The organism is Verrucosispora sp. NA02020, from assembly GCF_013364215.1.
Lineage (GTDB): Bacteria > Actinomycetota > Actinomycetes > Mycobacteriales > Micromonosporaceae > Micromonospora.
Map to the genome: position 1 here is coordinate 3,613,755 of NZ_CP054923.1, position 230,686 is coordinate 3,844,440.

Consider the following 230,686-nt stretch of genomic DNA (forward strand, 5'->3'; position numbering starts at 1 on the left):
CGAGGACACCGTCTGGGCCGGCGGCCCCCACGACCCGAGCAACACCCGGGGGTCGGGGGCGCTGGCGGAGATCCGGCGGTTGGTCTTCGCCAACCAGTGGACGCAGGCGCAGAACCTGATCAACCAGAACATGCTCGGCAACCCGGTCGGGCAGTTGGCGTACCAGCTCGTCGGCAACCTGCGGCTGACGTTCCCCACCTCGGGCGGGGCGTCGCAGTACGAGCGGCAGCTCGACCTGACCACCGCGACCAGCTCGGTCAGCTACCTGATGAACGGCGTCCGCTACCAGCGCGAGGTGTTCGCCAGCGCGCCGGACCAGGTCATCGCGATGCGCCTGACCGCCGACCGGAGCGGGTCGATCTCCTTCACCGCCACCTTCGACAGCCCGCAGCGGACCACGCTGTCCAGCCCTGACGGCACCACGATCGCCCTCGACGGGGTCTCCGGCAACCAGGAGGGCGTCACCGGCGCGGTGCGGTTCCACGCCCTGGCGAACGCGACCGTCAGCGGCGGCACGGTGACGAGTTCCGGCGGCACGCTGCGGGTCACCAACGCCACCAGCGTGACCCTGTTGATCTCGATCGGATCCAGCTACGTCACCTACCGCAACGTCGGCGGGGACTACCAGGGCATCGCGCGGCGCCACCTGACCGCCGCCCGGGCCAGCAGTTACGACCAACTCCGCAGCCGGCACGTGGCCGACTACCAGGCGCTGTTCGGCCGGGTCAGTCTCGACCTCGGCCGGACCGCCGCCGCCGACCAGCCGACCGACGTGCGGATCGCGCAGCACAACAGCGTCAACGACCCGCAGTTCTCCGCGCTGCTGTTCCAGTTCGGCCGGTACCTGCTGATCTCGTCCTCCCGGCCGGGCACCCAGCCGGCCAACCTCCAGGGCATCTGGAACGACTCGCTGACCCCGGCGTGGGACTCGAAGTACACGATCAACGCCAACCTGCCGATGAACTACTGGCCGGCCAACACCACGAACCTGGCGGAGTGCCACGCACCGGTCTTCGACATGGTCCGCGACCTGGCGGTCAGCGGTGCCCGCACCGCGCAGGTGCAGTACGGCGCGGGCGGTTGGGTCACCCACCACAACACCGACGCCTGGCGGGCCACCTCGGTGGTGGACGGCGCGTTCTGGGGCATGTGGCAGACCGGCGGTGCGTGGCTGGCCACCCTGATCTGGGACCACTACCTGTTCAACGGCGACGTCGAGTTCCTGCGCGCGAACTACCCGGCGATGAAGGGTGCCGCGCAGTTCTTCCTCGACACGTTGGTGACCGAGCCGTCCCTCGGCTACCTGGTCACCAACCCGTCGAACTCGCCGGAGATCGGCCACCACACGGACGCCAGCGTGTGCGCCGGCCCGACCATGGACAACCAGATCCTGCGGGACCTCTTCGACGGCTGCGCCCGGGCCAGCGAGATCCTCGGGGTGGACGCCACGTTCCGGGCCCAGGTCCGCGCGACCCGGGACCGGTTGGCACCGACGCGGGTCGGTTCCCGGGGCAACATCATGGAGTGGCTCTACGACTGGGTGGAGACCGAGCGGAACCACCGGCACATCTCGCACCTGTACGGGCTCGCGCCGAGCAACCAGATCACCCGGCGCGGCACCCCGCAGCTGTTCGAGGCGGCCCGGCGCACCCTGGAGATCCGGGGTGACGACGGCACCGGCTGGTCACTCGCCTGGAAGATCAACTTCTGGGCCCGGATGGAGGAGGGCAACCGCGCCCACGACCTGATCCGCTTCCTCGCCACCCCGGCCCGGCTCGCGCCGAACATGTTCGACCTGCACCCGCCGTTCCAGATCGACGGCAACTTCGGCGCCACCGCCGGGGTCGCCGAGATGCTGCTCCAGAGCCATGCCGGTGAACTGCACGTCCTGCCGGCCCTGCCGACCGCGTGGCCGAACGGGCGGGTATCCGGCCTGCGTGGCCGGGGCGGACACACCGTCGGCATCGCGTGGACCAACGGCCAGGCCAGCGAGGTCCTCGTCCGGCCGGACCGGGCCGGCACGGTACGCCTGCGCGGACGGCTCTTCGCCACCACGTACACGGTGGTCGACGTCGCCGACGGCACGCCCGCGCGGACCACGCGGATCGAGTCGGACCTGGTCGAGGTGACCGTCCAGGCAGGTCGCACCTACCGGGCCACCGGGCAGGGCGTCGCCCTCCCGACGCTGGAACAGAGCTTCACCAACGTCAGCACCACCAACGACACCAACACCGGCGTCGGCAACTTCGACGGCAACGGTGCCTCGCTCTCCGCGCAGGCCCTGGCCGCTGCGGGCGTCACCCCCGGCGCCACCCTGAGCCGCAACGGGGTGACCTTCCGCTGGCCCAGCGTCGCGGCGGGCGGAGCGGACAACGCCATCGCCTCCGGGCAGTCGATCAGCGTCACCGGCACCGGTCGTACGCTCGGCTTCCTCGCCACCGGCACGTACGGCGCGGTGTCCGGCACCGGCACGGTGGTGTACGCCGACGGCACCCGTCAGACCTTCACGCTGAGCACCCCGGACTGGTACGGCGGGCCGCACAGCGGGGCCACCGCGGCCGTGGTCAGCGCCTACCAGAACCGGCCCGGCAACCAGCGGCAGAACACGGCGGCCTGCGTCTACTTCGTGGGCGTGACGGTGCAGAACAAGGCGGTCGTCCGGGTCGAGCTGCCCAACATCAGTGCCCGCCCGGCGGCCAACGTGCCGACCATGCACATCTTCGCGATCGCCATCGCGGCCTGACGCGCCGGTCCGGGGCGGCGCGACGGGGAACGAGGGCGGGGTCGCCGTGGACCGGCGGCCCCGCCCTCAGCGGATCACTCGAAGAGGGACAGGGTCAGTGTCGAGGTGTACGCGCCGGCGGCCACGTCGGCCGGGGTGCGCAGGAACAGGTCGGCGTCGACCGAGTATGCCCCACCGGCGACCGCACCCGAGTCGAACGTGGAGACCAGCAACTCCTGGTCGACCAGACCCACGTTGTTGCAGTATCGCCCACAAGTCCCCAGGTGCCCCCTGTCCGCAGAATGCGCGGACCAGGGGGCCTTGTCATTTCTGCTCCGGGGGCCGAGCCCCCGGATACCCCGCGGTGCGGTGGGTGCGGTGCGTCGGTCCGCGCGGGGGCCGCGAGTTGATTTGCGTGGGTGCTGCGCGTTGGTTTGCGCGGGTGTGTCGGGCGTTGTGGACGGTGATCGGCTTCGTTGCCGCCTTGTCGCAGCGGGTCTGCCAGGAGCGCTGGAAGTTGCGCGGCTCGATGGGCGTGCCGTAGCGGGTGGTGAACACCAGGTCGTTGTCGTGCCACGCCTTAACGGCGGCTGCCCGTGCCTCGTCGCGCTGCTCGTTCCTCAGCTTGAGTGCGGCCAGGCAGATGTCGGGCAGGGGCAGGGTGGCGTCGGATGCCTGGGTCTTGGTGTCGCGGTGCAGGAGCTTTCCGCGTACGCGTTGCAGTTGGCGGCTCACTGTTCCCGTCTGGATGGTGCCGGCCGTCGTCCCAGGCCCGCTGACCTCATTCACGGAGGCCATGCAGCAGCGACACACGGCACTGAATGCCGTCGCGGTGGCATCGGTCTCGATCCCGGAAGCTGAGACTTGAATCCCACCGGCAACCTTCTGGGCAGGGCCTTCTGCTCGGTGACCTCTTCGGCGATCCCGAAGGCGTCAGCATTAGTGGCTTTTGCGGCTCGCGAGTGGCGCGGAGGCCGTCGGATATCCCTCATCGTGTGGCGCGCGCAAAGCACGCTCGCCGGGGTCCGCCAAGCCAGACAGCACGTGATACGTAACAGTGAGTGCGGATCACGTGTACCCTGTCTTCCCGTGAGGCGCACAGAGGGGACGTGATCGATGTCTGGGGCGACGATCAACGGACAGACCTTCACGTTGCAGGACCTGTTCGATCGTGCGACCTACGACATCGACTACTACCAGCGTGAGTACGCCTGGACCCACGAGGACATTCGCACGCTGGTCAACGACCTGGGCACGCAGTTCGAAGAGGCCAAAGCGGACCCCCGGACAAGGCGCGGCATACATCGCGCCGACCCCTACTTCCTGGGCCCGTTCGTCTACTACGAACAGCGCCGCGGGCTCCGGTTTCTTGTCGACGGTCAGCAGCGCTTCACCACACTGCACCTGATCTTCATGCACCTCTACCGGCAGGCACTCGCACTCGGGAACCGCAACGCGGTCGACAAGCTGGTCCGTGTCATCCGCGAACCGCACGTCGGCGGCTGGCGCTTCCGCATCAACATCGCCGAGCGCCGCGACGCACTGCAGGCGCTCTATGACGGACGCGGTTACGAGCCGCCGCTGGCTTCGTCGCTCTCACTACGCAATCTGTGCACCCGCAGCGAGGAGTTGCGTGAGCTGCTCGAAGCGCGGATTGAGGCCGAGGACGTTCCCAGCTTCGTCGACTGGATCCTGAACCGGGTCCTCCTGGTCGGCATCGAGGCGCCGAGCCGGGACAGCGGCTTCAAGATCTTCGAGTCGATGAACGACCGCGGCGCCCGGCTAACCCCGGTCGACCTCCTCAAGAGCTATCTGCTCTCTCGGGTCGGCCACGACGAGGAGGAACTGAACCTCCAGTGGCGCAAAATGCTCGCCGAGCTGACCCCCGCTCGCGACGACCCGGGTGCACCGAGCCGCTTCCTGAAGGCCGCACTGGTGGCCCATCACGGCCGCCTGGACGAAGGCTTCACCGACGTCGAGGACATCAACTCGTCCCTGCACTTGTGGGTTAAACGCAACGCCGAGGACCATCTGGCCCTGCGAGGTCCACACCAGTTCTTCGGATTCGTCGAACGCCTCATCCGCCTGGCCGGCACCTACCGCACCTTCCAGTCCGCCACCCACCAGCTCGACCGCGACCACGGTCTCGAAGCGCTCTACTTCAACAACATCAACGGACTGTCGAACCAGATGGCGTTCGTCCTGGCCGCGATACGCCCCGGCGACACGCTGACCGTCGCCATGGAAAAGGCGCGCCTCGTCGCCAACTTCATCGACCGTTGGTATGTCGTCCGGGTACTCACGGACGAGTCGGCCCTCGACCGGGACCTCGACGAACTCATGCCCAGGCTCATCCCGCAGCTTCGCAAGTGCGAGCGGCCGGCCGACGTGGCGTCGTTCCTCGTCCACGAACTGCCCGACGACCAGAGTTTTCACCCCGTCACGTCGTTCGGGCTGCGGGGCAACAACTCCGCACAGGTCAAGTACCTGCTCGCGCGCCTTACCGCCTTCGCCCAGACCGGCTGGGGGGAGCACGACCTCACCGACGACTACCTGGAGTCGGACCGGCGGTGGCAGATCGAACACATCTTCCCGAATCGACCCGAACGGCATTCCGAGGTACCCGACCCGATCGAATTTCGCCTCCTGCGCAATCGCATCGGCGTCCTGGGCCTGCTCAAAGCCAGCGTCAACGCGAGCCTCCAGGACACCCCAATCGAACGCAAGATCGAGGTGTACCGCAGTGAAAACCTTCTCCTTCGCTGCCTGCACCCGATGTTTCAGCAGAACAACAAGCCAATGCGGACCTTCATCCAGCTGCACGACCTGCAGGGTCACCTGCGCCCGTTGGGCTCGGGCGGGCTGCGCGCCGCCGTCACCGTCCGCGAAGAGCTCTACCGACGCCTCTGCGCGGCCGTCTGGAGACTTGATCGGCTTGGCTTCTCCGTCGAGGCACCGGTAGCCGATGCCGCTCCCGACACGGTCACCCCGGCGGCGGTCGTCCCAGCGCCTAGGAAGCCCGCCGGACGGCTGACGGACGTGCAACGCATGCTGCGAGACGGCGTTCTGTCCGCCGGCACGGTGATCACCGCTGTCGTTGGGAACGCCGAGGTCACGGCGACCATCGAGGCCGACGGAGCGATCCGCCTCTCGACCGGTGACGTCTTCCGCAAGGCCGATGACGCAGGTCGAGCGGTCAAGGGACGGCGCTGCGAAGGCATGAAGTTTTGGCAGGTGAGTAGGCTCGACGGTGCGCGAGTGTCTCTTCGCGAGCTTCGGGACGCTGCATTGGCGGGTAGCCGCCCGATTTGACGTCAGGCGAGATCAATTCCGCGCACGGCGAGGTGCAGCACCGGGTCGACGGCTCCGCCTTCGTTGCGGTCTCCGTCGAGGTCCACCTCGAAGTGCAGATGCGGTCCGCTGCTGTGGCCGAAAGACCCCAGGCAGCCGATGACCTGCCCGGCAACCACCTGCTGACCGACGTTCACGAGCGGGCGGATGAGGAGAATCTCGGCGTCCGCGTCGAAGGGGTCGGTGAACTGTCCGGTCCGGTTGCGGATCAACACCTTGAACCGGTCAGCCCGGCCGCCAGGTCGACCGCCAGCAGCCCCGTGCCAGCTCCGGTCGGGGGAGCAGATTGGGAGCAGCGGCGTGCCCTGAACGGCTCCCAATCGCGCCGAACAGCACTCAACTGCACCCACCCCTACCAGCAAGTTTCCGTTCCCGCAGGTCAGAGTCGGTGCGGCGTCCTGCTTCACACCGAAGAGGTCACTGGTTCGATCCCAGTATCGCCCACAAGTCCCCAGGTGCCCCCTGTCCGCAGAATGCGCGGACCAGGGGGCCTTGTTATTTCTGCTCCGGGGGCCGAGCCCCCGGATACCCCACGGTGCGGTGGTTGCGGTGCGTCGGTCCGCGCGGGTGTTGTCGCGGATGTGGTCGTCGACCCGTTCGGGCGGGATGCGGCGGTACCTGCCGTCCTTGGTGGAGTGCAGTTCGCCGGTGAGCGATCTTCATTTTGACGTTGGAGATGCCGAAGCCGCGCAGGGCGGTTATCTCAGCAGGTGAGTACCAGCGGGGGTGAGAGGTCGGGTCATGCCGCCACCCCGACCACGTCTTGTGGGCGAGTTCCTCCCGGCCGATGCGGTTGCGCTCCCGAGGTGGGGTGGCCCGGACCGTGCCGGCCGAGCAGACCATTACCGGGAGCCGCCAGCGTCAACGTGTGTGAAGGCCGTCTTGACGTGGCTGCCCGACCCCGCAAGGGCGGGTCGACGGCGACGAGTTGGCAGGGCCCTGCTGGCTGTGTCAGCGCCTCACCAGTCGCGCCACTCGTCGGTAAGTTCCGCCCGGTCGATGCCTCGCCGGTGGGTGAGGCCATCGACATCGACGCCTACCTCGCTCAGTGCATCGTCGATGTACTCGCACAGGCTTTCGCGCTCGCCGGTCTCGATCCTGCTTCCGTGTCCCTCGTCGATTGCATTGAGCGCCATGACGACCCGCTTGACCGGTGCGAAGATCTCGGCGTCGGAGGGCGCTGAGAGCGCACGCACGTCCGCTTCGTAGGCGTCAAGAGCAGCATCGATAGCAGCGATGAAGGGTTCTGGCCATAGGTGCAGAGCCCAGGCATCGTGCTCAGCAAGGGTGCCTACGGCGATGCGACCCTTCTGGTCCTCCACTTCGCGGCCCCAGTCTTCCGTGGGTCGTCTAGTCATGGCGCGCAGCGTAACGATGGCGCCTGCCGGGTGGGGAGGGCTATCCACGGTGCGGATCACCGCGATTCCCAAGATGACAGTCGTCCTGCATGATGACCGCGTGCACCCTTGGCAGCCGATCGACGGCCTCACCGTGCAAGGGCGGCACCTCCTAGCGAAATGGCGATCCGCCAGGCCGAGGAATGCAGTCTCCAACGAGCGGTTGACGCCTTCGTCGAGCGCTACGAGCTTCTACGGCGGCTGAGGCCCGATGACTTCGGGGCTTCCGTGAGGAGTGCCGACGTCGATGAGTGACTAGCTGGGTGACGACCGGCACACATGGGTGGACGAGGATGGGCTTCCGGACCAGCAGCGACCTACCCCGCCGACGTGTTGTAGCGATCAAGTGTCGCTTTAGACGTCGAGGCGTCGCGGAAGACAAGTTCCCACGGGCCGGTGTTCACGTCCATGTCCTTGCCGAAGCCGATCCACTTTCCGGCCATCCGTCGACCGGTCGGCTCGGCGATGAGCTGGATTGCCCCGTGGTACCGGGCGCCCCGGTAGTAGCCGGTCGGGTCGGTCTGCTCTACCCAGGTGCCGGTGACGACGGCACCGTCCAGAGTCAGGTCCAGCGAGAGAGACGAGGACGCCGAGCCAGGCAGGCTGCGTGCCGTCAATCGATCGCCGTGCTGGAGCAGCACCACGAAGTGTTGTCCAGCGAAGGAGTCCCCCCGCCCGCTGGAGTAGAACTGGTAGCGGCTGAGCCACACGCCTTCGTACGAACGGCCGGTTGTCGTGGGCTTGGACGTCGGTGTCGGCGTAGCCAGGCTGGACACGGGAGAAGTCAGGTCGTGGCCGCCGTGGTCGTCGTCAGCGACATGCCCGTTGGGTACCGCTGCGAAGCCCAAAAGTGAGATGGGTAGCCCGGTGACGACTTCCAGCGCGCGGGCGTAGACGGGGCGTGGCGCGGCGATCGTGCCGGACTCCCATCGCTGGACGAGTCGCTTGTTGGCGTCATTGGGCTCGCCGACGCGGTGGCCCGCGGCCTGGAGCGCGCGAGCGAAGTCGTCCTGGCTCATCCGCATGCCGGTGCGGACAGCGCGCAACGCGGTGTTGGGGGCGGTCATGACCGTCACCCTAGCGTCATGTCGCCCAAATGTCGCCGGCTATGTGGTTGATTTGTCGGGTCTTGTGCCGTCGCAACAGGTGACATCCCGACGTCACTGTGGATCTGCGACGGACGGCGTGCCGCCGCTTCCTACAGGCGGAGGTAAAGGATGCCGGGTAAAGGCGACGAGCCGGCGGTCAGCCGGGGTGAGCAGATCCAGGCGGCCGAGCGCGAGGCGGCGAAGCGTCGGCTGTTGGTCGAGGCGGAGGCGGATCGAATCCCGGTGGAGGAGACCACGCGGGCGGTGCCGGATCGGCGGTGGCGTCGTGGGCGTCGTTGAGCTGCTGCCGGTGGGGCGGGTGGCGTACTGGCGGGGGCGGCGGAAGCTGTCGCAGCAGGTGTTCGCCGATCGGTTGGGCAAGTCGAAGAGTTGGGTGGACAAGGTCGAGCGGGGAGTCCGCTCGCTGGACAAGGTGTCCACGCTCCAGGAAGTCGCCACGGTCCTACGCATCGACACGGCGGTGCTGCTCGGCCGGGACGTCCAGCCGACGGATGTGTCCGACCGGACCGCAGACGTCGAACGGGTCCGCGCGGCCCTGTCGCGGTACGCGATTCCCCTCGGCCGACCGGCGGGCAGTCGTCCGCTGCCGTCCGGCGCGCAGGTGGACCGGCAGGTCGCCTACGTCTGGACGACTTTCCAGCATGCCCGCTACGCCAGGGTGGCCGACCGGCTGCCGGAGTTGCTGGCCGACGTCGAGCACGCTCACGCGGCGGATCCGGTGGCGGGTCGGGGGTCGCTGGTGGAGGCGTACCGGATCACCGCGTCGCTGTTGGTGAAGATGGGTGAGCCGGATCTGGCGTGGCTGGCGGTCGATCGGGCGATGACCGCTGCCACCGGGGACCGCATCCTGGTGGCTGCGGCAGCGGTGCAGCTCGGTCAGGTGCTGCGGGGGTGTGGGCAGGTGCGGGCGGCCAGGTCGGCGATGTTGGCCGCCGCCTACCGGATCGCGCCGCATGTCGTCGAGGAAGGCGCACCTGAGGAACTGTCGCTGGGCGGGACCCTGTTGGTGCAGGCGGCGTTGGCTGCCGCCCGATCAGGCGACGAGACGGCGGTGGCTGATCTGCTCGACGAGGCGGCAGCACTGGCCGTCCAGGTCGGTGACGGGCATGATCACCACCGCGCCGGGTTCGGGCCCACGGCGGTGCAGGCGGCCAGGGTGAGCGCAGCGGTGGAGTTGGGCGACGGCGGCGACGCGGTGGCGTGGCATGAGAAGGCGACCGACCGGGACGGTTGGCGGTGGTTGCCCGTCGAGTACCGCGCCGGGCACCTGATCGACGCCGCTCGCGCGTACCTGCACACCGATGATCCGATCAACGCCGGCCGGGCACTGGTGGAGGCCGATCGGATGGCGCCGGCCGAGGGCCGGCACCGTCCGGCGGGCCGGGACGTACTCGCGCAGATCGTCCGCGACCCCACCGCGCCGACCACGCTTGTGCACCTCGCCGCCACCATCGGGGTGGGCTGAGAATGACCGCGCCGTTCCTGTCCCTGGCCCAGATCCGCAACCGACTGATCCTGACCGCCCGCTGGGTACTGCGCGACCACCGACCCGGCCCCGACGGCTGCTGCCCGATCTGCCGCACGGCGGACTGCCCGGTGGCTGCCGCCGCCCGGGACGTCCTCCGATCGGCGAAGGAAACACGGCTGTGGAGCCTCGCAGGACAGCCGGAAGAGGGTGACTCCGGCTGACGGCGGTCGTCGACCTGCATCGGTTGACCTCAACCTGACGTCAGGTTGCATGCTCTCGATGTTCGCGTCGGCGAACGGACGGGAGCGGGTGGAATGCGAGTGGTCCAGGTAGTTCGTTTCGGGGGACCCGAGGTGCTGGTGCCGGCTCAGGTGCCAGATCCGGTGGCCGGACCGGACCAGGTCGTGGTCAGCGTGGCGGTGGCGGGGATGACGTTCGTCGAGACGCAGATCCGGCGTGGCACCGACAGGTGGCATGAACGGCCGGAGGTGCCGTACGTGCCGGGAACTCTGGTCGCCGGGCTGGTGAGCGCGGTCGGTGCGCAGGTGGATCCGGCGTGGCGGGGACGGCGCGTTCTGGCCCGCACGCGCGAGACCGGCGGTTTCGCCGAGCAGGTGGTGGCGCTGGTCGGGGATCTGTTTCCGGTGCCGGACGGCCTGGGGCTTCCGGAGGCCACCGCACTGTACAGCGATGGCAGCACGGCGCAGGGGTTGGTCGAGCACGCCACGATCGGCGCCGGTGAGTGGGTTCTCGTCGAAGCGGCGGCAGGTGGGGTGGGCAGCCTGTTGGTGCAGCTCGCCCGTGCGGCGGGCGCGAGGGTGGTCGGAGCTGCGCGCGGGTCCCGGAAGCTCGATGTGGTCAGGGGCCTGGGCGCCGACGCGGTGGTCGACTACTCCGAACCGGGCTGGGCCGGGCGGGTCCTCGAAGCGACCGGCGGCAGGGGAGCGGATGTGGTGTTCGACGGTGTCGGCGGCCCGATCGGGCGGGCCGCGTTCGAGGTGACGGCCCGTGGCGGTCGGTTCTCGGTGCACGGTGCGTCCAGCGGCGAGGCCACGGTCATCGAGCCCGCCGAGGCGCGTCGCAGGGGTGTGGAGGTGATCGGCATCGAGCAGTTGTTCGGGTTCGGGCCGGAAGTGGCGCGGTGGGCGGAGCAGATGTTCGCCCGGGCGGCGGCGGGAGTGGTGCGGCCGGTCATCGGGCAGACCTTTCCGTTGGAACGTGCCGCCGATGCCCACGCGGCGATCGAGAACCGCACCGCAGTGGGGAAGACCCTGCTACTGATCTGAGCGCCTCGGAAACCGACCGGGCTGCGTCGGGGCATCACTGCCCCGACGCAGCCCCTGCTCCGGTGCGGTCAGAGCCAGTTCTTGTGCCACCTCTGGTAATTGCCGTTGTTGCACGGTTCGGCGTAGGCCCATCCGCTGTAATTGTTGTCGGCACACCGGCCGGTCAATTCGTTCGCCACTCGCGACGGCTGCGTGAGGAAGTACCAGAATTGGAGCGGCTGGCTGTTCTCGCACGCTGCGGTGTAGAGGTCGCCGTTGTAGTTGGTGGAGAGGCATCGACCCGTGGCGACGTTCACCATGATGTATCGGTGGACGATGGGGGCGGCGGGCAGGTCGTACCACTTCTGGTTGTTTCCGCCGTTGCAGGCCAGGGTGTAGACGGTGCCCGACGAGTTGCTGTCCAGGCAGAGCCCGGTCTGCACGTTGCGCAGGTGGTACACGGGCGCCGCTGCGGCGGACGCCGCCTGTGGCGCGGCGATCACCGTCATGAGGCTGGCGAGGAGGGTGATCACCATGGTGAACAGCGCCCCGGCGGACTTGCTACGGATCATTCTGCGGTCTCCCGGATGAGGTGATGACATTCGCCGTGGTTGCTCACGCTGAATAGTGAGCTTTGTGGACGGCGGCGGCAGTCATTACATCGACACGGTTGTTGTCGGCGCAAGTTTCGATCCGGTGACCCTCTACACAAGATCTGTAGTGAACTTTGGGCGAGTGGTGTCGTAGCGGCGGATAAGTGTTGTCGGTCACGTGAACCATCGACCGCCCGGATCGTCGTCATCGGTATGCGGGAAATTCGATCCACCGCGCGTGGGAAATCCATAGCGCGCTTCGTCCGAGCACTATCGACGCTGCTGCTGATACCGGTGGCGGTGCTGGCCCCCTCCCCGGCCCAGGCGACAGCACCGGCGGCGGCGGTCCAGACAGCCGCCGTCGACCCGGCCGCCGCGAACCTGACCGCTGCCAACCGGATCGAGCCCGTCGCCGGGATGCCCGACTGGTCCCGCGCGGGCTATCTGGGTGGCGCGCCGTTGCCGTCCGACGGCGACCTGGCCGGTGGCGCCTGCACGATCAGCACGGCTCGGCTCGCCAGCGAGTTCGGCGTCCGCGCGAACGACAGCATCGACGACAGCAGCGGCCTTCAGGCCGCGATCGACCAGATCAAGGACTCCTGCTCGCCCTCGGGCAACCACCGCCGGCTCTCCCTGATCACCCTGCCCGCCGGGCGGATCGACATCACCCGGCAGATCTACGTCGACGCCAGCTTCCTGATCCTGCGGGGTCAGGGCGCGGGCGACGGCGGCACCCGCGTCGTCTTCCGGCCGGGCGCCGACACCCGGTACGACACGCTGACCGCCGACGGCAGCCGGTGGCACCAGGACTCGATGATCTGGGGCACCGCCCCCGACGAGGGCAGGGGCGGCTGGATCTGGCCCGGTCGTGCGCTGTTCAAGGTGCAGACCCGCGAGGTCGCCGAGCGGTACCTGGACGAGTGGACCACGGCACCGCGCAACCGCAAGGACCTGTTCGAGGGGTCGATCAACCAGCACTGGGCCTCGGGCGTGAAACTGGCTGCGGCCTCCGGCGACCCGGGCTTCTCGGCCCGTACCGGACGCTCTGTGATCCACATCGACGCGGCGGCGAAGATGGACCGGTTCGTCGTCGGTGGCTACGTCTGGGTCGGCGCCGCGAACAGCCGGAACTTCTACGAGCAGCAGGGCCTGTCGCCGGACGACCCGGGCGTCCGCGAGAACCTGCACATGCGCCAGCAGATGTTCCGGGCGGTCCAGGTGGACCGCACCCGCAAGACCGTGACCCTCGACCGGCCGCTGGAGTACGACGTGCCGGTCGACTCGACGTCGGACGGCTCGGCGCCGATCGGCAGCACCGCCTACACCAGCAAGATCACGCCGTTGCGCGTGGTCGAAGGGGTCGGCTTCGAGAACTTCGCCTTCAGCCAGGAACTGCTGGACATGCCGAAGCACGGCGGTGGTCGCTACACCACGCCGCCGGGCGACGCGGTGCACAACTACGGCAACCTCGCGCCCGAGTACGCCATGCACGGCCTCGCCTTCAAGTGGGCCGCGAACAGTTGGGTGCGCGGACTGACCGGCACGATGACCGGCTCGCACCCGGTCGTCACGGAGGTCGCCCGCAACCTGCAGATCGAGCACAACACCTTCGACGGCGCGTGGAACAAGGGCAAGGGCGGCAACGGCTACCTGCGCGGCAGCCGGGTGTGGGACTCGCTCTGGGCCTACAACACCAGCCGGAACCTGCGGCACTTCACGTTCCAGTGGTCGGCCAGCGGCAACGTGGCGTTCCGCAACGACCTCGACTCCGACCTCAACCTGCACGGCGGCTGGGAACGGTACAACCTGTTCGAGGGCAACACCGTACGCGTGCCGTACGAGCACCGGTCCGGCAACTGCACCGCGAACTGCGGCGGTGAGGGCGGCGAGCTGGAGGACGGCACCTGGTTCCCGATCTGGTGGGCGGCGGCGGCCAAGGCGATCAAGTGGTCCGGTGCCTCCGGCCCGCAGAACGTCTTCCACCAGAACACCCTGATCAAGCAGTCCACGCCCGGCGGCCCGTTCCTGCCGTACGCGCCCTACTCGGTGGGTAGCGGCAACAGCAGCGCGATCTACCAGTTCGGCTCCGACGCGAACAACCCGCGCGCGTTCGCCCCGTTGAGCCAGGGCGGCGCACCGATCAAGGACTGGGCCGGGCGGGAGACCGCGACCTTCGACGGCCAGGGCGTCGTCGTCCGCAACGAGCGGTGGCCCTCCCTGTTCCTCCGCGACGTCGGCCAGCTCGATCCCCGGGACGAGAACCGCCAGGAGGTCATCACCTGGAACATGCAGGGAGCGGGGTCCGCGGCGGATGGCAGCTACCAGAACAAGTACCAAGAGGTGAGGAGCTTCCTCACGCAGAGCCAGGCATTTGTCGTAGCTCTGCAGGAAGCCGGAGTGCCCTCGCCGGGCATGACCCGTCTAGCCCAGCACCAGCAGAATGTCTACGATCGAGGCAATGTCCCGAATGGCCCGGGATTCCCGACCGTCGATGAGTATCGCTGGGGCAGCGAAGGGCGCCCCGGTAGCGCGAGGTTGTACTGGTTGCACACCGACACCTCACCGGCGGGCTTCGGGCGGGTCAACCTGGCGGTGGCCACCCGAGAGCCGGCGGACGAGGTCATCGTGGTCGCCGCCGGACTCAACGGCTCCCGTCCCGCTCTCGGCGTGCGGCGCGGCGAGACGGTGTTCTTCACCGTGCACGGCTGGTCGCCCGGCGGCCCCGACACGCCAGCTCTGCTGCAGAACATTCGTACGCACATGCAGAACAACCCGGGCCCGAACGGTCCTTACGAATGGATCGTGCTCGGCGACTTCAACCGGGAACCGAACAATCTCCGTAACGCGCTGCCTGCGCAACAGTTCGGAGTGATGGATCCGCCTCAGCACACGCATCCCACCCAGAATCCGACGCACAGTTATGACTACGGGGTGACGGATTTCGGGGGCGGGGCGCCGACCCTGCTCAACGCCAGGACACTGACGACGACCGTCTCCTCGGATCACTTTCCCGTCCGGTACAGCCTGACGCTGCGCGCGGCTGCGGAGAACCCACCGCTTGCCACTCCGACGCTGCCGGGCCTGGCGTTGCTGCGCAACGCCGCCACCACGAACGTGGCCGACGTCGAGCCGGGCGGTGGCCCGCTGGTTCCGGACACCGCCTATGACGCGGGACGGGACCAGCGGTGGCGGCTGGACTGGGACTACGAGTTCGACGGTCACCTGCGGCTACAGAACGTGGCGGACGGCCGGTACATCGGGCTGGAGAGCAGCGCGCCGAACTCCCGCGCCACGCTCAGCTCGGCACGGAGGCTCGACCAGTTGTGGCGGCCGATCATCGCCGACAACGGCGCGTGGACGCTGCGGAACCACGTGAACGGACAACTGCTCACCGCCATCACGCCCGGTGACTTCCTGCTGGGTGTCCGGGACGCGGACGGTTCGGCGGAGCAGCTCTGGTTCTTCGCCTCCCAGACCGAGGTCGGGGAGCGGCGGGAGATCCGGCACGTGGCGACGTCGCCGCAAGGGGAGACCGAGATCGATGTCGCCGATCCGGACGGCGTCGAGAATCGACCGGTGCGGCTGCTGCCGAACGACACGGCGACCGAAGGCTGGGAGCCGATCTTCGTCGGCCAGCGGGGTGCCGACCGCTGCTTCCATCTGCTCTTCGGTGACGAGTACCTGACGTCGTCGCCCGGCGGGACGGAGCCGCTGCCGGGTGGGCAGGTGGTACTGGAGCCGTACGCGCCGAACAGCGACGGCCAGGTGTGGTGCATGCACCAGGACACCGACTCGATGAGCATCTACAACATGACCGGGTTCCACGGTGCACCGGTTCCGTTGTACCTGACCGACCACGGGGTCCACGCCCAACTCACGGTGGAGTTCGCCGGCTCCGACGGCGTCGAGAACTGGCGCTGGGCGGACTGACTCACGTCGAGGCGGCCCCAGGCCGGGCAGGTCGCCTGGGGCCGCCTCAGCCGGCGCACCGATACCGACGAATGAGATTCCCGCGCCGTTGGTGCGGGAGGAAGGAACTCGCCATGGAGCGACTTCAGGGTAAGACCGCGCTGGTCACGGGCGGAGCGATGGGAATGGGAGCGGCAACCGTACGCCGGTTCGTGACGGAGGGCGCCCACGTGGTCATCGCCGACGTCAACCGCACCGTGGCGGAGGCGCTCGCCGCGGAACTCGGGCCGCAGGCCGTCGCCGAGAGACTCGACGTCCGGTCGGCAGAGGAGTGGGCAGCCCTCGTCGGGCGGACGGAGGAGCGCTTCGGCTCCGTCGACATCCTGGTCAACAACGCCGGCATCGCCGACCCCGCTCCACTGGAGCAGTGGGACGCCGCGCGGTTGCAGCGCACGTTGGACGTCAACCTGATCGGTGTCTTCAACGGCATCCAGGCCGTCGTCCCGGCGATGAAGCGGGCCGGCGGCGGATCGATCGTCAACATCGGCTCCGTCGGCGCTCTCCAGGGCGTGCCGAGGATGTCCGGCTACGTGGTGTCGAAGTGGGGCGTACGGGGCCTGACCAAGACCGCCGCGCTGGAGTTGGGCGTCCACGGGATCCGTGTGAACGCGGTGCACCCCGGCCAGATCCAGACGCCGATGACCGAAGGCGTCACGTTCGACACGAGCAACGTCGCGCTTGGCCGGGTCGGGCAGCCGGACGACATCGCCCGGATCGTCCTCTTCTTCGCCAGCGACGACTCGACGTTCGTCACCGGCAGCGAGGTGGCGGGCGACGGTGGGCAGATCGCCGGCCCGGCCGACTACCAGGGTCTGCCGCAATGACGGGCACGCCACACCCGAGGGTGGGAGAGGGGTGCGGCCTCAGGTGAACCGGCGGACCTGATCGCGGCGGTGGCCCCAGACGGTGAGTCCGGCGAGGACCGTGATCCAGACCGCGAGCATCACCAGTGACAGTGGCCCGACGGACTCCCCGGTGAGCGCGACCAGCACCAGGTCGGTCGCGCCCCGGGTGGGTACGAAGGGTGCGATCTGCTCGATGATCTTCGGCGTGTCCGCGTCGTCGAAGAACATCCCGCCGGCCACCGCCAGCGGCAGGAAGCCGACGCTGTTGGCGATGGCGGCCACCCGCATCGACATCAGGTAGCCCATCGCCAGCCCCAGCAGGGTGAAGGTCACCACCGCGACCATCAGCGCCCCCGCCGCCAGCAGTACCCGTGACGGCGGCGCCGAGGCGGCGGTGAACACGCCGGCCACCAGCAGGATCGGGATGACCGCCGCGGCGACGACCGCCAGCCCGACCAGCAGATAGCCGGACATCTGCGGCCCGATTCCACCGGGCAGGGTGCGCAGATAGTTTCCCCAGGCCGACTCCCGCTGCGCCGCGATCGCCACGCTGAAGTGACCGACACAGGCCATGAGCACCCCGAACACCACCAGGGTCGCGGTGGCCGAGGTGATCGCCACCGGGTCCTGGCCGATGAAGGGTACGACGAAGAACACCATGACTCCGACCGGAACCAGTGCCACGGTCAGGAACATGGTGGGCGTCCGGATGGTGTCGGCGAGGTTCCGCCGCGTGTAGGTCATGGTCAAGGAGGACATCGAACGGCCTTTCCGGTCAGGTGGTCCGCCGATCGCCGGTGATCGCCAGGAAGGCGTCCTCCAGCGAGGCGGATTCGATCTCGATGTCGGTGAAGGACGCGCCGGCGGTCACCAGTTCCCGGACCAGCGCGGCGGCATCGTTGGTGAGCAGATGGGCGCGGTCGTCGTCCGGCTCGATCGAGGCGACTCCGCTGAGTGCGGGCAGCACCGGGTCGGTCAGTGTGACCCGCTTGAGCCGTACCCGGCCACGGATCTCGGCGATACCGCCATCGGCGATGACCCGGCCCTGGTCCATCACCACCACCCGGTCGGCCAGTGCCTCCACCTCCTCGATGTAGTGGCTGGTCAGCAGCACGGCTCCACCGTCGGCGTGGAAGGACCGGATGCCGTCCCACAACGCCCGCCGGGCGTCCACGTCGAGACCGGTGGTGGGTTCGTCCAGGAACACCAGCCGGGGCCGCCCGGCGAAGGCCAGCGCGACCGCGACCCGCCGCTGCTGTCCGCCGGAAAGACCGCCGGCCTGCCGGTCGGCCAACGAGGTGAGGTCGAAGCGGTCGAGTAGTTCGGCCCGGTCCACCGGATCGGGGAAGTGCGCCGAGACGAAGTCCACCAGTTCGGCGACCCGCCAGGTCTCCGGGAGCCCGGTCTCCTGCGGCGTCACGCCGATCATGCGTCGGGTCGACTCGCTGCGCGGGTCACCGCCGCACAGCTCGACACTGCCGGAACTGGGCCGGAGCAGGCCGGTCATGACGTTGATCAGGGTGGACTTTCCGGCACCGTTGGGGCCCAGCAGTCCGAGTACCTGCCCGGCCGGGATGTCCAGGGACACACCGTCGAGCGCGGCCTTGTCGTGGTAGCGGCGGGTGAGGTCGCGTACGCGGGCGAGGACGGTCATGCGGCGGCCTCCGGGACCTGTCGGTGCGGGTCGGACATGATCGACGGAAGGTCGGGGAAGGCGAACGGGCTCGGGTCACCGTGCGGTACGACCGGCCACGCCTGCCCGGTCCCGCCGCGTGTCAGCACCAGCTCGGCGACCTCGGCGACCCGTTCGGGCGACAGGACGGCCACTCCCAGGTCGCTGATGAAGGGGACCGCCTCCCCCAGGATCGGGGTGTCGACGAAGGTGGGGCACAGCGCGTTGACGGTGACGCCCCGGGCGGCCACGATCGGCGCGACGGAGCGGACCAGCCCGATCACCGCGTGTTTGGTGGCGGCGTAGAGCGGGTTCATCGGGCTCTCGCTCAGGCCGGCCAGGCTGGAGGTGGCCAGGATCGCGCCGGATCCCTGCGCGGTGAACACCCCCAGAGCGGCGTGCAGCCCGTAGACCACCCCGTCGAGGTTGACCGAGACCAGGTCGCGGTAGTGCTCGGGCCGGAAATCGTCGGTGAAGCTGCCCTGTTCACCGATTCCGGCGTTCAGCACGGCGACGTCGAGGCGGCCGAAGTGCGTGGTCGCGGCCTGGACGGCGGCGATGTTGTCGGCCAGCCGGGCGACGTCGGTACGCACGAAGGCGCCGGCAACCTCCCGGGCGACCGCTTCCCCGGCCGGATCGACGTCGGCGATGACGACGCGGGCGCCGCCGGCCGCGAAGCGACGGGCGATGGCCGCACCGATTCCGCTGGCGCCACCGGTGACGAGTGCGACTGTGCCGTCGAGGGGGTTCATGTCTTCTCCGTGCGGGACGGGACCGGCCGGGTGGCGTGGTCGATGGCGGTGGTGATCTCCCGCACGTAACGGTCGATGTCGAGGGCGGGATCGCGGGAGAGCGCGGTGGGCACGGCGTCGATCACGCCGCGCACGATCCGGGCCATGACGGTGACGTCGAAGTCCCGGAAGTCGCCGCATTCCTGCCCGGCCGTCAACAGGTGCTCCAGCGGCAACAGCAGTTGCCGGTCGAATTCGGCGGGGTCGGCGTCGGACACATCGGCCAGGCCGCCGCTGGTGAGGATCTCGACGAGGGCGATCATCCGGGCCGGGTGGACGCGCATGTATCCCAGGTTCGAACTGATGTAGGCCCGTAGTTGGCCTGCCGGTGTGGTCTCGGCATCGATCACCGGTGCCATGGACGCTGCGGCGTCGGCGTAGACGGTGGTGACGACCTGCGTGATCAGTTCGGACTTCCCCGCGAAGTGGTACGAGATCAGCCCACGGCTGATACCCGCCCGGGCACCGATCTTGCCCATCGACGCGCGGTGATAGCCGACCTCGGCGATGGTCTCCACGGCGGCGTTCACGATCTGCGCCCGCCGCGCCTCCTCGATGAAGGAGCGTGGCTGGCCGCCGTGATCAGGATTTGGCACCATGGCCAAAATTTAGCACGCACTGCCAACGGCCCGTCAGTGCAGCCAGTTCCGCCGGGATCTGTGGGTCGCTCCGAGGACCGCGCGCCCGCCGCGCGGGCGAGTTGTGCGTAGGTCGGGTGCCGGGATGCCGCTCAGGGTGCGGTGTGACGGAGGCCGTCGACGACGAGCGTCAGGACCTGGTCCGCATTGGTGCGGAAGCTCGGGTGGTCGTAGGCCGCGCAGATGCCGTTGATGGCGATCATGACGGCGTCGGCGCTCACGTCGTCGCGGATGGATCCGGCCTCGGCGGCGTCGGTCAGGAGGTCGGCGATGACCTGGTGCAGGGCCTGGGCGCCCTCGGCCAGGGTCTCCGAGCGGGTCGTCATGAGCGTCGCGAGGGTGCGGGCGAGACCCTCGTGGGCGTCCAGGTGGGCTACGAAGCCGCGCAGGAAGGACTCCAGCGCCTCGTCGGCGGGGAGGGCGGCGTGCAGCTCGCGGGCGCGGTCGCACAGCGCGGCGAGTTCTTCGCGGTAGACCGCCTCGGCCAGGGCCTCCCGGGTGGGGAAGTGGCGGTAGAGCGTGCCGGTGCCCACGCCGGCCAGCTTGGCGAAGTCGTCGAAGCGCAGGTTGAAGCAGTTCTTGGCGAAGAGTTCGCGGGCCTTGGCGATCAGGGCTTCGCGGTTGCGGCGGGCGTCGGCGCGGAGCGGCTTGGCGTCGGTCACGTGAGGTCCCAGGTTGACAAGTGGAGACTGTCTCCATATTTTTGGAAGTGGAGGCAATCTCCAATTATAGGGTACGAGGTGGCGCGTGAAGATCTTGATGTTCGGCCGGGGCGTTGTCGGTGCAGCCTATGGGTGGGCCCTGGAACGGGCCGGGCACCATGTCGAGTTCTACGTCCGGCCGGGGCGTGCGGCGACGTACGGGGACACGATCGACGTTGATCTGCTGGACGCGCGACGGCGGCCGTGGGGGAAGCGGGTCGTGGAGAAGTGGCCGGTGCGCCTCCGCGAGTCGCTGGAGCCGGACCATGACTTCGACCTGATCGTGCTGAGTGTGCAGCACTACGGCTTCGCCGAGGCGGCGGCGTTCCTGGGGCCACGCGTGGGCGGGGCCACCGTGCTCGTCTTCAACAACCTGTGGGTCGAGCCGCTCACCGCGATCGAGCATCTCCCCACCGAGCAGGTGGCCTGGGGCTTTCCCGGGGCCGGCGGAGGGTTCGGCGACGACGGGGTGCTGCGGGCGTCCCTGCTGCCGATGGTCTTCCTCGGTACGCTCGACCGGCCGCCGACCGAGCGGGAGCGGGCCGTCCGCGAGGTGTTTCGCGGGGCCGGGTTCCGGACCCAGGAGAACTCCGACTTCCGGGGCTGGCTGGCGGTCCACTTCGTCCAGAACGCGGGTCTGCACACGCAGAGCCTGCGGCGGGGTTCCCTGTCCACGCTGACGCGGGGCGACATGCGCGAGGCGATCCTCGCCGTCCGCGAGCTGCTGCCGCTGGTCGAGGCGCGGGGCGTCGACCTGCGGCGGCATCGGTCCTCGCTGCTGCCGTTCACCGGACCCGTCTGGCTGGCCGCGCCGGCACTCGCCTGGATGATGGGCCGATTCCCGCCGGCGCGCAGGGTGACGACGGCGCACGCCAACCCCGAGGAGTTGCGCGCGGTCTGCCGCGACACGCTGGCGGAGGCGCGCCGGCTCGGCATACGGGTGCCCCGGCTAGAGGCGGCCGAGCCCTACTTCGCCGACGCGACGACGGCGGGAACGGCGGCGGCTGCGTAGTCGGTGCATGTAAGGAGGGGTCCCCTGCTAACGCCTGGTGTATAGCAGGGGACCCCTCCTTACATGCGACGCCGCGCGTCACCGAGTCTGGAGCCGCCTACGCCGGCTGCGTTCCTTGCGTCGGCTGCGCCGGCTGCGGATCCGGTTGGAACGCCACGTCGGTGACGTCGGCGACCAGCTCGGTGAAGTCGGTGCCGTAGGCGGCGGGCTCGATGATGCGCAGCACCAGCGCGAACGGCCGGTCGGCGCCGTAGGTGCGGGCCAGTTCCGGGTGGTGCGTGCTCAGGTAGCGGGCGGCGGCGAGGTTGCTGCCGGCGGTCAGGCCGCCGATGAAGAACACCGGGCGACCACCCACCGGACCCCAGAACCGGGCGAGCAGGACGTAACTGGTCTCCGGGCGGTAGACGTACTCGGTGCCGCCGACCGTGAACGACCTCCGACGCTTCTCCTCGTCGAAGATCTCGTACGTCACGCCACGGAGGATCGCGCGTACGTGCGTGACGCTGCGCGGGCTGGCACCGCCGGGGCCGCCGACGCAGAACTCGGTCAGCCGGCCGATCTCCCCGGTCGGCTGGTCCTCACCGACGCGGTCCGCGTGCGCGCCGCATTCCCGGGCGATGGTGGCCAGCTCCACCAGTGCGGCGACGTCGCGGCGGTGGACGCTGAACTCGCGCGGCGACGACGCGTGCCGGGAGACCACCAGGAGGCAGCTCGCTCCGGCGGTCAGGCCGAAGAACGCCCGTGCCCGGTTCAGCTTGCGCCGACGTAACAGAAACCCCGAGAGCCAGACCGCCGTACCGGCGATGACGCTCGCCAGCAGATTGATCACAAGGTCACCCACGCCTCGATCATGTCCGATGCCGTCACGCCGGGCGTCAGCGGCGGGGTAGCACGCCGAGGAGGGTCGCGGTCAGGGCCAGCCTCAGGGAGTCCCGTAGCTCCATGTGGAAGCGGGCCAGGTCGGGTTCGGCCTGGTAGGCCGCCTCCAGGCTGGGCGGCGGTGTGCTGTACGCCGACAGCGCTCCGGCCATGACCATGGTCTGCAGGCTGAACAGCGTGGCGGTCTCGCCCAACTCCGGCAGGCGCTTCTCGATCAGGGCGGTCATGGTGGCCAGGTGCGCCTTCGAGGCGCGCTTGTGGCGCAGGGCGACCTCGACGGAGACGTTGTGTTCCAGGACGGCGACCTGTGCGCCGAAGAGGTCGCAGAGCACCACTCGGGCGGCCAGTGAGCGGCTGAGGACCTCGGCCACCGCCGTCGCCCGCTCGGCCATGGGCAGGTCGTCGTCGACCGAGTCGGCCAACTCGCCGGCCAGGTCGGCAAGCCACTCCTGGAGGTGGCGGTCCAGCAGTTCGAGCAGCACCGCCTCGCGGGACTCGAAGTAGCGCAGCACGTTCGGCTTCGCCAGACCCACCCGGCGACTCAGCTCGTTCAGGGTGACCGAGGCCACGGGCATCTCGTCGAGCATCGCCGACGCCGCGTCGAGGATCGCCCGTCGGCGGATCTCGCGCTGCTCCTCGGTCCGCGCCCGCTGGAAGGTCACGATCGCCAGCCTAGCTTAGGTACCTCCGGTACGTTGACAACGTACCGTGAGTACTTTAGCGTCGTCGTTACAAAGTACCTCCGGTACCTAAAGCGATGGGGAGCCTCGCATGAGCGAGAAGTGGACGACGGCGAACATCCCGGACCAGCGCGGGCGGGTCGCCGTGGTGACCGGCGCCAACACCGGACTGGGGTACGAGACCGCGAAGGCGCTCGCCGCACGCGGCGCGTCCGTGGTGCTCGCCGTACGCGACGTGACGAAGGGCCAGCAGGCCGCAGCACGGATCGCCGGGGACGTGACCGTGCAGGCACTGGACCTGACCTCGCTCGACTCCGTCCGGAGCACAGCGGGGGAGCTACGGTCCCGACTCGACCGGATCGACCTGCTGATCAACAACGCCGGGGTGATGTACACCCCGAAGCAGACCACCCGCGACGGCTTCGAGCTGCAGTTCGGCACCAACCACCTCGGGCACTTCGCGCTCACCGGGCTGCTGCTGGACCTGATGCGGCCGGTGCCCGGCTCACGGGTGGTGACGGTCAGCAGTGTCGGCCACCGCATCCGGGCCGACATCCACTTCGACGACCTGCACTGGGAGCGGTCGTACGGCCGGGTCGCCGCCTACGGACAGTCCAAGCTCGCCAACCTCATGTTCACCTACGAGTTGCAGCGCCGCCTCGCCCCGCACGGCACCACCGTCGCGGTCGCCGCGCACCCCGGCATGTCCAGCACCGAACTCGCCCGCAACAGCCCGCCGGCACTCCGGCTGCCACTCACCTGGCTCGCGCCGCTGATCACCCAGTCACCGGCGATGGGCGCGCTGCCGACCCTGCGCGCCGCCACCGACCCCGCCGTGCTCGGCGGCCAGTACTACGGCCCCGGCGGACGCAACGAGGTCATGGGCCACCCCCGACTGGTCACCTCCAGCCCGAAGTCCTACGAGGTGGCCGTCCAGAAGCGGCTCTGGGCTGTCTCCGAAGACCTCACCGGCGTCACGTTCCCGGCCGTCCAATCCGAGCAGAGCCCGATCTCGACCGGGCCGGTCGTGACGGCATAGTCCGCGTCACATGGCGGGCTTGCGCTACCACTTCTCCCGCCACCACAGGGTCAGGAAGCCCAGCGTGCCGACGAGGACTATGCATCCGACGCCGCCGCAGAGCAGGGCGGCGACACCACCGAAGAAGCCGTAGTCCCCATAGTCCACGGCACGAACCTACGCTGTCGCCGACGCCGCGCACTGCCCCGCAGCTCGGTGGTTCGGCCGGTCAGGAGTCGCGGGTGGCGTCCAGCGTCGGGGTGTGGACCTGGTCGCAGGCGGCGAGCAGCGTACCGAGACGGCGACGCGCGTCGGTCACCAGCGGATCGCCCTCGCGGCGCAGCACGCGTACCGCCGTCGCGGTGGCCTCGGCCGCCCAGACGGTGAGCTGCGCCGCGGCGAAGGCGTCGGCGATCGCCAGCAATCCGGCGCCGTCCTCGGCGGCGCAGGCCCGCGCGTGCCGGGCCAACAGCGGCGACAGGGTCCCGTCGGTACGCTCGGCCAGCTCGGAGAGGCGTTGGGCCACCGAACGCCGTGCGCCGTCGGCGCAGGTCGGGCCGATCAGGGTGGCCGCCTGGCCCAGTCGGGTCAGGTCGTGCAGGGCCAGCACCTCGTACCCGGTCATCCCGTCGGAACGCAGCCGGTCGGCCAACGCGACCAGGTGCCTGACGGCGGCGGGTAGGTCGCCCGTGGCGGCGATCGTCCCGCCACGGGCCAACTCCAGCCAGGGATAGAACACCGCGATGCACGGGGAGTACGAACGGTCTGCCGCCGTCATCGCCGCGAGAGCCGTGGCGGCGTCCCCGCGCCAGGCCGCCACCTGCGCCCGCTCGCCGTGCGCGAGACTGCCGTAGAGCCGGCTGGTGGCCAGCATCGCGCCGGCCGTGTCGCTGAAGGTGACGGCCTGGTCGGTCCGCCCCCGGAGCCGTGCGGCGTAGGACTGGAGGACGGTCAGGAAGCCGCTGCCGAGACGCAGGCCGCCGGAGCTGACCAGGTCGGCGAACTCGTCGGCGGCGATCGCGTCGATGCCGGCCAGGTCGCAGGTGAGCGCCAGCCGGGCGGCCCGGCTCGACTCCACCATCGCCTGGAGGTAGGGCACGTCTGCTCGCCAACCGGCGACGTCCGCCTCCACCTGGGCGACCGCGTCGGCGTTGCGGCGGAACAGACCGCGTGTCGCGTCGACGTAGGCGACCACGCACCGGGCCAGGCCACGGGCACCCGGACCGGACGCCGGGCGGGCCAGCACCGACTGGCTCAACCGCAGTGCGGCGGCGATCTCCATCCGGTGCATCCGCATGAGCGCCTCGAAGGCCCAGACCCGCGCCTGGTGGCCGGGATCCGTCAGCGTGACGGCCGCCTCGGCCAGGCTGTCGACGGTGGACTCCGCACCGAGGCTCCAGTACGTCACCATGCCCCGCACCGTCAGCCAACGGCTCCGACGCCGCTCGTCGACCAGATCGTCCCGGACCCGGTCGAGCACATGGAGTGCCTCGTGGGGGCGCTCGCAGAGCATCAGGACGGTGGCGAGCAACTCGGCGGCGTCGTAACCACCACCGGCGTGCAGCGCCGCCTGCGCCAGTTGGACCGTCAGCGGTACGTCGTAGCGGGCGAACGCCTGCGCGGCACCGCCGAGCAGGAGGCGGGGATCCTGTGCGGAGCCCGCGCCGAGCCGCCACAGGGCGGCCCGCAGCAGGTCACCCGGGCGGCGGGCACCGGTGGCCTGCACCAACTCGGCCAGCTCGGTCTGCAACTGCCGCGTCCGGGCCGGCGGGCAGCGGCGGCGCAGCAGATCCCCGTACAGCGGATGCGTCAGCTGGACGTCGACCCGCCGGTCCCGCCGGACGATCGCGATCAGGCCGTGTTCCTCGGCCTGCCTGATGTCGTCGGCATGTGTCGCCGTGGTGAGCAGCCGCAGGCCGAGTTGCTCGCTCAGGGCGACCAACTCCACCACCTTGCGGACGCCGGGAGTGAGGTGGTCGATCCGGGTGCCGATCACGTCCGTCACGTCGAGCGGTCGCGTCGAGTCGCCGTTCCACTGCCACAGCCCGCCGGAACACGCCCACTCGCCACTGCCCGTCGTGCTGCGGAGCAACTCGTGGAGGAGCAGCGGGTTGCCGACCGACAGGCGGAGCATCCGGTCGATCGACCCCGTGTCAGCCGGCCCGCCGAGGACGTCCGCGAGCAACTCGGTGGTCTCGTCCCGGCCGAACGGGGTCAACTCGACGCGCTCGACCAGATCGTCGACGCAGAGGGGCCGCAGCGGCAACGGCACCTGCTCCCCGTCGTGCACCGTCCCGAGCAGGACGACGTCCTCCTGCCGGGCGAGCACGTGCACCAGTGCCGCCGACGGCGGGTCGAGCAGATGGGCGTCGTCGATGGTGAGCACGATCGCCCGGCCCATGGCCTGCTCGTGCACCGAGTCCACCACCCACCGCAGCACCCCGGCGGGGGTGAGCCCGGCCGGCTGCGCGACGGGCAGCACCTGGGCCAGACCGCCGAAGGGCAGGGCCGTACTCGGATGGCCGGCGGCGATGGGCAGGACGACGTACCGGCTCGCGGGAAGCTTCCCCACGGCCTCGCGCACCAGCCGACTCTTGCCGACACCGGCGTCGCCGCTGAAGAGGACGCCACGCCGGCCGATCCCTTCCACCACCGCTCGCAGGTGCGTGAGCTCACCGGTTCGGCCGACGAAACTTCCCCGATCCACCGAGGCATCGTATCGACGCGGACCCCGACCCGATGTCGCACACCGTGTGCGTCGAGATCGGATGACGTCGGCTACCCGCGAGTCGCGGCAGCCACTCTCGTTTGCATCCACCGTGCTCCGCGTGACGGTGAGCGGGCGTACGGATCAGCCGAACTGGTTAGGCTGACCGCCTTTCGGAGGCATCGAGATGTGGCGGGTTCTGCTCGGGCTGGTGTTCGGCGTCCTGCTGATCGTGATCGGGACGGCCCTCGCCAGCGATTACCGCGGCGTTACGACGAAGCACGTGGACCTCTCGACGCGGTTTATCCGTCCGCTCAATCCTTTCCGGTCGTCTGACGACCGAATCGTCCGTCGCCGCGCTCGCTTCGTCCTGCTCGACAGGTTCATCGGTGCACTGATCGTGCTGGCCGGTGTGGGTGGGCTGGCGGCTGCCGTACACCTGCTGCTCGGTGAGTACCGCTAGCTCGGCGAAACGTCGCCCACGAGCCGGCCTCAGCTCTCGGGTCGGCCCGCGCTGATGATTTGGTGCGTACCTGTAGACCGGGCTCTACACTGGATGCAGCTAGAAGGGGAGTACCCCTCCGCTCGGTACCCGCCTAAGGCGCCAGCACAGGCAGCGCGCCCGGGGCCGAGAGCCCGGCAACGGGCTGGGGGAGACCTTCGGCCGACCTACCCTGGTCGAGCCGAGGTCGCTGAGACCCCATCGCTCGACCCGAGCGATGGGAGTGTCTTCGATGGGGATCACCATCGGGATCGTGGCCTGGGTCCTTGTGCCCGTACTAGCTCTTGTTGCCCGCGTCGTCATCGTGTTGATAGCTCTTCGCGGCACGAAGCCGAGCGAGCGCCCGGCAATCCTGCGGGCCCTGGCAGTTCTCCTGCCCTTGACTGGGCATACCGTTCCGAGGGACAACCACCGTGTCGAAGGGGGCGTCCGCACCCCTCGAAGCGGGGGGTGTCCCGGTCCCGACCAGGTCTCGTAGGGTGCGCTCACACGTACCTGGAGGAGTTGGGCTCGATGGGATCGAAGCGCAGGCGGGCCCGGGTGGGGCTGACGGCGGCGGCGGTGGCTGTCGTCGTACTCGGTGTCGGCATCGGCGCCGCCGGCGCGAGCGGCCGACAGCCCTGGTGGGGCCTCGGGCAGCAGGCCACGCCCACGCCCACGCCGAGCGTGACCCCGAGCGACGCCCCGACCTCCGATGCGTCGTCGGCCCTGGGCGCGCCGGTGAGCGCCGGGCCGACCACGGCGGCGCCGTCGGCGAGTACGTCCCCGAGCGTGCCCGCGACCACGCCGTCGCCCTCGCGTACCCCGTCGGCCTCCGGCAGCCCGGCCGCGTCCGCCCCGGCGACGACGACGCCGGCAAGTACCGGCAGCACTGCCGCGACGTGGGCGCCGCCGCCCGCCGATGCCGGGTTCGACTACCAGATCGGCGGGGTGTACGCGCCGCCGTCCGGCGTCACCGTGGTCAGCCGCGACCTGGAGGCGTCGCCGGCCGCCGGGCTGTACAACATCTGTTACGTCAACGCCTTCCAGGCGCAGCCGGGCGCGGAGTCGTGGTGGAAGACCAACCACCCGGACCTGCTGCTGCGGGACGCGCAGGGCAACCTCGTGGTCGACGAGGACTGGAACGAGCTGATGCTGGACTTCTCGACCGCCGCCAAGCGGACCGCGTTGACCACGATCGTGGGCGGGTGGATCGACCGGTGCGCCAGCAAGGGGTTCAAGGCGATCGAGCCGGACAACCTGGATTCGTTCACCCGGTCCAAGGGGCTGCTGACCGAGTCGCAGGCGGTCGCGTACGCGGCGTCGCTGAGCGCGTACGCGCACGGTAAGGGGTTGGCCGTGGCGCAGAAGAACCTCGCGGAGCTGAGCACCTCGAACGCCCGCAAGGCCGGGTTCGACTTCGCCGTCGCCGAGGAGTGCGGCACGTGGAACGAGTGTGACGCGTACACCCGCACCTACGGCGCCAACGTGATCGTGATCGAGTACACCGAGAGCGGCTTCACCAAGGCGTGCGGGTCGCACGGCAGTCGGCTCTCGATCGTGCTGCGCGACCTCGCCGTGTCGGCACCCGGTTCCCGCACGTACGTCCGCAAGGCGTGCTGAGCGGGCTCCTCAGCTTCCGGCCACCACCTGGATGACGCTCTCGCCACCGACCGCGTGCCCCTGGTCGGCCATGGAGCTGATCAGGTTGTAGTAGCCGGGGCCGGCGTCCGGGGCGATCGCGATGGTGCTGACCGGCCGCCGGTCGGGCGCGTCGGCGGGGCGTACCGGCTCGGCCGGGTAGGTGACCAGCCTGGGGACGGTGAGCGTGCCCATCGCGTGCGCGGTGAGCTGCTCGACCGACTCGAACGGGCCGATCAGGTGGGCGGTCAGCTCGACGCCGGGCCCGGGAGTCGGCGTGACCGGCGGGTCGTCGGGCGACTCGACGATCCAGTTCAGGGTGAAGGTCTGCCCCGGCTGGTACAGCTTCTCGACGTCGGCGGCCTCACAGCAGGAGTAGGTGACCGTCGACGCCACGACCTCCTCCACCGGGCTGACGACGCACGCGGCCAGCAGCGGAAGCAGGAGGGCCAGCGGCCACGCGCGGTAAGCCTTCATGCGCCGGATCGTATGCCCCGGTCGCAACCCCTGACCTCGACGTTCGTACCCGAAGCGGTGGCGAGCCCGGCTCTGCCGCCGCCGGGGTCGGCGGCGGCCTGCCGTCGTCGTCTGTGGTGCTGGTCGGGTCAGCCGTTGTCGATCAGGCCGGCGATCTCGTTGTAGATCAGGTGCGCCTTCGCGCCCTGGTTGGAGGGGCAGCCGCCGAGGTGGTGCAGGGCGATCACCCGGTGGCTGCTGTTCAGCACCGGCGAGCCGGAGTTGCCGCCGGAGGTGTCGCAGCTGTAGCTGATGTTCCAGGTGTTGTAGTTCGCGTTCCGGACGGTGCAGCGTGCGCCGTTCTGGGCGTCCTCGAAGATGGACAGGCGCTTCGGGCTGCCGTCCCCGTGGCCGGGGATGTACATCTGGGTGCCGGTGGTGGTGGCGGTCGTCGCCAGGTAGAGCGTGCCGAAGCCCTGGATGGCCGCGAAGTTGTTCACCGAGAACAGGGCGTAGTCGAGCTGGTTGGAACCGCCGCTGCTGACCCGGTAGAGCGTGGCGCCGCTGACCTTGGTGCCGGCGCCGGGGTTGGCACCGCCGCAGGTGCCGCACTGGTAGTTGAACTGCATCTCGCTGCCGCTGACCGCCGACTGCGTCGAGAAGCAGTGCTTGTTGGTCAGCATCCGGTTGGTGTTGCCGACCCGCCAGGTGGTGCACATGCCGCCGCCGCTGATCAGCAGGCGGGCCACGGCGTTGCCCCGGGCGAACTCGGTCGGGTGGCTGTTCTGGTAGCAGACCACGTCGCGGCGGGCGTCGGTGCTGCACACGGACTGGGTGGAGAAGTTGTGCGCGGCGATCTCGGTGCGGTCGTAGCCGCGCCAGAACCGGTCGATGGTGGCGGCGCTGCTCCGGGTGGCGCGGGTGCTGTGCAGCGTCACCACCGCGGTGTCGCCCTCGACGGACATGGCCCAGAAGCCCGGCCGCCCGTCGGTGGTGTAGTCCGCGCCGGTCGCCCGGTTCAGGTGCCGGTCGTACCGGTAGCTCTCCCGGCCGTCGGGGCTGGAGACGGTGACGTACTCGCCGGGGCCGAGTCGCAGCGAGGCGAAGTGCACCTTGACGTAGGTGGCGCCGGGGTGGTGGATGACCTGGGTCCGGCCGTCACGGGCGTACGACAGCGCGCTGTCGACGGTGCGCAGCTCGCCGACGGTCGTCACGCCCTCGGCCACGAACTGGTCGGACTCGGGGGCGCGCTCGGACTGCGGCGCGAGAGGTGGCGCCGAGTACGCCTCGGCGGGTGCCGACAGCAGGCTCAGCCCGAGCGTGCAGGCGCTGAGCATGACCGCCAGCGTGCGCAGACGGCGCGGGGCGTGTGTCATCGTCGCTCCTCCCAGGAGACCGGAACCTTAACGATTGCTCAGTCTTCATACACGAGCTGCGGCAACACATGCAAGGTCGTCAATATCTTCTCGATGTCGACGGGCGCGTCGTCAGACCGTCCCGGACAGGTAGTCCTTCCGTCGCTGCGGCGGGAACTTCTCGATCGCGTACCGCAGCATGACCCTCGGCATCGCCCGGTAGTGGCGGGCCAGGAACTCCTCCTCCGCCGCCGCGTCCCGGTTGCCCACCTCGCGCAGCATCCATCCGACCGCCTTGTGCACCAGGTCGTGCGGGTCGCGCAGGAGTCGCTCGGCGAGCCGGAACGTCCACGCGAAGTCGTCGGCCTTGATGAACGCGAGAGTGGCCATCACGGCGATCCGCCGGTCCCAGACCAGGGGTGATCCGGCCAGCCGGTCCAGGACGTCGCGGTCCTTGTCGAGCAGCCAGGGCCCGAGGACGTACGGCGCGCAGGAGTCCACCAGGTCCCAGTTGTTCAGGTGGCCGGTGTGCGTCAGGACCAGCTCGACGATCCGACCGCGTTCCGGCTCGTCGGCCCCGCCGAACTTGCGCACCAGGATGAAGATCGCGGTCAGCCGCTCCTCGTGCACGTCGCTGCTGAGCAGCGTGGCGGTGTCGGCCAGGGCGAGTCCGCGCCAGTGCCGACCGGCGACCCGGCGCTGCTGCGGCACGGTGACCCCGATGGCGCGGTCGCCCTCGCCGTACCCACCCGGGAACATCTGGAGGTACCGGCTCACGCCGGCGGCGCGGGCCGGGTCGGCGAGTTGGGCGAGGTCGTGCCGGACGTCGGCGGCGGTGGTGGCCATGACTCGGCAACCTACCGCGAGCGGTGTCCGGTGTGGTCGTGGCGCGTGGTCGTGGCGCGGCGACGTTTCGAATCCGTCACGCAGTTCTGTCGGGCGTTGCGGGAAAGTGCTGGGTAGGTGAATTCCAAGAATGCGTCGCCCTGTGACGTCCACCATGTTGACAGTTTCCGGTGGCGCTCGATTCGCGTCGCTTCACGAGTCGATTCACGTCCTCCGTTTCGGCAGTGACCTCGCTATTCACGTCGGTGTGCCGGAATGGGATCACACGTGGTTCTGGATCATTGTTGGCCGACGCTGTCCGAACGGTATTGTCGCTGACACTTTCCGGTAACCCCGCACCTCGGCGGATTCGCTAACTTCAGCGTCGCCCGGCAGGGGGCCGGGAAAGTAATCGGGGAGAGGGCGCATGCGCAGAAAACTGATCCGGCAATTACTCGCCGGTATCGCGGTGGGGGCGGCGCTGGTGCCGGTCGTGGTGTCGCCGGCCTCGGCGGCACCCGTGTCGCAGGTGCAGTCGTCGCAGGTGCGGTGGGAGCCCTGTGAGCAGGATGGCACTGCCCTGTGTGGCACGCTCGACGTGCCGGTGAACTGGGCCGATCCGTCCGGACCGACGATCGAGTTGGCGCTGGCCAAACGGCCGGCGACCGACCCTGAGGCGCGGCGCGGATCGCTGCTGGTGAACCCGGGTGGTCCGGGTGGGTCGGGCGTGGACTCCGCGTTGTGGGCGACCTACGGCGACGAATTGCGTCGTCATTTCGACATCATCGGTTTCGACCCGCGTGGAGTGGCCCGCAGTGCGCCTGTCATGTGCGCGGTCGACAAGATCTCGGCGTTGCCGGCGGGCGCCATCCGGACGTCCACCGACTTTACCCGAATGGTCACCGCGAGTCGGGCGCTGGCCGACGACTGCCGCTCCCGGAGCGGGCCGGTATTCGATCACGTGAACACGCTCCAGGTGATCCGGGACATCGACGCGATCCGGGTCGCCGTGGGTGACCCGCAGTTGAATTTCCTCGGAATGTCGTACGGCACGCTGATGGCCCAGCAGTACGCCGAACTGTTCCCCACCCGGGTACGCGCCATCGTCGCCGACAGCACCATGGACCACAGCCTGGACGCCCGGGGTTTCGCGGTCACCCAGGCGGTCACCGGGCAGGACTCGTTCAACGAGTTCGTGGCCGGCTGCTCCCGGTTGCCCCAGTGCGCGCTGCACGGGCGGGACATCCGTGCATTCTGGCGGCGGCTGCTCGACCGTGCCGGACGGGGTGAACTGCCGGACCCGGACGACCACAGCTACAAGATCACCAAGCGGGATCTGGTCAACTTCGTGCTGGGCAACGTGAACTACCAGCCGTACTGGCTCGACATCGCCGCCGAACTGGAGCGGGTCGACGCCGGCCGTCCCTGGGGCGTACCGGCGGCCCGCCAGTCGACCGAGGAGCAGCCGCCGACCGTGGTGCCCTTCGCGTACCAGGCGGTGCTCTGCGAGGACTGGAACCTCGGAGCGCAGAACATCGGGCAGTGGCGGTCGATCGTCGACGCGGCCCAGCTCGCCTCGCCGGACCTGCCGGACCTTCCCCGGGCGGCCATCGGTGCCATCTGCCTCGGCTGGCCCAGCACGGCGGACAACCCACAGCGGCCGGTCGCCCCGACCAACCAGGCCAAGCTCCTCTTCGTCAACTCGTTGCACGACCCGGCGACCGGCTACAACTGGGCGCTCGGTGCCACCGCACAGTTCGGTGACCACGCCGAGTTGCTCACCTACGAGGGCTGGGGGCACATCGTCTACGGCCGGGTGGCCTGCGCCGACGAGGCGATCGAGGCGTACCTGATCGACCTCGTGGTGCCGGCGGACGGTACGCGGTGCGCGGCAGCACCGCCGCCGGGCACCGAGTCCGACCAGGCCCGGGGCCGGTCTGCGGGTCCGTCAGCCGAGGTACCGCCCCTGGCGCCGCTGCGCGGCACACCGGCGCTGCCGACCTGGCTCTTCTGACGCAAGGAAGGGTCCCCTGCTAACGCCTCGTGCATAGCAGGGGACCCCTCCTAACATCCGTCAGCGGTGCAGGTGCCGCCGCCAGTCGAGGGGGACCCGGTCGGTGGGGCCGGGCACGCCCTGGTCGAGAGGGCGGTGAGCGGGGGCGGCAAGTTCCGGACCCTGCTCGTACATCGTCTCCGCGGTGTAGTCCCAGAACCATGCCTCGCCCGGCTCGTAACTGCGGACGACATTGTGGCCGGTTGCGGCGGCGTGGGCGCTGGCGTGCTGGCTCGGCGACGAGTCGCAGCAGCCGACCTGCCCGCACCGGGCGCAGCGCCGCAGGTGGACCCACCAACCCGGTGGGTCCGCGGCCTCGCAGTCGGCGCATCCCGGGCCGCTGGGTGGGACCGAGGGGTCGATGCCGTCCATGGGTTTCCTCCGTGAGAAGTGTCGGGTGCGGCGGGTCAGGCCCGGCTCGTGGCCAGATGCGGGACGTCGCGCAGGCTGAGCGCGACGGGCGGCGGCAGGGGGCCGTCGCCGGCGAAGGCCGTCAGCAGGTACGCGACGAGCCGCCGGGAGGCGGCCAGCGCCGCGTCGGCGGTGTTGGCGACGATGCCGCCGTTGGCCATGAGCAGCAGGACGAGGTCGTCCTCGCTGAAGTCGGGGCGCAGCCGCCCGGCGGCCTTGGCCCGTCGGGCCAGTTCGGCGAACCCCCGCAGGCCGCGTTCGCGTTCCCGGTCGAGGTCGACGGCACGGGGCAGCGACGCGACGACGGCCGCGCTGAATCCCCGGTCGACGGCCTGCATGGCGCACACCTTCTCGACCAGGGTGCAGAAGCCGCGCCACGGGTCGGGGTCGGCCAGGGCCTCGTCGACCACCGACACGCAGGCCGCGAACTGGTCGGCGAAGACCTCGGCGACCAGCGACTCCTTGGTGGGGAACCGACGGTAGAGCGTGGCGACGCCGACCCCGGCACGGCGGGCGATCGCGGCCATCGGCACGTCGAGCCCGCGTTCGGCGAACAGTGCGCGGGCGACCTCGACGATCCGGTCGCGGTTCTGTCGTGCGTCGGCGCGCAGCCCGACCGTGGTCGGCATCCGAGAGGCGCTCCCACTCATCCTTCTCACTTTAGCCTAAGCGGATGGTGCTCTCCGCTTGAGCTGTTAGTTTGGCGGGCACCGAGATCGCTGGAGGTATGGTGCGCTACCGAATTGCCCTGCCCGTCAGAACCGTGGCGCGGGTGAACGCCTGTGCGCTGACCCTGCGCTCCTCGCGCCGATGGGGTCGCCTGGTCGGCAGGTATCTGACCGTCATGACGTACACCGGACGTCGTTCGGGACGCACCTTCAGCACCCCGGTGGGATACCGGCGTACCGGCGACACGGTGACGATCCCGGTGGGCCTCGCCGACGCCAAGAAGTGGTGGCGCAACTTCCTCGGTGAGGGCGGCCCGATCACGCTGAACCTGGACGGCGTGGACCGCACCGGCCACGCGGTCGCCCGACGCGACGGGAAGGGCCGGGTCACCGTCACCGTCCGCCTCGACGGCTGACCCCGACCGATCGCGACCGCCGGACCTCGCCCCGCGCCGCCCGGCGGCCGGAGATGTTAGGAAGGGTCCCCTGCTATACGCGAGGCGTTAGCAGGGGGCCCTTCCTTACACCCGGTCCAGGAAGGCGGCCAGGCCGTCCAGGACCCGGGTGACGTCGCTGTCGTCGTTGTACGGGGCCAGGCCGAGCCGGAGCGCGTGCTCGTCGTCCAGGCCGAGGCGACGGAACGGCTCGTACGCGTAGAAGGAGCCCGCCGGGGCCAGGACGTCGTGGTCGAGCAGGAAGCGGTAGGCGTCGCGGGTCTTGCGGCCGGGCAGCGTGACCAGCAGCGTCGGGGTGCGGTCGGCGGCCCGGGAGTGGACCACCACGTCCGATCCCAGGTCCGCCAGTCCCTCCTCGATCCGCTGCCGCAGGCGGGTCTCGTGCGCGTCGACGGCGTGCAGCGAGGCGCGCAGCCGCTCCCGCCGGGACGTGTTCGCCGGGTCGTCACCGGGGACGATGTCGGCGAGGAACTCGACGGCGGCGGTGGCACCGTCCAGCATCTCGTACGGCAGGGTGCCGAGTTCGAAGCGCTCGGGCACCACGTCGGTGGCCGGGATCAGCTTGTCCGGTCGCAGCGTCTCCAGCAGGGCCGGGTCGGCGGCGAGCACACCGCAGTGCGGTCCGAGGAACTTGTACGGGGAGCAGACGTAGAAGTCGGCACCGAGTGCCGGTACGTCGACGAACTGGTGGGCGGCGTGGTGCACGCCGTCGACGAAGACCAGTGCGCCGACCGCGTGCGCGGCGTCGGCGATCGCCCGGACGTCGGGTCGGGTGCCGAGCAGGTTCGACGCGCCCGTGACGGCGACCAGGCGGGTCCGCTCGGTGATGGCGGCGGCCACCGAGGCGGGGTCGAGTTCGGCGGTGGTCGGGTCGAGGTCGATCCAGCGCACCTCGGCACCGGCCCGTTCGGCGGCCAGCACCCACGGTCGGACGTTGGCGTCGTGGTCGAGGCGGGTCACCACCACCTCGTCACCGGGACCCCAGTCCCGGGCGAGCGTCCGGGAGAAGTCGAAGGTCAGCTGGGTGGCGCTGCGTCCGTACACGATCCCGGCGGCGGGTACGCCCAGCAGGTCGGCGTAGGCGAGCCGGAACGCGCCGACGGCGGCGTCCGCGTTGGTCTCCGACAGTGCGCCGGTGCCCCGGTTGGAGATCGGGGCCGTCATCGTGGCGGCGACGGCGTCGGCGACCGACCGGGGCGTCTGGGTGCCGCCCGGGCCGTCGAAGTGCGCGATGCCCGAGGCCAGCGAGGGGAAGTGGGCACGGAGCGCGGCGACGTCGAATCCGGTCGGTCCGGCGGATGCGGGGGAGGTCATCTCGGTCTCCTGGCGGTCGAGCGGGTGGTCCGGCGCCGGTGCGGGGCGTGGCGCCTGCAACATAGTGCAGGCCGGTGGAGTTCGGCAGGATGGGCACGTGGACATCGAGCCGGTCGACTGCGCGCCCGAGCAGGCTTTCCGGCGTCCGCTGGACCTGGACCACGATCTGGTCACCGCAGCCGGTCTGCCCCGGCCGACCGGGCCGCCGGCCAGCGTGCTCTATTCGCCCGGTGTCGCGGTGCGGTTCGGTGCGCCGGTCACGCTGCGTCGGCCCGCCGGTCGGTGAGCGTACGCGGGGGCGGCGGGGTCGGCGACGGTCCCTCCGGCGCGGCTAGGCTGACCGACGACAGTGGTCCTAATCAGACTGAGGGTGCGAACGTGGTGGACGGTGCGACGGTGACCGGCGGCGAACAGGACAGGCCCACTCTGGACACCGGAGTGCCGCAGACCGCGCGGATCTGGAACTACCTGCTCGGCGGCAAGGACAACTTCGCCGCCGATCGCGAGGTCGGCGACCAGATCATCGCCAACCTGCCGCAGCTCGCGCAGAACGCCCGGCTGTCCCGGGCGTACCTGGCCCGGGCGGTGCGCTACCTGGCCGGCACGGCGGGTGTCCGGCAGTTCCTGGACGTGGGCACCGGCCTGCCGACCGCCGACAACACGCACGAGGTGGCGCAGTCAGTCGCCCCGGAGGCGCGCATCGTGTATGTCGACAACGACCCGCTCGTGCTGGCGCACGCCCGTGCCCTGCTGGTCGGCACCCCCGAGGGCGCCACCGACTACGTCGACGCGGACCTGCGCGACCCGGACCGGATCCTGCACGAGGCGGCCCGGACGCTGGACCTGGACCAGCCGGTCGCCGTGATGCTGATGGGCATCCTCGGTCACGTCGAGTCCGACGAGGAGGCGAAGTCGATCATCCGCGGGCTCGTCGACCGTCTGCCCTCCGGCAGCTACCTCGCGATGTACGACGGCAGCGACACCAGCGAGGCGGTCACCGAGGCCGTCCGGATCTGGAACGTCTCCGCCAACCCCCGATACCACCTGCGCAGCCCGGAGCGGATCGCCGGACTGTTCGAGGGCCTGGAACTCGTCGAGCCGGGCGTGGTGTCGGTGACCCGCTGGCGTCCCGACGGCGACCCGGCCGAGTTGCCCGAGGAGATCGACCAGTACTGCGCCGTCGGCCGTAAGCGCTGACCGGGGGCGGCGGCAGTAATCAGTCGTCGGGCATCTAGCTGGCGGGCCATCTCGTTGGTACTGTCGCCCGATGCCGACGGATTTCGAAGCTGAGGGCGTCGACCGTACCCGCCTGGGTCGGCTGCTCGCGCGGGAGCGGTCCACGTTCGTGGACCGCCACCCCCGCTCGGCCGCCGCGTACGCCGACGCCGGGCACCTGTTCGGCAAGGTCCCGATGACCTGGATGAACAAGAACGCGGCCGGCTTCCCGGTCTATCTGGACCGGGCGCGCGGGGCCCGGGTCACCGACGTCGACGGCAACGAGTACGTCGACTTCTGCCTCGGCGACACCGGGGCGATGGCCGGGCACTCCCCGGCGCCGGTGGTCGAGGCGGTCACCCGACGTCTGGCCGATCTCGGCGGGGCGGCCACCATGCTGCCCACCGAGGAGGCGGCGTCGGTCGGTGCCGAACTGACCCGTCGCTTCGGGCTGCCCGCCTGGAGTTTCACGCTCACCGCCACCGACGCCAACCGGTGGGCCATCCGGCTGTTGCGCGCCGTCACCGGCCGTCCGCGCATCCTGGTGAACAGCTACTGCTACCACGGATCGGTGGACGAGTCGCTGATCGTGGTGGGGCCGGACGGGCGGCCCCGCAGCCGGGCGGGCAACGTCGGTGCCCCCTGCGACGTGACCACCACCAGCCGCGTCGCCGAGTTCAACGACCTGGACGGGCTGGCCCGCGAACTCGCCCACGGCGACGTGGCCGCCGTGCTGATGGAGCCGGCGCTGACCAACATCGGCATCGTGCTGCCGGAGTCCGGCTACCTCGACGGGGTGCGGGCGCTTACCCGGCAGCACGGGACCTACCTGGTCAACGACGAGACGCACACGTTCTCCGCCGGGCCGGGAGGCGCGACGGCCGCCTGGGACCTGACGCCGGACGTGGTCACCATCGGCAAGGCCATCGGCGGTGGGATCCCGGTCGGCGCGTACGGCCTCTCGGCCGAGCTGGCCGCCGACCTGACCGCCCGGACGGACCTCGACCTGGTCGACATGGGCGGCGTCGGCGGCACGCTGGCCGGCAACCCGGTGTCGGTCGCGGCCACCCTGGCCACCCTGCGCGAGGTGCTCACCGACGAGGCGTTCGCCGGCATGGCCGAGACGGCGGCCCGCTTCGCCGAGGGGGTGGGCGCGCTGTTCGCCGAGTACGCGTTGCCGTGGTCGGTGAGCCGGCTCGGCGCGCGGGTGGAGTACCGCCTCGTCGACCCGGCCCCGCGTACCGGCACCGAGTCGGCCCGGTGCGCCGACGCCGACCTGGAGGACTACCTGCACGTCTACCTGCTCAACCGGGGGATCCTGATGACCCCGTTCCACAACATGGCGCTGATGTGTCCGCAGACCACGGTGGAGGACGTACGCCGGCACCACGAGATCTTCGGCGACGCGTTGGGCGAGCTGGTGGGGTGACCGATCGGGTGGGAACAGTCGAAACCTATTGACTCTCGATAGGTAGCGAGTGATAGTCGATGCATGCTGGTGACACGTTGGGCGGTGGCCGCCCTCAGAGTCTTCCTCGTGGTGCTGTTCGGGATCCTGGTCGTGTTCCAGACCCTCTCGCTGCCGGGGCAGTTCGCCCACATGGCGCAGGAGTCACCGGAACAGGCGTACCTGCGGTGGCCGTTGACCGCCGTCACGGTGTTCTGGGTGCTCTGCGTCCAGGTGGTGGTCGTCTGCACCTGGAAGTTGCTCACCCTGGTCAAGAACGACCGCATCTTCAGCCCGGCCGCGCTGGTCTGGGTGGACGTGATCGTGTGGGCCGTCGCCGCCGCCTGGGTGGTGCTGGTGGCCGTCTTCCTCTACGTAGGATTCAGGGCCGACGACCCCGGAGTCCCGTTCCTGCTGCTCCTGCTCTCGACCGGCGTCGCCGTGCTGGGGCTGCTGATGGTGGTGCTGCGCGCGCTGCTGCGCCAGGCCACCACGCTGCGGACCGACATGGAAGCGGTGATCTGATGCCCATCGTGGTACGCATCGACGTCCAGCTCGCCAAGCGCAAGATGAGCGTCGGTGAGTTCGCCGAGCGGGTGGGGCTCACGCCGGCGAACGTGGCGGTGCTCAAGAACGGCCGGGCCAAGGCCGTCCGGTTCAGCACCCTGGAGGCGATGTGCCGGGTGCTCGACTGCCAACCCGGTGACCTGCTGGAATGGGTCGAGGAGTGAACCCTGCGGGGCCCGGCCGTCGCGCCGGGCCCCGCGAGGTGCGGCCTCAGTAGCCGTAACGGCTCTTCAGGTGCCGCCACCAGTCCCGGAACATCCAGGCGTCGAACTCGGTGATCGAGCTGGCGCTGCCGGCCCGCATCAGGAACCCGCCGACTCCACTGGGCGTCCAGTCGTAGAAGTCGTCGAGGCCGAAGGTGTGGCCTATCTCGTGCAGCAGGATGTGCATGTTCTCGGCGTTCAGGTTGTTCATGTAGTACTCGCGGCCCATGCGTTGGCCCCAGTCGCCGCCGGCACCGCCGCCGAACCCGTCGGTCAGCCACAGCGACTGGTCGTAGTGGCGGGCCACCCCGCCGGGGCAGTTCGGGTACTGCCCACCCTGGTTGAAGAAGCGACCGCACGCGGGCGCGCACTGCGGGGCGTTCTCGCGGATGTCGTTGACGTAGACGTCGACGCTGGTGTCGGTCCACTGGAGCTGACTGCGGTTGCGGACGGCCCAGCCGACCACCTTGATCGGCACCTGCTGGTACGGCCAGGCGTTGTGCCCGACCATCACGTCCATCCACTTCTTGTACTGCCGGGCGAGGGTGGCGTGGATCTGGTCGCGCTGGGCGGCCGTGACGGTGGCGCCGGAGTCCCAGCGGACACAGAAGTTCAGTGCTCCACGGTTGGCCATGACCTGGTCCCAGCCGTAGTTGCGGAACCCGTACGGGTTGCCGTTGTTGTAGGTCTGCTCCACGTGCTGCCACACCTGGTTGAGCGGGTTCACCAGGTGCGCGGGCGGATTCCAGCCGCTGGTCGGCGGGGGCGTGGTCGGGCTCGGTGCGGGGGTCGTCGGGGCGGGCGTGGTCGGTGCCGGGGTGCCGGGCGTGCCGGTGCAGGTGACGCCGTTGAGGGCGAACGTGGTCGGTGCCGGGTTGCTGCCGCTCCACGACCCGTTGAAGCCGAACGATGTGGCGGCGCCGGTGCCGAGGGCACTGTTGTGGCCGACGCTGGTCGCGTCGACCCGGCTTCCGCTCTGCGTCACGGTGGCGTTCCACGCCTGGGTGACGCTCTGCCCGGCGCCGTACGTCCAGGTCACCGTCCAGCCGTTGAGCGGGTCGCCGAGGTTGGTGGCGGTGACCTCGGCACCGAACCCGCCGGACCACTGGTTGGTGACCCGGTAGTCGACCCGGCAGCCCGGCGCGGCGGCCTGCGCACCGGTCACTGCCAGGGTGGCTCCACCGGTGAAGGCCAGGGTGGCGACGACCGCCACACCGAGCCGTGGTCCTGTTCGGGGTGATCTCATAGGTGCTCCTCCCGGTGTCGGAGACGCCGTCGGTGGACACACCGGCAGCGATAGATTGGCGTCGATGTAAACTAAATGGTGGCAGGTGGGAGGTCTGGTTGGGCTGACCGGTGTTCGCAAACCCTGCCGTATTCGGCCCCGGGCTATTGCCGAAATGGTTTTCGTGGACGAAGCTGGCCCGCTTGGTCCTCTGCGGGGTGCCGGAGCGGGCCTGATTGCCGAAATCCCGTGATCTCTGCGATCGGTTTTAGCCGGAGATCTCCTGGGAGGGATTGCCGAAATGGTTTTCGAGGTTCATTGTCGGAGATCAGACCACCGGGGTCCTCGCGCGTACGCGGGCCATCGGTCCCGGCGGCACGGGCGACGCGACGGGGACCTCTGGGCAGGGGAGAGCAGGCGATGATCGAGAAGAGCGGCGGGTCACGGATGGGCGCGGCGAACAGTGGGGCCGGCGCCGGGCGGTCCAGCGGTCGATCGATCATGCGTGACGTCGCGGCGCGGGCGGGGGTGTCGGCGCAGACGGTCTCCCGGGTCATCAACGGCCACCCGTACGTCGCCGACGACACCCGCCAGCGGGTGCTGGCGGCGATGCGGGAGCTGGACTACCAGCGCAACCCGGCGGCCCGCGCCCTGGTCACCCGGCGTTCCGGCACGCTCGGGATCATCGGCTACGAGAGCCCGCTGTACGGGCCGACCTCGATGCTCTACGCCATCGAGGGCGCGGCCCGATCCGCCGGCTACTTCGTCAGCGTCGCCAGTGTGCGACACCTGGACCGGCGGTCGGTGCTCGACGCCGCGGACTGGTTGCGTCGGCAGTCGGTCGAGGGACTCATCGCCATCGCGCCCAAACCCGCCATGGCCGGGGCGCTGGCCGAGGCGGCTGGCGGGCTGGCGGCGGTGACCGTCGGCGGTGGATGCAGCGACGAGATCGCCAGCGCGCAGATCGACAACGTGGCGGGTGCCCGACTCGCCACCCGACACCTGCTCGACCTCGGCCACGCCACCGTGCACCACGTGTCCGGCCCGGAGGACTGGCCCGAGGCGGACGAACGGATCCGTGGCTGGCGGGAGGCCCTGCGGGCCGCCGGTGCGCCGGTGCCGGCCGTCGTCCCCGGCGACTGGAGTGCCAGCACCGGCTACCAGCAGGGGGAGCGGCTGGCCGCCGACCCCGACGTCACCGCCGTCTTCTGCGCCAGCGACCAACTCGCCCTCGGCGTGCTGCGGGCGTTGCACGAGGCGGGCCGCCGGGTGCCGGAGGACGTCAGCGTGGTCGGCTTCGACGGCACGCCGGACGGGGCGCACTTCCTGCCGCCGCTGACGTCGGTGCGGCAGGACTTCGCCGAACTGGGCCGGCGCAGCCTGGGACTGCTGCTGGCGCAGCTCGACCCGGCCGGGCAGACGCCGGCGCGCCGACGCGACCTGCTGGTGCCGGAACTGGTCAGCCGGCGCAGCGCGGCGGCCCCGTGCGGCGTCGGCCGACCGCTGCGCGCGCTGCGACCGGCCAGCCTGATCGGTTAGGTCCTCCCGACGTCCCCGGCAGCTGTCGGAGGCCGGGGCCGTCTCGCGGCCCGGTCCGCTTCTCCGACGGGGGTGCGGACACCGGGCCGGCTCCCTCGCCGGGACCGTCGGCACCGGGCCGGTGTGGGGATCAGCGGTGCACCGCCGGTCCGGTCGACTCGCGGACGACGAGGCGGCCGGGTTGGCGGATGACGCCACTGCCGGGATTGCCGTCCAGGGCGGCGTAGAGGTGCTTGACCGCGGTCGCGCCGAGCCGTTCCAGGTTGAGGTCCACCGTGGTCAGCGGTGGTCGGCAGTCGGCGGCGAAGAACTCCCAGTTGTCGTAGCCGACGATCGCCACGTCGTCCGGGATGCGTCGCCCGAGGTCACGCAGTGTGTCGGCGGCTCCGGCGGCGAGCTGGTCGTTGCCGCAGAAGATCGCGTCCACGTCCGGGCGGGCCGCCAGCAGCAGTCGGGTGGCGTGCCGGCCCCACCGCTGCGACCACTCGCCGAACAGCGGGTCCCCGGCGGGATCGAGGCCCGCCTCGGTGAGCACCGTCCGCAGCCCGGCCGCCCGGTCCCGGGCCGACCGGTAACCGTCCGGGCCGGTGATGTGCCCGATCCGCCGTCGTCCGTGCAGCACCAGGTGCTCGGCGGCGAGCCGGGCGCCGCCCTCGTCGTCGGCGATCACCGACAGGTCCCGGGGGTCGGTCGACTCGGCGTAGGCGTAGACCACCGGAACCGGGATGTCCTGCGTCAGCGAGGGACCCACCTCGTTGCTGTCGCCGACCACGATGAACCCGTCGACCTGCCGCGCCAGCAGCGTACGGATGTAGTGCTGGCGCCGGATCGCGTCACCCCGGGCGTCGCAGAGCAGCACCGACATCTGCTCGTTGCCGAGGGCGTTCTCGGCACCGAGCAGGATGGACATGGCGAACCGGCCGCCGAGTTCGTCGGTGAGCAGCCCCACGGTGCGGGTGCGGCCGTTGATCAGCCCGGAGGCCAGCGCGTTGGGCTGGAAGGAGAGCTCGTCGGCCGCGCGCAGCACGCGTTCCCGGGTCGCCTGGGCCACCTCGGCGCGTCCGTTGAGCGCCTTGGACGCGGTCGCGACCGAGACTCCGGCCCGGCTGGCCACGTCACTCAGCGTCACTGACTGTGATCGTCGTCGACCCACCGAAAGCCTTTCGCAAGAGTTTCAGGATGGCCGGCAGGTGGTCGCCGCCCCCGTATGACGGGCAAGCGTAGAGCGCAGGGTGCATGTAAGGGAAGGTGAAGCCCACACCGAAACGGGTTCAGGTTTTACCCATCAGACATCTTGCCGAAACCGTTTTCGTGGGACACGCTAGCGGCGGAAAGTGATACCGACCACCTCGGCGGCGGTGCGGCTCGCCGTGCCGGTCCCGTCGGACCCGGCGGGAGGCGACACCGATGAGGACGGACGAGGCATCGCCCACGAAGACGGTGCGGACCGCGTCGTCGTCACCGGTCCACCCCACCCGCGCGACGCAGCGATGCGGCGGTGCCGCATCGGACCGTCCACACGACACCTCGGCTCGGCGGGACTCCGTCGGCGACCTGTTGTCCACACCCTGACCCTGCCCGGCCGGTCACCCGCCGGCCGTACCTGATCATCCGGCTTCGCCGATCACGTCCACGGCCGACGGCCGGTGCGGCGGCTCCGGTCCCACCCGATCGAGCGGAACCGCCCGCTACCCGGCTCACGGGAACCGCCTCGCGGCTCCCCGGCGAGCATCGATGCAGACTAGGAGAGGAATCATGAGGAAAACCCTGGGCAGGCGTACTGCCCTGCGTTCGCTGGCCGGAGCCATGGCGGCGACGATGGTCCTCGCCGTGGCGGCTTGCGGCAGCGACGAACCGAGCGGCCCGAGCGCCGCCGAGGCCGGCCCGACCGGCGTCGACGACGGCAGCGAGCTGACCCTGTGGACCCGCGCGCCGCTGGAGAAGCAGGCGAAGCTGCTGGTGGACGCGTACAACGCCACACACCAGAACCAGGTCAAGCTCACCGTCGTACCGAACGACGACTACGTCGCCAAGGTCGGCGCGGCGGCCGGCTCCGGTGGCCTGCCGGACCTGTTCGCCGCCGACATCGTCTACGTGCCGAACTGGGTCAGCCAGGGCCTGTTCCAGGACATCAGCTCCAACATCGACGGCCTGGACTTCAAGGACCAGATCAACAAGGGACACCTGTCGGCGGGCACCGTCGACGACAAGGCCCACGTGCTGCCCTTCGTGCTGGACCTGTCGATGATGTTCTGGAACAAGCAGTTGTTCCGGGACGCCGGGCTCGACCCGGAGAAGGCGCCCGCGTCGCTCGCCGAGTACGCCGCCGCCGCCAAGGCGGTGCAGGCCTCGGGCAAGGAGGGCGTCTACGGTACGGCCGCCGGCCTGAACTGCGGCGGCTGCCTCGTCTTCACCTGGTTCCCGTCCATCTGGGCCGACGGCGGGCAGGTGCTCAGTGACGACGGCACCGAGTCCAAGCTGGCCGACGAGACCGCGCAGAAGGTCTTCAGCACCTGGCAGGACCTGTGGCGCTCCGGTGCTGTGCTGCCCGCCTCGGCGGGGGAGACCGGTCCGACCTGGACCGCCGCCTTCACCGAGGGCAAGGTCGGCCTGATGTTCTACCCGGCGACGCTGCTCTCCTCGACGCCGTTCGACGCCGGTGTCGCCGGCATCCCCGGCCCGAACGGCGGCGCCTCCACCTTCGTCGGTGGCGACGGTGTCGGCATCTCGAAGGACTCCAAGAAGGCCGCACAGGCGTGGAACTTCCTGAGCTGGATGATGTCCGAGGAGGCCCAGGTCGAGGTGCTGGCCAAGAACAAGGACGTGGTCTCCCGCGCCGACCTGGCCAACAACAAGTACGCCGCCGAGGACCCGCGCCTGGTGACCATCAACGAGGTGGCCGGTCAGGGCGACACCCCGGTCGCGCTCAACTTCCAGCAGGCGTTCAACGCGCCGAACAGCCCGTGGCTGACTCTCGTCCGCAACCAGGTGCTCAACGGTAACGGCGACCTGCCGAAGGACAACGGCGAGATCACCGCCGTCCTGAAGCAGTAGGTACCCGGTGGGGGCGGGTGCCGCCCGAGGAGTCCCTACCGGTCGGCACCCGCCCCCGCCGCGCCCACGTTCGGTCCGTCAGCGAAGGAAACGAGAGGTCCCATGAGCGTCACCGCACCGTCTCGCCCGCCCAGTGCGGCGACACGGCGCCGCGCCCGTCCCCGAGGTCGTCAGGCACTGCTCGGCTGGCTCTACGCGATGCCGACCGCGGTCTTCGTGGCGCTGCTGTTCGCCGTGCCGCTGCTGCTGGTCATCAAGATGTCGCTGTCGCGGTGGCCGCTGCTCACCGGTGACCAGGGGTTCAACGCGCCCGACAACTTCGTGAAGGCGGTCGAGCACCGCTTCTTCACCGACTCGGTGGTGTTCACCCTCAAGTACACGGCGCTCGCGACCGTGCTGCTGCTGACGCTCGCTCTCGGGTTGGCCCTGCTGGTGCAGGAGTCCAGCCGGTGGAACAACCTGCTGCGGGCCTCGTTCCTGATCCCCAGCGCGCTCGGCCTGGCCTCGGCGTCGCTGCTGTTCTACGTGATCTACTCGCCGTACGCGAGCCCGCTGGCCCCGCTGATGGACCGCCTGGGCATCACGTTCCTCGGCTCCCCGAACGCGGCGCTGTTCTCGACGACCTTCCTGATCGTGTGGCGGTACGCCGGGTTCTACATGGTGCTCATGCTGGTCGGCCTGCAAGGGATCCCCGCCGACGTGTACGAGGCGGCGCGTACCGACGGGGCGAGCCGCTGGCAGACCTTCCGCAAGGTCACGCTGCCGCTGCTGCGCCCCACCCTGGCACTGACGACCGTGCTCTGCGTGACCGGCTCCCTGCTCGCCTTCGAGCAGTTCTACATCCTGACCAAGGGCGGCCCGGACAACAGCACGATCACCGTCGTGCAGCTCATCTACATGGTGGCCTTCCAGGGGCAGAACGACCTGGGGGTGGCGGCGGCCATCTCCGTCATCGTGCTGGTCGCCCTGATCATGATCAACGCGTTGCAGATGCGCGCCTTCCGGTCCGAGGGGAACTGATCCGATGACCGTCGTTTCCCGCACCACAGAGACCGTCGCCGACGGGACACCGCCGTCCGCACCGGAGCCGTCGCGGCCGAGGAAGCCGAGCGGCACCACCATCGCCGGGATCGCGCTGCGGACGCCGTACTGGGTGTTCACCGGTTCGGTCGCCCTCATCTTCCTGGCACCGCTGGTCTGGACGGCGGTCGCCTCGGTCTCCCCGCAACCGGGCACCAACCAGGTGGACGGCTGGGGCATCGGCAACTACCAGACGTTGGCCGCCTACCAGGCCGGCGTCTGGCGCTACCTCGGCAACTCGGCGTTCGTCTCGCTGCTCACGGTCGCGCTGACGCTGCTGATCTCGTTCCTCGGCGGGTACGCCTTCGCGCGGTTCCGCTTCCCCGGCAAGAACATCCTGTTCCTGCTCACCCTGGCCATCCTGATGGTCCCGTACGCGACGCTGCTGATCCCGCTCTATGTGCTGCTCAACCAGGTGGGGTTGCAGAACTCCCTGGTCGGCGTCGCGCTCGTGCTGACCATGTTCCAGTTGCCGTTCTCCACCTTCCTGATGCGCATCTCGTTCGAGGCGGTGCCCCGTGAACTCGACGAGGCCGCGATGGTCGACGGGTGCTCGTCGTTCAGCGCGCTGTGGCGGGTGCTGCTGCCCGCCGTGAAACCGGGTCTGATCACCGTCGGTCTCTTCGGTTTCCTCGCCGCGTGGAACGACTTCATGGCCCCGCTGATCCTGATCAACGACACCGAGAAGATGACGCTGCCGCTGGCCGTGTCGAACCTGCGCGGCCAGGTGCAGGGTGTCGTCGACTACGGGGCGACCGAAGCGGGCGTCGTCGTCCTCGCCCTGCCGTGCATCGTCCTCTTCCTCCTGCTGCAACGACACTACGTGCGCGGCTTCATGTCCGGCGCGCTGAAAGGATGACCATGAGCGGCAACGCACATCCGGCCGCACCCGTCCTGCCGGTCCGGGGTCGCCTGCGCCCCCTCGACCTGCGGGAGGTCCGGATCGCGGGCGGATTCTGGGCCGAGCGCCAGTCGGTGAACGGGGTGACCCTCGACCACATCGCGCACTGGCTCGAACGGGAGGGCTGGGTCCGCAACTTCGACCTGGCCGTGGCGGGAGACCTTGCCGGCGAGCGGCGGGGGCGCGAGTTCTCCGACTCGGAGATCTACAAGTTCCTCGAAGCGTTGGCGTGGGAGATCGGCCGGACCGCCGACCCGGATCTCGAATCGCGGTTCCGTGCCCTGGTGCGGCGGGTCGGCGCGGCGCAGGAGCCCGACGGATACCTGAACACCAAGTTCGGCCGACCCGGGCAGGAACCGCGCTGGTCGGACCTCGAATGGGGGCACGAACTCTATTGCGTCGGGCACCTCGTCCAGGCCGCCGTGGCCCGGGCCCGGACCCGGCCGGACGCCGACGACGGCCTGCTCCAGATCGCCTGCCGGGCCGCCGACCACGTGTGCGAGACGTTCGGTGTGGACGGCATCGACAGCGTCTGCGGCCACCCGGTGATCGAGACCGCGTTCGTGGAACTGGCCCGCACCACCGGTCAGGACCGCTACCTGACCCAGGCCGCGCTCTTCGTCGACCGGCGCGGCCACGGCCGGCTCGCCGACATCGAGTTCGGTCGGGAGTACTTCCAGGACGAGACCCCGATCCGGGAGGCCACCGTGCTGCGCGGGCACGCGGTGCGTGCAAACTACCTGGCCGCCGGTGCCGTCGACGTCGCGGTCGAGCTGAAGGACGCCAGCCTGTTGGACGCGGTACGCGGTCAGTGGCACCACGCGGTCACCCGCCGCACGTACGTCACCGGTGGGCAGGGTTCCCGGCACCAGGACGAGGCGTTCGGCGAGGACTGGATGCTGCCGCCCGACCGGGCGTACTCGGAGACCTGCGCGGGTGTCGGCTCGGTGATGCTGGCCTGGCGGCTGCTGCTCGCCGACGGCGAGTCCCGCTACGCCGACCTCATCGAACGGACGCTGTTCAACGTGGTGTCGACCTCGCCGTCGACCGACGGACGCAGCTTCTTCTACACCAACACGCTGCACCGCCGGGAACTCGGCACGGTGCCCGACGCCGACCGGCCCAGCCTGCGCGCGGCGGCGTCGCTCCGGGCGCCGTGGTTCGAGGTCTCGTGCTGCCCGACCAACGTGGCCCGCACCGTGGCCAGCCTCGGCGCGTACGCCGCCACCTGCGACGACGAGGGTCTGCACCTGCACCAGTACCTGCCCGGCACCATCGCGCACCGCCTTCCCGACGGGCGGGAGCGGTGCCTCGTCATCACCACCGACTACCCGCACGACGGCGAGATCCGGGTACGCGTCGACAGCGACGACGACCGCCCGTGGTCACTGTCGCTGCGGGTGCCGGACTGGGCCGTCGACGGCGCCACGGTCACGGTGGCCGGAGCCACCCGACCGGTCGCCCCCGGCATGGTCACCGAGCAGCGCACCTGGCAACGCGGCGACGAGGTCGTCCTCGCCCTGCCGATGGCGCCCCGGTTCACCCATCCGGACAGCCGCATCGACGCGGTGCGGGGCTGTGTGGCGGTGGAGCGCGGTCCGCTGGTGTTCGCGATCGAGTCGGTGGACGTGCCGGGGGTGACGAGCGTCGACGAGCTGCGGATAGACACCAGCCAACCGCCCCGGCTGATCGACGGTCGGGTGGTGGTGCGGTGCCGCCGGGTGCGCCCGCACGACCACGAATGGCCCTACCGGGCCGACGTCGCCGAGTCCTCGCCCGCGCCCGTCGAGGTGTTCGACGAGGTGACGCTGGTGCCGTACCACGCCTGGGCCAACCGTGGGCCCTCAACCATGCGGGTCTGGATCCCCGTCGACGGTGACCTGCCGGAGCAGGGCCGGGGGCGGAGCTGATGTTAACGCTCACATCGGATTGTCCGAACCGCGCCGACAGCACCACGAGCCGCTCGAATCACCACCGAGGTGCGACGTGGGGGACCGCCTCACCCGCCCGCCCGCACCGATATCAAGGAGGAAGAAGATGATCCGCAGACGCGTGCGGAGGGTGCCCCTCTGGGGCGCCCTTGCCGCGCTCGTGGTGTCGGGGACGGTAGCCGTATCGTCCCCGGCCCACGCGGCCGGCCCGATCCTGCCCGGTAACGAGGGCGACGTCGGGGTCCACACCAACGGTCAGAACCACGTCATGGACATCGGCGACCCGACCTACAGCAACGTCGGCGACGTCGTGAACCAGCTCCGGCCGGGCGTACCGTTCACCGCCGGCAACATGCACCAGTCCGTCTTCGACGCCGACCTCGCCGCCGGCGGCACCGACTACTACCTCGACCGCATCCTCGGAGTGAGCGGCACGCTCGGGTCAGCGGTGCTGATGACCCGAGGGCGCACCCTCTACATGCGCGGCGCCAGCAACAACAACTTCACCGTGATGGGCTTCGCCGGCAACACGTTCGTCGGCGGCCCCAACAACCTCGGCAACCTCTACACCGTCACGGTGCCCGGCCAGACCGTGTCCGAGGTCAACGCCAACCGGTTCAACGCACCGAGCCACGCCCGGAGCCGCTACACCATCGGCTCCACCGGGGTCCGCGCCGACCTGACGAAGTTCATCACCTACGACAACGTGGCGGTCACCGCCATCGAGTTCACCAACCCGGGCGGCTCGGCGGCGACCTTCACCGTCCGGGCCGCGTCGCCGCTGGCCACCCAGGCTGCGGGCGACAGCGCGCTCACCGGCACCCGCACCATCACCAGCGGCTCGAACAACGGGCTCGTCGACACCCCGTGGGACTCCGTCCGGGTGGACCTCACCGGCTCCGGCTTCACGCGTACCGGCAGCAACCTGGACCGCGAGATCACCGTCCCGGCCGGTGGCTCGCTGTCGCTGTCCGTGGTGGGCGCGGTCTCCTCGGCCACGCTGCCCGAGACGGTGGAGAGCTACCAGGAGTACGCCGGCCTGTCGCCGAGTGTGGCCGTGCGGACCGGCATCACCGCCTTCCACCGCCAGTGGGCCCAGGACGTGCCGTACATCAACGTCCCGGACGCGGCGATGGAGAAGGCCATCGTGTACCGCTGGTGGGGCGAGCGCTACAACTCGCTCGACGCCAACGCCTCCGGCCACGTCTACCAGTACCCCACGACGATCGAGGGGGTGAACCTCTATCAGAACTCGGTCGCGCTGACCCAACCGATGCACCTCCAGGACACCAAGTGGCTGCGGACGCCCTATCTGGGGTACGGCCAGATCCTGAACATCGGTGAGCTGTCCGGCTCGTCGGCCTTCCTGGACAGCCCGGGGCACACGAGCTGGAACAACCACTACTCGCAGTACCTCGGCACGGCCGGGCTCGAGGCGTACCAGGTGCACGGCGGCGGCAAGCAGGTCGCCCGCAAGTTCGCCCAGTACTTCGAGGGTGACGGCGTCGGTCAGCTGGAGCACTACGACGGCAACGACGACAAGCTGATCGCGTACGACACCAACTACATGCCGGGCAACGACGCCGACGCGATCACGTTCGGCTTCCCGAAGGTGAACACCGGGGCACCGGGTGCGCGGACGATCGAGCGCCCGGAGTCGGCGTACGTGTGGGGCGCGTTCGACGCGGCCCGGCAGCTCTACCAGCTCTCCGACGCCGACCAGGCCAAGGTCGACGCGATGGGGGCCAGCGCCGACGAGATCCGGGACGCGATCCTGACCCGGCTCTGGAGCCCGGACATGCGGATGTTCCTGTCCGGCACGTCGCACGGCGCGAGCAGCGCGGCGACCGCGAACGGGCGGGCCAACCCGCTGCCCGCCTCGGCCCGGAACCTGATCCCGGCCAAGGAGACGAACCTCTACGACATCTACGCCGAGAACCTGATCCCGACCGACCAGTGGGAGAAGTACGTCGACGGGTTCCGGTTCCTGACCTACGGCGACAACTTCCCGATCTTCCCGTTCTACACCGCCAACCAGTACGACCGGTCGGCGTACGGGATCGGCGGTTCGAACAACTTCTCGAACATCAACTTCACCGTGCAGTACCGCGGTGTGCGGTCGGCGCTGCGCCACTACGACCCGGAGCAGAAGTACATCACCCCGGAGTACGCCAAGCGGCTGCTGGACTGGATGGCGTGGAGCATCTACCCGAACGCCGACATGCGGGTCGCGAACCAGGCGGAGTACTACTCCAACTGGAACCCGACGACGCGCTCCTACAACCGCAACAACCAGAACCACATCATGCTCGGCAACATGAACTACATCTTCATCGAGGACATGGGCGGCATCCAGCCGCGTTCCGATGACAAGATCGAGTTGTGGCCGATCCAGTTCGGCTACGAGCACTTCATGGTCAACAACCTGCGGTACCACGGTCAGGACGTCACCATCGTCTGGGACCCGGACGGCAGCAAGTACGGCCTGGGCGCCGGCTACAGCCTCTTCCTCAACGGCGAGAAGAAGGTCACCACCGACAAGCTCGGCAAGGTCACCTACGACCCGAACACCAACCAGGTGCAGGCCGAGGAGGGCGTGACCGTCACCTTCACCGCCACCACCGGGGCCGACTTCCCGAGCGCGGTGGACACCCCGATCTCCGACGACCGCGTCGTCGGCTACCTCAAGACGGCCGGTATCGACCTCACCGAGCAGGCGCCGAACCTGGCGCAGGGCGCCCAGCTCAGCTCCTCGTACACCCAGCAGGGTGTGCGGCCCACGCCGTGGCGGCAGTTCCACACGCCCGGCTGGAGCACCACCTCGATGAACTACACGCCCGGCGCCATCTCCGAGACCGAGCGTCCGGTCTCGCTGGCGGCCGTCACCGACGGGATCACCGCCAACGAACCCTACTGGGGCAACTACGGCACCACCGAGCGCAACGGCTACATCGAGCTGGACCTGGGCGCGGCCAAGAGCCTCGACAACGTCAAGGTCTTCTTCGTCAGCGACCGGCAGGCCGGTGGCTACCGCGAGCCGGCACGCTGGTGGGTACAGGTGCCCGACGGCAACGGCGGTTGGAAGGAGGTGCCGGACCAGTTCAAGAACCCGGTCGTGCCCTCGGCCAAGTTCAACGAGGCGCTGTTCGACACCGTCACCACCGACAAGCTCCGGGTCACCTTCACCAACAACCCGACCCACTTCACCGCGATCAGCGAGATCCAGGTGTTCGAGTCGGGGCGGGACGTGCCGGACGTGACCAACCAGGCGCCACAGGTCACCGCCAACCGGGACGGCTCGGCGGACGGAAACCTCTCCACCCGGCTCGTCGCCACGGCCGCCGACGACGGCATCCCGTACGACAGCGAGCTGACCTTCGGCTGGGAGACCGTCTCCACGCCGCAGGGCGCGGGCGTCATCTTCGCCGACGCGCGGGCGCTGACCACCCGGGTCACCGGCACCGTCGCCGGTGACTACGTGTTCCGGTTCTGGGCCGACGACGGCGAGAAGCGGTCGACGGCGAACGTGTCGGTCACGCTGGCCGAGCGCGAGGTCACCGCGGAGTTCGGTGCCTCGGCCACGATCAGCACCAGTGGCACGGCATCGTGGGAGAACCACTCGCGGGTCAACGAGCCCACCACGCCGACCAACTCCAACCCGGGTGCCGGCAGCGGCTGGGGCAACTGGGGCCAACCGCAGAACGGCACCAGCACCGCACGGGAGGCGTGGATCCAGTACCGCTGGAGCGCGCCGGTGCGACTCTCCTCGACCGACATCTACTGGTACGACGACAACGGCGGCACCCGCCGTCCGAACGCCGGCACGTACGCCATCGAGACCTCGGAGAACGGCACCACCTGGACGCCGGTGACGTTGGCCGAGGGCAGCACGTACGCCGGTGGGCTGGCGACCAACCGGTTCAACAGCTTCGAGTTCACGCCGATCACCACCAGCTACCTTCGCATCCGCATCTGGGGCGTGCAGGGCAGCGGTGCCGGCACCGGCGTGCTGCGCTGGCGGGCCAACGGCGAGACGGTCGACTCGGTGCGGTCCCCGGTGCTCATCCGCACCGGTGTCGGTGACGTGCCGACACTGCCGAGCACGCTGGACGCCGTCTACGCCAGCGGCGAGCGCGGCCAGGTCGCGTTCAACTGGCAGGAGATCACGCCCGAGCAGGTCGCCGAGCCGAACGTCGACCCGTTCGTGGTCTACGGCACGAACGACGCGTACGGGCTGATCGCCGAGGCGCGGATCTACGTACGGCCGGAGATGTCCACCGGCGGTATCTCGATCCAGGGCGCCGAGACCTTCGCACAGTCCGTCGAGGTGGGCGAGCTGCCGTTCCTGCCGGACAAGGTGGAGGTCTCCTACAACGACGGGTCGCGGGACAACCAGGCCATCGGTGTCGACTGGGACTTCGACGAGCGCATCGTCAACACCCCCGGCCGTTACACGATCATCGGTGACCTGATCCTGCCCCCGTACGTCAGCCAGGCCGGGGCGACCCGGACCACGCTGACCCTCACCGTCGGCGACCCGCCCCAGACCCCGGTCTGGGACGTGGAGGTGCAGGCCAGCACGCGCTGCACCGGCAGGAACGTCTACGTCTCCGTCAACGCCCACAACGCCGGGGAAGTGCCGCTGCGCATCGAGCTGATCACGGCATACGGCTCGCGGACGGTCGCCGACGTGGCGTCCGGGAAGTCCGCCTTCCAGGCGTTCAACACCCGCGCCACCTCGGTGCAGGCCGGGACCGCGACGGTGAAGGCCACCGGCACCGTCGACGGCGAGCCGGTGACCGTCGAGTTCGAGGCGCCGTTCGGCGCGCTCACCTGCGGCTGACCCCCTCGTGGTGGCGGCGCCCGGCCTGGGGCGCCGCCACCACCCCCGCGCACGAGTGAGGAGATCGACACCGTGAACACCACCGTGGGACGCGGCGCCGCCCCACCCTCCACCCGGCCGTCGCGCCGATGGCGCATAGCGATCGCCGTGGCCGCGTCCGTCGGGCTCGTCGCCGGCGGTCTGACCGGCGTCGCCGGTCCGGCACACGCCGCCGAGCCCCCGTCGTACACCTTCACCACCACGGTCAACCCGATCCTCGGCGACGGCAGCTACTACTCCGCCGACCCGGCCCCGATGGTCGTCCGCGCCGGTGCCCCCGGCAACGACACCGACGCCGACCAGCTCTACGTCTACACCGGCCACGACCAGGCCGGGCCGTCCACCAACGACTTCATCATGAACGAGTGGGGCGCCTTCCGGACCGCCGACGTCGAGGCGGGGGAGTGGACCCACTACCCGTCGCTGATGCGCCCGGAGGCCGTCTTCGCCTGGGCCACCCCCGGCCGTGCGTACGCCGGCCAGGTCGTCCAGGGCGTCGACGGACGCTACTACTGGTACGTCCCGATCCACGAACGCACCAGCACCGCGTCGGACCGGTTCGCGATCGGGGTGGCCGTGTCGGAGAGCCCGACCGGCCCGTGGACCGACCACGCGGGCGGCCCGATCATCTCCCAGCGGGTGCCCACGCCGAACACCATCCACAACATCGACCCGACGATCCTGGTCGACGGCGAGGCCCCGAACCAGCGCGTCTACATCTGGTGGGGCTCCTTCAGCCAACTGCGGATGCTCGAACTCCAGCAGGACATGAAGACCCCGATCGGCACCCCGCGCACCGTCACCGGCCTGACCGGCTTCTTCGAGGGCGCCTGGATCTTCACGCGTAACGGCACCTACTACATGGCGTACGCCGGCAACAACGCCGGCCCGACCTCGCAGTGCACCCCGGCGAACTACCACGCCTGTCTCGCCTACGGCACCGCCGCGTCGCCGGAGGGACCGTGGACCTACCGGGGAACCTTCCTGCGGCCGGTCTCCTCGACCACCAGCCATCCGGGTGTCCTGGAGTTCAACGGCACCTGGTACCTGGCGTACCACACCGCCGACGCCGTGGGCGGCGGTCACTTCCGGCGCTCGGTGGCGATCGACCCGGTCGAGTGGGACGACTCGCTGACGCCGCCCCGGATGAAGCTCGTGACGCCGACCCCGGCCACGGGACGTGACCTCACGCCCCGGCCGAACATCGCCCAGGAGGCCCGGGTCACCGTCTCCAACGAGCCGGTACCGGTGCAGTACTGGGTGAAGGCACTCAACGACGAGATCGTCCGGTCGAACCCGCTGCCGCCGGACATGTGGGGCACCTGGACCGGCAACAATCCGCCGCAGCAGTGGGTGCAGTACACCTGGGACCAGCCGATGCGGATCTCCGGTTCGCAGATCGACTTCTGGAACGACCAGCCGCAGGGCACCGGCGTCGGAGTCGCCGCGCCCGCCCGCTGGCGTATGCAGTACTGGAACCTGGAGGCCGGGCAGTGGGCCGACGTGCCCAACCCGAGCGGTTTCCCGACCGGAACGCAGGGTTTCCAGAACACCACCTTCGACCCGGTGACCACCACCCAGGTCCGCGCGGTGTTCGAGGCGTCGACCAACGGCAGCACGTACTCCGGGGTGGCGGTCGAGGAGTGGAAGGTCCTCGCCGCGCAGCCGGAGTCGGTCAGCGCACCGGCGATGACCGTGGAGGTCGGCGAGACCGACCTGCCGGACACGCTGCCGGTGTCGTTCGGCGCGCAGACGCTGCGGGTGCCGGTCTACTGGGACGAGGTGGCGTCCGCGGACGTCGCCGAGCCCCGGACGTTCACCATCGGTGGGACCGTGCTCGGCTACGCCGCCGATCGCGTCTCCGCGCAGGTCACCGTCATCTCACCGGACGACACCGAGGGAGACGTGACGTCGCCGACGGTGACGCTCACGCCCAGCGGCAGCGCCGGCAGCGACGGCTGGTTCCGCTCCACGGTGCGCGTGCGGGCCGCCGGTGTCGACGACCGGGGTGGCCGGATGACCATCTCCACGCGGGTCGGCTCGGACACGCCGGTCGAGACCACCGACGTCCGGTCGGTCGACGTCACCGTCTCTGGGGACGGCCGGCACACGGTCACCGCGACCGCCACCGACCGCGCCGGCAACGTCTCCGACCCGGCCTCCCTGGAGGTACGCGTCGACGCCACCGCACCGGTCAGCACCGCCACCGTGAACAGCACCACGCGGGCGGTCACGCTCGCCGCGACCGACGCCACCTCCGGCGTCGCCCGGATCGAGTACGCCATCGGCACGGGCGCCTGGACCACGTACGACGGTGCGGTCCCGGCACCCGACGCGAACCGGCACACGCTGGCGTACCGGGCGGTCGACGTGGCCGGGAACCTGGAGACCGCCCGGACGGTCGCCATCCCGGCCGACCTGTCCGGGCCGCTCACCGGCAACATCGGGCCGATCGGCACGCCGACCGCCTCGTTCACGGCGAGCTGGAACAGTCTCACCGCGCTCAACGACGGTGCCGACCCGACCAACCCGGGTCAGGCGCAGATCTGGGGCACCTGGTCGGGCACCCGCCCGGCCACCCAGTGGATCCAGTACGAGTGGAACCGCCCGGTGCGGATCACCGGCACCGAGCTGAAGTTCTGGCGGGATTCCAACCGGGGCACCGGCGACGGTGTCGCCCAGCCCGACGGGTGGGTGCTGCAGTACTGGGACGCGACCACCTCGACCTGGCGTGACGTGACCGGCGCGTCGCCGTACGGCACCAGCACCACCGCGTTCAACACCGTCTCCTTCGACCCGGTGACCACGTCGAGGGTGCGGGCCACCATCCAGGCCAACGGCAACGGCACCACCTACTCGGCGGTCGCCGTCACCGAGTGGCGGGTGTTCGCCGACGACCCGGGCGTCCGGCCCGAGGTGCCGGTGACGGTCACCGTGCAGGCGCGGTGTGTGGCCGGGAAGGCGTACGTGGCGGTGCAGGCGCGTAACGACCACGACGCTGCGGTGGACGTGGTGCTGGAGAGCGCGTACGGGCAGCGGTCGGTGTCGGCCTTGGCGCCGGGTGCGAGCGCGTTCCAGCAGTTCACCACCCGTGCCGCGTCGGTGCCGTCCGGCAGCGCGACGGTCCGGGCCACCGGCACGGTCGACGGCACGGACGTGACGACCGTGGTCACCCAGGACCATCCCGGCGCGAACTGCGCCGCCGACCCCCGTCAAGCCCAGTAACCACGAGAGACAACGGAGAGTCGCATGAACACAGGGAATCGGAAGCGGTTGCTGGCGGCGGGTGCCGCCGGGGCGTTGCTGGTCGGGTCGGTGGCGATGGCCGCGCCGGTGTCGGCCGATCCGGGTGACAGCGGTGACGTGACGGTCACGGTGGAGATCGAGGAGTTGGTGGAGCCGGGTGTGTTGGCGATGTCGATCGCGGGTCGTGGCCACACGCTGGCCTGGCACTCGCAGCAGCCGGGCTGGATGCAGAACATGTCCGGCACCCAGTTGCGTAACGCCATGCTCAACCACGTCACGCGCGTCGCGACCTACTACCGGGGCAAGATCCATTCCTGGGACGTGGTGAACGAGGCGTTCGCCGACGGTGACAGTGGCGCCCGGCGCGACTCGAACCTGCAGCGCACCGGTAACGACTGGATCGAGGCGGCGTTCCGGGCCGCCCGGGCGGCGGACCCGGGCGCGAAGCTCTGCTACAACGACTACAACACCGACAACTGGAACTGGGCCAAGACCCAGGCCGTCTACCGGATGGTCCAGGACTTCAAGAACCGGGGCGTACCGATCGACTGCGTCGGGTTCCAGTCGCACTTCAACGCCCAGTCGGCGTACAACAGCAACTACCGCACCACGCTGTCCAGCTTCGCCGCGCTCGGCGTGGACGTGCAGATCACCGAGCTGGACATCGAGGGCTCCGGCACCTCGCAGGCCAACACCTACCGCAGTGTGGTCAACGACTGCCTCGCGGTCGCCCGCTGCACCGGCATCACGGTGTGGGGCATCCGGGACACCGACTCGTGGCGCTCCTACGGCACCCCGCTGCTCTTCGACGGCAGCGGCAACAAGAAGGCCGCGTACAACTCGACGCTGGAGGCCCTGAACGCGGGCACCACCCCGCCGCCCACCACCACGCCGCCGACCACCACGCCGCCCACGACCCCGCCGCCGACCACCCCGCCGCCCGGCGGATCCGGCTGCACCGCGACCGTGTCGCTGAACTCCTGGACCGGCGGGTTCGTCGCCACAGTGCGGGTCACCGCCGGCTCCAGCAGCCTCAACGGCTGGTCGGTGACGGTGGCGCTGCCCGGCGGCAGCACGGTGACCAACACCTGGAACGCCCAGGGCAGCGGCACCAGCGGCAACGTGACCTTCCGCAACGTCAGCTACAACGGAACCGTCAACGCGGGTACCACCACCGAGTTCGGCTTCCAGGGCAACGGGACCGGCCCGACCGCCACCCCCACCTGCACCGCCAGCTGAGATGAAAGGAAGGGCCCCCTGCTAACGCCTCGTGCATAGCAGGGGGCCCTTGCTAACACTGCACTCCGCACACCGCACCCGGCGCGCCGGGCGCGGTGTGCGGGGGTCAGCAGCGGCTGATGCTCGCGTTGGAGAGCGTGACGTTGCTGATGGTCAGGTTGGTGGCACAGGGGTTCTCCACGATCCGGTTGTTGGCCAGCGTGAAGTTCCGCAGGGTGATGTCCCGGTTGCCGGGGAACTCGGCACGGGCCGCCAGGCGGACCTCCCCGCCACCGCTGATGGTGCCGCCGCCCGCCGCGATGTCCACGCCGGTGCAGTTCTCGATCAGGACGGCGTTGTTGCCGGTGTTGGCGATGTCCACCCGGTTGATCGCCGTGCCGCCGGACTCCGAGACGCAGAAGACGCCCCGGCCGCCGCCGCGCGCGCGGACCGTACCGACCCGGATGTTGATCGGGTACGACGAGCCGATCCGACCCGCGCGGTTGGCGACCCGGAAGGCGGCGTAACCGGTACCCGTGCCGGCGTTCTCCGCGTCCACGGTGGTCACCGTGGCGTTGATGGTCTCGTTGAGCAGCAGGCCCGACTCGCCGACGTTGCGGGCGGTCACCGTGCCGATGGTCAGCCCGTCCACCCCGTACGTCTCGACCGCGTGTGCCCGGGCGCCGGAGACGTACACGTTGTCGATGCGGATGTTGCGTGACCACTGGCTGGTGTCGCCCCGGTTGTCGATGCGGACGCCCAGACCGCCGGAGAGCCGCATGTCGATCTGCCCGAGGATCACGTTGGTGACGTTGCGCATGAAGATGCCGTACAACGGGGCGCCGGTGACGCTGAGGTTCTGCACCTCGACCTGGGTGGTGCCGCGGGAGTAGATCGGGGCCTGGTCGCCGGTGCCGGACCCGGTGACGTTGATGGTGCCGCACACGTCGATCGTGGTGTAGCTGGGCAGCGAGATGCGGGACCCGGCGCTGATCGTTCCGGAGCCCCGGACCACGACCCGCTGCTTGCTGGTCCGGCCGGCGCTGAGGCTGTTCACCGCCGCCTGGACGGCGGCGCGCATGTCGGTGCCGGTGTAGACCGTGCTGCCGCCGTTACGGGCGGTCCAGGTGCCGCCGTTCAGGACGGCCTCCGCCTGGAACGCGCCGCTGCCGCAGCCGCTGGAGCCGCCCAGGACGGCCAACTGCCACTGCTGGTTGGTGCCGCCGACGTCCTGGTACTGCGAGATCATGCCGCCGTCCGCGGTGGACCACTCCCACACGTCGAGCGCCTTGTTGGAGTGTCGGTTGACGAAGCGGACGTAACCGCTGTCGGAGTCGGCCAACCGGAAGTGCTGCCGGTTGTTGCCGCTGACCGGCGCGTTCTGCACGAGTTGGACGCCGTCGTTGGCGTTGGGCAGTTCGAGGACCTTGCCGCTGTGCACGGAGCGGATCTGGTAGTAGCCGTTGCCCACGTCGACGAAGCGCCACTGCTGCACCGCCGCGTCGTTGCGGGTGAACTGGTTGACCGGGGCGTTGTCGGCGGTGGACCAGTTCCACACGTCCATCGCCTTGCCGCTGTGCCGGTTGACGAACACGTACGTGGCGTTGGGGTCGACGGTGGCGGCCCGTGCGGCCGGCGCGGTGACCGTCTCGGCGGTGCCGAGGAGCACCAGCGCGGCGACGACCACCAGGCCGAGGCGTGGTCGTCCCTTCGTTGTCCTGAGCAGCATGCGGTTCCTCCGGTGTGGGGATCGGTGGTGGTTGGCTAGGGCGTGGCGACGCCCGCGCGGCCGTGAACCGCGCGGGCGCCGCCGGGTGGCGAGGGGTACGCCGGTCCGGGTCAGGCGATCGCGCAGGGCGTGGTGTTGAGGGTGAAGGCCGACGGTGCGGCGGTGTTGCCGCCGTGGGTGGCCTGGAAGCCGATGGTCACCGAGGCGTTGGGCGCGATGGTGCCGTTGTAGGCGGCGTTACGGGCGGTCACCGCGCCTGAGGTCGGGGCGTAGGTGGCGTTCCAGCCGCCGGTGATGCTCTGACCACCGGGCAGCGTGAAGGCCAGGCTCCAGCCGTTGACCGTGGTCGGGCCGGTGTTGGTGATCGTCACCGAGGCGGTCAGCCCGGTGTTCCAGGCGTTGACCGTGTACCCCACCCGGCAACCCGCGCCCGGCGGCACGGTCGGGCTGGGCGGCACGGTCGGGGTCGGCGGCGGGGTGGTGGGGGTGATCGTCGGCGTCGGGGTGGTGGTCGGCGGCGTGCTGTCCAGACCGAAGAACCGCAGCGCGCCGGCGGCGTCGACCGGCAGGTTGTGCGACACCCCCTGCATGCTGATCGCCTCGACCGGCGCGGTGCCGCCGCTGCCCCCGTACCGAGTCCGGGTGTAGCCGGCCTGCGGACTGTCGGTCGTCGTCGGGGTCTGGCTCACCCCGTGCACGTTCGTCCACTGCTTGACCTGCTCGCCGAAGTTCGGATACCGCAGGATGTCGTCGTTGGTGCCGTGCCAGATCTGCATGCGCGGTCGTGCTCCGGTGTAGCCCGGGTACGCGGCGCGGACCAGGTCACCCCACTGCTGCGGGGTACGCGTCACCTGCCCGTTGGCGCACTCGCTGTTCCACTCCGAGCCGTTGGTGGTGGCGAAGCAGCCGAACGGTACGCCCGCGAACGCCGCCCCGGCGGCGAACACGTCCGGGTAGACCCCGAGCAGCACATTGGTCATCATCGCGCCGGACGAGACGCCGGTGACGAAGATCCGTGCCGGGTCGACCGGGTAGCGCTGCCGGACGTGGTCCACCATCGACATGATGCCCACCGGATCGCTGCCGCCACCCCGGCGCAGTGCCTGCGGCGAGGAGACGTCGAAGCACTGGCTGCTGCGGGTCACCGACGGGTAGACGACGATGTAGCCGTACCGGTCGGCCAGTGCCGCGAACTGGGTGCCGGAGTGCAGGGCCGGTCCGCTTCCGGTGCAGTAGTGCACCGCGACCAGCAGCCCCGGCCGGGGCGCGACCCGGTCGGGCACGTAGAGGTACATGCGCAGGTTGCTCGGGTTGGTGCCGAAGTTGGTGACCTCGGTCAGTGTCGCTGCCGAAGCGGGTGTCGGGACCGACAGCGCGGCCAGCGCCGTCAACGCGATGGCCGCCAGGGCGGCGCACCACAGTCTGATCGCCGTTCTCATCGGGACGTGTCCTCCGGACGGGGGTGCGGACAGGGCGGTGTTCCGATCGAGGGCTGCCCGGTGCCCGTGGTCGTCCGGCTCAGGAACATCGATGATTATCAGTCGGCAGGGCGGCGGCTGGCAAGACGCACGACCCGTCCCGGCTGGCGCGGGACTGTCAGCGCCGCCTGACCGGGGTGCCCGTGCTCACTGCTCGTCGTCGACCACGTCGGTCTCGCCGTCGTGGGAGAAGAGCGACGGCAGGTGCACGTCGGGTTGCGGTGCCTGCGCCGGGTCGTGGTGCGGATCGCCGTCGGGGGAGAAGAGCACCTGGTCGGTCTTCGCGGTCTTCTCGCGTTCTTCCTCCGGCTCGGTCACGACCCTCTCCTCCGCTCGTGGGCGTTGCTCCCCGACGCTACGGGCGGCCGACGGCACGCCAGGTGCGGCGATGCCGCCGACCACCCGAACGGGGTCAGGGCCGCAACAGCACCGGACCGGCGTCGATCCGGGTCCGGAACAGTGCGTACGGCTTGCGTCGCAGGTCCCGTCCCCGGTTGAACGGCGGCTGCCGGTGCACCTGGTTGGCGATCACGTACAGGTGCCGGTCGGTGGCCACGCTGAGCGTGTCCGGCCAGAGCAGCCGTGCGTCGTGCACCACGGTCTCGTACTCGCCGTCGGGTCGTCGGCGCAGCACGGCGTTGTGTTCGTAGTTGGTCAGGTAGAGGCGTCCGGCGTCGTCGGACTCCAGCCCGTCGGCGCCGCCGCCCTTGTCGCCCTCGTCCATCACGGTCGCCGCCACCGCCGCGTCGGTCAGGGTCCGGTCGGCCAGCGCGTCGGTGGCGACGCTGTACCAGCGGCGGGTGGCGAGGGCGCAGTAGTAGAGCCGGGCCCCGTCGGCGGAGATGGCGATGCCGTCCGCGCCGACGCCCACCGGTTGGGGCGGGCCGTCCGGCGGCCGGACCAGGAACGGGCGGCCCTCGACCACCGGGCGGAAGTCCGCCAGCGGCGCGGCCTTGGTCGACGGATGGTCGTTGAGCCGCCGCCAGGACTCGCCGCTGGCCAGGTCGACCACGATCAGCGCGTTCGGCGCCCCGTCGGCCGAGTCGGTGAGGTACGCCAGGCCCGCCTCGCCGCGCCGCAGGTCGAAGCGGACGTCGTTGAGGTACGAGGTGGGCAGTGCCACGTCGGGCGGGAACGTGATCACCTGGGCGACGGTGTCGGTACGCAGGTCGATCCGGACCAGTTTCGGCCCGCCCGGCTCGGTCAGTTGGAACATCGGGCTGCCGGTGTCGAGCACCCAGAGCCGGTCGGCGGGGTCGACGACGACGCTCTGCACGGACACGAAGGCCGAGGCGTCGTCGTTGCCGGACGGGGTGTTCCACGCCCGGTCGGGATAGGGCACCTCGCGTCCGCGTCGCAGCTCGACCACGGTCGCGGGCACCTCGTCGCCCCAGCGGGGAAAGTTGACGAAGATTCGTCCCCGGTGCGAGACGGTGACCCCGGTCGGCATCGGGCCGCGGAAGCGGTGCACCACGTCCAGCTTGCCGACCGGCTCGTCGGTGGGTATTCCGTTGCGCATCTGCGACCTCCCGGAAGATACCGGCATCGGTTGATCTCTCTGTATCAATCATTGCAAATCGGTCAGGCGGTTCGACACCTCGCGTCAGCCATCCGACCCGCCGTCGGCCGGAAATCCATTCGTCACGCAACCGTCATGCGTCCGCGCGGTACCCGCCACCTGCCGGCGGCAGGGTGGGGCCGACCCCCTCTGACGTGGAAAGGAGCGCGCTATGGCCGTTGCACTGGACGACCACCTGGTCACCCTGACCTGCGACAACTGCGGTGACATCGTCACCGGGTCGGGTGCGCCCTCGGGCGGCGAGGTGGTGTGGACGCTGCTCTCCGAGCACGGGTGGAGCGGCTCCCCGCTCGCCGACGGCCCGCACCGATGCGCCCACTGCACCCGACTCGGCCCGGCCCCCGACGGCGTACCGGGAGGCGTCACCGGCATCGAGCACCTCGACGGCGTGACCGTGGTGACCATCGCCGGTGACGTCGACCTCGACACCGGCGACGCCCTGGAGTTGGCGTTGCGGCACGCGACCGACATGGGCGGCCACGTGGTGGTCGACCTCGGCCGCACCGACCTGATCGACTCGACCGCGTTGGGCCTGCTCGTCCGGGCCCACCACCGCGTCGCCGAGCGTGGCGCGACGCTCTGTGTCGCGGCGAGATCGCCGCTGATCCGTCAGGTACTGCGGGTCACCCGCCTGGACGAGGTGTTCCCGCTCGTCGAGACCCGCGCCGACGCGCTGGCCCGCCTCGACGCCACCGACCCGGCCCGCTGACCGCCGGCCGGCTCCGCAGGCCACCTGAGGCCCGCCGGCCGCCGGCCGACGCCACCACCGATCCGGCCCGCTGACCGCCGGAATTCGCTGGCCCCCTGGTGGCCGGAACGGACGCCGCCCTCGACTCCGTCTCGGGAGCGAGGGCGGGGCGGTCAGAACGGGGCCGGGGTGATCGTGTCGCCCGATCCCGGGCCCTGGGGGAGGGGCCCGGGATCGGACCGGCCGCGGGACCCGGCCGGGGATAGGCGACTCGAACCGATCCGGCCCGCCCGTACCAACCGGTGCCTGGCGGTACGGGCGAGCCGGAGCTCAGTGGCGGCTGCGCCTGGTATTGGCCAGCCGCAGGGCGTTGCAGACGTCCAGCACACCCTCGACGTCCCAGGCCAGCTCGCTGGCGGCGCGGCGGGTCTCCGCGCTGCCGACCAACCCGGTGAGGATCACCACGCTGTTCTGCACCATCACGGTGATCTGCTGCCGCCGGGTGGTCCAGTCGGCGCTCAGCCGCTGGGCGACCAGGGCGGCCAGTCGGACGTCCTCGTCGTGATGCTGCGGTTCGTCCCAGAGCGCGCGGAAGGAGTGGTCGTCCGGCATCGGCCAGGGCCACGGCATCACCACAGCGGTCTCCTTCGTCGTCGACGCCGGCGACGCGAGGCGCCGTCCCGATCGACCACCACACTGCGCAACGACCTTGGAGTGGACCGCACGGTTGGATGACATTTGCATGACAGATCCTGCCGGTGCCCGCTGCCGACCGGTGCCCGCGCCCGACGGTCGGGCCTCTCCCGGAGCGGCGGCTGTGCGGCGGAAGGCCAGGTCAGAGCGGTGAGGTGACCGGCGGCGGCGTGTCGTCGGCCCGGTCCGCGGCGGGCAACCACAACACGAAGACGCTGCCCGTTCCGGGCCGGGAGAAGACCGCGGCCTGCCCGCCGTGCGACTCCACGATCTGCCGCACGATCGCCAGCCCGAGTCCGGTACGCCGATCACCCGGCTCGCCCCGCCCGGTCTCGCCGCGCCAGAACCGGTCGAAGACCCGGCGCTGGTCGTCCTCGGCGATACCCGGTCCCTCGTCCGCCACCGCCAGCCACAACCAGCCGCCCGCACGCCCGGTCGCCACCTGGACGGCTCCGCCCAGCGGGGAGAGGCGTACCGCGTTGGAGAGCAGGTTGCCCGCCGCCCGACGCAGGGCGTCCGGGTCGCCGATGAGCCCCAGGTCGTTGCCGAGCGCGTACCGCAGCCGCAGCCCGCGCCCGGCGGCCAGCGGGGCGAAGTCCTCGCCCGCCTCGCGCGCCACCGCGCTCAGGTCGACGTCGGTGTCGGCCATCGCGTCGGCGTCCCGGCGCGCGGTGGCCAGCAGGTCCTCCACCAGCCGCGACATCCGGGTGGTGGCCCGGTCGATCGTCGCCACCGCCGCCGTCCGTTCCGGCTCGGTGGCCTCCGGCGAGTTCAGCGAGGCGTCCAGGTTCGCCCGGATGATCGCCAACGGACTGCGCAACTCGTGTGAGGCGTCGTCGATGAGCTGACGTTGGGCGTGGAAGGCGTGGTCCAGCCGATCCAGCATCGAGTCGATGGTGTCGCCGAGATCCCGCAGCTCGTCGCGGGGACCGGCCAGCCGGATCCGGCGGGACAGGTCGGTGGCCTGGATGTCCCGGGCGGTACGCGCGATCGCGCCCACCGGACGCAACGCCCGCCCCGACAGCACCCACCCGATGCCGAGACTCGCCACGAAGAGTCCACCGAGCGCGATCAGCGAGTAGTCCCGGACGGTCTGCAACAGTCGCAGATTGACCTCGTCCTCTATCTGCTGCACCTCGGCCACCTCGATGGTGGTGCCGGTGGCCACCGTCCGGCCGTCGGCCTTCTGCTTGTAGAGCTGCGCCTCGTACCGTTTGGAGATCGGCTTCGGGTCGACCGCCCGGTCCACCGCCACGTACGCCACCGCCAGCCCCGCCCCGGCCAGCGCGAACAACAGCGTCGAGTAGAGCACCGTCAACCGGAACCGGATCGACCGGAACAGCCTCACGTCGCCACCTCGCTCACGTCGCCACCTCTCGCAACCGGTAGCCGCGCCCGATCACCGTCTCGATCGGTGGCTCGGTGTCGGTGCCGGTGAGTTTGCGCCGCAGCGTACCCACGGTGACCCGGACCGTCTCGGTGAACGGGTCGGCGTTGGCGTCCCAGACGTGCTCCAGCAGCTCCTCGGCGGGCACCACCCGGCCAGGATGCGTCATCAGGTACTCCAGCACCCCGAACTCCTTGCGGGTGAGCTGGAGTTCCCGTACGCCCCGACGGGCCTCCTGCCGCGCCACGTCCAGGCTCAACGCCCCCACGGTCAGCACCACCCCGGTGCCGCCGGTGTCCCGCCGCAACAGGGCCCGCACCCGCGCCAACAGCTCGACGAGGGCGAACGGCTTCACCAGGTAGTCGTCCGCGCCCTCGTCGAGCCCGCGTACCCGGTCGCCGAGCGCGCCACGGGCGGTGAGCATCAACACGCGCAGGTCCCGCCCACCGGCGACCTCGACCGCGCCGGAGCGGATCGCCCGGCACACCGCGAAGCCGTCCTCGTCGGGCAGGTTGACGTCCAACAGCATCAGGTCGTACGCGTTGACCAGCAGCAGCTCGTACGCCTGCGCCGCGTCCACCGCGACGTCGACGGCGTAACCGGCGCGGACCAGCCCGAGCCGCAACGCGCCGGCCAGGTCCTCCTCGTCCTCCACCACGAGCAGCCGCATCTGTCCGTCACCCTCTCGCGATCAGCCTCTGCGCCACCTGCGACGCGCGGTCGATCGGGACCGCGAAGCCGATCCCGATGTTGCCGCCTCCCTCCAGTGTGGCGATGGCGGTGTTGACCCCGACCACCTCGCCCCGCCCGTTGACCAACGGCCCGCCCGAATTGCCGGGGTTGATGGACGCGTCGGTCTGCACCGCCGGCTGCCGGGTGCTGCCACCACCGAGCCGGACCGGGCGGTCCAGCGCGCTGACGATCCCGGCGGTCACCGTGCCGGAGAGCCCCAGCGGCGAACCGACGGCCAGCACCGGTTCGCCCACCCGAGTCTGCCCGGTGGGGGCGAGCGGCAGGGGGCGCAGCCCGTTGCCCGGATCGACACGTAGCACGGCGATGTCCGTACCCGGGTCACGGCCGACCAACCGCGCGGTCAGCCGACGGCCGTCCTGACCGACCACCTGGATCGTGCCGCCCCGGGCCACCACGTGGTCGTTGGTGACCACATGCCCCCGACCGTCGATCAGGAAACCGGAACCGGAGGCACCGCGCCCGCCGGACGAGGTCTGCACCGACACCACCCCGGCCAGCACCCGGTCGGCGGCGGCCACCAGGTCACCCCCGGGCCCGAGGGTGAGCGGCGGCGCGGCGGCCTCCGCCGCCTCCGGCATATCGTCGCGGGCGGCGAGGTGACCGGCCACGCCACCGGCGCCCGCCGAGACCGCCACCAGCGTCAACCCGACCAGCAACAACCGGGGCCACCGGGACGGGCCGCCGCCGGGGGAGACGTCCGGCGGCGTGTCCGGCCCGACCGGCCCACCCGGCACGGCGGGTACGACCGGCGGCGCCGACGCGACTCCCGGTACGCCCGCCGTGGCGGCATCGCCATGCAGGTTCGGGGAGACGAACCGCGGCCCGCGCGGCTCACCGAGGCCCGGAATCGTGCTCGTCATGAACTGTCCCTTCGAAGTCGTCACGGCAGGCGGGAGAACCAGAGCATCGACGCCGCCGCGGCCAGCAGCGCGAACACCAGCCCGCCACCGATGAACCGGGCCGACACGTCCTGCCGCTCCATCCGGTAGCCCACCGACGAGCCGATGTCGGCGTACGCCTCGCGAAGTTCGGCGCTGCTGCCCGCCTCGTAGTAGCCGCCCCCGGACTGCTCCGACACGACCCGCAGGGTCTCCCCGTCGACCGGGACGCGCTGTCCCGCGCCGATCTGGCCGTCGAGCGTGCCGAACGAGATGGTGTCGACCGGTACCCCGGCCTCCACCGCGTCGCCCGCCGCCGAGGTCGGGTTGCGCCCGGTGGTGTTGGCCCCGTCGGAGAGGATCACCACCCGGGCCGGCGGCGGCTCGTCGACCGCCTGCGCGTCAAGCGTGCGGATCGACTCCAGCGAGGCGTCGATGGCGTCGCCGATCGCGGTGCCCTGCACGCCCGTGACGCCCTCGTCGAGCCGGTCGATGCCGGCCGCCATCACCTCCCGGTCACCGGTCGGCGGCACCATCACCGAGGCGCTGCCCGCGAACGCCACCAACCCCACGTTGAACTCCTCCGGCAGGTCCGCGACGAACTCCCGGGCCGCGTCCTTGGCCGCGACCAACCGATCCGGCGGTACGTCGTCGGCGAGCATGGACCGGGACACGTCCACCGCGACCATCACGGTGGCCCGTTCACGGGGTACGCGCACCTCGTCGGTGGGCCGGGCGAACCCGACCACCAGCAGCGCCAACATGGCGATGAACAGACCGGCGGGCACGTGTCGCCGCCACGCCGGGCGGGCCGGCGCGACCTTGTCCAGCAGCCGCAGGTTGGTGAACCGCACCGCGTACCGGCTGCGTCGCCGCTGCATCACCAGGTAGCCGACGACCAGCGCGACCACCCCGGCGAGCAGCCACAACCTTTCCGGGGACTCCCAACTCACGCGTTTCTCCCTCCAGCCGGTCGGGTGGCTCGGGCGAGCCGTCGTTGGGCGTGGACGTGGCGGACGATGTCGGCGATCCAGTCCCGGTCGGTGCTCAGCGGCAGGTGTGACGCACCGGCCCGCCGCAACGCCCGGTTCACCGCCAGGCGCTGGGCGGCGGCGGCTGCCGCGTACCGCTCCCGCAGCTCGCGGCTGCCGGTGGACACCTCGCGCCGCTGGCCGCTCTCCGGGTCGACGAGCGTGATCAGGCCGACGTCGGGCAGTTCCAGCTCGCGCGGGTCGCGGACCTCGACCGCGAGCACCTGGTGCCGGGCGGCCAGCCGCCGCAGCGGTCGCTCCCAGTCCGGCGGCGGCCCGTCCGCGCCGCCCATCCCCTCGTCGGGCAGGCCGTCGAGGAAGTCGGAGACCACCACGGCGAGACCGCGCTGACCGGCGGAACGGCGCAGCCCGTCGATCGCGTCGGCCAGCGGCACCGGCTGGGTGGCGGGCCGCCCCCGGGGCACCTCCATCAACGTCCGCAGCAGATTGATCAGGTGGTGGCGTCCGGTGCGGGCGGGGAAGCGGCGTACCCCGGCGTCACCGAGCAGATGCGCGCCGAGCCGGTTGCCGGTGCCGGCGGTGAGGAACCCGACGGCGGCCACGGCCGCCACCGCCAGTTCCCGCTTCTCCAACTCGGCGGTGCCGAAGTCCATGCTGGGCGTGGCGTCCACGAGCGTCCAGGTGGTCAGCTCCCGGTCCGCGTCCACGGTCCGCACGTGCGGCACGGCGGTACGCGCCGTCACCGACCAGTCCATCCGCCGGACCTCGTCCTCACCGGCCCGGTACTCGCGGCTGCCCGCCGGCTCGCTGCCCGGACCGGGCAGCAGCCCCAGGTGCTGGCCGTGCAGCAGCCCGTCCAGGCGGCGGTTGATCGTCAACTCCAGCCGGCGCAACCGACGCTGCGGCGCGAGCCGCCCGACACTTGTCGTGTGCGCGTTCACGCCGCCGCCCCCAGGCCCGGCCCCTGTTGCTCCTGCGCGGGGGCGATCTGCGGCGGCGGCACCGCCTCCACGATCCGCCGCACCAGCTCACCGGCGTCCACGTCGTCGGCGACCGCGTCGAAGCTGAGCACCAGCCGGTGGGTCAGCACGTCGGCGGCGATCTCCCGCACGTCGGCGGGAAGGACGTAGTCGCGGCCCCGCAGCAGGGCCAGCGCCCGTGCCGCGGCGACCAGGCCGAGCGTGGCCCGGGGGCTGGCACCGTACGCGAGCTGGTCCGCCACGTCGGCCAACCCGAAGCGGCGCGGGTCCCGGGTGGCCAGCACCAGGCGGACGACGTACTCGGCCAACGCATGATGGACGAACACCTCCCGCGCCCGGGCCTGGAGCGCCGCGAGCCGGGCCGGGTCCAGCACCGGCCGGGCGGCCGGCGTGCTGGTGCCCATCCGATAGAGGATGCCCAGCTCCTCGTCGTCGGTCGGGTAGTCGACCACCACCTTCATCAGGAACCGGTCCCGCTGCGCCTCCGGGAGCTGGTACACCCCCTCGGACTCGATCGGGTTCTGGGTGGCCAGCACCAGGAACGGAGTCGGCACCGGATAGGTCCGCCCACCGAGCGACACGTGCCCCTCGGCCATCACCTCCAGCAGCGCCGACTGCACCTTCGCCGGAGCCCGGTTGATCTCGTCGGCGAGCACCAGGTTGGCCATCACCGGTCCCAGTTCCACGTCGAAGCTCTCCGTCGACGGGCGATAGATCCGGGTGCCGAGGATGTCCGACGGCACCAGGTCCGGGGTGAACTGGATCCGGGCGAAGCTGCCACCCACCGCCGTGGCCAGGGTCTCGGCGGCGAGCGTCTTCGCCACCCCGGGTACGCCCTCCAACAGGCAGTGCCCCCGGGCCAACAGTGCGGTCAACAGCCGCTCCACCAGCCGGTCCTGGCCGACGATGACCCGCTTCACCTCGAACAGGGTCTGTTCCAACAGTCGGGCCGCCCCGGCGTGCTCGCCGATGACGTCGAATTCGCGGATGTCGGTCGTCGTCACGCACTCGCTCCTCGGTCGCGTCAGGGACGCGGGTACCCGACCTGCGGGGGAGGCCGGGTACCCGCTCCTGACCCATTGGGCCAGAGCCCCCCGAAAGCCAACCGAACGACGACCGTGAAGGCCGGGCACCGCCAGGCCGATGGACCGGATTCGGCGAGTGGTGGGGTGCCATGTGGACGCGGTGGTGTGGTGCACAGAGCGTCTGGGCAGGTGGAGTGGGGTGTGCGGGCGCTATCGAGCTGATGGCGCAGACGGATCGCTTCGTGGGACGGCTAGCCGTCGCGCACGGCGATGCCCTTGCGCGACAGCACAAACGGTTCAGCTCGACAGGGCTAATACCCACAGATGTACGCCGTCTCCGGTCGCGAACTGATTCACCAGATGAGCGGGTGGCTCACCCCCGTCAAGATCACGCTCGATCCTGGATCGAGTGGCATCCCAGCGCCCCGATAACCACTCGATCCAGGATCGAGCACGACCTTGATCCCAGCGCGCGAGTGGTCGTCAGGCGGCCAAGGAGACGCTGGCAGTCAGACAAAGCTGAACATCTGTGTGGCGGGCGGCATCGGCGGAACAGCAGCGGGGCGGGCGGTGAGCCGGTGCATGCCGACCCGGAATCGGGCATTGGCGGGGCTGGTGAAGGACATTTCGCTGAAGCCGTGCTCGGCAAAGCAGGTGCGGACGTCGTGGCTGGGGTCCTGACCGTCGTCGGCGCGTCCTCGGGTCCAAATCACAATGCCATCGGCGACGACAAGGGTGTGCAACATGGCGATGGTCCGGCGTACGTCGTAGAACGTGATGTTGCCGAACACGCCGCACGAGAGGAGTAGGTGCGCGGGCTGGACGTCCACGTAGGTATCCGTCGCACCAGCGTCTGCGGTTCGCACTTCGATCCCGGGCAGGCCGAGACCGATGGCCGCGGCACGGGCGCGCTGTGACAATGTCGGGTCACGTTCGATGAGTAGCGCCTCGACTGTGCGTCCGCCGTCATGTTCGGCAAGTACCGGCAGCACGTCGCGCCCATCACCAGCGCAGATGCTGATCAGCCGCCGGGTGCCTCGTTCATCGCGAGGTGCTTCGGCCAGAGCCCGCCGAAGGTCACGCTGGACGATGTGCAGCCTGCGTGCCAGTGACGAGTTCGGGGTGTCGTAATCCTGATGCCACCGGAGCCAGTCCTTGGTCACGATGGCATTCAATCAGCAACGAACGATGAGATCCGTCGCGCACCCGCCGAGGTCCGCAGTCGCCCCGTCGCCCGTACCCTCCTCGCCGAGATCATCCAGCGCACCCCCGCCCCCGCCGACGTGGCCCGACTGGCCACCACCGTAGGCCTGATCCCCCACACCCCCACCTGACCAAGTGCACGCCCCGCCGCGGTCCCGCCCATCGCCCCGCCGATCATGGAGCTGTGGTCGACGGCTTGTCCAAATACGTCCACACTTGCCGCCGCCACAACTCCATGATCGGCGGGTTTCGTGGCGCCAGCCCGTGTTGATCAAGAGGTTTTGGTCCTCTACGCGCGGGTTCCGTGAACCAAACCTCTTGATCAACGCGTCGAGCGTCGAGGCGCTAGGGGAGGGGTCAGAGGCGGTTGCGCTGGGTGCGGTAGCGGCGGATGAGGGCGGCGGTGGAGCTGTCCAGCGTCGTCAGGTCGGGTCCGTCGCCGGTGAGCAGGGGAGCGAGCTGGTTCGCCATCACCTTGCCGAGTTCCACGCCCCACTGGTCGAAGGGGTTGATGTCCCAGATCGCGCCCTCGGTGAGGACGATGTGCTCGTAGAGGGCGACCAGTTGGCCGAGGGCCGCGGGGGTGAGGCGGTCGGCCGTGATCGAGGTGGTGGGGTGGTTGCCCGCCATCACCTTGTGCGGTACGAGGTCGGCCGGAGTACCTTCCGCCGCGACCTGCTCGGCGGTGCGGCCGAAGGCCAGCGCGGCGGTCTGGGCGAAGAAGTTCGACATGAACAGGTCGTGCATGTCGCCGATCTCGTGGTTGGGCTCGCTGAACCCGATGAAGTCGGCCGGCACCAGCCGGGTGCCCTGGTGCAGCAGTTGATAGAAGGCGTGCTGGCCGTTGGTGCCCGGCTCGCCCCAGAATATCTCGCCGGTGTCGTACGCCACGGGCTGCCCGTCGGTGCGGACCGACTTGCCGTTGCTCTCCATGGTGAGCTGTTGCAGGTAGGCCGGGAACCGGTGCAGGTACTGCGAGTAGGGCAGCACCGCGTGGGTCTGCGCGCCGAGGAAGTTGGCGTACCAGATGTTCAGCAGGCCGAGCAGCACCGGGGCGTTGCGGGCCGGCGGTGCGGTGCGGAAGTGCTCGTCCATGGCGTGGTAGCCGGCCAGCATCTCGTCGAAGCGCGCCGGGCCGATGGAGAGCATCACCGACAGGCCGACCGCCGACGGCAGCGAGTAGCGTCCGCCGACCCAGTCCCAGAAGCCGAACATGTTCGCCGGGTCGATGCCGAAGTCAGTCACCCGCTGGGCGTTGGTGCTGACCGCGACGAAGTGCCGGGCCACGGCCTCGTCGCCCGCGTCGAGTCCGGCCAGCAGCCAGCGTCGGGCCTGGTGGGCGTTGGCCAGGGTCTCCTGGGTGGAGAAGGTCTTCGACACGATCACGAACAGCGTGCTGGCCGGGTCCAGGTCGGCGGTGGTGTCGTGGATGTCGGTGGGGTCGATGTTCGACACGAACCGGCAGGAGATGCCGGCGTCGCGGTACGCCTTGAGCGCCTCGTACGCCATCACCGGTCCGAGGTCGGAGCCGCCGATGCCGATGTTGACCACGGTGCGGATCCGCTCGCCGGTGTGTCCGCGCCACTGGCCGGACCGCACCTGGTCGGCGAAGTCGGCCATCCGCTGCCGGACGGCGTGCACGTCGGCCACCACGTCCTGACCGTCCACGGTCAGCGTGGCGTCGCGGGGCAGCCGCAACGCGGTGTGCAGGACGGCCCGGTCCTCGGTGCCGTTGATGTGCGCTCCGGCGAACATCGCGGCGATCCGGTCGGTGAGCCCGACCCGCTCGGCCAGCGCGGTCAGCAGGGCCAGGGTCTCGTCGGTGACCAGGTTCTTGCTGTAGTCGACGTAGAGATCGGCCACCTCGACGGTCAACCGCTCGCCCCGGTCGGGATCACCGGCGAACAGGTCCCGCAGGTGCGTCGCGCGGATCTCGTCGGCGTGCTTGCGCAGGGCCTGCCACTCGTCGGTGGTGGTGACGTCCGCAGCCATCGGATCGATCGTCTCCTCGCAGGGTAGGCGCGCCGCCGGCGTCGTCCGGCCGGCGGGATGGGACCAGCCTGCCACACGAAGATCGCCGCACCGGGCCGGACGCGGGGTCACCGGTCACGATCCGCGCGGGTGTCGATGCGCTGTGCGCACGGGCGGCGGACGTCGGCGGGGTCGCTGCCCGACGCGGGAACGGACAGGGCAAGGTGGAGGCATGACGACGCCGGCACCGAAGAATCCCGCAGCCGCCTCCGCGACCTCCGCAGCCCCCCGGCAGACGCTGCTGGTGCTGGGCGCCAGCGGGGACCTGACCGGCCGGTTGCTGCTGCCCGGGCTGGGCCGGTTGCTGGCCAGCGGCGCGGTGCCGAATCTGCGGCTGATCGGCAGCGGCATGGAGGACTGGGACGACGAGCGCTGGCGTCGCCGGGTGGCGGACTCGTTCGCCAGTGTCGACGCGCAGGGGCCGGTCGAGGCCGACGTACTCCGCGAGACCCGGTACGTGACCGCCGACGTGACCCGTGAGGAGGACCTGCGGGGGCTGCTCAGCGGCTGTGCCGGCCCGGTGGTGATCTTCTTCGCGCTGCCGCCGTTCGTGACCGCCCGGTCGGCCGCCGCGTTGGCCCGCATCGGCGTACCGCCGGGCACCCGGCTGATGCTGGAGAAGCCCTTCGGCGTCGACCGGATCTCGGCGCGTTCGCTCAACGAGCTGCTGGCCACGTTGGTGCCCGAGGACCAGGTGCACCGCATCGACCACTTCCTCGGCAAGTCCACCGTGCTGAACCTGCTCGGCCTGCGCTTCGCCAACCGCATCTTCGAGCCGGTGTTGAACAACACCCACGTGGCCTGCGTGGACATCGTCTTCGACGAGACCCTGGGCCTGGAGGGTCGGGCCGGCTACTACGACCGTGCGGGCGCGTTGGTCGACATGGTGCAGAGCCACCTGCTCCAGGTGCTCGCCCTGCTCGGCATGGAACCGCCGCCCACGCTGAGCGCGAAGGAGCTGCGCGGGCGCAAGGCGCAGGTGTTGCGGGCCGTCCGCCTGTGGCAGGACGACCCGGTGGCGGCGAGCCGCCGGGCCCGGTACACGGCGGGCGACATCGACGGCCGCCACCTGCCCGCCTACGCGGCGGAGGAGGGCGTGGACCCGGGCCGGAACACCGAGACCCTCGCCGAGGTGGTGCTGGAGGTGGACACCTGGCGCTGGGCGGGCGTCCCGTTCCGGCTGCGCTCCGGCAAGGCCACCTCGGCGGTACGCAAGGAGGCCGTCATCACCTTCAAGCAGCCGGCCCGGGTGCCCGACGGCCTGACCGGGTACGAGGAGCCGGACCGCCTGCGGATCGGGTTCGGGCCGGACTGTCTCGGGCTGAACCTGAACATCAACGGCCCCGGCAACCCGTTCGACCTGGACCAGGTGCACCTGATGGCGGACTTCGGCCCCGGCGAGCTGCCCGCGTACGGCGAGGTGCTGCGCGGCGCGTTCGAGGGCGACCCGACGCTGTCGGTGCGGGGCGACGTGGCCGAGGAGTGCTGGCGCATCGTCGAGCCGGTGCTGGCGGCCTGGAAGGCGGGGAGCGTGCCGTTGCAGGAGTACGCGGCCGGTTCGGCCGGTCCGGAGGATTCGTTGCTCGGCCCGGTACGCGGCTGACCAGGGCGACCGGCGGCTGCACCGCGTGAGGGATTCTCACTGATGGTGACAGTGTGATATCTCTCAGCTACTTTTCAGGCACCGGTGCTAGCTTCCCGTCTCGACGGGATCCATGATGGACGGCGCCGATTCCGTTGCGACACAACGGCTGAGGCGTAGAAGTTTCACGTCCGTGCCACGGTCGCGCCTGTGGTCGAGGGAGAAGCTCGTGGTGTTCAAGAAGATGCTGGGTGCCTTCGGGATCGGCGCGCCCAGCGTCGACACGGTCCTGTCCGATCCGGGCACCCGCCCCGGCTCGATGCTGACCGGCCAGGTGAACCTGACCGGCGGCAACCAGGACGTGGACATCGACCAGGTCGTGTTGAGCCTGGTCACCCGCGTCGAGGTCGACGGCGCGGACGGCGACCACGACGCGACCGTCGAGTTCCACCGGGTGCCGGTCGCGGGCGGGCTGCGCCTCGCGGAGGGGCAGCACCTGGCTCTGCCGTTCCAGATCCCGATGCCGTTGCAGACCCCGGTGACCGACGTCTACGGCCAGCGGCTGCCCGGCATGACCATGGGCCTGCGCACCGAGGTCGCCATCCGTGGCGCGGTCGACAAGGGCGACCTCGACCCGGTGTACGTGCACCCGCTGCCGGTGCAGGAGCGGATCCTCGAGGCGTTCGGGCGGCTGGGCTTCCAGTTCAAGGGCGCCGACCTGGAGCACGGGCAGATCGCCGGGGCGCGCCAGACGCTGCCCTTCTATCAGGAGATCGAGTACTTCGCCGCGCCGCAGTACGCCCACGAGATCAACGAGGTCGAGCTGACCTTCCTCGCCGACGAGCAGGGCGTCGACATCGTGCTGGAGTTCGACCGGCGCGGTGGCCTGTTCACCGGTGGGCACGACTCCTACGGCCGCTACCGCGTGGCGCACGCCGACGCCGACCAGCGGGACTGGGCCGCCGAGGTCGACGGCTGGTTCCGTCAGGCGCTCGACCAGTACCGCACCCTGCACCCCGGCGCGGCCTTCGCCCAGCCCGGCCCGCAGGGTTACGGCCAGCCGGGCTACGGGCAGCCGGGTTACGGCCAGCCCGCCTACGGCCAACCCGGCTACGGCCAGCCGGTCGGCTACCCGCCGCAGCAGCCCATGTACGGGCACCACCAGGAGGAGCACCACGAGCGGCGCGGGCCCGGCATGGGCGCGGTCGCCGCCGGTGTGGTCGGCGGTGCGGCGCTCGGATTTGCCGGCGGCATGGTCGCCGACGAGGTCTTCGATTCCTTCGGTGACGACGAGGGCGACGACGGCGGCGAGGAGTGACTCGCTGACTCGTCGCCCCGTCGACGTCACCACGAAGCGGGTCTCCACCCGCGACGGCCGCCCGGTCGCCAGGCTCCCCACTGGTGGCCGGGCGGTGTCGTGTGCCGGGTCTAGGTCTAGTGGCTGGTCAGCGCCGGTCGGTCCGCCTCGAACCGGGCCCGGGTGAGGAAGGCGAGCCGGGCGCGCTTGTCCGGCATGTCGATCTCCTCGGCCAGGGTGAACCCCTCGGCGAGCAGTCGGCGGCGGGCCGCGTCGTTGCGGACGTCGGGCTCGACGACGATGCGGTCCCGGGTCGGGTCCAGGAACAGGAACCGGGCCAGGGCGGCGCCGACCGGACCGGCCAGCGCGCGGGGCAGGCCGGGCGGCGGGGCGAGCAGCAGGTGCATGCCGATGTCGCCGGGGCGTACGGGATAGCGCTCGCCGACCGGGTCGGCCGCCGGCTGGTACGTCTGGAACAGGCCGATCGGCACGTCGTCGATCCGGATCAGGTACGCGTGATGGGTGGTCAGAGCGTCGACGAACTCGTAGATCTCGCGCACCTCGTCGAGGGTGTGCGAACCCATGCCCCAGAACACCGCGCGGGGCTGGGTGACCCAGCCGTGCAGGAGTTCGGCGTCGACCATCGGGTCGACGGTGGTCAGGCTGAGGGTGCCGAGGTCGGCGATCTTCTCCTGGTACATGCTGCCTCGCTTCGGATGGGCCGGGCGGGCGGACCCTCACGCGGTCGGAGCGCCGGGTCCTCGCCACGATCGGCGAGTTAGGTTAACCTAACCTAACTTTCCGGGACGGTAGCAGGAGGCACGGGTGAAGCGGAACTGGGAGTCGCTGGTCCTCAAGGCGATGGGAGGACGGAACTTCCGACTGACCGTCCTGGACTCCGCGCCGGTGAACGAGCGGTACCAACGTCTGCTGGTCGACGGTGGCGGGTTGCTCCAGGAGTGTGAGGTCCACCCGACGATGTGGATCCGGCTCTGGTTCGACAACGACGGACGGGCGCACCAGCGGGCGTACACGCTCGTCGACCCGGACCCGGAAACCGGCCGCTTCCACCTGGAGTTCGCGCTGCACGACGGCGTCGCCGCCCGCTGGGCCGGCGCGGCCCGCCCCGGCGACACCATCGAGGCCACCGTGCACGGCACCGGGTTCGCCCTGCCCGACCCGGCGCCCCGGCACCTCTATCTGGTCGGGGACGCGGCCTCGCTGCCGGCGGTGAACAGCCTGCTGGACAGCGCGCGGGACATCCCGGCGACGGTCTGGATCGAGTACGCCCACGAGGACGAGAAGGAACTGGCCGCCCGCGCCCGTGCACACCACGAGGTGGTGTGGGTGCCGCGCCGCGACGACGGGCGGCACCTGGTCGACACCGTCCGCGACGGGATGAAGGCCAGCGACGGCGGCTACTACTGGGTTGCCTGCGAGGCGGCCACCGCCCGCAGCATCGTCAAGCACATCCGACGCGGTCTCGGCGTGGGCCGCCAGCAGTTGACCGGGGTGGGCTACTGGAACGCCCGGTGAGCGGCGGCCCCGGCGGGTCTGCGCCGGGGCCGCCGTCGGTCAGCTCGTCGGGAAGTTGTCCGGGGTCCGGATGCGCTCGCGCATGAACGCGCCCGAGGTGGTCAGCATGGACGTACCCGTGTAGTTGCTGCCGTTGCAGGTGCCCGGCCGCAACGCCGCACTGCCCTCGGCCTTGTCGGAGAACGTCCAGTTGGCGTACCCGATCTTCAGCCGGTCGAGCAGGTCCAGCCACTGGGTGCTGCTGGCCAGGTCGGCGGCGCCGTCACCGGTGTAGTCCACCAGGCCGAACTCGGTGACGAACAACGGCAGCCGCGCGGCGGCCCGCTCGACCTCGGCCCGGTAGTTGTCCCGGTGCGACGCGGCGTAGAAGTGGAACGCGTACATGACGTTGCTCGCGTTCACCGGGTTGTTGACGATCTCGGTGTGGTTGGAGCCCTCGGAGACGCCCAGCGAGGACCAGCCCCGGGTGCCGACGATGACCACCGCGTCCGGGTCGTTGGCACGGATGACCGGGATGACCTGGTCGGCGTAGTTCTTGATGGTCGACCAGCTCACCCCGTTGGGCTCGTTGGTGATCTCGTAGATCACGTTGTTCTTCGACGCGTGCCGTGCGGACACCGCCGCGAAGAAGGTCTTGGCCCGCTCCAGGTTGTGCATCGGGTCGCCGGGCGTGAGCGTGTGGAAGTCGATCATCGCGTACATGCCCCGCTCGGTGGCCTCCTCGACCAGGGCGTTGACCCGGTTGGTGAAGCCCGCCGGGTCGGTCTCGTACCCGTCCTCCTGCACGTACATGGCGATCCGGAACAGGTCGGCCCGCCAGTCGGTGGCGAGCGCGTCCAGCGAGGCGTCGTTGTAGCAGTTGCCGAACCACTGGAGGCCGTGGCTGCTCATGCCGCGCAACTGGATCGGCCGGCCGTACTGGTTGCAGAGGTTGACCCCGCAGACCCGCAGCTGCCCGTTGACGGCCACCGGGGTCTGCCCGCCGGGCGGTGGGGTGGTCGGTGGCGGCGTGGTCGGCGGGGGAGTGGTCGGCGTGGTCGAGCCGGTGCAGACCGTGCCGTTGAGGGTGTACGAGGTCGGTGCCGGATTGGCGCCGGTGAAGGTGCCGTTGAAGCCGATGGTGGTGCTGGCGCGGGTGGCCAGCGACCCGTTCCAGCTCAGGCTCCGTGCGGTGACCTCGCTGCCGCTCTGACTCCAGGTCGCCGACCAACCCTGCGCCAGGCGCTGGCCGCCGTCCGGGAAACGGAAACCGAGCGTCCACCCGTTGATCGGGTCGCCGACGTTGGTGATGGTCACGCTGGCGGTGAACCCGCCGGACCAGCTGTTCGTCGTGTAGGTCACCGAACAGCCGGGTGCGGCCATCGCGGCGGTCGTGGGCAGGACGGCCAGCGTGCCGAGGGTCAGCGCGCCGACGGCACCGGCCGCGACCAGGAGGCGCCGGGCGCGGCGCGGAGGATGCTTCATGGGAACCGTCGCAATCTGGTCATGGTGGGGTACGGCCCTCCGGCGAGAAAGGACGAAGGCGCGGGAGCGCTCCCACGGCAGCCTACGATGGTCGGAAACACCCGCGCAATATTTAGCGCCGTCGAAGCGAGGTGACGCGGTGACGCCCCGGGAGGCTCTCCCGGGGCGTCACCGTGGACGGTGTCGTGGCGCCGAGCGTCAGAGTTCACCGGCGGCACGTCGCCGGTCGGCCTCGGCGTCGGCGGCGCCGACCGGCGTCGGGTCGGTGTCGCGCTGCGCCCCGGTCAGGTCGATGTCGGCGCCGGCCCGGGCGGCGTCGGCCGCCGCGTCGTCCGCGCCCACCACCTCGCCGGTATCGGGGTCGCCGTCGGTGCGTACGAGATCGCCGGCCGCGGCGAACGCGATCGGCGTGTAGCGGGGCTCGGTCATGTCGTCCTCCTCGTCGCCGGTGTGTCGCTCTGGTACCCGCCACCGGCGCGGCCCACACCGCCGTGTGCGTCCACCCCGGACCAGGAAACGCCATTCCTGAACGCACGATCAGGAGCCTGGAAGGGTTCGTCGATGTCCCGGATCGTTGCCGGATCGTTGCCTCGCTTGCCGTATGGCAAAGATCACGCTGGGTCCCTATGATTGCCCGTTTCCGTGCGGTGGGAAGCGCGAGATTCGCGGACGGCAGCACAGTGGATACCCAGAGTGATTGTTTCCGGTGGGTGACGTGTCCACGGCACGGGACGGTGGCACAGGTGTGCCACCACGATTTGCGCTGCTCACTACCCTGATTCTGATCATCGGTAGTGAGCCTCTCGACTTGACAAGGGTTTCAGATGAGCGACAGCCACTCTCCGTACGGAGGGCAGCCGGACCCGAACGCCGCCCCGTGGGGTAACCCGCCCGGTCCGCCGCCGATGCCGCCCGGCAGTCCGGCGGGCTACCCGATGCCGCCGGGTGCTCCCACGAGCGGGCCGGGCGCCCCCGGCTACCCCACGAGCGGCGCCCCGGGCTACCCCACGAGCGGGCCCGGCGCGCCGGGATATCCCACGAGCGGGCCCGGCGCGCCGGGATATCCCACGAGCGGGCCTGGCGCCCCGGGGTACCCGTCATCGCCGTACGGCGCACCCACGCCCCCTCCTCCGCCCTACGCCGTCCAGGGCCAGCAGAAGTCCGGTAACCGGAACGTCTGGCTCGGCCTCGGCATCGGTGCCGCCGTGATGGCCGTGCTGGTCGCCTGCGGCAGCACCATCGGCTACTTCATGCTCGGTGACGACGACGAGCCCACGCAGATCGCCGCCAGCACCAGCCCCTCGCCCGACGGCGACAACGGCGGCGGCGAAGGCTCGGAGCCCTCGCCGACGCCCGCCGAGCCGGACAACGACGGCGGCAACGGCAACAACAACGCCGTCACGGCCCGCAACTCCAGCGACTTCAACGCGGTGTGCGACGGCAACCCGGTGCTGAACGCCGCGCCGTACAGTTCCCCCAAGGGCGCCAAGGTCTACACCTTCGCCAACAACCCGGACCGCCCCGGTTCCTGGCTGAGCAAGTCGGTCGGCTTCAACAAGCCGTACTACGCCCGGACCTCCGACTGGGCGACCGTCTCGGTCGTCGGCTGCCTCACCTTCGTGCAGGGCAGCGAGGGCGAGCCGCGCAAGTGCCAGTACAAGGACCGCGACGACAAGCAGATCACGGTCGACTACATCTCCTCGCGCTACACCCTGACCTTCCACAACGCCCAGACCGGCGAGAAGGTCGGCGACGGCGGTCGGATCAACGCCCCGGCCGGGCGCTGCCCGAGCTTCATCTCCTACAACCGGGAGACCCTGAAGTCGTACGCCCAGCCGGACAACGGCGCCATCGAGCTGGCCCTGGACAAGTTCACCTCCTGAGCACAGGCGCCTGACCGGCGGGGGCGGGACCGAGAGGTCCCGCCCCCGCCGTCGTCGTACCGGCAGGCGCGAAGCGTGGTGCCGCCAGCGGCGGGAGATCGCCGCCCGTGCGGGCCACCGAGGTACGGGCCCGCGAATGACCGCCGGCCGACCACGGCGTCCCGGCCGAGTCGCCGTGATGTCCGACCCGGCGGCTAGCCTGTCGTCGTGTCGCGACCGTGCGGACGGAAGGGGTCCTGATGGCTGACGCGGACGACGTCCGTCGGTTGGCGCTCGCGCTGCCCCACGTGGTCGAGAACGACAGCGACGGCTTCGACTTCCGGGTGGCCGACAAGGGGTTCGTCTGGTCCTACCCCGAGCGCCGGCCCGGCAAGCCGCGCGTGATCCGCACCGACGTGGCCGTGCTCTTCGTCGGGGACGAGGCCGAGAAGCAGGCCCTGCTGCTCGGCGAGCCCGACCTCTTCTTCACCACCCCCGGCTACGACGGGCTGCCCCTGGTCATGCTGCGCCTGGCGGCGGTGGGGGTCGACCGACTCGCCGAGCTGGTGACCGATGCCTGGCGGATGCGTGCGCCGGAGTCGCTCGCCGTCGACCTCGACGAGGCCGCCCTCCGTTGACCGCCGCCGTCCGCCCGGCGAGGGGCGGCGGGCAGTGTCGGGTTTCCTCCTCGGGGACTGCACGGCGTGAAGGCCCGGTGAAGACTGGACGACAGTCGATGTCCCGGGGGTGCGCGATGTTCGGTCGGTGGCGCAAGCGGAAGGCACCACCGTCGGGTGCGCGACGACCGACGGGTACGCAACGACCGTCAGGTGAGGCGCGACCGTCGGCCGGGCCGGGCCCTGGGCTGGGGCCGGGGATCAGCGTCACCCCACTGCCCACCGAGACGGCGGCTCGGCAGGCCGCCCAGGGCGGGTCACCGGAGGACATGAACCGTCTCGGGATCACCCTCAAGCTCGGCGGCCGGGCGGACGAGGCAGCGCAGTGGTTCCGCAGGGCCGCCGAGGCCGGCAGCACCGACGGGATGGCCAACCTCGCCCTCTATCTGATGGGTCAGGGACGCAACCAGGAGGCCGCCGAGTGGTTCCGCCGGATCGGCGACCCGCTGGGTGAGGCGTTCGCGCGACGGTTGTCGTCGGAGCCCGACAATCCGCCCGACCGGTGACCGGCATCCCCGACGCCTGGGGGACACCGCAGTACCACCTCCTCGTCGGCGCCTGCGGTCAGGCCGAGGCCCACCACGACAGTTACGAGCGCACCGGGTCACTGCGGGACCTGGAGTTCGCCCTCGCCGTCTTCACCGAGGTGCTGAGGGTCGCCCGGAACGTCGACATCCGCAGCACCGCCGCCAACGGTCTCGGGACGGCCCGCTGGTCCCGCTACGAGCGCTTCGGTGACCTGGCCGACCTGGACGCGGCGGTCGGGTTGTTCCGGGACGCGCTGGCGATGTATCCGAACGAGCGCACCCCCGCCACGCCGTCCTTCCACGCCAACCTCGGTGGTGTGCTGCGGTTGCGCTGGCGGCGTACCGGCGTCGAGGCGGACCTGGTCGAGTCGGTGACCCAGGTCCGCGCGGCGCTGGCGGCGACCGGTCCCACCCATCCGCGCCGCGCGGGCCGGCTGACCAACCTCGCCGACGGGCTGCTCACCCTGTCGCTGCGGTACGACGACTCGTCCGCCCTCGCCGAGGCGGTCGAGGTGTCCCGCGAGGCGGTCACGGCGGCCGGGCCCGGTGACGACCTCGCCGGGATGCTCTCCAACCTCGCCGAGATACTGCGGCTGCGGTACCGCTCGACGAACGGCCGGGAGCGGGTCCTGCTGGACGAGGCGGTCGAGCGGGGACGTGAGGCGGTGGCGGCGGCCGGCGACCGACACCCGCTGCGGGCGCGGTTCGAGTCGAACCTCGCGCTCGTCCTGGTCGACCGGTACGCCGCCGGGCGGCACCCGGCCGACCTGGCCGAGGCGGGACGGCTCGCCGAGCACGCGGTGCGAGCCACGCCCGAGGGGCACCCCAACCGGGCGGAGCGGATGCTCGTGCTCGCCGGCATCCGACGGGCGGAGGTGACCCGACTCGCCGCCGAGGTACCCCGTCTCCGGGAGGCCCGCCGGCTCGCCCGTGCCGCCCGGGACGCGGCGGCGGCCGTGCCCGAGGGGCACTACCTGCGGGCCGATGCCCTGCTCGGCGAGGCCGCCGCGTTGACGGTGTGGGCGGTGAGCGGCGAGCCGAAGGCGTACCAGGAGGCCATCACCATCCTCCGGCGGGTGGCGCGGGACCCGACCGCACCGGTCCGCGTACGTGTCGAGGCCGCCCGACGGTGGGCCAACGCCCTCCTCGCCAGCAGCCGGGGACGGGACCTCGCCGGGGCCCGGCAGGCGTACCACCTGGCGGTCGAGCTGTTGCCCCGGACCGCGCCGAGGCGTGTCACGCACGCCGACCGGGAACGGCACCTGGGTGCCTTCGTCGGTCTGGCCCGGGACGCCGCCGCCTGCGCCATCTCGGCCGGTGACCCGCTCGACGCGCTGCGGCTGCTCGAACACGGCCGGGGGGTGCTGCTCGGGCACGCCCTGGACGCCCGGACCGAGCTGACCGAGCTGCGTCGACGGCGTGCCGACCTGGCGGACCGCTTCGAGGCGGTGCGGAACGCGTTCGACCGGCCGGAAGGGATCGGTTTCAGTTCCCTGCCGGACGACCTGACGGTGCCCGGCGAGGACCGGCACGCGCTGGCCCGGGACTGGGACGCGCTGCTGGAGGAGATCCGGGGCGTCGACGATCTCGCCGGGTTCCTGCGCCCGCCCCCCGTCGACGACCTGCTCGCCGAGATCGCCCGGCGAGGTCCCGTGGTGGTGCTCAACATCAGTGGGCTGCGGTGCGACGCCCTGGTGCTCGCCGGGGGCGGGGTGCGGGTGGTACCGCTGCGGCTGAGTCTCGACCAGGTGGTCGACCGGGCCCGGCGGCTGCGCGCGGCCGTCACCCGCACCAACCGGCCGAGCCTGCCCGCTCCACTGCGCGAGGAGGCCCGGTCCACGGTCGCCGAGACCCTGGACTGGCTCTGGGCCACCGTCGCCGCGCCGGTGCTCGACGTGCTCGCGCCGCCGTCCGGCTCGCGGCTGTGGTGGGTGCCGACCGGGCCGCTGACCAGCCTCCCGCTGCACGCCGCCGGGCCGGCGGACGGACCGGGCGTGCTGGACCGGGTCGTCTCCTCGTATGCCCCGACGGTGCGCAGCCTGGTCACCGCCTGGCGATCCCGTCCGGCGGCCCGGACGGCCGTGCCGCTGGTGGTGGCCCTGCCGCAGACGCCGGGACTGGGCGACCTGCCGAACGTGCCGACCGAGGTGCGGATGCTGACCGCCCGGTATCCGGGCAGCGCGGTGCTCCTGGGTGCGCGCGCGGTCCGGCGGTCCGTGCTCGACGCGTTGCCCCGGCACCCGTGGCTGCACTTCGCCGGTCACGCGGTCAGTGCCGCCGACGGGAGCGCGGACGGGCATCTCGTCCTGCACGACCACGCCGCCGCCCCGCTGACCGTCGCCGACATCGCGCGGCTGCGGCTGACGCGTGCCGAGATCGCCTACCTGTCGGCGTGCGACACCGGGGTCTCCCACGAGGACCTGAACGACGAGGCGCTGCACGTGGCCGGTGCCTGCCACATCGCCGGGTTCCGGCACGTGGTCGGCACCGCGTGGGCGATCGACGACGCCGTCGCGCCCGGCGTCGCGGCCGACTTCTACGCCCGGTTGAGCGGGGCCGACGACGCCGCGTCGGCCCTGCACCAGGCGGTGCGTACGCTGCGCGCCGCGCAACCGGACCGGCCCGCGCTCTGGGCGCCCTTCCTGCACGTCGGTCCGTGACACGATGGTCGATGTGACCGATCGACGTGACGACACCGACCGGGGTGCCACCGAACTCCTCATCGGCGCGCTGGCCGGGTCCACCCTGCTGCCGTTCGTCCAGGCGCTGGCCACGAAGGCGGGGGAGGACGTCTACCAGCTGATCCGGGACAGACTGTCCCGCCGGGCTCGCCGCGACGTGCAGGACGAGATCCGCACCGAGGGCACCGTCACGCTCACCGCTGCCGCCGCGCGGGTGGTGCTGCGGCTGCCGGAACAGGTCACGTCCGAGATGGCACTGCGGTTGGAGAACCTCCCGCTGCCGCCGTACCGGCCCGGCTGGTTGCTCCTGTCGTGGGACGCGACCCAGCGCCGATGGATCACGACCGCGCTGTCCGGGCCGCCGGAGAACGCCACCAGTCTCGACCCCTGACCGTCCGCGCGGCGCGGGTCCACCACCGGCCGGGAACCCGGGTCCGGCTTTTCGATCTTGTTGGTGCCGTGTGACATGGTGGCGGCATGGAACCGCAGGTGGATGCCGAGCGCCGCGCTCTGCCCGAACCCGTCCGGGTCGCCCTGCGGGTGCTGCGCGACTACCGGCCGACCTTCGCCCGGGTACGCGCCCTGGTGCGCAGCATGGTCACCTCGTTCCTGGTGCTCAGCACGACGTTCTGGCTGCTGCCCGGCGTCACCATCAGCGGCCTGGTCGGCCTGCTCTGGCTGGTGGCCCTGGTCACCGGCGTCGGGGCGGTGCTGCGGCCGGTGCTGCTGGCCCTGGCCACCGCGCTCGGCGGACTCGGTGCGTTGACCATCGGCGTGGGCGTCCAGGCCGTCGTCATGTACGTGGCACTGCAACTGGCCCCCGAGGCGCACGTCGCCGGGTTCGCCGTCGCGTTCGCCGCCGCCTGGCTCGCCGTGGCGCTGGCCGCCGTGGTCAACTGGCTCGCCGACGCCGGCACCGACGACACCTTCGTCAGCGAGATGCTGCGGCTGATGAGCCGGGTCCGGCGCTCCACCGACCGTGATGGTCGCCGCTGGTGGCGCTGGCGCCGCAGCGGCCCGGCCCGGCGGGACACGCCCGGCGAGGTCCCGGCCGAGGGCCTGCTCGTCATCCAGCTCGACGGGGTGGCCGCCCCGGTGCTGCAGTGGGCGGTCCGCGCCGGCAACCTGCCCACCATGGGCCGGTGGCTGCGATCACGCAGCCACCGGATGACCCGCTGGCACACCGGGCTGCCGGCCACCACGCCCGCCGCCCAGGCCGGCCTGCTGCACGGCGAGTTCGGTCGGGTGCCGGCCTACCGCTGGTACGAGAAGGCACCAGCCGGCCCCGACGGGACCGTGCCGCCCGGGCGGCTCGTGGTGACCAGTCGTCCCCGCGACGCGGCCGAGGTCGAGCGGCGGATCTCCACCGGCCGGGGGCTGCTGCGCGACGGTGGGGTGAGCATCAGCACCGCCTTCTCCGGCGACGCCCCCACCACCCTGTTGACGGTCAGCCACGCCGGGTTGCCCGGCCGCTCCACGCCCGGCTATGCGGCGTTCATGACCAGCCCGTACGGCTTCGCCCGAACGGTGGTGCTCGGTGCCGGGCAGGTGCTGCGGGAACTGCACGCCGCCCGGCGGCGACGGGTGCGCGGCGTACAGCCCCGGGCCGACCGGGGCGGCTCCTACCTGGCGTTGCGTCCGCTGGCCAGCCTGCTCAGCGATCTCAACGTGTCGCTCATCGCCGAGCAGATGGCCCGGGGCGCCCCCGTCGTCTTCTGCGACTTCGTCGACTACGACGAGGTGGCCCACCACGCCGGCCCGGCCCGGCCGGAGGCGATGGCGGCGCTGGAGTCGCTCGACCACACCCTCGGCATCCTGCAACGGCTGGCCGCCGAGGCGACGCGGCGCTATCACATCGTGGTGCTCAGCGACCACGGCCAGAGCCAGGGCGCGACGTTCCGCCAGCGGTACGGCGAGACCCTGACCCAGGTGGTGTCCCGACTGGTCGCCCCGGGCGTCGACGAGCCCGCGCCGGCACCGCGCCGACGCCCACGTGGGCCTGGCCGGGACGCGGCGCTCGCCGGTGGCGAGCACGAGACCACCCGCAACGCCGAGGAGCAGGCCCGGGTCGACACCCTGCTCAGCGAGGTGTCCGGCCGCAGCGGCGTGACCGCCACCGCGACCCGGATGGCGGTACGTGCCCGGCCGGAGGCGGCCCGTGGCCCGCACCCGACGCACGAGCAGGCTGCCGCGTCGGGGCGTACCGAACCGGAGACCGTGGTGGTGGCCTCCGGGAATCTGGCGATGGTCTATCTGACCCGGCATCCGGGGCGGCTCACCCGCGAGCGCCTCGACGAGGTGACGCCGGGGCTGGTGGCGGGTCTGGCCGCGCATCCCGGCGTCGGCGTGGTCGTCGTCGACTCGGCCGCCGGAGCGCTGGCGGTCGGCCGGTCCGGGACCCACCGGCTGACCGACGGGCACGTCGAGGGCGACGACCCGCTGCTGCCGTACGGGCCGAGGGCCCGGCACGACCTGCTGCGGCACCAGGGCATCGACCACGTCGGTGACCTGGTGCTGATCAGCTCCGTGGACCCCGGCCTGGAAGAGGTGACCGCCTTCGAGGAGCTGGTCGGCAGCCACGGCGGCCTGGGCGGTTGGCAGAACGACGCGCTGCTGGTGCATCCCGCCGACTGGCCGCAGGAGGGCGAGCTGGTCGGCCCGGACGCGGTGCACCGCCAGTTGCTCGACTGGCTGTCCCGGCTCGGCCTGCGCAGCCCCGACGAGCCCGACGACCCGGCGCACGGGGTGGGCGACGCACCGACCCGGTCCGGCATGGCGGAGGGGCCCGCCGGAACGGCGGCGGGGTCCGACGCGGGGGACAGGCTCGCTCCGGCGGGCCGGCCGGGTCAGCCGACCCCCCGACCGCGTCCGGGGGAGACCGGAGTGCGGTTACCGGCTATGGCGTCGCCGGTGGATGAGCCGGCTCGGGCCGGCGTCGCCCCAGCAGGCTCCACCCCTGAGTGACCAGCAGGACCAGCACGATCGCGGCGAGCACGCTCTGCCACGGCTCGGGGAAGATGGCCCGGCCGAGCACGCCGATCATCGCGTAGAGGGCCGACCAGAGCAGGACGGCGGGCAGGTTCGCCACCGCGAACCGCCGCCAGGTCATCCCGGCCATCGCCGCGGCCAGCAGCACCGGCAACCGGCCGCCGGGCACGAGCCGGGAGACCAAAAGCATCGGGACACCGCCCTCGCGTACCCGTGCCGACAGCCGGTCCAGCCGTTGCGGCCCGCGCAGCCAGCGCAGTCGCCGGGCGATGCGTTCGCCGCCCCAGCCGAGCACCGCGAAGACCACCAGATCACCGAGGTACGCGCCGAGCGCCCCGGCGAACACGACCAGGAGCACGGTCACCGGGTCCTGGTGGGCGGCGAGGGCGGCGGCACCGCTGACCGCCGCCCCGGTGGGCACCACCGGGACGACCGCGCCGAACATCACCACCAGCGTGAGCCACGCCAGCGTGCCGAGGGCCGCCGTCATGCGCCGGGCACGGTGAGGGACTCACCCGGCTGGAGGACGCGTACCCGGGTGTCGGGGGAGATCCGTCGCGCGTGCCGGGCGAAGTCGTCGCCCGGCTGGAAGAACCGGTCCGGCCGGACCCGGTCGCACCCGATCGGCCAGAAGGTGCCGTAGTGGATCGGTACGGCCCACGCTGCCGCCACCCGCCGGGCGGTCTCGGCCGCGCCCTCCGGGTCGAGGTGGCCCGGGCCGAGTGTGGGTCCCCACCCGCCGACCGGGATCAGCGCCAGGTCGAGGGGGCCGAGCGAGTCCATCTCGGCGAAGAAGCCGGTGTCCCCGGCGAACCAGGTCCGCGCCCGCCCCTCGACGAGGTAGCCGATGGCCGGTGCCTGGTGCCGCGACCAGGGGCCGCGTCCGGCGGGGTGGGCGGCGGGCACGGCGGTGACGGTGACCTCGCCGATCGTGGTCGCCTCGCCGGGGGCCAACTCGGTGTACCGGTCGGCGGTCGCGCCCAGGCCCCGCCGCACCAGCGGCGCGGCCCCGGCCGGGAGGACGAGCCGCGTGTCCGGGGGCAGCCGGCGCAGCGACGCGAGGTCCAGGTGGTCGGCGTGCAGGTGCGAGACGAGTACGGCGTCCGGTGCGGCCGACAACCGGGGAGTGGGTCCCCGTCGCCGCCGCAGGTGGGCGAGCCGGTCGCGGAGCAGCGGGTCGGTGAGCAGTCGGGTGCCGGAGTCCTCGATCCACACGGTGCTGTGACCGTGCCAGGTCAGCTCGACCACACCGTCACCCACCCCGCCCTCGACACGCCTGCCACCGTAACGGGTGCAGGTCTGCACCCCCTCGGCGGCCGTGGTGCGGGGCGGTGCCGGGCTCCCGCCCGACGCGCCAAGAGATAGATGCTCATCCTTGTCTGTGTGATCGCTCACATGTTAGCGTTCGCATCGGTGGTGATGGTGAGCACGCCCTCTGCGGCTCTCCGGCGGGCAGCCGAGGAATTGATGTTGTCGCTAACACCGCCTCGGTCACGGTCGACCGGCACCGCTCGTCCCGCCGTTCCCGTCCCCGTACGGCTGGTCCGGCGAGCGCGCCACCACCGGAACAGGAGTCCGTTGTGAGCTTCGTGTCCGCGCTGCCGCGCAGCGCCAGAGCCAGACGTGGGATCGCCTGGCTGACGGTTCCCTTGATGATGGTGATCTTCTTCGCCGCTCCGGCGAAGGCGGACAATCCGCTCGTGCAGCACGTCTACACGGCCGACCCGGCGCCACTGGTGCACAACGGCCGGGTCTACCTCTACACCGGACGCGACGAGGACGGCTCGACCTACTTCACCATGCGGGAGTGGCGGGTCTTCTCCTCGGCCGACATGGTGAACTGGACCGACCACGGGTCCCCGATGAACCTGGGGACGTTCGCCTGGGCCGACGCCAACGCGTGGGCCGGGCACGTGGTCCCCCGCAACGGCCAGTTCTACTGGTACGTGCCGGTGCGGCAACGCTCCAACGGGCAGATGGTGATCGGTGTCGGCGTCTCCAGCTCGCCGACCGGGCCGTTCCGCGACGCGTTGGGTCGGCCGCTGGTCGGCAACAACGAGATCGACCCGCACGCCTTCATCGACGACAACGGTCAGGCGTATCTCTACTGGGGCAACCCGAACCTGTGGTACGTCCGGCTGAACTCGGACATGATCTCGTTCTCCGGCAGCCCGACCCAGATCCCGCTGACCACGGCCGGCTTCGGCACTCGCACCGGCAACGCGAGCCGACCCACCCTCTACGAGGAGGGGCCGTGGGTCTACAAGCGCAACGGCGTCTACTACAACGTCTTCGCCGCCGAGTGCTGCTCGGAATTCATCGGCTACTCCACCGCCCCCGGCCCGACCGGCCCGTGGACCTATCGGGGCACCGTCATGCCGAGGCAGGGCAGCAGCTTCACCAACCACCCCGGCATCATCGACTTCGCCGGGAACTCGTACTTCTTCTACCACAACGGCGCGCTGCCGGGCGGCGGCGGTTACACCAGGTCGGTGGCGGTGGAACGCTTCACCTACAACGCCGACGGGTCGATCCCGACGATGAACATGACCACCGCCGGGCCGCCCCAGGTGGGCACGCTCAACCCGTACGTGACGCAGGAGGCCGAGACCATCGACTGGGCCAACGGCATCGAGACCGAGGTGTCCAGCGAGGGTGGGATGAACGTCGGGTTCATCGAGAACGGCGACTGGATCCGGGTCAAGGGCGTCGCGTTCGGCACCGGCGCCTCGTCCTTCACCGCCCGGGTGGCCTCGGGCACCAGCGGCGGGACCATCGAGTTGCGGCTGGACAGCAGCACCGGCCCGCTGGTCGGGACCTGTGCCGTGCCGGGCACCGGGGGTTGGCAGAACTGGGCGAACACCACCTGCAACGTCAGCGGCGCCACCGGCACCCGCGACCTGTACCTGCGCTTCACCGGCGGCAGCGGCTACCTGTTCAACATGAACAACTGGCGTTTCACCGGCGGCACCGGCACCGGCGGCAACCTGGTCACCAACGGCGACATGGAGAGCGGCACGACCGGCTGGACGGTCTTCGGCGCCGGCACGCTGGCGTCGAACACCAGCGTGGTCCGGGGCGGCACGCGCTCGCTGCTGCACTCGGGGCGTACCGCGTCGTGGAACGGCCCCAGCCAGGACGTGACGTCGAAGCTGACCAACGGCCGCACGTACACCACGACGCTCTGGGTGCGGTCGCAGAGCGGCACCCCGTCGGTGCGCCCGACGCTGGCGGTGACCGCCGACGGCACCACGAACTACGTGCAGCTCACCCCGGCGGCGACGGTGAACGCGAACGGTTGGACCCAGCTCACCGGCACCGCCACGGTGTCGTGGAGCGGCAGTCTGACCGGTGCCCGCCTCTATGTCGAGACGGCAGCGGGCACCGACGGCCTGTACCTGGACGACGTGTCGTTCCAGTGAGCCGCACGCCGTGGGCCCGGCCGCCGACCGGGCCCACGGTAGTGCCTCTCAGCGGGCGTCGAGCCGGGCGAGCAGGGTCTTGGGCGCCACCACCCGGTACCCGTCCTCGACGACCTCGGCGAGTTCGGTCTCGTCCACACCGGTGTCGAGGCGTACGCCCACCCAGCCCCGATGCCCCACATAGGGCGGACGGAAGTAGGTCTGCGGGGCGGACGCGATCAGCTCCTCTGCCGAGCCCGGTGGCGCGGCGCACCACAGGTGCGGGAAGTCGTTCTGGTGATGGCCGTCCGGCCACACCTGGGCGAAGGACTTCTTGCCCCGGATGAACCAGGCCGGCGTGCCGTGGCTCGGGCGTTCGGTGACCTCGGGCAGGTCCAGGCAGACCCTTCGGATGGTCGCCACCAAGTCGGTCATCGATACACCGTACGGCACCCGGAGGCCGGGACCGGCGAACGCCTCGCGACCCGCACCAGCGGGCCGATGCCCCGCCGGCAGCCCGCGCCGTGCTCGACAGACTTTGGGACCCCGGACCGGATCCGCCCCGGCCGACTACTGCCCTGCGAGGGGGGAACCACTCGGAGAGCAGCGACGTGACTCCGGCCGGTGAGCGACAAGTGGACGGGTGACGCGGACGCGGACGGGTGAGGCGGCGCGGGGAGCGGCCGGAGCCTCAGCGACCCGGCGCGGGCCCGGTGATCTGGTGGTGCAGCCGGTCGAGCCGGTCGAGCACGTCGAGCATCATGATCCGGAGCGAGGCGGTGTCCGCGTCCCGGTCCGTGGTCACCCGGCCGAAGGTCGCACCGTAGTAGAGCGCGGACAGGACGGCGGGGGTGACCACCTCGGTGACCCCCACGTCCCGCAGTACCGCACCGGCGGTGCCGTCATCGGTGGTCAGCCCGAGCAGCAGGTGGCTGCCGGCGATGGTGGCGGACCCGTGTGCGGCGGCCTGGGTGGCGGCCGTGGTCAACGTCGTGCGGGCGCCGGTGCCCAACGTGGGTGGCGTCGCCCCGCCGTTCCGTCGCGAGGCGCGGGACCGGCCCGGCCGACGGCCGACGGCTCCGTCGATCGCGGCCTGGATCGAGGCGGCCGAGAAGCCGAGCAGCTCGACGGCGTTCAGCACCAGGCTCTCGCCCTCGTCGAGGAACGCCTGGAGCAGGTCGACCGGTTCGACGAGCGCCGCCCCGCGAGCCGCCGCGACGTCGTACGCCTGGCGCAGGATCGCCGCGACGTGGTGGTTGGGCGGCGGTGCCAGGTCGACCGGCTCGGGCAGCGCGAGGTCGGCGACCGCGTCGTGCGCGGCCCGGTCGACGCCGTCGAGCGCCTGGGCAAGCGCGGCCTGGCAGATCCGCGAGACCGGCAACCGGGCCTGGCGTACCCGCTCGGCGAGCGCGTCGGGCAGGTACACGTTGATTTTGGGCATGTGGGTCCTGTCGGGGCGGGAGTGGGGCGGGAACGGGGCCGCAGTCGGGGTGTGGTCGGGGCTGGGGTGCAGGTCACAGCGTCCACCGGCTTGATCTCCTGCAAATCCTAGGGGCATACTAGGGTTATGCCAACGCCGCTGACCGCCCGCCGCGCGGTCGACTACGGTCGCACCGGCAGCGCGCTCTGTCCCTGCCGCTGACCCGGCCGCAGATCGCCGAGGGCCCGCGCCACGGCATTCCCCCACCCCACGCACCGGTACACGCACGCGTCCGACCTCGGACGCTGCCTTCGCCTGCCCGCCGCACGGTGCGTCGACCGGCACCCCGACAACGACAAGGCAGTGACGTCATGACTGAGCACATCCCCACCCCCTCGGCACTGCGGGACGCACCCTTCGGTGCCGACGAACTGGCCGCCGCCCGGACCGACCTCACCACCGGCATCAACCGGATCTTCGCCGCCTCGGCGATGTCCGCCAGCGGACACGGCAACATCAGCGTCCGGCTGCCGGGCCACCACGACCTGCTCGCGATCAACGCCGGTGAGCTGCTGCGCCCGTGGCCCGCCGACGACCTGCGCGTCGGCGTACCCGCTCTGCGGACCGTCAACGACGAGGTCGTCGTGGTGAACCTCGACGGCGAGGTGCTGTTCGGCACGCCCAGCCCGTCGGTGGCCGCCATCCTCACCATGCACGTCGGCGTCTACCGCACCCGCCCGGACGTGGCCGCCGTCATCCACACCCACTCGCCCTACGCCACCAGCTACGCCCTCGCCTCGACCAGCCTGCCCGCCCGGTACGAGGCGTTGCTGGTGCACGGCCAGGCCGTCGACGTCCCGGTCGCACCCTGGGCACCGCGTGGCACCGCCGACGCGGTACGCGCCATCGCCGACACCTACCGGGCCCACCCCGACACCTACGGCGTCCTGCTCGGCAACCACGGCCTGCTCGTCGCCGGGGACGACGCGAAGCACGCGGCGAGCCTGGTGGTGGCGATCGAGGAGGCGGCCGTGTCGAGCGTCGGCGCCCAGCCGCTCGGCGGGCCGGTGCCCTTCCCGGAGCACGTCCGCGACCTCGACCTGCGTCTGCGCTTCTGACCGACCCCGTTCACCCCCTGAGAATCGAGACAGAGCATGTTCCGTACCACCCGGACCCTCCGGCACGTACCCGCCACACCCGCCCTTCGTCGCGGCCTGGCCGGCGTCCTCGCCGCCACGCTGCTGACCAGCGCCCTCGCGGCCTGCTCCGCCGCCGACGACTCCGCCGACGCGGCCAGCGGCACGGACGGCCTGACCACGGTCCGGCTGGCCTCCGCGCCGCTCGGACACCTCGCCCCGATCTACCTCGCCCAGGACAACGGGATCTTTGCCAGGCACGGCCTGCGGGTCGAGGTGGACACCCAGACCTCCGACCTGACCTCGGTGCCGTCGGTGCTGGCCGGCAAGGTGGACTTCGCCACCGGCGACCTCACCACGCTGATCGTGGCGCGTACCCAGGGGCTGGACGTCAAGGCGGTGGTGCCCGCGTCGGCGTCGACCGGCAAGGCCGGTGCGGACTACGGCGCGCTCGTGGTGGCCGGCGACTCCGGCATCACCAGCCCCAAGCAGCTCGAAGGCAAGACGGTGGCGGTGAACATCCTGACCAACATCGCGGCGGCTGCCGCCCGCGAGGCGGTCCGCACCGCCGGTGGCGACTCCGACTCGGTGAAGCTGGTCGAGATCCCGTTCCCGCAGGTCCCGGCCGCGATCAGTGAGGGCCGGGTGGACGGCGCCTGGGTGGTCGAGCCGTTCCTGTCGGCGGCCAAGGCGCAGGGCGCGGTGCCGATCGGCTGGGGCTTCACCGACCTGGCCGAGGACCTCACCGTCTCCGCCTGGTACACCTCGGGCACCTACATCGGGCAGCGCCCGGAGGTCGTCTCGGCCTTCCGCGACGCGATCCGGGAGGCGTACGCGTACGCCCGCGAGCACGAGGAGGAGGTGCGCGCGAAGATCCCCACCTTCACCCAGATCAGCCCCGAGGTGGCGAACAGCATCACCATCACCGGCTGGCGGGACGAGGTGAGCCGGCAGGCCGCCGAGAAGCTGGCCGGGTACGCCCAACGCGACGGTCTGATCAGCACCACGCCGAACCTCGACGAGCTGATCCTGCCGTGACCACGAGCAGCCGCGTGCCGGCCCCCACCCGGGGGTCGGCCGGCGGCCCGGTCGCCGGTCGCCGGCTGCTCGGCGTGGTCGGGCTGCTGGTCGCGGCGGCCGGGTACGAGGCGGTGACCCGCACGTTCTTCTCGCCGCTGCACGTGCCACCGCTCTCCGCCGTCGCCCCGGAGGCGCTCCGCCTGCTCACCGAGGCCCGGTTCTGGACGGCGACCGGCCGCACCCTGCTGGCCGTCGCGTCCGGCCTGGTGATCGCCGTGGTGGCCGGGATCGTCGTCGGTTTCGCCATCGGCTCGGTCCCGTGGCTGTTGCGGGTCACCTCGTCCACCCTGGACTTCCTGCGCCCGGTCCCGTCGATCGTGTTGATCCCGGTGCTGGTCCTGGTGCTGGACGTCGCCCAGATCACCGTCCTGCTCGTCGCCGTCTCGTGCTTCTGGATCGTGCTGTTCCAGGTGTTGTACGGGCTGCGCGACGTGGACCGGGTGGCCGTGGACACCGCCCGCAGCCTGCGACTGGGCCCGCTGGCCCGGGTCGTCCACGTCACCTGGCCGTCGGTGCTGCCGTACCTCGGCACCGCGCTGCGGTTGATCGTCTCGGTGGCGCTCGCGCTGGCCGTCACCGGCGGACTGGTGATGGGCGCCGCCGGTCTCGGCGAGCTGATCTGGCGCAGCCAGGAGTCCGGCGAGTTCACCGGCATGTACGCGCTGGTGCTGCTGACCGGCGGGGTGGGGATCCTGCTCGACCTGGGCGCCCGCCTGGCCGAACGCCGGCTGCTGCACTGGCACGTGGCGACCCGGCGGGAGGTGGCGACCGGATGACCGGCCCACGATCCGTCCCGCTGCGTACCGGCCTGGCCCGGGGGGCCTCCGCCGTCGGATTCGCGCTGGGGCTGCCGGTGCTGCTGTTCACCCTCTGGTGGGTGCTCAGCGCGGACAGCACCACCATCTTCCTGCCGCCGCTGCGCCGCATCGTCGAGGCGTTCGGTCAGGTCTGGCTCTCCGACGTCTTCGTCCGCGACGTGGTGCCGAGCCTGCGTCGGCTCGCCACCGGCTACGCCGCAGCGCTGGTGATCGGCGTCGGCGTCGGCTACGTGGTCGGCCGCTGGTCGGTGGTACGCGCACTGACCGGCCCGATCCTCGCCTACTTCCGGGTGCTCCCGGCACCGGTGATGATCCCGGTGCTGCTGGTCGCGGTCGGCATCGGCGACGCCACGAAACTGATCGTCATCGTGCTGGGCGCGGTCTGGCCGATCCTGCTGAACACCGCCGACGGCGTACGGGCCGTGGACCAGGTCCACCTGGAGACCGCCGCCGCGTACCGGCTGCCGGGCTGGACCCGGCACGGCCTGATCCTGCGTGCCGCGAGCCCGCAGGTCTTCGCCGGTGCCCGCCAGGCGCTGGGCATCTCGCTCATCGTCATGGTGGTCAGCGAGATGCTGATGAGCACCGACGGCCTCGGTTTCACCGTGATCCGGTTCCAGCGCACCTTCGCCATCCCGCAGATGTGGAGCGGCGTACTCCTGCTCGGCCTGCTCGGCTTCGCCCTGGCGAAGGTCTTCGAGCTGGTCGAGCGGCGTGCCCTGCGGTGGCACCGAGGCGCCACCGGACGAGAGGAGTCATCGTGACAGTCGGACCCGACCTGCTGCGGATCGTCGCGCTGGGCAAGTCGTACCGGGCCCGGGAACGCACCGTGGACGCCCTGGCCGGGGTGAGCCTCACGGTCGGCGACGGCGAGTTCGTCACCGTCGTCGGGCCGTCCGGCTGCGGCAAGACCACGCTGCTGAAGATCGTCGCCGGGCTGCTGCCCGCCTCGACCGGCGAGGTGTACCTGGCCGGGCAGCGGGTGACCGAGCCGCCGGCCGACCTGGGCGTGGTCTTCCAGGAGTACGGCCGCAGCCTGTTCGCCTGGAAGACGGTGCAGCAGAACGTCGAGCTGCCGCTACGGCACCGGGGCATCGGTCGCGCCGCACGCCGGGAGGCGGTCGCCGAGGCGCTCGACGCGGTCGGGCTGGGCCAGACGGCACGGGCGTACCCGTGGCAGCTCTCCGGCGGCATGCAGCAACGGGTCGCCATCGCCCGCGCGATCGCGTACCGGCCCCGGCTGCTGTTGATGGACGAGCCCTTCTCCGCGGTCGACGCCCAGACCCGCGGTGAACTGGAGGATCTGCTGGCCACGCTCTGGCGGCGGTACGCGATGACCGTCCTGTTCGTCACGCACGACATCGACGAGGCGGTGTACCTCGGCCAGCGGGTCGTCGTCCTCGGTGCCGCCCCGACCGGCGTCGTCGCCGAGTTCCCGGTCGATCTGCCGGCGGACCGCGACCAGCTCGGCACCCGCTCCTCGGCCCGCTTCGGCGAACTGCGTGCCCAGGTCTACGCGCGGGTCCGCCGCGCACCCGAACCCGAAACCCCGCGAGCAGAGGTGACCCGATGAGCGAGCAGTCCCCGGAGACCGCACCACGCTGGCAGGACACCGGCGGCGGAGAGGGCCCGCTCTGGTCCTTCCCCGTCGGCGAGGTGGAGGTCTTCCCGATCCGCGAGGTCGACTACCTCCCGCTCCCGACGGACTTCTTCCCGCAACTGGAGACCGAGTCCTGGACCGACGACGCCTTCTACACCGCCGAGCCCTTCACCCGCGACGGGCGGATCGTGCTCAACCAGGAGGCCCACCTGCTCCGGACCAGGGATCGGCTGATCCTGGTCGACGCCGGTGGCGGCAACGGCAAACCCCGCAACGGCGGTGTCTTCGACCGCGCCGACCGGCCGTTCCTGGAGCAGTTCGCCCGCGCCGGGGTCAGCCTCGACGACGTCGACACGGTGGTCTTCACCCACCTGCACGTCGACCACGTCGGCTTCGCCACCAGCGCCGACGGCTCCGGTGGCTGGGTGCCGACCTTCCCGAACGCCCGCTACCTGGTGGTCCGGGAGGAGTTCGACTGGTGGACCGGCCCGCAGGGCGCGGCGGCGATGCGGCGCACCGGCGACTACCTGGCGGACAGCATCCTGCCGCTGCGCGACGCCGGTGTGCTCGACCTGGTGCCGGCCGACCACGTGCTGACGCCGGAGATCCACCTCGTGCCCGCGTTCGGGCACACCCCCGGCAACGTCTATCTGGTGGTCGAGTCCGCCGGCCGACGTGCCCTGTTCGCCGGGGACATGCTGCACCACGGGGTGCAGTTGGAGCGTCCCGAGTGGAGCATCCGGTACTGCGTGGTGCCGGGGGACTCCGCCGACCAGCGTCGCCGCCTGCTGGAACGGGCCGCCGACTCCGGGGACCTGCTGGTGCCGACGCACTTCCCGTTCCCCGCCGCCGGGTACGTGCACCGGGCCGAGCGCGGCTTCACGTACACCTTCATCGAGGTCTGATGCCGCCGCTGTTCGTCGCCGACTTCCACACCCACCACGCCTGTCCGGCCCATCCGGCGCTGCCGCCCCGGCACGCCGCGCCGGAGCTGGCCGAGCGCTGGCGCGGGCTGGCCCGCCGGATCGCCGACCTGGAGGGGCTGCTGGCCGACACCGGCCGGCACGGCATCGACCTGCGGGTGCTCAGCGCGCCACCGGCGCTGGTGACCCCGCACGGCGAACGCACCCGTCCGGACGACCTGCGGCGGCTCAACGACCACCTCGCCGAGGCGGTGGCGAGCGCACCGGACCGCCTCCGGGGTCTGGCCACCGTCGACGCCTTCGCCGGTGAGCCGGCGGCCGACGAGGCGGTACGCGCCGTACGGGACCTCGGGTTGTCCGGGCTGGTCGTGGACTGCGCCACCGACGGGCTTCTGCTCGGCGCGAAGGCCGCCCGCCCCACCCTGGTCGTCGCGGCGGAACTCGGCGTACCCGTCTTCGCGCACCCGATCAGCCCGGTGGCGATGACCACCGCCTTCGCCGGTCTCGGCCGGTTCGGCACCTCGCTGGCCCGGGGCACCATCAACGCCGCCGCGTTGCTGTCGCTGCTGGTCGACGGCGTGCTGGCCGACCTGCCGGGGCTGCACGTGGTCTTCCCGATGCTCGGGGTCGCGGGCCTGTCCCTGGCCGCCGCCACCGACGGGGGAGAGGTCCTGACATCGGCGGCGCCCGCGTCGCAGCGCGCGCACGTCTATCTCGACACGATGGGGTTCGCGCCGGCCGCGATCAGGTTCGCCACCGACCTGCTCGGTGCCGACCACGTGCTGGTCGGTGGGGACTGGCCGATCGGTGCGCGTGCCACCAGCCGCGTACGGGTCGAGTCGGCGCTGGCGCTGGCGGGACTGGACGAGACCGACACCCGGCTCGTCGCCGGCGGCAACGCGCTGCGTCTGCTCGACGGCTGACGACGGCGACGCGGCAGGGTTGCCCCTTCGGTCGCGTCGGGCGGGTCAGCTCACGGTCGCGCGGCCCAGGTAGCCGGTCACCACCGCGACGATCTCGCCGGTCAGTTCCGGCTCGCTGATCCGGTCCGGCTGCTGTGCGACGAAGCGGTGCACCAGCGACTCGACGACCGCGACCACGACTCGGGCGCTGCGCTCCGGGTCGGCCGGTGTCAGGTCGGGATCCCGCCGCAGCAACGATTCGACGGCGGCAGCCGCCTCACGCTCGGCCTCGTGGAAGCGGGCCAGCAGGTCGGGCGGGCGCGGTGACTCCTCGAACAGCACCCGGTGCAGGCGCGGGTCGCGGGTGTGCAGCTCGGCGCAGGCGCCGACCACCGCCGGGAGCCACCGGTCCACCGGGACGGGGCCGTCAGGGAGACCGGCGAGGCTGACCCGGACCGCCTGGGCGGTCTCGTCGACGTGTTCCAGCGCCAGGGTCAGCAGGATCGAGTCCTTGTTCGGGAAGTACTGGTACAGCGAACCCACCGAGAGTCGGGCCTCGGCGGCGATCCGGTCGGTGGTGCCGGCGGCGTGGCCGTACTCGGCGAAAACGCGAGCCGCCGCGTCGAGGATGCGCCGACGGGTCTGCCAGGCGCGCTGCTGCCGGGGCGTCTTCCTGGGCTGATGCGGTGCGGGCCGGGGTGGCACCGGGCGACTCCAAACGCGAGTAAACAAAGCGAGGTATTCCTCATATCATAGCCATGAGCAGGTAAAACGATGAAAGGTGGAGTGTGGAATCCGGTCGGCGTACGTACCAGGAGGTCACCCGGTGGCTCGACTACCAGCGCTTCTATCCCACATGGCTGCGCAGCGACGTCGACGACGCCCCGGCCGAGGAGTGGTGGCGCTGGCGGGGGCTGGACGTGCACCTGGACCGGCTCGCCGCACCGGATGCCCCGGTGAAGCTCCTCCTGCTGCACGGCGCCGGTGGGTACGGGCGGATGCTCGCCCCGTACGCGCGGATGCTGGCCCATCTCGCCCCGGTGGAGGTGCTCGCCCCGGACCTGCCCGGTTACGGACTGACCCGCGGTGACCGACCGGTGGCGTACCCGGAGTGGATCGACTGCGTCGCCGACCTCGTGGCGGCGGAACAGGCCCGCGACGGCCGTCCCGTCTTCCTCCTCGGCGCCAGCATGGGCGGCATGCTGGCGTACTCGGTCGCCGCCACCGTCGACGTCGCCGGCCTGGTCGTCACCTGCCTGCTGGACCCGCGTGACGTCACCGCGCGGATGCGGATGACCCGTCTGCCGGCCATTGGCCGCGTCACGCCGTCCCTGCTCGGCCCGGCCCGGCCGCTCGACGCCTGGCGGGTGCCGATGCGCTGGATCGCGAACATGGGCGCGATGAGCAACGACCCGGCCCTCACCGCGCTGGTCGCCACCGATCCCTCCGGCGGCGGCAACCGGGTCGCACTCCGCTTCCTGCGGACCTTCCTCACCTCCGCCCCGCCGGTGGAGCCGGAGGCGTTCACCGCCTGCCCGGTGCTCATGACGCACCCGGCGGACGACCGCTGGACGCCGGTCGCGCTCAGCCGTGCCTTCTTCGACCGCATCGCCGCCGACAAGCGGCTCGTGCTGCTGGAGCGGGCCGGACACCTGCCCGTCGAGGAACCGGGACTGACCCAGTTGGGGCAGGCCGTCAGCGACTTCGTCAGCTGACCGTCGACGCTGACGGCGGGTGGGTCAGCGCGGCACGACACCGTTCTGGTATGCCCAGACCACCGTCTGCAACCGGTCCCGTACGCCGATCTTGGCCATCGCCCGGCCGAGGTGCGACTTGACGGTGCTGGTCTCGATGAACAGCTCGGCGGCGATCTCCACGTTCGACAGACCCTGGGCGAGCAACCCGACGATCTCGGCCTCCCGTGCGGTGAGCTGGTGCGCGGCCACCGCGTCGGTGCGCGGTGCGGCGGTGCGGCGGGCGAACTCGGTGATCACCCGGCGGGTGACCGCCTGGTCGACGAGGCCGTACCCGCCGGCCAGGCGGCGTACCGCCTCGATCAGCTCGTCGGGTTCGCAGTCCTTGAGGATGAACCCGCTGGCACCGGACTCCAGCGCGCCGAAGACGTACTCGTCGAGGTCGAACGTGGTCACCACGAGCACGGCGGGCGGCGTCTCGGTGGCCTCGGCGACGATCCGGCGGGTGGCGGTGAGCCCGTCGCCGCCGGGCATCCGGACGTCCATGCAGATGACGTCCGGCCGGTGCCGGCGGGCCAGGTCGACCGCCGCGTCGCCGTTCGACGCCTCGGCCACCACCTCGATGTCCCCGGCCTGCTCCAGGATCACCCGGAATCCCATCCGCACCACCGCCTGGTCGTCCACGAGCATCACCCTGATCACGCCGGGTCCCCCTTCGCGGTCGCCGTCGCCGAGCGCGCGGCCTCCGGTGCGGTCGGCAGGCTCACGGTGACCGACCAGCCGCCGTCGGCGGTCGGCCCGGCGGTGAACTCGGCACCGATGAGCTGGGCGCGTTCCCGCATGCCCACCAGGCCCACGCCGCCGGTGGTGCGGGCCGCCGGCTCGGGCCGTCGAGGCGGCGGATCGTTGCGTACCTCGAGCGTCACCCGGCGGTCCAGGTAGCGCAGGGCCACCCGGACCGGGGCGCCGGGGGCGTGCTGGCGGGCGTTGGAGAGCGACTCCTGCGCCACCCGGTAGAGCGCCACGTCGGCGATCGGCGGCACCTCGCGCGGCTGCCCCTCGCGGACGAACCCGACCGGGCCGCCGAGGTCACCGGCGGTGCGGACGAGGTCGTCGAGGACGGCCAGGCCGGGCACCGGGACCGTGCCGTCGCCCGCGTCCGCCCCGGTCCGTCCGCGCAGCACCCCCACCACCAGCCGCAGGTTGTCCAGGGTCTGCTTGCCCTGGGCTCGGATCCAGGCCACCCCGGCACGGGCCGCCGCCGGATCGCGGTCGATCAGCCGCTCCACCGCCGCCGCCTGCACCACCATGCCGGAGAGGTGGTGGGCGGCCACGTCGTGCAGCTCCCGCGCCATCCGGGACCGCTCCGCGCCGATCGCCGCCTGCACGCCTGCCCGCTGTGCCCGGACCGCCTCGTCGGCGCGTACCTTGACCAGCTCGACGTAGCGCCGGTAGGTGGCGACGTAACCGCCGACGAAGGCCGCGCCGAGGTAGGTCAGGGCACTGGCGGTGAAGCTGCCGAGCACGGCGAGCAGGACGTCGGGGACGGCGAGGACGGCGGTGGTGACCACCGCCCCCGCCGTCTCCACCAGCGTGGCGGCCCCCGCGATCAGCAGCGCCGTCCGGACCGGCCGCAGCGTGCCGACGGTGTACGCGGCGACGAACGGTGCGATGCCCCGGATTGACATCTCCGGCAGGGACAGCCCGACGATCGCCAGTTGCAGGGCGACGACCAGGGCGAGACAGAGCCGTGGACGCACCCGGCGCAGGCAGAGCAGCATCGCCTGCACGCCGCAGAGCCCGAGCACCGGCCAGGCCCGCTCCGGGTCGACGGAGAGCCCCTCCGCCGGTGCGACGATCCAGAGCAGCAGCGCCAGCAGCAGCAGGGTGAGCACGGTGACCGCCGCCGCGAACAGGCCGTCCCGGGCGAAGCGGCCGGTCACGCCGAGTCGGGTGAGCTGCTCGTCGAGCCGCCTGGTCAGCCGGGGCGACCGGGGCGTCGCCTCGATCTGCGGATCAGGGTGGGTGCTCATGCGGTGGACATCCTTGCTCCGGTCCGTCCCGGATCGACGTGTCAGTAGGAGATGCTAGGCGCGAGCAGCATGAACTCGACGGCGAACCAGCCCGTACCGGCCAGGGCCAGCAGGATCAGGGCGCTGGCGGTGATCCGGTGCCAGCCGACGCGACGGCGTACGTCGTCGACCAGCCGCACCGTGGCGGGCAGCACCCCGAGCAGGCCGATCAACTGGAGCGCCTGCACGGTGCGCAGAGAGGTGGCGGAGACGTCCTGCAACCCCATGACGGCCACGACGCTCACCGCCCAGCCGGTCAGCGCGAGCAGCGCACCGGCGACCGCGACGCGGCTGAGCACCCGCGCGGTGCGTCCGGCCCGGTCACGACGCGGCCGACCGAGGACCCGTCGGACGAGGGCGCCGAACGGCCAGGAGAGCACCGTCAGCGCCAGCACCAGGACGGAGACGCCGAGCACCGGTACGACCACCGCCGTGGCCCGTGCCGGCTCGACCGGCAGCAGGGTGAACGCGGAGTCGTAGCTGATCGCCGTCACCCGGTCGTCGGTGACCCGCATCGCCAGCAAGCGATGCCCGCCCACCTCACGCCAGACCCAGGGGGTCACCTCCTCGTACAGGGCAGGGGTGGCCGACAGCGGGCCCGGCTCGAACAGCAGTCGGTTGTCGTCGGCGACGCTGACCGTGGTCCGGCCGACCAGACCGATCAGGGTCAGGAAGTTGCTGTGGATCCCGCGTGAGTCGGTGTACGTGCCGACTGCGGCGGCGGCGTGTGCGGCGCTGGTCTCCGCGTCGACGCCCGCCGGTCGCTCCGACATGGCCGGGAAGTAGCGGTCGGCGAAGCCGTTGACCACCGCCTGGCGCAACTCGTGGCTGTCCAACTGGCCCCGGCCACCGCCGTTGAGCGAGAGGAAGATGCCGGCCCGTTCCTGGGGATAGATCTGCAGGTGCGAGTGGAAGTACATGGTGTCGCCGCCGTGGCCGAGGATGTGTCGGCCGTTGCGGCTCTCGTCGAAGAGCCCGAGCGTCATCCGGGGGCCGTCCGCGAGGGTGCCGAGCGAGGTGGCGTCGAGCCCGGGACGCTGCATCAGCTCGCGGGTGGGCGCGTCGAGCAGCGGCCCCTCGCCGACCGTCTCGCCGGTCAACGCCAGCATGAAGCGGGCCATGTCGGTGGCGGGTGCGCTCAACGCGCCGGCCGGGGGAGTGCCGACGATCTCGAACGGGCCGGCGACACCGGCGGCGTCGTACCCCTTCGCCACCCGATCGGCCAGGGCCGGAGGCAGCGGCTGCGCGAACGTCGACGACGCCATCCCGGCCCGGGCCAGGACGTTGCGGTCGACGTACTCCTCGAACCGCGTCCCGCTGACGTGCTCGACGATGTATCCGGCCAACGCGTTGCCGTAGTTGGAGTACGCGGGCACGGTGCCCGGCCGGTAGATCTGCTCCGGCGGGTCGGTGGCCAGGGCCTTGCGCAGGTCGGGGCTGCCGCCGTCGAGGCCGATCAGGCCGGCGACCCGCTCCTCGAATCCGGCGGTGTGGGTCAACAGGTGCCGCAGGGTGACCGGCTCGTCGTAGCGGCGGGGCACGGTGAAGTCCAGGTACTCGTCGACGTCGGCGTCGAGGTCCAGGTCGCCGCTCTGCACGAGCTGGAGGACCGCGACGGCGGTGACCAGCTTCGACACCGAGCCGACCCGGAACAGGTGCCGGTCCGGGTCGACCGGTACGGCCTGGCCGGAGCCGGAGCCGGAGCCGGAGCCGGAGCCGGAGCCGGTGTCCGCATGGCCGTAGCCACGGGCGGTCAGGATCTCGCCGTCGCGGACGACCGCGACGGTGGCACCCGGGATGCCGGTCCGCTGGAGCGCGGCGGGCAACAGGCCGTCGAGCCAGGCGTCGAGGTCGGCGGCGTTCAGCGCGGCCGGGTCGGCCGGTACGCCCGGAGCGGGCGGCGTGGGAACGGACAGGACGGTCGGTGCGGCGCCGCACCCGGCGGCGGTGGCGACGGCGACCGCCGCGACCAGGGCCGCGCCGAGTCGACGCAGGCGGAACGCCCGGGACCGGGCGGGATCGTGGCGAGACATGTCGGGCTGCCTTCCAGGCCGATCGGGTGTCCGGAGGGGTCCGTGCGGCGTCACCCGGTGCCTGAGAGAAGCCTGCGTGAACCGGAGCGTGGTGCCATCTGGCGCAGGACGGCATTCGACCTACGACCTTTGTCGGAAAACCACCCTGTTGCCGCGTCCTCGCATATCGCGCCGGCACCCGGGGTACGTCGATCTTCAGCGACCGTGGCGAGGATGGTGCGCCGGTCTCCCGACCGGGAATCCCCGCCGCCGAGGAGGAGTGGATGATGTCGATGCGTAGGTGGCTTGCCGGTGCGGGCGTGGTGGCGTTGGTCGTCTCGACGGGGGCGTGCGGTGACGCCACCCCGGATGCTGCCGCCACCCCCGAGGCCACGGGCACGCCGGCCGCCAGCGCGACCTCCGCCGCGCCCACCCCGACGGAGGCGTCACCGTCGCCGACCAGCGCCAATCCGCCGGTGCTGTCCGGCGACCGCCAGGTCACGATCACCCGGGTCGACGCGGTCGAGTCGGGGCTGTCGTTGACCGACGAGCGGCTGGCCGAGGTCGACGGCGACGAGGGCCGGCAATTGTTCGTGGCGACCCCGGTCGAGGGGCAGACCTTCCTGATCAAGTCGTACCGGGGTGCCGGCGGTGGCCCCGGCACCGGCGAGCCGGTCTGCTGGCAGGTGCAGAACCCGGGCAACTCGCAGCCGCTGGTGGTGCAGGGCGCGGAGTGCCAGGAGAGCGAGCAGCGGCAGCTCTTCACCATCGCGCCGAACCCGGAGAACGCGGAGACCTACCTGATCAGCAACAACTCGGCGTACCTGCGGAACACGCGGAACAACGGCCTGATCATGGAGGAGCTGGGTGACGCCGCGCCGTTCGACAGCTTCCGCTTCAACGACAACGGGGCCGCGCCGTCGTCGTGAGTGCAAGGAAGGGTCCCCTGCTATACACCAGGCGATAGCAGGGGACCCTTCCTTACATCCGGGGGGTGGGTGTCAGCCGCGCCGCCACTTCTGGTTCGCGCCGCCGAGGCACTCCCAGATGGCGAGGCGGGCACCGTCGGCGTTGACCCATCCGCTGATGTCGACGCACTTGTTCGCCTGCGGGTTGACCAGGTCACCCGCGGCGGAGAGGACGAACTGCTGGGCCGCGTTGCCGCTACAGGTAGCGATCTGGATCGCCGCGCCGTTGTCCCGGGAACCCCAGGCCACGTCCATGCACATGTTGTTCTGGGTACGCAACGTGCCGTTGACGAAGCTCCACGACTGCGCCGCCGTGCCGTTGCAGTTCCAGGTCTGCAGCGGTACGCCGTCGGAGAAGTTCGAACTCGGCACGTCGATGCACTTGTTGTTCCAGTTGCTGATCAGCCGGTTCCCGCTGCCACCGCCGCTGGTGACCAGCGTGAGCCCGTACGCGCCGAGGATCTCGTTGACCGGCTGGAACCAGGTCTCTCCGCCGGTGGAGCAGTCGCCCCAGCCGCCGGAGGTGACGCCCTGCGCCTGGTTGCCGCTGAGCCAGGCGCCACCCGAGTCGCCGCCCTGGGCGCAGGCGTTGGTGCGGGTCAGGCCGTGCACGGCACCCTGCGAGTAGTTGACCGTCTGGTTGCGACCCAGCAGCGTGCCGCACCGCCAGCCGGTGGTGCGACCGGACCGGCAGACCGAGCTGCCGATCGCGGCGTCCTGGGAGCCGGCCACCGACACGTTGCCGCCGGAGTAGTTGTTCACCCACGGTTGCGGGGTCCAGTTGCTGTTGGTCCGCACCCAACCGTAGTCGCGGCCGGGGAACGTCGAGCCGGCGAAGGTTCCCTGCGAGACGTTGTTGTAGCCGAGCGTCGGGCTGCCGACCCGGCCGCAGTGGCCGGCGGTGACGAAGCCGCCCTGCACCGCGAAGCCGACCGAGCAGAGCGTGTTGCCGTTGATGACGTACTGGTCCCCACCCCGGATGTCGTAGTTGATCCGGGGCGCTTCGGCGGACTCGACGATCCGGACCAGGGCCGCGTCGACGCCGCTGGCCTTGACGAAGGCGGCGGCCTCGGCGGTGGCACCCCGGCCGGCGGTCACCACGATCCGGTTGGTCGTCACGTCGACCGCCCAGCCGTGGACGGCGTCCGGTGGCGCCTTGCCGGCGTGCCGGTCGAGCGTCCGCTTGATGCCGTCCAGGGTGGATTCGCTGCGGGCGGCGGTGGTCACCTCGGCACCTTCGGCGCGGACGGCGGCGGCCAGCGACGGGTCGGTGACCGCCACGGTCAGCCTCGTTCCGCCGGCCGGGATCCAGGCACCGGCGAAGGCCGTACCGAGTCGGGCCCGTAGGCGTCGCTCGACGGTGGCGGCACCGGCCTCGACGCGGAGCCGGGTCAGCACCTGCGTGTCGGTCAGCCCGAGGTCGCGGCGCATCGCGCGGACCATCTCCGGCGCGAGGCCGGTGACCGAGGTGGCGGCGGAGGGGGTACCGGCGGTGTCGGCGGCGAGCACGGCCGGCGGAGCGGCGAGTGGGGCGAGACCGGCGACCAGGACGGCCGCCAGGGCCGCGCGCAGGGCGCGTGGCGCTCGTGGCATGGGACTCCTCCTACGGGGGTGGGGCGACGCGGGGGCATCACCGGGAGTTCGACCAAGAGAGCGCTCTCACGATCAAGTCTGTCGATGTGACAGGTAACTGTCAAGACTCCTGCCAGTTATGTCGGCGCATGATCCGTCCAGGTCGGACGGCGGGTTGGTCAGCGGGAGGGTGTTCGGGGTGGCAGCCAGCCGACGAACCGCTCATGCAGTTCCGCCGGGCCGGTCCCCGGGTGCCGCTCGGTGAGCTGCCGGAGCGCCTCCTCCCAGAGGATCGCCAGATAGACCAGCAGATCGGTGCGGCGGGTGCCGTACTCGGCGAGGAGGTCCCGCTTCGCCCGCCCGCACGGCCAGGCGGTCCCGCAGGCTCGGCACCGCCAGGTGGGGCGGGACGCCACATGGTCCCGGCAGCGTGCGGTGGGTACGACGTTCGCCGCTCTGGTCGCGGGCACGGCAGATCCTCCTCCGTCGGCGGGGGGTGGCGCCCGCCCGTCGGCGGCCCCCGGAGCGACGTGGGTGGGCCCCCACCGCACCACGTCGCCTGACGGATACCTTGCCCAGAGTCTCCGTGCAATCACACAGCGTTGTGATATTTCCGTCGTCGATCACGGACCGGACGCGGCACCGGCTCGGAGATACCTCCCCGAGCCGGTGCCCACCACGCCTGTCGGATCAGGCGACGAAGCGGGTCCGCCGCCGACGCGCCAGCAGGAAGCCGCCCGCACCGGCGACGACCAGCAGGAGACCCGCCCCGGCGAGCAGGCCGGTGGAGGCGCCGGTGATCGGCAACTCACCGCCTGCTCCGCCGCCGGTCGGGTTCACCCGGATCGCGGCGGTGTCGTTGCCGGGGTCCAGATCCGCCATCGCGCCCTCACCCGACCTGGTCTTGAGCGTGACCGTGCCGGTCTGACCGCCGGCCCGGTCGACCCGGAGACCGAACTCGAACGCCACCCGCTCACCCGTGCTGATCGTGCCGCCGGCCTGGCACACGTAGCGCCGTCCGCCGGGCTTGCCGGGCGCGTACTCCTCGGAGTCCAGGTCGCTGCAGGACGTCGGGACGGTGACGGCGGTGACGCCGTCCGGCAGGGTCACGTGCGTCGGGACCTGCAGACCGCCCTGGCCGTCGGCCCCGGCGCGCGCCGGCCCGTTGTTGAGGTAGCCGACCCGCATCGGGACGGTGGCGCCGACCGCGCCTCGGACGGTCGCGCCCTCGGCGGCGACGTCGCCCCGCAGGTCACCGGCGACGTCCAGCCGTACCGAGATCTCGTTGCTGAATCCGTCGACGTCGGTCTGGGGGTGCGAGCGGGCCCGCATCTCGTCCACCGCCGCCAGCGTCAGTTCCTCGTCGGTCCCCCGGGGGCCGAGCGGTCCGGGCTTGCGGATCAGGTCCTGGTACTCCTCCCAGTCGGCCGGGGTGAACCAGGTGTAGTGGCTGTGGTGCCGGTTCGGTGCCCAACTGTCGGTCGGGACGGTCCCGCCGAAGGTGGAGTCCACCCGCACCGTCTCCCCGGGCTCCAGCGAGTCGTCGAACACGCAGACGAAGACGCTGTCGTCCCGTGCAGGATCGCCGTACTCGCAGTTCCGGTACCGCTTCGACGGCGTGAATCCGAGCGAGCCGGACACGTACAACCGCAGTCCGTGGGCGGTCGTCGTGCCACGGTTCGACACCGCCAACGGGACGTCGACGCGGGCACCGAGACTGCTGTCGAGGCGGAGGTCGCGGCCGTTCGCGCTGACGAGATCGACGCCCTCGCCGACGGTGACGGTGGCCCGGTAGGTCCCGGCCGCGAAGCGAGGCTCCGTGACGGTGACGACCACCTCACCGCGTTGGCCCGGCTTCGCGTCCGCCGCCGCCGTCACGCGCAGGCTGAACAGCTCCGTACCCCAGTCGGTGTCGGTCGTCAGAGCGCAGTCCAGCACGGGTCCCGCCGTCGTGCAGAGCGGAGGACCGCCCGCGTGTCGGACGTCGGCGAACGCCATCACGTCACTGCGGTCCACCCGCATCCGGTAGGTGGTGCCGTAGGTGCCGCCGCGTTGCTCGACCGACATCCACTTGCCTCCGACGCCGGGAGCGACGGTGACGCTCCGCAGGCGAATGTCGCTTCGCGGCGCGGCCGTCCGGTCGGCGGCGGCCGGAGGCGTCGCGGTCGGAGCCGAGGTGGTCGGCGCGGAGGTCGGTTCGGCCGCGGCGGGCGCGCCGCCGACGGCGGTGGCGACGAGTACGCCGACGACGGCCACACCGGCGAGCCGACGCCGGAGAGCGGAAGATGACATGGCGGATTCCTCAGGGTACGAACGACGAGGTGGAGCGGGGCTACCCGGCGGACGGCGGGCCGGGTGGGCCGTGCCGGGCGCGGAGCCGGAGCGTGGTGGTGCGGCGGATCCTGGGCCGGGTAAGCCTCTCACGGCGTCGGGCCGGCGCGGATCAGCCGGCCGGTTGCCGTCGCCGGTGGGAGAGGTCGGCATGGTGGTGCCCGCCCGGGTGGCTGTCCGGGTCGGTGTGCACGGTCGCGCTGGTCAACCGGGGCACCGCGTGGGTGAGCCGGTGCTCCGCGTCGGCGGCGATCTCGTGCGCGGCGACGAGGCTGAGACCGGCGTCGACGACCAGGTCCGCCTCGGCGTGCAGGCGGTGGCCGATCCACCGCAGGCGTACCCCGGTCACGTCCCGGACGCCGTCCACGTCGCGCAGCGTACGTTCGGCCCGGTCCACCAGCGTCGGGTCGACCGCGTCCATCAGCCGGCGGTAGATCTGCCGTCCGGCGTCGGCGAGCACGACGGTGATGGCGACGGCGATCGCGAGACCGACCACGGGGTCGGCCCAGCGCCAGCCGAGCGCGGCGCCGCCCGCCGCCGCGACCACGGCCAGCGAGGTGTAGCCGTCGGTGCGGGCGTGCAGGCCGTCGGCGACCAGGGCGGCCGATCCGATCCGCCGTCCGACCCGGATGCGGTAGCGGGCGACCAGTTCGTTGCCGACGAACCCGACGACACCGGCACCGGCCACCCAGGGAACATGACTCATGTCGGTGGGGTGCAGCAGCCGGCCGATCGCAGTCCACGCGGCGGCGACGGCCGACGCGGCGATGGCCGCCACGATGATGATGCCGGCGATGTCCTCGGCCCGCCCGTACCCGTACGTGTAGCTGCGGGTGGCCGCCTTCCGTCCGAGCAGGAAGGCGATGGCGAGCGGGACGGCGGTCAGCGCGTCGGTGACGTTGTGCAGGGTGTCGCCGAGCAGCGCCACCGAGCCGGAGTGCACCACGATGACCGCCTGGGCGGCGGCGGTGACACCGAGCCCGACCAGCGAGATCCACAGTGCCCGCAGCCCCTCGCGGGAGGTCTCCAGCGCCGGGTCCACCCGGGTACGCGAGTCGTGCGAGTGCGGTACGGCCGCATGCCGCAGCCGGTGCCACCGGCCGGGCCTGCCGTGGTGACGGTGGTCGTCACGGCGGTCGTGGTCGTGGTGGTGGTGATGATGGTCGTGCCGGCCCTGGGTCACGTGTCCCCCCGAGGAGAGCGGGGCCTGTGGTCCCGGCGATAATATGTGCCCATGTACGCACGCGACAACGTTGCAGGAGCCAGTGAGCGGCAACAACCCACCCCTGGCGACGGTGAGGTCGAGGCGGCCGTGCAGATGCTGCGGATGCTGGCCGACGGCACCCGGCTCCGCCTGATGTGGCTGCTCAGCGCGGGCGAACACGACGTCGGTTCCCTGGTCACGGCCGTCGGTGCGGCCCGCCCGGCGGTCTCCCAGCATCTCGGCAAACTCCGCCTCGCCGGGCTGGTCAGCGTACGCCGGGACGGTCGCCGCGTCCTCTACCGCGCCCGCGACGGCCACGTACGCCGACTGGTCGCGGAGACGCTGCACGCCGCCTCCCACCGGGTGACCGGTACCCCCGAACACGACTGACCGGCCCTGTCGTGGCGCCGGAACCGGAGGTCGAGGGGTCGTCCATCGCGGAGGCGTCTGCGGGACCGTGTCGGAGTGCTTCGCGGTCGGTCCGGTGGGCGGTCCGCTGCGACAGGGCAAGGGGTACCCGGCCGCTGTCGAGCTGAGAGCACAGACGGTTCAGCTCGACAGGGCCCCCGCTGTAGGTCGGCTGCCCTCGGCCACGGCTCGGACGGTCCGGGCACCGGTCAGGACGAGGCGTCCTGCACCAGCCGGAGTTGGCCGATCTCGGCGACGTTCTTCATCAGCTCGGCGTTGACCCAGGCGAGCAGGTGCGCGACGGTGTGTTCCGGATCGCGCGGCCAGGGAAACGGGGCCACCTCGTCGAGGTCGGCGTCGGAGAGCCGGTCCAACACGGTCGACCACTCCGTCCGCAGTTCGCGCAGCCAGGACACGGTGGGCTCGCCGTCGCCCGGCCAGTGGACGTCGGTGCGCTCCCGTGGTGACCGGCCCTGAAGATGGTCGATGGCCACGCTCCACCACCAGCCGACGTGCCAGGTCAGCCAGGCGATGGTGGGGACCGGCACCGGGTCCGGCTCGGTGTCGGCCCAGTCCGGCACCCACCGGCCGGCGTCGTCCGGGCGGACCGTCCAGGAGAGCGCGGCGGCCTCGCGGCGGAAGTGCGCCGGCTCCAGCCGGTCCAGGTGGTACTCGAACAGCGACCAGGTCAGGTCGAACTGCCAGCGCAGCAGGTCACGACGGGAAGACGGCATCCGGCGATCCTCACACCCGGTGGCGGCCCGGTCGAACGGTTATCCCGGCCCGGCCGCGGTCGGGGACCAGGGCCAGGGCACGTCGCGGAAGGCCGCCTCGACGAGCAGCGCCTCGACGCCGCGCAGGAACGGCGCGATCCGTTCCGCCGGGAAGTAGCGGGTGTCGGCGGTGACGACCAGTTCGACCGCGCCGGGCGCGTCGAGCACCTGGACCCGGCAGCGCCACGGGAACCGCTCCAACTCCGGCAGCCAGCGGAACGCGCTGTCGCCGACCATCGCCCGCAGGGCGGTCTCGTCCGGGCCCGCCGCCGTCGGGTCGACGTCGCGGGCCAGCCGGGCGTCGTTGAGGTAGCAGTACGCGGACAGGAAGGTCCGGTGGTCGTGGCCGAGGTCGGTGAAGGTGCGCTCCCACACGGCCGGGTCGTAGTAGGCGTGCCGGTAGGCGTCCAGCGCTCCCCGCCGGGCCCGGGACAGCAGGTCGGCGAAGCCGGGCCGGTCGGCCAGGTCGAGCCGACAGAGCCCGATCTGGTTGAGGGTGCCGACCGCGTCCTGGTGCCCAGGCTGGAAGCGGTTGCTGGCCATCACCACGATGCCGCAGGACTCCTGCCCGCCGTCGCCGGTCAGCCCGGCGGCGGTCGCCGCCAGCACGACGTTGGAGGTGCTGACGGCGTTGCGGGTCGCGATCAGGCCGGCCGCGTGGTGGACGGCGCGGGAGACCAGCGACCCACGCCGGTAACGGGGTGCCGGCGCGGCGCCGACCGGGTCGGAGAGGTTCGCCGCCAGGCCGGGCAGCTGCCGCACCCAGTACGCCACCGCCCGCTCCGACCGTCGTCGTCCGGCGTCGCGCTCCCGCCCGGCGAGGTCGACCGACTGGAGGCCGACCGGCGTGTCCAGGGTGCCGTGCCGCAGGAGCCTGCGCAGGTCACGCAGCACGACGTCGGTGGCGTGGAAGTCGACGGTGGCGTGGCTGAACACCAGCACGATCTGGCGTACCCGGTCGTCGACGGTGACCAGGGCGACCCGCAGCGGCCACTCGGCGACGTGGTCGAAGCGCGACGCGCGCAGCCGGGCGGTCAGCTCCGCCGCGAGCGCGCGGCCGTCGGGGTCGTCCACCGGCCGGGGTACGGCGTGCACGCCGACGGGCAGCCGCCCGGTCGCCGCCATCTCCTGGTGCACCTCGTCGTCCCGGCGGCGGAACCGGGTGCGCAGCGATCCGTGCCGGGCGACCAGTGCGCCGAGGGCCCGCACCGCCTCGGGGACGGTCACCTCGGTCCGCGCCGACACGGCGAGCGTGCGGGGGAGACTCAGCACCCGGTACGCGGCGGGGGACTCGAACTCCTCCACGGTCCGCCACATGGCGCGTTGTCCCCAGGTCAGCGGCGCGCTGGCGGCCCGCCCGCCCGCGAAGTCCGCGTACGCCGTCTCCTCGGCGTGCCCGGCGCGGCGCGGGACCGGCCCGGCGGCGCCGGTGGACGTCGGTGACCAGGGCCATCGCACGTCGTCGAAGGCCGCCTCGACCAGCAACTCCTCCATGCCCCGCAGGAACGGCTCGACGGAGTCCATCGCGAGGTGCCGGGTGTCGACGGTGAGCGTGACGCCCACCGCGTCCGGCTCGTCCACGACGTGGGCCAGCAGGTGCCAGGAGGCCGCGTTCAGCCCGGCGGTCCAGGAGAAGTCACTCTGGGCGGTGGCCGCCCGCAACTCGTCCCGGGTCACCTCGGGCGGCTGGTCGAGGCCGCCGAGTGGCAGCCGGACGTCGTTGAAGTAGTGGTGCGGGTGGAACGCCGTCTCGTAGTCGACGCCCTGCTCCTCGAAGGCGTGCCGCAGCGCGGACGGCTGGTAGTACGCGTGCCGCAGGCCGTTCAGCGACGCCGCCCAGACCCGGCGCAGCAACTCGGCGAAGTCGGTGCACCCGGCCAGGTCCACCACGCAGAATCCGATCTGACCGAGGTTCGCCACCGCCTGCGCGTACTCGGTGCGGAACCGGTTGTGCGACATCGGGAAGAGGCCGGACAGTTCGTGCCCGGAGGTGCGTACGGCCATCGCCTGGTAGCCGGCGAGCAGTGCGGCGGAGACGCTGACCCGATGTCGGGCGGCGACCAGCCGGGCCGCCCTGTCCATCGCGGAGGAGACCAGGACGCCCCGACGCAGGTGCGGCGTCAGCCCCGGCCCGGCCGGGACCAGCGGCTGCCGGGGGAGCCGGTCGAACTCCCGCTGCCAGTACGCCACCGCCCGCTGTGAGCGCCCCCGGTCGGGTCCCTGCTGGAGCCGGGCCACCTCCGCCGACTGCGGACCGGCCGGAGTGTGCAGGCCGCCGCGCAGCAGAAGCAACCGCAGGTCACGCAGCACGATCTCGACCGCGTGGGCGTCCACCGTGGTGTGGCTGAACACCAGCACGATCTGGCGTACCCGATCGTCCACAGTCACCAGTGCGACCCGCAGCGGCCACTCGGCCGAATGGTCGAACGCGACGTCGCCGAGCCGTTCGGCGGCCTGCCGTGCGGCCTGCGCACCGTCACCGGTGCCGGGATGGAGCAGCAGCGGGAACAGCCCGGCGGGGGCGACCTCCTGCCGGGACTCGCCGTCGACGACCGGGAGCCGGGTGCGCAGCGCGGAGTGCCGGCTGACCAGCGCACCCACCGCCCGGGTCGCGGTCGTCACGGTCACCCCGGCGCGGGGGGAGACCGGCACGGCCCGCCGCAGGTTGAGGAACCGGTGGTTGGAGCCGAACCGGGCGATCGAGCGCAGGAGGACCTGCTGAGCCCAGGTCGGCGGCGCCGTCCCGGCACCACCACCGGAGAACTCGGCGTAGCGCAGCGGTTCTGCCGCCCACTCGGCGGGGACCACCGTATCCGCGAATCGCATTCCTGACGGTACGACGGTCCGTTCCGCTGCTGGATCGATCGATCGAGTCCTACACAGTGGACCGATCAGCCGATCCACCCTCTGGGAAGCGGGATGCAGACTACTGACTCCCGTCCGTCATCGGATTGAGGCATAGCGTGACGAACGTCGACGTGCCGGCCCGAGACACCACCGTCATCCCGACGGCGACTCCGCCCGCCGGAGCGCCCCGACTCTCCTTCGGCCAGGAACGGATCTGGTTCACCGAACAGCTCGTGCCCGGCACCGCCGCGTACCTCGTCCACTCGACCGTGCGGGTGCGTGGCCCGCTCGACGTCGAGCTGCTGCGGGCCGCCGTCGACGCGACCGCTGCCCGGCACGACAGCCTTCGCATGCGGTTCACCGAGAACGCCGACGGCGAGCCCGTCGTGCACGTCGCCCCCGAGGTACGGGTGCCGGTCACCGTGACCGCCGTGCCCGGTGAGGCCGAGGCCCGCGAGCTGGTGGCCGGCTCGGTCCGCACCCCGTTCGACCTCGGCGTCGCGCCCCTGCTGCGGGTGCTCGTCGTCCGGCTCGGCGACCAGGAGCACCTGGTGCATCTCGCCATGCACCACATCGTCAGCGACGGCTGGTCGCTGACCCTGCTGCTCGACGAGATCGCCGCGACCTACGGCGCACTGCGCGACGGCACGCCACCGCCCCCGGCACCGGCCACCGGCTACCTGGAGTACGCGGCCTGGCAGCGGGACCGTCTCGACGGACCGGCCACCGGGGACGGGTTCGCCTACTGGACCGGAGCACTGGCCGGCGTACCCGCGCTGGAACTGACCACCGACCGGCCCCGCCCGCCGGTGCAGTCCTACGCCGGTGCGACCCACCGCTTCACCCTCGACGCCGACCTCACCGACGGACTGCGCCGGCTCAGCCGCGCCCACCGGGCCACCCTCTACATGACCCTGCTCACCGGCCTGCAGGCGGTGCTGTTCCGCTACAGCGGCCAACGGGACTTCGCCATCGGCTCGCCGGTCGCCGGTCGGGTGGTGCCGGAGCTGGAGAACCTCGTCGGTCTCTTCGTCAACACCCTCGCCCTGCGCGCCGACCTCTCCCCGGTCGCCGCGACCGCCGACAGCGCCGCCGTCGAACCCAGCTTCGCGACCCTGCTGCGGCGCACCCGCACCACCGTCGTCCGCGCCCTGGCCCACCAGGAGATCCCGTTCGAACGCCTGGTCAAGGACCTGAACGTCGCCCGGGACGTGAGCCGCTCCCCGGTGTTCCAGGTGCTGTTCACCCTCCAGAACTTCGCGCCCGGCGGCACCCGGTGGCCCGAGGACCTGCGCGCCGAGGGCGTCGGGACCGACGTGGCCAACGCCCGCTTCGACCTGTCGCTCTACGTCGGCGAGTCCGCCGACGGGCTGCGCGGCATGGTCGTCTACGACACCGACCTCTTCGACGCCGCCACCGTACGCCGGCTGACCGCAAGTCTCGCCACGCTGCTGCGCGCCGCCGTCGCCCGGCCGGACCTGCCCGTCGTCGACCTGGACCTGCTCGACGCGGACGAACGGGACCGGGTGCTGGCCCTGGGCCGACCCGAGCACGACGCGGTGGCCCGGGTCACCGGCGCGGCGACCACCCTGGCCGAGCTGATCGGCCCGCACGTCGCCGCCACCCCCGACGCCCCGGCGGTGGTCCTCGGCCCGGACACGCTCACCTACCGGGAACTGGACCGGCGGGCCAACCAGCTCGCCCACTGGCTGCGCCGCCGGGGCGTCGGCCCGGACCGGCTGGTCGGGGTGCTGCTCGACCAGTCGGTCGACCTGGCCGCGACGCTGCTCGGGGTGCTGCGGGCCGGTGGGGCGTACCTGCCGCTGGACCCGGAGCAGCCCCCCGCGCGGCGGGACCTGATGCTCGCCGACGCCCGTCCGACCGTGGTGCTGACCAGCTCCGCCCTGCGTGACGGGCGGCCCGCCGAGGCGAACACGGTCGCCCTGGACGAGATCGCCGACGAGGTCGCGGCCCAGCCCGACACCGCGCCGGAGACCGGCACCACCGGCGAGCACCTCGCGTACGTCATCTACACCTCCGGCTCCACCGGCACCCCGAAGGGGGTCGCCGTGGCACACCGGCAGGTGCTGCGCTACCTCGACGGGGTGGCCGACCGGTTCGGGGTCGTCCCGGCCGCCCGGTACGGGCTGATGCAGTCGATGTCGTTCGACTTCAGCGTCACCCTCTTCTATCTGGCGCTGGCCACCGGTGGCGCGGTGCACCTGCTGCCCCGCCGGTGTACCGGCGCGGAGCTCGCCGAGCGGCTGCGGACCGCCCGCATCGACTACCTGAAGATCACACCGTCGCACCTGTGGGCGCTGACCGCCGACGCCGCACCGGGGGAGCTGCTGCCCGCCCGCGCGCTCGTGCTCGGTGGCGAGGCGTCCGACCTGGACCGGGTCGGCCCGCTCGCCGCCGCCGGTCCGGCCCGGGTCTTCAACCACTACGGCCCCACCGAGGCCACCGTCGGCGTCACCACCTACGAGGTCACCGCCGACGCGCCGACCAGCGGACCGGTGCCGATCGGCCGGCCCCTGCCGCACGCCCGGGTGTACGTGCTCGACGAGCGGATGCGTCCGGTCCCGGTCGGCGTACCCGGTGAGGTGTACCTCGGCGGTGACCGGCTGGCGCGCGGCTACCTGAACCGGCCCGACCTGACCGGCGAGCGCTTCGTCCCCGACCCGTACGGTCCACCCGGCGCGCGTCTCTACCGCACCGGCGACCTGGGACGCTGGCGCGCCGACGGGCAGCTCGTCTTCCTCGGCCGCCGCGACCACCAGGTCAAGATCCGTGGCTACCGGGTCGAGCTCGGCGAGATCGAGGCCGCGCTGCGGGACTGCCCCGGGGTACGGCAGGCCGCGGTGCTGCTGCGCGACGAGCGGCTGGTGGCGTACCTGGAGGCGGCACCCGACGAGGCCGTGCCCGAGCCGGCCGCGCTGCGTCGGCGGCTCGCCGACCGGTTACCCGAGCACATGGTGCCGAGCCGGTGGGTTGCCCTGGACCGGCTGCCGTTGCAGGAACACGGCAAGGTGGACCGGCGGGCCCTGCCCGAGCCCGTCGACGACGCCCCGACCGGTGCGCGGGAGACGCCGACCGGGCCGGTCGAGACGCTGGTGGCCGACGTCTGGCGAGCCGTTCTCGGGGTGACCGAGGTCGGCGCCACCGACGACTTCTTCGAGCTGGGCGGGCACTCCCTGCTGGCCACCCAGGTGGTGGCCCGGCTCCGTCGGGAACTGCCCGACGTGGTCGGCACGGACGCGCCGCCGGTCAGCGTGATGGACCTGTTCCGCCACCGCACCGTACGCGAGCTGGCCCTGCTGGTCGCCGGGGACGGCACGGACCGCGGCGGGCTGCTGCACGAACTGACCCCGCCGACGCCCGCCGGCACCCGGATCGCCACCCTGGTCTGCGTCCCGTACGGCGGCGGCAGCGCGGTGGTGTACCAACCGCTGGCCGACGCCCTGCCGCCCGGGTACCGGCTGCTGTCGGTGGCCGTACCCGGGCACGACATCGGCCTCGCCGACGACCCGGCACCCATCGCGGAGGTCGCCGCCGACGTCGTCGCGGAGATCCTGCACCGGGTCACCGGGCCGCTGATCCTGTATGGACACTGCGGCCCCGGCGGGGCGCTGGCCGTGGAGGTCGCCCGCCGGCTGGAGGCCGCCGGCCGGGACCTGGAGGCGGTGTACCTGGGCGCGGTCTTCCCGTTCGCCCGTCCCGTCGGCGGCCTGCTCGGCCCGCTGCTGCGACTGCGGTTGGCCGAGCGGCTGCGCAGCGACCGGATCTACCGCACCTGGTTGCAGGCGCAGGGCACCTCCATCGGGTCACTGGCACCGGACGAGGTCGCGTTCCTGATCCGCGCCATGCGGCACGACGCCGAGGTCTCCGAGGAGTACTTCACCGAGCTGATGCGGCGACGGGTCGGCCCGCTGCGGGCACCGATCGTCTCCGTGGTCGGCGAGCGTGACCGCAGCACCGACTTCCACGAGGAGCGCTACCGCGAGTGGCACTTCCTCAGCGACCGCACCGCGCTCGCCGTGATCGACGAGGCCGGACACTACTTCCTCAAGTACCGGGCGGCCGAGCTGGCCGAGATCGTCACCGACGTACACCGGCACCTCGCCGCGCCGCCGCCGTCCGCCGCGCCGGTCCGCGCCGAGCCGGGCCCGCCGTCCGTCGCCTCGCCGCGTCCGGACGGCACGCCGGCCGCCTGGCAGCTCGCGGCCGTCTCCCAGCGGGGACCGGACGGACCCTCGGGCGGGAGCGACGGTACGGCCACCGCGCCGCCACCGAGCATGCGCCGCTTCGGTCTGGTCGCCGCCGGGCAGATCGTCTCCGGCATGGGGACGGCGCTGACCACGTTCGCCGTGCCACTGTGGATCTACACGCAGACCGGGTCGCTCGCCCGGTTCGCGCTCTTCGCGGTGCTCGCGCTGATGCCCGGCCTGCTCGTCGCACCGCTGGCCGGCGCGGTGATCGACCGGTTCAGCCGGCGACGCGTCCTGCTCGGCGCCTGCATGGCCGCCGGGGGCGGCAACGCGGCGATGGCGGTGCTGGTGCTGACCGACGTCGCCCAGGTGTGGCACTTCTACCCCTTCACCGCCTGGCTGTCGGTGGCACTGGCGTTCCAGCGGCTCGCGTTCGTCTCGGCGGTGCCGCAGCTCGTGCCGAAGCGCTTTCTCGGCCACGCGAACGGTCTCGCCCAGACCGCTGTCGGCCTCACCCAGTTCACCGTCCCGCTGATCGCCGTGGCCCTGCTCCAGGCCGTCGGGCTGCGCGGCATCCTGCTCATCGACGTGGTGTCATACCTCTTCGCGATCGGTGTGCTGGCCGTGGTGAGGTTCCCGCGTACGCTCGCCCTGCGCCGCCGCGAGAGCATCGGTGCGGAGATCGTCGCCGGGCTGCGGTACGCGCTGCGCCGCCGGGAGTTCCGCGCCATGCTGGCGTTCTTCGCCGCGCTGAACTTCTTCCTCTTCCCGGTGCTGTTCCTGCTCTCCCCGCTGGTGCTCGGCTTCGCCGACCTGAACGAGGTGGCGCAGATCGCGCTGACCGGCGGGGTCGGCGCCGCCACCGGCGGTCTGGTGATGCTGCTCTGGGGCGGTCCCCGCAAGCGTCGGATGCGAGCGGTGCTGCTGGGCACGCTCGGCATCGCGGTGGCCGCCGTGGTCACCGGGCTGCGGCCGAACCTGCTGGTCATCGGCGCGGGCGCGTTCGGCATGTACCTCGCGCTCGCCATCGTCAACGGCGTCTACAACACGATCATCCAGACCAAGGTGCCGCCCCGGGTGCACGGGCGGGTCTTCGCGCTCAACCAGATGGTGGCGCAGTCCACCATGCCGCTGGGCTGGGGCCTGGTCGCCCCGTACGCCGCCCGGGTGACCGAGCCGATGCTGCTGGCCGACGGCGTGCTGGCCGGCACGGTCGGCGCGGTGATCGGGGTCGGGCCGGGGCGCGGACACGGGCTGCTCTACGTGCTGTTCGGGCTCTGCATCGCGGTGACGGCGCTGGTGTCGCTGGCCACGCCGGTGCTGTCCCGCTTCGACGACGAGGTGCCCGACGCGCCCCCGGACGACCTGGTCGGCATCGAGGAGCGCCGGGCGCGGTCGGCCGCCGGCGGGGACGAGCGGGTACCGGCCGCCGCGACCGGCGGAAAGGCGGACTGAGGTGAGTACGGCGTCGCCGGACCGGGCCACCCCCCGTACCGTGCCCGAGCTGCTGGACTGGCGTACCGCCCTGCACCCCGAGCGGGTCGCGGTCGAGGTGCACGGGGTGGCCGAGCTGACCTTCGCCGACTGGTCCGCCGGGGCGGGGGCCGTCGCCGCCGCCCTGTCCCGGCGCGGCCTGCGTCGTGGCGACCGCGTCGGCCTCTACTTCGGCGCCCGGGACTGGACCTGGTTCGCCGTCGCGTACGTCGGGGTGCTGCGCGCCGGTGGCGTCGCCGTGCCACTCTCCGACCGGCTCGCCGCCGGACAGCTCGGACACGCCCTGGACCACTGCGCGGCCACCGCCGTGCTGCACGGCGACGACACCCCCGCCCCGCCGGTGCCGTCCGGCCTGCCGGTCTGGACCTGCGCCGAGCTGCTGGCCGAGCCACACCGCGACGGCGAGTCGGTCGCCCGTCCCGGTGACCTCGCGCAGATCCTCTACACCTCGGGCACCACCGGACGTCCCAAGGGGGTCGCCGCCAGCCACGCCAACCTCACCGCCGGTGCCCCACAGCATCCACGCCGGCTGGCCCTGGCCCACTCGGACCGGTTCCTGCACGCCTTCGCGATCGGCACCAACGCCGGGCAGACCATGCTGCTCAACGCGGTGACCGCGAAGGCCGCCGCACTCACCCTGCCCCGGTTCACCCCGGCCCGGTTCGCCCGACTGGTCGAGGCCCCCGGGACCGGCACCGTCTTCGTCGTCCCGTCGATCGCCGTCGAGCTGCTCGACTCCGGTGCCCTGCGCGGGCGGGACACCAGCGGCGTACACCTGATCGGCTCCACCGCCGCGTTCCTCGCGCCGGCGGTCGCGGCCCGGCTCGCCGAGACGTTCCCGCAGGCCACCATCGTCAACTACTACACCTCCACCGAGGCGGCACCGGCCCAGACCACCATGATCTGGGACCCGTCCCGGCGGGACGCGGTCGGTCGACCGGTCGGCGGCCGGCTCATGGTCGCCGACGCCGACGGTAGGCCGCTGCCCGCCGGCACGACCGGTGACGTCTGGCTGCGGGCGCCCTTCCCCCGCGCCTACTTCCGCGACGAGGCGGCCAACCGGGCCACCTTCCGCGACGGATGGGTCCGCATGGGGGATGTCGGCCGGGTCGACGCCGACGGCTACCTGTACCTCACCGACCGGCACCAGGACGTGATCAAGACCGGCGCGTTCAAGGTCTCCACCCTGGAGGTCGAGGCGGCGCTGCACGACCATCCCCTGGTCGCCCAGGTCGCCGTCGTCGGTGTCCCGCATCCGGTGCTCGGCACCGCCGTGGCCGCCGCCGTCGTGCCCCGGCCGCAGGCCGCCCCGGACGGCCTGTCCCTGCCCGCGCTGCGCGGATTCCTCGCCGACCGACTGGCCGACTACCAGCTGCCCGCCCGGCTCCTGCTCCTCGACGAGCTGCCCCGCAACGAGGGCGGCAAGGTGCTCAAGCGGCAGCTCACCGACCTCTTCGAGAACTGACCACCACCAGCACAACCCAGGGAGCACATGTGGGCACCGCCGAGGCGACCTCCGCACAGCACGCCGTCTGGTTCACCGAGCGGGCCGGGGTCGCCGGCACGGCCTACCACATGGCGGTCGGCGTACGGTTCGCCGCCGGACTCGACCGTCGGGCCCTCGTCGCGGCCTGCGCCTCGGTGACCGACCGGCATCCGATCCTCGCGGCCAGGATCGTCGGCGACGACGACGGCACCCCGCGCCTGGCACCGGCCGACACCCGTCCGACGGTCGGCTTCGCGGAACTGACCGACGCCCGGGTGACCGAGGAGATCGCCCGGACGTACGACCTGACGACCGGACCACTGGCCCGGTTCACCCTGCTCACCGACGCCGACGACACGCACCTGCTGCTCGTCACCGCACACCATCTGGTCTTCGACGGCATGTCGAAGGACATCCTGCTCCGGGACCTGGCCGCCGCGTACGCCGCCGCCCGTGACGGTGCCACCGTGGACCCCGGGCCCCGACCCGACGAGTACGCCGGCCTCGCCACCGCCGAACAGCAACGCGTCGCCGTCGACCTGCCCGCCGCCCGCGACCACTGGCGGCGGCACTGGTCCGGGCCCGGTGAGGTGGTCCTGCCCGGCCTGCGGCGGCTGCCCGCCGCTGCGGAACCCGGCGTCGCCGTCCCCGTCGACCTGCCCAGCGATCTGGTCGACGGCGTCGACCGGGCCGCGCGGTCGCTCGGGGTGACCCGCTTCGAACTGCTCCTCGCGGTGCTGCACGCGCTGCTCGCCCGCTACGGCAACCGGGACACCCCGGTCGGGGTGGCGCTCTCCACCCGTACCCCCGACCAGGCCGACCGGATCGGACTGTTCGTCAACGAACTGCCCGTCGCCGCCGACCCGGCCGGCGGGACGTTCCGCGCACACGCGCACACCGTCCGGGCCCGGCTGCGCGAGGTGTACCCGTACCGCGCGGTGCCGTTGGCCCAGGCCGTGCCCGGCCTGCGTCCCGCACCGGCGTTGACCCCGGTCAGCATCGGCTACCGGCGGCGCGGCAGCGCACCGGTCTTCCCCGGGGTGGAGAGCGAGGTCGACTGGACGCTGTTCTGCGGTGCCGCCCGCAACGCGCTGCACGTCCAGGTGGTGGACGCGCCCACCGGGCTCACCGTCAGCCTCCAGCACAGTCCGGCGGCCATCGACACCGCCGCCGTACGCCGTATCGGCGGGCACCTGCGCACCATGCTGGCCGCCGTGGTCGCCGACCCCGATCAGCCGGTGGCGGAGATGCCGCTGCTGCCCGCCGACGAGTTCGCACAGGTCACCCGCGTCTGGAACGACACCGCCCGGACGTACCCGGTCGACGCCACCGTGCCGGCCCTGTTCGCCGCCCGGGTCGCCGCGGACCCGGACGCGGCGGCCGTGGTCGACGGTGACCGGACGCTGAGCTACGCCCAGCTCGACACCGCCGCCACCCGGCTCTGCGTCCTGCTGCGGCAGCGGGACGTCGGGCCCGGTTCGCTCGTCGCGGTCGCGCTGGACCGGTCGTGGGAGGCGGTGGTGACCATGCTCGCGGTGTGGCGCTGCGGGGCCGCCTACCTGCCGGTCGACCCCGGCCACCCGCCGGCCCGCCAGCAGGCCGTACTCGCCGACGCCACGCCCACGCTGGTGGTCACCGGTGCCGCCGTGCCGGACCCCGCCCGGCCCACGCTCACCCTCGACCGGAGCGCCCTGCTCGACGGCCCGGTCCCGGCCGCGCCCGACCTCTCGCCGACCGCCGCCGACCTCGCCTACGTGCTCCACACCTCCGGGTCGACCGGGCACCCGAAGGGTGTGGCGGTGCGCCACGGCTCGCTGACCAACCTGCTGCTCGGCGTCCGCGACCTGCTGGAGAGCGGTCCGACGCACCGGTGGCTGCACCTGACCTCGCCGTCGTTCGACATCTCCACGGTGGAGGTCTTCCTGCCGCTGGTCACCGGCGGCACGGTGGTCGTCGCCTCGGCCGTCAGCGCCCTGGACGGCGCCGGTGTCCTGCGGCTGATCCGCGCCGCCGGAGTCACCCACGCCCAGGCCACACCGTCCGGCTGGCGGGTGCTGCTGGAGGCCGGTCTCGGCGACCGGACCGGGTCGGCGGACGGGGACGCCCCGCTGGTCGCGGTCACCGGCGGGGAGGCACTGCCGGTCACCCTCGCCCGCGAGCTGCGGTCCCGCACCGCGCGCCTGATCAACGGGTACGGTCCGACGGAGGCGACCGTGTACGCGACCATGGCGGAGATCCCGGTCGACCCCGACGAGGTGACCATCGGCCGGCCGCTGCCCAACGTTCGGGCGTACCTGCTGGACGAGGCGGGGCGGCCCACGCCGGTCGGGCTCCCCGGCGAGCTGTGGCTGGGCGGCGCCGGGGTGGCCGCCGGCTACCGGGGACGTGACGACCTGACCGCCGAGCGGTTCGGTCCGGATCCGTTCGGGGTGACCGGTGACCGGCTCTACCGCACCGGCGACCGCTGCCGGTGGCTGCCGGACGGGCGGATCGAGTTCCTCGGCCGCGCCGACGACCAGGTCAAGATCCGGGGACACCGGATCGAGTTGGGCGAGATCGAGACGCGACTGCTGGAGCACCCCGAGGTCGCCGCTGCGGCCACGGTCCTGCGGCGCGACGCCGACGAGCCCCGCCTCGTCGCGTACGTGGTGCCCCGGCCGGGTGCCGCTCCGGAGCCGGCCGGCTTGCGTCGACACCTGGCGTCGAGTCTGCCGACGGCGGTGCTGCCCACCGACTACGTGACGCTCGACCGGTTGCCGCTGAACCCGAGCGGCAAGGTCGACCGGGCCGCCCTGCCCGCCCCGGCACCCCGCGACGCCGTCACTGGCTCGCGCGCTTCAGGGCCCGAGGCACCCGGCGGCGCGCCGGCCGACTCACCCGGCGGCGCGGTGGCCGGTGCGCCCGGCGGCGTGGACGTCGACGCTGGTGACGACCCGGTGGTGGCGCAGCTCCGGCTGATCTGGCAGGAGGTGCTGCGAATCCCCGACATCGGCGTGCACGAGGACCTCTTCGACCTCGGCGGGCACTCGCTGACGGTGACCCGGATCAGCGGCCGGATCCAGCAGCGGCTCGGGGTCGAGGTGCCGCTCGACGCCTTCTTCGACACCCCGACCATCGCCGAGATCGCCGACATCGTGCGGCAGTCCGGGAAGGAGTTCTGATGACGGCCGACCCCGGACTGCGGGCACGGATCGCCCAGATGGTCAGCGAGGCCACCGGAGGGGAGGTCGAGCCGGCCGACCTCCTCGCCGGCGGGTCGATGATCGCGTTGGGCGTCGACTCCCTGGGACTGCTGCGTCTGGTCGACGCGATCGAGTCGGAGTACGGCGTCGAGGTCGAGCTGACCGGCGCCGGTCGTCGACTCGACACCCTGGACGACCTCGTGGCGATGCTGGCCGCCGCCGAGCGGTGAGCCGGCCTCGGCTCATACGGTCAGCACGAGTTTGCCGAGGGTGTGCCGGCCGGCGAAGTCGGTGAGCGCGCGTACGCCCTCGGCGAGCGGGTACCGGCGGCCGACGGTCGGAGTGAGGTCGGCGACCTCGCGCATCCCGCCGAACCGGCCCTCCACGTCGAGCACCAGTTCGAAGCGCACGTCGCTGCGGTCGAGGAAACGCGGATCCGGCTGGGGAAAGGTGATCGTGTAGAGCCGTCCACCGGGCCGCAGTGCCCGTCCGACCCGCTGGAGGCGGTCGCTGGGCAACACCAGGTTGAATGCCAGGTCGACCTGGTCCGGATAGTCGTCGGCGTAGTCGATGACCTCGGTGGCCCCCTTCGCTCGCAGCAGTTCCGCGTCCGGCGGGCGTCCGGTGGCGATCACCGTGGCGCCGGTCAGCTTGGGCAGCAGGGTGGTGCCCACGCCGCCGCTGGCACCGACGACCAGGACGGTCTCCCCGGGTTGCGGTGCCGCGGTGGCGAGCAGGGCCTGGACGGTGAGGCCCACGGTCGGCAGCGCAGCGGCCTCGGCGACGTCCAGCGCTGCGGGCCGGTGCGCGATGAACGGCGTGTCCGCCTCGAAGACGGCGTATTCGGCGAGGGTGCCGGTGGTCAGGCTCGGCCGGCCGGCGCCGACCATCGCCCGCAACGCCCGGGGCACGGCGTGCCCGAACACCTCGTCGCCCACGTGGTACGCCTCGACGCCCGCGCCGACCTCGCTGACCGTGCCGGCGAAGTCGTTGCCGAGGACGTGTGGGAAGGTCAGCTCGGCGGCGCTTCGAAACTCACCGGCGGGTAGCCGTACGTCCATCGGGTTGATCGAGGCGGCGGCGATCCGTACCTGGATCTGTCCTGGCCCCGGCCGGGGGATCGGCATGTCGGCGACGGTGAGTCGTTCGGGTGGCCCGTACCCGGTGGCGACGACAGCTTTCATGATCCCCCCGTTCGTCAGGGCGGTCCGAAACGGACCGTGCGGTCAGGTTAGTGATGAACGGACCGCGCGGTCAACTTGTAGGCTGGGTCGGTGACCGCCTCGATCCGACCGTTGCGCGCGGACGCCGCGCGCAACCGGGCGTCGTTGCTGGCCGCAGCGGAGGCGGAGTTCGCCGAGCGTGGCCCGGACGCGTCGGTGGCCGACATCGCCCGGCGGGCCGGCGTCGGCAAGGGCACCGTGTTCCGCCACTTTCCGACCAAGGACGATCTCCTCGCGGCGGTGGTGCTCGACCGGATCGACGGGCTCGCCGAGTTGGCGCGGCGGCTCGGGGCCGCTTCCGACGCGGGTGCCGCACTCCTGGAGTTCCTGGACGCTGCGGCGAGTCGGCAGCAGCGGTTGGACCTGTCGTTTCTGCGTGAGTCCGGCGCGCTCAACGACCAACTCGCCGAAGCCCGAGGTCGCCTCTTCGTAGAGATCACCGCCCTTGTCGAACGCGCACAGGCGACGGGCGCGGTCCGGCACGACATCACCGGGACGGACGTGATCCTGCTGATGTGCGCGCCGAGCCACGTCGTCAGCTTCGTGCCGCAGGCGTCACCGGAGCTGTGGCGACGTTATCTGGCGATCATCTTCGACGGGCTCGGGCCGGCGGGCGCCCGGCCGCTGCCCCAACCGCCGCCGGACCCGGTCTCGGGGGAACTCGACCACCCGCGCTGACGGTACGTCCCTGGCACCGGACCGTGACCCGGTGCCAGGGACGCCTGTGCTCAGCTCGCCGTGCAGGTCGGTGTCGGTGCGCTGGGCGTGCCGGTGGTGGCGCCGAGGAAGCCGAAGGTGGTGCTGGCCCCGGCGGCCAGTGTGCCGTTGTAGCTGACGTTGCGCGCGGTGACCGCCGAGCCCTGGCTGGTGACGGTCGCGTTCCACGCCTGGCTGATCGTCTGGCCACCGGCGAACGTCCAGGTCACCGTCCAGCCGCTGATCGCCCGGGTGCCGGCGGTGACCCGCACCTCGCCCTGGAATCCGCCGGTCCACTGGCTGGTCACCGAGTACGTGGCGGTGCAGCCACCACCACCGGGCGGAGGCGTGGTCGGTGGGGGAGTGGTGGGGGGCGGCGTGGTCGGCGGGGGAGTCGTCGGCGGGGGCATGGTGATGGTGCCGCCCCACCCGGCGGTGGAGTCCAGCCAGGCCGCCCGGCGCAGCATCCAGTCCCGCATGACCTGCACCTGGCCCTGCCAGGTGGGCGCGGTCGGCGTGACGAAGAAGCTGACCATCCGCGTGGTCAGGTTGGGCCAGCGCTGGAAGTTGCGCTGGGCGCCGTTGGCCAGGGGCGCGCTCAACGCGTTGATCCGGGCCTGCATCGACGCGTCGGAGAGCAGCCCCCGGCGCAGGGTCTGCCACCGCTGCCGTACCTCGTTGACGAAGGCCGGATCGCGCAGCAACTGGGTGAACCAGTCGTTCGCCACCGGCTGGCGGACCTGCTGGTGCTGCCACCCGGCGGTCTGGTCGTTGGCGAAGAAGCCGCCCACGCTGAAGCTGAGGTCGTAGTCCCAGAGCGGACCGGCGAAGATCTTGGTGTCCCGGTCCTTGTAGAAGTAGGCACTGCGGACGTACGAGTCCATCTCGCGGCTCAGTTCGTTGATGATGAGCTGGTCGATGAAGGAGCCCACGTCGATGTACGCCCGGTAGCCGCTGACCGGGTCGGCGAAGTTCGGGGCCCGCAGCACGTTGTGGAACTCCTGGATGTGGTTGCGCAGCCAGTCCCGTTGCTCCGGCTGCAACGACGACGGGTCGGCCACCTCCAGGTAGTTCCAGCAGGTCGCGGCCGGGCCGGTGCACGGCAGGATCGGCTCCTCGGCGGCCATCCACTCGAACTTCCAGATGTACCCGCCGGTGATCCTCGGCAGCGTCCGGTCGTCGGCACGCAACTGCTTGAGGTCGAGCCGGTTCTTGGAGTTCTTGATCGTCTCGACGATCATGTAGACGCCCATGTAGTCGTCGGCCCCGACCGGCCCGGCGTCGGTGTTGAGATAGAACTCGGCGAAGGCGTAGCGCGGGGCGGGCAGGCCCATCTCCCGACCGAGGTCGTAGACGAACGCCTCCCGGATCAGCGCCTTGTCGGTGAACGGCCCGCGCAGCACCCAGTCCGAGTCGGCGGGCATGCCCAGCACCGGATAGTCCGCGTCGTCGTCATCGTTGTCCCAGAACTCCAGCCGGAATGGCGTCTTCTCGAACGTCGCCGAGGACTGACCGCGCAACCGGAACCCGGCCCGGGTGGCGACGGTGGGCGCGGCGGCCAGCGAGGTGGTGCCGCCGCCCGGCTCGAAGACCATCGTGGCGGCGTCGATGTACTCCCGGTCCGGCCGCCCGGCGCCGTACGAGTCGATCAGGACCACCGGCAGGTCGTGGGCGGTGCTGGTGTTCTGCGCGACGTACATGGCGGTGCCCGGCGCGCCGGAGGCGGTCTGCCCGACGAAGGCCTGGGCCCGCAGTTGGGTGGTCCGGGTGAAGCGCAGCGCGGTGCCGGAGTAGAGCGGCGACTGTGCGGTGGGCAGGTTCCCGTCGGTGGTGTATCGGATCTGCGCGCCGCTGACGGTGGTGCTCAACTCCACCGTCACCGCGCCCTGGAAGGTGCCGCTGGGCACCGAGAAGCCGATGTCGCCGACCAGGTCGTCGGCGGCCTCGGAGGCGGCGGCGGTGGTCCGGGTGGCGGAGCCGGCGACCGCTTCGGAGCCGGCGAGTGTTTCGGTGCCGGCGGTCGGTTCGGCGCCGGCGGGCGACGGTGACGGGACGAGCAACCCGGCGACGAGTACGGCGACGGCTGCGATCGCGGCGGTGCGCAGCGGTGCCGCCGCGGTGCGGACGGTCAGACGCACGATGCCTCCTGAACGGATCGGTGGGGGACGGTGGTCGGTGCGGTGTCGACCGGTGCGGTGCCGCCCTGGAAGTGCCGCCGCAGCGTGCGTCGCCACGGTGAGTCCGGCAGTTCCGGACGGAGGGCGGCCAGACCGGTGGCGTACTTGGAGATGCGGACGGGGCGCAGCCCTCGACGCCAGAGCAGCCGATCCGCGTGCGTGGCGGCGGAGCCGGTCTTGGTCTCGACCACGGCCAGTTCGGGCAGGCAGAGGGCGAGGTCGCCGTCCTGCCAGGTCAGGCCGGTGTCGATGGTGACCCGGCTGGCGGAGGACGGCAGCAGCAGCGTTGCGCGGCGGTAGCTGGTGACCAGGACCGGTTCCAGACTGCTGCCGGCGGCGGTGGGTGCGACCGCCTCACGGACCAGCGCCTCGTCCACGAAGGCGCGGCCGGGGCCGACGGTGTTCCGGTCCTGCGGGTCGTACGGCAGTCGGTGCTTGGTGATGCTGCCGCGTGCTCCGCTGATCTTCACTTCGAGCCAGCACTGGGCGGAGTCGAGGTAGGTGCGGGTCCGCACCTTGAACCGTCGCCGTCGTCGGTAGGCCGCGCAGTGGTAGCTGGCCAACCGTGGGGTGTCGAAGTAGACCGACTCGTAGCGGAAACTGCGTTCCCCGTCGATCTCCAGCACCCGCGCGTCCGTGGTGAGCTGATCCAGCAGGTCGGGCAGCGCGTGGACCGGGACGACGTACTTGCGGTCCACCCTGGTCTGTAGGGCGGCCAGCCCGAGGACGTCGGCCAGCCCGACCGGGGTCATCGCCGACAGCATCGGGCTGGCGGGCGACCCGGTCACCGCTGGGCTCCCGCCGGTGCGGCGGTGCCGGCAGGGGAGAGGGTGCTGGTGGCCCGGCCCTTCACCGAGTACCGGACGTCCACCACGGTGGTCTCGTTCACCAGGTCGAGGCGTTGCACGGTGACGACGTGCACCCGGCCGCCGAGGAGCTGTTCCAGTTGCGCGACGAGGGCGAGATGGTCGGTGACGGCCGAGTCGAGCACCAGGATCTGGTGCCGGTAGTGACGGAGCAGCCGGGGGTGGTCGCCGAGGAACATCACCACCAGGATCAGGCCCATCAGACCGCCACTGAGCCAGACCTGGGTGGTGCTCAACGCGCCGAGGATGCCCAGCGCCAGCGCTGAGAAGTAGTACGCGACCTCGTGCTGGTCGAGTTCGGTCGAGCGCAGCCGGATGATGGACAGCACGCCGAACAGGGCCAGTCCCAGCCCGAGTCCGGCGCCGACGTTGCTGGCGCTCAGTGCGCTCGCCACCGCGAGGACGCCGACGTTGACGCCCAGGTAGGCGACGACGAGGTCACGGCGGCGGTGGCGGGGGAAGTAGAGCCCGAAGACGAGCAGGGCCACCGCGCCGATGTCGATCGCGAACAGGATCAGCTGCGACATCTCGTACTTCCTCCTGGATCGCCGCCGCGCCGACCGGCGACCGTCCACGGCACCTCCGACGTACCGTGCAGGACCAGCCGAACGCCTCTGAAACTTCCGGTGAACTTGCCGGAAGTAGTTCGGGAATATTAGACCGCCATATCGAAGTAGGTCAATAACTCTCCGTGTCCTCCCGGGTGACGGGCGGCGAGCGGCGTCCGCCGTCGACGGGCCCGGCCGGGGGTGTCGGTGCTGATCAGGGGTGCTGTCGGGGTGGGGTGCCGGTGGTGGGTCGGTGCGGTGCGGGTGGTCGGCGGCTTCGGCCGTCGGTGGTCCGTTCGGGGTGTTGCGGGCTGTCGTCGCAGTTCGGGCCGTTGCCCATGGTGACGATAGATCGACAGGCGACGCTCGGCGGGCGACCGGAATCATGGGCTCTGTCCGATGTGGGGCCTCGATCTCCGGAAGTTTCAGTCGACGTGGGTGTCGGTCGCCTTTCGCTGCCCTGGGCAGCGGAAGAGAGGGTGCATGGGCGGTGGCTGGCCGCTTCGGTCGCGGGGCGCCGCCAGCGGTAGTTGCGGAAAACTTCCGGAAGTCATTGACGGACGTGAAACCCCGCTGAAATACTTCCGTCCAGTAAGGCCGATGCGGTCCCTTTGTCAGGGATCGCGGGCATCATCCCTATCCCGCGAGTCCGGAGCCATACTGCCCGTCATCGGGCCACCGGACCCGGAAGGAGCATGAGATGAGCAACGACTCTTCCCAGGCACCCAGGCGGCCGAGACGGCTGCGGGCGGCGATCGTCCTGTCCGCAGTCGGTCTGCTGGCCGTGGCGGGCGCCGTGGTGCTGCCGGGCAACGCCAGCGCGGCGAGCACCCTCGGTGCCTCGGCCGCCGAGCGCGGCCGGTACTTCGGGACCGCCGTCGCGGTGAACCGGCTCAACGACTCGGCGTACACGACCATCCTGAACCGCGAGTTCAACCAGGTCACCGCCGAGAACGAGATGAAGATCGACGCGCTGCAGCCCAACCAGGGCCAGTTCAACTACGCCAACGGCGACCGGCTCGTCCAGCACGCGCTCAGCCGCGGCATGCAGGTCCGGGGGCACACCCTGGCCTGGCACTCGCAGCAGCCCGGCTGGATGCAGAACATGTCCGGCACCACGCTGCGCAACGCCATGCTCAACCACGTCACCCAGGTCGCCACCCACTACCGTGGACAGATCGCCTGGTGGGACGTGGTGAACGAGGCGTTCCAGGACGGGTCCAGCGGGGCCCGCCGCGACTCGAACCTCCAGCGCACCGGCAACGACTGGATCGAGGCCGCCTTCCGCGCCGCCCGGACGGCGGACCCGAACGCGCAGCTCTGCTACAACGACTACAACATCGACAACTGGAACGACGCCAAGACCCAGGCCGTCTACCGGATGGTCCAGGACTTCAAGAACCGGGGCGTACCGATCGACTGCGTCGGCCTCCAGTCGCACTTCACCGGCGGCTCGAACTACCCGAGCAACTACCGGACCACGCTCTCCAGCTTCGCCGCCCTCGGTGTCGACGTGCACATCACCGAGCTCGACATCCGCAACGCGCCGACCGACGCGTACCGCAACGTGGTCAACGACTGCCTCGCCGTGGCGCGCTGCAAGGGCATCACCGTCTGGGGCATCCGTGACTCCGACTCGTGGCGCTCCAACGAGAGCCCGCTGCTGTTCGACGGCAACGGCAACAAGAAGGCCGCCTACGACGCGGTGCTGACCGCGCTGAACAACGGCAGCCCCGGCGGCGGCGACCCGACGTCCCCGCCGACCACCCCGGCACCGGGCGGCTGCACCGCGACGATCACCCCGGGTCAGGTCTGGGGCGACCGCTACAACACCTCGGTGACCGTCAGCGGGGCCAGCACCTGGTCGGTGGTGGTCGCGATCACCTCGCCGCAGCGCATCTCCGCCACGTGGAGCGGCAACCCCACCTGGGACGGCAGCGGCAACGTGATGACGATGCGCTCCAACGGCAGCGGCAACACGTTCGGCTTCACCACGATGATGAACGGCAACTCCTCGGCCCGCCCGCAGGTCCGGTCCTGCTCCGTCGGCTGACGACGAGCCGTACGGCCGACCTCCACCACCACGCGAGCGCCCGTCCCCGAGACTTGGGGGCGGGCGCTCGCCCGTGCCCCGGTCAGGGGCGTTCGGTCGGGCGGTAGTCGAACCAGTCGAAGGCGGCGCTGCCCTCGGTCACATAGAGGCCGAACACCCGACCGGTGAAACCGGCGGCGACCTCGGTGGACAGGTAGCGCCCGTCGAGTTCGGCGAGCACGACCGGCCCCTGCCCGGTCAGCACCTCGAAGCTGACGGTGTCGCAGGCGGCGGCGCGTACGCCGAACGGCACACCGGGGGCGGTCACCTGGTCGGCGGCGGTCACGGTCGGCGGGAGCAGGTCGTCGGTGCGGGTGGCGATGCTCAGGGTGACCGGGCCGGCGGGCACCGGCAGCTCGCCGAAGACCTGACGGAACGGTCCGACCCGGCCGACCACCCGGACCAGCCCGTCGCCGACCTCGATGTCGTAGTGGTGGGCCTCGTCGATGCGTAGCGTCAGCCCGGCCCGACCCGTGCCGGGGTCGACCCGCACGGCGGCGCGGCAGTCGTGGTGCTGCTGTCGGCGGGCCATCATGGTGACGCCGACCCGGTCCAGGGTCGTGCCGGCGGCCCGCAGGGTGAGCCAGCCGGGCCGCTCGGTCAGCGACCAGACGTCCGCGGGCCGGTCGCGCAGTGAGATCCACTCCGGCGCGAGACCTGCGGTGTCGAAGTCGTCCCGGTACGCCGCCGGGCCGGGCGGCGCGGCCAGGGCGGGCGGGCTTCCGGCCGGCGCGGAGGTCACCTCCTGCACCGGGTCGACCACCGGCCAGTCGTCCTCCCAGCGCACCGGCACCAGGAACGTCTCCCGCCCGAGCACGTGGTAGGGCGGCCACTGGCCCTTGGCCCGGATGCCCAGCAGCACCATCCACCAACTGCCGTCGGTCGCCTGCACCAGGTCGGCGTGCCCGGTCGCCTGCACGGGATGCCCGGTGCTCCGGTGGGTCAGGAACGGGTTGCCCGGGGCGGGCTCGAACGGGCCCCGGACGCTGCGCGAGCGGGCGACGGAGACGGCGTGGCCGGTGTGCGTGCCGCCCTCCGAGACCAGCAGGTACCACCACTCGTCGATGCGATAGAGGTGCGGCGCCTCCGGATACTGCCCGCCGCTGCCGGACCACATCGGCACCGGGCCTTCGAGGACCTTGCCCGCCTCGGGGTCGATCCGGTACGACGCCACTCCCGACAGGGTCAACCAGCAGTCGCCGTCGTCGTCCCAGGCCAACGAGGGGTCGATGTGCGGCAGGTCGAGATAGACCGGGTCGGACCAGGGCCCGGCCGGGTCGGTGGCGGTGACGATCAGGTGCCGGCCGATGCTGACGTTGGTGGTGACCATCCAGAACCGGCCGTCGTGGTAGCGGATGGTCGGTGCGAAGACGCCACCCGAGGCGTGCGCGTCCGGTGGCAGGTCGAGCTGGCTCGGGCGGTCCAGCACGTTGCCGATCTGCCGCCAGGTGACCAGGTCCCGGCTGTGGAAGACGGGTACGCCGGGGAAGTACTCGAAGCTGGAGCAGACCAGGTAGTAGTCCTCGCCGGCCCGACAGACGCTGGGGTCGGGGTGGAATCCGGCGACGACGGGATTGCGGAACGTGGGGGCAGCGGACACCTCGGGGTCACCCTTCGTCGTCTGGGCGAAGTAGCCATCCCGGTCGATGCTATGCGCCGCCGGGTGGCGCGCCGGTCACTCCGGGAGATGGCCGCGCAGCAACTCCACGGTGCGCTCGTACAGCCGGTCCTGGACCTCGGGGTCGGCGGCCTGCGGATGGGGTGTGCCGGGGACCCGCTCGTCGTAGTAGGTGCCGTTGTCCTCGCGCTTCGCCGTGATTTGCGCGACGGTGTCGGCGGCCTGCTCCGGGGGCTGCCCGTCGACCGAGAACATCGTGTGCAGCAGGCCGGTCGAGATGACGCCGGGGTGCAGGCTGACCACGTCCAGCGACGGTGACGGTCGGTTCCGGGCCAGCCAACCGGTGTACGTGACCAGGGCGAGCTTGGCGTGCGCGTACGCGGCCGACGGGGTGTACGCCTGCCGGGTCAGGTCGAGGTCGTCCAGGTGCAGCGTGGCCGAGTGGTGGGTGGCGGACACGATGTTGACGATCCGTCCCCGGTCGTGGCCGGCGACCAGGTCGATCAGGTCGGTGGTGAGCAGGAAGGGCGCCAGGTAGTCGACCTGGAAGGTGATCTCGTTCCCGGCGTCGCTGACCGTCCGGGTGGCCGGCGCGGGACGGCCCGCGTTGTTGATCAGGACGTCGATCGGATCGGTCGTGACGCGGATCCGCTCGGCCAACCGGGTGACCTCGGCGAGATCGTGGTAGTCGGCCGTCACGTACGTCAACTCGGCATCCCGGCGTTGCCGGGAGCGCACCTGGTCGAGCAGGTCGGCGACCTCGCTCTCCGGCTCCGGTCCGTGCAGGACGAGACTGCCGGGCCGGTCGGCGATGGCCAGCGCGGTGGCGCGGCCGATGCCGCTCGTCGCGCCGGTCAGCACGACGGCGGCGTCCCGCAGAGCGTCGGCGTGCGGTGCTGTCGGCACGACTGCTCCCGTCGTCGTCGAGCCGGGCGGTGGACGTGTTCCGCCACGTCATCGGCGGTGTCGGTGATGAACCTAGCGGCTGTCGCCGGGGCGGTGGTGCGCTTGGCGAGTTTCGTCGCCGGTCGTCCGACTTTCATGGCTGCCATCGAAAGTTGTCGTTGACCCCAACGGTTAACACTCTTTAAGATTCTGCTGCCTCGAGGAAACCACCCTGTCCACCCGTACGCTCGTCCGGCGCCGACGACCATCGGCGCCGGACGGCGGCACGGCGCCGTGATCCGCACCGGGAAGGCCCTCGATGTCCTCACCACGTCCACGCCCCCGTTCGGCCCTGGCAGCCGGCCTGCTCGCCCTGGTCACCGCCGGAGCGACACTCGCCGTCACCCCGACCGCCGCCCACGCCGTGGTCCTGCCGAACAACTTCAAGAGCGTCGGCTACATGCCGTCCTGGACCGGCAACGTCAACTCGGTCCAGTACGGCAAGCTCACCCACATCAACTACGCGTTCGTGCTGCCCAACAGCAACGGCACCCTGCGGCCGGTGGAGAACCCGAGCAAGCTCTCCTCGCTGGTGTCGCTGGCCCGGGCCAACAACGTCAAGGTCTCCATCGCCGTGGGCGGCTGGAACGACGGCGACGACAGCGCCTTCGAGGCTCTCGCCGCCAACGCCGGCACCCGCACCACGTTCGTCAACAGCCTGGTCTCGTTCGTCAACCAGTACGGCCTCGACGGCGTCGACATGGACTGGGAGTACCCCGACCCGGGCGCCTCGGCCGCCAACTACGCCCTGCTCATGCAGCAGCTCGGCAACGCGCTGCGCCCGCAGGGCAAGCTGCTGACCGCCGCCGTGGTCGCCGAGGGCTACTACCGCGACGGCGTGCCCACCTCGGTCTTCAACCACGTCGACTTCCTCAACATCATGGCGTACGACGGCGGCAGCCCGCACGCCAACTACGACTGGTCGATCAACGCGGTGAACGGATGGAAGGCGCGCGGACTGCCGGCCGCCAAGGCCGTCCTCGGGGTGCCCTTCTACAGCCGGCCCGGCTACTACACGTACACCCAACTGGTCGGCATGGACCCGGCCAACGCCAACCGGGACTGCACCACGGTTGGCGGCGTCCAGCAGTGCTACAACGGCATCCCGACCGTCAAGCGCAAGACCCAGTGGGCGATGGCGAACGCCGGCGGCATGATGAACTGGGAGCTGACCCAGGACACCAGCGGCTCGACCTCACTGGTCAGCGCGATCTACGACACCGTCATGGGTGGCGGCACACCGCCGCCGACCGGCCGGACCGGCCCGATCACCGGCATCGCCGGCAAGTGCGTGGACGTGGCCGCCGCGAGCAACGCCAACGGCACGGCCGTGCAGCTCTACACCTGCAACGGCACCAGTGCGCAGAGCTGGACGGTGGCCTCCGGCGGCACCCTGCGGGCCCTCGGTAAGTGCCTGGACGTGGCCAGTGCGGGCACCGTCAACGGCACGCCCGTGCAACTCTGGGACTGCAACGGCACCACCGCGCAGGTCTGGCAGGCCCAGTCCAACGGCACGCTGCGCAACCCGGCGTCGAACAGATGCCTGGACGCCACCGGCAACAGCTCCGCCGACGGCACCCGGTTGCAGATCTGGGACTGCTTCGGCGGCGCCAACCAGGTCTGGCGCCTGCCGGCCTGACGCAGGTCGGGTGACACCGGGGGGTTCAGGAGGAGTGATCCCGTCCCGAACCCCCCGGCCCGATCAAGGAGGTGGTGAAACGGCGGACGTCAGCCCCGGATGTCGGCGCTGCCCTGGGACAGGTCGAGGCTCAGCCGCGGAGTTCCCAGCTCCCGCTCGCCACCTCTTCGTTCGACTGGCAGAAGACCGTCGAGTGCGTGCCGCCGGGACGCTTCCACGTGCCGTACCTGGTGGTGTAGTTCTCGCTGCCGATGCGGTAGCAGCGGGCCTTGGCGCGGTATTCGCCGCTGCCGGTGCCGCAGTAGACCGCGTAGGTGTTCTGGTACTCCAGGTTGTACCGGCCCGAGCAGCCGCTCGGCGCGGCCTGGGCCGCGCCGGGAACCAGGACGAGCGCGGGTGCCAGCAGCGCGGTCAGGGCGACCGTGCGCAGGCCAGCCTTCAGTGCGGTGTTCATGTGTACCCTCCGACGGATCGTCGATGGGCGCCCAACATCATGTTGAGGAGCCCCCGTGATGGCTCGATCACCTGTTGTCGATGATCGAGGCCGACACTACAGCGATCCGCGTGACTGCGCTGACCCGCTTCCGGGCGCTACGCGACCACCATGCTGCGGGCCTGGGTGAGGCCACCGACCATCTCCCGCAGCGCCGCGACGATCGACGCCTCGATCTCCGGCCGTAGCCGGGAGACCGGAACGGAGATGCTCACCGCGTCCACCGCCGGGGACGACAGCGGGACGGCCATCGCGAAGCAGACGATGCCCTCGGCGTTCTCCTCCCGGTCCACCGCGTGCCCGGTCGCTCGGACGTCGGCCAGCGCGGCGTGCAGGGCGTCCCGGTCGCAGACGGTGTGCGGGGTGAGGCGGGGTAGCGGCCAGGTCAGCAACGTGTTGACCGTCTGCTCCGGGTGCCCGGCCAGCAGGGCCTTGCCGAGGGCGGTGGCGTGCGCCGGCAACCGGCGGCCGATCGCGCTGTAGAGCCGCAGCCGGTGCACCGACTCCCGCTTGGCCAGGTAGACCACCTGGTCGCCGTCGAGCCGGCCGAGGTGGACGGCCTCGCCGAACCGGCGGGACAGCTCGTCGAGGACGCTGCCGAGCAGGCCGACCCGGTCGTCCCCGTCGAGATAGGCGGCGCCGACCCGCAGGGCCCGCAGGCCGAGCCGGAACCGGGTGCCGGTGTCGTCGGTCTGCACCCAGCCGCGACTGGTCAACGTGCGCAGCAGCCCGTGCAGGCTGCTCTTGGGGATGCCGAGCGCGCGTGCCAGGTCGCCCAGGGCCCAGGAGCGCGGCTGGTCGGCGAGCAGTTCGAGCAGGTCGAGAGTGCGGCCGGCCGACTTGACGGGCTGGAACTCCTCTGGCGCGGTGGGCACCGGCCCACTCTAGCGAAGCCGGTACGCCTCCAGTAAGGTCACGTACGTGACTAACGTTCAAGGATCTGAACGATCTGGCCAGGGATCTGGAAAAATCGACGTCGGACGGGTGCTGCCGGTGGTGGTCCTCGAAGACGCCCGGCACGCCGATCCACTCGCCTCGGCGCTGGTCAAGGGTGGTCTGTCGGCGATCGAGGTGACCCTGCGTACCGCCGCCGGGCTGGACGCGATCAAGGCGGTGGCCGGGCGCGGCGATCTCACGGTCGGGGCTGGCACCGTGCTCACCGCCGAGCAGGCCGAGCGGGCCGTGGGCGCCGGTGCCCGGTTCGTGGTGACCCCCGGTTTCGCCCCCGCAGTGGTGCGCTTCTGTCAGGAGGCCGGCGTGCCGGTCTTCCCCGGCGCGGCCACCGCGACCGAGATCCAGATGGCCGTCGACGCCGGCCTGAACGTGGTCAAGTTCTTCCCCGCCCAACTGCTGGGCGGCGCTCCGATGATCAAGGCGCTGGCGGCGCCGTTCCGCGACATCCGGTTCATCCCCACCGGCGGCCTCACGCCCGCCGTGATCGACGAGTACCTTGCCCTGCCGGCCGTGCTGGCCGTCGGCGCGACCTGGATGGTGGCGGCGGACCTGATCGCCGGTGAGCAGTGGGACGAGATCACCAGCCGGACCGCCTCGGCGGTGGCGGCGGCGGGAGGCCGGGCATGAGCGCGCAGAGCGAGCGAATCATCGGGTGCAGTGCGGTGGTGCCTCATGGCGGCACGCAGCGGAGCGGAGTGCCGGCATGAGCGCGCAGAGCGAGCTGACCCCTCGGCCGAAGGACGAGTGCCGGTACGACCTGGTCTCGCTCGGCGAGGTCATGCTGCGACTCGACCCCGGTGAGGGGCGGGTCCGCACCGCCCGTCAGTTCCGGGCCTGGGAGGGCGGCGGCGAGTACAACGTGGCCCGGGGCCTGCGCCGCTGTTTCGGCCTGCGGACCGCGGTGGTCACCGCGTTCGCCCAGAACGAGGTCGGCCGGCTGCTGGAGGACCTGATCCTGCAGGGCGGCGTGGACACCAGCTTCGTCACCTGGCTGCCCTACGACGGCATCGGCCGTAGCGTGCGCAACGGACTGAACTTCACCGAGCGCGGTTTCGGCGTACGCGGGGCGGTCGGCACCTCCGACCGGGGCCACTCCGCCGCCAGCCAGCTCAAGCCGGACGACGTCGACTGGGACCACCTCTTCGGCACGCTCGGGGTGCGGTGGCTGCACACCGGCGGCATCTACGCGGCGCTGTCGGAGACGGCCGCGCAGACCGCCGAGGCCGCGATGACCGCCGCCCGCCGGCACGGCACCATCGTCTCCTACGACCTGAACTACCGGCCCAGCCTCTGGAAGGCGGTGGGCGGCCAGGACCGCGCCCGGGAGGTCAACCGTCGGCTCGCCGCCCTGGTCGACGTGATGATCGGCAACGAGGAGGACTTCACCGCCTGCCTCGGGTTCGAGGTGCCGGACACCGACATCCACAGCGGCGCGCTCGACGCCGGCAACTTCAAGACGATGATTGAGGCCGTCGTCCAGGAGTACCCGAACTTCAAGGTCGTGGCGACCACGCTGCGCGGCGTGCACAGCGCGACGGTCAACGACTGGGGCGCCGTGGCATGGTCGGGTGGCGCGTTCGCCGAGGCCACCCACCGCCCCGGCCTGGAGATCATGGACCGGGTCGGTGGCGGCGACAGCTTCGCCTCCGGGCTCATCTACGGACTGCTGGAGCGCGACGGCGACCTGGCCCAGGCCGTGGAGTACGGCGCCGCCCACGGCGCCCTGGCGATGACCACCCCCGGCGACACGTCAATGGCCAACCTCGCCGAGGTGGAGGCACTGGTGCGCGGAGCCGGCGCCCGCGTGCAACGTTGACCTGCGACCGGCCGGGTCGGGACTACCCGATCCGGCCGGTCAGCACGCAGACGCGGACGTGCTCGCGGAACCGGGTGGCCGGGCCCAGCGCGTCGCGGATCATCGTGGACAGCTCCGTCCGTTGCGCCGTCGGGGGCAGGGCGTCGACCGGGAAGCTGGAGTAGACGCCGCCGAGAAGAGCGTCCAGGTCGATCTCGTCGGTGTATTCGACCACGGTCTCGGTGACGTGGTAACCGTGCCGGGTGAGTGCGTCGGCGTACCGGCGTCGGCTGTCGGTGTCGGTGCCGCAGCTCCGGCTCAGTTCGGTGCCGCGCCAGCGTTCCAGGCAGGCACGGAGTGCCCGAGACCACGACGTGTCCTGAAGCCACAGCGGCGTCCCGTTGGCCACCACCGCGATTCCGCCACCGGGACGTAGCAGCGGACGGAGCGTGGCGAACACGCTCTCGTGCGCCATCCAGTGCAGTGCCTGCCCGACGGTCACCGCGCCCACGTCGCCGAACAGTCGGCCCAACGTGGGCAGGTCGGAGTCGGCACCGAGGACCCAGCTCACGTTGGCGACCTGCTGGTCCTCGGCGGCCCGACGGGCGAGTACGAGCATGTCGGGCTCCGGATCGACCCCGACGACCGCCCGCACCCGAGCGGCGAGCGGCAGGGTGAGCTGGCCCGTGCCGCAGCCGAGGTCGACGACCACGTCCTGCGGCGTCAGACCGAACGTCGTCGCCAGCACGTCGAAGACGGCCGGCGGATAGCCGCGCCGGTAGCGTTGGTAGAGCCGTGCCACTTCACCACCGAAGCCCAGGTCCATGCGGCCAGGATGTCCGGACCGGCCGCGACCGGCCAACGAATTCTGCTGACGGCAGCATACGGCGAGGATTCGGCAACCTGTTTGCCCCGCCGCCGCGGGGTTGACATGCTTCGCTCATGTCATCGCCCTCCGTGCCCGACTTCGAGCGGGTCATCGACGCGGCACTGCGGGACCAGTTCGAGGTCTTCATCGACCAGCACCGTGCCGAGCTGCAGCACTGTCTCGACGGGCTGACCGAGGAGCAGGCCCGCCGGTCGCTGGTGCCGTCCCGGACGACCCTGCTGGGTCTGGTCAAGCACGCGACCTTCGTGGAGAAGGTCTGGTTCGACGAGGCGGTGACGCGCCGGTCGCGTGCCGAGATCGGCATCCCGGCCACGCCGGACGAGTCGTTCCTGCTCGACGACGGTGACACCGTCGCCAGCGTCCAGGAGGCACACCGGCAGGCGTGTGCGGCGTCCCGTCGTGCCACCGCCCCGCTGGGGTTGGACGACCTGCTGCACGGCAACCGGCGCGGACCGATCCCGCTGCGCTGGGTCTATCTGCACGTGCTGCGCGAGCTGGCCGAGCACTGCGGGCACGCCGACATCCTGCGCGAGCAGATCCTGGCCGACGCGCCGGGATGACACGGGTCGGAGCGAACGGCTCGTCGGCCGGAGTTGTCGGTGTAGGCGACTATCCTCACGCCTCGTGACCTCGCAGTTGAACGACCTTCCCACCGATCTGGCCGAGCTGTTCGCCGACGCGCAGCCGCACCGCCGCACCCTGCCCGTGTCGCTTCCGCCCGGCCGGACGGTCCGCAGCGAGGAGGCACCCGACGAGCCTCCCGCGCTGTGGCTCAGCGACGGCCCGGCCCCGTCCGGACTGTGGCCGGAGCTGCACGCGGCGCACGCGACGTCGGGGCTGTGGCCGCTGCTCCTCGACCACCTGCACGGCGACCCGGATCGCCCCTGGGCCGACGGCGAGCTGTGGCCGGCGAGCAGTTCCGACCCGGCGGAGCACGACCCCGAGCGGCTGTTGGCCGGATGGTGGTCCGACCACACCACCGACTACGAGGGCGGTGAGCCGACCAGCAGGCAGCTCGCCGTCTCCGCGCCGTACGGCCAGGACTGGCCCGGCCTGGCGGCACCGGCGTCGCCCCGGGTGACGCCGCAGGAGCACGCCGACCACTGGGCCGAGCAGTTGTCGCTGGCCCAGCCCGACATGCGGCTCGGTCTGGTCGCCGCCGAGCGGGGCAGCGACGCGCTCGCCGTCCTCGGCTGGCAGGGGCCGGTGAACTACACCAACGACGCCGGCCGGCTCTCCGCGGTGCTGCGCAGCTGGGAGGACCGGTTCGGGGTACGCGTGATCGGCCTCGGCTTCGCCGAGCTGTACCTCTCGGTCGCCGCCCCGCCGACGACCGTCGACGAGGCGCTGCCGATCGCCGCCGAGCACTTCGCCTTCTGCCCGGACAACATCTGGCAGGGGCAGAGCCCGTGCACGCTCGCCGGCTACGCGGACCGCATCGTCAACGCTCCGACCTGGGCGTTCTGGTGGGACTGACGGTCCGGGTCGTCAGGCGGCGGGGTTCTCGGCCCGCTCGGTGGTGAGGGTGACCAGGAACGCCGCGTGGTCGGTGGTGCCGCGCATGTCGATCGATCTGCTGGCGGTGATCGTCAGGTCCGGGGTGGCCATGAACTGCTGCACCCCGCCGTCGTGCAGGTGCTGGTAGTCGGCGGGTACGCAGGACCGCACGTCGGGCGTGCCGCCGTGCCGCAGGTTGAGGTCGCCGCTGACCACCGTCGGCTGATAGCCGGCACCGGCGTGCAGCTCGGGTACGGCCACCCCGAGCAGGTGCCCGCACTGGGCCAGCGCCAGCGTCGAGCTGGTGTACGCCAGGTGGGTGGTGCACGCGTAGAAGACGGTGCTGGCGTCCACGCAGAGCCAGGCGCGCTGCTCGGGGTCGGCCGGGTCCTGCGCCGGGAAGACCCCCCGGTGCAGCTCGTGCCCCTGGTACGGGTCGGCGACGTGGGCCAGCACGCCGACGCCGTACTGCTGGCCGTTGACGCAGCGGTAGGGCTCGCCGGTGCGGCCGTTGCGGGCGGGCTGGAAGGCCGCGACCACGGTGCCGGAGTGCACGCCGGTCATGGCGCGCTCCAACGCGTCCACGTCACCGGAGCAGATCTCGTTGAGCGTGACGATGTCCGGGCGTTCGGCGCGGATCACCTCGGCGGCCTGGTCCACCGCCCGCCCGGTGTAGCAGCCCAGGGCCATGCCGCTGTTGCAGAGGTTCATCTGGAGCACCCGCAACGGGGCGGGCGTGGTGGGCGGGGCGGTCACCGAGCAGCCGGCCAGCAGCGCGGTGGCCGCGAGCAGGCCGAGGGCGGCGCGCAGCGGACGGGGGACGCGGAAGCGACGACGAGCCAATGCACCTGCCCTGGACGTGCGGAGGGGTGGCAAGTGTATCGGCAGCTCCGTCGCGGTCGTGACGCTGCGCGACCGGCGTCGTCGGGGTGGGTGGCCACGCCGGTGGCCCGGACCGGCCGGTCCGGGCCATGCGCGCCGGACGCCGGCTTTCAGTCCCGCAACGGGTACGGGATGAAGGTGCTGCGGTTCTCGTCCAGGTCCAGGTGCCGGCTGATCGGTGGGGCGGCCCGCTGCGGGCAGCTCATCCGCTCGCAGGTCTTGCAGCCCGGCCCGATCGGGATGGCCGCCTCGGCCGCGTGCAGGTCCACCCCGGTGGAGTAGACCAACCGCCCGGCGTGCCGCGTCTCGCAGCCCAGCCCGATCGCGTACACCTTGCCGGGTTGGCCGTAGCCGCCGTGGTGGCGGGTGATGGTGCGGGCGATCCAGAGGTACCGCTGCCCGTCGGGCATCGCGGCGACCTGGGTGACCACCCGGCCGGGCGCGCCGAACGCCTCGTAGACGTTCCACAGGGGGCAGGTGCCGCCGGTGCGGGAGAACGGGAAACCGGTGGCGGACTGCCGTTTGGACATGTTGCCGGCCCGGTCCACCCGGACGAAGGAGAACGGCACGCCGCGCGCCCGGGGGCGTTGCAGGGTGCTGAGCCGGTGGCAGACCGTCTCCCAGCCCAGCGCGTAGTGCTGGGTCAGCAGGTCGATGTCGTAGCGGCGCTGCTCGGCGGCGGCCAGGAAGTGCTCGTACGGCAGCAGCAGTGCCGCCGCGAAGTAGTTGGCCAACCCGACCCGGGTCAGGATCTGGGTCTGCACGTCGTCGAAGTTCTCCGACTCGACGATCTCGTCGATCACGTCGGCGCACTCCAGCAACGCGATCTGCGCGGCCATCCGCATCGCCTCCTGTCCGCCCCGCAGTGAGGTGGACAGGTGCAGGGTGCGGGTCTGCGGGCGATAGCGGTGCAACTCGCCGCCGAGCGAGCCGGGCTCCTCGCGGGTGACGCGTACCCCGTGTCGCTGCGCCAACCGGTCGCGCAGCAGGACGCGCACCTCGCCGCGACGCAGCGCCATCCGGGCGGCCAACCGCTCGGCCTCCTCGTCCAGGTCCGGCACGTAGTTCTGCCGACGGTAGAAGAACTCGGTCACCTGGTCGTGTGGGCTGCGCCCGATCCGCTCCCGGTCGCCGACCAGCTCGGCGAGCTGCTCGTCGGCCTGCTGGTAGCGGCGGTGCAGGTCGATGACGGCGGCGGCGACCTCGGGCAGGCGGGTGGCGAGCTCGGTGAGTTCGGTGATGCCGGCCCGGGCGGGCAGCGCCTCGCGCAGCCCGGCGACCAGGCGCGGGGTGTCGTGCGCGGCGAACACCGTCGGGTCGACGCCGAACAGCTCCGTGATGCGCAGCAGCACCGGCACGGTCAGCGGGCGGGTGTCGTGCTCGATCTGGTTCAGGTAGCTCGGGGAGATGCTGAGGTGACGGGCCAGCTCCGTCTGGCTCATCCCGCGTTCCTCGCGCAGCCGGCGCAGACGGGCGCCGGCAAAGGTCTTGGTCATCGCCTCGCCTCCCGGTCGGCGGATGGGGTCGGGCCACATTAGCACTGCTGCGAATAGAGCCTTTCACAACTTTGCAAAATCGCTCTTCGGCTTTTCAATAATTGGCTCTTTCCGTCTCTCGACCGGCCCTGACAGGCCGTGTGACCGTGTGTGACACAGAAATCCGAAGGGGATGAATACGATGCTTTCCGCGGTCGAGCAGTTGCAGCACGAATGGGAGACCAACCCCCGCTGGCGGGGAGTACGGCGCAGCTACCGCGCCGAGGACGTCATCCGGTTGCGCGGCGCCATCCAGGAGGAGCACACCCTGGCCCGGCACGGCGCCAACCGGCTGTGGCGGCTGCTCACCAGCGAGGACTACGTGCACGCGCTGGGGGCGCTCACCGGCAACCAGGCGGTGCAGATGGTCCGGGCCGGGCTCAAGGCGATCTACCTGTCCGGCTGGCAGGTGGCCGCCGACGCCAACCTGGCCGGGCACACCTACCCGGACCAGAGCCTCTACCCGGCCAACTCGGTGCCGGCCGTGGTGCGCCGGATCAACAACGCGCTGCTGCGGGCGGCCCAGATCACCACCGCCGAGGGCGACACGTCGGGCATCGACTGGCTGGCCCCGATCGTCGCCGACGCGGAGGCCGGTTTCGGCGGCGTGCTCAACGCGTACGAGCTGATGAGCGCGATGATCGCGGCCGGCGCCGCCGGCGTGCACTGGGAGGACCAGCTCGCCGCCGAGAAGAAGTGCGGCCACCTCGGCGGGAAGGTGCTCATCCCCACCGGCCAGCACATTCGCACACTGGAGGCGGCCCGGCTCGCCGCCGACGTCGCCGGGGTGCCGACCGTGGTGGTGGCCCGCACCGACGCGCAGGCGGCCACGCTGCTCACCACCGACGTGGACGAGCGGGACCGCCCCTTCGTCACCGGCGAGCGCACCCCGGAAGGCTTCTACCGCGTCCGCAACGGCATCGCGCCGTGCATCGCCCGAGGGCTCGCGTACGCCCCGCACTCCGACCTGCTCTGGATGGAGACCAGCAAGCCGGACCTGGAGGTCGCCCGCCGCTTCGCCGAGGCGATCAAGGACGAGTACCCGGACCAGCTGCTCGCCTACAACTGCTCGCCGTCGTTCAACTGGCGCAAACACCTCGACGACGCCACCATCGCCAAGTTCCAGCGCGAACTCGGCCACATGGGATACCGGTTCCAGTTCATCACGCTGGCCGGCTTCCACGCGCTGAACTACTCGATGTTCGACCTGGCCCGGGGTTACGCCGCCGAGGGGATGCCGGCGTACGTGTCGCTCCAGGAGCGGGAGTTCGCGGCCGAGGCGGCCGGTTACACCGCGGTCAAGCACCAGCGCGAGGTGGGCACCGGCTACTTCGACCTGATCAGCACGGTGCTCAACCCGACCGCCGAGACCACCGCGCTGCGGGGTTCGACCGAAGAGGAGCAGTTCGCATGAGGTACGAGATCATCGGCCCGGTGGCGGAGCGCTTCGCCGAGGTGCTCACCGCCGAGGCGCTGGAGTTCCTTGTCACGCTGGACAGCGAGTTCTCGGCTCGCCGGGTGGCGTTGCTGGACACCCGGCGGGCCCGCCGGGACCGGTTCGCCACCGGCCAGTTGCCCGACTTCCGGCCGGAGACCATCGGCGTCCGCGCCGACCCGAGCTGGCGGGTGGCGCCGCCCGCCCCCGGCCTGGAGGACCGGCGGGTCGAGATCACCGGCCCGCCGGACCGCAAGATGACGGTCAACGCGCTCAACTCCGGGGCCCGGGTGTGGCTCGCCGACTTCGAGGACGCCACCGCCCCCACCTGGGACAACGTCATCCGTGGGCAGCTCAACCTGATGGACGCGCTGGACCGGCGGATCGACTTCACCGACGCGCGCGGCAAGCGGTACTCCCTCGGCGACGACCTGGCGACCATCGTGGTCCGTCCGCGTGGTTGGCATCTGGTGGAGAAGGGGATCGTGGTGGACGGTCGGCCGATCTCGGCCAGCCTGGTCGACTTCGGGCTCTATCTCTTCCACTGCGCCCGACGGCAACTCGCGGCCGGCGCGGGACCGTACTTCTATCTGCCGAAGCTGGAGGACCACCGCGAGGCGCGGCTCTGGAACGACATCTTCGTCTTCGCCCAGCACTACCTGCGGCTGCCGCAGGGCACGATCCGGGCGACCACCCTGATCGAGACGATCACCGCCGCGTTCGAGATGGAGGAGATCCTCTACGAGCTGCGGGAGCACTCGGCGGGGTTGAACGCCGGCCGGTGGGACTACATCTTCAGCATCATCAAGAACTTCGGGCAGTGGCCGGACTTCGTCCTGCCGGACCGCGCCGAGGTGACGATGACCGTGCCGTTCATGCGCGCGTACACGGAGCTGCTGGTGCGGACCTGTCACCGGCGCGGGGCGCACGCGATCGGCGGCATGGCCGCGTTCGTGCCCAGCCGGGACCCGGAGGTCAACGAGACGGCGCTGAGCCGGGTGCGGGCCGACAAGCAGCGCGAGGCAGCAGCCGGTTTCGACGGCTCCTGGGTGGCCCACCCCGGCCTGGTGCCGACCTGCCGCGAGGAGTTCGACGCGGTGCTCGGCGCACGCCCGCACCAACTCGACCGGCAGCGCGACGACGTCGAGGTCACCGCCGCCGATCTGCTCGCCGTGGACAAGACCCCCGGTCAGGTCACCGAGGCGGGCCTGCGATCCAACATCGCGGTGGCGCTGCGTTACGTCGACGCCTGGCTCGGCGGGGCCGGTGCGGTGGCGCTGTGGAACCTGATGGAGGACGCGGCGACCGCCGAGATCGCCCGCTGCCAGGTCTGGCAGTGGCTGCACCACGGTACGCCGCTGGCCGGTGGCGGCAGCGTCACGGAGGAGCGGGTCCGGGCGATCCTCGACGAGGAGTTGGTCGCCCTGGTCGAGGGGCGCGGGAACGCCGTCGAGCGCGAGCGTGCCGAGCATGCGGCGCGCATCGTCGAGGAGACCGCGCTCGGTGAGGTCCTGCCCGCCTTCTTCACCACCGGCGCGTACGCCCGCCACCTCAGCCCGGTGCGCTGCCCTGCTCCGGTCACCGTCTGAGCGTCCACCGTCGGGCGCGGGCGCTGGTGGCGGATCGTCGTCGGGCCGGTGCGGGTCGTGCTGGTTGGGGCGCTGTCGAGCTGAGAGCGTCAACGGATCGGGACTTCCTCTGGCCGCCGTTGGGCGATGCTGACCCGTGCCCGGACTCGGAGCCGTGCCCGGGCTCGGACCTTTCCCCACCTCGACCCTTGGCCAGGCTCGGGCCGTCGACAGATACGCACCTTGCCGAGGCTCGGACGTTGTCCAGGCTCGGACCTGTGTCGGGGGCGGGGGTGGGAACGGGCTCCGGACACGGCGTCCGGCAAGGTGGTCAGGGCGAATGATCGGCGGGCGGTCGGTGGGGCTGAACGGCTGCGGGGCCCAAGCGGTCGCGGTCGCGGAGTGGCGATGGCCCACCGGCCGAACGGTCTCGACGGGCGACGGCATAGACGGGTCAGCTCGACAGTGCTCCCAGCAGACGCCACCAGGGCAGCACCGCACGATCGCCGGGCGGTCAGGTGTCGATCCGGGTGATGTTGCGGATCTTGTTGGACGCGTCCAGCGCCGCGACCTTGTAGGCCTCGGCCAGCGTCGGGTAGTTGAACACCGTGTCGACCAGGTAGTCGACCGTTCCACCGCAGCCCATCACCGCCTGTCCGATGTGGACGATCTCGGTGGCGCCGGTGCCGAAGACGTGGACGCCCAGCAGTCGGCCGTCGTCCGGCGAGACGAGCAACTTCAGCATGCCGTACGAGTCGCCGACGATCTGGCCGCGCGCCAGCTCGCGGTAGCGGGCGACGCCCACCTCGAACGGTGTGGCGCTCTCGGTCAGCTCGTCCTCGGTCTTCCCGACGAAGCTGATCTCCGGGATGGTGTAGATGCCGATCGGCTGCAACTCGTGCATCGGGCGTTCCGGCTCGCCGCAGGCGTGCTGGGCGGCCAGCCGGCCCTGCTCCATCGAGGTGGAGGCCAGGGCCGGGAAACCGATCACGTCACCGACGGCGTAGATGTTCTCCACGGTGGTCCGGTAGTTCGCGTCGACCTCGATCCGGCCGCGCCGGTCGGCGGTCAGTCCGGCCGCCTCCAGGTCCAGCCCGTCGGTCTGGCCCTGCCGTCCGGCCGAGTACATCACCGTGTCGGCGACGATCCGCTTGCCGCTCTTGAGTACGCACAGCGCCGCGTTCTGGTGCTTCTCCACCGCGGCGACCTCCTCGCCGAAGCGGAACGTCACCGACAGGTCGCGCAGGTGGTACTTGAGCGACTCGATGATCTCCTCGTCACAGAAGTCGAGCATCCGCTCGCGACGTTCCACCACGGTGACCTTCGTGCCCAGCGCGGCGAACATGGAGGCATACTCCATGCCGATCACGCCCGCGCCGACCACGACCATGCTGCGCGGCACGGCCTGGAGGTTGATGACCCCGTCGGAGTCGACGATGGTCCGGTCGTCGAAGTCGACGCTGTCCGGTCGGGCCGGTCTGGTGCCGGCGGCGATGATGGCCTTGTCGAACGTGATCTTCGAATCCCGTCCGGAGCCGCCGTCGACCCAGACCGAGTGCGGGTCGGCGAAGCGGCCGGTGCCGGTGATCAGGGTGACCCGGTTGCGGGTCAACTGGTTGCGGATGACGTCGGTCTGTCGGTTGATCACGTGTTGGGTGCGGGCCGCCAGGTCGCTGACGGTGATCTCGTCCTTCACCCGGTAGCTGCTGCCGTACAGGTCTCGTTGGCTCAGGCCGGTCAGATAGAGCACGGCCTCGCGCAGGGTTTTCGAGGGGACGGTGCCGGTGTTGATGCAGACTCCGCCGAGCATGTCGCGTCGATCCACGACGGCCACCCGTCGGCCGAGTTTGGCGGCGGCGATGGCGGCCTTCTGACCGCTCGGCCCTGAGCCCAGTACCAACAGGTCGTAGTCATACACGATCACTAGCGTCGCAAGATGTGGTGGACTGCGCCAGGCCAGGCGACCAAGCGGAACAAGGGTTTACCTTCCTGGAATGTTGACCTGGTGCCCTCTCCCCACCGACCGATGATCATGATAGGTTAGCCTTACCTAACAGGAGGTGTTCATGGGGTTCGCCGCACAGGTGCGCGAGTTGACCAGGGCGGACCACCGGGCCGCGCAGAACGTGACGTATTTCGACGCCCTGTTGTCGGGGCAGCTCGACCGGGCCGGGTACGCCGCGTTGCTGGAGCAGCTCCACGTCGTCTACCAGACGTTGGAGGAGGCCGCCGAGGCGATGCGGGACGACCCGGTCGCCGGGCCGTTCGTCGTGGAGGAACTGCGCCGCCTGCCCCGCATCGTCGACGACCTGCGGTTCCTGCACGGCCCCGACTGGGCCACCCGGATCGCGCCGAGCCCCGCCACCCGGCAGTACCAGGAACGGCTGCGCGAGGTCGCGTTCACCTGGCCGGCGGGCTTCGTCGCCCACCACTACACGCGGTACATGGGCGACCTCTCCGGCGGTCAGGTGATGGTGCGGGCGGTACGCCGCACGTTCGGCCTCGACACCGACGGCGTCCGGTTCTTCCTCTTCCCGGACCTGGACGCGGCCGCCTTCAAGCAGCACTACCGCGAGTTGCTCGACACGGCACCGTGGGACGAGGTCGAGCGGCAGCGCTTCCTGGACGAGGTGTCGTGGGCGTACCGGCTGAACACCGAGATGATCGCCGAGCTGGGCCGGGACGTGGCGCAGGGGAGTGCGGCGTGAACGCGGCGGACCCGTTCCCGCCCGACGTGGTGTCGGCCGTCATGCGGCACATGAACACCGACCACGCCGACGACTGCCGGCTGATCTGCCAGGGCCTGGGCGGTCGACCAACCGCCACCGCGGCGACCATGTCCGGGATGGACGCCGAGGCGATGTACTTCGCGGCCACCGTGGACGGTGTCCCGGTCCCGGTGCGGGTGCCCTTCAGTGCCCCGCTCACCGAGCGGCGGCAGATCCGGGCCGAGGCCGCCCGGATGTACCGGGAGGCGTGTGCGGCGCTGGGCCTGACCCCACGGCCCGACGCGAGCTGATTCCGTGCTGTGCACGACGGCCCGCCGGTCACCACCGGCGGGCCGTCAACCGTCCGTGCGGACCGGCAGCACCAGCGGTACGCCGGTGCGCGGGTGCGGCAGCACCTCGATCTCGTGCTGGTAGACCTCGCTGAGCCGGTCGGCGGTGAGCACCTCGACCGGTGGCCCGTCGGCGACCAGCCGCCCACCGGCCAGCAACGCGATCCGGTCCGCGTACGCGGCGGCAAGCGCCAGGTCGTGCAGGACGACCACCACGGCACCGCCCTGACGGGCCCGCTCGTGTGCCAACCGGAGCACCAACTCCTGGTGGTGCAGGTCCAGCGCGGCGGTAGGCTCGTCCAGCAGGAGCATCGGGGTGCGTTGGGCGAGTACCCGGGCCAGCGCCACCCGCGCCTGCTCGCCACCGGAGAGCGCCGAGAAGACCCGGTCGGTGAAGGACTCCGTGCCGGTCAGCCGCATCGCCTCGCGGATCGCGTCGTCGTCCTCGTCGGCGTACCGCGTACCGGCCCAGGGTGCGCGGCCCATCGCGACCACCTCGCCGACGGTGAACGGGAACGTCATGGTGGCCCGTTGCGGCAGCATCGCGCGGAGTCGGGCCAGCTCGACCGGAGCCCAGCGGTGCAGCGGCCGGTCGGCGAACGCGATGTCGCCGAAGGCCGGTGCCAGGTCGCCGCAGATCGCGCCGAGCAGGGTGCTCTTGCCGGCGCCGTTCGGCCCGACCAGCGCCAGCAGTTCCCCGCCCCGCACGTCGAAGGTGACGTCGGTCAGGATCGGTCGGCCGCCGCGCCGGACACCCAACCCGTCCACCCGCAGGCGGACCGGATCGCGACCGATCTCCGGCACCGCCGTACGCCGCCTCATCCCCATCCTCCCGCCCGGGTCCGGGTCCGGCGCAGCAGCCAGAAGAAGCACGGGCCGCCCACCACGGCGGTCAGCACGCCGAGCGGTAGTTCCTGGTAGTCGACCAGGGTGCGGGCGGCCAGGTCCCCGGCGACGACCACGATGGCCCCGCCCAGCGCGCTGGCCGGCAGGAGGAGCCGGTGACCCGGCCCGGCGACCATCCGGACCAGGTGCGGCACGACCAGCCCGACGAAGGAGATCACGCCGGTGAAGGCCACCGCGGCGGCACCGAGCAGCGCGGTCACCCCGATCATGGCCAGCCGCAACCGTTCCACGTGGACGCCCAGGTGCCGGGCCGACCGGTCACCGAGGGCGAGCAGGTCCAGGCGGCGGGCGGTGGCGGCGGCGATCGCGATGCCGACCGCCGCACACGGCAGGGTCACTCCCACTGCCGCCCAGTTGGCCTGCGCCAGGCTGCCGAGCTGCCAGAACGCGATGGCGCGTACGGCGTCGGCGTCGCCGAAGAACATCAGCAGGCCGATCAGCGCGCCGGCCACCGCGTTGACCGCGATGCCGGTCAGGACCAGCGTGACCACCTCGGTGCGTCCGCCGGTGCGGGACATCGAGTAGACCAGCGCGGTGGCGGCGAGACCGCCCAGGAACGCGCCGGCCGCGACGGTCCAGCCGCCGAGCGTGGCGACGCCGGTGACGATGACCGTGGCGGCGCCGACCGCGGCGCCCGAGGAGACGCCGATGACGCCCGGCTCGGCCAGCGGGTTGCCGAAGACGCCCTGCATCAGCGCGCCGGCGCAGCCGAGCGCCGCGCCGACGATGACGGCGAGTACGACCCGGGGGAACCGGACCACCCAGAGGGCGCTCTCCCCGTGCGGGGCGCTCGGCAGGGGACCGACGTCGAGCCGGACGCGGTGCAGCAGTGATCCGAGCACCTCGGCGGGCGGCACCTGGACCTGCCCGGTGCCGGCCGCGACGAGGCAGAGCAGGACCAGGGCGACGCTCAGCCCGACCAGGAGCAGGGGCCGTCTCATGTGCACGGTCGGTGGACCGCCTCGGCGAGGGCCTGGATGGTGCGGCCGGTCCGCGCCCCGAAGCTCAGCAGCATCCCGTCGTCCATGTCCACGATCCGGCGGTGCCGACCGGCCGGGGTCTGGCCGACGCCGGGCAGGGCGAGCAGGCCGTCCACGCCCTTGACCGACTCCAGCCCCTCGGTCATCACCAGGATGACGTCCGGTGCCGCGTTGATCAGACCCTCGCTGGTCAGCGGCCGGAACCGGGACAACCCGATCTCGGTGCCGGCGTCGGTCGCGCCGATCGCCCGGATCATCTCGTCGGAGCCGGCGCCCTTGCCGCCGATCAGGTACACCCCGGCGGTGCCCCGCACATAGAGGAACGCGATGCGCAGTGGCGGGCCGTCCGCCGGGGCGCTGCGGCGGGCCTCGGCGATCTCCGCCTCCACCCGGGACACGAGGAGGTCCCCGGCCGCCGGTACGCCGAGGGCGGCGGCGATGGCGCGGATGTTGCGGGGGATGGCGGCGAGGCTCTGCTCGTCGTCGATCAGGACCACCGGGATGCCGGCGCGACGGAGCTGGTTGAGCACCTCGGGTGGGCCGATGCTGGTGTCGGCGAGTACCACCGTGGGGTTCAGCCGCAGCACCGCCTCGGCGGCCAGGTCGTGTCCGGCCGGCGTGACCACCGGCAGATGCGTGGCGGCGGCGAAGGTGGTGGAGGTGTCCCGCCCGATCACCCGGCCGCCGAGGCCGAGGCTGAAGACGATCTCGGCGATGGAGCCGTACAGGTTCACCGCGAGGATGCGGCTGGCGTCGGTGACGGTGACCGTCGTCCCGTCGGCCGAGTCCACGGTGACCGGCAGGTTGCTGCCGGGGTCGCCGCCGACCGGGACGACGTCGGTGTCGGTCACCACGGCGGTGGCGGGCCCGCAGCCGGTCGCCGTGGTGGCGCCCGGCGTGCCGGCGGCGGCGTCGCAGGCGACGAGACCGAGCAGCGCGGGCAAGGCCAGCAGCGCGGGCAGTACGCGCCTCACCGCTGTCCCTGCCGACGTCGACGGATCCGCAGGACCACCAGCAGGACCAGCAGCGCGGCGAGTCCGGCCACCGTGAGGGTGAACCACCGTCCGGCCGGTCCACTGTCGCTGACCTGGGTGGTGAGCAGGTGCTGGTCGGCGCTGACCGGATCACCACCGGTGCCGCCCGTGCCGGTGGCCGTACCCGCCTCGGGCGGAGCCGATCCCTCGACGGCGCCGGCCGGACCGGTGGTGCCGACGGGTGCGTCGGAGGCCGCCGGTGCCGGGGCGGCGGAGGTCCGGGTGGTGCCGCCGGGCGCCGACGACGCCGGGGCGGTGGCCCGGGTGGTCGGGCTGGCCGCCGGCGCGGCGAAGGTGACCGGCACCTTGACGTCCTGCGCGCGGTCCGAGCTGCGGGTGTGGTCGTTGCGGCTGGCCACCACGCAGCGCCGGACGGTGCAGTCCACGTCGCCGATCGTCGCGGTCAGCCGGAGCCGCACGCTGAACGAGCCGCCGGAGCCGTACGGGACGGCCAGCCCCTCGCCGTACGCGGGCGGGTTCGAGGAGATCCAGTGCGAGGCGCCGGTCGCGCCGCTGGTGTCGATGCCGCCCCCGCAGGGCGAGGGCGGCGCGCCGGCACCGTTGTCGACGCAGTACGCGACGTAGATGCCCTTGGCGGTGTCGTAGCCGGATCCGGAGACGGTGACGGTGGCACCGGCGAGGGGGATCGCGGTCGTCCGGCTGACGGAGAGGCGTTGGCCGTCGGGGCCCCTGCCGACCGTGTCCGCGTACGCGGGGCCGGCCGCGAGGGCGCCGATGACCAGCAGCACCACGCTGACCAGGGCGGCGGCGAGGCGGGCAGGCATGAGTGACCTCCGAAGATTTGGTTAGGCTAACCTAAGTAGATCTTGCCGCGTCCGCAAGAGGGTGTTCGGAGGATTTCCCATAAGATTAGGTGAGCCTAACCTAATCGAGCCCTACCCCCTCCGAGAGGAAGACTCATGTCCGTACCCAGACCCGGCGGTATCCGCCGACGGTCGTACCGGTGGGCGTCGGCAGCGGTGCTCGGCGCCGCCGCGTCACTGGCCGTGGTGGCCCCTGCGACGGCGGCACCCGCCGACGTCACCGCGGGAAGCCTCGACTGGGGCTTCAAGAGCTCGTTCCGGGCGTACGTCTCGACCGGTAACGGCAATCCGCCGATCGGGGTCGCCGACGGTGCCACCCGCAAGGCGGACGGCACCTTCACGTTCCCGGTCACCGGCGGCACGTACGACAGCGCCACCGGCGCGACCACCGTCAACTACGGGGGCACGGTCGTGTTCTCGTACCCCTCGCACTTCTTCAAGATCACGCTGGCCAACCCCACCGTGGTGGTGGACGGTGCCGGTGGTTCGCTGCTCGCCGATGTCGACCTCGAGGTCAGCGGCGGCGGATTCGAGCCGGTGCAGATCGAGCAGGCCGCCATCGCCACCCTCGGCACCGGCGGCGCCAGCCCGACCGTCTCGGGTGGCTCGGTGAGCTGGAACAACCTGGCCACCACGCTCACCGAGACCGGGGCCACCGCCTTCGCCGGCTTCTTCACCGCCGGCACGGCCCTGGACCCGACGTCGTTCACCTTCACCACCGGGACGGGCGGCGGCGGCCCCGCCACCCCGTCGGTGACCGTGGACCCGTCCGCCGCCCTCGACCCCGAGGGGACGTCGGTCACCGTCACCGGCTCCGGGTTCGACCCGGACGCCAACGGCGGCGTCGGCGTCTATGTGGCGTTCGGCCCGAAGGTCGACAACCACTGGACGAACTCCCGTCCGTACAAGCCGGTGAAGTGGGTGCACAAGAACGCCTCGTCCTCCGCGGCGCAGGTGAAGCTCGCCGCCGACGGCACCTTCTCCACCACGTTGGACCTGGTGCCGAGCTACACCGACGGCAACGGCGACACGGTCGACTGCACGGTGACCCAGTGCTACGTGCTGACGTTCGCGGCACACGCCTCCAGCGACCGCAGCCAGGACACCTTCACCCCGGTCACCTTCCGGGGGGCCGCCGGTGGGCCCAGCGGCGCCGAGCAGGAGATCACCGCCACGGTGCTCCAGTCCGGTCCGCTGACGCTGACCTCGTCCGGCAGTGCCGTGGCGCTGTCGGCCGTGCACCCCGGCGGGGTCGCCGACGGTGCGCTCAACGCGGTGACCGTCAGCGACCTGCGCGGCACCAACGCCGGCTGGAACGTGGTCGGTCAGGTGGAGGACTTCACCAGCGCGCTCGGTGGCACCATCGCCGCCGACAACCTCGGCTGGACGCCGAACGCGTCCGTGCTCGCCGACAAGCTGGTGGGCTCGTCCGGGGTGGTCACCCCGGGCGGACGGGCCAACCCGGGTGACGGTACGGGTCTGGGCAGCGCCCGTACCCTGTGCGGCTCGACTGCCGGCGCCAGCGCCGGCAGCTTCCGGTGCGGTGCCGACCTGGGCCTCGGGGTCCCGGCCGCCACCGGTCCGGGTGACTACACCGCCACCCTGACCCTGACCCTGTCCTGACGCGTGGAAGGGCATCTTGTTGTGCGCAGATCGATGACGAGGTGCCCTTCCCCGCACCTGGTCGCCGTGACCGTGGTCCTGCTCGTCACCGTGCTGGCGGGTGGACCCGCCGTCGCCCTCGCCGCGCCGGCTCCCGCCCCGTCACCGTCGCCGAGCGACGCGGGGTTCACCTGGGCGGTGCAGCCGTCCGGACCGTCCGGCCCCACCGGCCGCAGTTACTTCGTCCACGACGCCGAACCCGGTCAGGTGATCGAGGACCGGGTGGCGTTGACCAACCTGAGCACGACCGCGATGACCTTCGCGGTGTACGGCGCCGACGCCTTCACCACCGCCGACGGCGGCTTCGCGTTGCAACCGGCGAGCCGTCCGGCGGTGGACGTGGGCGCCTGGACGCAGTTCGCCGAACGCACCTACCGGGTGCCTGCGGGCGAGCAGGTGATCCTGCCGTTCCGGATCGGCGTACCGGCCAACGCCAGCCCCGGTGACCACGCCGGCGGGGTGGTCGCCTCGATCGCCCAGGTGGCGGAGACGGGTGGGCAGGTCAGGCTCGACCGCCGCGTCGCCGCCCGGATCTACCTGCGGGTCGCCGGCCCGGTGCGCCCCGGCCTCCAGGTCGAGGCGATGCGGATCGGGTACGACAACCCGGTCAACCCGTTCGGCACCGGCCCGGTGGTGGTCAGCTACCGGCTGCGCAACACCGGCAATACCCGGCTGACCGGCACCACCCAGGTACGCCTGACCGCGCCCTTCGGCATCGGACTGGCCCGCACCGAGCCGGTCGAGGTGCCCGAGTTGCTGCCCGGCGCGGCGATCACCGTCACCGAACAGATCAACGGTGTGGTGCCGGCTGGACGGCTCGCCGCCGACGTGGCCGTCGACCCGGCTACCCCGGACCGGATGCTGCCCACCGTGCACCGCACCGCCGTGACCTGGGCCGTGCCGTGGGTGTGGACGGCGCTGCTGCTCACCGCCCTGGGCGCGTTGCTGGTCAGCCGGTTTCGGGCGATCCGGCGTCGTCGGACGTCGCCGGCATGAGGTGGCTCGCGTACGGGGCAGTCGCCCTGCTCGCCGGCCTAGCGCTGACCGGCGCCCCGGGGCCGGACCCTCGGGTGACGTTGGACCGGGCCGAGGCGAGACCGGGGGAGCAGGTGCTGGTCCGGCTCACCGGTTGGCCCGCCGGCACCGTCGTGATCGAGCTGTGTGACGCGGGTACGCCGCCCCGCTGCGCGGTGGACACCTCGGCCCAGATCCACCTGTCCGGCTCCGGTGCCGGTGGCGCGCCGCTGACCGTCGCCGCGCCGGCTGACGGCTGTCCCTGCCAGGTGCGCGTACGCACGATGGAGGGTCGGCTCTCGGCGACCGCGCCGCTGCGCGTGACCGGCGCGACCCGGCAACCCGGCGGCACCCTCCGATCGGCGGCGACCCGCCCCCCGGTCGTCGTCGGGGCATACGTCGAACGCGACGGCGGCTGGCCCGCCCTGTTCGGTGCGTCCGCGCGGCGGACCGTGGTGCTGCGGCTGCGTAACGACGAGCCGGTGCCGGTCGCGGTGACGCTCTCCTTCAGCGTCGGTCGGGGACCGGAGCCGACCGGCTTCGTCGCGTCCCCGGACACGCCGGATCTCGCCGCCGGGGAGGAACGCGTCGTCCGGGTTCCGATGACGCTGCCCGCCCCGGCCGTCGGTGACTACCGGATCCACGGCGAGCTGGTCACCTCCGGGGCGGCACGCCGGGTGGAGGCGACCACCGACCACCAGCCGTGGGGGCTGGCCGGGCTGTTCGGCTTCGCGCTGCTCGTCCCGGCGGCGGCCGAGGTGCGTCGCCGCTGGTCCTCCGGACGGTGAATCCACCGTCGCCTCTGGCGCACTGACGACTGCCGTAACACAATGTGGAGCTATGCATCACGGTGAGCAGCCGCCGGACGCGGTGATTCGGATCCGGCACCGGGACGACCCCGTGGGGCTGGTCACCGAGCACGACGCGGTCGAGCGGGCCGGCGCGTACCCGACGCTGCGGCTCGGCGCCCCGCTGTTCGGCTACGCGGTGGATCTCGGCGGCGGGCGCTGGCGGGTACACGAACTGGTCGAGGAGACCCCGCAGGCCGCCCGCGACGCGCTCGCGCACCGGCTCCGGGACCGGATCGCCGAGACCGCCGACGCGGACCTGCTGGCCGAGCTGACCGCGGCGCGGACGGTCCTGGACTGGCAGAAGGTCGACGAGGTGACCGTCGGAGGCTGCCGGCACCGGGTGATCCGGGCGGACACCTTCGTCCGCTTCGGCCCGGACGGGCCGGAGCCGCCCCGCCCCACCGACCCGGACCCGCGCGACGCCGACACCTCGGACAGTTTCCTCGGCGGCACCGACCTGGTCGCCGACCCGGCCGAACCGACCGGCCTCGGCGCGGCGGTGCTCAAGGTCGAGCTGCTGCCGGCCCGCTATCCGCGTGCCCAGGTGCCCGCCGACGTATACGCCGACAGTGTCGCCGCGGTGCGTGCGTACCCCGACGGAGTCCTGCTGCCGACCCGCTTCGCGGTGGCCGAACAGGTCGGGGCCGGATGGCAGCCGACGAGCCGGGCGGTCGCCACCCCGCAGGAGGCCCGTGACCTGATCACGTTCGAGTTCCGGTGGCTCGTACCCCGGCTCGCCGATCCGACCGAGGCGGAGGCGGCGGAGTACCGGCGTGCCGCCGACCGGATCGAGTCCACCCGGGCCAGCGAGGTGACCGTGCTCGGCCGCCGTTTCCGGGTCACCCGCGTCGAGACGCTGCTGCGCTTCTCCGCCGACGGTCCGGAAGGACCCCGTCCCTCCGACCCCGACCCGGAACCGCCACCCGAGGTCCACTTCGCCCGACTCCGCGCCGAAGGCCGCCTACCCGACCACCCTTGACCACCCGCCCCGGATCCGGCCCCCGCATGACCACCGGACCATCGACTAGCCCGGGCAATCTCGCCGGGGCGACCCGTGAGGCGGCCCCACCGCCTCGCCCGGCCCCGCTAGCGCCCGGCCCCGCTAGCGCCCGGCCCCGCTAGCGCCCGGCCCCGCTAGTGCCCGGCCCCGGCCCGGGCCGGTCCCCACCGGCACGCCCCGCACCCCGCACCCCGCACCCCGCACCCCGCACCCCGACAGCGCGTGCCGCGACATCACTGCTGGTAGTCATGTCGCCCGCCCATCGTCCCCCGTGCGACCCCTTTGCTCTGCTTCAACCCACGCATCGGTAACCCTCCGCAGTGGATTCGGTGCCATGGTCGCTGCGCCGTCGTCGAATTGGTGCAGCTCACGCGCTATTGCGTGGGTTGAAGCAGAGCAAAGGCGGCGAGGTGGACATCCGGTACTGGCGGGAAGTCGTCACACTCAGCGACTGTCACAGGATGTCACCGTCGCCGATGTGCGTGCCCGCCGCAGGCGTCGTTCGTCCGCTCCGGCGCGTTGATCAAGACGTTTTGGTCACGACGCCTCGGCGCGCAGGGCCAAAACCTCTTGATCAACCGGCCGTCGGTCGGGGGTCGGCGGGCGGGAGGGTTGGGGGGCGGTCGGGGGGTGCGGGTGGGTGGCACCATCGGTTTGGGGCGATGCCTGGGCGGCGGCGGCCCGGCGGGGTCGAGCGGGAGAGCGGAGGCTGCACGTGCGACGACGCGACCGGCTCATCGACTACTGGGACGACCGGGCCAGCGGGTACGACCGGCGGACCGCCTCGGCGGAACGTCGGCTGCTCGGGACCAGCCGCCGATGGGTGTGCCGCCGGGCCACCGGGCAGACCCTGGAGGTGGCCGTCGGCACCGGCCTCAACCTGCCGCACTATCCGGCCGACGTGCGACTGAGCGGCGTCGACTGGAGTCCCCGGATGGTCCACGCGGCCGGGCGGCGTGCCGCCGACCTCGGTCGTACCGTCGCGCTGGCCGCCGCCGACGCCACCGCCCTGCCCTTCGCCGACGCGCGGTTCGACACGGTGGTCTGTACCTTCGCGCTCTGCTGCGTCCCCGACGAGCGGGCCGCGCTGACCGAGGCGCTGCGGGTGCTGCGCCCCGGCGGCAGCCTGCTGCTCGCCGACCACATCGTCGCCTCCCACCCGCTGCTGCGCGCCGCGCAGCACGTGGTCGACCTGGTGAGCGTGCCGTTGCAGGGCGAGCACTACACCCGTCGCCCACTGCACACCCTGCGGCGGCTCGACGTCGAGGTGCTCGCCACCGAACGCCTCAGCTACGGCGCCATCGAACGCGTGCACGCGCGCCGGCCCTAGCCGGGAACCGAGGAACGGGCCTCACCAGACTCATACCGTTCGCCCTGTTTTGCCGACTCCGGCCAGGGTATCGCGGTGGCATCCGGTACTTGTGTTCCAGGAGGTACTTGCCGATATGGATGCCCGTAACCCCGCGAAGGTGGTCAAGGACGCGGTGGAGTCCGCCGCGGAGAAGGTCACCGACGCCCTCACGCCGGAAGTGCCCGGCAAACCGGGCAGCGCGCCAGCGACCGTGTCGGAGCCGACCACACCGCAGGATCCGCTGCCCCCCAAACCGGAGCAGGGGAGCCCGCAGACCCGTACGCCGACCGGCGCGCGCACCGGCGCTCCGGCCACCGCCAACGGTCAGCAGGGCGCCTACCTGACCACCGCGCAGGGGGCACGCCTGCGCGACACGGACCACTCGCTCAAGGCCGGTCCCCGGGGGCCGGTGCTGCTCCAGGACCACCACCTCCGCGAGAAGCTCACGCATTTCGACCACGAGCGCATCCCGGAGCGGGTCGTGCACGCCCGGGGCGCCGGAGCGCACGGCGTGTTCACCGCGTACGGTGCGGCCGAGGCCGTCACCCGGGCGGGGTTCCTCCGCAAGGGACGCACGACCGACGTGTTCGTCAGGTTCTCCACCGTCCTCGGGGCACGCGGCTCGGCGGACACGGTGCGCGACACCCGGGGCTTCGCGACGAAGTTCTACACCGACGAGGGCACGTTCGACCTGGTCGCCAACAACATGCCGGTCTTCTTCATCCAGGACGCGATCAAGTTCCCGGACATCATCCACGCCGGCAAGCCGCACCCGGACCGCGAGATCCCGCAGGCGCAGAGCGCGCACGACACGTTCTGGGACTTCGTCTCGCTGCACACCGAGGCGCAGCACCACACCATCTGGAACATGTCCGACCGGGGCATCCCGCGCTCGTACCGGACCATGGAGGGCTTCGGCGTACACACCTTCCGCCTGGTCAACGAGGCGGGGGAGACGGTGCTGGCCAAGTTCCACTGGAAGCCGAAGCTGGGCGTGCACTCCCTGGTGTGGGAGGAGGCCCAGATGCTCGCCGGCATGGACCCGGACTTCCACCGGCGCGACCTGTACGACGCCATCGAGGCGGGTGCCTTCCCGGAGTGGGAACTCGGTCTCCAGGTCTTCCCGGACACCCCGGAGGAGACGTTCGCCGGTATCGACCTGCTCGACCCGACGAAGATCGTGCCGGAGGAACTCGCCCCGGTGCAGCTGGTCGGCAGCCTGACGCTGAACCGTACGCCGACGAACTTCTTCGCCGAGACCGAGCAGGTCGCCTTCCACGTCGGCCACCTGCCGCCCGGCATCGACGTCACCAACGATCCGCTGTTGCAGGGCCGCCTCTTCTCGTACGTCGACACCCAGCTCACCCGCCTGGGCGGGCCGAACTTCGCGCAGATCCCGATCAACCGGCCGCACGCGGCCGTCAACGACATGCTGCGCGACGGCTTCCACCAGCACGCCGTGCACGCCGGGGTGGCGCCGTACCGGCCGAACTCGCTCGACGGCGGCAACCCGTTCCCGGCCGGCGACGCCGAGAACGCCTTCCTGGACGTGCCGGTGCGGGTGGCCGAGGCGCCGAAGATCCGGGCCAACCCGGTCTCCTTCGACGACCACTACAGCCAGGTGCGACTCTTCTGGCTGAGCATGTCGCCGGTGGAGCGGGAGCACATCATCCGGGCCTACACCTTCGAGCTGGGCAAGTGTTACCACCAGGAGATCAAGGAACGGCAGCTCCAGTGCCTGGCCAACATCGACCCGGTGCTCTGCGCCCAGGTCGCCACCGGTCTCGGGCTACCCGCCCCGGAACCGACCGTGCCGCTCGCCGACGTCACGCCCAGCCCCGCCCTGTCCCAGGTGGGACGGCAGTGGCCAGCCGACGGACGGATGGTGGGCATCGTCGTGGACCCGGAGGTCGACCTGGACACGGTCAGTGACGTCCGGCGGGCGGTCTTCGCCGCCGACATGGTGCCGCTGCTGATCGCCCCGCATGGTGGCCTGATCGGTGACCTGCCGGCGCAGCGCAGCTTCGCCACCGGCCGGTCGGTGGAACTCGACGCGCTGCTGATCGCCAGCGCACCCGCCCCGGCACCGGACGCGCCGCCGGCCCGCGACGCCAAGGCCGGTGCGGCCTCCGCAGGTCCGGTGGACCCCCGGGTGCTGCTGATGGTGGAGGAGTGCTGGCGGCACGCCAAGGCGATCGGCGCCTGGGGCTCCGGTGTCTCCGTGCTGGAGCAGGCGGGCGTCGCCGGTACGCCCGGCGTCGTGACCGGCGACTCCGGCGAGGACGTCTTCACCGGAGTGCACCGGCTGATGGCCGACCACCGGGTCTGGGAACGGTTCCCCGCCTCGGTCGGCTGACCCAGCGACCGGTCCTGCGGGGGCGGTTCGTCGCACGGCGACGGGCCGCCCCCGCATCCGTGCACTGTCGGTCGAGCCCGTGCACTCACAGCCCTCCCCGCCCCGTCGGGCCAGCGTTAGGTTTCGATCCGACGGAGGGAGGGAGCATGCTCGTGCTGGACACCGGGGACCTGCCGGCCGGCGAGCGCGCCGAGGCGTTCCAGGCCACGGTCAGCGCCAACTGCTCGTCGAGCATGGCGTCGTTCGAGGACCCGGCCGCGATCCACGCCCGGATGACCGTCTTCGACTTCGGGCCCGCGAAGGTCTTCAACATCGAGGCGTCCGGCACCACGCTGCGGCGTACCCCCCGGATGTGCCGCGCGGAGACCGAGACCTCGATCGTGCTGGCGGTACCGCTGCGCACCGACAACCACCTGAGCTGGGCGCGCGAGGACCGCCGGTTCGGGCCGCGTGACCTGATGCTCGTCGACCTGTCGCTGCCGTACGTCTACGGCTGGGAGGGCGGCGGCGCCTCGTACGCGCTGCACGTCGACGTGGACCGGCTCGGCGTACCCCGCGACCTGATCCACGAGGCGGCGCGGACGCTGCCGGGCAGCCCGATGTACGACCTGGTGCGGGATCACGTCACCCGGATGACCACGCAGGCCGACCCGCTCGCCGCCTCCGCTGCCGCCGCCGAACTCGGTGCCGCGTCGGTCGAGCTGATGCGGGCGCTGGTGGTCTCCGCCGCCGGCAGCGGTCGCCTGCTGCGCGACACCGTCGAGTCCTCGATGTCCGCGCGGATCCAGGCCTACGTCCGCGCGCACCTGCGCGAGCCCGATCTGACCCCGGCCCGCGTCGCCGCCGCAAACGCCATCTCGCTGCGTGCCCTCTACAAGCTGTACGAGGAGATGGGCCAGAGCCTGGAGCAGTCGATCATCGAGCAACGCCTCCAGGGTGCCCGCGCCGAGCTGACCGCCTCGCACCGGCGGTACACCTCCATCGCGGCGCTGGCCCGCGCGTGGGGCTTCTCCAGCCCGAGCTTCTTCTCCCACCGTTTCCGGGCGGCCTTCGGGCTGACCCCGCGACAACTGGCCGCGACGAGGCCGACCACCCGTACCCCGGAACCGGCCCGCTCGCGCTGAACAGTGTGCCGTCAGGCGCAAGAACCGTGCGTCGACACGAAACCCAGCCCGCGCGATCGGTGCGACATTTCTCCCCCAGGCAGCGAAAGGACGGCAGGATGCCCTTCGTCACGACCGCGGACGGCGCGGAGATCTTCTACAAGGACTGGGGTACGGGACGGCCGGTCGTGCTCAGCCACGGCTGGCCGCTGAACTCCGACAGTTGGGAGGCGCAGGCGCTGTTCCTCGCCTCGCACGGCTACCGGATCGTGGCGCACGACCGGCGCGGGCACGGGCGCTCCACCCAGACCTGGCACGGCAACGAGATGGACACGTACGCCGACGACCTGGCCACCCTGGTCGACGCGCTCGACCTGCGTGACGTGACGGTCGTCGGGTTCTCCACCGGCGGGGGAGAGGTGACCCGGTACATCGGCCGGCACGGCACCTCCCGGGTGGCGCAGGCGGTGCTGGTCTCCGCCGTACCTCCGCTCATGCTGCGCACCGACGACAACCCGGACGGCGTACCCGGGGAGGTCTTCGACGGTCTGCGGGCCGGGTCGCTGGCGGACCGGTCGCAGCTCTACCGGGATCTCGCCGACGGTCCGTTCTTCGGCAACAACCGGCCGGGAGCGGCGGTCTCCGTCGGCATCCGGGACGCGTTCTGGCGGCAGGGCATGCAGTCCGGACACCGCAACGCGTACGAGTGCATCGCGGCCTTCTCGGCCACCGACTTCCGTGGCGACCTCGCCCGGTTCGACGTGCCGACGCTCGTCGTCCACGGCGACGACGACCAGGTCGTGCCCTTCGACGTCGGCGGCAAGGCGTCCGCCGCCCTGATCAAGGACGCCAGGCTGATCGTTTACCCGTCGGCGCCGCATGGCATCACCGACACTCACAAGGAGCAGCTCGGCCAGGATCTGCTGGCCTTCCTGAAGGAGTACGACGCATGAGCACGATCGTCCTGGTGCACGGTCTCTGGGTCACCTCGCGCAGCTGGGAACACTGGGTGCCGTACTTCGAGGCGCAGGGGCACACGGTGCTGACGCCGACGTACCCGGGCTTCGAGGTGGAGGTGGAGGCGCTGCGGGCCGACCCGACGCCGATCGCCACGGTGACCGTGCCGGAGACCGTCGCGCACCTGGAGAAGGTCATCGCCGCGCTGCCGGAGAAGCCGATCATCATGGGTCACTCCTTCGGCGGCACCCTGACCCAGCTCCTGCTCGACCGGGGACACGGCGCGGCCGGTGTCGTGATCAACTCCGCGCCGCCCGAGGGTATCCGGGTGAACCCGCCCTCGCAGATCAAGTCCCTCTTCCCGATCCTCAACAACCCGGCCAAGCGCCACCGTGCGGCCGGTTTCACCCCGGAACAGTTCCATTACGCGTTCACGAACACGCTGCCCGAGGAGGAGGCCCGCGCCGCCTACGACCGCTACGCGATCGCCGCGCCGGGAAGCTGGGTCTGGTCGTACGGGCTGCTCGCCAACTTCACCCCCGGCAAGCAGGAGACCTGGGTCGACTTCCGCAACGAGGGGCGGGCCCCGCTGCTGTTCATCGCCGGCGGCAAGGACCACATCATGCCGGCCTCGGTGAACCGCTCCAACGCCCACCACTACAAGGCGTCCGGCACCGTCACCGACTTCCACGAGTTCCCCGAGCGTTCCCACTGGACGTGCGCGGAGCCCGGCTGGGAGCAGGTCGCCGACTACGCCCTCGACTGGGCCCAGCGCCACGCCGTCTGAGCCGGTGGGCTCCCGTCGGTACGCCGCCGGGAGCCCACCTCGGGTTACCCGGCGACCAGCATCCCGACGTCGACGCCCAGCTCCGGCGCGCAGTGCAGCAGGAACGCGGGCCAGACGCTGCGGGTCCGCGCCCAGATCCACCCGAGCGCCAACCCCATCACGATCGCGAAGAGACCACCGGCGACGTTGAACCCCCAGACGCCGTCGAGGTCGACGAGGATGCCGTGCCCGGCGCCGAACACCACGCTGGTGAGCACGATGCCCCAGCCGACCGGCGCACCGAGCACGACCCAGGGCGTACCGAAGGCCCGATCGAGCACCGCGAGCATCGCGGCGCGCCAGATCAGCTCCTCGGTCAGGTTCGGGATCGTGGCGTTGAAGGCCAGTCGCTCGGCGTCCACGGTCGTGGCGGCCGACGGATCCAGCGCGACCGCCAGCGCGCTGAGCCCGACGAAGATCCCGAAGACGACGACGATCGTGAGCAGCGCCGGCCGGGCCGAGCCGGGCGTGATCCTCAGGCGCAGGCCCGCCTCGGTCCGCGCCCAGCGGTGCAACATGCCGAACAGGATGGCCAGCCAGAGCAGGTCGAGCACCTTGCCCTGCCAGTGCCGATCGAGCGCGTCGAACACCGGCAGCGGCGCCATCCGGCCGGAGACGGCGGTGAGCAGCACGAGGTAGGCGACCACGGCGACCGCGATCCAGGTGCCGGGTGTACGCGCGACCTGCCGCGCCGCCGTGGCGCCCCGCCGTGCCGCGGTGATCGCGAAGAGGACCAGCAGCGTCGCGAGCAGCGTGCCGATCAGGGCCAGACCCCAGACCGCCGCCACCCCGACGCTCCGGGTGGCCTCACCCAGTCCGTCGGGAACGATCCACGCGTACGCGACGAAGACCACCACGAGCGGCACCAGCACGGGTACCACCCAGCGGCCCGTCTCCGCAGGTCGCACCAGCCACTCGACGCCCCCCGCGTCCCTCCCCAAGATCCCCATGCGAGTCGACGCTACCCCGCGCCCGCCACCACGAAGCGGTCCGCGGCTCATCGTGGCAGTGTGGCTGGCCGACACGCCGACGTGCGAACAGCCACACTGCCACGATCAGGGGAATCGTGTCGCGCTACTGGCGCAGAGGGAACGGCGACCAGGTGCTCGGTCATCGTGCGGTGCGGACCGGAAGGTGGGTTGTCCCCGCGTGCGTCAGGATGCCGACCGCGCTGCCGAGCAGGAGCCCCCACAATGTCGCCCACGCCGACCCGACGACGGTCTCCAGCAGGGCGGCGAGACCGAGACCGGCCGCGACGCCGGTCGCCAGGCCGACGGCAAGGGCCCACCAGCGGTGCCGTACCCCCTCCGCGTGCTGGTGGAGAACGGGCGACACCGTGGCCAGGAGGACGAGCGTCGGCGGGTGGTAGGGGATCAGCAGCACCAGGGCGACACCGACGACCGCCCCGACGGCCAGGGCCGACAGGCCGAGGGCGACCGCCTGGTGCAGGTCGACCGGCTCGGGGTGGACGTCCGGAGAGCGCCGCCAGAACCGTCGCCAGTTGTCGGCGGGGGACCGCCCGGGTGCGGCCCGGGCGGTCTCCGTCGTCGGTGGCGGTTCGTTCACCGGCTCTGCAGCGCCCGGTGCAGGCGGCGGGCCTCGGTCACCAGGCGGCTGGATCCACCTCGGGCGGCCACCTCGGCGAGGCCGGGCACGTCGAGGCGTACCCCGGTGGTGGTGGCGGTCTCGGTGGCCAGGGTGAGCATGTCGATGGTGCCGCGTGGCGGGGTGGGTGGGGTGAGCAGGGCGGGCAGCGTGGCGGCCAGCAGTCGCCACACGGTCGACGGTGCGCCGGCCTGGGCGGCGTCGCGCAGTGGCTCGACGACCCGCGACAGTTTGACCCGTGCGCCGGTGGCCAGGGCGCCGAGTGCCGCGCCGGTGCCCACCGCGTCGAACTGGTCGGCGGCGGCGAGTGTGAGCAGGGCGTCCAGGGTGGCGACGCGGTCGGGGGCGTGCCGGGCGCCGAGGCCGTACGCCATCGCCAGGTCGAGGGCGATCCCGCCGGGGCCGGTGGTCTCGGCGAGCAGCGGCAGCACCGCCGTGCCGTCGCGTTGGTCGAGGTCGGCGGTGTTCGCGACGAGGGGGAGGACGGCGGCGGCGACGACGCCCCGGTGGCCGGGCAGCAGCGAGGGCCACAGGTTCACCCAGCCGGTGTGCTCCACGCCGATCGAGGACGGGTGCAGGGTGAGCAGCCCGTCGGGGTCGGCGTGGCCGTCGGGTGGGCTCAGCTCGACCAGGAGCCGCTCCGGCGGCATGTACGGGTGGTCGAAGTTGTACTGGCCCGTGCGCTTGCGCCGCAGGGTGCTCTGCCGCATCACCGGCTGCGGCAGTCCGCCGTCGCGCAACCAGGCGGCGAGGCGGTCACCGGCCGGGCTGCCCAGCGCCGCCGCCTTGCCGGCTACCGCCTCGTCGGCGTTCGTCGGCAACCGCAGCAACGCCTGGGTCAGATCCCAGTGCCCGGGCGTACGCGCACCCAGCGCGGCGAGCCGTTCCACCAGGACCATCGGGTCGAGGGTGCCGTTGGCGGAGGTGGGCAGCGCCAGCAGCCCGGTGTCGCCGCGGTCGGTGACGTGTGCGCCGATCTCGACGAGCCGGGCGCGCAGCAGCCGGTGCACCGGAGGCACCCGGGGGTTGGTGCCGACCAGCTCCGGTGTCGAGGCTTCGCTGCGGCGCAACGCCGCGAGCAGCGCCTGCCATCGGGACCGAGGCTGGGCGGGCTGCGCCACTCCGGCGCTGGTGAAGACGTCGACGAGCACCTGACAGAGGCAGAGCGGGTCGTACCGGTGCTCGTTCGCCCAGGACCAGTGTCGGCGTTCGATCACCGGGTCGAGGGCGGCGCGTACCCGGACGGCGTCGGTGGCGGTGAGCCGGACCAGACCGTCCAGGATCCGGTCCAGCGACGCGCCGTCGTACTGGGTGCCGAGCAGCGCGGCGACCTCCTCGGCCAGCTCGTCGACGTCGGTGATCGGCTCGGGCGCCGGGGCGGGCGGCGTCGGGGCGGGCAGGTCGTCGCCGCGCGGGCCGGTGACCGCCGCGCCGAGGTCGGGTGACACCGGCGCGACGCCGTGGCGGGCGGCCAGGGTGGTGGCGCGGTCGCGCAGCTCGACGGCGGGATGGTCGGCACCGAGCGCGATCACCTCGGCGATCTCGGTGACCCGGTCGGGATGCTGGCGTGCCAGCTTGTCGAGCCAGGTGAGCTGGGTGCGGACCAGCGCCCTGTCGGGCCGGGTGAGCACCTGGCGGGAGGCGTCGAGGATCGACTCCAGTTCCAGGTCGGGCACCTGACGCAGCGCCTTCTGCGCCATGGTGGCCACCGGCGCGGGCGCGTCGGTGAGCAGGCGCAGGTGATCGGTGGCGTGTGCGGCGACCTCGGCGGTGCTCAGCGAGAGCAGACCGAGCAGGGTGGTGAAGGCGCGCAGCGCGGTCGGTCGGTCACCCCGCAGCAGGCGGCCGAGCGCACCGTCGACGAGTGCCGCCCGGTCGACCACTCCCTCGGCGGCGAGTTGGGCCAGCGCGGTCAGCAGGGCGTGTCGCTTCGGCTCGTCCCAGCTCTTCCAGTGCACGTCGAACATCATCTGGGTGCCGATGCCGTCCACCTCGAACAGCCGGGGCAGCATGGCCGGCAGGAACGGATCGTCGCGCAGGCGGTCCGCCACCGGGGTCGGGGCACCTCGGCGGCCCCGGTCCGGGAACTGCACGGCGGTCAGCCACTGCTGCACCGAACGGTCGTCGGTGGGCGGTGGTGATCCCTGCGCCTGCAACAACGCGGCGACGAACTGCCACCGGTCGACCCAGGACCGTTCGCTGAACCGCGCGGCCACCCGGTAGGCCAGGTCACCGAGCCAGGTGACACCACGGTCCTCGGCGACGGCGAGGACCAACCTGGCGGCACGGGTGCCGTCCACCGGCACCGAGGCGCGCCCGAGGATCGCGGCGGCCTGGGCAGCGGTCGGCAGGCAACCGACGACGGCGACCGCGAGCGCGGTGCCCGGTCCCGAGGTCCACCAGGTCTCCCTGTCCCGCTTCTTGAACCAGGCGGTCAGCCCCACGCCGATCTCCCGGCGGCGGGGCTCGGGCAGCCCGGCCAGCGCCTCCGCGACCTGCTCGGCGGAACCGTTGCCGACCAGGTCGAACAGGTCGCTGGTGCCGCCTTCCGCCAACTCCCGCCGACGTCGCGGCATGCTCGTGATGATGTCGACCTGCGTAGGACGCCTCACACCCGCTCCTCGACCCGGTTGGTGACCATCATGCGGGCGGCCAGGGCGTGCCGGCACGGCCCCCGTTGCCCCCGATGCTTTGCCCACCAGGGGCAGGTGCAGGTGAGCGCGCCGTCGGCCAGCAGCCGGACCCGGTAGACATGGTCGCCGCTGCGGATGGTGGCCGACGCGGCGTCCGCCTGCACCGCCCCCGTGTCGAGCTGCACCGCCCCGGCGTCGAGCAACGCCCGCGCGCCGACCAGCCGGGGATTGTCACGTTCGGCCCGCTCCGCGTCGTACGGCATGACCCGGTGGAAGTACGCCGCCTCGGAGACGTCGTACCCGACGCGGCCGGCGGTGCCGAGCTGCGCCAGCGCGCCCCGGACCCGGTCGACGTCGATGCCCGCCTCGCCGGCCAGCCGGTCCACGTCGACCGTCGGGTCCCAGGAGAGCAGCGCGGAGACCAGCTCGGCGTCGTCGACCACGTCGTCACCGGCGAGTGCGGTGAGTGCCGCTCCCTCGCCGGAGAAGCCACGGTAGGGCTCGGGGGAGAGGGTCAGCGAGAGACGCAGCGCCCCGGTGTCCAGCTCCCACACGCTGGGCAGTGGCGCGGAACCGGCCCGCACCGTCGGGCCGTACACCCGGAGGGTCTTCGCGAAGCGCAGCATCGGGTGCAGCGCGACCAACCGGCTCGGCCCGGCCAGGCAGACCGCCCCGGGGACCGGGCGTGAGGTCAGCCGCAGCGAGCGGCCGGCGGGCACCACCCACAGCACCGAGCGGCTGCCGCCCTTCGGCAGTCGTCGCAGGAACGTGGTGGCCTCGGCCGCCGACAGCTCCGCGCGGGGCTCGAAGCGGGCGGCGAGCACCTGCACCTCGGCGAAGCCGCGCAGCCAGCGCTTCGGCAGCGGGACCTTCTTCTCGACCACCTCGCCGTCCATCGTCGAGACGGTCAGGTCCTCGGGGCCGACCGACAGGTGCAGCGGATCCAGCCCGCCGACCCGGGACAGCGCCTCGCGCAGCGGCGTGTTGACGTCCACGTTGGTGGTGCCGTGCTCGACCACGTCACCGTCGAGGCCGTCGGGCAGCGCGTCGAGGCGCGCGTACACGCCGCAGCAGCCGGAGAAGGACTCGAAGCGCAACCGGTCGCGGCTGCCGGTGACCACCGGGTCGAGGCTGGCCACGTCGACCGGCCGGTGGTAGCGGGTGCGGGCGACCTCGGCGACCGCCAGCAGGCCGACCGCCGCCGCCTGCGGTGTGGTCAGGAAGCCACGGAAGAAGCGGGGATTCGGGGTCGGCCCGCCGCTGGTCTGGAGGGCGAGTGCGCCGCCGCCGAGCGCGGAGGGGGCGAGATACCGGTACGTCTGCACTGCGTTCACGCCGTCGCACGCTAGAGCACGCCTGCGACACGGACCGGGTGAGCGCCGGTTTCGTCACCCGTGACCGGTACCGTCCGCCGCATGTACACGACCCAGGTCACCGCGCACGTCGCGGCACCGCGTCCGGCGGTCTACCGGGCCCTGCTCGATCCCGACGCGGTCGCGGTGTGGCGGGCGCCGGAGGGCATGACCGGCCAGGTGCACCACTTCGAGGCACGCGAGGGCGGTGCGTTCCGGGTGTCGTTGACCTACGACGCGCCCGACGCCACGGGCAAGACGACGGCGCACACCGACACCTACCACGGCCACTTCCGCCGGTTGGTGCCGGACGAGGTGGTGGTGGAGGTCCTGGAGTTCGAGACCGACGATCCCGCCCTGCGCGGTGTCATGACGATGACCACCACGCTCACCGACGCCGACGGCGGCACCGACGTGCGCGTGGTGCACGAAGGCGTACCGGACGCCGTCCCCGCCGCCGACAACGAGACCGGCACCCGGATGTCGCTGGCGAACCTCGCCCGCCTCGTCGAGACGGGCGAGGCACACCGGTAACCGGCGCGGGTGCTGCGGTCAGTGGACCGCGACGGCCAGCGGTTTCGCGTCGGGCTCCGGGGCGTCGAGCTGCCTCGGCCGCACCACGAGGTGCAGCACGACCAGCGCCGAGGCCATGCCACCGGCCACCACCAGCGACATCGCCACCGCACCGTTGCCGAGCACCCCGACCATCGGCGCGGCCACCGCGCCGACGCCGAACTGCACCGAGCCGAGCAGCGCGGAGGCGGTGCCGGCGGCCTCGCCGTGCCGGGTCAGCGCCACGGCCGGGGCGTTCGGCAGCGCCAGGCCGGCGGCCGCGAGCACCGCCCAGAGCGCCGCGAGCAGCGCCGGCAGGCCACCGATCCCGGTCGCGGCCAGACCGAGCAGCACCAGACCGGCGACCGTACCCGCCAGCAGGGCGCCGGCCAGGATCCGCTGCGGCGGATAGCGCCGCAGCAGACGTACGTTGGCCTGGGTGGCCGCGATCAGGCCGATCGAGCCCGCGCCGAAGGCGAACCCGAACTGCTGCTCGTCGAGGCCGTACTGCTCCTGGAGGACGAAGGAGGATCCGCTGACGTAGGCGAAGATCGACGACATCGCCAGCCCGGCCACGAGCACCAGCCCGACGAAGGGCCGGTCGTGCAGCAGCGAGCGGTAGAGGCGGGCGGTGGACACCACCCCGCCGCGCTGGCGGCGGGCCGGCGGCAACGTCTCCCGCAGGCCGAAGACGGCGACCAGCATCAGCAGGACGCCGAAGACGGCCAGCGCGGCGAAGACACCCTGCCACCGCGTCCAGCGCAGCAGTTCGCTGCCGAGCGTCGGCGCGAGCACCGGAGCGGCTCCCATCACCAGCAGCAGGCGGGACAGCACCTGCGCGAAGGCCCTTCCGCTGAACAGGTCACGGACCACGGCCATGGCGATCACGGCGGCGGCTGCGGCGCCCAGGCCCTGGAGGACCCGTAGCGCGCCGAGCACGGCGACGTTCGGGGCGAGCGCGCACAGCACCGAGGCGACGATGTGCAGCGCGGTGCCGGCGATCAGCGGCGTGCGCCGACCGACGGCGTCGGAGAGCGGGCCGATCAGCAACTGGCCCAGGGCGAGCCCGACCAGTGTGCCGGTGAGGGTCAACTGGACCGCCGCCGAGCTGGTGCCGAGGTCCTCGGCGATGGCCGGCAGCGCCGGAAGATACATGTCGATGGTCAGCGGCCCCACCGCGATCAGGGAGCCGAGGACGAGGATGAGCCGTACGCGTTGCCGGGGGCTCATCAGGTCGCCCGGCATCAGCGCGCCCGGCGGCGGGGCGCTCATCGGAGGATCTCCGGCCGGTCCGGACGCTGAGCAGGCAGTGGTGCGACGGTCATATCTGGCTCCAACCCGCGACCGGCGTGCTGATTCCCGGTCGACGTATTGGTAACGCAGCTCACAGCCGGTCGGGCGTGGGTGACCATCCGGTCGTCGGGTGCGGGCGGGCCGTCGCGCCGACGGCCCGCCCGACCGTCGTCACTACCCGATCAGCGACCGGTGGACCTGCTGCTGCGAACCCTGCACGAAGAGGTGTACGTGACCGCCGTAGACGGTGGTGCCGGGCGCCGAGACCAGGTCGACCGGGCGGGTCGCCGCCGACCATCGCGACCAGGTGGAGGTGTTCAGCGTGTACGCGGCGGTGCGGACCGTGCCGGTGTCGACGTCGCTGACGTACAACCGCAGGTCGCCGCCGTACACCTCGGCGGCCGGGCCGGACGGCGTACCCGCCGAGCCGGGCACTGTGGACCAGGTCGTCCAGGCGTCGGTGGACAGGTCGTACCGGACGGTGCGGAGGGTGTCGACCGAGCTGCGGACGAACACCCAGAGCCAGCCCCCGTAGACCGCGGTGGTCGGCGCGGAGGTCGCGCCCTGGAGGCCCGCCAGCGTCGACCAGCCCGACCAGGTGCCGGTGCTCTGGTCGTACCGGGCCGTGCGCAGGACGCCCGGCGTTGCCCGGACGAACAGGTGCAGGTGACCGCCGTACACCGCGACAGCCGGCTCCGACGTGGTCGCGCCCGACCCGGGCACCGTCGACCAGGCGGACCAACTCGCGGTCGTCAGCGAGTAGTGGGCGGTCCGGATGGTGCCCGCCGGCCCCCGGACGAAGACGTGCAGCCCGTCGCCGTAGAGGATCAGGGCCGGGGCGGAGGCCGCCTGGGCCAGGCCCGGCACGGTCTGCCAGCCCGACCAGGCCGCGGTCTGCATGGAGTACCGGTTGTGCACCACGCTGTCGCCGGGGCCTTCGGCGACCAGGTGCACGTCCCCTCCGTAGACGGCGGCTGCCGGCCGGGACAGCGCGGGGGTGGTGCCGGGCACGGTCGTCCACCCCGGGGGTGACGACATCTGTGTCGGGGCGGCGCCGGCCGGTGCGGCGGACAGCACCGTGCCGACGAGGGTGAGGGCGAGCAGGCGGCTGACCAGCCGTGCGCGACGCATCGAGAACATGTACGACTCCAAGATGGACGGTGGCGGAAGCATACCGTCGTCAGGCGGCTCGGATGAGGTCCGCGGCGCGCCACGCCAGTGCCATCACCGGTGCGTTGAGATAACCGCTGACCAGGGTCGGCAGCACAGAGGCGTCCACCACGCGCAGGCTCGCGACGCCCCGTACCCGCAGCTGCGGATCCACCACGAAGTCGTCGCCCGGCCCCATCGCGCAGGTGCCGACCGCGTGGTAGCCGCAGTATCCGAGCGCCAGCCCCGCCTGGATGATCTCGTCGTCCTCGCGGACCGCCGGGCCGGGTAGCGTCTCCATCGAGATCCGCTTGGCGATCGGGCCGGTGGCGAAGAGTTCCCGGGCCCGCCGGAAGGCGTCCACGGCCACCCGCCGGTCGTGCGCCGCGTCGAAGTAGCCGGCGACGATCCGGGGCGGAGCCTCCGGGGCGGCGGAGGTGATGGCGAGGCTGCCCTCGCTCTCCGGCCGGGTCACCGTGACCTGCGCCATCAGCCCCGACTCGGCCTCCAGTTCCAGCGCCCGTCCGGGCCGTCGGGGTGCCGCCGAGAAGGGCGCGACCAGCAACTGCGCGTCCGGATGCCCGGCGGAGGGCGTGGAGCGGAGGTACGCGCCGACGTCGTACACCGGCAGGGCCAGCGGACCCCGGCGGGTCAGCAGGTAGCGCAGCATCTCCCGACCCTGCCCGAGCGGCCCGCGCAGACGCGGGTTGTAGCCGACCCGACCGGTCAGCCGGAACTGGATCGGGGTGGTCCGGTGCTCCCGCATCCCGGCACCGACCCGGGGCCGGTCGAGCAGCACGTCGACCCCGGCCCGGCGCAGCGTGTCGGCCGGGCCGATCCCGGAGACCTGCAACAGGTGCGGGGTGGCGATCGCCCCGGCGGCGAGGACCACCTCCGCCCGGGCCCGGAAGTCGACCGGTTGCCCGCTCCGGTGCGCGTGCACGCCGACGGCGCGACCGTTCTCCACGATCACCCGGCGGACCACCGTGTTCACCGCGACGTGCAGGTTGGGCCGATGCCGGACCGGGTGCAGGAAGGCGTCGGCGGCACTGCTGCGGCGGCCGTCGCGGATGGTGGCCATCAGGTAGCCGATCCGCTCCCCGTCACCGGCGTTCAGGTCGTCCGTGCGGTGCCAGCCGAGTTCCTCCCCGGCCGCGATGGTCTCCTCGCTGACCTCGTCGGTGGCGGTGGCGGTGGAGAGCCGCAACGGGCCACCGGCTCCGCGTACGTCGGAGGCACCGAGCGGGTTGTCCTCCAGCCGCTTGAAGATCGGCAGCATGGTGTCCCAGCCCCAGCCGGGGTTGCCGAGGCGTTCCAACTGGTCGTAGTCGAGCCGGTCGCCCCGGGCGTACACCATGCCGTTGATCGAGCTGGAACCGCCGATCAGGCGTCCCCGCTGCCAGATCTCCTGCCGGCCGGAGCGCACCTCGGCGGGGTAGTGCCAGGCGGTGCGCCGGTCGTCCATCAGCCGGCTGAAGCCCTTGGGGATGCGCACCCACGGGCTACCGTCCCAACCGCCGGCCTCGATCACCAGCACCCGGACACCGGGGTCCTCGGTCAGGCGGTTGGCCAGTACGCAGCCGGCCGAACCCGCGCCGACCACCACATAGTCGTACTCCGTCATGGGGAACCCTCCGGCTCGCGGCCCGGCAGCCGACTTACCGTATTGCCTCGGTCACGCAAAGGGAAGAAGTCGTCGATGCGTACCCGAAATCCGTACGCAGAGTGATCGTGCGTCGTGGTGAAACCACCGCGGCGTGCCAGGCGTCATCAGGCTGTACGGACCGACACCCGGACCGGTCGGACGGGCTCGGGGCGGTAGCCGGAAGGTGGGAGGCCATGATGGTGACGAGTAGGTGGATCGCCGGTACGGGCCTGGTGGCGCTGGTCGCCGCCGCAGTGGGTGTGTACGGGGTGGCGTCGGCGTCCGAGAGTGCGCCACCGGCGGTCGAGCCGCTGTCGATGGCGGCGCCGTTCGTCGCGGCGACGCCGAAGCCGACGCCGACGCCGACCGTGGAGCCGGTACTCTCCGGCACGCGTCGGGTCACGATCGTCCGGGTCGGCGCGTTCGAGTCCGGGCTGTCGTTGCTCGACGGGGGACGGCTGGCCGAGGTGGACGACGACCGGGGACGGCAGGTGTTCGTGCCGACCCCGCTGGGCGGGCAGGAGTACCTCATCAAGTCGTACTACGGCGGCGGCACCGGGCAGCCGGTCTGCTGGCAGACGCACAACCCGGGCAACGCCCGACCGCTGGTGGTGCGGGGCGCCACCTGCCGGGCCGGTGACCCGCTCCAGCGGTTCGTCATCACCAGGGCGCAGGGTGGCGGTGCCCGCGAGTTCGTGATCAGCAACAGTTGGGCCTACCTGCGGACCACGGCGCGCAACGGGCTGATCCTGGAGGAGTTGGGCGACGCGGCGCCGTTCGACAGCTTCCGGTTCAACGACACCGGGCCCGCGCCACGGCAGGGCTGACGTCCGGCGGGGATGCGGCATGACCAGGAGCGACCGGATCGGCTGGAGACCGTGATCGATGCGCGACGCTGACGAGTTCGACGCCTTCTACTCCGCGTCGGCCCAGCGGGTGCTGGGCCACCTCTACGCCATGATCGGCCGTCGGGCCGAGGCGGAGGACGCGGTGGCGGAGGCGTACGCCCGGGCCTGGGACCGGTGGGCGACCGTCCGCGAGTGCGACAGCCCGGAGGCGTGGGTGCGCAGCGTCGCGTACCGGGTGGCGGTCAGCGCCTGGCGCAAGACGGTCAACCGGCTCACGGCCCACCGACGGCACGCCGCCGAGGAGCGCGTCGAGGGCAGCTCGGTCGACCACGTCGCGATCGTGGCCGCGCTGCGCCGCATCCCCGCAGACCAGCGCCGGGTGGTGGTCCTGCACCATCTGGTGGGCCTCAGCGTGGCGGAGATCGCCACCGAGGCGGGCACCAACGTGAACACCGTCAAGACGCGGCTCGCCCGGGGGCGACGCGCCCTCGCCGCCCACCTGGGCGACGACGAGCACCAGGTGACCAGCGGGGGGAGGGGACATGACCGCTGACCGCGAGCTGGACGACGCCCTGCGCGGGTTGGCCCGGCACGGCGGGCAGGGCCGGGTCCACCCCGCCGCCGAGATCCGGCGCCGGGGGGACACCCGACGCCGTCGACGGCACGTCGCGACCGTCACGGTCGGTGTCCTCCTGGTCGCCGCGCTCGGTGCCGGCACCGCCGCCATCCGCCTCGCCGGGCCGCCGCACACCATCCCGGTCGGGCCGGCGGGACCGACCCCCGTCCCGGCCACCGGCCCACCCGGGGCCACGCCGAGTCCCGACGTGGTCGGTCCCCCCACCGGCTCGTCGAGTCCGTCCACCACGTCGTCGCGCCCCGCGCCGAATGGCTCTCGGCCGTCCGTCACGGACCCGTCGAGTCCCGCCTCGGGCACCACCGGTGCGCCGCCGGTGGGCGCCGGCGGGGTGCTGTCCGGGCAGCGCCGGGCCACCGTCGTGCGGGTCGACGGGATCGGCGGGGTGTCGCTGCGCGACGAGGGTGGTCTCGGCGAGGTCGACGGGGACGAGGGCGACCAGCTCTTCGTCTTCGTGCCGCAGGGCGGGGACACCTATCTGGTCCGGGTCGCCGGGGCGGGGGACACCTGCTGGGAGTCGCGCTCCTCGGGCAGTGCGCCGTTACGCGTGGTGGGTGCCGCCTGTGATCCGGGCGAGCCGAGGCAGCGGTTCACGATCGTGCGGGACGGGCAGCGGGGCGGCGCGCCCGCGTACGCGATCAGCAACCTGTCCGCGTTCCTCCAGCACTCGCCGACCCGGGGGCTGATCCTCGAGGAGATCGGCGACGCGACGCTGACCACCTATTTCCGGCTGGTCGACAACGGGCCCGCGTCGAGCTGACGAGGCGACGCCCGACCGGGCGCACCGGGTGCTGATCGGGCAACCCGGGGCACCAATCGGGCGGTCGTTCTGCGCGGTAAAGGTTCAATGACCGTTATGTGCTGCCCGTTCGGGCTGGCTTGCGGGCAACAAACCCACCAGAATCACCCGCATGTGACCGGAGTCACCTGACCGTCCACGGTGTTACAAAAAGACACACACGCCGACGGGAGGTACACAGTGGACGCGAACCAGCGCCGCCACCACATCCTCGCCGTGGCGCGCCGGCAGGGCGACGTCGACGTCCGCGACCTCGCCGTCGAGCTGAGCGTCGCGCCGGAGACCATCCGTCGTGACCTGAGCCTGCTGGCGCAGCAGGGCCTGGTCCGCCGGACGCACGGCGGTGCCTACCCGATGGAGACCGCCCGCTTTGAGACGACCCTGGAGACCCGGGCCACCCGGATGGTCGTGGAGAAGCGACGGATCGCCACCGCAGCCGTGGAACACCTCGGCGACGCCGAGTCGATCTTCATCGACGAGGGCTACACCCCGCAGCTCATCGCCGAGGCGCTGCCCACCCACCGGCAACTGACCGTGGTGACCGCCTCGCTGCACACCGCGGCGACGCTGGCCGCGTACCCGTCGGTCACGGTGCTGTTGCTCGGCGGCCGGGTGCGCGGACGCACGCTGGCCACCGTCGACCACTGGGCCACCCGGATGCTCGCCGGCTTCGTGATCGACCTCGCCTACGTCGGGGCCAACGGCATCTCCCGCAAGCACGGGCTGACCACACCGGACCCGGCCGTGGCCGCCGTCAAGGCCCAGGTGATGGCGGTGGCCCGGCGGGTCGTCTTCGCCGGGGTGCACACCAAGTTCGGCGGGCACAGCTTCTGCCGGTTCGCCGACGTGGCGGACCTCGACACCGTCGTCACGGACACCGCGCTGCCGGCCTCCGAGGCGCACCGCTACTCGCTGCTCGGCCCGGTGGTGCTGCGCGTCTGAGCGCCCCGGCCGACCGTCCCCTCACCCTCACCCTCACCACCACTTCCGGAGGTTCGCTGTGCCCAGAACACGATCTCCGCGCCGATGGCGCGGCACGCTCGCCGTCGGTCTCGCCGTCGCGCTGGTCTCGACCGCCTGCTCCGGAGCCGGCGGCGGGTCGTCCGGCGACGGCACGGCCATCACCGTGCTGATGGTCGGCAACCCGCAGATGGAGGACCTGGCCAAGGTCACCGCCGAGAACTTCACCAAGGACACCGGGATCACCGTCCGGTTCACGATCCTGCCCGAGAACGAGCTGCGAGACCGGGTCACCCAGGACGTCGCCACCCAGGGCGGCCAGTACGATGTGGCCACCATCGGCGCGTACGAGGCGCCCATCTGGGCGCAGAACGACTGGCTGCACGAACTCAGCTCGTACGCCGACGGGGACACCGGCTACGACAAGGGCGACCTGCTCGAACCGATGGTCGCCTCACTCTCCGGCCAGGACGGCAAGCTCTACGCCGCGCCGTTCTACGGCGAGTCGTCGTTCCTGATGTACAACAAGGAACTCTTCGCGGCCAAGAACATCACCATGCCGGAGCGCCCGACCTGGCAGCAGGTCGCCGGGTTCGCCGCCCAGCTCGACGACAAGGACAAGGGGATCTCCGGCATCTGCCTGCGCGGGCTGCCCGGCTGGGGTGAGCTGTTCGCGCCGCTGACCACCGTGGTGAACACCTTCGGCGGCACCTGGTTCGAGAAGGACTGGACGCCGAAGGTCAACGCGCCGGAGTTCACCGAGGCGACCACGTTCTACGTCGACCTGCTCCGCGCGCACGGTCAACCGGGCGCACCGCAGTCCGGGTTCACCGAGTGCCTGAACACGTTCGGCCAGGGCAAGGCGGCGATGTGGTACGACGCCACCTCCGCGGCCGGCACCCTGGAGGACCCCAACTCCAGCACCGTCGCCGGCAAGGTCGGCTACGTGTACGCGCCGGTCGAGAAGACCGACTCGTCGGGCTGGCTCTGGGCCTGGGCGCTGGCCATGCCGAAGACCACCAAGAACGCCGACGCCGCCTGGAAGTTCATCTCCTGGGCGACCGGCAAGGAGTACGAGCGGCTGATCGGCGGCTCGCTCGGCTGGTCCCGGGTACCGGCCGGCAAGCGCCAGTCCACCTACGAGATCGCCGAGTACCGCGAGTCCGCGAGCGCCTTCGCCGACATCACGCTCAAGTCCATCCAGGAGGCCGACCCGGTCGCCCCGGGTGTGCAGCCCCGGCCCGCGCTGGGGGTGCAGTTCGTCGGCATCCCCGAGTTCGCCGACCTCGGCACCAAGGTCTCCCAGGAGGTGTCGGCGGCGATCGCCGGCCAGAGCACCGTCGAACGGGCGCTCGCCGACGGCCAGCGGTTGGCCGAGGAAGCCGCCAGCAAACACCGGTAGCCGCGTGTCGGGGCCGGTCGACCGGCCGGCCCCGACCCTGCCCTGTGAGGCGGATCGATGACCACGACCACCACCACCGACCCGGACGCGAGTCCGCGTCCCGCCGTCCGTCCCACCCGGCCGGACCGTAAACAGCGCTGGGCCCGCCGCGCCCCGCTGCTGCCCGCCCTGGTCTTCGCCATCGTGGTGACCCAGCTCCCGTTCCTGTTCACCCTCTACCTGTCCACCCAGAGCTGGAACGCGTTGCGTCCGGGCAGCCAGGAGTTCATCGGGCTGGCCAACTACGCGACCGTGCTCAGCGACGCCCGACTGCGGGCCGCCCTGGTCAACACCGTGGTGCTGACCGCCTCGTCGGTGATCGTCTCGGTGCTGCTCGGCCTCGGCCTGGCCATCCTGCTGGACCGGAAGTTCCCCGGCCGGGGCATCGTGCGGACCCTGCTGATCACCCCGTTCCTGGTGATGCCGATGGCGGCGGCGCTGCTCTGGAAGCACGCCATCTACAACCCGTCGTACGGCCTGATCAACGGCATCGTCGGCGGCAGCACCGACTGGGTGTCGCAGTACCCGATGGTGGCCGTGGTCGCCTCGCTGGTCTGGCAGTGGACCCCGTTCATGATGCTGATCATCCTGGCCGGGTTGCAGGGCCAGTCCCTGGAGACGCTGGAGGCCGCCCGGGTCGACGGCGCCGGACCGTGGCAGACCTTCACCCGGATCACGCTGCCCTACCTGCGGCCCTACCTGGAACTCGGCGCCCTGCTCGGCGCGATCTACCTGGTGCAGACGTTCGACGCGGTCTTCACCATCACCCAGGGCGGTCCCGGGCGGGCCACCACCAACCTGCCGTACGAGATCTACCTGACCACCTTCCGCAAGTTCGAGTACGGCGAGGCCGCCGCAGCCGGTGTGGTGGTGGTGATCGGCACGATCGTCGTCGCCACCTTCGCGCTGCGGTTGCTCTCCAGTCTGTTCCGGATGGAGGACGCGCGATGAGGCGTACCGCTGCCCCGGTCCGGCGCGGGGCGGGCGTCACCGGCGCGGTCTGGACCGTGCTGGCCTGGCTCGCCGGACTGTTGTTCTTCCTGCCGGTGGTATGGATGGTGCTGACCGGCTTCAAACGCGAGGTGGACGCCGCCAGCAACCCGCCGGCCTGGTTCTTCACCCCGGTGCTCGACGGCTACCGACAGGTCTTCGACCGGGACCTCATGCCGTACCTGCTCAACTCGCTGATGGCCAGCGTGATGTCCACGCTGCTGGTGCTGCTGCTGGCCACCCCGGCCGCGTACGCGCTCTCCATCCGGCCGGTCGCCAAGTGGCGTGACGTGCTGTTCTTCTTCATCAGCACCAAGATGCTGCCGGTGGTCGCCGCGCTGCTGCCGATCTACCTGCTGGTGCAGAACCTCGGCATGCTGGACAACGTCTGGACCCTGGTCGTGCTCTACACGGCGATGAACCTGCCGCTGGCGGTCTGGATGATGCGCTCGTTCATGCTGGAGGTGCCGACCGCCCTGATCGAGGCGGCGGCGATGGACGGCGCGAGCCTGCTGGTCACCATCCGGCGGATCCTGTTGCCGATCGTCGCGCCCGGCCTGGCCGCCACCGCGCTGATCTGCTTCATCTTCAGCTGGAACGAGTTCTTCCTCGCGGTCAATCTCACCGCCACCAGGGCCGGCACCTCGCCGATCTTCCTGGTCGGCTTCATCACCTCCGAAGGGCTGTTCCTGGCCCGGCTCTGCGCGGCGGCGACGATCGTGTCGTTGCCGGTGGTGCTGGCCGGCTGGATCGCCCAGAAACAACTCGTCCGAGGACTCTCCATGGGGGCGGTCAAGTGAAGGCAGCAGTCATCGTCACGCCGGGTCAGATCAGCGTCGAATCCGTACCGGACCCCACGCCCGGCCCCCGGGACGTGGTCGTCGAGGTGGCCGGCAGCGGGATCTGCGGCACCGACCTGCACATCATGGACGGCGAGTTCGCGCCCGCGTACCCGATCGTGCCGGGCCACGAGTTCGCCGGCACGGTGGTCGCGGTCGGCGGCGACGTCACCGAGGTCCGCGTCGGCGACCCGGTCGCCGTGGACCCGTCGCTGCACTGCGGCGAGTGCTACCAGTGCCGGCGGGCCCGGGGCAACCTCTGCGAACGGTGGAACGCCATCGGCGTGACCGTCGCCGGGGGAGCGGCCGAGTACGCCCTCGCTCCGGTCCGCAACTGCGTGGTGCTGCCCGAGGGCGTCGCCCCGGCCGACGCGGCCCTGATCGAACCGCTCTCCTGCGCGGTACGCGGCTTCGACGTGCTGCCCCGGCGGCTCGCCGACCACTACCTGATCTACGGGGCCGGCACGATGGGCCTGATGATGCTCGAACTGGCCAAACGGTGCGGCGCGGCCACGGTCAGCGTGGTCGACCCGAACGCCGACCGCCTCGCCACCGCCGTCGCGCTGGGCTGTTCGGCGAGCGCGGCGAGCGCCGACGACCTGGACCGGCCGCGTGGCTGGGACGTGGTGATCGACTGCACCGGCGTGCAGGCCGCCATCTCCGACGGCCTGGGCCGGGTCGCGCCGGCCGGCACGTTCCTCCAGTTCGGCGTCTCCGAGTACGCCACCCGGGTGCCGGTCGAGCCCTACCGCATCTACAACAAGGAGATCACCGTCACCGGCTCGATGGCCGTGCTGCACAGCTTCGAACGTGCCGCCGAACTCTTCGCCGTCGGGGTCCTGGACCCGGCCGTCTTCATCAGCCACCGGTTCCCGCTGGAGAAGTACGCCGACGCGATGGCGCAGTTCCGGGCCGGCGTCGGTCGCAAGATCCAGATCGCCGCCGCGTGAGGCACGCGGCGGCGTCCGAGACCCGCGCGGCTCCTACCGACCCAGCGCGAACGCCAGCACGATCGCGGCGACCAGCGCCAGCGCGGCCAGCACCGCGGCAGCGATCTTCACCTTGCTGTACGGGCGTTCGCCGATCACCTCGCCGGTGCGGGCGTTGACCAGGATCTGGTACGACCGCCCGGCGTGCAGGTAGGCGGCGATCCAGACCGGCAACAGCATCAGCTTGTACGTCACGTCCGAGTAGCTGGTGTCGACGGAGTCGACGCGCTGTTCGTCGCCACCGATGTCGCTGCGGCAGTCACCCTGGATGACCGGCGCCATCCGGGTCTTCGCCGTGGCCAGCCCCGCCTCGGGCTCGGTGTCGTAGCGCAGCGCGTGGTAACCGGCCAGGTAGTCCCCGTGGTACGCGACCGCCTCGGTCAGCGGCCACGGGGCCAACCGGTCCAGCTGCTGCTCCGGCAGGTACCGGGTGGCCGGGACCAGCACGTCGTCGAAGTCCCGCCGGACCGTGCCGCCGGCCGGATACCACCGGGTGTGGCGTACCTGCCGGGTCCGCGTCTCCGCCTTGCCGTCGACGATCACCGTGTACGTCTCGGTGACCCAGTAGTGCTGGCCGCGCTGCCCCCGGTACTGCGACACGGTCCGCGCGTCGAACGTCCAGTGCGGCAGGTACGTGCCCTTGAGCGTCTCCGCCTCGCTGACCTTCTTGAGGCTGTTCGGCGCGAACCAGCGGCTGCGGCACCAGGTGCTCAGAGCCGTCCGCACACCGGCGCGGTCGACCTGGAACGGCAGCACCCCCTCCGGGGCGATGAGGCTGCCCGTCGCGTGGTCGGCCACCAGTGGCGCGGCGCAGAACTGGCACCGCTTGGCCAGCGCGTTGCTCTCGGTGCGGGCACCGCAGCCCGGGCAGACGAAGGTGTACGCGCCGACCTGCGCCGCCGGCTTGCGCGCCAGCGTCGCCAACTGGGCGTACGCGTGCTCGCGTACCTCCCGGCCGGCTCCGGCGATCTCCTGCTGGCTGCCGCAGTACGGGCAGCGCAGCACTGCCGCGCCCGGTGCGTACTCCACCCGGGCGCCGCAGTTGCCGCATCCGAACGCCGGCGGGACGGTCGCGCCGCTCATCGCGGCGGCAGCGGCGGCGGAACGCTGGCCAGCACCGAGGCGAGCTCGGGAAGCTGCCCGGCGGGCTGCCACTGTGCCATGCCGGCCCGCCAGGCCAGCGTCTCCGGGCCCAGCGTGCCGGCGGCCACCTGGGCGGCCAGCCCACCGAGGTCGAACGGGCCCTGCCGCTGCCCGTCGACGCCGATGAACCACTGGGTCTGGGTCGGCAGCGGCGGCGGCTCGGCGCTCGGCGGTGTCGGGGCGTGCGCCGCCGGGGCAGGCTGGGCGGGCGCGGTCTCACCGGCCATCGTGCGGGCCATCTGCTGCCCCATCGCCATGCCCATGCCCAGGCCGACGCCGGCACCCGCCTCGCCGCCCGGGTTGCGGGCCGCCTCCTCCAACGCGGTCGCGGCCTGGAACTGCGTGAACCGGTCCAGGTCGCCGACCGCGCCCATGCTGGTGCGCTTGTCCAGCGCCCGCTCCACCTCCGGCGGCACGGAGATGTTCTCGATGACGAAGGTGGGGATCGCGATGCCGACATCGGCCAGCTCCGCCGTCAGGACCCCGGCCAGCCGTCGGCCGATGGCGTCCTGGTGCGCGGCCAGGTCCAGCAGCGGTACGCCGGCCGTGGCCAGCGCCCCGCCGAGCCGTCCCACGATGAGCTGCCGCAGGTACTCCTGCACCTCCTCGGTGCGGAACTGCGGATCGGTGCCGACCAGCTCCCGCAGCAGACGCTGCGCGTCCACCACCCGGGCCGCGTACGCGCCGAACGCGCGCAGCCGGACCACGCCGAACTCGGCGTCCCGCAGGATCACCGGGTTCTGGGTGCCCCACTTCATCTCGGTGAACTGCCGCGTGTTGACGAAGTACACCTCGGCCTTGAACGGCGAGTTGAAGCCGTACTTCCAGCCCTTGAGGGTGGAGAGGATGGGCAGGTTGCGGGTCTCCAGGGTGTAGGTGCCGGGCGGGAAGGCGTCGGCGATCTGCCCCTCGTTGACGAACACCGCCGTCTGCGACTCGCGCACGATCAGCTTGGCGCCCATCTTGATCTCGTTCTGGAACCGGGGGAAGCGCCAGACGATCGTGTCGCGGCTGTCGTCCAGCCACTCCACGATGTCGACGAACTCGCCCCGGAGCCGGTCCATGAGTCCCATCGCGTACCCTCCCTGTCGGCCAGGTGATCATCGGCGTCGCGGGCGACCGTATCAACCGGTGACCAGCAGTTCCGCCGGGGTACGTGCGGCGGCCGGATGCCGGACCACCGACCACGGCCGCTCGCCGGTGACCGGATCGGTCCGCAGCCCAGCCCGATCGTGGCTGGTGGGGGCCGGATTCGGTGGGCAACCATGGATGCCATGAGCAGCGCACTTCTCGTCATCGACGTGCAGGAGTCGTTCCGGCGACAGGAGATCTGGGCGGCCACCTCGAACCCGGGCATCGTCGGTCAGGTGAGCCGTCTGGTCGACGCGGCACGCGGCGGGGGCGACCCGGTCGTCTGGGTGCTGCACGCCGAGCCGGGCACCGGTGACGTGTTCGACCCGGCCCGAGGTTTCGTCCGGCCAATGGACGGGTTGCGGCCCGCCGCGGACGAGCCGGTCCTGACCAAGTACGCGCACAACGCCTTCACCACCACCCGACTGCACCAGCTGCTCACCGTCGCCGGGGTACGCGAGCTGGTGATCTGCGGAATCCGGACCGAGCAGTGCTGCGAGACCACCGCCCGGGTCGCGGCGGATCTCGGCTACGCGGTCACGTTCGCCGTCGACGCGACCGCCACCACCCCGATCGCGCACCGGGACGCCCCGGCCGGTCGACCGCTCGCCGAGATCCTCGCCGACCCGCGCACGCTCGGCACCGACGAGATCATCGCGCGCACCGAGTACGCGTTGGCCGGGCGGTTCGCCACCATCCGTACCGTCGACGAGCTGACCGGTGCGGCGGTGGCCGTCGCCACGGGCTGAGGCCGTCGATGACCACGGTGGTGTTCCTGCTCGTGCCGCAGGTGCACCTGCTCGACCTGGCCGGTCCGGCGCAGGTCTTCTCCACGGCGGCGAACCAGGGGTACCCGTACCACCTGCGGTACGTCGCCGAGCAGGACGAGGTGGTGACCGCACAGGGGCTGCCGGTGCGCGCCCGCGTCGACTGGCCCGCGTTGGGCCCGGCCGACCTGGTCGTCGTCCCCGGTTGGCGGTCACCGGCCTCGCCCGGCACCGGACGACTGGACACCACGACCCTGGGCCGGCTGGTCGCACACCACGCCGCCGGAGGAACCGTGGTGAGCGTCTGCGCGGGCGCCGACGCCCTAGGTCGCGCGGGGCTGCTGGACGGGCGGCGGTGCACCACCCACCACGAGGTGCAGGACGAGGTGGCCCGTCGGTATCCGGCGGCGACGGTGCTGCGGGACCGGCTGTACGTGGTCGACGACCGGGTGGCCACCTCCGCCGGTATCGCCAGTGGCATCGACCTGGCGCTGCACCTGGTGGCGACGCGCCACGGACCGGCCCCGGCCGCGCGGGTCGCCCGCGAGATGGTGGTGTACGCGCGGCGTAACGGACACGAACGGCAGGACAGCGTCATGCTGCGGCACCGCGCCCACCTCAGCGACGTGGTGCACCGGGCCCAGGACCTGCTCGACGAGCGGTTCACCGAGCCGCTGCCGCTGGGCGAGCTGGCCCAGTCGGCAGGGGTCAGCGAACGCACCCTGACCCGCCTGTTCGGTGCCGCGACCGGGCTCACCCCGCTGCGGTACCAGCAGTTGCTGCGCGTCGAGCGCGCCGAACACCTCATCGGGCACGGCGTCACCGCGGAGGCCGCCGCCCGAGCGGTCGGTTTCGCCGATGCCCGGATGCTGCGCCGACTGCGGGCCCGGACGGCACCCGCCGTCGGCTAGCTGCTCACCGGTGGGCGCCGCTTGACCAGGTGGACGACGCCCTGTGCGGCGTCGACCTCGGTCACCGTGTAGCCGGCCCGTTCGTACACCCCGATGTTGCGGGTGCTGCGGTGGCCGGTGCACAACGCGTGGTGCGTGGTGGTCTCCGGGGCCTGCGACTCGGCGTGCGCGAGCAGCCAGGAGCCGATCCCGCCGCCCGCCTGGTCGGGGGCGACCATCAGGCGGCCGACCAGCCACGCGTCCCCGTCCGCGCGGGCCCGCACCGACCCGACCAGGCGACCGTCGCGGCGCAGGCACCAGATCCGCCAGGTCGACGTGGAGGCGCGCAGATCCGCGAAGGACTCCTGTAACGGCGGCAGGTCGAGGGTGTCGTTGACGATCGCCTCCTGCACCCAGCAGCAGCGCTGGAGCACGAACAGCTCGGCCAGGTCCTCGTCCCGGACCTCGGACAGGGTCAGCCCCTCGACCGGCCCGGCGGTGAGCTCCGGGAGCGCGGGTGCCCGCAGCGGACGCAGGGCCCGGGCGACCCGGTCGAGTTCGCGCAGCACGCTACGCGCGCCGTCGGCCAGCGCGGGGGAGTCGAGCACCCGGCCGTCGCGGGTGTGTTCGGCGAGGCGCAGCGCGACGGTGGCGCCGATCGGCACCATCCGCAGCGTGGTGACGACCTGCTTGGCCATCTGCACCGCGCGGGTGCCGGCCGAGGTGTTGCCGTAGCTGACGAAGGCCACCGGCTTCCACGCCCACTCCTGATAGAGGAAGTCGAAGGCGTTCTTGAGCACCGCCGGCATGCCGAAGTTGTACTCCGGGGTGACCACCACGAACGCGTCGGCGTCGGCGACCCGGCGGCTCCACTCGCGGGTGTGGTCGTGCGCGTACTCGCCGCGTGACGGGTGCTCGGGCTCGTCGAACATCGGCAGCCCGACGTCGGCCAGGTCCGCGACCTCCACCCGGGTCCGGTGCCGGGCGGCGTCCGGCGCGGTGGCCCGGACGAACCAGTCGGTGATGGCCGGGCCGAGTCGGCCGGGTCGGGTGCTCGCGACGATGACGAGGACGCGCAGGGGTGCGGACGGAACGGTCGATGACATGTCAACGAACGTAGCCGGAGTTTCGATGACATGTCAACGACGGGTACGGTGGTGACATGGCGACACCGTGGCTCAGTGCCGACGAGGAGCGGGCATGGCGGGCGTTCCGGCGTCTGCTCGTCGCGCTGCCCGCCCGCCTGGACCGGGACCTGGTCCGCGACTCGGGCCTCTCCCCGGCCGACTACGAGGTGCTCAGCACGCTGTCGGAGAAGACGGACCGCCGCTGGGCGCTCAAGGACCTCGCCGCCAAGATGGAGTGGTCGCGCAGCCGGCTCTCCCACCACGCCACCCGGATGCAGGCCCGGGGGCTCGTCGCCCGGGAACCCGACCCGCAGGACGCCCGGGGCTGCCTGCTGCGCCTGACCGACGACGGCTTCGGCGTGCTGGAACGCGCCGCGCCGCCGCACGTGGAATCGGTGCGAACCCGCTTCCTCGACCACCTCGACGCCGACGAGCTGGCGTTGCTGCGCGACCTCTCCACCCGTATCGCCGACCTGCCGGACTGAACACCACCCGACCGGCGTCGGCGGGTACCGCGCCGTACTTTCGGCCGTACGGTCTCCTGCCGGGGACCGGTGCGGTGGCGGCCCGTGTGCCGATGAGTCGCCCCGCCGCGAGCGACACCATGGCGACATGAAGGCGATCGTTGCGCACCGATACGGCTCACCCGACGTGTTGCGGCTCCAGGAGGTCGACCGGCCGGTCCCGGCCGCCGACGAACTGCTGGTGCGGGTGCACGCGGCCGCGCTGAACGCGCGGGACTGGCACGTCCTGCGGGGCGACCCCTACCTCGCCCGGCTGGCCGCGCCGCAGATGATGGGGCTGCGCGGGCCCCGGCGCGTCATCCGGGGCACCGACTTCGCGGGCACCGTCGAGGCGGTCGGCGCCGACGTCGACCGGTTCCGCCCCGGCGACGAGGTGTACGGCGACACCGGCGACCTGCACGGCGCGTTCGCCGAGTACCTCTGCGTACCCGCCGCGCGGGTCGAGTCGACACCGGCGACGCTCACCGTCGCGCAGGCCGCCGCACTGCCGCTGGCCGGCAACACGGCCCTGCTCGGCGTCCGCGACGTGGGGCGGCTGCGCGACGGGCAGCACCTGCTGGTCAACGGCGCCTCCGGCGGTGTGGGGACGTTCGCCGTCCAGATCGGCAAGGCGCTCGGGGCCACCGTGACGGCGGTGTGTCGGACCCGCAACGTCGACCTGGTCCGGTCGCTCGGCGCGGACCACGTGGTCGACTACACCACCCACGACTTCGCCCGCCTCGGCCGCCGCTACGACGTCCTGCTGGACCTGGTCGGCAACCGATCCCTGGCCGACCTGCGACGCGCACTGGTTCCCGGCGGCACGCTGGTGCTCTCCGGCGGCGGGACCTTCCGGGGCCGACCCGCCCTCGTCGGGCCGATGGCGCTGCTCCTGCGGGCGCAGGTGGCGGCGCGCGTCACCGGTGAGCGGTGGGAACTGCTCGCGACGCCACCGAGCCGGGAACTGCTGGCCGGCGTGCGCGACCTGGTCGAGGCCGGTCTGGTCGCCCCGGTCGTCGACCGCACCTATCCGCTCGCCGAGGTGCCGGCGGCGATGCGGTACCTGGAGAGCGAGCACGCTCGCGCCAAGGTCGTCATCACCGTCTGAGCCGGGATCGGCGGTGCGGTGGGCGCTCAGGCGTGGTGGATCGGGCTGTCCAGCTCGGTCAGCGGACGACCCGAGCCGCCCCAGGACCCGGCGACGATCTCGGCGGCGATGGCCACCGCCGTCTCCTCCGGGGTACGCGCACCGAGGTCGAGCCCGATCGGGGAGCGCAGCCGGGTCAGGGTCTCCTCGTCCACCCCCGCCTCGCGCAACCGGCGCATCCGGTCGTCGTGCGTACGGCGGCTGCCCATCGCGCCGATGTAGCGCGCGGGCGTGCGCAGGGCGACCTGGAGCAGGGGGACGTCGAACTTCGGGTCGTGGGTCAGCACGCAGAGCACGGTGCGCTCGTCGACGACGGTCGCGGCGAGGTACTCGTGCGGCCAGCGCACCACGAGGTCGTCGACGTCGGGGAAGCGCTTCCGGGTGGCGAACACCGCGCGGGCGTCGCAGAGCGTGACGTGGTAGCCGAGGAAGCGGCCGATCCGCGCGACGGCGGCGGCGTAGTCGATCGCGCCGAAGACGATCATCCGGGGCGGCGGCACGTACGACTGGACGAAGACCGACACCTCGTCGCGGCGCTGCTCGCCGTGCGTACCGAGATGGACGGTGCCGGTGCTGCCCTGCGCCAGCATCCCGGCGGCCTGCTGCGCCACCGCGCGGTCCAGGTCGGGATCGCCGAGGCTGCCGGCGACCCGGTCGGGCCAGACCACGAGCTGGGCGTCCCCGGTCGACGCGGTGGCCACCGGCCGGCCGACGGTGATCGCGTCGAGCACCGCGTCGGTCTCGGTCAGCGTCACCTCCGGCTGCACCAGGACCTCGATGGTGCCGCCGCAGGTCAGGCCCACGCCGAACGCGTCGTCGTCGCTGACGCCGTAGATCTCGGTCCGCGCCTTGCCGGTCTCGATGGCCTCCCGGCACAGCTCGAAGACCGCGCCCTCGACGCAGCCGCCGGAGACGCTGCCCAGCACCTCACCCTCGGCGTTGACCGCCATGGTGGCGCCCGGCTGCCGGGGCGCCGAGCGCCAGGTGCGGACGACGGTCGCCACGGCGAACGCGACGCCGGCCGCACGCCAGTCGGTCAGTCCGTCCGCGATGTCCCGCATGGTTGCACCATCCGTGGCCGCCGGTGTGATCGTCAACCCGACCTAAGCAATTGCTTAGGTCGACGTTGACTTTGGAAACGGGCCCGACCAGATTCTGGCGGGACCGCGGAGGAGCGACATCATGCAGGTTCCGGCACCGTTCGAGTACGAGCGCGCCACCAGTGTGGACCAGGCCATAGGTTTGTTGGAACGGCTGGGCGGAACGGCCCGGCTGATCGCCGGTGGGCACAGCCTGCTGCCGATGATGAAGTTGCGCCTGGCCAATTTCGACTATCTGATCGACATCAACGATCTGCACCCGGAACTCGGTTACATCCGACCCGGCCGGCACGAGTTGAGGATCGGCGCACTGACCCGGCACCGTGAATTGCTGGAGTCCGCCGAACTGGCCGCCGCATTCCCGATCTTCGCCGACGCGGAGCGGGTGATCGCCGACCCGATCGTGCGCAACCGGGGCACCCTGGGCGGGTCGCTCTGCCAGGCGGACCCGTCGGAGGACCTGTCGGCGGTCTGCACGACGCTGGACGCGAGCTGCGTGATCCGGGGGCCCGGCGGCGTCGAGCGGATCGTGTCGATGGAGGAGTTCCACGTCGGACCGTACGAGACGGCGGTCGGCGAGGCCGAGATGCTGATCGAGGTCCGGCTGCCGGTACGCCCCGGCGGCGGCAGCGCGTACGAGAAGGTCGAGCGCCGGGCCGGCGACTGGGCCGTGGTCTCGGCCGGCGCGGCGATCTGGCTGGACGGCGGCGTGATCTCCGACGCCCGGGTGGGGCTGGCCGCGGTCGGCCCGAACACCACCGGCATCCCGGAGGTCTCGGCCGCGCTGCGCGGGCAGGAGCCCACCGAGAGCGTGTTCGCGCGGGCCGGCGAGATCGCGGCGAGCCAGTGCGAACCGGTCACCGACCAACGCGGCAGTGCCGACTACAAGCGGCATCTGGCCGCCGAGCTGACCAAGCGGGCCCTGCGCCGGGCCGCCGAGCGGGCGAGGAGCTGAGCATGCAGGTCACCATGACCGTCAACGACGTCGAGGTCACCCGGGAGATCGAGGGTCGGCTGCTGCTCGTGCACTTCCTGCGGGACGTGCTGGGCCTGACCGGCACGCACTGGGGATGCGACACCAGCAACTGCGGCACCTGCGTGGTCTGGCTGGACGGCGAGCCGGTGAAGTCGTGCACGGTGCTCGCCGCGATGGCCGGCGGCCACGAGGTGCGTACCGTCGAGGGCCTTGCCTCCGGCGCCGAGCTGGACCCGGTGCAGCAGGGCTTCATGCAGTGCCACGGCCTCCAGTGCGGTTTCTGCACGCCGGGCATGATGATGACCGCGCGGGCGCTGCTGAACCGCAACCCCGACCCGAGCGAGCCGGAGATCCGCGAGGCGATCTCGGGCCAGATCTGCCGCTGCACCGGGTACTCCACCATCGTCCGATCCGTGCGCTGGGCCGCCGTGCACGAGCAGGCCGCCGCCGCCAAGGTCGTCGAGTCCACCGAATCACCCGCCGCCGGCGAGATCTCCGACGCCGGCCAGCCTGCCGGGAGCCCCGCATGACGACCGTGCACGAGCCCGTGGACACGTTCCACGACAACGACCAGAAGCCGGTCGGGTACGGCCGGATGCTCCGCAAGGAGGACCCGCGCTTCGTCCGGGGCCGGGGCCGCTACGTCGACGACGTGCAACTGCCCGGCATGCTGCACCTGGCCATCCTGCGGTCGCCGGTGGCGCACGCCCGGATCGTCTCCATCGACACCAGCGCCGCCGAGGCGTCGCCCGGGGTCAAGGCGGTGGTGACCGGGGCGATGCTGGCCGAGCAGAACCTCGCCTGGATGCCGACGCTCTCCAACGACGTGCAGGCCGTGCTCGCCACCGACAAGGTGCGCTTCCAGGGCCAGGAGGTGGCCTTCGTGGTCGCCGAGGACCGGTACGCCGCCCGCGACGCGCTGGAACTGATCGACGTCGAGTACGACATCCTCGACCCGGTCGTCGACGTGCGCCGCGCGCTGGAGCCGAACGCCCCGGTGATCCGCGACGACCTCGAGGGCAAGGCGAACAACCACTGCTTCGACTGGGAGACCGGCGACGAGGCGGCCACCGAGGCCGCGTTCGCCCGAGCCGACGTGGTGGTCAGCGAGGACATCGTCTACCCCCGCGTGCACCCGGCGCCGATGGAGACCTGCGGCGCGCTCGCCGACTTCGACCCGATCGAGGGCAAGCTGCGGCTCTGGTCCACCACCCAGGCGCCGCACGCGCACCGCACCCTGTACGCCATCGTGGCGGGCATCCCCGAGCACAAGATCCAGGTGATCGCGCCGGACATCGGCGGCGGGTTCGGCAACAAGGTGCCGATCTACCCCGGGTACGTCTGCGCCATCGTCGCCTCGATCGTCACCGGCAAGCCGGTGAAGTGGATGGAGGACCGCTCGGAGAACCTGATCAGCACCGGTTTCGCCCGCGACTACATCATGCGCGGTGAGATCGCGGCGACCCGGGACGGCAAGATCCTGGCCATCCGCACCAACGTGCTCGCCGACCACGGCGCCTTCAACGGCACCGCCGCGCCGGTCAAGTACCCGGCCGGGTTCTTCGGCGTCTTCACCGGCAGCTACGACATCGAGGCCGCCTACTGCAAGATGACCGCGGTCTTCACCAACAAGGCTCCCGGCGGTGTCGCGTACGCCTGCTCGTTCCGGATCACCGAGGCCGTGTACCTGGTGGAGCGGATCGTCGACTGTCTCGCCGACGAGTTGGGCATGGACCCGGCGGAGCTGCGGCTGAAGAACTTCATCCAGCCCGAGCAGTTCCCGTACACGACGAAGACCGGCTGGGTCTACGACTCGGGCGACTACGAGCCGACCATGCGGCTGGCCATGGAGATGGCCGGCTACGCCGAGCTGCGCCGCGAGCAGGAGGAGAAGCGTGCTCGGGGCGAGCTGATGGGCATCGGCATCGCGTTCTTCACCGAGGCCGTCGGCGCCGGTCCCCGCAAGAACATGGACATCCTCGGGCTGGGCATGGCCGACGGCTGCGAGCTGCGCGTACACCCGACCGGCAAGGCCGTGGTCCGGCTCAGCGTGCAGTCGCAGGGACAGGGCCACGAGACCACCTTCGCGCAGATCATCGCCGAGGAGATCGGCATCCCGCCGGACGACATCGACGTGGTGCACGGCGACACCGACAACACCCCGTTCGGTCTCGGCACGTACGGCAGCCGGTCCACCCCGGTCTCCGGGGCCGCCGCTGCGCTGGTCGCCCGCAAGGTCCGGGACAAGGCGAAGATCATCGCCTCGGCCATGCTGGAGGTGTCCGTCGCCGACCTGGAGTGGGAGAAGGGCACCTTCCACGTCAAGGGCGACCCGGGCAAGTCCGTCACGATCCAGGACATCGCCATGCGCGCGCACGGCGCCGGTGACCTGCCCGACGGGATCGAGGGCGGACTGGAGGCGCAGATCTGCTACAACCCGTCGAACCTGACGTACCCGCACGGGGCGTACATCTGCGTGGTGGACATCGACCCGGGCACGGCCCAGGTGACGGTGCGCCGGTTCATCGCGGTCGACGACTGCGGCACCCGGATCAACCCGATGATCATCGAGGGGCAGGTGCACGGCGGCCTGACCGACGGCGTCGGCATGGCGCTGATGGAGATGATCGCCTTCGACGAGGACGGCAACTGCCTCGGCGCGTCCATGATGGACTACCTCATCCCGACCGCGCTGGAGGTGCCCGACTGGGAGACCGGCTACACGGTCACCCCGTCGCCGCACCACCCGATCGGCGCCAAGGGCGTGGGGGAGTCGGCCACCGTCGGCTCACCACCGGCGATCGTCAACGCGGTCGTGGACGCCCTGAAGCCCTTCGGTGTCCGGCACGCCGACATGCCGCTGACGCCGTCGCGGGTCTGGGACGCCATGCGCGGCCAGGCCCGACCGCCGATCTGAGGAGGCGACATGTCGACGACGATCGCCGACCGGGCGAATGCGTTGCGCGCCGCCCGGGAACCGTTCGTGCACGCCACGGTGGTCCGCGCGCAGGAACCGACGTCGGCGCGGCCGGGTGACGACGCGGTGATCCTGCCGGACGGGTCGATCGAGGGCTTCGTCGGTGGGGCGTGTGCCGAGAACTCGGTCCGTGCCGCCGCGTTGGACACCCTGCGCGACGGCAGCACCCTGCTGCTGCGCGTGCTGCCGGACGGCACGGACACCTTCCCCGACACCCCGGGTGCGCGGGTGGTGGTGAACCCGTGCCACTCCGGCGGCGCGGTCGAGATCTTCCTCCGGCCGATGCTGCCGGCGGCGGTGCTGGGGGTGGCCGGCACCAGCCCGATCGGCGCCGCCGTGGCGACGCTGGCACGCTTCCTCGACTTCGAGGTGGTCGAGACCGGTGACTACGCCGGCGCCACGGCCGTGGTGGTGGCCGGTCTCGGCAAGGGCGAGCCGGAGGCGATCCGGGCCGCGCTGGACGCGGGCGTGGGCCACGTCGCGCTGGTCGCCAGCCGTAAGCGGGCCGCCGCGCTGCTGGACGAGCTGACGTTGACCGACGACGAACGGGCCCGCGTCCACGCGCCGGCCGGGCTGGACATCGGTGCGCGAACTCCGCCGGAGATCGCCCTGGCGATCATGGCCGACGTGGTGCGCGCGGTCCGGCGCGACGACCTGCGGCCCCCGGCGGGTGCGCCCGTGATCCGTCCTCAGCAGGCGGTGGACCCGGTGTGCGGGATGACGGTGGCCGTCGGACCGGACACCCCGCACGCCCGGGTGGACGGCACGGACCACTGGTTCTGCTGCCCCGGATGCCTCGCGCGTTTCACGGGCGGGTAGCCGTGAACGTGACCGGTCTGGTGCTCGCCGCAGGGGCGTCGGTGCGTCTCGGTGAGGCCAAGCAACTGCTGCCGTACCGGGGGCGGACCCTGCTCGACGCGACCCTGGACCTGGCCCGCTCGTGCGGCTTCGGGCAGCTGCTGGTGACCCTCGGCGGCGCGGCGGACCAGGTCCGGGACCGGGTCGACCTGACCGGGTGCGAGGTGGTGGAGAACGCGGCCTTCAGCACCGGGTGCGGCTCGTCGATCAGCACCGCCGTGCGGGCGGTCGACCCGCGCGCCGACGCGCTCGTGCTGCTCCTCGGCGACCAGCCCGGCGTCCGCGCCGACGACGTGCGGCGGCTCGCCGCCACGGACGCGCCGCTCGGGGTGTGCCGGTACGCCGACGGGCCGGGGCACCCGTTCCGGTTCGGCCGTGCGGTCTTCCCCGACCTCGCCGACCTGCACGGCGACAAGGCCGTGTGGAAGCTGCTGCACTCCGGCCGTCATCCGGTGACCGAGCTGCCGGTGGACGGGCCGGTGCCGATCGACGTGGACACCCGCGCCGACTACGAGCGACTGCTGACGGAGCAGGCCCGGTGAAGGACGCGCCCGACGTCGCGCGTCGCCTCGACGCCGTCGACTACCTGACCGACGACGGCCTGGCGATGGCGCTGTTCCTGGCCGTGCGGATCGGCAAGCCGCTGCTGCTCGAAGGGGAGCCCGGCGTCGGCAAGACCGCCGCCGCCAAGGCGCTGGCCCGGGCACTGGACACCACGTTCATCCGGTTGCAGTGCTACGAGGGCCTGACCGCCGGTGAGGCGCTCTACGAGTGGAACTACCAGCGGCAACTGCTCGCCATCCGGCTCGCCGAGGCGCAGGGGTCCCGGCTGACCGACGGTGACCTGTTCAGCGCCGAGTTCCTCCAGGAACGGCCCATCCTGCGGGCGGTACGCCATCCGGGGCCGGTGCCGCCGGTGCTGCTGATCGACGAGATCGACCGTGCCGACGACGAGTTCGAGGCGCTGCTCTTCGAGTTCCTCGGCGAGGCCGGCATCACCATCCCGGAACTCGGCACGTTCACCGCGCACACCCCGCCGATCGTCGTGCTCACCTCCAACCGCAGCCGCGAACTGCACGACGCGCTGCGCCGTCGCTGCCTGTACCACTGGATCGAGTTCCCGGAGCCGCACCGGGCCGCCGAGATCGTCCGCCGGGCGGTGCCGACGGCCGCCGAGCCGCTGATCCGCACCGCGACCGAGTTCGTCGGTGCCGTACGCGGCCGGGAACTGGACAAGGCGCCCGGGATGGCCGAGGCCATCGACTGGGTGTCCGCGCTGTCCGTGCTCGGTGCCACCGACCTCGCCGGTGACGACGTCCTGCGGACTATCGGCACCATCGCCAAGACCCCCGACGACCGCGTCACCGTGGCCGCCGCGCTCGGCACACTCCAGGAGAGTCAATCGTGAAGCTCAACAATGATTTCGTGGTCAACATCCCGATCGATCGGGCCTGGGCGGTCCTCACCGACCTGGAGGGGATCGCCCCCTGCATGCCGGGTGCCCGTCTCACCGGCGTCGACGGCGACGTCCACAAGGGCAAGGTGAAGGTCAAGGTGGGCCCGGTCATCTCCGAGTTCGCCGGCACCGCGCAGTTCGTCGAGAAGGACGACGCCGCCTACCGGGCGGTGATCGACGCCAAGGGCCGCGACGCCCGCTCGGCGGCGAACGCCGCCGCCGTGGTCACCGCCGCCCTGCGTCCCGACGGCGACCGGACCCTGGTGAGCGTCGACACCGACCTGCGGATCTCGGGGAAGCTGGCCCAGTTCGGCAGCGGCATGATCAAGGAGGTGTCGGGCAAGCTGCTCGCCCAGTTCGTCACCAACCTGGAGGCCAAGCTGGCGGCCGAGGAGGCCGACACCGCCGCACCCGCCACCGAGGCGCCGCCCGCCGCCGCACCGACCGTGGCCGACGCCGCGCCCGCCTCGGCCACGTCGCGCCCCGCGCCCGCCCCGACCGACGCCGCAGCGGCGACCGACGCACCGGCAGCGGGGGAGACCGTCACCGCCGGGGCGCACCCGAACCCGGTGGACCTCGCCCCTGCCACAGAGGCCGTCGTCACCGAGGCGACCGCCGGTGGCGGTGACCCCCTGCGGACCGCGACCGCTGCCCCCGCCGCCGCGACGACGACCACCGGGGACGCCACGACCACGCGGCAGACCGTGGTCGCCGAACCGGCATCGGCCCCCGTCGCACCGGTGACCCGGGGCGCCGCCGCGCCGACTCCTGCCGACCGCGACGACGACGAGGCGCTGGACCTGCTCAGCATCGCCGGTGGGTCGATCACCAAGCGCGTGGTGCCGCTGGTCGTCGGTCTCGTCGTGGTCGGCGCGGTGATCGCCTGGTTGATCGCCCGCAGGTGACCGCAGGGGTGCTGCGCGGCGTCGACCGCGCCGCGTTCGCCGTGGCGCTGGCCGACCGGTTGCGTCGTGCCGGCGTACCGGCCGAGCTCACCCAGGTCGACGACTTCGTCCGCGCGATCGTCGCCGCGCCCCCGGCGGACCGGTCGACGCTGTACTGGAGTGCCCGGGTCAGCCTGGTGCGGCGGCACGCCGACCTGGCCACCTTCGACGCCGTCTTCCAGGCGGTCTTCGCCGACGCGCCGCCGCTGCCGGTGACCCGTGCGGCGGCGACCGGGCCGGGTCGTCGCGACGAGGTGCACGTGCCGCTGCCCGCCGACACCGACAGCGCGGGTTCGGGCGGCGGGCTGCCCTGGGCGACGCTGCCTCCGGCGGTGGCCGAGGCGGAGGAGTCCGACGCGGCGCTGCGCCTGCCCGAGCGGCGTCCGGCCGCCCTCGCCGGGCTCGCCGACCGGCCGTTCGAGGACCTCGACGACGGGCAGGTGGCGCTGCTCGGCGAGGTGTTGCGGGCCGCCGTGCGCCGCTGGCCGACCCGGCGTACCCGGCGGCACCGGGTCAGTCCGGCCGGACGGCGGATCGCGCTGCGACCGACCGTGGCGCGGGCCCGCCGCACCGGCTGGGAGCCGGTGGAGGTGGTACGCGAACGGCAGGTCCGCCGACCGCGCCGGGTGGTGCTGCTCTGCGACGTCAGTGAGTCGATGCGGGCCCAGGCGACCGCCTACCTGCACCTGATGCGGGCGTTCGCCACGGTCAGCGACGCCGAGGTGTTCGCGTTCGCGACGACGCTGACCCGGCTCACCACCGTGCTGCGGCACTCCTCGCCGGTCGAGGCGGTGGACCGGGCCGGCGTGGCGGTGACCGACCGCTTCGGCGGCACCCGGATCGCCACCAACGTGCGGACGCTGCTCGCCTCCCACCACGGCGATCTCGTTCGCGGTGCCGTGGTGGTGATCGGGTCGGACGGGTGGGACAGCGACCCGCCCGACGACCTCGCCGCCGCCATGGCCCGGCTGCGCCGTCGGGCGTACCGGATCGTCTGGTTGAACCCGCGTGCCGGTGCACCCGGTTTCGCCCCCCGGGTGGCCGGCATGGCCGCCGCGCTGCCCTACTGCGACCGGCTGCTGCCGGCCGGTACGTTCCAGGACCTGCTGGACGCCGCCGGTCAGCTCCAGAGCGTCACGTGGACCGCCGGCTTGAAGTGACCCACGCTGACGCCCGCGCCGCGCATCATCGCCTGGATGGCGCGGGAGGTGGAGGCGAACCGGGACAGCTCCGCGGCGGCCGAGGGCGCACCCGCACTGGACAGCAGCAGCGAGTGCCAGCCGTCCTCGACCGGGGTGTGCGGCCCGGCCAGCAGCAGCAGGTCACCGCTGCGGACCTCGGGTGCGACGGTGAACGCCAGCGCGGGCGCGATGCCCTTGCCCCGTTTCGCCTCGCCGAGCGCGGCGGCGTGGCTCTGAAAGATCTGCTGCCGGTCCTCGGGCACGGCGAGTCGGCGCAGCATCGCCGGCACCGCACCCAGTTGGGCGGTGCCCGAGGGGCCGAGCAGCCAGGTCTGCTCGCGCAGTTGGGCCGCCGACGCCCGCACTCCGGCCAGCGGATGCTCCGGTCCGACGACGGTCACGAGCCGGTAGTTCATCACCGGCCGGCAGGTGATCGCCGGGTCGACCACCGGCGGCTGCGGACCGATCGCGATGTCCACGGCGCGGGTCAGCAGCAGCGTCTCGAAGGAACCCGCGTCACGCACGCTCAGCTCGACGTCGAGGTCGGCGGCGCGCCGGGTGAACAGCTTGATCAGACCGGGTGCGGCGAGTTCGGCGAAGAGGCTGCACGCGGCGACCCGCAACATCCGTCGTCCCCGCGCCGCAGCGGTCACCTCGACCACCGTGCGGTCCTGCAGGCCCAGCAGTTCCGAGGCCCGGCTGGCCAGCCGCAGCCCGCCGGGGGTGAAGGCGAGCCCGACGGCGGTACGGGTGAACAACTTGTCGCCGAACTCCTTGCGCAACTGCGCGATGTGCAACGAGACGGCCGACTCGGAGACGTCGAGTTGCGCGGCGGCCTGTTTGACCGAACCCATCCGGACCACCGCGACGTACGCGCGTAGTTGTGCCGGCGTCATCGACGGCGTCCCTCCTGCCACCCCGATCTGACGATCCGGACGGTCCCTCGCAGCGAAACACGATCATGCCCGTTACGCCGCGTCGTCGCCAACCCTCCTGTCGGCCACCTTGGTGCCCGGTCGACGGGGCGGGCGGACGAGCCACCCGCCCCGGCCGCCCCCGTCAGAGCCGATAACCGCCGGACACCTCGATGTCCTGGGCGGTGATCCATCGGCCCGCGTCGTCGAGCAGGGCGGCGATGGCCACCCCGATGTCGTCCGGTTCACCGACCCGGCCGAGAGCGGTCTGGGCCGCCAACTGCGGGATCACCTCCGGGTGCCGGGCGAAGGCGTCGCCGGCGATGCGGGTGCGGGTGGAGCCGGGGGAGACCGAGTTGACCCGTACACCCCGCCCGCTCAGTTCCTTGGCCAGGTAGCGGGTCAGCACCACCAGGCCGCCCTTCATGGTGCCGTAGGCGGAGTAGCCGGACTCCAGGCCGGCACCGACGGCGTTGCTGGCGACGTTGACGATCGCGCCGCCGTCGGCCAGCCGGGGCAGCAGCGTCCGGGTGAGGAAGTACGGCCCTCGCAACAGCACCCGCATGAGGTCGTCGAAGAGTTCCTCGGTGGTGTCCTCGAACGTCGCCGTCCGGCTCGCCCCGGCGTTGTTGACCAGGTAGTCGAAGGTGTCCCGCTGCCAGGTGTCGCGCAGCGCGGTGACCACCGCGTCGTGGAAGGCCGGGAAGCGCGTGGAGTCGCCGAGGTCGAGCGGCAACGCGACGGCGCGTCCACCGTCGCTCTCGATGCGCGCCACCGTGTCGTGCGCCCCGGTCGGGTTGTTCTGGTAGGTGAGGATCACCCCGGTGCCGCGTCGGGCGATCTGGAGCGCGGCACTCTGGCCGATGCCGGAACTGCCGCCGGTGACGATGGCGATACGCATGGTCAGTGGTTCCCTTCGTCGGAGCTCAGCACCCGGGCGAGCCAGTCGGTGCGGGTACGGCGGGCCGTGCTGGAGATGGCGGCCTGCGGCAGGATCGCGTCGAAACCGTGGCAGCCACCCGCCCACACGTGCAGTTCGGCCTGACCACCGGCGGCCCAGATCCGGCTGGCGTAGTCGACGCTCTCGTCCCGGAAGACCTCGGCCGAGCCGGCGTCGACGTAGGTGGTGGGCAGTCCGCCCAGGTCGTCGGCGAGCGCCGGCGACACGTACGCGGGCACCGGTCGATCGGTCTCCTCACCCAGGACGCAGCGCCAGCAGAACTCGTTCGACTCGCCGGTCCAGACACCGGGTCCACCGGAGTACTGCCGGCTGGAGGTGGTGTCGTTGCGGTGGTCCAGCATCGGGCCGATGAGCACCTGGGCGGCGATCGGCGGAGTGCCGAGGTCACGGGCCATCAGGGTCACCCCGGCGGCCAGGCCGCCGCCCGCGCTGGCCCCGGCGACGACCAGGCGGGCCGGATCGATGTGCAGGTCGGCGGCGTGCGTGGCGGTCCAGAGCAGACCCTGGTAGCAGTCCTCGACGAGGGTCGTGCCGGTCACCTCGGGCGCCAGCCGGTAGTCCACCGAGACGACCACGGCACCGAAGCGGTCCAGCCATTCGAGCGGGATGTCGAGTTGGGCGTAGCGGTCGCCCAGGACCATCCCGCCGCCGTGGATCCAGTAGACGCACGGTGCCGGTGCGCCGTCGCTGCTCCCGGCGGGGCGCAGCACGGCGAGCGGGATCGTGGTGCCATCGGCGGCCGGGACGGTGATCTCCTGTCGGTCCACCGACACGCCGTCGAGCAGGGTTTCCACGGGGGTGGTGGCGTAGGGCCGGATCTGTTCGAGCACGTCGGCGTCGAGTCGGGCCACCAGCGGCAGGTCGGCGAGCAGTGCCCGCAGGTCGGGGTCGAGGTCGGGGCGGGGCAACGTCATGGCGGGTCCTCGGGTCGGCGGGGGTGGGTGTCGGCTCAGAGGGCGGCTCTACCGCCGACCGGCACCTCGTCGGTGTAGGTCGCCTCGGCGGCGAGCAGCGGTTCGAGTCGCGTGACGAGGTCGCGTGCCGGGGCGGTGGTGAAGAACTCGGCGTGTGCCGCCCGGCTGGTCCAGCCCTCGGTGAGGTGGACGACGTCGGGGTCGCCGGCCGAGCGTCCGACCAGGAAGACGACACAGTCCGGGTGCGTCAGCGCGGGGGCGTCGAGCAGCAGCGCGACCACCTCGTCGCCCATGCCGGGCTGTGCGGTCATGGTGGCGTGGAAGCCGTGGTCGATGGTCATGTCGGTTATTCCTCCAGTGGGGACGCTGTCGATGAGATATCGACTCACCCATATAAGCAGCCGGGGCAGCGAGGACGTTAGAACGATGGTCCTGTGCTCTTGCCTGATCCTCTCGTTGTGGCGAGGATCGTTCTTCTGCTCCAATGGTCCGGTGAGCCTCGACGAGTTACGTGACCTGCTCGACCGCCATGCCCGCCCGGACCAGCACACCGCCATCGACGACCTGTTGATCTCGCGGGTCGGCCGGTCGGGGCCGCCGTCGCCGTCGATGTCGGGCACGGTGCTGGCGCTCATCGCCCAGGGCGCGAAACGACTCGCGACCGGCGACCGGGTGTACGAGTACCGCGCCGGGCAGTACCTCGTCGCCTCGGTGGACCTGCCGGTCACCGGCCAGTTCCTCGGGATCGACCCCGACCACCCGGCGCTCGGCGTCGGCCTGGTCCTGCGTCCGACAGCGGTCGCCGAGGTGCTGTTGCGGGCGTCGCCCGGAGACCTGCCGCCGGTCGGCGGCGGCGCGCCGTCCGGCCTGGCCGTCAGCGACGCACCCCCGGAGCTGCTCGACGCGGCCGTCCGACTGGTACGCCTGCTCGACCGGCCACGCGACGCGACGGTGCTGGCGCCACTGGTCAAACAGGAGATCCTCTGGCTGCTGATGACCGGCGAGCACGGGGCCACCGTGCGGCAGCTCGGTCTCGCCGACAGCAGCCTCAGCCACGTCGCCCGCGCGGTCCGGTGGATCCGGGAGCACTACTCCCGGGCGTTCCGGGTGGAGGATCTCGCCCGGCTCTCCGGCATGAGCGTCTCCGCCTTCTACCGCAACTTCCAGGCGGTCACCGCGATGAGTCCGATCCAGTTCCAGAAGCAGATCCGGTTGCAGGAGGCCCGGCTCCTGCTCGCCACCCGTCCCGACGACGTCACCGGCGTCGCCCGGCAGGTCGGCTACGACAGCCCGTCCCAGTTCAGCCGCGAGTACCGCCGCCAGTTCGGCCTACCGCCCCGCCAGGACGCCGCCCGCCTGCACGGCGAGCTGGGCCAGCTCGCGCCGACGCCCCGCCGGGTCCCCACGGCCGCCGGACTTCTTCCGTAGGGTGGCGGCATGGCGGTGCCACGGGAGCAGCGGACCGTGTTCGGCGAGGTCGCCGACGCGTACGAGCGGAGCCGGGCGGACTATCCGGCCGCGCTGCTGGACCTGATCACCGGGTACACCACCCGCACACCGGCCGAGGTGGTGGAGGCGGGCGCGGGCACCGGCAAGGGCAGCGCGTTGCTGCGTCGTCTCGACGTACCGCTGACCTGTGTCGAGCCGGATCCGGCGATGGCCGCGCTGCTGGCGCGGCGCTTCACCGGCGACGACCTGGTGTCGGTGGTGGTCGGCCGGTTCGAGGACTGGCGTCCGCCGCCCGGCGGAGTGGATCTGGTGGCCAGCGCGCAGGCGTGGCACTGGGTGGACCACACCCGACGGACCGACATGGCCGCCGAGGCGCTGGCACCCGGCGGGGTGCTCGCGATCTTCGGGCACGACTACGGGTTCGCCGACGTGGGACTGCGCACCGCGATGGACGCGGTCTACCAGCGGTACGCCCCGGAGATCGCCGACCTGCCCGGACGGCCGGTGCACACGCGGCACCCGGGCGCGTTCGATCCGCAGGAGCTGCGTACGGCACCCGGGTTCACCGACGTCACGCACGAGCGGGTGGTGACCGTGGTGCCGTACGACACCGCGCGCTACCTCACCCTGCTTTCCACCTTCTCGCCGCACCGGATGCTGCCCGAGGCGCAGCGGACCCGTCTGCACGGCGCGCTGGCCGACCTCGTCGACACCCACGGCGGTGTCGTCGCACACGAGCTGACGACCTGGCTGTGGCTGGCCCGACGGTGTGGCCCGGCGGCGGCCGACCGGTCTTGACCCTCGACCCGGTCGAGGGCACATCCTGGTGCGGTGCGGGACATCCGACCCGCCCGGTGCGCCATCCGCCGTCGCGGCCCGCCACCGGTCACGAAGACCAGGAGGAGCAGCCCGTGCCGGAGTCCACGACGGACGTGACGGATGACGTGATGGCCGCCATCGGCGCTGCCGTCGAGACGGGGCACGCCGGGGACCGCGCGGGCGCGCGGGACGCGCTGGAACGCCTCTGGGAGACGATCGGGGCGGACGGTGACGCGCTGCACCGGTGCACCGTCGCGCACTTCCTCGCCGACCTCCAGGACTCGGTCACCGACGAGCTGGCCTGGGACCAGCGCGCTCTGGCCGCGATCACCGATCTCAGCGACGAGCGGGCCCGTCGGTACCACGACTCGCTGCGGGTACGGGCGTTCCTGCCGTCGCTGCGGCTCAACCTCGCCGACGCCCACCGGCGGACCGGCGACGCCGCCGAGGCGCGCCGCCACCTGGCGGCGGCGGTGGCGGACCTCGACGCGCTCCCCGACGACGGGTACGGCGCGATGATCCGGTCGGGTGTCGAGCGGGCCCGGCAGGCGCTCGACGCCGGCTCGACCGCACCGCTGGAGCCCTGACGAGTAGTTGCCCGCACGGCCGTGCGGGCCAGCGGAGGCGTGCGGGGCAGGGGAGCCGGGGCGATGTCGAGGCGTACGCCGCGGCGCGGGGTGACCGCCGTGCCCCGCTCCGGCGACCCCTTGCCGACACCGTCGTGACTCCTCTATAACGATGCAGCAAGGTCGATCTCTGTCCGAAAGGTGCGGCGTGAAGCTACTTCGAGTGGGCGCGGTCGGTCAGGAACGCCCCGCCGCACGGGACCGGGACGGCCGTCTGCGGGACCTCTCCGACCTGGTGACCGAGATCGACGGGACCTTCCTCGCCGGGGACGGCCCGGCCCGGGTCCGCGCCGCGCTCGCCGAGGGACGGCTGCCGCTGCTCGCGGACCCCGCGCCACGGATCGGGGCGCCGATCGCCCGCCCCGGCAAGATCGTTTGCGTCGGGTTGAACTACTCCGACCACGCGGCCGAGACCGGCGCGCGGCTGCCGACCGAACCGATCCTGTTCATGAAGGCGTCCAACACCGTGATCGGCCCGGACGACGAGGTGCTGATCCCGCGCGGCAGCGTCAAGACCGACTGGGAGGTCGAACTCGCCGTCGTCATCGGCCGCACCGCGCGATATCTGGACAGCGACGACGAGGCGCTGGCCTGTGTCGCCGGCTACACCGTCTCCAACGACGTCTCCGAGCGGGAGTTCCAGCTCGAACGCGGCGGCCAGTGGGACAAGGGCAAATCCTGCGAGACGTTCAACCCGCTCGGCCCGTGGCTGGTCACCGCCGACGAGGTGCCCGACCCGCAGCAGCTCGGTCTGCGGTTGAGCGTCAACGGCACGCGCCGTCAGGACGGCAGCACCAAGAACATGATCTTCGGGGTCGCCGAGGTGGTCCGGTACGTCAGCCAGTTCATGGTGCTCGAACCGGGCGACGTGATCAACACGGGCACCCCGGCCGGCGTGGCGCTCGGGATGTCGGAACCGAAGCCGTACCTGCGTCCCGGCGACGTGATCGAGCTTGAGGTGGACGGTCTCGGCACCCAACGTCAGACGGTCGGGCAGGCGTCGTGACCGGCGAGTTCACCGGGCTGGCAGCGGTGGTCACCGGTGGCGGCTCGGGCATCGGCCTCGCCACGGCCCGACTGCTGGCCGCGCGGGGAGCGTCGGTGGCCTGCCTCGACCTGGACCCCTCCGGCGTACCGGCACCGCTGCTCGGGGTGCGGTGCGACGTCACCGACCCCACCTCGGTGACCGCAGCGGTGACCGCCGCCGCGACCCGCCTCGGTGGTCTCGACGTGCTGGTCAACAACGCCGGGACCGGTGCCCGGGGCACCGTCGAGGCCAACCCGGACGAGGAGTGGCACCGGGTGTTCGACGTCAACGTCGTCGGGATGGTCCGGGTGACCCGGGCGGCCCTGCCGCACCTGCGGCGCTCCGCCCACGCCGCGATCGTCAACATCGGCTCGATCGCGGCGAGCACCGGCCTGCCCGACCGGGCCCTGTACGGCGCGACGAAGGGCGCCGTGCAGGCGCTCACCCTCGCCATGGCGGCGGACCACGTCGGCGAGGGCATCCGGGTCACCTGCGTGAACCCCGGCACCGTCGACACCCCGTGGGTACGCCGGCTGATCGACGCCGCCGACGACCCGACCGCCGAACTGGCCGCCCTGCGTGCCCGGCAGCCCACCGGACGGCTGGTCGCCGCCACCGAGGTCGCCGCCGCCGTCGCGTACCTCGCCGGCCCGTCGGCCGGCGCCACCACCGGGACCGTGCTCGCCGTGGACGGCGGGATGCACTCCCTGCGGCTGCGCGCCCCCGCCGAGAACTGACCACCTGTCGCCGACGGCGACGCCCCGTGAGGAGACGGCGATGCGACACACCCGACTGGGGCGCACGGCGGTCCCGGTGAGCGCCCTCGGATTCGGCGCGGCCGGGATCGGCAACCTGTACCACGCGGTCGACGACGAGACGGCACAGTGCGCCGTGGACACCGCGTGGCAGATGGGCGTCCGCTACTTCGACACCGCGCCGCACTACGGTCTCGGACTCTCCGAGCGTCGGCTGGGCGCGGCGCTGGCCGGGCGTCCCCGGGACGAGTTCACCGTCTCCACGAAGGTCGGTCGGCTGCTGGTGCCCTCGCCCACCAGCGCGCACCTGCGCGACGACGGCGGGTTCGACGTGCCCGCCGACCACGTGCGCCGCTGGGACTTCAGCGCCGACGGGGTGCTCCGGTCGCTGACGGCCAGCCTGGACCGGCTCGGACTGGACCGGGTGGACGTGGTGCTGCTGCACGATCCGGACGCGCACTGGCGCCAGGCCGTCGGGGAGGCGTATCCGGCCCTGCACGAGCTGCGCGACCAGGGGGTGGTGGGCGCGATCGGGGTCGGCATGAACCAGGCGCGGATGCTGGAGCGGTTCGTCGCCGAGACCGACGTGGACACCGTCATGCTCGCCGGCCGCTACACGTTGCTGGACCAGACGGCGGCCGAACGGCTGCTGCCCCGGTGCCGGGAACGCGGCGTGTCGGTGCTGGCCGCCGGCGTCTTCAACAGCGGCGTGCTGGCCACCGTCGAGCCGGGTGACACCTACGACTACGGCCCGGTGCCGCCGCCGTTGCGCGAGCGGGCCGTCCGCATCGCGCAGGTGTGCCGACGGCACGGCACGACTCTGCCGCAGGTGGCGATGGCGTACGTGGCCCGCCACCCGACCGTCGCGTCGGTGGTCGTCGGGATGAACACCGCCACGCAGGTCGCCGACAACGCGGCCCGCTTCGCCGCCCCGGTGCCCGACGCGCTCTGGGCGGAGCTGGTCAGCGAGGGGCTGATCCCGGCCGAGGACCGGCCCCGGGAGCCGTCGGCGTGACCCAGACGTCCGCGCCGTCGACCCGGACCCGGACCGGATCGCGGTGCGGTGCCCGGTCGGCCACCACCGCGAAGTCGACGACCCGACCCTCCCGCCACGTGCAGTCGACCCGGTAGCCGCCTCGGGCGCGCAGGCCCCGGAACTCCCCGTCGGCCCACTCGCGGGGCAGCGCCGGCAGCAGGTGGACGAGACCCTGGTGACTCTGCAGGAGCATCTCGACGACGGCGGCGGTGACGCCGACGTTGCCGTCCATCTGCATCGGCGGATGGTCGCAGAGCAGGTTCTCCAACGTGTTGTAGCGCAGCAGGCCACGGATCATGTGCCGGGCCCGCTGCGCCTCGCCGAGTCGGGCGAAGACGGCGGCCCGCCACGGCCACGTCCAGGAGCGGCGGCTGTCCCCCCGCACGGCGGACTCGTCGAACGGTATGCCGTCGCGCTCGCCGCAGCGGGCGGTGAGCGAGACCAGGGCCGCCGCCGCGAGATCCGGTGTCGCCGTGGGGGTGATCTGGCGGCCGGGGAAGACCGCGAACAGGTGCGAGGTGTGCCGGTGCACGTCGTCCGGGTCGTCCCGGTCGGTCCGCCACTCCTGGAGCTGGCCCCACCGCCCGATCCGGTGCGGCGCGAGCCGGGTCCGCAGGTCGGCGACGACGGCCCGGTACCCGGCGTCGACGTCGAGCGCCTCGGCGCAGTCCAGGTAGTTGCCGAAGAGGTCGGCGACGACCTGCTGGTCGTACGTCACGCCGTGCTCGCGCGGGCCGTGCTCCGGCGACCAGCCGTCGGGCGCGACGAGAACGCCGTCCCGCTCGATCAGCCGGTCCTGCCAGAACTCACAGATCTCCCTGATCATCGGGTGGGCGACGTCCCGCAGGTAGGCCCGGTCCCGGGAGAAGGCCCAGTGCTCGTAGAGGTGCTGCGCGTACCAGGCGCTGGCGACGGTGTTCCACTCCCAGGCGTTGCCGCCGAAGATGCTCTGGCTGGTGCGGGCCGTCCAGCCCCGCGTGTCGGCGCCGAAGGCGTGCCGGGTCGCGACGCGGCTCGGCACCGCCACCTGGCGGACGAACTCGACCAGCGCGCGATGGCTGTCGCCGAGGTCGGTCGTCTCGGCCGCCCAGTAGGCCATCTGCACGTTGATGTTCGTGTGGTAGTCGCAGGCCCACGGCGGCCGGTCGCTGTCGTTCCAGAGTCCCTGGAGGTTGGCGGGGAGCCCGCCAGGTCGGGAGGAGCTGTACAGCAGGTAGCGGCCGAGGGCGACCATGGTCTGTTCGAGCGCGGGGTCCTCGCCGCCGGTGCGGTAGCGGGCCAACCGGGCGTCCGTCGGGAGCGCGCGGAGGTCCTCGTCGGAGTCGCCCCAGGTGACCGAGACGCGTCGCGCCACCTCGGTGCTGTCGGCGAGGTGCGTCGCGCGCAGCGTCGGGTAGGGCCGGTCCGCCGCCGCGTCGAGAGCGGCCTCGACGGCCGGTTCCGGCGCGCTGCCGCGCCACCCGGCCGACGCGTCCATCCGGTAGTCGGTGCGCGCGTCCAGCAGCAGCGTCATCCAGGTCGCCGTCCGTACCCGCAGCCGCGCGCCCACGGCGGTGACCACCCCGTCGGTGTCGGCCAGCCGCAACCCGGCCGCGTACCGCAGGCCGTTGCCCAACCGGCCTCGGAAGGCGGCGGTACGCGCGGCGGCGTCCACGGTCACCGGCGCGCCCTGCGCACTGGTGAGGGCGATGTCGCAGTCCAGCGGTCCGGGGTGTGCGGCCTGGTAACGCAGCACCAGCACGTCGGCGGACCGACTGGCGAACGCCTCCCGCCGGACCCGCTGCCCGGCCACGGCGAAACCGGTGGAGTGGATGCCGGTCTCCAGGTCGAGGGTCCGGTGATAGTCGGTGACCCGGCCCGCACCGTCGGCGGCGACCGGGCCGCTCGCGAGGGCGAAGGTGAGCAGCAGGTCGCCGAAGGGCCGGTAGCACCCGAAGCCGGTGTCGCTCAGGTCGAAGTCGTCGTCGGGTCGACCGGCGAGGGCGTTGTCGTAGTCGTTGGCCCCGCCCCACAGGCTCTGCTCGTTGAACTGGATCCGGTCCCGCTCCGGCCCGCCGAAGAGCATCGCACCGAGCCGACCGTTGCCGATCGGCAACGCCTGGGACTGCCAGTCGGTGGCGGGACGCGCGTACCAGAGGCGGTGGCGGCCCGGTGGACCGTCGGGTGCGCGGGACATCGGCGGGGGCTACCCGGTCGCCGCGAGTGCGTCCCGGATCATCCGGTGCCCCTGCTCCTCGAAGCGTTCGTCGCCCACCCGGTACGCCCACCCCGCCGTGCCGATCGCGTCGCGGACCCGGGTCCGGTGCCAACTCCCCGGCTCGCGCGGATCGGCGCCGTATCCGTCCAGGAACGCCCGTTCCAGCGCCGGGTTCCGCCGGAAGTCCTGCACGGCCAGCCGCCCCAGGTCGGTGTACGCCGGTCGCAGCGCGGCCCGGCCGAAGTCGATGATGCTGACCCGCCCCCGGTGGACCAGCCAGTTGCGGGGCTGCCAGTCCCCGTGCGTCGGCACCAGCGTGGCCGGCGGCGTCGGCCAGTCGGCGATCTCGGCGCGCAGCCGCCGCACCGTCGCCGGGGCGATCCGGTGTGGACCGGCGAGCCAGGCCAGCGCCCGGGTGTTCTCCCGACTCTCGTAGTCGTCGTCGGTGACGGAGGTCTGGGCGTGCAGCAGGGCCAGCAACTCGCCCGCCTGCCGGTAGGCGGCCGGATCGTCGACGTGGGCGCTGTCGAGCACCAGCTCACCGGGGAGGTAGCGGGTGACCAGCAGTTTGGCCGACTCGTCGCCGTGCACCAGCACCGGCGCGCGGTCCCGGCTGGTCCACGGCGTCAGCCACTGGTGGTGGGCGCGCAGCTCACGGGCGATGTGCTGGTCCTCGGGGCCACCGGCCTTCACGATGTAGCGTGCCCCGTCCGAGGCGACCTCCAGCACGGTGGTCGGCAGCAGGTCCCACCCCAGGTCCCGGAGCACCGTCGCGTCGGGGAGCCACCGGTCCAGCAGGTCCCGCTGTGGCGCGGAGAGCTGGTCGCGTACGGAGGTCACCGCCGGATCCTACGTGCGGGTGGCCCGACGACGGGGACGCCGGCAGCCGAATCCGGCCACCGGCGTCCCCGTCGCGATCCGTCCTACTCGGTCGCCGTCGCCCCGATCGCCGCGATGACGCGGGGGCGGAGTTCGGCGGCGCGGATCACCGCGTCCACCGAGCCCACCTCGACCGCCCGCGCGATGTTGTGCACCCGGTCGAACTCCGTGGCCACCTCGCCGAGCTTCTCGGCGCGTACCGACGAGCGGAGTTCGTCGAGTTCGGCGGTGAGCGTGGCCCGGTCGGCGCCGGAGGCGGACGCCACGCGGGCCTCCAGGTCCCGGACCCGGGGATCGGCCGCCGTGCGGGCGTCGACGTCGCGGGAGAACACCACGGCGGCGGCCGGGGCGCCACCGAGCACCGAGGCGTACGAGCCCTCCAGCGCCAGCACCGTCATGCGGGGATTCAGCGCCTTGGAGAACACCACGAACGCCCCGCCGTGGTATCGCGAGATGACGCAGAAGACGATCGGGCCACGGAAGTTCACGATGGCCCGGCCGATCTCGGCGCCGTACTCCAGTTGCAGCTTGCGCATCGACTCGGGCGACCCGTCGAAGCCCGACAGGTTGGCCAGCACCACCAGCGGCCGGTTGCCGCTGGCCGCGTTGATCGCCCGCGCGGCCTTCTTGGAGGAGCGGGGGAACAGCGTGCCCGCCGTGTAGGTGTCCGGGCCGTCGGTGGGCGGGAAGCCTCGGCGCGGCACCGCACGCGACTCGATGCCGAGCAGGCAGACCGGTACGCCGCCGAGGTGGACGTCCTGCACCACCGCGGTCTCCGCGTCGGCCATGCCGGCCCACCGCTCCAGCACCGGGTGGTCCTGGTCGGACAGCGCCCGCATCACCGTACGGATGTCGAAGGGCTTCTTGCGGTCCGGGTTCGCCACCGGGGAGAAGATCTCACCGACGGTGGTGAAGTCGCTGCCGGCCACCACGTGCGGGAAGTCGGAGACGTCCCGGTCGACGGGGTCGGTGGTGGTGCCCGGTCGCGGCCCCTGCTCGCCCGGCGCGACGTACGTGTGCTCGTAGTGCGACATCAGCACGTCCCGCGCGGCCGGCAGGTCCGGCGCCCAGTACTGCGCCTGCCCGTTCGGGCCCATCACCCGGTCGTAGCCGCCGATGCCGAAGTTGTCCTCGGCGGACACCCCGCCGGAGAAGTCCAGCGACTGCTTGCCGGTCAGCACCATCGCCGAGTCCGGCGTCATCACCAGCACACCCTTGGTGTGCATGAGCATCGTCGCCTCGGCGTTCCAGTACGGCTGGGCACCCACGTTGATGCCCGCGACCACGATGTTGATCTCGCCGCCGTCCTGGGTGAACTCCACGATCCGCTTGAGTGCGGCGGCCACCCAGTCCATGTTCTCGGTGCCCGAGCTCATCGAGATCCGGGCACCGGCGGAGAGCGCGTACCACTCCAGCGGCACCTGCATCCGCTCGGCCAGGTCCAGCGCGGCGATCACCCGGCGGCACTCCGGCTCGGAGAGCGCGCCCAGCGACTTGGTCGGGTCGCCGAGCAGCACCACCCGGGTCAGGCCCTGCGGGTGCCGGGAGGTCGGGGTGGTGACCACACCGGCCACGATCGCCGCGCGGTTGCGTCCCTTCGGCCGGTCGACCGGCACCAGCACGTGCGCGTCGTCCAGGTCGTGCTCGACGAAGTCGCCGAGCAGGCGGGTCAGCTCGTACGGGTAGACCGTGTTGCGGCTGCTCGCGCCCAGCACCTTGAGCCGGTAGTCGTCGAGCGGCTCGACCGGCTCCACCGGCGGCTCGCCCACGGACAGCTCGGCTCCGCCGGTGGCGTCGAAGGAGATCCGTACCGCGATCTTGGTCAGCTCGCCGGTACGGCGGTTGCGCTGCCGACCGACGAAGAGGATCTCCTCCAGGCCGGCGCCGGCCGTGGTCGGGCGGATCCGGGCGGCGAGGTTCTCCATCTCCTCCAACGTGAGGCTGCTCGGCGGCCAGACGTAGATGACGATCCGGTTGGTGTGGAAACGCTTCTTCGACGACCGCCGGGACTGCGCCCGCCGGATCGAGTCGAGGCAGGCGGCCACGGTGTCCTCGGTGGTGGGCAGGGCGACCAGCCGGCCGTCGTGCTCCCGAAGCTCGGTCAGGTCGCGGATCTGCGCGAACGCCACCAGCCGCTCGTCGGACGGGTTCTCCCGGGCCACGCACTGGAAGAGATAGACCTCCTCGTCCGCCGACGGCAGCCGGGTCAGGTCGAACTTGTGCAGCCGCTCCAACTGCATCCGCTGCGCGATGTGCGGGTGCAGGCCACGGATCAGCCGCTCCTCGGCCATCCCGTCGCTCGACGGGCGGAACGTGAAGTGGTGGTGCATCACCGCCCCGCCGCTGCCGGCGACCGTGGCGGTCAACCGGCGGACCTGCGGCGGCAGCGGGTGCGCGGTGACGACCGCCAGCAGGGCCGCCGCCATCTCGTCGAAGCTCTCCGGCTGGTTCTCCCAGGCGAGGTAGATGTCGGCGTCGACGGCGGGCCCGTCGGCGGCCAGCTCGGCGAGCCCACGCAGCGCGTCGCCCAGCGCGTCGAAGCCGACGGCGGCCGAGACCAGCTCGGAGTCCGCGCGCCCGGCGACCACGAAACGGCAGCCGGCCGCCTCGCGGCTGGTGACCCCGGTCAGCCCCTTGTTGCCGTAGTACCGCCGGGTCAGCACCTCCAGCATCACGGTGTTGTCCAGGTGGCCGCGTTGCAACCGCTGGCCGAGCAGCCGGACCAGCGGCTCGGTGCTGCGGACCATGGCAGCGACGCGCTCGGCGCGGTCCGGCGCGTCCGGCACCGTGTCCAGGTGCCGCAGGTGGCGGCGGACCTCGGCGTAGACCCGGGCCCGGTTGCGACGCAGCAGCGGCTGGGCGAACCAGGCGAAGGCCACCCCACGGGCGAGGTCGGCGATCACCGGGTAGCGGACCTGCGTCGCGGCCAGCAGCCGCTCCAGCGCGAGGCCGGTCGGTTCGCGCAGCGCCTCGTCCGGCGGCGGCTCCCGCAGCCAGGTACGCAGCAGCGTCGCGATGACCGTGGCGTCGGCGGCGGCCCGCTGCTGGGCCAGGAAGATGCGGAAGACGGCACCCTCCAGCGCGGGGGCGCGGTCCAGCTCGGCGACACCGTAGTGCCCGAGCGCCCGGGCCAGCTTGGCCTGGAAGGCGTCCGGCACGCCGGCCCGCTCGACGTCGAGGCTCTGCAGGTAGGTGTGGAAGTACTCCCGGGCGCTGTGCACGTGGGCGGCCTCGCCGTCCTCACCGGTGGGCCGGTTGCGGCTCAGCTCGGCCAGGTCGGCGAAGACGTCGACGAGGTCGAGTTCCTCGGCCAGCGGCCGGTACCCCTCCTCGGTGGCGGTCTGCCGCGCGACCAGGTACTCGTCGAGCACCCGCCCGCCGTCGTGCGGGTCGACGTCGAAGCCGAGCAGCAGGCCGCGCAGGTCCTCGTGACCGCGCCGGACACGCTGGCGGGCCGGGAGCCCGGCGGGCCGGGAGGGCAGGTCCAACTCGACGGAGGTCACCGGAGCCTCCACCGTCTCGGCCGCCCCGTCGGTGAGCGGTTCCAGCCGCAGCAGGGCCGCGCCGGCCTCCACCTGGCTGCCGACCGAGACGGTGCACTCCTTCAGCCGCGCCCGGAACGGGGCCCGCAGCACCGTCTCCATCTTCATGGCTTCCAACACCAGCACCGGCGCGCCCGCCTCGACCTCGGCGCCGACCGTCAGCGGCGTGGCGACGACGAGTGCCGGCATCGGCGAGCGCAGCACGCCGCCCTCGTCCCGGCTGACCCGGTGCGCCACCCCGTCGACCTCAACCAGGTGCACCGGGCCGTGGGTGCCGGTGAGCAGGCGGTGCCGGGCGCCGTTGACGACGATCTGCCCGGTGTGCCGGTCGAAGCGGTCCAGCTCGACGTCGGCGGTGTGCACGGTGCCGCCCGCCTCGATGCCGACCCGGAACCGGTGCGCGCCGGTGCGGGCCACCCGCATCCGGTACGTGACGCCCCGCAGCTTGAGGTCCGACGGGGTGCCGCTGGCGTGCCGCACCTGGGGACGCCCACCGGAGGCGGTGGCCAGCAGCCGCTGCTGCTCGACGCGCTCCTCCTCCTCGTACGCCCCGATGGCGGCGGCGGCCAGCGCGACGCCGGAGTGCCGGTGCGCGACCAGCCGACCGGCGCCCCGGACCCGGTCGATCCAGCCGGTGTCCGCGCTCGCGTCGATCACCTCGGGCTGGTCGAGCAGGTCGAGCACGAAGCTCTTGTTGGTCGCGCCGCCCTCGATGATCACGGTGGTGTCCGCCATCGCGCGGCGCAGCCGGCCCAGAGCCTCGTCCCGGTCCCGGCCGTAGGCGATGACCTTCGCGATCATCGAGTCGAAGTCGGCGGGGATGGTGTCGCCCTCGCTGACGCCGGTGTCCACCCGGATGCCCGGGCCGGCCGGCAGGTCCAGCCGCGCGATCCGCCCGGGGGCGGGCGCGAAGTCACGGTCCGGGTCCTCGGCGTTGAGCCGGGCCTCGACGGCGTGCCCGCGCTCGACCGGCGGCCGCCCGGTGAGCTGTCCGCCCGAGGCCACGTGCAGCTGGGCCTTGACCAGGTCGAAGCCGGTGGTGGCCTCGGTGATCGGGTGCTCCACCTGGAGCCGGGTGTTGACCTCCAGGAAGGCGAACAGCCGGTCGCCCGGGTGATAGAGGAACTCGACGGTCGCCGCGCCCCGGTAGCCGACCGCCACGGCCAGCCGCTCGGCCGACGTCTTCAACTCGGCCGTCTGCTCGGGGTCGAGCACCGGCGACGCCGACTCCTCGATGACCTTCTGGTTGCGGCGCTGCACCGAGCAGTCCCGGACGCCGAGCGCCCAGGCGGTGCCCTGACCGTCGGCGATCACCTGGACCTCGACGTGCCGGGCGCCGGTGACCAGGCGCTCCAGGAACACCACACCGCTGCCGAAGGCCCGCGCGGCCTCCTGGCTGGTGCGCTCGTACGCGTCGGCCAGCTCCGCCTCGTCGGTGATCACCCGGATGCCGCGTCCGCCGCCGCCCGCGGTCGCCTTCAGCATCAGCGGGTAGCCGATCTCGGCAGCCGCCGCGCGGGCGGCGTCCAGCGTCTCGACCGCGCCCCGGCTCCACGGCGCGACCGGCACACCGACCTGCTCGGCGAGCAGCTTCGCGCCGATCTTGTCGCCGAGCTGCCGCATCGCGTCCGGGCTGGGCCCGACGAAGGTGACGCCGATCTTCTCGCACAGCTCCGCGAAGGCCGGATCCTCGGCGACGAAGCCCCAACCGACCCACGCGGCGTCCGCGCCGGTCTCCACCAGCGCCCGCTCCAGCGTCGCGAGGTTCAGGTACGGACGCGCGGCGGCGGGCCCGAGGTCGTACGCGACGTCCGCCTCACGCACGAACGTGGCGGTGCGGTCGACGTCGGTGAACAGGGCCACGGTCTCGATGCGGGATCCGGTCTCCGCTGCCAGCTCCCGGACCGCGTGGATGAGCCGCATGGCGGCCTCACCACGGTTGACGATGGCGATACGGCTGAACACCCGACGGACCCCTCCGGTAGACCTACGGCGACACGCGTCAGGGCACGGTGGCCCCCGCACAGATCACTGTTCTGCCTATGGGCAGCCAGCGCCATGTCGTAACCGCCGAACCCTGGGCGACCCGAGTTGTGGGAACCCCACAAAACCTTTTGGCGGGCGCCCACGTGAGCGGCGGGAAAGCCCGTCATCCCGACGACCGGTTCGTCGCCGCGCCGGTGGCCCTTTTCAGCATGCTCTCAGCGCGACCGACTACTCTCTGCTGCTCATGGATGATCTTCCGCATCATAGTCCGAGGCCCCTCGTCGTCCCGGTCGCCCGTACGGCCGTCGACCCGCGACAGGGGCTGACTCGTGTCTGAATGGATCCTGCTCGGAATAGGCCTGTTGCTCACCGTGGGCACTGGCATGTTCGTGGCGTCCGAATTCGCGCTGGTCAATCTGAACCGGGGTGACCTCGAGGCGCGTCAGTCCCGGGGAGAGAAGCGGCTCGGTCCGACGATCGCCGCACTCAAGATCACGTCGACGCACCTGTCCAGCGCACAGCTCGGCATCTCGTTGACCACCCTGCTCACCGGTTACACCTTCGAGCCCGCCGTCAGCTCGCTGCTGGCCGACCCGCTGGGCGCGGTCGGCGTACCGGACGGGGCGGTGACCGCCGTCGGCGCGGTCGTCGGCATCCTGTTGGCGACGCTCTTCTCGATGGTGATCGGTGAGCTGGTTCCCAAGAACTTCGCGCTCGCCGTGCCGTTGCAGACGGCGAAGCTCGTGGTGCCGTTCCAGGCGCTCTTCACCACCGTGCTGAAGCCGGTGATCCTGCTCTTCAACAACACCGCCAACGCGGTGATCCGGGCCTTCGGCATCGAGCCGAAGGAGGAGCTGTCCGGAGCTCGCAGCGCCGAGGAGCTCAGCTCGCTGCTGCGCCACTCGGCCCGCGCCGGCGTCCTCGACCCGGACCATGCCACGCTGCTGGACCGCACGCTGCGCTTCTCCGGACACGACGCGTCCGACGTGATGACGCCGCGAGTCCGGATGACGGCGGTGGGCGCCTCCGCCACCGCCGACGAGATCATCGAGCGGGCCACCGCCACCGGGCTGTCCCGGTTTCCGGTGATCGGCCGGGACGTCGACGACATCGTCGGGGTGCTGCACGTCAAGCACGCCTTCGCGATCCCGCCGGCCGAACGCGCCGGGGTGCGGGCGCAGGACCTCGTGGTCGAGCCGGCCCGGATCCCCGAGACCATGCACCTCGACGTGCTGTTGCCGACCCTGCGCGGCGGTGGCCTGCAGTTCGCGGTCGTCTACGACGAGCACGGCGGCACCGCCGGGATCGTCACCCTGGAGGACCTGGTCGAGGAGATCATCGGGGACCTGGAGGACGAGCACGACCGCGCCCGCGTCGTCATGCGGCGCCGGGGCAGGTCGGTCTACTTCGACGCCTCGCTGCGGCCGGACGAGATCTTCGAGCGGGCCCGCATCGTGGTCCCCGAGGACGAGGAGTACGACACCGTCGCCGGGTTCGTCACCGCCCACCTCGGCCGCTTCCCCACGGTCGGCGACGAGGTGGCCATCGAGGGCGGGGTGCTCCGGGTCGAGCACCTCAACGGTGTGCAGGCCGACCGGCTGCGCTTCGTACCCACCGAGACCACCGGCGGCTCCGGCGCGGACCGCCGGGTCGACGACCGTCAGGAAGGGGCGATCCGATGAGTGCGTACCTGCCCGGCATCATCTGGCTGTTCGTCCTGCTGGTGGTCAACGCGTTCTTCGTCGGCGCGGAGTTCGCGGTGATCTCCGCCCGTCGCTCCCAGATCGAGCCGAAGGCGCAGGCCGGCAGCCGGGCGGCGCAGACCACGCTCTGGGCCATGGAGCACGCCACCCTGATGCTCGCCACCAGCCAGCTCGGTATCACCGTGTGTTCGCTGCTCATCCTGAACGTCTCCGAGCCGGCGATCCACCACCTGCTGGAGATCCCGCTGGCGAACACCCCGCTGTCGCCCGGCATGGTCTCGGTGCTCGCGTTCGTCGTGGCGCTGGTGCTGGTCACCTTCCTGCACGTGGTGTTCGGTGAGATGGTGCCGAAGAACATCTCGTTCTCGGTGCCGACCCGGGCCGCGCTGATCCTGGCCCCGCCGCTGGTGCTTGTCGCCCGGGTCTTCAACCCGATCATCTGGACCCTGAACGGGATCGCCAACGGCGTCCTGCGACTGTTCCGGGTGACCCCGAAGGACGAGGCCACCAGCACGTACACGCTCGACGAGGTGGCCACCATCGTGGCGCAGTCGACCCGCGAGGGAGTGCTCGTCGACGGCAACGGCGCCCTCACCGCCGCCGTCGAGTTCACCGGCAAGACCGTCGGTGACGTGGAGGTGCCGTTGGTGGACCTGGTGATGCTGCCGGCACCGGTGACGCCCGCCGAGATCCAGCAGGCGGTGGCCGCGCACGGCTACTCCCGCTACCTGCTCACCACCGGCGGGGAACCCAGCGGGTACCTGCACATCAAGGACGTCATGGACCTGACCGGCGACGCCTGGACCAGCCCGGTCCCGGCCAAGCGGGTCCGCCGGCTCGCGTCGGTGCGGCGCGACAGCGAGCTGGAGGACGCCCTCACCGCGATCCGCCGCAGCGGCGCCCACGTGGCCCGGGTCCTCGACTCCGACGGCGGCTCCACCGGCGTGATCTTCCTGGAGGACATCGTCGAGGAGCTGATCGGCGAGGTCCAGGACGTGACCGTCCGCTGACCGCCCCGGTCTCCCGGCGCGGGGGTTCCCGCCTCCGCGCCGGGAGCCGGCCGTCACCGCGTTCTCACCACCGGCAACCCCGGGAAAACTCAGGGTCGCCGGTGGTCGCTGATGCGTGGTGGCTGCTCACGGCCGCCGGGTAGCGTCAGCGGGGTGCTCGTCACGAGCACGTCCACGCGCGTCATCGGGGGGAGCAACCACGTGGAATCCGCCGGTGCCGCCGGTCGAGGGCAGGCCACGGACGAGATGGATCCGGTCGACACGCAGAGTCTCGATCCGGTCACCGCAGAGCGGATCCGGACCGGGCTGTCGGTCGGGGAGGTGGCCGAGCGGGTCGCCGCCGGAGGAGTCAACGACCTGCCGCCGAGCACCAGCCGCAGCCTCTGGCAGATCGTCCGGGCCAACCTGTTCACCCGGATCAACGCCATCATCGGCGTGCTGTTCGCCATCATCGTGGTGGTCGGCCCGATCCAGGACGCCCTCTTCGGCGGCGTGATCATCGCGAACACCCTGATCGGCATCATCCAGGAGGTCCGCGCCAAGCGCACCCTGGACCGGCTGGCGATCGTCGGCGAGGCCCGCCCCCGGGTACGCCGTGGTGGCCGGACCGTCGACCTGACCTCGTCCGAGCTGGTCCTCGACGACGTGATCGAGCTGGGCCCCGGCGACAAGATCGTGGTGGACGGGCGGCTGGCCGCCGTGGACGGCCTGGAGGTCGACGAGTCGCTGCTGACCGGCGAGGCCGACCCGGTGGTCAAGGCGGTCGGCGACAACGTGCTCTCCGGCAGCTTCGTGGTGGCCGGCACCGGCGTCTTCAGCGCCACCCGGGTCGGCCGGGACGCGTACGCGGCACAGATCGCCGAGGAGGCCAAACGCTTCACCCTGGTCGACTCCGAGCTGCGCAGCGGCATCGACCGGATCCTGCGCTTCGTCACCTGGGCGATCGTCCCCGCCGGCATCGCGCTGATCATCAGCCAGTTGCTGGTCAACCGGGACGACCTGCCCGAGGCGGTACGCCGGATGGTGGCCGGGCTGGTGCCGATGGTGCCCGAGGGCCTGGTGCTGCTGACCTCGGTCGCCTTCGCGGTCGGCGTGATCCGCCTCGGCAAACGGCAGTGCCTGGTGCAGGAACTGCCCGCCATCGAGGGTCTGGCCCGGGTCGACGTGGTGTGCCTGGACAAGACCGGCACGCTCACCGAGGCGACGATGGACGTGGCGGAGATCCGGTCGCTGACGCCGGACGTGCCGGTGGAGGTGGTGCTCGGCGCGCTCGGCATCGGCGACGAACGGCCCAACGCCAGCATGCGGGCGATCGTCGAGCGGTGTCCCGCCCCGCCCGGCTGGCGCGTACGCGAGACCGCGCCGTTCTCCTCGGCGCGCAAGTGGAGTGGCGCGACGCTCGCCGAGCCGTCCGGCCGCACCGGCACCTGGCTGATCGGTGCGCCGGAGATGCTGCTCACCGAGCATCCGGCCTTGACCGAGGCGGACACCTACGGTCGGCAGGGCCTGCGGGTGCTGCTGCTCGCCCGATACTCGCGCCCGCTCACCGAGGCGCTGGCGGACCCGGCGGCGGTGCCGCAGGCCACCGTCCCGGTCGCGCTCGTCGTGCTCCGGCAGCGGGTCCGCCCGGAGGCGTCGGACACCCTGCGCTACTTCGCCGACCAGGGCGTCGCCGCGAAGGTCATCTCCGGTGACAACGCGGTCTCGGTCGGCGCGGTGGCCCGCAGCGTGGACGTGCCGGGCGCCGCCGAGCCGGTGGACGCGCGGACCCTCTCCACCGACCCGAAGGTGCTGGCGAGCACCGTGGAGACCCACTCGGTCTTCGGCCGCGTCGGCCCGCAGCAGAAGCGGGCCATGGTGGCCGCCCTCCAGTCCCAGGGGCACACCGTGGCGATGACCGGCGACGGCGTCAACGACGTCCTCGCGCTCAAGGACGCCGACATCGGCATCTCGATGGGTTCGGGCAGCGCGGCGGCCCGGGGCGTCTCCCAGATCGTGCTGCTCGACAACAACTTCTCCGCGCTGCCCTCGGTGGTCGCCGAGGGCCGACGGGTGATCGGCAACATCGAGCGGGTCGCCAACCTCTTCCTGACCAAGACGGTCTACTCGGTGCTGCTCGCGATCATCGTGGTGCTCGCGTCCGTGCCGTACCCGTTCCTGCCCCGGCACCTGACCCTGATCGGGTCGCTCACCATCGGCATCCCGGCGTTCGTGCTGGCGTTGGCGCCGAACGTGGAACGCGCCCGGCCAGACTTCGTCAGCCGGGTGTTGCGGTTCGCGGTCCCCGGCGGCGTCCTCGCCGCCACCGCCACCATCGGCGCGTACGCGGCCGCCCGTGCCCACTACGGCGGCGACCTCGCCGCGGAGACGTCGGTCGCCACGCTGACGCTGTTCGTCGTGGCGCTCTGGGCGCTGTCCATCATCGCCCGGCCGTACACCTGGTGGCGGATCCTGTTGGTGCTGTGCATGGGTCTGGCCTTCACCACGGTGCTGGTGGTGCCCGGCCTCCAGGAGTTCTTCCAGCTCCGGCTGATCGGCGTCCAGGCCCCGGTGACCGGGGCCGCCGTCGCCGTCGGCGCGGGCCTGCTGATGGAGGCCGTCTGGGCGGTCACCCGTCGCCGGGCGACACCACCGCCCACCCCGACCGACTGACCACCCGAGCGGGTCGGCCTTCCGGAGAGCCCCGCGACGACGTGGAGCCCGGCATCCCCGAGGGGTGCCGGGCTCCACGGTGGGTGGCCGCTACTTCAGCGTGAACGTCTGCTTCGGGTTGAACACGCAGAGCCAGCTCATCATCGGGGCGCCCGCCGAGTGTCCCTCGACGTCCAGGCACCGGTCGGTGTCCCGGTTGAACAGGGAGCGGCGGCCGTTGGACTCGATCCACTCCCACTTCTGCGCCGGGTTGCCGCTACAGAGTGCGACCTGCACCGGGGTGCCGTCCTTCGCCTCGCCCCAGGCGACGTCGAGGCAGAGGCCGTTGGCCCGGACGCTGCCGTCGGACCGGAAGGTCCACCACTGCGACTGCGTCTCCCGGCACCGCTCCAGCGTGGCGCGTACGCCGTCGCTGGTGCCGGCGGTGACGCAGAGCCCGGTCTCCATGCCGACGAGCTGCTTCGCCCCGGACGGGCGCGCCGGCGGCTTCGCCACCGGCGTCTCGGCACGGGTTCGCGACGGCGAGGCGGAGGGGCGCGGCGACGGGTTGTCCGGGTCGGTGTCCGGCGACTGCGGGTCGGACGGCTCCGGGGACGGGCTGCCGGTCGGGGTGGGGGAGGCCGAGGGGGCCGGGCTCGTGGTGCGTACCTTCACCGCGAGCCGGCTGTCCAGCTCGTAGTACTCGGTGTGCTCGCGGACCGTACGCAGGAACGCCTGCGTGGAGCGGTCCAGCTCGCCCCCGGTCTGCCGCACCGCCGTCGGCCCGCCACGGTACGCGGCCAGCGCCAGCAGGTACGGGTCACCCTCGATGCCGGCGAGTTCGGTCCGCATCGCGCACATCGTGGCGCCCAGCGCCGGGATGGCCGTGCGCGGTTCCCAGACCGAGGCGGTGGTCGGGCCGTACTCCTGCCACACCTCCGGCAGGAACTGGGCGATACCGCGCCGGCCGTCCGCGCCGAGCAGGTTCGGATCGAACCCGGACAGGGCCATCACCTGGGCGGCGACCGCGGCGGGCGGGACCTCCGCGCAGATCGTGCCGGCGCGGACGACGTGCTGGACGTAGTCGGCCGGGACCGCCCTGGGCGGCTGCCGGTCGGGGCCCGGCCCGGGCTCGTCGGAGCGGCCGAACGAGGGAAGCCTGTTGTAGTACGCCGAGTAGCCGCTGACCCGGTCGACGTACTCGACCGCCGACGGCGGGATGCCGCCGTTGGTCCGGACGTCGTCGAGCCCGGTGTGGTACGCGGCCAGCGACAACCGCCACGCGTCCCCGTCGAGCCGGGACACCCGGATGTGTCCGCTCAGGTCGCACATGTGGTGGGCCAGCGCCATCACGTTCGCCGTGGTGTCCGAGCGCCGCGCGTTCGGCCATGGCGCCCAGGACCGCCACGCCTCGGAGTCCAGCCCCGCGATGCCCTCGCCGCCGGAGGCGGTGCCGGTGGCGGTGGCGCGCATGCCCGACTCGGCCATGAGCTGGCCGGCGAGCCGGGACGGGGTCAGGACGGGACAGGACCGGGCGGCGGCCTGGATGGTGGTCAGGTGCTCGTCGGAGACGGGACGGCCGGTCGGCGCGTCCGTGTCCGAGGCCACGCCCCAACCGACGGCGGCGGCCACCGCGCACAACGCGGCCAGGCCGGCGACACCGCCGGCCACCGCGCGACGCGAGAACGTGCCCAGCCGGGGGCGGGCGGAGGGTCGATCGGGCTCCACGTGTCTTCCCTTCCGGTGCTGACGTCACCGTCTCGACGCGCACACGGAACGCTCCGTTCAGCGTGGACGGCACGATCCCGGTGACCTGTGGGCCCGGTACGCCCGCCGTCGGAGGAGGGACGTCGCGGTGCCCCTCGAAAGGGACTCCGGGACGCCCCTGTCCGGAGGGCGGACGGGGGACCGGACCGGGTCGATGGCCCCGAGGTGATCGGGGACTACCGATGTCCCGTCGCGGCTGGGAAGCTCTGGGCACCGTGCGGCGGGGCGGGTCGGGGTCCCCGTCCCCGCGCCACGGCCGACCGGCGACCACTGCCGGTCGGGACGGCTCGGCCGGAGGGGAACCAGGGGTGCGACGACTGCGGCGGGTCGCCGTCTCGGGTCTCGGCACGTTCGTGCCGATCGTGCTCCTGCCGGCCGGTCCGGCCCAGGCCGCCGCCCCGACGCCCTTCCCGCCGGGCGCGCCGCTGACCCAGGCCGCCGGCGTGTTCGGCGCGGTCATCCTGTTCGCCCTCGCGGTGGCGGTGCTGCGCGGTCGCCCCCGCCCGCCCTCCGCACCCGACCCGTCGATGCCGGCCGGATCGCCACCCACGATCACCCTGCTGACCCCGGCCGTGTCCGCTGCGGTGCCGACGCTCGCCGACCACTTCTCGCCTCGGCGCACCGGGACGTCGCCGGCCCGCACCGCCGTGCTGTCCCGCCCGATCGGACCCACCGTCGCGTCCAGGCCCGACGCACGCCCCCGCCCGCCGGGGCGGTCCACGCTGGTCGACCCGTACGCCCTGACCACCGAGGTCCTGCTCGACGGACGGGCGGTCACGGTGTCGCTCGACGGTGCCCGCGCCGATCGGCCCGGCCCGCCGCACACCTGGCGTGCCGGGGTCCGGGAGCCCTGCTCGGCGACCCTTCCGCTCCTGCTCGGTGCGGCGTCCGGCCGAATCCTCCAGGTCGACCTGGCCCGCTGCCCGGACGCGCTGACCCTGGGCGGTCCGCCGCCGCAGCAGCGGTGGTACGCGTCGCGCCTGGTCCGGCAGGTCCTCGACGCCGGTGGTCAGGTCACCGTGGTGGGCGACCTGACCGACGACCGCCTGCCGGCCGAGTGCCGCCGGGTCGCGGACGTCTTCGACCCACGACTGTCGCAGACCTCCGGCGTCGTGCTCGCCGCCGGGCTGGACCGGCGGGCCGTCCAGGTGGCCCGGCAGTTGAGCGTCTGCGGCGGGCCGGTGCCGGTCCTGCTCGGCGACGCGGTGCCGACGCGCTGGTCGATCCGGATCAGCCCGACCGTCTAGCGGGGGAGAGCGGCCCCCACCGGCCCGGACCACCGCGCGCGCAACGCCGGCCCGGGACAGACGTCCCCGCCGGAACGCCGCCCGGACTCCGCCTCGGCGCGACCGCCCTGACGAAGCAGGACCTAGGTGTTCTGCGGTCGGGTGGACTCGCGCAGCGCCCAGGCGACCGCCGCCACCGCCACCGGTGACAGCCAGCCCAGTCCGGACGCGACGGCCCGCACGGCACCGAGCAGGTCCGCCGGCTCGTGGTGCCCGTACACCAGGCAGCCCTTGAACGGCGCGCGGAGCATGGTGCTGATCGTGCGGTGCTCGGTGGCGGCGGTCAACGCGATCACCGGTGATCGCCGGGCCAGCGCCCGCACCAGGTCGGTGCCCTCGGGGGCGGTTATCCGATCGTCGAGCAGGGTCACGGTGGGCCGCATCCGGTCGGCGAGTGCCACCGCCTCACCGGCGTCACCGGTGAGCGCCACCACCCGGATCCGTTCCCCGGTGTCGAGCACGGTACGGATCACCGACCGCTCGCCCGGGTGCGGATGCGCGATCAACACCCTGATCGTCGGCGCGGTCCGACCGACCGCGCGTACCTGCCGACTACCCATCACGCCGAAGTCGCGCCTGGGCTGATACGGCTGCCATCCGGTCCCCGCTCCCGTCGGTGTCGGGCGGTGCGACGTCACCACCGCCCACACAACGGCGCCGGGGCGCGCCGCGTTCAGCCGGTCACCGAATCGGCGTACCGTCCGGGCCCGACCAGCGCACCACCGCCTCCGTTCGGTTGGTCACCCGCAGCTTGGCGAAGATGTGGTTGAGGTGGTTCTTCACGGTCTTCTCGGTGAGCAGCAGGCGTCGGGCGATCGCCGCGTTCGAGTGGCCGGCGCCGAGCAGCTCGACCACCTCCTGTTCCCGCCTGGTCAGGCCGAACTCCTGCCGCATCCGGCGGATCTGCTCGGCACGGCCCACCGTGTCGCGTTCCCGGTTGGCCTGTTCGCGCAGCACCGCGATGGTCACCGAGGCGCCCCGGGGGGAGAGCCAGCCCTGACCGGCGGCCACCGCGTGGACGGCGCGTAGCAGTTCCGCCGGGTCGAACTCGCCGTGTACGAGGTAGCCGCTGGCGCCGCCGCGCAGCATCCCGGCGATCAGCTCGTCGTCGGAGTCGCTCGTCAACACCAGCACCGACGTCTGCTGGGCGAGCTGGTCCACGACGCTGAGTCCGTCGGCGATCGGCATGCGGTGGTCGAGCAGGGTCACGGTCGGCCGCAGCCGGGTCGCCACGGTCACCGCGGTCCGGCCGTCCGGGGCCTCACCGACCACCCGGACGTCCTCGGCGCTGGCGAGGTAGCCGCGGATGGCGGTGCGGACGATCGGATTGTCGTCGACGATCAGCACGTCGATCATCGGGAGGCCGCCTGGCGGGCGCGGCCGGACTCCGGCACCGGACCGGACAGCGGAACCCGGGCCATCACCCGGGTGCCGCGACCGATGTGGGACTCGACGCGCAGGGTGCCACCGACGGCGTGGGCCCGCTCGGCCATGCCGACGATGCCGAAGCTGCCCGCGCCGGAGAGGTCGGTCAGATCCCCGGGCATCGGGAAACCCCTGCCGTCGTCGGTGATGGTGAGTTCCACATGTGCCTCCGAGCGGTGGAGTACTACCTGGACCAGCGTCGCCTCTGCGTGCCGGGTCACGTTCTGCAACGCCTCGCTGAGGATCTGCGCGAGTTCGTAGCGGGCTGCCACGGGAGGCTCGACCGCGTGTGCGATCACCTGAACCGGGACGCCACTGCGCGTCGACCACTCCGCGCAGATGCTCCTCACGTTATCCGGGAAAGGTCGGTCCGGCAGGTCACGGCGCAGCCCGGCGAGCAGGTCACGGGCCTCGCGCACGGCCGCGTCGGCGCCCTCGGAGACGGTGCCGGCGAGTTGCTCGGCCAGGTCCGGTTGCCGACGGAGCAGACCGGGCAGCGCCACCGCGGCGAAGGAGACGCCCCGCAGCGTCTTGGCCACCGAGTCGTGCAGCTCCCGGGCGAGCCGGGCCCGTTCCGAGGCGGCGGCGGAGCGCTGGGCGGCGGTCACCGTCGCCACCGTCGCCTCGATGTAGCGGGCGAGCGCGGCGGTGGCCACCGCCGCGCCGAAGCCGCAGACGATGTTGATCATCGGGAAGGCGAGCATGAAGGGCGCGGCGACCGAGGTGCCGGCCACGCCGCCGTCCGCGCGGAGCAGTTGGGTCGCCACGGCGAAGCCGAGGACCGCGTTGACGGTCCAGAGTGGCAGGCCGTGCGCCCCCAGCAGCGCCCCGGTGAGGGCGGCGTGCCCGGCCGCGTAGCAGAAGAACCCGATCCCGCCGCCGCTGACCACCAGCACGGTGACCATCAGCGCGGCGTCCAGCGCGAGGAAGCTCAACCGCCACCGGATCGCGGTCGGCCACCTGCTCAGCACGGTGACCTGCACCGCCGTGGTCGCGGCGATGAGCCCGAGCGTGTGGACCGCCGCCCACGCGTCGTCCACCAGCCGCAGTCCCACTCCGACGGCGGCGATGGTCACGACGAGCCGGCCGAGCAGGACTGCCCGACAGAGAGCGGCGTATGCGACGAACCGGCTCATCCGTTGCCGTCAGCTGATGGTGACTTTGTCGATGTCGGGTGCCGACTTGTCGCTCCAGAGCCGCACCGCGACGCGTCCGGCCGGGACCGTGGCGTCGAACTGGACGCTGCGCGGCGAGTCCCAGGCGGTGCCGGTGACGGCGAAGGTGTGCTGGCTGGCGTCGTTGACGGCGACTCGGAGTTCCCGTGGCCCGTCCACTGTGTAGTGCACGGTGACGGTCCGGCGACCGGCCGTGGGGACGTCGAAGAAGACGGTGAGGTTGCCCAGGTAGCGCACCCGCGCGCCGCCGTCGCAGGCGGAACAGGTGGCGATCTGGGCGCCGCCGCCGAGGGTGTTGCCCGGTGCCTCGGCCTGCACGGTGAGCGGTCGGAACCGCTCGGTGCCGCCGGTCGCGCTGGCGCTCGCGGTCGGGCCGGGGTTCCGGCTCGTCGGGGCGGACGTGGGTGTGCGCGACGGCTCTTCCTCCGGCACCGGGAAGGCGTGGCCGCCACCGCCCGGACGCGGTGTGCCGCTCGGAGCGCCCGGGCTCGGCGTACGCTCGGGCCCGGTCGGGACGGCGGGGCCCTCGGGCTGCTGACCGGCCACGCTGGGCGGAGCGCTCGACGGGTCGACCTGGCTCTGCGTCGAATCCGACCGACCGTCGTCGTCGTTGGCGAGGATCAGCGGCGGGATCAGCACGGCGGCCAGCACCATGGCGCCCGCCAGGCTGCCGATCCCGGCCCAGAGGGGCACCCGCAGTGATGTCGAGTCTGTCGAGGCGCCGAGAAACCGCTGGTCAGAACCACTACTGTCCGGGGACGGTTCAGACGGCACCGTGGATCCCCCTGACTCGGGAGTCAGAAATCGGACGAGGGGCCCGCTTCTCCGTACACACGGCAGCGAATGTACACAACACCTATGTGTACTTGCCTCGGCAAGGGTCGCTGTTAGCTGACCGTGACTTTGTCAATATCGGGCGGTGGTCCGCTGTCGTTGTAGAACGTTACGGCGGTGCGTCCGGCAGGTATCGACGATGTGAACCGGAAGCTGCGCGGCGTCTCCCAGTCACTTCCGGTGACGCTGAAGGTCTGCGGCGCACCGCCGTTGACGACGACCTTCAGATCCCGAGGGCCGTCGGCGGTGTAACCCACCGTCACGGTGCGTGACCCGGCGGCCGCCACATCCAGGTAGACGGTGAGCCGGCCGAGGTAGCGCACCCGGGCGCCCCCGTCGCAGGAGTCGCAGTAGGCGACGTCCGCGCCGCCGCTGCGGAGGTTGCCGGGTGCCTCGGCCTGGACCGTGACCGGCCGGAACTGCGCGGCCGGACTCCGGCTCGGCGTACCGCTCGGCGTGGCCGCGGCGGACGTCGGCAGGACCTGCGCGGCCGGCGTCGTGG

Annotated in this window: 194 protein-coding genes and 4 pseudogenes (2 of these 198 only partly in view); 103 read left to right on the forward strand and 95 right to left on the reverse strand. The window is 71.9% G+C overall.

Translation table 11 applies throughout. From position 1 onward, the window contains the following. Positions 1-2,743, forward strand: the 3' portion of a protein-coding gene (locus HUT12_RS15655) for a glycoside hydrolase N-terminal domain-containing protein (RefSeq protein ID WP_176093838.1). It extends 254 nt beyond the left edge of the window; 2,743 of the gene's 2,997 nt are visible here — the last part of the coding sequence; the start codon falls outside the window, past its left edge; the stop codon is at positions 2,741-2,743. Positions 2,744-2,817: 74 nt separating this feature from the next. Here HUT12_RS15655 and HUT12_RS15660 read toward each other — a convergent pair whose 3' ends face one another. Continuing rightward, on the reverse strand, positions 2,818-2,976 hold the full coding sequence (locus HUT12_RS15660) for a hypothetical protein (protein ID WP_176093839.1): 159 nt from the start codon (positions 2,974-2,976) through the stop codon (positions 2,818-2,820). A 70-nt stretch (positions 2,977-3,046) separates the two neighbouring features. Continuing rightward, a complete protein-coding gene (locus HUT12_RS15665; RefSeq protein WP_254876760.1) occupies positions 3,047-3,457 on the reverse strand; it encodes a hypothetical protein in 411 nt (136 codons plus the stop codon). A 381-nt stretch (positions 3,458-3,838) separates the two neighbouring features. Between HUT12_RS15665 and HUT12_RS15670 the strand changes: the two genes are divergently transcribed. Further along, positions 3,839-6,034, forward strand: a complete 2,196-nt coding sequence (locus tag HUT12_RS15670; protein WP_176093840.1) for a DUF262 domain-containing protein — start codon at positions 3,839-3,841, stop codon at positions 6,032-6,034. A 2-nt stretch (positions 6,035-6,036) separates the two neighbouring features. Here the strand turns inward: HUT12_RS15670 and HUT12_RS32830 are convergent. The 4 genes and pseudogenes from HUT12_RS32830 to HUT12_RS15685 all read right to left on the reverse strand — a co-directional run. Further along, positions 6,037-6,219, reverse strand: a pseudogene (locus HUT12_RS32830) (peptidoglycan DD-metalloendopeptidase family protein); the annotation flags it as partial. Positions 6,220-6,645: 426 nt separating this feature from the next. Further along, positions 6,646-6,816, reverse strand: a pseudogene (locus HUT12_RS33365) (DNA-binding protein); the annotation flags it as partial. Positions 6,817-7,032: 216 nt separating this feature from the next. Further along, positions 7,033-7,491 (reverse strand): hypothetical protein, encoded by a 459-nt coding sequence (locus HUT12_RS15680; protein WP_254876833.1) that lies wholly within the window; start codon positions 7,489-7,491, stop codon positions 7,033-7,035. Positions 7,492-7,787: 296 nt separating this feature from the next. After that, the gene (locus tag HUT12_RS15685) at positions 7,788-8,537 is read right to left on the reverse strand and encodes a DNA-binding transcriptional regulator (protein WP_176093841.1); all 750 of its coding nucleotides are present in this window, start codon (positions 8,535-8,537) and stop codon (positions 7,788-7,790) included. Positions 8,538-8,687: 150 nt separating this feature from the next. Between HUT12_RS15685 and HUT12_RS32835 the strand changes: the two genes are divergently transcribed. The 4 genes from HUT12_RS32835 (at position 8,688) to HUT12_RS15700 (ending at position 11,333) form a co-directional block, all read left to right on the forward strand. After that, the gene (locus tag HUT12_RS32835; RefSeq protein ID WP_254876834.1) at positions 8,688-8,858 is read left to right on the forward strand and encodes a hypothetical protein; all 171 of its coding nucleotides are present in this window, start codon (positions 8,688-8,690) and stop codon (positions 8,856-8,858) included. Further along, positions 8,845-10,044: a helix-turn-helix domain-containing protein gene (locus tag HUT12_RS15690; RefSeq protein WP_254876835.1), complete on the forward strand. Its 1,200-nt coding sequence runs from the start codon at positions 8,845-8,847 to the stop codon at positions 10,042-10,044. The genes HUT12_RS32835 and HUT12_RS15690 overlap by 14 nt, the downstream gene beginning before the upstream one ends. Positions 10,045-10,046: 2 nt before the next feature. Further along, complete coding sequence (locus tag HUT12_RS15695) at positions 10,047-10,268, forward strand: hypothetical protein (RefSeq protein ID WP_176093843.1); 222 nt, start codon at positions 10,047-10,049, stop codon at positions 10,266-10,268. Positions 10,269-10,430: 162 nt separating this feature from the next. Further along, complete coding sequence (locus tag HUT12_RS15700; protein WP_368660261.1) at positions 10,431-11,333, forward strand: zinc-binding dehydrogenase; 903 nt, start codon at positions 10,431-10,433, stop codon at positions 11,331-11,333. A 68-nt stretch (positions 11,334-11,401) separates the two neighbouring features. Here the strand turns inward: HUT12_RS15700 and HUT12_RS15705 are convergent, their stop codons facing one another. Further along, positions 11,402-11,884: an RICIN domain-containing protein gene (locus HUT12_RS15705; protein WP_161594883.1), complete on the reverse strand. Its 483-nt coding sequence runs from the start codon at positions 11,882-11,884 to the stop codon at positions 11,402-11,404. A 315-nt stretch (positions 11,885-12,199) separates the two neighbouring features. Here HUT12_RS15705 and HUT12_RS15710 point away from each other — a divergent pair, with 315 nt between their 5' ends. Beyond that, positions 12,200-15,835 carry an endonuclease/exonuclease/phosphatase family protein gene (locus HUT12_RS15710; protein ID WP_176093844.1) on the forward strand — a complete coding sequence of 1,212 codons (3,636 nt, stop codon included), beginning with the start codon at positions 12,200-12,202 and terminating at the stop codon, positions 15,833-15,835. 113 nt (positions 15,836-15,948) lie between these two features. After that, the gene (locus HUT12_RS15715) at positions 15,949-16,698 is read left to right on the forward strand and encodes an SDR family NAD(P)-dependent oxidoreductase (protein WP_176093845.1); all 750 of its coding nucleotides are present in this window, start codon (positions 15,949-15,951) and stop codon (positions 16,696-16,698) included. A gap of 39 nt (positions 16,699-16,737) precedes the next feature. Here HUT12_RS15715 and HUT12_RS15720 read toward each other — a convergent pair whose 3' ends face one another. The 5 genes from HUT12_RS15720 to HUT12_RS15740 form a co-directional block, all read right to left on the reverse strand. Next, a complete protein-coding gene (locus HUT12_RS15720; protein WP_176093846.1) occupies positions 16,738-17,478 on the reverse strand; it encodes an ABC transporter permease in 741 nt (246 codons plus the stop codon). Between the two features lie 16 nt (positions 17,479-17,494). Continuing rightward, positions 17,495-18,373, reverse strand: a complete 879-nt coding sequence (locus HUT12_RS15725; RefSeq protein WP_176093847.1) for an ABC transporter ATP-binding protein — start codon at positions 18,371-18,373, stop codon at positions 17,495-17,497. Continuing rightward, positions 18,370-19,143, reverse strand: coding sequence for an SDR family NAD(P)-dependent oxidoreductase (locus HUT12_RS15730; RefSeq protein WP_176093848.1), 774 nt, complete (start codon positions 19,141-19,143; stop codon positions 18,370-18,372). Before HUT12_RS15730 ends, HUT12_RS15725 begins: the two co-directional genes overlap by 4 nt. Beyond that, entirely contained in the window at positions 19,140-19,781 is a 642-nt protein-coding gene (locus HUT12_RS15735; protein ID WP_176093849.1) for a TetR/AcrR family transcriptional regulator, read from the reverse strand. The genes HUT12_RS15730 and HUT12_RS15735 overlap by 4 nt, the downstream gene beginning before the upstream one ends. Before the next feature lie 131 nt (positions 19,782-19,912). Further along, a complete protein-coding gene (locus HUT12_RS15740; protein WP_176093850.1) occupies positions 19,913-20,482 on the reverse strand; it encodes a TetR/AcrR family transcriptional regulator in 570 nt (189 codons plus the stop codon). Positions 20,483-20,567: 85 nt separating this feature from the next. On the opposite strand from HUT12_RS15740, the gene HUT12_RS15745 reads away from it, so the two are divergent. Next, a complete protein-coding gene (locus HUT12_RS15745) occupies positions 20,568-21,533 on the forward strand; it encodes a ketopantoate reductase family protein (protein WP_176093851.1) in 966 nt (321 codons plus the stop codon). Positions 21,534-21,630: 97 nt separating this feature from the next. Here the strand turns inward: HUT12_RS15745 and HUT12_RS15750 are convergent, their stop codons facing one another. Further along, entirely contained in the window at positions 21,631-22,374 is a 744-nt protein-coding gene (locus tag HUT12_RS15750) for a hypothetical protein (protein WP_176093852.1), read from the reverse strand. A 34-nt stretch (positions 22,375-22,408) separates the two neighbouring features. Continuing rightward, positions 22,409-23,074, reverse strand: coding sequence for a TetR/AcrR family transcriptional regulator (locus HUT12_RS15755; protein ID WP_176093853.1), 666 nt, complete (start codon positions 23,072-23,074; stop codon positions 22,409-22,411). Between the two features lie 109 nt (positions 23,075-23,183). Between HUT12_RS15755 and HUT12_RS15760 the strand changes: the two genes are divergently transcribed. After that, positions 23,184-24,131 carry an SDR family NAD(P)-dependent oxidoreductase gene (locus tag HUT12_RS15760; protein ID WP_176093854.1) on the forward strand — a complete coding sequence of 316 codons (948 nt, stop codon included), beginning with the start codon at positions 23,184-23,186 and terminating at the stop codon, positions 24,129-24,131. 24 nt (positions 24,132-24,155) lie between these two features. Here the strand turns inward: HUT12_RS15760 and HUT12_RS33210 are convergent, their stop codons facing one another. Both HUT12_RS33210 and HUT12_RS15765 read right to left on the reverse strand, forming a co-directional pair. Continuing rightward, positions 24,156-24,278, reverse strand: coding sequence for a hypothetical protein (locus HUT12_RS33210; RefSeq protein WP_303393489.1), 123 nt, complete (start codon positions 24,276-24,278; stop codon positions 24,156-24,158). A 61-nt stretch (positions 24,279-24,339) separates the two neighbouring features. Beyond that, the gene (locus tag HUT12_RS15765) at positions 24,340-26,817 is read right to left on the reverse strand and encodes an AAA family ATPase (RefSeq protein WP_176093855.1); all 2,478 of its coding nucleotides are present in this window, start codon (positions 26,815-26,817) and stop codon (positions 24,340-24,342) included. A gap of 187 nt (positions 26,818-27,004) precedes the next feature. Between HUT12_RS15765 and HUT12_RS15770 the strand changes: the two genes are divergently transcribed. Both HUT12_RS15770 and HUT12_RS15775 read left to right on the forward strand, forming a co-directional pair. Then, on the forward strand, positions 27,005-27,280 hold the full coding sequence (locus tag HUT12_RS15770; RefSeq protein ID WP_176093856.1) for a hypothetical protein: 276 nt from the start codon (positions 27,005-27,007) through the stop codon (positions 27,278-27,280). Between the two features lie 552 nt (positions 27,281-27,832). Then, on the forward strand, positions 27,833-28,921 hold the full coding sequence (locus HUT12_RS15775; protein ID WP_176093857.1) for an endo alpha-1,4 polygalactosaminidase: 1,089 nt from the start codon (positions 27,833-27,835) through the stop codon (positions 28,919-28,921). A 9-nt stretch (positions 28,922-28,930) separates the two neighbouring features. Here HUT12_RS15775 and HUT12_RS15780 read toward each other — a convergent pair whose 3' ends face one another. From HUT12_RS15780 to HUT12_RS15790, 3 genes are all read right to left on the reverse strand, one after another. Continuing rightward, a complete protein-coding gene (locus HUT12_RS15780) occupies positions 28,931-29,416 on the reverse strand; it encodes a hypothetical protein (RefSeq protein WP_254876836.1) in 486 nt (161 codons plus the stop codon). 128 nt (positions 29,417-29,544) lie between these two features. Beyond that, positions 29,545-30,771, reverse strand: coding sequence for a serine protease (locus tag HUT12_RS15785; protein WP_131051230.1), 1,227 nt, complete (start codon positions 30,769-30,771; stop codon positions 29,545-29,547). A gap of 111 nt (positions 30,772-30,882) precedes the next feature. Next, positions 30,883-31,596: a DNA alkylation repair protein gene (locus tag HUT12_RS15790; RefSeq protein WP_131051231.1), complete on the reverse strand. Its 714-nt coding sequence runs from the start codon at positions 31,594-31,596 to the stop codon at positions 30,883-30,885. A 406-nt stretch (positions 31,597-32,002) separates the two neighbouring features. Here HUT12_RS15790 and HUT12_RS15795 point away from each other — a divergent pair, with 406 nt between their 5' ends. Then, the gene (locus tag HUT12_RS15795; RefSeq protein WP_176093858.1) at positions 32,003-33,589 is read left to right on the forward strand and encodes an alpha/beta fold hydrolase; all 1,587 of its coding nucleotides are present in this window, start codon (positions 32,003-32,005) and stop codon (positions 33,587-33,589) included. Positions 33,590-33,649: 60 nt separating this feature from the next. Here the strand turns inward: HUT12_RS15795 and HUT12_RS15800 are convergent, their stop codons facing one another. Beyond that, positions 33,650-34,000, reverse strand: coding sequence for a UBP-type zinc finger domain-containing protein (locus HUT12_RS15800; protein WP_176093859.1), 351 nt, complete (start codon positions 33,998-34,000; stop codon positions 33,650-33,652). A 35-nt stretch (positions 34,001-34,035) separates the two neighbouring features. Further along, the gene (locus HUT12_RS15805; protein WP_254876837.1) at positions 34,036-34,668 is read right to left on the reverse strand and encodes a TetR/AcrR family transcriptional regulator; all 633 of its coding nucleotides are present in this window, start codon (positions 34,666-34,668) and stop codon (positions 34,036-34,038) included. Positions 34,669-34,811: 143 nt separating this feature from the next. On the opposite strand from HUT12_RS15805, the gene HUT12_RS15810 reads away from it, so the two are divergent. Continuing rightward, entirely contained in the window at positions 34,812-35,123 is a 312-nt protein-coding gene (locus tag HUT12_RS15810; RefSeq protein ID WP_254876838.1) for a nitroreductase/quinone reductase family protein, read from the forward strand. A 105-nt stretch (positions 35,124-35,228) separates the two neighbouring features. On the opposite strand, the gene HUT12_RS15815 is transcribed toward HUT12_RS15810, so the two are convergent. Then, positions 35,229-36,476: a cysteine desulfurase-like protein gene (locus HUT12_RS15815; protein WP_176093862.1), complete on the reverse strand. Its 1,248-nt coding sequence runs from the start codon at positions 36,474-36,476 to the stop codon at positions 35,229-35,231. Between the two features lie 97 nt (positions 36,477-36,573). Between HUT12_RS15815 and HUT12_RS15820 the strand changes: the two genes are divergently transcribed. The 5 genes from HUT12_RS15820 to HUT12_RS15840 all read left to right on the forward strand — a co-directional run bounded on the left by HUT12_RS15820 (position 36,574) and on the right by HUT12_RS15840 (position 39,869). Next, a complete protein-coding gene (locus tag HUT12_RS15820; protein ID WP_303393490.1) occupies positions 36,574-36,762 on the forward strand; it encodes a hypothetical protein in 189 nt (62 codons plus the stop codon). 95 nt (positions 36,763-36,857) lie between these two features. Next, entirely contained in the window at positions 36,858-37,673 is an 816-nt protein-coding gene (locus HUT12_RS15825) for an SAM-dependent methyltransferase (protein WP_254877058.1), read from the forward strand. Positions 37,674-37,743: 70 nt separating this feature from the next. Next, entirely contained in the window at positions 37,744-39,120 is a 1,377-nt protein-coding gene (locus tag HUT12_RS15830; protein WP_176093863.1) for a transaminase, read from the forward strand. A gap of 63 nt (positions 39,121-39,183) precedes the next feature. Beyond that, positions 39,184-39,663, forward strand: a complete 480-nt coding sequence (locus tag HUT12_RS15835) for a DUF2975 domain-containing protein (protein WP_131051237.1) — start codon at positions 39,184-39,186, stop codon at positions 39,661-39,663. Next, positions 39,663-39,869, forward strand: coding sequence for a helix-turn-helix transcriptional regulator (locus HUT12_RS15840; RefSeq protein WP_076472788.1), 207 nt, complete (start codon positions 39,663-39,665; stop codon positions 39,867-39,869). Before HUT12_RS15835 ends, HUT12_RS15840 begins: the two co-directional genes overlap by 1 nt. Before the next feature lie 46 nt (positions 39,870-39,915). Here HUT12_RS15840 and HUT12_RS15845 read toward each other — a convergent pair whose 3' ends face one another. Beyond that, a complete protein-coding gene (locus HUT12_RS15845) occupies positions 39,916-41,154 on the reverse strand; it encodes a cellulose-binding domain-containing protein (protein ID WP_176093864.1) in 1,239 nt (412 codons plus the stop codon). 399 nt (positions 41,155-41,553) lie between these two features. On the opposite strand from HUT12_RS15845, the gene HUT12_RS15850 reads away from it, so the two are divergent. Beyond that, positions 41,554-42,672 carry a LacI family DNA-binding transcriptional regulator gene (locus tag HUT12_RS15850; protein ID WP_368660262.1) on the forward strand — a complete coding sequence of 373 codons (1,119 nt, stop codon included), beginning with the start codon at positions 41,554-41,556 and terminating at the stop codon, positions 42,670-42,672. 130 nt (positions 42,673-42,802) lie between these two features. On the opposite strand, the gene HUT12_RS15855 is transcribed toward HUT12_RS15850, so the two are convergent. Then, the gene (locus HUT12_RS15855) at positions 42,803-43,801 is read right to left on the reverse strand and encodes a LacI family DNA-binding transcriptional regulator (protein WP_254876839.1); all 999 of its coding nucleotides are present in this window, start codon (positions 43,799-43,801) and stop codon (positions 42,803-42,805) included. 626 nt (positions 43,802-44,427) lie between these two features. On the opposite strand from HUT12_RS15855, the gene HUT12_RS15860 reads away from it, so the two are divergent. The 7 genes from HUT12_RS15860 (at position 44,428) to HUT12_RS15890 (ending at position 59,005) form a co-directional block, all read left to right on the forward strand. Further along, complete coding sequence (locus HUT12_RS15860; protein WP_176093865.1) at positions 44,428-45,726, forward strand: sugar ABC transporter substrate-binding protein; 1,299 nt, start codon at positions 44,428-44,430, stop codon at positions 45,724-45,726. 102 nt (positions 45,727-45,828) lie between these two features. Then, a complete protein-coding gene (locus HUT12_RS15865) occupies positions 45,829-46,746 on the forward strand; it encodes a carbohydrate ABC transporter permease (RefSeq protein WP_131052000.1) in 918 nt (305 codons plus the stop codon). A 4-nt stretch (positions 46,747-46,750) separates the two neighbouring features. Continuing rightward, positions 46,751-47,665, forward strand: a complete 915-nt coding sequence (locus HUT12_RS15870) for a carbohydrate ABC transporter permease (protein ID WP_131051999.1) — start codon at positions 46,751-46,753, stop codon at positions 47,663-47,665. A 2-nt stretch (positions 47,666-47,667) separates the two neighbouring features. Beyond that, positions 47,668-49,617, forward strand: coding sequence for a glycoside hydrolase family 127 protein (locus tag HUT12_RS15875; protein WP_176093866.1), 1,950 nt, complete (start codon positions 47,668-47,670; stop codon positions 49,615-49,617). Positions 49,618-49,744: 127 nt separating this feature from the next. Continuing rightward, positions 49,745-54,481, forward strand: a complete 4,737-nt coding sequence (locus HUT12_RS15880) for an Ig-like domain-containing protein (RefSeq protein ID WP_254876840.1) — start codon at positions 49,745-49,747, stop codon at positions 54,479-54,481. A 63-nt stretch (positions 54,482-54,544) separates the two neighbouring features. Then, positions 54,545-57,745, forward strand: coding sequence for a family 43 glycosylhydrolase (locus HUT12_RS15885; protein ID WP_176095806.1), 3,201 nt, complete (start codon positions 54,545-54,547; stop codon positions 57,743-57,745). Positions 57,746-57,769: 24 nt separating this feature from the next. Continuing rightward, positions 57,770-59,005 carry an endo-1,4-beta-xylanase gene (locus tag HUT12_RS15890; protein ID WP_254876841.1) on the forward strand — a complete coding sequence of 412 codons (1,236 nt, stop codon included), beginning with the start codon at positions 57,770-57,772 and terminating at the stop codon, positions 59,003-59,005. Positions 59,006-59,111: 106 nt separating this feature from the next. Here the strand turns inward: HUT12_RS15890 and HUT12_RS15895 are convergent, their stop codons facing one another. From HUT12_RS15895 to HUT12_RS15910, 4 genes are all read right to left on the reverse strand, one after another. Continuing rightward, a complete protein-coding gene (locus tag HUT12_RS15895) occupies positions 59,112-60,713 on the reverse strand; it encodes an RICIN domain-containing protein (RefSeq protein WP_176093867.1) in 1,602 nt (533 codons plus the stop codon). A 110-nt stretch (positions 60,714-60,823) separates the two neighbouring features. After that, positions 60,824-62,152, reverse strand: coding sequence for a PHB depolymerase family esterase (locus tag HUT12_RS15900; protein ID WP_176093868.1), 1,329 nt, complete (start codon positions 62,150-62,152; stop codon positions 60,824-60,826). 186 nt (positions 62,153-62,338) lie between these two features. Next, complete coding sequence (locus HUT12_RS15905; protein WP_176093869.1) at positions 62,339-62,509, reverse strand: hypothetical protein; 171 nt, start codon at positions 62,507-62,509, stop codon at positions 62,339-62,341. A 94-nt stretch (positions 62,510-62,603) separates the two neighbouring features. Next, positions 62,604-63,710, reverse strand: coding sequence for an L-dopachrome tautomerase-related protein (locus tag HUT12_RS15910; protein ID WP_176093870.1), 1,107 nt, complete (start codon positions 63,708-63,710; stop codon positions 62,604-62,606). 211 nt (positions 63,711-63,921) lie between these two features. On the opposite strand from HUT12_RS15910, the gene HUT12_RS15915 reads away from it, so the two are divergent. Beyond that, entirely contained in the window at positions 63,922-64,479 is a 558-nt protein-coding gene (locus tag HUT12_RS15915) for an STAS domain-containing protein (RefSeq protein WP_131055733.1), read from the forward strand. Positions 64,480-64,788: 309 nt separating this feature from the next. Here the strand turns inward: HUT12_RS15915 and HUT12_RS15920 are convergent, their stop codons facing one another. From HUT12_RS15920 to pgi, 9 genes and pseudogenes are all read right to left on the reverse strand, one after another. After that, on the reverse strand, positions 64,789-65,088 hold the full coding sequence (locus HUT12_RS15920; RefSeq protein WP_131057253.1) for a BON domain-containing protein: 300 nt from the start codon (positions 65,086-65,088) through the stop codon (positions 64,789-64,791). 205 nt (positions 65,089-65,293) lie between these two features. After that, positions 65,294-66,499 (reverse strand): HAMP domain-containing sensor histidine kinase, encoded by a 1,206-nt coding sequence (locus HUT12_RS15925; RefSeq protein ID WP_176093871.1) that lies wholly within the window; start codon positions 66,497-66,499, stop codon positions 65,294-65,296. 13 nt (positions 66,500-66,512) lie between these two features. After that, entirely contained in the window at positions 66,513-67,208 is a 696-nt protein-coding gene (locus HUT12_RS15930) for a response regulator transcription factor (RefSeq protein WP_176093872.1), read from the reverse strand. Positions 67,209-67,215: 7 nt separating this feature from the next. Next, entirely contained in the window at positions 67,216-68,151 is a 936-nt protein-coding gene (locus HUT12_RS15935) for a S1C family serine protease (protein WP_176093873.1), read from the reverse strand. Positions 68,152-68,171: 20 nt separating this feature from the next. Continuing rightward, a complete protein-coding gene (locus HUT12_RS15940) occupies positions 68,172-69,122 on the reverse strand; it encodes a VWA domain-containing protein (RefSeq protein ID WP_131057837.1) in 951 nt (316 codons plus the stop codon). Further along, entirely contained in the window at positions 69,119-70,102 is a 984-nt protein-coding gene (locus HUT12_RS15945; protein WP_176093874.1) for a DUF58 domain-containing protein, read from the reverse strand. Before HUT12_RS15945 ends, HUT12_RS15940 begins: the two co-directional genes overlap by 4 nt. After that, a pseudogene (locus tag HUT12_RS15950) lies at positions 70,099-71,076 on the reverse strand (AAA family ATPase); the annotation flags it as partial. The pseudogene HUT12_RS15950 and the gene HUT12_RS15945, both read right to left, overlap by 4 nt. Positions 71,077-71,675: 599 nt before the next feature. Next, positions 71,676-72,329, reverse strand: a complete 654-nt coding sequence (locus HUT12_RS15955) for a class I SAM-dependent methyltransferase (RefSeq protein ID WP_176093875.1) — start codon at positions 72,327-72,329, stop codon at positions 71,676-71,678. A 397-nt stretch (positions 72,330-72,726) separates the two neighbouring features. Beyond that, positions 72,727-74,361, reverse strand: coding sequence for a glucose-6-phosphate isomerase (gene pgi, locus HUT12_RS15960; protein ID WP_176093876.1), 1,635 nt, complete (start codon positions 74,359-74,361; stop codon positions 72,727-72,729). 211 nt (positions 74,362-74,572) lie between these two features. Between pgi and HUT12_RS15965 the strand changes: the two genes are divergently transcribed. Then, positions 74,573-76,003, forward strand: coding sequence for a glucose-6-phosphate dehydrogenase (locus HUT12_RS15965; RefSeq protein WP_176093877.1), 1,431 nt, complete (start codon positions 74,573-74,575; stop codon positions 76,001-76,003). A gap of 208 nt (positions 76,004-76,211) precedes the next feature. Continuing rightward, entirely contained in the window at positions 76,212-77,300 is a 1,089-nt protein-coding gene (locus tag HUT12_RS15970; protein ID WP_176093878.1) for a sporulation protein, read from the forward strand. A 116-nt stretch (positions 77,301-77,416) separates the two neighbouring features. Here HUT12_RS15970 and HUT12_RS15975 read toward each other — a convergent pair whose 3' ends face one another. Continuing rightward, positions 77,417-77,980, reverse strand: a complete 564-nt coding sequence (locus HUT12_RS15975) for a GNAT family N-acetyltransferase (RefSeq protein ID WP_176093879.1) — start codon at positions 77,978-77,980, stop codon at positions 77,417-77,419. Positions 77,981-78,104: 124 nt separating this feature from the next. Here HUT12_RS15975 and HUT12_RS15980 point away from each other — a divergent pair, with 124 nt between their 5' ends. After that, positions 78,105-78,815 carry a siderophore-interacting protein gene (locus tag HUT12_RS15980; RefSeq protein WP_131057408.1) on the forward strand — a complete coding sequence of 237 codons (711 nt, stop codon included), beginning with the start codon at positions 78,105-78,107 and terminating at the stop codon, positions 78,813-78,815. Positions 78,816-78,854: 39 nt separating this feature from the next. Here the strand turns inward: HUT12_RS15980 and HUT12_RS15985 are convergent, their stop codons facing one another. Beyond that, the gene (locus tag HUT12_RS15985) at positions 78,855-80,279 is read right to left on the reverse strand and encodes a cellulase family glycosylhydrolase (protein WP_176093880.1); all 1,425 of its coding nucleotides are present in this window, start codon (positions 80,277-80,279) and stop codon (positions 78,855-78,857) included. A 198-nt stretch (positions 80,280-80,477) separates the two neighbouring features. Continuing rightward, the gene (locus HUT12_RS15990) at positions 80,478-80,708 is read right to left on the reverse strand and encodes a hypothetical protein (RefSeq protein WP_176093881.1); all 231 of its coding nucleotides are present in this window, start codon (positions 80,706-80,708) and stop codon (positions 80,478-80,480) included. Between the two features lie 776 nt (positions 80,709-81,484). On the opposite strand from HUT12_RS15990, the gene HUT12_RS32840 reads away from it, so the two are divergent. The 6 genes from HUT12_RS32840 (at position 81,485) to HUT12_RS16020 (ending at position 88,990) form a co-directional block, all read left to right on the forward strand. Then, a complete protein-coding gene (locus HUT12_RS32840; RefSeq protein WP_236145627.1) occupies positions 81,485-82,162 on the forward strand; it encodes a hypothetical protein in 678 nt (225 codons plus the stop codon). Between the two features lie 239 nt (positions 82,163-82,401). Further along, positions 82,402-82,779 (forward strand): MmcQ/YjbR family DNA-binding protein, encoded by a 378-nt coding sequence (locus HUT12_RS16000; RefSeq protein ID WP_176093882.1) that lies wholly within the window; start codon positions 82,402-82,404, stop codon positions 82,777-82,779. Positions 82,780-83,087: 308 nt separating this feature from the next. Further along, positions 83,088-83,324, forward strand: a complete 237-nt coding sequence (locus HUT12_RS16005; protein WP_176093883.1) for a tetratricopeptide repeat protein — start codon at positions 83,088-83,090, stop codon at positions 83,322-83,324. Beyond that, the gene (locus HUT12_RS16010; protein WP_217706008.1) at positions 83,321-86,005 is read left to right on the forward strand and encodes a CHAT domain-containing protein; all 2,685 of its coding nucleotides are present in this window, start codon (positions 83,321-83,323) and stop codon (positions 86,003-86,005) included. The genes HUT12_RS16005 and HUT12_RS16010 overlap by 4 nt, the downstream gene beginning before the upstream one ends. A 13-nt stretch (positions 86,006-86,018) precedes the next feature. Further along, positions 86,019-86,417 carry a hypothetical protein gene (locus tag HUT12_RS16015; RefSeq protein WP_131052128.1) on the forward strand — a complete coding sequence of 133 codons (399 nt, stop codon included), beginning with the start codon at positions 86,019-86,021 and terminating at the stop codon, positions 86,415-86,417. Between the two features lie 86 nt (positions 86,418-86,503). Then, entirely contained in the window at positions 86,504-88,990 is a 2,487-nt protein-coding gene (locus HUT12_RS16020; RefSeq protein WP_254876842.1) for a phage holin family protein, read from the forward strand. On the opposite strand, the gene HUT12_RS16025 is transcribed toward HUT12_RS16020, so the two are convergent. Then, positions 88,923-89,504 (reverse strand): DedA family protein, encoded by a 582-nt coding sequence (locus HUT12_RS16025; protein ID WP_131052129.1) that lies wholly within the window; start codon positions 89,502-89,504, stop codon positions 88,923-88,925. The two genes, HUT12_RS16020 and HUT12_RS16025, sit on opposite strands and share 68 nt — an antisense overlap. Then, positions 89,501-90,274, reverse strand: coding sequence for an MBL fold metallo-hydrolase (locus HUT12_RS16030; RefSeq protein ID WP_236145629.1), 774 nt, complete (start codon positions 90,272-90,274; stop codon positions 89,501-89,503). The genes HUT12_RS16025 and HUT12_RS16030 overlap by 4 nt, the downstream gene beginning before the upstream one ends. 392 nt (positions 90,275-90,666) lie before the next feature. Between HUT12_RS16030 and HUT12_RS16035 the strand changes: the two genes are divergently transcribed. After that, positions 90,667-92,436, forward strand: coding sequence for a family 43 glycosylhydrolase (locus HUT12_RS16035; RefSeq protein ID WP_131052130.1), 1,770 nt, complete (start codon positions 90,667-90,669; stop codon positions 92,434-92,436). A gap of 48 nt (positions 92,437-92,484) precedes the next feature. On the opposite strand, the gene HUT12_RS16040 is transcribed toward HUT12_RS16035, so the two are convergent. Together HUT12_RS16040 and HUT12_RS16045 are read right to left on the reverse strand one after the other, a co-directional pair. Then, entirely contained in the window at positions 92,485-92,850 is a 366-nt protein-coding gene (locus tag HUT12_RS16040; protein WP_131052131.1) for an MmcQ/YjbR family DNA-binding protein, read from the reverse strand. Positions 92,851-93,106: 256 nt separating this feature from the next. Further along, complete coding sequence (locus tag HUT12_RS16045) at positions 93,107-93,856, reverse strand: Clp protease N-terminal domain-containing protein (RefSeq protein WP_176093884.1); 750 nt, start codon at positions 93,854-93,856, stop codon at positions 93,107-93,109. Positions 93,857-94,206: 350 nt separating this feature from the next. On the opposite strand from HUT12_RS16045, the gene HUT12_RS16050 reads away from it, so the two are divergent. Genes HUT12_RS16050 through HUT12_RS16080 form a run of 7 tightly spaced genes read left to right on the forward strand, consistent with a single transcriptional unit; the run spans position 94,207 to position 100,315 of the window. Further along, entirely contained in the window at positions 94,207-94,953 is a 747-nt protein-coding gene (locus HUT12_RS16050) for a class II aldolase/adducin family protein (protein ID WP_176093885.1), read from the forward strand. A gap of 36 nt (positions 94,954-94,989) precedes the next feature. Beyond that, the gene (locus tag HUT12_RS16055) at positions 94,990-96,009 is read left to right on the forward strand and encodes an ABC transporter substrate-binding protein (RefSeq protein WP_176093886.1); all 1,020 of its coding nucleotides are present in this window, start codon (positions 94,990-94,992) and stop codon (positions 96,007-96,009) included. Beyond that, the gene (locus HUT12_RS16060; RefSeq protein ID WP_176093887.1) at positions 96,006-96,827 is read left to right on the forward strand and encodes an ABC transporter permease; all 822 of its coding nucleotides are present in this window, start codon (positions 96,006-96,008) and stop codon (positions 96,825-96,827) included. Before HUT12_RS16055 ends, HUT12_RS16060 begins: the two co-directional genes overlap by 4 nt. Beyond that, positions 96,824-97,633, forward strand: a complete 810-nt coding sequence (locus HUT12_RS16065) for an ABC transporter permease (RefSeq protein ID WP_131052135.1) — start codon at positions 96,824-96,826, stop codon at positions 97,631-97,633. Before HUT12_RS16060 ends, HUT12_RS16065 begins: the two co-directional genes overlap by 4 nt. Continuing rightward, positions 97,630-98,442, forward strand: a complete 813-nt coding sequence (locus HUT12_RS16070) for an ABC transporter ATP-binding protein (RefSeq protein ID WP_254876843.1) — start codon at positions 97,630-97,632, stop codon at positions 98,440-98,442. The genes HUT12_RS16065 and HUT12_RS16070 overlap by 4 nt, the downstream gene beginning before the upstream one ends. After that, positions 98,439-99,374 carry an MBL fold metallo-hydrolase gene (locus tag HUT12_RS16075; RefSeq protein WP_176093888.1) on the forward strand — a complete coding sequence of 312 codons (936 nt, stop codon included), beginning with the start codon at positions 98,439-98,441 and terminating at the stop codon, positions 99,372-99,374. The genes HUT12_RS16070 and HUT12_RS16075 overlap by 4 nt, the downstream gene beginning before the upstream one ends. Beyond that, positions 99,374-100,315 (forward strand): amidohydrolase family protein, encoded by a 942-nt coding sequence (locus HUT12_RS16080; protein ID WP_176093889.1) that lies wholly within the window; start codon positions 99,374-99,376, stop codon positions 100,313-100,315. The genes HUT12_RS16075 and HUT12_RS16080 overlap by 1 nt, the downstream gene beginning before the upstream one ends. 45 nt (positions 100,316-100,360) lie before the next feature. On the opposite strand, the gene HUT12_RS16085 is transcribed toward HUT12_RS16080, so the two are convergent. Beyond that, positions 100,361-100,999: a TetR/AcrR family transcriptional regulator gene (locus HUT12_RS16085; protein WP_161594917.1), complete on the reverse strand. Its 639-nt coding sequence runs from the start codon at positions 100,997-100,999 to the stop codon at positions 100,361-100,363. 83 nt (positions 101,000-101,082) lie between these two features. On the opposite strand from HUT12_RS16085, the gene HUT12_RS16090 reads away from it, so the two are divergent. Further along, entirely contained in the window at positions 101,083-102,009 is a 927-nt protein-coding gene (locus HUT12_RS16090; protein ID WP_176093890.1) for an alpha/beta hydrolase, read from the forward strand. Positions 102,010-102,033: 24 nt separating this feature from the next. Here HUT12_RS16090 and HUT12_RS16095 read toward each other — a convergent pair whose 3' ends face one another. From HUT12_RS16095 to HUT12_RS16105, 3 genes are read right to left on the reverse strand one after another with little or no spacing between them, the layout of a single operon-like run. Next, on the reverse strand, positions 102,034-102,678 hold the full coding sequence (locus HUT12_RS16095) for a response regulator transcription factor (RefSeq protein ID WP_217706088.1): 645 nt from the start codon (positions 102,676-102,678) through the stop codon (positions 102,034-102,036). A gap of 8 nt (positions 102,679-102,686) precedes the next feature. After that, positions 102,687-104,021 (reverse strand): sensor histidine kinase, encoded by a 1,335-nt coding sequence (locus HUT12_RS16100; protein WP_176093892.1) that lies wholly within the window; start codon positions 104,019-104,021, stop codon positions 102,687-102,689. 41 nt (positions 104,022-104,062) lie between these two features. Further along, positions 104,063-106,093: a serine hydrolase gene (locus tag HUT12_RS16105; protein ID WP_176093893.1), complete on the reverse strand. Its 2,031-nt coding sequence runs from the start codon at positions 106,091-106,093 to the stop codon at positions 104,063-104,065. Between the two features lie 263 nt (positions 106,094-106,356). On the opposite strand from HUT12_RS16105, the gene HUT12_RS16110 reads away from it, so the two are divergent. Beyond that, on the forward strand, positions 106,357-107,001 hold the full coding sequence (locus HUT12_RS16110; RefSeq protein ID WP_254876844.1) for a hypothetical protein: 645 nt from the start codon (positions 106,357-106,359) through the stop codon (positions 106,999-107,001). Positions 107,002-107,073: 72 nt separating this feature from the next. On the opposite strand, the gene HUT12_RS16115 is transcribed toward HUT12_RS16110, so the two are convergent. The 4 genes from HUT12_RS16115 to HUT12_RS16130 all read right to left on the reverse strand — a co-directional run bounded on the left by HUT12_RS16115 (position 107,074) and on the right by HUT12_RS16130 (position 112,126). After that, a complete protein-coding gene (locus tag HUT12_RS16115; protein ID WP_176093894.1) occupies positions 107,074-108,633 on the reverse strand; it encodes a ricin-type beta-trefoil lectin domain protein in 1,560 nt (519 codons plus the stop codon). Between the two features lie 158 nt (positions 108,634-108,791). Then, entirely contained in the window at positions 108,792-109,082 is a 291-nt protein-coding gene (locus HUT12_RS16120; protein WP_176093895.1) for a flavin reductase, read from the reverse strand. A gap of 220 nt (positions 109,083-109,302) precedes the next feature. Continuing rightward, complete coding sequence (locus tag HUT12_RS16125) at positions 109,303-110,904, reverse strand: LPXTG cell wall anchor domain-containing protein (RefSeq protein WP_176093896.1); 1,602 nt, start codon at positions 110,902-110,904, stop codon at positions 109,303-109,305. A gap of 151 nt (positions 110,905-111,055) precedes the next feature. After that, positions 111,056-112,126: a cation diffusion facilitator family transporter gene (locus HUT12_RS16130; protein WP_176093897.1), complete on the reverse strand. Its 1,071-nt coding sequence runs from the start codon at positions 112,124-112,126 to the stop codon at positions 111,056-111,058. A gap of 51 nt (positions 112,127-112,177) precedes the next feature. Between HUT12_RS16130 and HUT12_RS16135 the strand changes: the two genes are divergently transcribed. Next, positions 112,178-112,537 carry a metalloregulator ArsR/SmtB family transcription factor gene (locus tag HUT12_RS16135; RefSeq protein WP_176093898.1) on the forward strand — a complete coding sequence of 120 codons (360 nt, stop codon included), beginning with the start codon at positions 112,178-112,180 and terminating at the stop codon, positions 112,535-112,537. 227 nt (positions 112,538-112,764) lie between these two features. Here HUT12_RS16135 and HUT12_RS16140 read toward each other — a convergent pair whose 3' ends face one another. Together HUT12_RS16140 and HUT12_RS16145 are read right to left on the reverse strand one after the other, a co-directional pair. After that, positions 112,765-113,289 (reverse strand): DinB family protein, encoded by a 525-nt coding sequence (locus tag HUT12_RS16140; RefSeq protein ID WP_176093899.1) that lies wholly within the window; start codon positions 113,287-113,289, stop codon positions 112,765-112,767. Between the two features lie 39 nt (positions 113,290-113,328). Next, positions 113,329-116,154: a condensation domain-containing protein gene (locus HUT12_RS16145; protein ID WP_176093900.1), complete on the reverse strand. Its 2,826-nt coding sequence runs from the start codon at positions 116,152-116,154 to the stop codon at positions 113,329-113,331. Positions 116,155-116,291: 137 nt separating this feature from the next. Between HUT12_RS16145 and HUT12_RS16150 the strand changes: the two genes are divergently transcribed. Genes HUT12_RS16150 through HUT12_RS16165 form a run of 4 tightly spaced genes read left to right on the forward strand, consistent with a single transcriptional unit; the run spans position 116,292 to position 126,775 of the window. Then, positions 116,292-121,838 carry a non-ribosomal peptide synthetase/MFS transporter gene (locus tag HUT12_RS16150; RefSeq protein WP_176093901.1) on the forward strand — a complete coding sequence of 1,849 codons (5,547 nt, stop codon included), beginning with the start codon at positions 116,292-116,294 and terminating at the stop codon, positions 121,836-121,838. Position 121,839: 1 nt separating this feature from the next. After that, entirely contained in the window at positions 121,840-123,342 is a 1,503-nt protein-coding gene (locus HUT12_RS16155; protein ID WP_254876845.1) for an AMP-binding protein, read from the forward strand. Positions 123,343-123,371: 29 nt separating this feature from the next. Then, complete coding sequence (locus tag HUT12_RS16160) at positions 123,372-126,524, forward strand: non-ribosomal peptide synthetase (protein WP_217706010.1); 3,153 nt, start codon at positions 123,372-123,374, stop codon at positions 126,522-126,524. Continuing rightward, positions 126,524-126,775, forward strand: coding sequence for an acyl carrier protein (locus tag HUT12_RS16165; RefSeq protein ID WP_131051786.1), 252 nt, complete (start codon positions 126,524-126,526; stop codon positions 126,773-126,775). The genes HUT12_RS16160 and HUT12_RS16165 overlap by 1 nt, the downstream gene beginning before the upstream one ends. 12 nt (positions 126,776-126,787) lie before the next feature. On the opposite strand, the gene HUT12_RS16170 is transcribed toward HUT12_RS16165, so the two are convergent. Next, a complete protein-coding gene (locus HUT12_RS16170; RefSeq protein WP_176093902.1) occupies positions 126,788-127,729 on the reverse strand; it encodes an NADP-dependent oxidoreductase in 942 nt (313 codons plus the stop codon). 90 nt (positions 127,730-127,819) lie between these two features. Here HUT12_RS16170 and HUT12_RS16175 point away from each other — a divergent pair, with 90 nt between their 5' ends. Continuing rightward, positions 127,820-128,446 carry a TetR/AcrR family transcriptional regulator gene (locus HUT12_RS16175; protein ID WP_176093903.1) on the forward strand — a complete coding sequence of 209 codons (627 nt, stop codon included), beginning with the start codon at positions 127,820-127,822 and terminating at the stop codon, positions 128,444-128,446. A gap of 50 nt (positions 128,447-128,496) precedes the next feature. Here HUT12_RS16175 and HUT12_RS33215 read toward each other — a convergent pair whose 3' ends face one another. The 4 genes and pseudogenes from HUT12_RS33215 to HUT12_RS16190 form a co-directional block, all read right to left on the reverse strand. Then, positions 128,497-130,164: a CotH kinase family protein gene (locus HUT12_RS33215; RefSeq protein WP_368660300.1), complete on the reverse strand. Its 1,668-nt coding sequence runs from the start codon at positions 130,162-130,164 to the stop codon at positions 128,497-128,499. A gap of 12 nt (positions 130,165-130,176) precedes the next feature. Further along, positions 130,177-130,698 (reverse strand): annotated as a pseudogene (locus HUT12_RS33370) (chitobiase/beta-hexosaminidase C-terminal domain-containing protein); the annotation flags it as partial. After that, positions 130,593-131,429 (reverse strand): polyphosphate polymerase domain-containing protein, encoded by an 837-nt coding sequence (locus HUT12_RS16185; protein WP_236145593.1) that lies wholly within the window; start codon positions 131,427-131,429, stop codon positions 130,593-130,595. The gene HUT12_RS16185 and the pseudogene HUT12_RS33370, both read right to left, overlap by 106 nt. Further along, on the reverse strand, positions 131,426-132,034 hold the full coding sequence (locus HUT12_RS16190; protein WP_176093904.1) for a DUF4956 domain-containing protein: 609 nt from the start codon (positions 132,032-132,034) through the stop codon (positions 131,426-131,428). The genes HUT12_RS16185 and HUT12_RS16190 overlap by 4 nt, the downstream gene beginning before the upstream one ends. Before the next feature lie 721 nt (positions 132,035-132,755). Between HUT12_RS16190 and HUT12_RS16195 the strand changes: the two genes are divergently transcribed. Then, positions 132,756-134,108: an endo-1,4-beta-xylanase gene (locus HUT12_RS16195; RefSeq protein ID WP_176093905.1), complete on the forward strand. Its 1,353-nt coding sequence runs from the start codon at positions 132,756-132,758 to the stop codon at positions 134,106-134,108. Positions 134,109-134,190: 82 nt separating this feature from the next. Here HUT12_RS16195 and HUT12_RS16200 read toward each other — a convergent pair whose 3' ends face one another. Beyond that, positions 134,191-135,747: a glycoside hydrolase family 43 protein gene (locus HUT12_RS16200; protein ID WP_176093906.1), complete on the reverse strand. Its 1,557-nt coding sequence runs from the start codon at positions 135,745-135,747 to the stop codon at positions 134,191-134,193. A gap of 75 nt (positions 135,748-135,822) precedes the next feature. Then, the gene (locus HUT12_RS16205; RefSeq protein ID WP_176093907.1) at positions 135,823-136,671 is read right to left on the reverse strand and encodes an SDR family NAD(P)-dependent oxidoreductase; all 849 of its coding nucleotides are present in this window, start codon (positions 136,669-136,671) and stop codon (positions 135,823-135,825) included. Between the two features lie 298 nt (positions 136,672-136,969). Between HUT12_RS16205 and HUT12_RS16210 the strand changes: the two genes are divergently transcribed. Continuing rightward, positions 136,970-138,349, forward strand: coding sequence for a glycosyl hydrolase family 18 protein (locus HUT12_RS16210; RefSeq protein WP_176093908.1), 1,380 nt, complete (start codon positions 136,970-136,972; stop codon positions 138,347-138,349). Positions 138,350-138,479: 130 nt separating this feature from the next. Here HUT12_RS16210 and HUT12_RS16215 read toward each other — a convergent pair whose 3' ends face one another. Together HUT12_RS16215 and HUT12_RS16220 are read right to left on the reverse strand one after the other, a co-directional pair. Next, complete coding sequence (locus tag HUT12_RS16215; RefSeq protein WP_176093909.1) at positions 138,480-138,803, reverse strand: hypothetical protein; 324 nt, start codon at positions 138,801-138,803, stop codon at positions 138,480-138,482. 137 nt (positions 138,804-138,940) lie between these two features. Then, entirely contained in the window at positions 138,941-139,717 is a 777-nt protein-coding gene (locus HUT12_RS16220; RefSeq protein ID WP_176093910.1) for an IclR family transcriptional regulator, read from the reverse strand. Between the two features lie 46 nt (positions 139,718-139,763). Between HUT12_RS16220 and eda the strand changes: the two genes are divergently transcribed. Both eda and HUT12_RS16230 read left to right on the forward strand, forming a co-directional pair. Further along, positions 139,764-140,423, forward strand: coding sequence for a bifunctional 4-hydroxy-2-oxoglutarate aldolase/2-dehydro-3-deoxy-phosphogluconate aldolase (eda, locus tag HUT12_RS16225; RefSeq protein WP_303393491.1), 660 nt, complete (start codon positions 139,764-139,766; stop codon positions 140,421-140,423). Between the two features lie 76 nt (positions 140,424-140,499). After that, the gene (locus tag HUT12_RS16230) at positions 140,500-141,612 is read left to right on the forward strand and encodes a sugar kinase (RefSeq protein WP_176093911.1); all 1,113 of its coding nucleotides are present in this window, start codon (positions 140,500-140,502) and stop codon (positions 141,610-141,612) included. A 22-nt stretch (positions 141,613-141,634) separates the two neighbouring features. On the opposite strand, the gene HUT12_RS16235 is transcribed toward HUT12_RS16230, so the two are convergent. Then, on the reverse strand, positions 141,635-142,417 hold the full coding sequence (locus tag HUT12_RS16235) for a class I SAM-dependent methyltransferase (protein WP_176093912.1): 783 nt from the start codon (positions 142,415-142,417) through the stop codon (positions 141,635-141,637). 116 nt (positions 142,418-142,533) lie between these two features. On the opposite strand from HUT12_RS16235, the gene HUT12_RS16240 reads away from it, so the two are divergent. Both HUT12_RS16240 and HUT12_RS16245 read left to right on the forward strand, forming a co-directional pair. Continuing rightward, positions 142,534-143,040, forward strand: a complete 507-nt coding sequence (locus tag HUT12_RS16240) for a DinB family protein (RefSeq protein WP_176093913.1) — start codon at positions 142,534-142,536, stop codon at positions 143,038-143,040. Between the two features lie 64 nt (positions 143,041-143,104). Continuing rightward, on the forward strand, positions 143,105-143,956 hold the full coding sequence (locus HUT12_RS16245) for a DUF4253 domain-containing protein (RefSeq protein ID WP_217706011.1): 852 nt from the start codon (positions 143,105-143,107) through the stop codon (positions 143,954-143,956). Between the two features lie 12 nt (positions 143,957-143,968). Here HUT12_RS16245 and HUT12_RS16250 read toward each other — a convergent pair whose 3' ends face one another. Further along, the gene (locus HUT12_RS16250; RefSeq protein ID WP_236145595.1) at positions 143,969-144,820 is read right to left on the reverse strand and encodes an endonuclease/exonuclease/phosphatase family protein; all 852 of its coding nucleotides are present in this window, start codon (positions 144,818-144,820) and stop codon (positions 143,969-143,971) included. Between the two features lie 149 nt (positions 144,821-144,969). Next, on the reverse strand, positions 144,970-146,355 hold the full coding sequence (locus HUT12_RS16255; RefSeq protein WP_131051798.1) for a short-chain fatty acyl-CoA regulator family protein: 1,386 nt from the start codon (positions 146,353-146,355) through the stop codon (positions 144,970-144,972). Between the two features lie 172 nt (positions 146,356-146,527). On the opposite strand from HUT12_RS16255, the gene aceA reads away from it, so the two are divergent. Together aceA and aceB are read left to right on the forward strand one after the other, a co-directional pair. Then, on the forward strand, positions 146,528-147,808 hold the full coding sequence (aceA, locus tag HUT12_RS16260; RefSeq protein ID WP_131051799.1) for an isocitrate lyase: 1,281 nt from the start codon (positions 146,528-146,530) through the stop codon (positions 147,806-147,808). Further along, positions 147,805-149,418, forward strand: a complete 1,614-nt coding sequence (gene aceB / locus HUT12_RS16265; RefSeq protein ID WP_176093915.1) for a malate synthase A — start codon at positions 147,805-147,807, stop codon at positions 149,416-149,418. The genes aceA and aceB overlap by 4 nt, the downstream gene beginning before the upstream one ends. A 493-nt stretch (positions 149,419-149,911) precedes the next feature. Here the strand turns inward: aceB and sthA are convergent, their stop codons facing one another. After that, positions 149,912-151,315 (reverse strand): Si-specific NAD(P)(+) transhydrogenase, encoded by a 1,404-nt coding sequence (gene sthA / locus HUT12_RS16270; protein WP_131051801.1) that lies wholly within the window; start codon positions 151,313-151,315, stop codon positions 149,912-149,914. A 148-nt stretch (positions 151,316-151,463) separates the two neighbouring features. On the opposite strand from sthA, the gene HUT12_RS16275 reads away from it, so the two are divergent. Both HUT12_RS16275 and HUT12_RS16280 read left to right on the forward strand, forming a co-directional pair. Then, positions 151,464-152,105: a heme oxygenase (biliverdin-producing) gene (locus tag HUT12_RS16275; RefSeq protein ID WP_131051802.1), complete on the forward strand. Its 642-nt coding sequence runs from the start codon at positions 151,464-151,466 to the stop codon at positions 152,103-152,105. Beyond that, the gene (locus HUT12_RS16280) at positions 152,102-152,416 is read left to right on the forward strand and encodes a DUF2470 domain-containing protein (RefSeq protein ID WP_176093916.1); all 315 of its coding nucleotides are present in this window, start codon (positions 152,102-152,104) and stop codon (positions 152,414-152,416) included. The genes HUT12_RS16275 and HUT12_RS16280 overlap by 4 nt, the downstream gene beginning before the upstream one ends. Positions 152,417-152,461: 45 nt before the next feature. On the opposite strand, the gene HUT12_RS16285 is transcribed toward HUT12_RS16280, so the two are convergent. The 4 genes from HUT12_RS16285 to HUT12_RS16300 are packed head-to-tail and all read right to left on the reverse strand — an operon-like array spanning position 152,462 to position 156,160. Beyond that, positions 152,462-153,277, reverse strand: coding sequence for a heme ABC transporter ATP-binding protein (locus HUT12_RS16285; RefSeq protein WP_217706013.1), 816 nt, complete (start codon positions 153,275-153,277; stop codon positions 152,462-152,464). After that, complete coding sequence (locus HUT12_RS16290) at positions 153,274-154,302, reverse strand: iron ABC transporter permease (protein WP_176093918.1); 1,029 nt, start codon at positions 154,300-154,302, stop codon at positions 153,274-153,276. Before HUT12_RS16290 ends, HUT12_RS16285 begins: the two co-directional genes overlap by 4 nt. Further along, positions 154,299-155,315: an ABC transporter substrate-binding protein gene (locus HUT12_RS16295; protein WP_254876847.1), complete on the reverse strand. Its 1,017-nt coding sequence runs from the start codon at positions 155,313-155,315 to the stop codon at positions 154,299-154,301. Before HUT12_RS16295 ends, HUT12_RS16290 begins: the two co-directional genes overlap by 4 nt. Then, entirely contained in the window at positions 155,312-156,160 is an 849-nt protein-coding gene (locus HUT12_RS16300) for a hypothetical protein (protein ID WP_176093919.1), read from the reverse strand. Before HUT12_RS16300 ends, HUT12_RS16295 begins: the two co-directional genes overlap by 4 nt. A gap of 135 nt (positions 156,161-156,295) precedes the next feature. Here HUT12_RS16300 and HUT12_RS16305 point away from each other — a divergent pair, with 135 nt between their 5' ends. The 9 genes from HUT12_RS16305 (at position 156,296) to HUT12_RS16345 (ending at position 167,280) form a co-directional block, all read left to right on the forward strand. After that, on the forward strand, positions 156,296-157,822 hold the full coding sequence (locus tag HUT12_RS16305) for an HtaA domain-containing protein (RefSeq protein WP_176093920.1): 1,527 nt from the start codon (positions 156,296-156,298) through the stop codon (positions 157,820-157,822). Between the two features lie 33 nt (positions 157,823-157,855). Further along, positions 157,856-158,857, forward strand: a complete 1,002-nt coding sequence (locus HUT12_RS16310; protein WP_176093921.1) for a DUF916 domain-containing protein — start codon at positions 157,856-157,858, stop codon at positions 158,855-158,857. Continuing rightward, positions 158,854-159,663 carry a hypothetical protein gene (locus HUT12_RS16315; RefSeq protein ID WP_176093922.1) on the forward strand — a complete coding sequence of 270 codons (810 nt, stop codon included), beginning with the start codon at positions 158,854-158,856 and terminating at the stop codon, positions 159,661-159,663. Before HUT12_RS16310 ends, HUT12_RS16315 begins: the two co-directional genes overlap by 4 nt. A gap of 52 nt (positions 159,664-159,715) precedes the next feature. Then, positions 159,716-160,705, forward strand: a complete 990-nt coding sequence (locus HUT12_RS16320; protein ID WP_176093923.1) for a DUF5954 family protein — start codon at positions 159,716-159,718, stop codon at positions 160,703-160,705. 736 nt (positions 160,706-161,441) lie between these two features. After that, entirely contained in the window at positions 161,442-162,056 is a 615-nt protein-coding gene (locus HUT12_RS16325) for a class I SAM-dependent methyltransferase (RefSeq protein ID WP_176093924.1), read from the forward strand. Between the two features lie 115 nt (positions 162,057-162,171). Further along, on the forward strand, positions 162,172-164,433 hold the full coding sequence (locus HUT12_RS16330) for a catalase (protein WP_176093925.1): 2,262 nt from the start codon (positions 162,172-162,174) through the stop codon (positions 164,431-164,433). 146 nt (positions 164,434-164,579) lie between these two features. Then, positions 164,580-165,557: a helix-turn-helix domain-containing protein gene (locus HUT12_RS16335; protein WP_131054791.1), complete on the forward strand. Its 978-nt coding sequence runs from the start codon at positions 164,580-164,582 to the stop codon at positions 165,555-165,557. A gap of 98 nt (positions 165,558-165,655) precedes the next feature. Next, positions 165,656-166,489 (forward strand): alpha/beta fold hydrolase, encoded by an 834-nt coding sequence (locus HUT12_RS16340; protein WP_131054790.1) that lies wholly within the window; start codon positions 165,656-165,658, stop codon positions 166,487-166,489. Continuing rightward, complete coding sequence (locus HUT12_RS16345; RefSeq protein WP_131054789.1) at positions 166,486-167,280, forward strand: carboxylesterase; 795 nt, start codon at positions 166,486-166,488, stop codon at positions 167,278-167,280. Before HUT12_RS16340 ends, HUT12_RS16345 begins: the two co-directional genes overlap by 4 nt. A 44-nt stretch (positions 167,281-167,324) precedes the next feature. On the opposite strand, the gene HUT12_RS16350 is transcribed toward HUT12_RS16345, so the two are convergent. From HUT12_RS16350 to HUT12_RS16365, 4 genes are all read right to left on the reverse strand, one after another. After that, positions 167,325-168,269, reverse strand: coding sequence for a CPBP family intramembrane glutamic endopeptidase (locus HUT12_RS16350; RefSeq protein ID WP_176093926.1), 945 nt, complete (start codon positions 168,267-168,269; stop codon positions 167,325-167,327). Positions 168,270-168,429: 160 nt separating this feature from the next. Continuing rightward, a complete protein-coding gene (locus tag HUT12_RS16355) occupies positions 168,430-168,885 on the reverse strand; it encodes a hypothetical protein (RefSeq protein WP_176093927.1) in 456 nt (151 codons plus the stop codon). After that, entirely contained in the window at positions 168,882-171,500 is a 2,619-nt protein-coding gene (locus tag HUT12_RS16360) for a DUF6493 family protein (RefSeq protein WP_254876848.1), read from the reverse strand. The genes HUT12_RS16355 and HUT12_RS16360 overlap by 4 nt, the downstream gene beginning before the upstream one ends. Before the next feature lie 32 nt (positions 171,501-171,532). Further along, a complete protein-coding gene (locus HUT12_RS16365; RefSeq protein WP_176093928.1) occupies positions 171,533-172,891 on the reverse strand; it encodes an SWIM zinc finger family protein in 1,359 nt (452 codons plus the stop codon). 81 nt (positions 172,892-172,972) lie between these two features. Between HUT12_RS16365 and HUT12_RS16370 the strand changes: the two genes are divergently transcribed. Next, the gene (locus HUT12_RS16370; RefSeq protein ID WP_131057187.1) at positions 172,973-173,443 is read left to right on the forward strand and encodes an SRPBCC domain-containing protein; all 471 of its coding nucleotides are present in this window, start codon (positions 172,973-172,975) and stop codon (positions 173,441-173,443) included. Between the two features lie 18 nt (positions 173,444-173,461). On the opposite strand, the gene HUT12_RS16375 is transcribed toward HUT12_RS16370, so the two are convergent. From HUT12_RS16375 to HUT12_RS16385, 3 genes are all read right to left on the reverse strand, one after another. Next, positions 173,462-174,733, reverse strand: a complete 1,272-nt coding sequence (locus tag HUT12_RS16375; RefSeq protein ID WP_254876849.1) for a multidrug effflux MFS transporter — start codon at positions 174,731-174,733, stop codon at positions 173,462-173,464. A 195-nt stretch (positions 174,734-174,928) separates the two neighbouring features. Then, positions 174,929-175,894, reverse strand: coding sequence for a hypothetical protein (locus HUT12_RS16380; RefSeq protein WP_176093929.1), 966 nt, complete (start codon positions 175,892-175,894; stop codon positions 174,929-174,931). Between the two features lie 40 nt (positions 175,895-175,934). After that, on the reverse strand, positions 175,935-177,527 hold the full coding sequence (locus HUT12_RS16385) for a GMC family oxidoreductase (protein WP_176093930.1): 1,593 nt from the start codon (positions 177,525-177,527) through the stop codon (positions 175,935-175,937). A gap of 215 nt (positions 177,528-177,742) precedes the next feature. Between HUT12_RS16385 and HUT12_RS16390 the strand changes: the two genes are divergently transcribed. The 8 genes from HUT12_RS16390 (at position 177,743) to HUT12_RS16425 (ending at position 185,009) form a co-directional block, all read left to right on the forward strand. After that, complete coding sequence (locus HUT12_RS16390; RefSeq protein ID WP_254876850.1) at positions 177,743-178,375, forward strand: hypothetical protein; 633 nt, start codon at positions 177,743-177,745, stop codon at positions 178,373-178,375. A gap of 58 nt (positions 178,376-178,433) precedes the next feature. Continuing rightward, complete coding sequence (locus tag HUT12_RS16395; RefSeq protein WP_131053772.1) at positions 178,434-178,949, forward strand: sigma-70 family RNA polymerase sigma factor; 516 nt, start codon at positions 178,434-178,436, stop codon at positions 178,947-178,949. Continuing rightward, entirely contained in the window at positions 178,939-179,790 is an 852-nt protein-coding gene (locus HUT12_RS16400; protein ID WP_176093931.1) for an RICIN domain-containing protein, read from the forward strand. The genes HUT12_RS16395 and HUT12_RS16400 overlap by 11 nt, the downstream gene beginning before the upstream one ends. Before the next feature lie 219 nt (positions 179,791-180,009). Next, positions 180,010-180,771, forward strand: a complete 762-nt coding sequence (locus tag HUT12_RS16405) for a DeoR/GlpR family DNA-binding transcription regulator (RefSeq protein ID WP_131053770.1) — start codon at positions 180,010-180,012, stop codon at positions 180,769-180,771. Between the two features lie 58 nt (positions 180,772-180,829). Next, positions 180,830-182,191, forward strand: a complete 1,362-nt coding sequence (locus HUT12_RS16410; RefSeq protein ID WP_131053769.1) for a sugar ABC transporter substrate-binding protein — start codon at positions 180,830-180,832, stop codon at positions 182,189-182,191. 57 nt (positions 182,192-182,248) lie between these two features. Beyond that, positions 182,249-183,181, forward strand: a complete 933-nt coding sequence (locus HUT12_RS16415) for a carbohydrate ABC transporter permease (protein WP_176093932.1) — start codon at positions 182,249-182,251, stop codon at positions 183,179-183,181. Further along, positions 183,178-184,020 carry a carbohydrate ABC transporter permease gene (locus HUT12_RS16420; protein ID WP_176093933.1) on the forward strand — a complete coding sequence of 281 codons (843 nt, stop codon included), beginning with the start codon at positions 183,178-183,180 and terminating at the stop codon, positions 184,018-184,020. Before HUT12_RS16415 ends, HUT12_RS16420 begins: the two co-directional genes overlap by 4 nt. Then, positions 184,017-185,009: a zinc-dependent alcohol dehydrogenase family protein gene (locus tag HUT12_RS16425; RefSeq protein ID WP_176093934.1), complete on the forward strand. Its 993-nt coding sequence runs from the start codon at positions 184,017-184,019 to the stop codon at positions 185,007-185,009. The genes HUT12_RS16420 and HUT12_RS16425 overlap by 4 nt, the downstream gene beginning before the upstream one ends. Before the next feature lie 33 nt (positions 185,010-185,042). Here the strand turns inward: HUT12_RS16425 and HUT12_RS16430 are convergent, their stop codons facing one another. After that, complete coding sequence (locus tag HUT12_RS16430) at positions 185,043-186,131, reverse strand: hypothetical protein (RefSeq protein WP_131053765.1); 1,089 nt, start codon at positions 186,129-186,131, stop codon at positions 185,043-185,045. Beyond that, positions 186,128-187,264 carry an SPFH domain-containing protein gene (locus HUT12_RS16435; RefSeq protein ID WP_176093935.1) on the reverse strand — a complete coding sequence of 379 codons (1,137 nt, stop codon included), beginning with the start codon at positions 187,262-187,264 and terminating at the stop codon, positions 186,128-186,130. Before HUT12_RS16435 ends, HUT12_RS16430 begins: the two co-directional genes overlap by 4 nt. 201 nt (positions 187,265-187,465) lie before the next feature. On the opposite strand from HUT12_RS16435, the gene HUT12_RS16440 reads away from it, so the two are divergent. Further along, positions 187,466-188,071: a cysteine hydrolase family protein gene (locus HUT12_RS16440; RefSeq protein ID WP_176093936.1), complete on the forward strand. Its 606-nt coding sequence runs from the start codon at positions 187,466-187,468 to the stop codon at positions 188,069-188,071. Between the two features lie 8 nt (positions 188,072-188,079). Beyond that, positions 188,080-189,000, forward strand: a complete 921-nt coding sequence (locus HUT12_RS16445; protein ID WP_176093937.1) for a GlxA family transcriptional regulator — start codon at positions 188,080-188,082, stop codon at positions 188,998-189,000. Here the strand turns inward: HUT12_RS16445 and HUT12_RS16450 are convergent. Further along, complete coding sequence (locus HUT12_RS16450; RefSeq protein WP_176093938.1) at positions 188,997-190,085, reverse strand: GNAT family N-acetyltransferase; 1,089 nt, start codon at positions 190,083-190,085, stop codon at positions 188,997-188,999. The two genes, HUT12_RS16445 and HUT12_RS16450, sit on opposite strands and share 4 nt — an antisense overlap. Positions 190,086-190,141: 56 nt before the next feature. Between HUT12_RS16450 and HUT12_RS16455 the strand changes: the two genes are divergently transcribed. Both HUT12_RS16455 and HUT12_RS16460 read left to right on the forward strand, forming a co-directional pair. Continuing rightward, complete coding sequence (locus HUT12_RS16455) at positions 190,142-190,591, forward strand: MarR family winged helix-turn-helix transcriptional regulator (RefSeq protein ID WP_176093939.1); 450 nt, start codon at positions 190,142-190,144, stop codon at positions 190,589-190,591. A gap of 127 nt (positions 190,592-190,718) precedes the next feature. Further along, positions 190,719-191,717, forward strand: a complete 999-nt coding sequence (locus tag HUT12_RS16460; RefSeq protein ID WP_176093940.1) for an NAD(P)-dependent alcohol dehydrogenase — start codon at positions 190,719-190,721, stop codon at positions 191,715-191,717. Between the two features lie 26 nt (positions 191,718-191,743). On the opposite strand, the gene HUT12_RS16465 is transcribed toward HUT12_RS16460, so the two are convergent. Beyond that, positions 191,744-192,817 carry an XdhC family protein gene (locus HUT12_RS16465; RefSeq protein ID WP_176093941.1) on the reverse strand — a complete coding sequence of 358 codons (1,074 nt, stop codon included), beginning with the start codon at positions 192,815-192,817 and terminating at the stop codon, positions 191,744-191,746. 121 nt (positions 192,818-192,938) lie between these two features. Between HUT12_RS16465 and HUT12_RS16470 the strand changes: the two genes are divergently transcribed. Genes HUT12_RS16470 through HUT12_RS16505 form a run of 8 tightly spaced genes read left to right on the forward strand, consistent with a single transcriptional unit; the run spans position 192,939 to position 201,227 of the window. Then, complete coding sequence (locus HUT12_RS16470) at positions 192,939-193,811, forward strand: xanthine dehydrogenase family protein subunit M (RefSeq protein ID WP_131053981.1); 873 nt, start codon at positions 192,939-192,941, stop codon at positions 193,809-193,811. Positions 193,812-193,813: 2 nt separating this feature from the next. Beyond that, the gene (locus HUT12_RS16475) at positions 193,814-194,362 is read left to right on the forward strand and encodes a (2Fe-2S)-binding protein (RefSeq protein ID WP_176093942.1); all 549 of its coding nucleotides are present in this window, start codon (positions 193,814-193,816) and stop codon (positions 194,360-194,362) included. Continuing rightward, complete coding sequence (locus tag HUT12_RS16480) at positions 194,359-196,749, forward strand: aerobic carbon-monoxide dehydrogenase large subunit (RefSeq protein ID WP_176093943.1); 2,391 nt, start codon at positions 194,359-194,361, stop codon at positions 196,747-196,749. Before HUT12_RS16475 ends, HUT12_RS16480 begins: the two co-directional genes overlap by 4 nt. Positions 196,750-196,758: 9 nt before the next feature. Next, positions 196,759-197,628, forward strand: a complete 870-nt coding sequence (locus HUT12_RS16485) for an XdhC family protein (protein WP_176093944.1) — start codon at positions 196,759-196,761, stop codon at positions 197,626-197,628. A 2-nt stretch (positions 197,629-197,630) separates the two neighbouring features. After that, positions 197,631-198,209: an NTP transferase domain-containing protein gene (locus HUT12_RS16490; RefSeq protein ID WP_131053987.1), complete on the forward strand. Its 579-nt coding sequence runs from the start codon at positions 197,631-197,633 to the stop codon at positions 198,207-198,209. After that, positions 198,206-199,075 carry a MoxR family ATPase gene (locus tag HUT12_RS16495; protein ID WP_176093945.1) on the forward strand — a complete coding sequence of 290 codons (870 nt, stop codon included), beginning with the start codon at positions 198,206-198,208 and terminating at the stop codon, positions 199,073-199,075. Before HUT12_RS16490 ends, HUT12_RS16495 begins: the two co-directional genes overlap by 4 nt. Further along, entirely contained in the window at positions 199,072-200,028 is a 957-nt protein-coding gene (locus tag HUT12_RS16500) for an SRPBCC family protein (RefSeq protein WP_176093946.1), read from the forward strand. The genes HUT12_RS16495 and HUT12_RS16500 overlap by 4 nt, the downstream gene beginning before the upstream one ends. After that, complete coding sequence (locus HUT12_RS16505; protein WP_176093947.1) at positions 200,025-201,227, forward strand: VWA domain-containing protein; 1,203 nt, start codon at positions 200,025-200,027, stop codon at positions 201,225-201,227. The genes HUT12_RS16500 and HUT12_RS16505 overlap by 4 nt, the downstream gene beginning before the upstream one ends. On the opposite strand, the gene HUT12_RS16510 is transcribed toward HUT12_RS16505, so the two are convergent. The 4 genes from HUT12_RS16510 to HUT12_RS16525 form a co-directional block, all read right to left on the reverse strand. Continuing rightward, positions 201,188-202,144 (reverse strand): LysR family transcriptional regulator, encoded by a 957-nt coding sequence (locus HUT12_RS16510; RefSeq protein ID WP_176093948.1) that lies wholly within the window; start codon positions 202,142-202,144, stop codon positions 201,188-201,190. The two genes, HUT12_RS16505 and HUT12_RS16510, sit on opposite strands and share 40 nt — an antisense overlap. 163 nt (positions 202,145-202,307) lie before the next feature. Then, positions 202,308-203,063 carry an SDR family NAD(P)-dependent oxidoreductase gene (locus HUT12_RS16515; protein ID WP_131054842.1) on the reverse strand — a complete coding sequence of 252 codons (756 nt, stop codon included), beginning with the start codon at positions 203,061-203,063 and terminating at the stop codon, positions 202,308-202,310. Between the two features lie 2 nt (positions 203,064-203,065). Further along, positions 203,066-204,037: an alpha/beta hydrolase gene (locus HUT12_RS16520; RefSeq protein ID WP_176093949.1), complete on the reverse strand. Its 972-nt coding sequence runs from the start codon at positions 204,035-204,037 to the stop codon at positions 203,066-203,068. 35 nt (positions 204,038-204,072) lie between these two features. Next, positions 204,073-204,378 carry a putative quinol monooxygenase gene (locus HUT12_RS16525; protein ID WP_131054840.1) on the reverse strand — a complete coding sequence of 102 codons (306 nt, stop codon included), beginning with the start codon at positions 204,376-204,378 and terminating at the stop codon, positions 204,073-204,075. A 151-nt stretch (positions 204,379-204,529) separates the two neighbouring features. Between HUT12_RS16525 and HUT12_RS16530 the strand changes: the two genes are divergently transcribed. The 6 genes from HUT12_RS16530 to HUT12_RS16555 all read left to right on the forward strand — a co-directional run bounded on the left by HUT12_RS16530 (position 204,530) and on the right by HUT12_RS16555 (position 209,728). Beyond that, complete coding sequence (locus HUT12_RS16530) at positions 204,530-205,465, forward strand: AraC family transcriptional regulator (RefSeq protein ID WP_176093950.1); 936 nt, start codon at positions 204,530-204,532, stop codon at positions 205,463-205,465. Positions 205,466-205,474: 9 nt separating this feature from the next. After that, positions 205,475-206,284: a trans-aconitate 2-methyltransferase gene (locus tag HUT12_RS16535; RefSeq protein WP_176093951.1), complete on the forward strand. Its 810-nt coding sequence runs from the start codon at positions 205,475-205,477 to the stop codon at positions 206,282-206,284. A gap of 149 nt (positions 206,285-206,433) precedes the next feature. After that, positions 206,434-206,892 carry a hypothetical protein gene (locus HUT12_RS16540; RefSeq protein ID WP_176095818.1) on the forward strand — a complete coding sequence of 153 codons (459 nt, stop codon included), beginning with the start codon at positions 206,434-206,436 and terminating at the stop codon, positions 206,890-206,892. A gap of 187 nt (positions 206,893-207,079) precedes the next feature. Then, the gene (locus tag HUT12_RS16545; protein ID WP_176093952.1) at positions 207,080-207,937 is read left to right on the forward strand and encodes a fumarylacetoacetate hydrolase family protein; all 858 of its coding nucleotides are present in this window, start codon (positions 207,080-207,082) and stop codon (positions 207,935-207,937) included. Continuing rightward, a complete protein-coding gene (locus HUT12_RS16550) occupies positions 207,934-208,695 on the forward strand; it encodes an SDR family NAD(P)-dependent oxidoreductase (protein WP_176093953.1) in 762 nt (253 codons plus the stop codon). The genes HUT12_RS16545 and HUT12_RS16550 overlap by 4 nt, the downstream gene beginning before the upstream one ends. A gap of 40 nt (positions 208,696-208,735) precedes the next feature. Continuing rightward, a complete protein-coding gene (locus HUT12_RS16555; protein WP_176093954.1) occupies positions 208,736-209,728 on the forward strand; it encodes an aldo/keto reductase in 993 nt (330 codons plus the stop codon). On the opposite strand, the gene HUT12_RS16560 is transcribed toward HUT12_RS16555, so the two are convergent. The 3 genes from HUT12_RS16560 to HUT12_RS16570 all read right to left on the reverse strand — a co-directional run bounded on the left by HUT12_RS16560 (position 209,676) and on the right by HUT12_RS16570 (position 218,332). Beyond that, positions 209,676-211,925, reverse strand: coding sequence for a glycoside hydrolase N-terminal domain-containing protein (locus HUT12_RS16560; RefSeq protein WP_176093955.1), 2,250 nt, complete (start codon positions 211,923-211,925; stop codon positions 209,676-209,678). The genes HUT12_RS16555 and HUT12_RS16560 overlap by 53 nt on opposite strands. A gap of 9 nt (positions 211,926-211,934) precedes the next feature. Continuing rightward, the gene (locus HUT12_RS16565; RefSeq protein WP_217706014.1) at positions 211,935-212,786 is read right to left on the reverse strand and encodes a phosphotransferase; all 852 of its coding nucleotides are present in this window, start codon (positions 212,784-212,786) and stop codon (positions 211,935-211,937) included. A gap of 83 nt (positions 212,787-212,869) precedes the next feature. Further along, a complete protein-coding gene (locus HUT12_RS16570) occupies positions 212,870-218,332 on the reverse strand; it encodes a carboxyl transferase domain-containing protein (protein WP_176093956.1) in 5,463 nt (1,820 codons plus the stop codon). 350 nt (positions 218,333-218,682) lie between these two features. Between HUT12_RS16570 and HUT12_RS16575 the strand changes: the two genes are divergently transcribed. The 3 genes from HUT12_RS16575 (at position 218,683) to HUT12_RS16585 (ending at position 223,718) form a co-directional block, all read left to right on the forward strand. Further along, positions 218,683-220,035, forward strand: a complete 1,353-nt coding sequence (locus HUT12_RS16575) for a hemolysin family protein (RefSeq protein WP_131052990.1) — start codon at positions 218,683-218,685, stop codon at positions 220,033-220,035. Continuing rightward, positions 220,032-221,066, forward strand: coding sequence for a hemolysin family protein (locus HUT12_RS16580; protein WP_131052989.1), 1,035 nt, complete (start codon positions 220,032-220,034; stop codon positions 221,064-221,066). The genes HUT12_RS16575 and HUT12_RS16580 overlap by 4 nt, the downstream gene beginning before the upstream one ends. Before the next feature lie 201 nt (positions 221,067-221,267). Then, a complete protein-coding gene (locus HUT12_RS16585) occupies positions 221,268-223,718 on the forward strand; it encodes a cation-translocating P-type ATPase (RefSeq protein WP_254876851.1) in 2,451 nt (816 codons plus the stop codon). 90 nt (positions 223,719-223,808) lie between these two features. Here the strand turns inward: HUT12_RS16585 and HUT12_RS16590 are convergent, their stop codons facing one another. After that, a complete protein-coding gene (locus HUT12_RS16590) occupies positions 223,809-225,425 on the reverse strand; it encodes a ricin-type beta-trefoil lectin domain protein (RefSeq protein ID WP_176093957.1) in 1,617 nt (538 codons plus the stop codon). 347 nt (positions 225,426-225,772) lie between these two features. On the opposite strand from HUT12_RS16590, the gene HUT12_RS16595 reads away from it, so the two are divergent. Then, positions 225,773-226,711, forward strand: a complete 939-nt coding sequence (locus HUT12_RS16595; RefSeq protein WP_176093958.1) for a hypothetical protein — start codon at positions 225,773-225,775, stop codon at positions 226,709-226,711. Between the two features lie 122 nt (positions 226,712-226,833). On the opposite strand, the gene HUT12_RS16600 is transcribed toward HUT12_RS16595, so the two are convergent. From HUT12_RS16600 to HUT12_RS16620, 5 genes are all read right to left on the reverse strand, one after another. Further along, complete coding sequence (locus tag HUT12_RS16600) at positions 226,834-227,310, reverse strand: response regulator (protein WP_131057446.1); 477 nt, start codon at positions 227,308-227,310, stop codon at positions 226,834-226,836. 121 nt (positions 227,311-227,431) lie between these two features. Continuing rightward, positions 227,432-228,106 (reverse strand): response regulator transcription factor, encoded by a 675-nt coding sequence (locus HUT12_RS16605; RefSeq protein ID WP_131057448.1) that lies wholly within the window; start codon positions 228,104-228,106, stop codon positions 227,432-227,434. Next, positions 228,103-229,311: a sensor histidine kinase gene (locus HUT12_RS16610; RefSeq protein WP_176093960.1), complete on the reverse strand. Its 1,209-nt coding sequence runs from the start codon at positions 229,309-229,311 to the stop codon at positions 228,103-228,105. Before HUT12_RS16610 ends, HUT12_RS16605 begins: the two co-directional genes overlap by 4 nt. A gap of 9 nt (positions 229,312-229,320) precedes the next feature. Next, positions 229,321-230,043, reverse strand: coding sequence for a hypothetical protein (locus HUT12_RS16615; RefSeq protein WP_176093961.1), 723 nt, complete (start codon positions 230,041-230,043; stop codon positions 229,321-229,323). Between the two features lie 194 nt (positions 230,044-230,237). Continuing rightward, a protein-coding gene (locus tag HUT12_RS16620; protein WP_176093962.1) for a hypothetical protein crosses the window boundary here: on the reverse strand, positions 230,238-230,686 show its 3' portion. 331 nt of this gene lie beyond the right edge of the window; the window shows 449 of its 780 coding nt (coding positions 332-780); its start codon lies beyond the right edge, outside the window; the stop codon is at positions 230,238-230,240.

Excerpts from the sequence above, each read along its gene's own strand:
- HUT12_RS16600 (WP_131057446.1), bottom strand. The coding sequence starts at position 227,310 with ATGGGTAGTCGGCAGGTACGCGCGGTCGGTCGGACCGCGCCGACGATC.
- HUT12_RS16335 (WP_131054791.1), top strand. The coding sequence starts at position 164,580 with ATGCTCGTGCTGGACACCGGGGACCTGCCGGCCGGCGAGCGCGCCGAG.
- HUT12_RS16115 (WP_176093894.1), bottom strand. The coding sequence starts at position 108,633 with ATGCCACGAGCGCCACGCGCCCTGCGCGCGGCCCTGGCGGCCGTCCTG.
- HUT12_RS16285 (WP_217706013.1), bottom strand. The coding sequence starts at position 153,277 with ATGAGGCGGCGTACGGCGGTGCCGGAGATCGGTCGCGATCCGGTCCGC.
- HUT12_RS15730 (WP_176093848.1), bottom strand. The coding sequence starts at position 19,143 with ATGAACCCCCTCGACGGCACAGTCGCACTCGTCACCGGTGGCGCCAGC.
- HUT12_RS16210 (WP_176093908.1), top strand. The coding sequence starts at position 136,970 with ATGTCCTCACCACGTCCACGCCCCCGTTCGGCCCTGGCAGCCGGCCTG.
- HUT12_RS16080 (WP_176093889.1), top strand. The coding sequence starts at position 99,374 with ATGCCGCCGCTGTTCGTCGCCGACTTCCACACCCACCACGCCTGTCCG.
- HUT12_RS15965 (WP_176093877.1), top strand. The coding sequence starts at position 74,573 with ATGACGACGCCGGCACCGAAGAATCCCGCAGCCGCCTCCGCGACCTCC.
- HUT12_RS16375 (WP_254876849.1), bottom strand. The coding sequence starts at position 174,733 with ATGAGCGCCCCGCCGCCGGGCGCGCTGATGCCGGGCGACCTGATGAGC.
- HUT12_RS16100 (WP_176093892.1), bottom strand. The coding sequence starts at position 104,021 with ATGAGCACCCACCCTGATCCGCAGATCGAGGCGACGCCCCGGTCGCCC.
- HUT12_RS15865 (WP_131052000.1), top strand. The coding sequence starts at position 45,829 with ATGAGCGTCACCGCACCGTCTCGCCCGCCCAGTGCGGCGACACGGCGC.
- HUT12_RS15875 (WP_176093866.1), top strand. The coding sequence starts at position 47,668 with ATGAGCGGCAACGCACATCCGGCCGCACCCGTCCTGCCGGTCCGGGGT.
- HUT12_RS15895 (WP_176093867.1), bottom strand. The coding sequence starts at position 60,713 with ATGCTGCTCAGGACAACGAAGGGACGACCACGCCTCGGCCTGGTGGTC.
- HUT12_RS16310 (WP_176093921.1), top strand. The coding sequence starts at position 157,856 with ATGACGAGGTGCCCTTCCCCGCACCTGGTCGCCGTGACCGTGGTCCTG.
- HUT12_RS16610 (WP_176093960.1), bottom strand. The coding sequence starts at position 229,311 with ATGAGCCGGTTCGTCGCATACGCCGCTCTCTGTCGGGCAGTCCTGCTC.
- HUT12_RS16005 (WP_176093883.1), top strand. The coding sequence starts at position 83,088 with ATGAACCGTCTCGGGATCACCCTCAAGCTCGGCGGCCGGGCGGACGAG.
- HUT12_RS16035 (WP_131052130.1), top strand. The coding sequence starts at position 90,667 with ATGATGGTGATCTTCTTCGCCGCTCCGGCGAAGGCGGACAATCCGCTC.
- HUT12_RS32835 (WP_254876834.1), top strand. The coding sequence starts at position 8,688 with ATGCCGGGTAAAGGCGACGAGCCGGCGGTCAGCCGGGGTGAGCAGATC.
- HUT12_RS16095 (WP_217706088.1), bottom strand. The coding sequence starts at position 102,678 with ATGCTCGTGGACGACCAGGCGGTGGTGCGGATGGGATTCCGGGTGATC.
- HUT12_RS15760 (WP_176093854.1), top strand. The coding sequence starts at position 23,184 with ATGAGCGAGAAGTGGACGACGGCGAACATCCCGGACCAGCGCGGGCGG.
- HUT12_RS15880 (WP_254876840.1), top strand. The coding sequence starts at position 49,745 with ATGATCCGCAGACGCGTGCGGAGGGTGCCCCTCTGGGGCGCCCTTGCC.
- HUT12_RS16240 (WP_176093913.1), top strand. The coding sequence starts at position 142,534 with ATGTCATCGCCCTCCGTGCCCGACTTCGAGCGGGTCATCGACGCGGCA.
- HUT12_RS15830 (WP_176093863.1), top strand. The coding sequence starts at position 37,744 with ATGCCGACGGATTTCGAAGCTGAGGGCGTCGACCGTACCCGCCTGGGT.
- HUT12_RS16235 (WP_176093912.1), bottom strand. The coding sequence starts at position 142,417 with ATGGACCTGGGCTTCGGTGGTGAAGTGGCACGGCTCTACCAACGCTAC.
- HUT12_RS15870 (WP_131051999.1), top strand. The coding sequence starts at position 46,751 with ATGACCGTCGTTTCCCGCACCACAGAGACCGTCGCCGACGGGACACCG.
- HUT12_RS16535 (WP_176093951.1), top strand. The coding sequence starts at position 205,475 with ATGGCGGTGCCACGGGAGCAGCGGACCGTGTTCGGCGAGGTCGCCGAC.
- HUT12_RS15850 (WP_368660262.1), top strand. The coding sequence starts at position 41,554 with ATGATCGAGAAGAGCGGCGGGTCACGGATGGGCGCGGCGAACAGTGGG.
- HUT12_RS16470 (WP_131053981.1), top strand. The coding sequence starts at position 192,939 with ATGCAGGTTCCGGCACCGTTCGAGTACGAGCGCGCCACCAGTGTGGAC.
- HUT12_RS15910 (WP_176093870.1), bottom strand. The coding sequence starts at position 63,710 with ATGCGCAACGGAATACCCACCGACGAGCCGGTCGGCAAGCTGGACGTG.
- HUT12_RS15725 (WP_176093847.1), bottom strand. The coding sequence starts at position 18,373 with ATGACCGTCCTCGCCCGCGTACGCGACCTCACCCGCCGCTACCACGAC.
- HUT12_RS15985 (WP_176093880.1), bottom strand. The coding sequence starts at position 80,279 with ATGAAGCATCCTCCGCGCCGCGCCCGGCGCCTCCTGGTCGCGGCCGGT.
- HUT12_RS16135 (WP_176093898.1), top strand. The coding sequence starts at position 112,178 with ATGTACGCACGCGACAACGTTGCAGGAGCCAGTGAGCGGCAACAACCC.
- HUT12_RS16190 (WP_176093904.1), bottom strand. The coding sequence starts at position 132,034 with ATGTCGCAGCTGATCCTGTTCGCGATCGACATCGGCGCGGTGGCCCTG.
- HUT12_RS16445 (WP_176093937.1), top strand. The coding sequence starts at position 188,080 with ATGACCACGGTGGTGTTCCTGCTCGTGCCGCAGGTGCACCTGCTCGAC.
- HUT12_RS16480 (WP_176093943.1), top strand. The coding sequence starts at position 194,359 with ATGACGACCGTGCACGAGCCCGTGGACACGTTCCACGACAACGACCAG.
- HUT12_RS15785 (WP_131051230.1), bottom strand. The coding sequence starts at position 30,771 with ATGACACACGCCCCGCGCCGTCTGCGCACGCTGGCGGTCATGCTCAGC.
- HUT12_RS16300 (WP_176093919.1), bottom strand. The coding sequence starts at position 156,160 with ATGCCTGCCCGCCTCGCCGCCGCCCTGGTCAGCGTGGTGCTGCTGGTC.
- HUT12_RS16430 (WP_131053765.1), bottom strand. The coding sequence starts at position 186,131 with ATGAGCGGCGCGACCGTCCCGCCGGCGTTCGGATGCGGCAACTGCGGC.
- HUT12_RS16040 (WP_131052131.1), bottom strand. The coding sequence starts at position 92,850 with ATGACCGACTTGGTGGCGACCATCCGAAGGGTCTGCCTGGACCTGCCC.
- HUT12_RS16170 (WP_176093902.1), bottom strand. The coding sequence starts at position 127,729 with ATGAAAGCTGTCGTCGCCACCGGGTACGGGCCACCCGAACGACTCACC.
- HUT12_RS15920 (WP_131057253.1), bottom strand. The coding sequence starts at position 65,088 with ATGCCGTGGCCCTGGCCGATGCCGGACGACCACTCCTTCCGCGCGCTC.
- HUT12_RS16460 (WP_176093940.1), top strand. The coding sequence starts at position 190,719 with ATGAAGGCGATCGTTGCGCACCGATACGGCTCACCCGACGTGTTGCGG.
- HUT12_RS16580 (WP_131052989.1), top strand. The coding sequence starts at position 220,032 with ATGAGTGCGTACCTGCCCGGCATCATCTGGCTGTTCGTCCTGCTGGTG.
- aceA (WP_131051799.1), top strand. The coding sequence starts at position 146,528 with ATGAATACGATGCTTTCCGCGGTCGAGCAGTTGCAGCACGAATGGGAG.
- HUT12_RS15915 (WP_131055733.1), top strand. The coding sequence starts at position 63,922 with ATGGCCGTTGCACTGGACGACCACCTGGTCACCCTGACCTGCGACAAC.
- HUT12_RS16000 (WP_176093882.1), top strand. The coding sequence starts at position 82,402 with ATGGCTGACGCGGACGACGTCCGTCGGTTGGCGCTCGCGCTGCCCCAC.
- HUT12_RS15705 (WP_161594883.1), bottom strand. The coding sequence starts at position 11,884 with ATGATCCGTAGCAAGTCCGCCGGGGCGCTGTTCACCATGGTGATCACC.
- HUT12_RS16275 (WP_131051802.1), top strand. The coding sequence starts at position 151,464 with ATGGGGTTCGCCGCACAGGTGCGCGAGTTGACCAGGGCGGACCACCGG.
- HUT12_RS33215 (WP_368660300.1), bottom strand. The coding sequence starts at position 130,164 with ATGTACGTCGCGCAGAACACCAGCACCGCCCACGACCTGCCGGTGGTC.
- HUT12_RS16290 (WP_176093918.1), bottom strand. The coding sequence starts at position 154,302 with ATGAGACGGCCCCTGCTCCTGGTCGGGCTGAGCGTCGCCCTGGTCCTG.
- HUT12_RS16520 (WP_176093949.1), bottom strand. The coding sequence starts at position 204,037 with ATGACGTTGCCCCGCCCCGACCTCGACCCCGACCTGCGGGCACTGCTC.
- HUT12_RS15930 (WP_176093872.1), bottom strand. The coding sequence starts at position 67,208 with ATGCGGCTGCTCGTGGTGGAGGACGAGGAGGACCTGGCCGGCGCGTTG.
- HUT12_RS15775 (WP_176093857.1), top strand. The coding sequence starts at position 27,833 with ATGGGATCGAAGCGCAGGCGGGCCCGGGTGGGGCTGACGGCGGCGGCG.
- HUT12_RS16140 (WP_176093899.1), bottom strand. The coding sequence starts at position 113,289 with ATGCCGTCTTCCCGTCGTGACCTGCTGCGCTGGCAGTTCGACCTGACC.
- HUT12_RS16400 (WP_176093931.1), top strand. The coding sequence starts at position 178,939 with ATGACCGCTGACCGCGAGCTGGACGACGCCCTGCGCGGGTTGGCCCGG.
- HUT12_RS16145 (WP_176093900.1), bottom strand. The coding sequence starts at position 116,154 with ATGCGATTCGCGGATACGGTGGTCCCCGCCGAGTGGGCGGCAGAACCG.
- HUT12_RS16025 (WP_131052129.1), bottom strand. The coding sequence starts at position 89,504 with ATGACGGCGGCCCTCGGCACGCTGGCGTGGCTCACGCTGGTGGTGATG.
- HUT12_RS15990 (WP_176093881.1), bottom strand. The coding sequence starts at position 80,708 with ATGACCGAGCCCCGCTACACGCCGATCGCGTTCGCCGCGGCCGGCGAT.
- HUT12_RS16255 (WP_131051798.1), bottom strand. The coding sequence starts at position 146,355 with ATGACCAAGACCTTTGCCGGCGCCCGTCTGCGCCGGCTGCGCGAGGAA.
- HUT12_RS16420 (WP_176093933.1), top strand. The coding sequence starts at position 183,178 with ATGAGGCGTACCGCTGCCCCGGTCCGGCGCGGGGCGGGCGTCACCGGC.
- HUT12_RS15845 (WP_176093864.1), bottom strand. The coding sequence starts at position 41,154 with ATGAGATCACCCCGAACAGGACCACGGCTCGGTGTGGCGGTCGTCGCC.
- HUT12_RS16605 (WP_131057448.1), bottom strand. The coding sequence starts at position 228,106 with ATGATCGACGTGCTGATCGTCGACGACAATCCGATCGTCCGCACCGCC.
- HUT12_RS16230 (WP_176093911.1), top strand. The coding sequence starts at position 140,500 with ATGAGCGCGCAGAGCGAGCTGACCCCTCGGCCGAAGGACGAGTGCCGG.
- HUT12_RS16110 (WP_254876844.1), top strand. The coding sequence starts at position 106,357 with ATGATGTCGATGCGTAGGTGGCTTGCCGGTGCGGGCGTGGTGGCGTTG.
- HUT12_RS15840 (WP_076472788.1), top strand. The coding sequence starts at position 39,663 with ATGCCCATCGTGGTACGCATCGACGTCCAGCTCGCCAAGCGCAAGATG.
- HUT12_RS16450 (WP_176093938.1), bottom strand. The coding sequence starts at position 190,085 with ATGTCATCGACCGTTCCGTCCGCACCCCTGCGCGTCCTCGTCATCGTC.
- HUT12_RS15670 (WP_176093840.1), top strand. The coding sequence starts at position 3,839 with ATGTCTGGGGCGACGATCAACGGACAGACCTTCACGTTGCAGGACCTG.
- HUT12_RS15975 (WP_176093879.1), bottom strand. The coding sequence starts at position 77,980 with ATGTACCAGGAGAAGATCGCCGACCTCGGCACCCTCAGCCTGACCACC.
- HUT12_RS16510 (WP_176093948.1), bottom strand. The coding sequence starts at position 202,144 with ATGACGCCGGCACAACTACGCGCGTACGTCGCGGTGGTCCGGATGGGT.
- HUT12_RS16305 (WP_176093920.1), top strand. The coding sequence starts at position 156,296 with ATGTCCGTACCCAGACCCGGCGGTATCCGCCGACGGTCGTACCGGTGG.
- HUT12_RS16440 (WP_176093936.1), top strand. The coding sequence starts at position 187,466 with ATGAGCAGCGCACTTCTCGTCATCGACGTGCAGGAGTCGTTCCGGCGA.
- HUT12_RS16045 (WP_176093884.1), bottom strand. The coding sequence starts at position 93,856 with ATGCCCAAAATCAACGTGTACCTGCCCGACGCGCTCGCCGAGCGGGTA.
- HUT12_RS16125 (WP_176093896.1), bottom strand. The coding sequence starts at position 110,904 with ATGTCATCTTCCGCTCTCCGGCGTCGGCTCGCCGGTGTGGCCGTCGTC.
- HUT12_RS16560 (WP_176093955.1), bottom strand. The coding sequence starts at position 211,925 with ATGTCCCGCGCACCCGACGGTCCACCGGGCCGCCACCGCCTCTGGTAC.
- HUT12_RS16395 (WP_131053772.1), top strand. The coding sequence starts at position 178,434 with ATGCGCGACGCTGACGAGTTCGACGCCTTCTACTCCGCGTCGGCCCAG.
- HUT12_RS15685 (WP_176093841.1), bottom strand. The coding sequence starts at position 8,537 with ATGACCGCCCCCAACACCGCGTTGCGCGCTGTCCGCACCGGCATGCGG.
- HUT12_RS16215 (WP_176093909.1), bottom strand. The coding sequence starts at position 138,803 with ATGAACACCGCACTGAAGGCTGGCCTGCGCACGGTCGCCCTGACCGCG.
- HUT12_RS15720 (WP_176093846.1), bottom strand. The coding sequence starts at position 17,478 with ATGTCCTCCTTGACCATGACCTACACGCGGCGGAACCTCGCCGACACC.
- HUT12_RS16020 (WP_254876842.1), top strand. The coding sequence starts at position 86,504 with ATGGAACCGCAGGTGGATGCCGAGCGCCGCGCTCTGCCCGAACCCGTC.
- HUT12_RS16360 (WP_254876848.1), bottom strand. The coding sequence starts at position 171,500 with ATGCCGCGACGTCGGCGGGAGTTGGCGGAAGGCGGCACCAGCGACCTG.
- HUT12_RS15805 (WP_254876837.1), bottom strand. The coding sequence starts at position 34,668 with ATGCCGACCACGGTCGGGCTGCGCGCCGACGCACGACAGAACCGCGAC.
- HUT12_RS16515 (WP_131054842.1), bottom strand. The coding sequence starts at position 203,063 with ATGCGTATCGCCATCGTCACCGGCGGCAGTTCCGGCATCGGCCAGAGT.
- HUT12_RS16195 (WP_176093905.1), top strand. The coding sequence starts at position 132,756 with ATGAGCAACGACTCTTCCCAGGCACCCAGGCGGCCGAGACGGCTGCGG.
- HUT12_RS16415 (WP_176093932.1), top strand. The coding sequence starts at position 182,249 with ATGACCACGACCACCACCACCGACCCGGACGCGAGTCCGCGTCCCGCC.
- HUT12_RS16320 (WP_176093923.1), top strand. The coding sequence starts at position 159,716 with ATGCATCACGGTGAGCAGCCGCCGGACGCGGTGATTCGGATCCGGCAC.
- HUT12_RS15790 (WP_131051231.1), bottom strand. The coding sequence starts at position 31,596 with ATGGCCACCACCGCCGCCGACGTCCGGCACGACCTCGCCCAACTCGCC.
- HUT12_RS15860 (WP_176093865.1), top strand. The coding sequence starts at position 44,428 with ATGAGGAAAACCCTGGGCAGGCGTACTGCCCTGCGTTCGCTGGCCGGA.
- HUT12_RS16345 (WP_131054789.1), top strand. The coding sequence starts at position 166,486 with ATGAGCACGATCGTCCTGGTGCACGGTCTCTGGGTCACCTCGCGCAGC.
- HUT12_RS16050 (WP_176093885.1), top strand. The coding sequence starts at position 94,207 with ATGACTGAGCACATCCCCACCCCCTCGGCACTGCGGGACGCACCCTTC.
- HUT12_RS15735 (WP_176093849.1), bottom strand. The coding sequence starts at position 19,781 with ATGGTGCCAAATCCTGATCACGGCGGCCAGCCACGCTCCTTCATCGAG.
- HUT12_RS16055 (WP_176093886.1), top strand. The coding sequence starts at position 94,990 with ATGTTCCGTACCACCCGGACCCTCCGGCACGTACCCGCCACACCCGCC.
- HUT12_RS16105 (WP_176093893.1), bottom strand. The coding sequence starts at position 106,093 with ATGTCTCGCCACGATCCCGCCCGGTCCCGGGCGTTCCGCCTGCGTCGA.
- HUT12_RS15890 (WP_254876841.1), top strand. The coding sequence starts at position 57,770 with ATGAACACAGGGAATCGGAAGCGGTTGCTGGCGGCGGGTGCCGCCGGG.
- HUT12_RS16475 (WP_176093942.1), top strand. The coding sequence starts at position 193,814 with ATGCAGGTCACCATGACCGTCAACGACGTCGAGGTCACCCGGGAGATC.
- HUT12_RS16555 (WP_176093954.1), top strand. The coding sequence starts at position 208,736 with ATGCGACACACCCGACTGGGGCGCACGGCGGTCCCGGTGAGCGCCCTC.
- HUT12_RS15815 (WP_176093862.1), bottom strand. The coding sequence starts at position 36,476 with ATGACCTCCCCCGCATCCGCCGGACCGACCGGATTCGACGTCGCCGCG.
- HUT12_RS15795 (WP_176093858.1), top strand. The coding sequence starts at position 32,003 with ATGCGCAGAAAACTGATCCGGCAATTACTCGCCGGTATCGCGGTGGGG.
- aceB (WP_176093915.1), top strand. The coding sequence starts at position 147,805 with ATGAGGTACGAGATCATCGGCCCGGTGGCGGAGCGCTTCGCCGAGGTG.
- HUT12_RS16485 (WP_176093944.1), top strand. The coding sequence starts at position 196,759 with ATGTCGACGACGATCGCCGACCGGGCGAATGCGTTGCGCGCCGCCCGG.
- HUT12_RS16540 (WP_176095818.1), top strand. The coding sequence starts at position 206,434 with ATGGCCGCCATCGGCGCTGCCGTCGAGACGGGGCACGCCGGGGACCGC.
- HUT12_RS16390 (WP_254876850.1), top strand. The coding sequence starts at position 177,743 with ATGATGGTGACGAGTAGGTGGATCGCCGGTACGGGCCTGGTGGCGCTG.
- pgi (WP_176093876.1), bottom strand. The coding sequence starts at position 74,361 with ATGGCTGCGGACGTCACCACCACCGACGAGTGGCAGGCCCTGCGCAAG.
- HUT12_RS15835 (WP_131051237.1), top strand. The coding sequence starts at position 39,184 with ATGCTGGTGACACGTTGGGCGGTGGCCGCCCTCAGAGTCTTCCTCGTG.
- HUT12_RS16435 (WP_176093935.1), bottom strand. The coding sequence starts at position 187,264 with ATGGGACTCATGGACCGGCTCCGGGGCGAGTTCGTCGACATCGTGGAG.
- HUT12_RS16065 (WP_131052135.1), top strand. The coding sequence starts at position 96,824 with ATGACCGGCCCACGATCCGTCCCGCTGCGTACCGGCCTGGCCCGGGGG.
- HUT12_RS15800 (WP_176093859.1), bottom strand. The coding sequence starts at position 34,000 with ATGGACGGCATCGACCCCTCGGTCCCACCCAGCGGCCCGGGATGCGCC.
- HUT12_RS15695 (WP_176093843.1), top strand. The coding sequence starts at position 10,047 with ATGACCGCGCCGTTCCTGTCCCTGGCCCAGATCCGCAACCGACTGATC.
- HUT12_RS16385 (WP_176093930.1), bottom strand. The coding sequence starts at position 177,527 with ATGACGGAGTACGACTATGTGGTGGTCGGCGCGGGTTCGGCCGGCTGC.
- HUT12_RS15770 (WP_176093856.1), top strand. The coding sequence starts at position 27,005 with ATGTGGCGGGTTCTGCTCGGGCTGGTGTTCGGCGTCCTGCTGATCGTG.
- HUT12_RS16340 (WP_131054790.1), top strand. The coding sequence starts at position 165,656 with ATGCCCTTCGTCACGACCGCGGACGGCGCGGAGATCTTCTACAAGGAC.
- HUT12_RS16465 (WP_176093941.1), bottom strand. The coding sequence starts at position 192,817 with ATGCGGGACATCGCGGACGGACTGACCGACTGGCGTGCGGCCGGCGTC.
- HUT12_RS16455 (WP_176093939.1), top strand. The coding sequence starts at position 190,142 with ATGGCGACACCGTGGCTCAGTGCCGACGAGGAGCGGGCATGGCGGGCG.
- HUT12_RS16165 (WP_131051786.1), top strand. The coding sequence starts at position 126,524 with ATGACGGCCGACCCCGGACTGCGGGCACGGATCGCCCAGATGGTCAGC.
- HUT12_RS16525 (WP_131054840.1), bottom strand. The coding sequence starts at position 204,378 with ATGACCATCGACCACGGCTTCCACGCCACCATGACCGCACAGCCCGGC.
- HUT12_RS16315 (WP_176093922.1), top strand. The coding sequence starts at position 158,854 with ATGAGGTGGCTCGCGTACGGGGCAGTCGCCCTGCTCGCCGGCCTAGCG.
- HUT12_RS15935 (WP_176093873.1), bottom strand. The coding sequence starts at position 68,151 with ATGACGAGCACGATTCCGGGCCTCGGTGAGCCGCGCGGGCCGCGGTTC.
- HUT12_RS15780 (WP_254876836.1), bottom strand. The coding sequence starts at position 29,416 with ATGAAGGCTTACCGCGCGTGGCCGCTGGCCCTCCTGCTTCCGCTGCTG.
- HUT12_RS16330 (WP_176093925.1), top strand. The coding sequence starts at position 162,172 with ATGGATGCCCGTAACCCCGCGAAGGTGGTCAAGGACGCGGTGGAGTCC.
- HUT12_RS16075 (WP_176093888.1), top strand. The coding sequence starts at position 98,439 with ATGAGCGAGCAGTCCCCGGAGACCGCACCACGCTGGCAGGACACCGGC.
- HUT12_RS15715 (WP_176093845.1), top strand. The coding sequence starts at position 15,949 with ATGGAGCGACTTCAGGGTAAGACCGCGCTGGTCACGGGCGGAGCGATG.
- HUT12_RS16350 (WP_176093926.1), bottom strand. The coding sequence starts at position 168,269 with ATGGGGATCTTGGGGAGGGACGCGGGGGGCGTCGAGTGGCTGGTGCGA.
- HUT12_RS15900 (WP_176093868.1), bottom strand. The coding sequence starts at position 62,152 with ATGAGAACGGCGATCAGACTGTGGTGCGCCGCCCTGGCGGCCATCGCG.
- HUT12_RS16370 (WP_131057187.1), top strand. The coding sequence starts at position 172,973 with ATGTACACGACCCAGGTCACCGCGCACGTCGCGGCACCGCGTCCGGCG.
- HUT12_RS16380 (WP_176093929.1), bottom strand. The coding sequence starts at position 175,894 with ATGTTCTCGATGCGTCGCGCACGGCTGGTCAGCCGCCTGCTCGCCCTC.